This window comes from Psychrobacter sp. Ps1 (assembly GCF_022129425.1).
GTDB lineage: Bacteria > Pseudomonadota > Gammaproteobacteria > Pseudomonadales > Moraxellaceae > Psychrobacter.
Genome location: NZ_JADQAN010000006.1, coordinates 1 through 174,268, shown reverse-complemented (window position 1 = coordinate 174,268; position 174,268 = coordinate 1). Strand labels below are relative to the sequence as shown.

The following is a 174,268-nucleotide window of genomic DNA, read 5'->3' as shown; positions in this document are numbered from 1 at the left end:
GATGTCAGTTTGGTTAGTCATTGCTTATTCTCCTGTTAGTGGATTATAAGCAGTTACACAGTTTTTAGGAAACTCCCTATCAATTAGCATCATCCAGACACGATAAAACCGCATAGCAATTAATTGTTATGCGGTTTTATTGTTAACTATCCATGTTACCTATCACGACTGCTTTCTATGCATCCTTGCACAAATATTCAGTATATTGTGATACTGGGCATCCTGCCCTTTTTACTACATTACAGCTTCAGTATTAACTGCTGCTATCAGCACAGGTTATGTGTCCTTACTTCAATGACCATTATCATCCTGATGCTGGTCATTGAATCATTATCCTTAATGCGGTCAACTCAATCCTTGAGTCACATTTCCTAATGCCGTGTGACTATAATGCCTAATTCTGACTCTCATGTTAAGTCGCGTAAACGTCATTGCGTGTAAGCATATGCTTACAAAAGCCTATTTTACTTGTCATAATCATTACAACTTATTAACGCAAATGACACTTAACATCAAGTCTTGTGTTTTATCATAGATAATGTAAGAAAATATTTCAAAAAATATAGCGCTAAAAATTCACCCGTCTAAAGCTATTTTAACGTTGTCATACCAAAGTATCGAAAAATAAGCCCTGCTGTTGGTCACTATAAAATCAGGTTCACCAACCTTCTATCTCTCTGAAAACATTATAGGATACTGCATTATGAAAATTCTAAAGCCATTCTCATTTAAGGCGATGGTATCTGCTGGTCTTGTGGTGGCATTACTAGGTACGACTGTCGGTTGTGCAGTGGTAGGTCCAGGCTATGACAATCAATCCATCTATCGCGGTGATCGTAGTCGTCAAAACAATAGTTTTAATCATGTCAGCCAGCAGTTAAGACAGGACCTACGTCGTAAAGGCTATCAGGTCATGGATATTAAATCTGATAACTACCGCGGTGATCGTGCCATCACGGCTTATGCTAAAAAGAACAATCAAGCCTACGAGCTTAAGTATACCTATCCCTCTCTAAGGCTTATCAGCTCAAGCAAGGAGTCTTGGTCCAATAATTGGGAATGTCAAAAGCATCAAAAAAACAATGGTCGCTATAAAAAAAATAAACATAAGAACAAAAATAATGGCAAACATCATAACGGTAAGCACCATAAAAACTGGTGATATTGAAGACTGTATAAAGCCGCGTCACCCATCAGCGCATTTATACATTTAGTGGTCTTCAAATGAGAAAAACTGATTGTTTTGATCTTTTTAGCCACCTACTCGAAATATTAAAAACGTATTCATATTAGGATAATCTTATGAAAAATTTATCATTTTCAACATTCAAAACTGTGGCATCTGTTGGTATGGTCGCAGCCTTACTAGCGGCAACCACTGGCTGTGTCACTACGCCTGGTGGCTACAATATATATGACGATATTTACGAAGATGTTTATAAAGACAGTCACGAGCATAAAAAGCACAAAGGCAAGCACAAAAAAAACGATAAACACGATAAACACAATTACGATTCTGCTGTCGAGCAGCGAGCCACCAATAAAGTCCGCAGCATGGGATACCGTGTCAAAGATGTCAAATATAAGAAAGGCGATCGTAAAATTAAGGTAAAAGCCGAACGTGGTCGCGACGATTATAAAATCGAGCTGGGCTATCCAAGCTACAACGTGATTAAGCTCAAAAAACACTGATTACTTTTGAGGCGTTCACACCCTTTTTCTATAGGCAATTAAAGCCTTTTAACCTTTGGAACCAAATAAGTCATTCAGTGGCTTATTTGGTTTTTTTATAAGAAATCTTATACTTTATAAGCTGAGATTCTTACTTTATAAAATTAAAAATCCAAGACTTTTATCACATCATAGGCTGGTGTCTCATACGGGTGCGACTTTTTTAATGCGGCAATAGTAGCATCGATAAATGCTTCATCAACCACCATTTCAACTCGCCATTCATCGACCATTTCTAAGCTATCATGCTCACCGATGTGCGGCGTACTACCTGCCAATGGCATAAACTGACCGCTTCCTTGTACTTGCCAGCAGCACTGCTCGTAATGTCCAATTTTCCCAGCATCAGCAGTAAACAGAGCAGATTTCACTTGCTCTAATGCCTCATCAGGAATAAAAACCGTTAACTTATACATGAACTTACCTCACAAAATAGGTTTAAATCTCAATCTATTAGTTCTTAGATAAAGAAGGATGATCGCTCCATACGTAACGCAGCAACCAATCTTTGGCATCACCAGCATAATCAATACCGATACGCGGACGCACTGACACGGGTGACTGGCAGCCATTATCTTCGACCCAAACGCCTGAGTCTGGCGAGATAGGCTTGCCATATAAGTCGCGAGTTATCTGCAAGCGCTTGGTCAGTTTACCCGGACCTGCAAACTGCTTGGGGTGAGTCAGCTGCTTATTTCGACTGAGTTGTTGCTCATCAATCAGACGGTCACTATCATCCGTCAAAAACCCAGCGCGAATCAATACCGATTCAGGCGACTCTAGAGGGCCGCTAATCAAATTTAGCATATGATGTACACCGTAGGTCAAATAGACATAAAACACACCGCCTTGCTTATACATAATCTCTGTGCGCGCCGTTCGAGTACCTGCATGTGAATGGCAAGCGGGGTCATCTTGACCAATATAGGCTTCGGTCTCAGAGATACGCATACGTAACGTTTTTTGCTGTCCATCACTATCAGTTAGCTGTCGACATAAGACTTTACCAATCAGATCAGCAGCGACCACACAGGTCGGACGAGTGAACCAGTCAGGCTCTAAAACAGTTGATGAGGCAGTAGACATTAGCGAAACCTTTTCTTATTTTTATGGTTTAATTGATATGAGTAAGTACTAACAAATTAGCATAAAAGTAAGACAAGGTATCGAGGACAGTGTTGACGCTATGTTTGATTTTTTATACGAGTTAAATGATAAGCCTATGGCTGAAAGGGTGATACTGGTTGATAAATGGATAGGAATTATAGTCTGTTATGAGGGGTTCTATTATAGCGGACTGTTTTAAGTGGTCTGTTCATAAATTTGAAGGGTGAGATAACTGGTTTCCTCGGGGTATACCTCAAAGGTACTATTTGATGATAAAAAACTTATTTTGAAATGAGTCCGCTATAAGTAGTTCACCAATAATAGTGTCTTTTGATGGTTAATATCATTGGATATCAATCTATAAACTAATTATTTGACGACGCAACGAATCAAAGCGAGCGCTTGGCGCTTGATCCCTGAGGCTAATAAGGCGCTGACCAACTCGTCCGAGAAAAATAAAGATTTTCGTAAAACAGGGTCATGCCATACGTCTACCTCACACTCTTGTGCAGTAGTATTCAGTTGAATATCATCATCGGTTGGTTCCCATATAGAATGCGTGGGTAGTTTTGGACCACAAGAATCAGCGTCAATACCCTTGCTTTCTTCAACATTGAGATAGTCACGCGTCTCTGCGATATTGATAAAATAATAAGGCGTTTGCGATTTTAGTTCCTCTGTCTCAATGTCATAAATATATACTTGACTAAAATGCGTAGCGCCTAGCGTGAACTGACTGATGATGTCATAGCACTGTTGATTGAATAATAAATACCCCCCAATAATATTAAACATTAAGTCATCAGTTTTCGGTAGTTTCTCATTTGGCTTAATAAATACCTTGCTAGGCATATGATGAGTATTAATATATTCACCTTTAGACCAACTTTTACAAAAGACCAGATCCATCTCGTTGATGTCATAGTATTTCTGCTCTTCACCTTTCTCTATTACATTAGATTTTTTCTTCTTCTCTAATTTGTAAAATTGCACAGCATCAAAAACCTCTGGCAACGTCGCTTTAATACCATAGGTCTCTGTCACATCAAAGTTGTTATAGTTGCATAACCATACTGCTTTAGTATTAGACATAACTGCTTCTCTATTGTGCATAGTAAGTACACTATGAAGTACACCGCGCCTATCTTATTGAGTTAAAACTTTGATACCCTTAGCCCACAGCCAAAGATTCGAGTACTCACTAGGGTACCATCATAAATATAATGCCATAAAAAAACTGAGCACATGGCTCAGTTTTTTTTATTTTATACTACCTATCGAATGCTTATTTTAATGGCACACCGATACGGTCAGCCACTTCTTCATAAGCTTCGATCACATCGCCTAATGACTGACGGAAACGGTCTTTATCAAGTTTCTTCTTAGTGTTCTTATCCCAAATACGGCAGCCATCTGGTGAGAACTCATCACCTAACACGATACGGTCATGGAATACGCCAAATTCTAGTTTAAAATCAACTAGGATTAAATCACCCGCATCAAACAATGCCTTTAGTACATCGTTGACTTGATAGGTCAGCTCTTCCATCTTAGCCAGTTGCTCTTTGGTCGCCCAGCCAAGAGATACAGAAAGTGATTCGTTAACCATCGGATCACCTAGCGCATCATCTTTATAAAACAGCTCATACGTTGGAGGCGTCAATGCCTGACCTTCTTCTAAACCTAAACGACGTACCAAACTACCAGCTGCAAAGTTACGAACCACGCACTCTACAGGAATCATGTCCAAGCGTTTAACCAACACTTCGTCATCAGACAATTGCTTCTCGAAATGTGTTTCGATACCAGCATCAGACAATTTTTGCATGATAAAAGCATTAAAGCGGTTATTAACCACACCTTTACGTGCTAATTGTTCGATACGCTTACCATCAAGCGCTGAGGTATCATCACGGAAGTGCAAAATCAGAAGATCATTGTCTTCTGTTTCATAGACAGATTTGGCTTTACCTTTATACAGCAGTTGTTGCTTTTGCATTATGGGGGTTCCTGTTCGTTCAAGCTTATGTGGTAAAAACGCGCAGCTACCGCTGACTGATGTAAGATACATGGTTTGCGGCTATGATAAAAAACGCAAAAGTCAGCGATATAGATAAGGGAATAAGTTTAGTTCGAAGTGTTGCTAACAGCACGCTGAGGTTTTGGTAGCTGATACTGATTGCCTGACTCATTTTGTAGTTGGAGCGTGTTTGCCCCAGCATTAGGTGTTGAATACAAAGGTACAAAAGGTGCCGTTTCTTGGGCAGCAGGTAGCTCTATCGGTGCAAGCTTCTTGCTTTGCTGATAATCTAAGCTACCGTTGTCACGTTTACCAAGCAAGTTTTTGGTTGCTTGACAGCCGCTCAATACCAAAGTGCTACCCAAAACCAAGGTCAGCATTGCTGGAAATAATTTTGTAGTTGATGATACTGTCTTTGATGTTACTGTCATCATGTTGTCTCTCTGAGTTAGCAGTTATTGCTCATGTAGGCGATTGGCTTATCATGATAAGTTGACTTGCTGCTAGCTCGAATATCAATCATCGAGCTAGCAACAAATCTAAAATCGCCGAATATCAATTGGCTAAGTATCAATTTATCGTATGTTTGCTCGAACCAATGCTTCATCAATAGTCGCATGATGCTGCTCGGCGAGCCAAACCAATGGCAGACGGATACCTTTATCGATAATGCCCATTTTATGCAATGCGTACTTCGCTGGGATAGGGCTTGATTCGATAAATAGATCACGGTGCAAATGTTTGACCACGTCATGGATTTTACCAGCCGCTTCAAAGTCACCACGTAAACCCGCAGAAAAAGTCTCACTCATGGCTTTTGGCGCTACATTAGCAGTGACTGAGATATTGCCTTTGCCGCCTACTTTCATTAGATCAAGCGCAGTGCCGTCATCACCAGATAACACAACCATTCTGTCACCGACGGCTTTGATCAATTGCTCACCGCGACCGACAGATCCTGTCGCATCTTTGATAGCAACGATATTATCGATATCACACAAACGCTCGACCGTGTCTTGAGCGATATCAACCACTGTACGTCCAGGCACGTTGTACAGCATTTGCGGTATATTTACGGCTTTGGCAATGGCTTGATAATGCTGAAACAAGCCTTCTTGTGGCGGCTTATTGTAGTAAGGAGCAACGAGCAACGCACAGTCTGCGCCTGCATCGGCAGCATCCTGAGTCAGCTTGATGGCTTCCATCGTGTTGTTGGCACCAGTACCCGCGATGACCGGTACACGACCTTTGACATGCTGAACGAAATAGCGAATAACATCGCTATGCTCTTGCATAGATAGGGTCGCTGATTCGCCAGTAGTACCAACAGCCACAAGGCAATGCGTGCCCTGCTCGATCTGCCAATCTATGAGATCTGCGAGACGTTTATAATCGACCTTACCGTCAGGGTGCATGGGCGTTACCAAGGCTACCATTGAGCCTTGTAGTCGGGTTTTGATCTCGTCGTATGCTGTGCTCATAACCGTGCCTTACTGTATTATCCTAGCTTTTATTAAAGCTGTCACATGATAGGTCGTTTGCAAGTGGCCATTGCTTTGTGTGCGTTGATAAACGCTGATGGCGTAACTTACTTGATGTTAATGCTGCGTCTCTACTTACTATAATAGCGTTTGTGTCATAGATGATCATATCTACGATATCAGTATCGTGATGGCAATCTACCAAGAGTAATAGGCGTACTTACTAACCGACAGAAATATAATAATAAGAGTGCTCGTTAGTGTAGCATATTTTGATTTGACCGCTATCAATCAATTGGCAGTCAGCCCATAAATTTAGCACTAAAAAAAGGGGATTATTCTTCCCTTAAATATATAAAGCTTGGCTTAAAATCTTGTAGATGAATAGTTACATCATTAAAGGAGCAGTTTAGCTCAATCAACGTACGCTGATAAGTCTCTTATGTAATATTAACGAATCGTCAACACATCGATAGTAGGTCGATAGAATCGAAAAGGCAACCCTCTCGTACCGATGCTCATAAATATACAATATTCTATTAATAAGCTAAATAGAAAGCACAATTATTGACGTGCGCGCTGCCTTTATACTCTGCATCGTAACCTGAGTTACGTTATTAGCAATGTCAACAGTCACGCTTAAATCATGACACCTACTCAATACGCAGACCAATAATAGCAGGAATGCCTTGGCGTATAACTTCTATAGTGACCACGCCTTTTTTAGGAAGAGAAGAGATAGCACCTGAAAAATCTGCCACTGTTTCGATCGGCTTTTGATGAAAGTTGGTAATAACATCACCTGCCAGAATACCTGAGCGCGCGGCTAATCCAGTAGGATCCACAGTGGTAACCAATATGCCGGTTTTATTATCGACAGCGATTTCTGCTTGTTCATCTGCCGTCAAATCGCGTAAACGCAAGCCCAATTGTACATCATCATTTTGCTCATTACCGCTCTGTGCTCTTACATCATTGGGCGCATAAGCGAGCTTGCCGTTAATCACCATCTGCTTACCGTTACGCTGAATCCGTGCACGGAAGGAATCGCTTGGACGCGCTCGGTTGAGCAAGTTCAGCAAGTCTGATGCCTCCATGATTTGTACATCATTGTATTGCAAAATGATGTCACCAGGTTTTAGGCCTGATTTTTGTGCTGGTGAATCTGGTGATACACGAGTCAGTAAGGCACCTTGAGGGCGTTCTAAATTGTAAGCCTCGGCCAGATTGCGATCGATATCTTGTGGATAGATTCCTAGATATGCACGCGCTACTTCACCGTCGTTTTTCAGCTGCTCATAAATATCCATGGCAGCGTCAATAGGGATAGAGAATGACAGTCCCATATAACCGCCAGTACCACTAAAAATACGCGAATTGATTCCAATCACTTCGCCGCGTTGGTTAAATAGTGGCCCGCCAGAGTTACCCGGGTTTAGTGCTACATCTGTTTGGATAAATGGTACGCTCGTCTCACGCGAAAAGCTACGCGATTTGGCACTGACAATACCGGCAGAGGCTGAGTAGTCAAAACCAAATGGCGAACCGATTGCTAACACTGGCTCCCCTACTTTTAGACCACTTGAGTCGCCGATAGGCAGGGCTGGAAATTGACTGCCCTCAACTTTTAGCACAGCCACATCTGAGCGCTCGTCACTACCAACCAAAGTTGCATCAAGCTCGGTTCTATCATTGAGCGTCACAGTGATTTTGTCCGCACCTGCGATGACATGATGGTTGGTCAGCATATATCCATTGGAGGTAATAAAAAAGGCCGTACCATAAGCATGTTCAATCGCTGGCGTCGCGACTCGATCAGGAATACGTAGACGATCACCAAAGAACTGACGCAACACTTCAGCAGTCTGAGCCTTAGCGAGCTCGGCCTCACTAATCGTTTTGGTAACATTGACACGTGCCACTGCTGGCGTGACTTGTTGCACCAAACCAGAAAAATCAGCCGTAGTGACTGCAGCCTGCGCACTGTTTATCGTCGTGACATTGATACTAGCAAACATAGCGGTACTAATAGCGAATGCTAGAGCACTACGTTGTAACCAGCGCTGCATATTGGCAGTGGTCTGTCCTTTGAACATATTGATAGGCATTTTGTGTCCTCCATATGAGTAATCGCTGTTATTAACAGCCACGTTATGATTGTTAGCGATAGCGACTACACCAAGCGGTATGCCCCTATTCGTTACTATTTGATGAATTATATTCTTTTATCTATTTATCTTGTCTATTTATGCGGCGCAGCACTTTTATTCGAACTTATTGTCATAACTATTTAGCAATTAATTTACGCTTATTTTTATCACTACTCATTACTTGAATATTTATAGAGTGCCGGTCTTTAGAAGATGGTTAATAGTGTAGAACATGATTAATAGTGTCTTATAAAAACAAATACTCTCAACGTTCAGTATATGACATTTCATGGCGCCAACACTATTACCCTGTGCGCGACGTGCATGCCCCACGCAGCTACTGTATGATAAATAAAAACTTAAAGTATGATGCTAATGCCTTTTGCATAGTGCAGGATAACCCAAGGCAACGTTATTTCATATGGGCTTCGTATACTTTTATGGCCGTAAGATAGCTTTTTAGCAGGTACGGCTTACATCAGCTTGAAATAAAATCATGGTATGATGTCAAACCAAATATTTTACTAAACAAACAAAAGTTAGCTTGTATATAAGGCTGTTTATTGCAGGCTTATGAACTGGCTATCATCACTCTTGTTTTCCATCTTTTGCATTTCTAGCGTATTGTGATTTATCTAGAAGCGCTTTTGTCTTTGCTACTTTATAGTAGTTATATCATATCTAGCTTATGTTGTGATTCATGAGGGCTATCAGTGCGATGGCTTGGCTACAACAAAAACGGATAACAACTTATTGTTAAATAAACGGTAGCGACTATCTTATAACAGCTATCGATAGATATAAAATATGACAAGATTATAAAAGGATTAATTTATGGATACCGCCCTTTTGCTATCCGGCGTGGTTGGGATTGGCATTGCCGCCCAATGGTTGGCTTGGTATTTAAAGCAACCATCCATTTTATTTTTATTACTGATTGGTATTATCGTCGGCCCAGTGCTGGGTGTATTTGACCCAGACTTGGTGTTGGGCGAGCTGATGTTTCCTTTCATCTCTTTGGGCGTAGCGATTATTCTATTTGAAGGATCGTTAACGCTAGAGTTCGATGAGATTAAGCAACATGGTACCGTGGTACAGATGTTAGTATCGGTCGGTGTACTGATTACCATTGCTATCGTGGCCCTATCGACTTATTTACTATTCGATGTCGATCCATTGATTGCGTTGCTGTTTGGTGCGCTGGTCTGTGTGACTGGTCCAACGGTCATTATGCCACTGCTGCGTAGTGTACGCCCTAACAAAACCATTTCCAACATCCTAAAATGGGAAGGTATTATCATTGACCCAATCGGCGCTATTGCTGTGGTATTGGTCTATGAGTACATTATCTCAGGCGGCGAAGCCAGTAGTATTCTACTGTTTGCTAAAATTGTCGTATTGGCAACGGCAATGGGTATGGCGGGCGCTTGGCTACTTGCATTCCTTATGCGCCGTCATATGATTCCTGAATTCTTACGTAATGTCTTTACCTTAGCATTTGTACTGGTGTTATTTTCGATATCGAATCATCTAGAGCATGAATCTGGTCTATTGACCGTCACAGTACTGGGCGTGGCATTGGCGAACTGGCCAAAATTCCCACGTGAGACGATTTTAGAGTTTAATGAGTCGTTGACCATTTTGCTGATTTCAGTGCTGTTCATTATTCTGGCGGCGCGTGTAGAGTTGGCAAGCTTGCTCAGCGTTGGTTTTGCAGGGCTAGTGCTGCTCGCTATCGTGATGTTTGTCGCACGTCCATTATCAGTCTGGGCATCAGCTATCGGCTCGAACCTTAAGACCAATGAAAAGCTGATGATTAGCTGGATTGGCCCACGTGGTATCGTCGCGGCTGCTATCTCATCACTGTTTGCGATTCGTTTGCAAGAGTATGATATTCAGGGCGTAGAGCTACTTGTACCTCTCGTATTTATGGTCATCATTGGTACGGTCATGATTCAGGGTTTAGGTGCAAAAGTAGTCGGTAATTTACTTGGTGTACGTGAGCCTGAGACTAACGGTATCCTTATCGTTGGCTCAAACCCAATTGCACTATTGATTGCTACCTCTCTAAAAGACCAGGGTTTTGACGTCATCGTTGCGCACAATAACTATACCAATATTGCACGCGCACGCATGAGCGGTCTGCGTACTTACTTTGGTAATCCTATCTCTGATCATGCAGATCATCATCTGGATCTAATCGGTATTGGTCGTTTGTTTGCGATGAGTATGGACAAAGAAATGAACACGTTGTCCGAGATTCATTATCGTCATGAATTTGGTGAGCGTAAGCTATACCGTCTCAAATTCAGTGATGAAAAAGTCAAAAGTGAGCGTGATGACAAGCAATCGAACTTCCACTCACAGTGGCTGTTTGGCAAAGATGTGACCTATACCAAGCTTGCCAGTATGCTGTCCAAAAAAGCTCGAATTAAGATTACCAATATTACGGATAGCTATAGCTTTGAGCAGTATAAAGCGGATAATAAGCAATTCGTACCGCTATATACGGTAGATAAAGAAGGCAAACTGCACGTCATCACAGATAAGTTTGACGGTACTGTCCCTCGTGACCGTAAGCTTATATCGCTAGTGGTAGACGATGAAGTACAGCCGAAGCCAGTCGATGTAACGCCGAAGCAAGAGCAGGCTCGCATGGCAGCTGATGCTAACTTTGAGTCCAACTCAAAAGCACCTGAAAAGCGTAAAGAGCAAGAGCTTAGCCCTGACGATAGCCAGACAGCAGCGCCAGAGTCTTCGGTAGATAGTGACAAAAATGATGAGCAAAACACTGCTAATCAGTCATCAACTACCCAAAGCAGTAACACCGAGACTAAGTCACCTTCTAGCACTACTGTAGAGAAAAGTGAGCCAGTAGAAGAGCCAAAAACGTCTGCTACTAATGTGGATAATAAAGGCGTCATGTCTGCAAATTCGACAGCGACTTCGAAGACCAAAACCTCTACGAACAGTAATGGCAATGGTAGTGCCCCTAAAAACAAAAAAGGGGCGCTTGACCCAAATCGTCTACCTGACTCTGCTCAAGATAGCGACGCCTCTATCGCTACTACTGAGGATGTAAAAGTAGATAAAATAGATGACAAATAACGTGCATAGTTATCCGCTTTATTGACCTAAAGATAAAAGATTTACCTTAACAAAAAGCCCCAGCATATTGCTGGGGCTTTTTGTTGGGGCTAACTAACTGACTGCCTGCCTGACTGGCTATCGATACATCTAACTGCCTTATAAATCTACTTTGCAAAATTTAATTATTTGATATCGAATCTGTCCATAACTGTCTGCCATATACGCGCACTCACATCATCCGTACTGCCCGATGCATCAATACGCTGTATACGCTCAGGATACTCGCTCGCAAGCTGACTAAAACCAGTATGCACCCAAGTAAAAAACTCGGTAGCCTGCTGCTCAAAACGATCGGCCGCACTGCGCTTGTTGGCACGTTTCATACCCTCTGCTACTGGCAAATCCAACCACAATGTCAGCTCAGGAAGCTGCGTCACAAATTGTTTGATAAGCATATCTATTTTGCCGCGTACCAACTCGTCGCCATACGCACGCCCAAACCCCTGATACGCAATAGTAGAGTCGGTAAACCTATCACATATTACCCAAGTACCATTTTGGAGCGCTGGTAAAATGACTTGCTGCATGTGATCACAGCGCGCAGCAAACAATAGCAGCAACTCGGTATCGTCTTCGATATCCGTCGCTGGGTCCAATAACATGTCTCGCAATTGCTCTGCAAATGGGCTACCACCCGGCTCACGAGTACGCAGATATGGAATGCCATTAGCTTCTAAGCGCAAACACAGTTGTTCAATCGCGGTGGTTTTTCCTACGCCTTCGGTCCCTTCAAAACTAATAAAGCGGCCTAACGTAGGTGCCGTCTCCGTATTTAAAGCACTTGATTCAGGTAGATTCGATGATGGTTTATTGGTATGTGATGGTGTTGCGCTGGTGTGCATAGATACTGACATGATATGACCTTATGTCATTGATGAGCGCTACCTCTACTTTGTAGCACTCAATAAACGATAAGTTTTTTAAGAAGATTAAGAAGGAGTATTACTGCGGCGGCGTTTGAGATTTTTTCTCACGCATGACACTGAGGTAGTCTTTTACCGCTTGATTGTGTTCAGCCAAGCTATTGGTGAATTTGTGCCCGCCATTACCCGTTGCCACAAAATACAACGCTTCACTATCGGCAGGATGTAAGGTCGCTTCGATAGATGCCGCTGATGGTAGCGCAATTGGCGTTGGCGGTAAACCATCAATTTGGTAGGTGTTGTAAGACGTTTTTTCATTGATGTCTTTGCGGCGGATATTGCCATCATAACGACTGCCCATGCCATAGATAATGGTCGGATCCGTCTGCATACGCATGTTTTTATCCAAGCGGTTTTTAAACACCGCAGAGACTAAAGGACGCTCTTCTGCCACGCTGGTTTCTTTTTCGATAATAGAGGCCATAACCAGCGCTTCATAAGGACTCTTATAAGGCAGGTCAGGCGCACGATTTTCCCATGCTTTGGTCAATGCCTGCTGCTGACGCTTGTACAAATCTGTCAATACCTGCTTGTCGCTGGTGCCCTCGCCGTAATAATAAGTATCAGGCGCAAACCAACCCTCAAGATTATGATTTACGATAGGGTCGTTACTATTGGTCACGCTGTCTGGCAATATACCTGCCAAATCTAAAGCCTGCGCGATACTAGCATTGCTAGCATTAGCGCCATTCACTGTCAGCACTTCTTTTTTGATAGTGTTATTATCACGTAGCGTTTGATATAGATCTTTAGACGTTTTGCCTTCGATAATTTGCACTTTTACCATCGCTGCTTTAGCCCCTTGCGCGAGCACTTGCAGCGCCTCAGCGATGGTTGGGTTCTCTGGTAATTGATAAATACCGGCATGTAATGGCGCGTCCACTTGCGACTTGATATAGAGCTTGGCAATGCTGGCAGAAAAAAGTGGAATCTGCTGTTGCCACTGCGGCAATAAGCCGTAATAGGTCTGACCTGACTCAATCGTCACCATTTGCTGCGGCTGCTCAATCCGTCCAAACAACGTCTGATAGACCATCACTAAGAAAAACGCGGCAATCAGCCCAAGCACGAGCAAGACTTGATAACCGCGCTGCATAAAGAACGACTGATTGTCCGCTTTATATTTACGCGGTTTACTCTTGCCGCTGATGAGCGAGACGTTGGTTGCTGGCGTTGCTGATGTGTCTTCCACCTCATCTACCACTGGTTGCGCGTCCGGCAGCGTGGTATCGACACGCTCCTCGACTGTGCCATCTTGTTTGTTTGACGGCGACTCATTGGGACGTTCAGGTGGTATATTGGGTGTAGGCTTGCTCATGGCAACTCGCGAGGCAGATGTTTGCTAGAATTTAGCACTGAACCGTGCGATTTTCAATGGTATTTGCTTAGCTTATGAATTATCTTGCTATTGATAGCAGTTTATATGGCTTAATACTTAGGCATTTTTTTCAGTATTCTCAGCTTATCTATTAATAATAAAAATATCTTATGAACCTACATTTTAACCAAAGTCTTGCTAAAAACTATCACTCTGAACCTCAAAAAGTTCGTGTACTCAGCGAAGCATGGGTAAAAGAAAATAGTTACTGCACCAATTGTAGCGCCCAATCGCTAGCTGAGTTTGCTAATAACAAACCTGTCGCTGATTTTTATTGCGAAAATTGTAATGAGCAATATGAGCTAAAAAGTAAAAAAGCCAAGTTAAGCAATGTTGTCAATGATGGTGCTTATAAGACGATGATTGAGCGTATCAATAGTAAGGATAATCCCAGCTTTTTCTTTTTAACCTACTCAAAAGAATATACTGTCAATAATTTTCTGATTATTCCCAAGCATTTCTTTACACCTGATATTATTGTTAGGCGTAAACCCTTATCAGTGACTGCCAAACGAGCAGGTTGGGTTGGTTGCAATATTGACTTACGCCAAGTACCCGAATCAGGCAAAGTTTTTCTGGTAAAAAACCAACACGTTATACCGCGTGAAAATGTTACCCAACAGTTCCAAAAGACTTTATTTTTACGCAAACAATCTATGGCTTCACGCGGTTGGACACTCGATGTCTGGCAATGTATCGACCGTCTCGATGTCTGTTTTTCTCTCAATCAGGTCTATGCTTTTGCTGATGAGTTGCAGCTCAAACATCCTGAAAACAACCACGTAAAAGATAAAATCCGCCAACAATTACAAGTATTACGAGATAAAGGTATTATTGAAGTTATAAGCCGTGGTCACTATCGAAAGTTATACTAGTCGCTTCTCATTATAATACTTAGATCTTGGCTGTCCTTTTTTGTCACGGTATACATCGGCAATCAGCTCATCTCTATCATCCCATAATGGTAATCGCGCAGTAGCCACAAGACGCTGATGAAACTTATGCGCTGGATACTCCCAATCAATCTCATCATTGATTTTGAAAAGATGCTCCTCACGATAGTCAATATAAGCATGCAATCGATTACGCACATAGCGATTCCACTGCCATAACAGCTGTACCGAGTTGCGTACAGGTTTGGTAAAAGGAATGAGATTAACCGTCAATGCACACATCACCAATTCATCATTAGGAATAACATCGATACCCTGCTCGATGACTTCTTCTCGCGTATGCGCATACTCAAACATACCTCCAAAAGCCACAAACCTTTTAAGGTCTTTTGAATATATGACACCAAAAGCCAATTGAGTATAAGGCGACAAATGCACGATTTCATTAGGCTTAGCTTTGGCCAATCTACAAATTTCATCAAACACCATCAAACGTCTGATTTGTATTGGAACTCTTACTTTTTCATATATGGAACGCATTCGATATTGTCCTTTTAACCATTTCTATTGAAAAAAGATCATTGATCGATTTGCTTCATGACACAAGTCTGCGTAACAAAAGACGATCACTTCTTTTGATGGCTTTTGCTAATCTACTTGGTATTGATGACTGAAGTGATATACGAGAACTTTTAATTGTTGAGAATATCTATGATAAAGACAGGCGGTTCAAATACTTATCAAATAGAAGTAATCGAAACGATGAGTGCACTTATAGAAGTGGTTGCAGAAGATGGTGAAACTGCTCTACTAAAAGCACAAGAAATATATAGAAGCGAGGATATTATTTTAGAACCTGATGATATGCTTGATACTGAATTTATTATCTTTGGCGTAGAATAGAGTGAGTAGCTAGCTCAAACCAAAAGTAGCTCTCAGTACTTATGAACCTTAATGGATAAGCGTGTAGATAATAGTAGAGCGCTGGCTCTTAACCAGTACATTCAATAATGGTCTGATAGTGAAAAATGGTAAAGTTCAGTCAGTCAATAAAGGTCAGTGGGATAGGCTTGTCATTGACAATGATGCTTACGTATTTACCTACGAATGGCTTTCTGCTGTACGAGAAAAAATGGCAGATAATGCAACCTTATGGGTTAGTGGTACACACCATAATATTTTTACCTTAGGAAGTATTTTACCGCAGCTTGGTTTTAAGATACTTAATGTTATAACTTGGGAAAAAACCAATCCACCACCCAACTTTTCTTGTCGGTTTTTTACCCATTCTACAGAATTCATTATTTGGGCAAGAAAACATCCTAAAGTACCGCACTATTTCGATTACGATTTGATGAAGAGACTCAATAACGATAAGCAAATGAAAGATGTGTGGCGATTGCCAGCAATTGCTAAGTGGGAAAAATCTTGTGGTAAGCACCCTACGCAAAAACCTTTGGCATTACTAGCTCAAATTATTTTAGCTTCTACTAAGAAAAATGCAGTGGTTCTTGACCCTTTTGCTGGCTCTGCGACGACAGGAATTGCAAGTAATGTCTTAGGAAGACAATTTATTGGTATTGAACAGGAAGCTGAATACCTACAACTTAGCCAAGCGCGTTACGAAGACCTACAACAAGAAGGAAGAAAAGAGTTTTCCAAACAGCATTTCTATCGTTTATTAAATAAAGAGAGTAATAACTAAACGGATTAAAAATCCACAACATCACCTGACAATAACGTCAGACTGCTCATTGGCATGATACCGCGCAGTGCATTGCAAAAGAATAACTGCGTTAACTTAGGCAAATCTTCATCTTGTAGCGACCTGATTATGACTGGATATTGCGTCGTAGATAGTGCATCTATAATTACCTGACGCATGACGCCAGCGACGCCCGATTGAGCCATAGAAGGGGTGTACCATTGACCAGTGGTTAAGTAATCTTCATCATCTTTATGAACGCTAGAGCTGGTTTTGGATTCTGATAGTGGTGCTTCTGCCAATTGATAGAATACATTACTCATCGTACCCTCAACCCACTGCCCGCTCATATCACGTAGCAGTCCTTCACCAAGTGTTGAAGCAAGCTTTGATGCCAATGGCTCAGCTTTTATCTGCTGTAGCTCACCACTAGCGAGAACATTGTCTAAGCGATTAAGGCTCTTGAGACCTGCTAGCGGTGGCGGTAAGCAAGCAATCTGAGAAGCCAAACATATTGCCGAAGCATAAGGTTGGATGGGTACCAAGCTTCCATTAGGCAAAGACAATTGCAGCGCAGTAGAAACTCGCATTGCCGTAGCCTTTAGCCATATTTCACAGTCGCTACCATTTGCATTAGGTGTATAACCATAACCACGCACATCCTGCGCAGCGCGGGTGACTACTAGCTTTAGCATACCCTGCTCTAACTGCTGGGCATACAGTTGCAGTACGGCTAATAGCTCTTCGCTATTTATGTTTAGCTGCAAGGCTTCAGCATGAGAGACAAGCCGCTGATAATGATAGTCTGACCATAGTATCAACCCATCGATGACACCTATAGTGGTAAAGAAGCCGTCAGCGTATGCCAGCCCGCGATTATCTAGAGACATTGTTACCGTTTGGCTAGTCGCCCTGTTATCTTCGGTCACCCTATTATCTTTGGTCACCCTATTGTCTTCGGTCAAACTATTGTCTTCGGTCAAACTATTGTCTTCGGTCACACTGCTGACTTGTGGGTACAGACACACCCAGCCGTTTGGCACTGACATCGTATCGGTCATGATTTAGCTATTGTCTGTTTGAGCAGCGGCTTTATTGATAACCAGCATGCAGCTATAAAACTCACATTTTGCTAGCTCTATTTTTTGTCCACCGACGATTCTGTTTTTGATGATTTGGCTATTGAGCATATCAGCAACCATTTTACCGCCATCATCACCCATCAATTGACGCGATAACTGATAGGCTTTTTTGGCGTGGTTTTGGCTCAGCTCTTTTTCTTTGTCTGTATCAGTAGGATTGGCATAGTACCAGCCTAGCTCTAGATATTTTTCAGAATCGATGATATCTAGATAAGGCGCGTCCGTTTTCATAAAGCGATATTTTGCCGCTGGATTACTGGCATAGTCTAGGCTGTTTTCGTCAGTACTCATCACTTCGCCAAACACCGATTTTATACTATCTAACTCATCTACAGCGAGCGACTCAACCTTATCAGTACCCCATGCTGCGACATCATATCTCACTGGCGTGCCTTGCTGAGCAGTGGCGCCATCTAGGTCAGGATTGTTTGCGCTGTCCTGTACTGGCTCATTCGTTGTTGCCTGCTCAGTGGTCTCAGCATCTGGATTTGGAGCATCTTCTTTGGTGCTATCACAGCCACTGAGCGTCACACTAACTGCCATTATCGTACCGACTAGAAGGGTCTGTAGGTTAGGATTCCACATGGATAATTTACTCACACTTTTAGATTGATCTCGAAATAGTATTAACGAGCTGGCAGGAACGCCGCTGATAACGAATAGTTTTCAATAAAGAGCATATTTCACAAACATTATAATCTAGCAGTCATTACAGCATATTGATATAGGTTTCCATATTTTATAGTTTACCCAACTGCTCAGCACTTGACTACCTTTTACGTTACGCGGAGCACTCCCCGAGAGTACAGATTTGTTAAATATATAACGTACTAAAACGACTTTCTCTTTAGTAGAAAGTAGAAAACTGCTTGCGCGTGTTTTGCGTATGCTTGCCTCGATGTCACAATTTATTTTCAAAAGCGATAAGGCAGCCTCTGACTAACGCTGTCACTTTCTAATCATCGATTAGTGATAGCCTTCTTGGTTTGTCAATCATAGCGTTATCCCTTATGATGATTGAGCGCCACTTATTGCTTCTTTTATAGTATTTTTATTTTCTAGCCAGCGGACTATTTATGACCCAACACTTTATCGTTATTGGCAATCCAATCGCCCATAGTAAATCTCCTGAGATTCATGAGCAGTTTGCTATCCAAGCAGGGATTGATATTAGCTATCAGCGTCAGTACTGCCCTGATGATGCCGCCAGTTTTACGGCTGTCGTTGAGGCGTTTTTTTGCGGTGGCGGTGTGGGCGCTAACGTGACAGTTCCTTTTAAACAAGTTGCTTATGATTGCTGTGCGGCGCGTGGTGGTCTATCAGAACATGCCAAGACGGCAGGCGCGGTCAATACGTTACTGTTGAACAAAGCACTATTAGAAAGCGGCGTACCAATCACCGAATCACTCTATGGTGATAACACGGATGGTCAAGGACTTATCAATCACATTATGAGTATGGACTGGCCGCTGACCGATGCTCGTGTGGCGCTAATAGGTGCAGGCGGTGCAGCGCGTGGCGTAATATTGCCATTATTTGAAGCCGGTATTAACTCTCTCACGATTGCCAATCGCACCGTGTCTAAGGCAGCTGATTTGGTAAATGAGCTCAGTGCGGCCAGCTCAGTGATTGATGACCAAAATATCGAGGTTTGTGCGACCAATGAACTCAGTGGCGCTTTTGACATTATCATTAATGCCACTTCTATTGGCTTGTCAGGTGATACGTTGCCGTTGGATGATGCTCTAAACTGTCAATACGCTTATGACATGATGTATGGTCGTCCGCTGCAATTCTTGCAGCATTTTGCCGCTCGCGGCGCACAGATCTCTGAAGGCTACGGTATGCTTATCGGTCAGGCTGCTTTAAGTTTTGAGCGTTGGACTGGGCATACTATCGATGTCGCACAAGCGACAACAGCGCTAAATAAAAACAGTTAATCAAAGAAAAAATCTTTGCAAAGCTCTACCCTATTAACTAAAACGTAGTAATAGCCAATTTTCAAAACGGCGCAGCGGTACACGCAATCGCGTAGAGTGTATCGCCAGACCACCGCTCAATCCAATCACGCAGCCGAGCGCCGTATCAATCATACGCGCTTGGATAACGTCTCCAGCGACTGGTGGCACCGACATCGTACTACCATACTCAGCGATAAATATCGTCAGCGGCGTGATAAATATCACCGCCAATCCATAATGCCGATCCACAAACGATTCAATCAAAAACATCATACACAATATCGCGATAGCGATGCCCCATACCGAAAGTCCCCAAGACAGCATCCAGCCCGCCACTCCCATGCCAGCCAATGTACCCAATAATCGATGCAACTGTTTGATCCACATGGTTCGTAGCTGCATACCTTGAATGATAATAAAACAGCTCATCGCAGCCCAATATGGATAAGGCAGCTCTAACAGAACGGCAACGACCAATGCCAAACTAACGAAACTTACCACGATAAGACTATCGCTAATCATATCAGGCTGATAGTCATAAACAGGTACAGAAGCAACAGGACGCGTCGCCAATAAGAACAAACTATAGAGTAGCGCTAGCAACATCGAGGAGCCACTGCCCAATATCACAAGCCCTATCGCTGAGAGCACTTGATCAATCGGCACAGGGATAAATAGCGCAATCGCACCCGCCATCAACACAAACAATCCCGCTGGTGGTGGTTGTCGATAGTAACGACCTAGCATCACTACGCTAATCCCTATCAGCATAAACACGGGTAGCCGCAGCACTGGTAACAGCTGTGCGATCAGACCCAGTGCAAAGCTAAGTATCATCGCAAACCCCCAAGCCATGACCGTCACTAGCCGGTGTGGTAGCCCGCCTGCAAATGGTAGGTTTAAGATAATCATTGAGCCTAGCGAGGCTTTGATACCTGAAGACAAGTCACCAAAATAAGCCCCTACAAACACCGGAAAGCTAATCGCAATCGCCGCAATGATTGGCATATGCCATGGTCGCTGACTGCGATTGACTGTCAGTAAATGATTCAGCTCACCATCGATTAACCACTTAATACGAGTTAATAGTGCACTCAACCAAGAGGTTCGCTGTTGCTTTTTTGAGGTGCTCATAAATGGCTTTTCCTATTTGATAAGTCCATTTTTCTTTGAATTTAGATGAGTCTACATAGCCCTTTATAGAGTAATTTCAAGCGAAGATACAATTTACCTATACAAACTAAAATGAATTAATAACATAATTAATCATGAATAATAGTTATTAGTTGTATATTTGTCGCTGTTTAAGATTTATAATCATATCAACGCCATAACAGCTGTCCGCCACTGAAGGCATTCTAATAACTAATACACTGGAAAGCTGTCCACTAATAATTCACTTGATGACTAATATAACGTCTAGCTCATCCAAAATAAGTAAATATCGCTTACATAAGTTGTGACTCAAATATTGCGCCATAAGTCTATGATAGCGAACTAACCAAAGAGAGCGATTATGTTAACTTACAAAGCCCCCTTACGTGATATCAAATTTTTGATCAATGATGTATTTGACTATCAGACGCATTATAAAAGCTTAGACAACGGCGAAAACGCTGATCCTGAAACTGTAGACATGATTCTACAAGGTATGGCTGATTTTGCTGAAAACGTCATTGCCCCGCTCTATCAATCAGGTGGTGAAGAAGGCTGTCATTTTGAAGATGGCGTCGTGACCACGCCAAAAGGCTTCAAAGAGGCTTATGACCAGTTTGTAGAAGGCGGCTGGCAAGGTATCTCATATCCTGAAGAATTCGGTGGTATGAATCTGCCAACGTCAATCAACCTTATTAAATCTGAGATGATCGGTACTGCTAACTGGTCATGGTCGATGTATCCTGGTCTATCAACAGGTTGTATCAACACGCTGCTTCAGTACGGTACTGACGAGCAAAAAGCACTGTATTTACCTAAACTAGTCGAAGGCTCGTGGGCAGGTACCATGTGTCTGACTGAGCCACAGTGTGGTACAGATTTGGGTCAAGTTAAATCAAAAGCCATTCCACAAGATGACGGTACCTACAAAATCAGCGGTACCAAAATCTTTATCTCAAGCGGTGAGCATGACTTAACAGATAATATCGTTCATATCGTTCTAGCACGCCTACCAAATGCACCAGAAGGCACGCGTGGTATCTCACTATTTATCGTACCAAAATTCACCCCGAATGCTGAAGGTGAAGCTGGCGAGCGCAATGCCGTCGTTTGTGGTTCAATTGAGCACAAAATGGGCATCAGCGCATCTTCAACGTGTGTATTGAACTTTGATGGCGCAGTCGGCTATCTAATCGGCGAACCGCATAAAGGCCTAAAAGCCATGTTCACATTCATGAACACGGCTCGTATCGGTACTGGTATCCAAGGTCTGGCGCATACTGAATTGTCTTTCCAAAACGCTTTGCCATATGCCAAAGAACGCCGTTCTATGCGTACGCTATCTGGTACTAAAGATCCTGAAAAAGTAGCTGATGCTATTATCCATCATGCCGACGTACGCCGTATGCTACTGACGCAAAAAGCCTTTGCTGAAGGCGGTCGCTCAATGATTTATCATTCAGCACGTTATGCCGACAAAATGGCACAAGGTATCGTCAATGGCGATGACGAAGAGTTCGAAAAATGGGATGACAAATTGGGCTTCTACACGCCAATTCTAAAAGGCTTCTTAACTGAGCTAGGTATCGAAGCTGCCAAGCATGGTCAGCAAGTCTATGGTGGTCACGGCTACATCAAAGAATGGGGTATGGAGATGATCGCTCGTGATGCTCGTATCGCAACGATGTACGAAGGCACCACTGGCGTACAGGCGCTTGATCTACTAGGTCGTAAGGTTATCTTACAGTCTAAAGGTAAGATTATCCGTGACTACACGTCAAACATCATGAAATGGTGTGGCGAGTACGCACTCGATAAAGAAATGCGTAAATTCGTTTGGGCATTGACCAAGCTATGTGCTGAGTGGAACACCTTGACGGTACGCTTGATGCTGATGGCACGTAAAGATCGTGAAATCATCTCAGCAGCGTCAGAGGACTTCCTAATGTACTCAGGCTACGTAATGATGGGTTATCATTGGGCGCGTATGGCAGCGGTCGCTTATGACAAGCTAGAAAATGGTGGCACAGAAGCACCAGAATTCTACAAAGCAAAAATTCAGACTGCTGAATTCTACTTTGATAAGTTGCTACCACGTACTTCTGGTCACGCAGAAGCGATGGTTGCACCAAGCGAAAGCATGACATCGATGGAAATCGATCACTTTGCTTTCTTAGATTAAAATTGACTAAAACTGTATCGATAATTAATAAAAAAGCGCCTATTATTTAGGCGCTTTTTTATGCTTAACTGAAAATCTATTTATATAGAATCCACAGCAACGAGCAATTTAAGGCGAGTACTGTTAGCTACCAAGCATCTTATTATGATAGACCGCACTTATCTCTTCAACTTCTACACATATCTGCAATGCCGCACGCCCTGACTGCTCTGCGCCTATTTTTTCCTCGATAGTAGCAACCAACAGCTCAGCCAATTGATCACGAGTGGCCATATCACGTCCACTCATCAGCTTTAGGTGAGCATAAATAAATCCATTGGCCTGCTCATCGTCTTCAACACCTACTAGAAATGACTTAATAGGTACAATGCGGGCTTTGATATCAGTAGGCATCTTAAACTGACCACTATCCCACAATGCTTTGTTTAGCGATTTGAGTAGTGATTCTTCGTGAGCGATACTGACGTTGGGTGTTACTTGAATGGTTAAATGTGGCATGAGCATGTCCTTAAATGTAGATAAAAATAATAGATAAACCGGCGTATAAGTCTACGCCTCATCGCTATGGTCAATCTACAACAATCTTGCGCCAAAGTATTTTCAATACAAGCGAACCCAGTATAGATTACTCATAAATATGCTTAGCGAAATTGTCGACATGGCCATTTTGTAATAGGCAGATGATAGCCACCGTAGGATCTTTTATTCATCAGTGATATCACTAAAGCAAGCATCAAGCGTCGCGGCCAACTGTGCAGGCGGCAATTCAATCTCAAGACCGCGGCGGCCACCACTTACATAGACAGTGGCCTGATCTTGAGCTGTACTATCTATCACGGTTTTTAGTCGCCTTTTTTGACCCAGTGGACTGACACCGCCCAACACATAGCCCGTGCTACGTTCTACTTGTTTGGGGTCAGCCATCTGCACTTTTTTGCAAGATAGCAATTTATTAGAAGATAGTGCCTTAGCCATTTTTTTAAAATTAAGTGTCTTGTCGACTGGTAATATCGCCACAGCAAGTACGCCAGTATCGGTGGTCACTACTAAAGTTTTAAACACTTTTGTCACCGCTACTCCGAGTTTTTCTGCGGCTTCTAAACCGAACGATGCGGCATTGCTGTCGTGAGTATATTCGTGTACTTGGTAATCAAGGTTACTTTTTTTGGCAAGATCGATAGCTGGAGTCATAAGTTTTAGGCTTAATAAAATGAAATTGAAAAATAGACGCTATATTTATGAGTCATCGGTGATAAAAATATATTATTACCCTAAACATGTGAACTTTCAAATATTTGAGCATTTTGTATAATTGGTCACTCACTACAGCGTAACCAAACCGTATTAATATTGGTAGTATATACAGACACTATATATCGCTTTGGTGGCTTTTATGGCATCATAAGCGCAACATATTTGACTATTTTTGATACTGATTATGATACCGAAGTTCCTAAAAAAACGGATTTTTAAAGCGCCAGTCGCGACTGATGGCACTGCTAAAACTGATGGCAATGCAATCGCTACTAAGCCTTATTCTAATGCACCGATCAATCAGCTGTATCGTAAGCTGTCAGGTCAGATGCTCGATATCGCCGTAAAACCTAAGTTATTAGGCGAGCTACCTGAGTTCGACAATGATGATCAGACGCTACGGTTTTATGTATTACAGGACTATTCTCGTTCCAACAGTATTCTGATCGACTTGCAGACGCAAGAGCACAATTTACCGCCAGCACTGGTTGGAGTAAATGATGCCGCCCATAATATTAAAGAAAATGCGGCCATCATATTTTTGAATCACCCAAGTGCTAAAGACAGCCAGCTGTCTCCTCGCCTTTCCCGCTTGGTATCTGCTGTGTTGCAATATCCGGAGTTAAAGGTACGTCTAGTGCCCGTATCGATTCTGTGGGGACGCGCACCTGAGAAAGAAGATTCGCTATTTAAGCTACTAACTGCCGACAACTGGCAAGACCCTAGCATTACTAAGCAATTATTTAATATCGGGGTGATGGGCCGCGATACTTTTGTACAATTTCACCCACCGCAAGACTTACGTACCATTATCAATGATAATCTTAAAGGCGATGTGGAAGGACCTGCTACCTTTGACTCAGTTGCTACAGATGCCCTTAAAGCAGATTTAACAACGATGGATTCACTCGATACAGAGTCAACGGCTACTAACAGTGATGCCGCAGCTGACGCTGAGCAGACACCAAGCTATGCACTAGTCGCATCGGCTGATAGTAATCGTGAACTGGTTCGTATGTTGCAGCAGCAATTGTCGATTTATTTAGATAAACAGCGCGCCAGTATGCTTGGCCCTGATTTATCAGATAGACGCAACTTGGTAGACAAGCTAGTGTACTCGCCAGCGATCAAACATGCGATCGAGATGGAAACGGCCGAAAAAGGGACCAGCGTTCGAGAAGCTCGCAGTCAGGCCAGAGGCTATGCTAATGAGATGGTCAATGACTACTCTCATTCCATTATTAGAGGCTTTTATAAATTTTTGACATGGCTGTGGACGCAGTTATATGACGGCGTAGAAGTCCATCATTTCGAGCGAGTACGTGACCTTGCGACTGATTATGAGCTGATTTATGTGCCTTGTCATCGCAGCCATGTCGACTATCTATTACTGTCTTATGTCATCTACAAACGCGGCCTGAGTATCCCTTATGTCGCAGCAGGTGACAACTTAGATGTGCCGGTATTAGGCCCACTATTACGCGGTGCCGTTGCTTTTTATATTCGTCGTAGCTTCCGTGGTAACGCGCTGTATACCGCTGTACTGCGCGAATATATGCATACCCTGATCACGCGTAACACTCCGATTGAATACTTCATCGAAGGGGGTCGCTCACGTTCAGGTCGCCTACTACCGCCGAAGATGGGTATGCTAGCGATGACCGTCCATAGCCAGCTACGCCAAACCAATAAACCCGTGGTATTTATTCCAACTTATATTGGTTACGAGCGCATTATGGAAGGCGGCACTTATGTCGGTGAGCTAAAAGGTAAGCCAAAAGAGTCAGAGTCTTTAATCGGGCTGCTCAAAGTTGGCCGTAAAATTGAACGTATCTTCGGCAATGTGCATTTGAGCTTTGGTACACCGTTGCACCTTAGCGACTTTATGACAAAATTCGATGTGCCAGCCAATAGTTTGCCATCCGATCGTACTGACTCGCCGCTCGATGAAAAGACTAGCGCCATGGTTGATAACATCGGTGTGAAAGTCATGCAGCATATCAACAAAGCTGCGGTCGTCACACCTGTATCGCTGCTGTCATTGGTTCTGCTATCAGCACCGAAAGCGGCATTGGATGAAAACATTTGCCGTGAGCAAATCGCACTGTACCAAGGTCTGGCTCAGCAGTTGGTCTACTCAGAGGATACAGTTATCACTGATATGACGCCGCAGCAAATCATTGATTATGGTATTAAGTTAAAGCTCATTGAGCGTACGCCGCATATCTTGGGCGATATCATTCAGGTCGCAGGTAAGCAAGCAGCATTACTCAGCTACTTCCGTAACAACATTTTGCATGTCTTTATTTTGCTGTCGTTCCTGTCTGCACTAGTCGCACGCAACGGACGTATCAAACGCAGCCGTCTCGATAGTATCGCTGAGCAGCTATATCCGTTCTTACAAAGTGAGCTATTCTTGTATTATCCAGCACATGGCTTGGCTGATACGCTCAATAAAAAAGTCGACAACCTGTTATCTCATGGGCTCATCGTTGACTTGGGTGATGATACGCTCAGCGTTCCTGAGTCTAATAGCAAGCACTATCAGCAGCTGCAAGTGCTAGCAACTCCAGTTGGCCAAAGCCTTGAGCGTTACTTTATGACGCTTGCCCTACTTGCTCAGCAAGGCTCTGGTAATTTGACTGAAAATGAAGTTGTAGACCTGTGTCACCTGCTCGGGCAGCGTCTGTCTGTGCTCTATGCAGACGATATTCCTGACTTCTTTGATCGCGCCTTGTTTACCAGTTTCATTAGTGCGTTGACTCGTCTTGACTATCTACAAAAAGACGATGAAACAGGCATACTGACTTTCGATCATCGTATTAATGATATCGCTCATCATGCTAAGTACGTACTAACGCCTGATATGATGCAAATCTTGCAGCAAGTCGCTAGTTTGGACGAAGAAGAAATCACTCACGCCATTACTGAGATTAGTAATAAAAAACAGCGTAAGTTTGGGCGTAAGCGTTAATTTTAACAACTACCCACACCCTTTGAAATTTTACGCTAAACAAAAAAAGACCGCTAACGATTAGCGGTCTTTTTTTAGGATTCGACTATATTAAACAGTCGTATTAGTTCGTAATTTTCTTATACTTGGCACGTTTAGGACTGGCATCATCACCCATTGTCTTTTTACGATACGCTTCAAACTCAGTATAGTTACCGTCGAACCAGACTGGGCCTTCTTCTTCGAACGCCAAGATATGAGTCGCGATACGATCAAGGAACCAGCGATCATGCGATACGACCATTACTGTACCTGGGAATACTTGAATCGCATCCTCTAGTGCACGTAAGGTTTCGATATCCAAATCGTTTGATGGTTCATCGAGGAGCAATACGTTTGCGCCTTGCTTTAGCGTTTTCGCCAATTGCAGACGGTTACGCTCACCACCTGATAATTGACCGACGTGCTTTTGCTGATCTGAGCCTTTAAAGTTAAAACGTCCGATATAGGCACGGCTTGGCGTGGTGTAGTCGCCAACGGTAATGATATCCAGACCGTCAGAAACTTCTTCCCACACGGTTTTGTTATCATCTAGATGATCACGTACCTGACCGACATAGGCAACTTTAACACTTTCACCCAAATCGACTGAACCTGTATCTGGGGTATCGCGCTCAGTAATCATGTTAAACAGCGTGGTCTTACCCGCACCATTTGGACCGATAATACCAACGATACCACCAGCTGGTACGTTAAAGCTTAGGTTTTCATACAGCAGACGATCGCCGAATGATTTAGAGATGTCATTGATCTCAATAACCTTGTTACCCAAACGTGGACCAGGTGGAATATAAATCTCAGAGGTCTCATTACGTTTCTGGAACTCAGTTGAGTTCAACTCTTCAAAACGCTGTACACGAGATTTCGACTTAGCCTGTTGGCCTTTTTGATTTTTACGAATCCACTCAAGCTCTTTTTTCAACGCTTTAGCAAATGATTCTTCTTGCTTATTCTGTTGCTCTAGACGCGTATTCTTTTGCTCTAGCCACTCAGTATAGTTACCTTCATACGGATAGCCATGGCCACGGTCAAGCTCCAAAATCCACTGAGCGACGTTATCCAAGAAATAGCGATCATGGGTAATGGCAACGATAGTACCGCTGTAGTTCTGCAAGAACTGCTCTAGCCACGCGACTGACTCGGCGTCCAAATGGTTGGTTGGTTCGTCAAGTAATAGCATATCAGGGCGCGACAATAGTAGACGGCATAGTGCTACGCGGCGTTTCTCACCACCTGACAGTTTGCTAACGTCCGCATCCCATGGTGGCAGACGTAGCGCATCGGCGGCTTTTTCTAGCTGGTTGTTTAGGTTATGCGCATCCCATGATTGGATGATATCTTCCATTTTGCCCTGCTCTTCAGCAAGTTTGTCAAAATCAGCATCTGGCTCTGCGTATTCAGCATAGATGGCATCTAGACGAGCAAGCGCGTCTAATGCTTCACGCATACCGTCTTCGACATTACCACGCACGTCTTTGCTGTCATCTAGCTGTGGTTCCTGCGGCAAATAGCCAACTTTGGTACCGGCTTGCGCGCGTGCTTCACCACTGAACTCAGTGTCCACGCCTGCCATAATGCGTAGCAAGGTTGATTTACCCGAACCATTGATACCGAGGACACCAATTTTGGCACCAGGGAAAAACGATAGGTTAATATTTTTTAGGATTTCACGTTTAGGGGGAACAAGTTTTGACACGTTGTTCATCGTGTAAATATATTGAGCCATTAACACTCCGATAGACTGCATAGAAGAGAACAGCAAATGCAACTCAGCGATGATGCCAAGCGTGCCGTACCTCAAAATCAGGGTTACAAATTATAGGTCATTATCGCATTGTGGCGCATACCCTGCAAGCTGACAGGTTGTTTTACCAGTTGTTTTACTGTTTTTGACAGCAGACTATGCCCTTTAGCTATAAAACTCGCTTTAAAAAATAACTCAAGAAGTCTTATCTTAATGAACTAACTTAACATTTTGATTCATTAGCGTTTTATAAAGACCACAAAAAATAGCATCAAAACTTTCGAAAATTTAATCAATAGCCGTTAGCATGTTAGTGTGGCTTAACAAGGTCTATCGGCTCGATTTCATTTTCGATTATTAGAATGACTTATGAACTGACTTTGTATGCGTTACATCATTCACTTTCATAGCAATCATACAGGTACTGATAATATGGCCAACGGCTATCGCCCTGAAATTATTCAACGTGCGTTTGTCGATTTTATCGGATCGCGCTTACATCCGTTTTGGTCATTGACGACTCCTAAGTTACGCTTGATCGCACGCTATACATTAAGTGATGATTTAATAGCACTTCGATTTGAGACCAACAGAGCCTTTAAACAGCAGAATTCTAAGGTGATGGGTGGTTGGCAAGGCGGTCAATATCTTGATTTGCGCGTTTGTATCGATGGAGTTTATCACCAGCGTAGCTACTCGATAGTGGGCTTGGCGCATCAACCCCTCTGGTGGCTCGACGATAATACCGAGAGCCATAAGGCAGACCAACGCCATACGGTAACTATCGTGATTAAACCGCAAGGATTGGTATCTGACTATTTAACCAAGCAGATGCCACTGGCTAGTGTCGTTGATACAAGCCTGCCACTTGGTCATTTCACTTTGGAACAGACATCCATAGCAGTGCAGGAAGGCTCAGATAATAAGCAGCCCACTCCTTTACTATTTATCGCTGGTGGTAGCGGTATCACGCCCATGCTCGGACTTATCACTCAAGCCCTGAGTAATGGCCACCATGTGACTCTATTGCATTACAGTCGAACTGTTTTATCCAAGCTCCAACATCAGTGGCAACAGCTGAACGAGGCATACCCATACTTCACTTATCATCTAATCCATACTGAAGAGCCGACTACCTATTTGGCTGGCACACGATACTTAAGTGCAGAGGGTCTGCTATCGCTAAACTTACCTCTATCAGATACGCAAATATTTGCCTGCGGTTCACAAGCGTTATTAGCTGGCTTATATAAAGCCGCCGCAGAGATAACACCTACAGACGAACAGCTGCGCGATAACATCCTAGTAGAGAACTTTGGTCATGCCCTAGCTAATGTTGATAACGGTAGCAATCAAACATTCGATAAAACGATACCTGTAGAAGAACACACTGTCTATTTGCGGTCACGGCAACGACAGTTTAGCAGTGACACGATCATACTGGTTGCTGCTGAGAATGCAGATGTACGGCTAGCACATGGTTGCCGGCAAGGTATTTGCCAGTTGTGCCGCTGTAATAAAGTCAGCGGCGTGGTCAAAAATATCCAAACAGGGAAAGTGAGTGGGGATGGTTACGAGTCTATTCAGACTTGTATCAATATTGCCATGACTGATGTGGTTCTCGATGTTTAATGACTGGCTTAATAGAACGTCTGGCTTAATAGGGAACATATGCTAGACGACCTATGAGAAATAAAAGACAAACGTCACTTTATAGGCTAAAACTCAGATAACTTATCAAACCGGATGCAGTGCTGTTTATTCATGTCGTCTCGGTTAAGGACTTATTTATGCGCTTACTACCACCCGTTACTACGCCACAATCTGCTGTGCCTATCTTGACGCCCCTGTCCAATGCAAAGCTAGCAAAAAACGCGCCTTTGCCTTTGACGCCGCTAACGCCTTATACGCAGCTTAATGATGAAGCAATCAATAATAGCGGTCAGCCAGACACATCAACACGGACGCGCTACCCAACAGTAACTGACGCCCCTTTATCAAAGCCTCAAAGTGATGCCTTGGCAGTAGAATTAAATGCGCTATATAAAGGTGTAATGGACTCGCTAGGTAGTGAAGATGCACGCTACATACAGCGGATATATGCCACCGTGGTATATAGTGAAATTATCGCCCGTGGTTTACTTGCAGCGGCTGGGCGTATGCCATCGAAACGCAGTCTGGTCGCTACTTGGCTACTAGGTACGTCTTTACTTAGCTTTAGCAAAATATTGAATAATATGGAGCTGGGTCATAACGTTATGCATGGTCAATATGACTGGATGCAACACCCACATCTTAATAGTCAAAAATTCGACTGGGATATTTTCTGCCCTGCTCCATTATGGCAACACTCACATAACTATTTACATCATACTTTTACAAACATAGTTGGCCGTGATCATGACGTAGGCTATCACTTGATTCGAGTGACCGACGAGCAGCCTTGGACGCCAGAAGATCGCTATAATATGTTTAGTACAGCGGTACTGGCATTTGGCTTTGAGTGGGCGGTAGCCTTTCATGACATCCAAATCAGTGCAGATGAATACGCCGACTCCCCTGATCTACACAAAATCATGCAGCAAAAGTCTCGCGCGTTATTTGCCAAAATTGGACGACAAATAGGCAAAGACTATATTGCACTGCCATCTGTAGTAGCGCTGACACTAGGTCGTCGTAGCGTCTTCAATACGCTGAGCGGCAACATGACTGCCAACACTGTCCGTAACCTGTGGACGTGGGCGGTGATTTTCTGTGGGCATTTCACTGAGCAAGCGCATATCTATACCCATCTCGATGCCAATGAAAGTAAAGGCGATTGGTACGTACGCCAAATCCTTGGCTCTAGCAATATCAAAGGCAGCAAATGGTTCCATCTTTTGACAGGTAATTTATCTCATCAGATTGAGCATCATATATTTCCTGATATGCCAGCCGGCCACTATGCAAAGATTGCGCCGCAGGTACAGGCCATATGCCGTAAGTATGGTTTAAGCTATAACACTGGCCACTTTGGCACACAACTCAAGCAAGTACTGGGACGTATTTATCACTTTAGCAAACCTAGTGAAAAAGAATGGCAAGCGTATGTACAGTCAGCGGAAAATGCAGATAGTACTACTCATAAAGATGATAGGCCAGCGGCCAATTTAGAAAACAAATTAGCGATAGAAAATACTAGTGCTCTCACTCGCTTTTTGCCTCCAGTCGTCCGTAAAGCTATCTCCTATGCATGGTGACATATTCATATTTGCAACTAGATACGGCCATGATAAGGTAGGACGGAAGATATAGATGACGTTAACAGTCGTCCTATCAACCATTACGGTAAGGGTCTAGATTATTAAGCATCAAACCTACATACTAAACTGGTACTATTAAATTAATAAGAATTTAGTTACTAATAAAAATTTGATAATAAGAAATGGAGTATATTAATGAGTAACCAAACCTCTAAACCAAATCTAGAAATTATTCATAATCAAGCAGCGAACCGCTTTGAGACATCTATCGATGGTCAGACAGGTTATATTAGCTATCAGGAAAGTGCTGACAAGTTGGTTTACGATCATACTATCGTACCGCAGCAACTGGGTGGCCGCGGTGTTGGTTCAGCACTGGTAAAGCACGCATTGAATTATGCACGTGAGCAAGACAAGAAAGTGATACCACAATGCTCATTTGTCGCGTCATACATTAGCAAACATCCTGAGTATCAAGATTTAATTTAATTGGCTACGTAGTTAGGTTCAATTAATTCGTTAACGAAGCTCAGTTAAGTGATATCGGGCAAAGCAGGAAAATACGTAGATATTTATTTAGCATAGGAGACATACCCCAGCACCACTTTTAATAAACCAATTCGACATAACAATAAAGGTTATTAATATGAGTAGTTTATCTGACAAACAAATCAATCTACAGCTAGAAGAGCTTGCTGGTTGGCAACGTGACGGCAATAGCATCGTCAAAACCTATCATTTTAGCGATTTTATCGAGGCTATGAGCTTTATGAATCAAGCGGCATTTCATGCTGAAGCGCTTGAGCACCATCCAGAATGGCGTAATACCTACAATATCGTTGAAGTTCGTTTAACCAACCACGACACAGGTGGCATATCTAGTCTGGATATTCGTTTAGCCAAACGCATGGAGCATATTATTCAGCCCAAACGGTTGTAGTAGCAAGTCTACAACGTATGCCTTGATGCCGATTATTTTAGCTTTCTAACGATTACCTTCGTTAAAGCAGACAAAAAAGACCCTCAATTGAGGGTCTTTTTTATAGTAGGTATTTACAACGATAAGCTGTGTTTACATCTTACGACTGACAAAGGCAACGATAAACAAAATCACAGCGACTGCTAAGAAAATGTATGCCAAATTAGCAGACAATCCTGCGACACCACCGAAACCTAGGAAACTCGCTAATAATGCGATCACTGCAAAAATAATAGCCCAACGAAACATAATCTTCTCCTCAAATAATGGTAAAAAACAGATATTAGAATTTATATAGCATCTATTTAACTTGTTTTTATCTAATGCTAGTTATTACTGTTTACGCTTATAGATTAGCAACGTTCCTCTCTAGAAAACGTTCATTTTAGTAATAATATCGGTAGGTTATGTAAAGTTTGTAGTAACTGTTAATGTCTCATACCTCTTTTTCTTTAATAGATGATATTTTCGAAATAGAATTATATTTCTGAATGCAGCGTTATTTAACTGAGCGTTCTTAAACTAAGTGCTTTTTACCTGAATATGCTTTTATTGAATACTATTTTACTGAACGCTACTCTTCCAACTGTATGCAGAACTATTTTAAATTCCTCACGTTATATGTGATGTTGTATGGAAGGTTGGCTGCAAACTATAAACTGTAGCGACCTCACAAACCCCTAACCTAATCAAACGACTTGGTTTATAGTTTACTATCCACTTATTCTCAAATCTATTAAGGACAATACATATGGATACCAATACGGATACTGAAAACTCTACACAAAAAACCAGCGGCGACACACGCCCTTATGCAGTTGTTCTATATGGTGCGACAAGTTTCGTCGGTCAGATCACTGCTCACTATTTAACCAATTTTTTGTCAAATAATAAGAACGAAGATGGCTCAAACGTATCATGGGCGATCGCAGGTCGTGATGAAGACAAGCTCAACAAGTTGCAGGCCAAACTTGAGAGCAAGGTAGACATTATTATTGCCAACAGTAACGATGCTGACAGCCTTGATAAGATGACAAAGCAAACTCAAGTCATCATCTCTACTGTCGGTCCTTATCTAAAGTATGGTGAGCCACTGATCAAATCTTGTGCTGAAAACGGTACAGATTATGTCGATCTTACTGGTGAGGCTATTTTCATCAAAGATATGATGGATAAGTACCAAGACATTGCCAAGCAAAGCGGTGCCCGTATTGTTAACTCTTGTGGTTTTGATTCTATACCTTCAGATTTGGGTGCGTACTTTACCCAAGCTAAGGCAGAAGAAAAGTTCGGCGAGACCTGCAATGTCATTCATATGCGTGTCAAAGCAGCGAAAGGTGGTATCTCAGGTGGTACTATCGCATCGATGGCATCAATATTTGAAGAAGCTGGTGAGGACAAAGCACGTCGCAAACAAGTAGCCAATCCATACCTGTTAAACGATGATAGTGATGCACCAAACGTACGTCAGGATAATGTTAGCAAACCAGTATATGACAGCAATCATAAGCGCTGGTTAGCACCGTTCGTCATGGCGACCATCAATACGCGTATCGTCCATCGTACTAACCAATTACTCAGCTATGAGTACGGTCGCGATTTTAAATATGACGAAGCGATGTGGATGAAAGATGGCGTCAAAGGGAAACTGTCTAGCTATGCTATGAGCGCAGGTTTATTGGGCTTTGCCACTGCGATGATGATTAAACCAAGTCGCGAGTTACTATCCAAGCACGTCTTACCAAAAGCTGGCTCAGGCCCTTCTAAAGACGAGCAAGAGAACGGCTACTTTGATATTCGTCACTTTGGACAAACGGCCAAAAATGACACTATTACCGTTAAAGTAACAGGTGATAGAGATCCTGGTTATGGCAGTACCTCTCGTATGATTTCGCAGGCGGCATTATGTCTGGCACAAGATATTAGCAAAGAGGACATTGGCGGTGGGTTCTGGACACCAGCATCTGCGATGGGAGATAAGCTAATAACACGCTTAGAAGCGCATTCTGGTCTTAGCTTTGAAGTGATTGATAGTTAATCTATTGAGTGATAACAAAGGCTCAATGTCTTTATGACCGTATCTTGGTTTCGAGATACGGTTTTTTTATGGTCTACTCTAAATATTTAGACGAAGATTAAATTAAGAACAACGTATTTTTTTGGTGAACAATGTTTCTGTTTACCGATTATTTAATACTTTATGATACTAACCATTAATCCAATATTGCTACTATCGTTTTATAGATATTGTAGAAAAATTATATGTAAACATTATTTTAATGAAGTATATGTTATCAAAGGATTTATATAATAGAACTTAAGAATTATCTAAACACTGGCTTTGAATTATAAATAAAAACTACTGACAAAAATTTCTATAATACTGACAGATCGCACTCAAAAAACTATTAATAACAGTTACCTAAGTTCGAATAATAACTATAATTAATCAAATATCCATATTTTTAATACTAGAGACATCGGTAAATATTTATTATTATCAGACTCATTTATTAACAGCTTTAATAACACAAGAAACCTTTACTATTAATGAGTTTTGGGGAAATCTAGAAGTTAATATAACGACTAGACTTTAAGTATGGCAGTTTCATAACGTCACAAGAAAACATTAAACTGTTAGAACCTTAATGAGTTCGCTACTGAAATATAAACTACATCGTTGATAATTTGCATACAGTATTTACAGACACCTTTGAGTAAAAACGGCTTATCATTAAATATGAGTTATCGTTTTTAATTATTACTAATAATACATATGGGAGCTTTATAATGAAAAAGAATATTTTATCGTTAATTTTAGGTACTACGCTTGCATTGCCTACACTTGCAATGGCTATGCCGACCAACAGCAGTGATTCTATGCAATCACGTATGCCAAGTAGCTCTGTCAAAAGCAATGTACAAGTCGGTGTAGAAGGACCAACTGGTAAATTGGGAGCTGCACAGCCTAGCCATGTCAATATCAATGACTCTAGCAATAAGATGAACGACTCTCGTAGTGAGATGAATGATTCGAACAAGAGTATGAACAACTCTGACAACAGAGTGAACGAATCTAATGACAAGATGAATGATAAAGCTGGCACTATGAGCAATAGTAATATGCCTACTATGAACGGTAACGTGCCAACGACAACGGGTGCAGCCTCTACACAGTCTACCCAACGTACGCAAACGCCAAACATGCAGCATAGCAATGCAGACTATCAGCCTTTAATCGCTGGTGAAGCCGCTTCTAACAATAAAACGGCAAATGCTACTAGTACCTTGCAAGAAAAGAAAAAAGACAACCGTGGTGAGTTATTAGCCACTCAGCCAGCAAATGTACAGTTTAAAGAAAACCGCCGTATTGCTGTAAATCGTTAATATGGCCATTAATATTTAAGTATATTAACAAACATAAAAAGGGCAGCCTATTGGCTGCCCTTTTTTATATTAAACTATCTATGCTAGCTATTTCAATTTTGATTATTTCTTATTTTTAGTCACGCCAGCTTTTTGTAATAAGGCACCAAGTGTACCCATTTTACTTGGGGCTTCAGCTTTATCATTTTTTACTGGCTTACTACGATTGCTCGCGTTGTCTTTATCCTGACGCTTGCCACGTGGCTTAGACGGACGTTTGTCAGCAGCTGGACGGCTATTATTTGGACGGTCACTATTTGCGTTATTATTGCGTGGACGACTGGTTTTCTCACCATCTGTACTAGCTGTCGTAGACTTGGCAGCCGTACGGACAGGTTTTTCAGATTCAGGTTTCATGCTAAATCCGATACGACCACGTTTTTCATCGATAGAGATAACCCGTACCGATACGATATCGCCAGGTTTGACACGGTTCATAGGATCTGCGACAAAGTCATTGGCCATCTGCGAGATATGTACCAAACCATCCTGATGCACACCGACGTCAACGAAACAACCGAAGGCTGTTACGTTCGTTACCACGCCTTCTAACGTCATGCCTTCGCTCAAATCTTTAATACTATTGACGTCATCACGGAAATTGGCTGTTTTAAATTCAGGACGAGGATCGCGAGCAGGTTTGGCAAGCTCTTCGATAATCGCTTTTACGCTGACATTATCATCGTTAGCAGCCAATGTAGTCGTATCGATAGTATTTAGCACACCGTCGTTACCAATAACTTCTGACAACGGCTTGCCCGCTTGTGCGAGTAAGCTATCGACCAATGCATAGCTCTCTGGATGCACACCAGTAGCATCTAATGGATTGCTACCATTATGAATACGCAAGAAACCAGCTGCTTGCTCAAATGTCTTAGCGCCTAGACGTGGGACGTTTTTGAGCGCTTCACGACTATCAAATGCACCGTGCTCTTTACGATAGGTGACGATTTGCTGCGCCACATTGCGGTTAAGACCTGCGATGTGAGCTAAGATAGCTGGGCTGGCTGTATTCACATCCACACCCACGGCATTCACGCTATCTTGAGTTACTTTATCAAGACTGTCTGCAAGCTGGTTTTGATTGACGTCATGCTGATATTGACCCACACCAATGGCTTTTGGATCAACTTTCACAAGCTCTGACAATGGATCTTGCAAGCGACGTGCGATAGAAACTGCACCGCGTACAGAAACGTCTAGATTGGCCAGCTCATCACTAGCAAGTTCACTCGCTGAATAAACAGACGCTCCTGACTCATTAACAATAACGGCTTTGGCTTTTAGTGCATCGTTCGCAGCCAAAATCTCTTTGATCATCGCATCTGTTTCGCGACTTGCCGTACCATTACCGATAGCGACCAAATCAACGTTATAAGTACTCAACAGCGCATCGATGACTTTTTTGGCTTCATCCATCTTATTATCAGGGGCAAACGGATACACTGTCGCGATGACAGGTTTTTCTTCGTTATCTGACATCACGTGACCTTGCGCATCAACGATAGCCATTTTTACGCCATGACGGATACCAGGATCGACACCCAAGATTACTTTAGGACCTGCAGGTGCAGACATTAGCAAATGCTGTAAGTTGCTAGCGAACACATCAATCGCATCCGCTTCTGCGGCTAGGCGCTTTTCAGTTAACAAGCGGTGCTCAATATGCGGACGCCATTTGTCTTTCCACAAGCTACTGGCTGCCTCTGCCAAAAATTCACGGCGTGCTGCTGGGGCTTTAGCATCGACATCGAAATGACTGATGATTTTTTCGATAAAGGGTGCGTCTTCGCCTTCAATCTTTAGACCCAAGACGTTTTCTTGACGTCCGCGCAACATCGCTAATAGACGATGATTTGGCAGTCGAGCAAGGCTTTCGCTATGCTCAAAATAGTCTTTGAACTTTTCGCCAACTTCGCGCTTTTCTTCGCTCGCAACGCTCGATACGATACTGGCAGTTTTGGCAAAACCACTGCGTAAGTTGTCCAACAAACCCAATGCTTGTGTCCATTCATCAACGATAATTGCTTGTACGCCAGCGAGTTGTTTTTCGATATCGCTAAAATCAACTTCGATTTCATTACCACTGTCATCAGTGATACTTGACTGGACTTGATAATCAGCCAAGGCATCCATCGGGGTGATTTCTTGGGTCAAGACCGCTTGGGCAGCAGTATCAAGACCAGCGGCGCGAGCTTTGGCAGCAGGTGAACGACGACGCGGACGATATGGCAGATAGATGTCTTCAAGCTCAAGCTTAGACGTCGCATTATCGATACGCGTCTGTAGCTCATCGGTCAGATTGCCCTGTGTGCTTAGCAGCTCAGTAATTTTGAGGCGACGTGTTGCCATGTCACGCTCATAATTAAGCGACTTCTCTAAAGCACGTAGCTGCGCATCATCAAGATTCTGAGTCTTTTCTTTGCGGTAACGCGCAATAAAAGGAACCGTCGCGCCTTCATCATAAAGTTTGACAAACGCATTGACTTGAGCAGTCTTAATGCCAAGCGCGCGAGCAAGCTTGTCGTGAATATTCGCGTGTGTGGTTGCATCTAAAACCTGTGCATTTGTCGAGGTTTGAGATGACGTTAAGGTATCAGTGCTACTCATATACGTATCAATCGTTGAGAAATGTAGCTTTGCATTATAGCAAAAGCTGCATGAATAAAAATCCTTTTTATCTTTTCGTTATTTATTGCGCATTTTAGGACGCAAATCGTTCTATATCGCACATCCTATGGACTTATTAAACAAACGCATACAGCATTTATTATCATGGGTGATGCAATTCTCGGTGCAATCTTATACACTAAAGTATCAATAACACAAATATTGATATGTGCTGACATATTGAACAATAGTTTTTAATTTTATGAAGTGCTTATTCGTAACCAATAATTAAATAATGATAATTAGTGGCAGTGTTTTTGCTCATAGCTATTTACTTGTAGTTTCTGATAACAATAATTTTTATAAAAGGATGTCTGTATGACTGATAACAACAGCCCTGACACGTTGACTCAGCGTATTTTAGTCGTCGATGACGATGCTCGTCTGCGCTCTTTGTTGCAACGCTTCCTAGAAGACGACGGTTTTGTCGTTCGTACCGCTCATGACGGCAGTCAGATGGACAAACTCATGCAACGTGAGCTTTTCTCTTTAGTCGTGCTCGATTTGATGCTGCCAGGCGAAGATGGCATCAGTATCTGTAAGCGTCTGCGTGAAGACAATGCGGATATTCCTATTATTATGCTTACTGCCAAGGGTGGCGATGCTGATCGTATCGCAGGTCTAGAAGCGGGGGCAGATGATTATCTACCTAAGCCTTTTAACCCAAAAGAGCTATTGGCTCGTATCAAAGCTGTATTACGTCGTCAAAACCGTGAATTGCCAGGTGCGCCAAGTCATCAAATGGAAGTGGTCGAGTTTGGTCCATGGACACTAGATCTATCGACTCGTACGCTCAAACGTGATGGTAACGTAGTCACTTTGACGACAGGTGAGTTTTCAGTACTAAAAGCGCTCGTACAGCATCCACGTGAGCCATTGACTCGTGATAAGTTGATGAACCTTGCTCGTGGTCGTGAATGGGGTGCGATGGAGCGTTCTATCGACGTCCAAGTATCACGTCTACGTCGTCTGATTGAAGACAACCCTTCACAGGCGCGTTATATCCAGACCGTCTGGGGCGTTGGTTATGTGTTCGTTCCTGATGAAGCTGAGGTAGAAACCATCAAGAGTGAATAACTTTTGACTGATCTAATTTCTTTTAATATAGGCCGTGTTTGGTTACTCACAAACACGCGCCAATATGATGAGCCTATTTGTGAAAAACCCAATTATTTTTCAAAACATACCCTGCACGTTAGTGACAGGGTTTTTAGGTGCTGGCAAAACCACCGTAATTAATCAGTTACTGGCCTCGAAACCGAATGATGAACGCTGGGCTCTCTTAATCAATGAGTTTGGCCGTATCGGTATTGATGGCGCACTCCTAGCAAGCTCCCAAGATAATGATCTTGAGCAAAAAAATATCGCCATTCGTGAGGTCAGTGGTGGCTGTATTTGCTGCACCAGTCAGCTACCCTTACAAATTACAATCAGTCGTCTGCTCAGTGAGCATCATCCACAGCGATTACTCATTGAGCCCACAGGGTTGGCTCATCCACGTGAGCTGATACTACAACTCAGTGCGCCGTATTGGCAAACTGCTCTAAAGATGAATGCTGTGATAACTGTAATGAGTGGCGAGCAGTGGCAACAGATTAAGTATCGTGATCATGATGGTTTTCAAGCGCATGTCCGTGATGCCGATGTGCTGATAATCAATCGTTATACCCAATTAGATATTAGCGAAAAACAGGTCTTGGTAGAATGGATAACCAAGCTAAATTCACAAGTAAAAATTATTTGGGCAGCATCAGGACTAACGACATCTAAGACAACTAACTCATCAGACGTTCATTCATCAGACGTTCATTCATCAGATGGTCTTGTAGCAGATGCATACTCTAAAACGTTAAACGACCAACTGAATCAGCCTAGCTCTATCATTTCGAATCAACGAAAAGTCAGTATCTCTAATCCTAAAAAATCGATGATTGGTTTACAGTCTCAAGCTAGCTCTTTAGCAACTGTGCCATCATCGAGTTCATCTACCGATGAGACCGAAGCTCAGGCTAGTGCTGATAGTGATCTGCCCTATCGCTACCATGAAGAGCAGCAAGATTTTCAATTGGCTGGATGGCGACTACCTGCACACTACATACTAAACGCTGATGATTTACAGAATTGGTTATTAGCCTTGCCAAACTGGCAACGCATCAAAGGCGTGGTACATACTTCTGATGGCTGGATGCAGATCAATTTTAACCCTGGTAGTCTAACCACCAGAACCATCGACCCACAGACGGATAGTCGATTGGAAATTATTTTGCAATTAGACAATACTGTCGATACAAATGCTGTCGATAAAGCTACAGAAAAATCAGAAACTGAGAATGATGCCAAAGCATCATCGGCCTTGATAGATTGGGAAGAGTGCGATCGCGAACTGATGGCACTGGTTATATAGCAATAAGCATAAAAAGGGCGGGCATTGCTATTTTATCTAGCCATGTCCGCCCTTTCTTTTTTCAACGCAATTGGCTGTCTTTACTACCGCGACGATTAAACAGCTCAGCCGCTTTTGCCTCTTGCTCAAGCTCCGTCTGACAGCTAACACAATGCTGAATACCGGGCACTGCCAGTCGCCTTGCCTCTGGAATAGGCTTACCACATTCGTCACACAGCTCAGCACTTACACCTGTCGGTAACGAACGTCGCGCTCGCTCCAATGCATCATTTACCGTTGCATCCATTTGTTCGTGCTCAGCACCATCTCTTGACCAGCCACCTGCCATAATCTTATCCTATTTTTATTCATTATAATTAGACAATACAAATGTCTTTAATAACAAATAGATGGGGCTAGCTATGGTTAATTGCAACCTGCAATAGTATATAAAACCATCAATAAAGAATAACGTAGTTATTTTGACTCAACTTAAAATTTCGCTACTAGTCTTTTGGTTGTAGCTCAATGACCTGACCGCGTACGCCAATACTTTCATCACTCATCAGACAGACATAGCCTGCCATGATATCTTCAGGTGTTTTTAAGCTCATCGGGTTTTCACCCGGATACGCATGCGCACGCATATTGGTACGAGTACCACCTGGATTAATGCAGTTAAAACGTAAATTGGTAGTGTTCTGCGTCTCTTGAGTAAAGATATCACTCATACCTTCTACTGCTTGTTTTGAGAGTGCATAAGCCCCCCAAAATGCGCGAGGATGTGTACCTACAGTGCTAGAGGTAAAGACAACAGAGCCATGATCAGCATCTTTTAATAGCGGCAATAACGCTTGAGTCAGCATAAAAGTCGCTGTGAAATTTACTTTCATCACTTGGGCGAAAGTATCGACGTCATACATCTCAAGCGGCGTCAGTTGTCCTAATACACCAGCATTATGCAAGATACCGTCTAACTGGCCGACTTCTTTATTGATTAGCCCCTCAAGCTGCTGCATTTCAGCGTAAGTCGCCCCTTCTAGATTCATCGGCAACATAGCAGGCTGCTTACCTCCAAGGCTTTCAATCTCATCGTAGACGTATTCAAGCTTGCTGCTAGTGCGTCCTAACAATAAAACAGTGGCCCCATAACGCGCATAGGTCAATGCCGCAACGCGGCCAATACCATCCCCCGCTCCTGTTACCAAAATAGTCTTACCATCTAGGCAATTACTTGACGGTACAAAGCTACGAATATCATCATGAGTCAAAGGCTGAATAGGACTTTGAACCGTTTGTTTATTGTCTTGTGGATCGACTGGTTGATTATTATTGTCACTCATGGCATTACTCACTACTTATCATTAAATCGTTGAGGATATGTGCTTATGGTTGTAAATCTGGTGATATATAGCAGTCTATAAATACTCAAACTTACCAGACGATAGCAGCAATTTATTTAGCTGCTCAGGCGTATCCGTAATATAGTCGGCGCCCCATTTTTTCAAAGACTTTTGATCTTCAGGTGGAATATATCCATAAGCGGCCAAAATCGTTGGCATGCCAGCAGCGTTGCCAGCTTCAATATCACGTACATGGTCACCGACATAAAGTACGCAGCCTGCAGCCCCTCGCGGAATACCGAGTTTTTCTAGCGCCATGTACATTGGCTCTGGGTCTGGTTTGGTACGTGATACGTCATCTGGACAGACCAAAACCGCACAGCGTTGATCCAGTTGCATCTCACTTAATAGCTTTTCGGCTAAATAACGTGGCTTGTTGGTAACGATACCCCATGGCACGCCCTTTGCTTCAAGTTCAGTCAGTACCGCTTCAAGCGCCTGAAACACGCAGCTATCGACACAGATATCTGCTTCATAATCATCTAAGAACTGCTGACGAAACTCAAGCAACGCTTCCTCGCTGACTTCGAGTTGATCGTTATGTCTTAGCATCAATTGCACCATGGCTGAAGCACCCGCAGAGACTTGCTCACGGATTTCTGCTTCAGGCGGTGCCTGCCAATCGTTTTCGAGACTCATTTTGCCAATGATACGAACAAAATCAGCAGCAGTATCGATTAATGTCCCATCAAGGTCAAATAAAACAGCTTTTACAAATTGGGTCATAGTGAATGCTCTTGAAATTGATGACGTGTTTAGTGAAAGTATGGCAAATAAATGGACGTTTGCAGCATTAAACCAGTGGCTTTTGTACGGCTATCATATAATTAACATCGACGTTTTGGGCAAGCCAGTAGCGTTTGGTCAGCGGATTATAATGCAAACCGATAATATCCTGACGAACAAATCCAGTATTGAGTGCCATTTTGTCTAATTCTGCTGGCGTAACAAATTTGGCATAGTCATGGGTGCCGCGATCAAGCAACCGCAGTACATACTCTGCACCAACGATGGCAAACAGATAAGACTTAGGATTGCGATTAATCGTTGATAGTACACAGACACCGCCAGGAGCCAGTAACTCATAACAAGCCTGCACGATCGAGCTAGGATCTGGCACGTGCTCTAGCATCTCCATACAAGTCACTACATCAAACTGACCAGCATGTGTTTTTGCCAACTCTTCAACGGGTATATACTGATAGCGTAGCGTGTTCTCTAACTGGCTTTGCTCCGCATGTAATGCTGCAGCCTTTAAGTTTTCTGTACCTAAATCAATTCCTGTCACATCAGCACCGCGGCGTGCCATAGATTCTGACAATATTCCGCCGCCGCACCCTACGTCGAGTACTTTTTTGCCAGAAAGTCCTTGCTCAGTGGTTTTATTAGCAGCGTTTTGATAGCCACGTTTGACGTTTTCTTCTATCCAGTTTAAACGTAATGGATTGATCTCGTGTAGCGTTGCAAACGCCCCTGTGTTGCTCCACCACTCACTTGCCAAGTTATTAAATTTTTCGACTTCGCTAGGATCTACGTTGATGGTGGTAGACTCTGTACTATTGAAAGCGCTATTATTATTTTGATCATTTGAAGTTGATGAAGAATTTAAAGCAGAGCTCATGGTATGTTCCTTGATTGTCACTATCGTTATTATCGTTTACAGTGCATGATTATGTGCTTAATATTAGCATGAGAGTAGCAGTTTTGTCGTAAGCACATCGTCAGCGATTGTGAATAGGCTTAAACTTTACCCTGTTTTTTGGGCAGTATCTTGATATAGAAAAGATACGTATCCTTGTGACAATATCGCATTCTGATACTTTTGAATCTCTTAAGTTCCATATAGAAATAAAGCAGACACTTGAGAAACAGTAGATTCAAAAAGTAACAAGCAATATACCTTAAATAATAGCTAACAGCTTTACAACTATCGGTTAAGAATGCGATTCACAAGTACATACATTTTACGTTATCATAGTCGATACTTTGTTATTGTTCGATTATACTCGACACTGTCTGGTTTAGACGCTTTAAAAGCTATATATTTTAGAGTGTCACATGTTTAACAACCATATAGACACAAACCTCTTAACCCATTCTAAGTCTCCACACCTCAAGGATAAAGTATGAAACGTGTCATCACACTGACTGGTCTAGCCATGGCCATTGGACTTGCCTCTATGGGCGCACAAGCTGCAGACTATGTCGCTGGAAAAGATTACCGTGTGCTAGACAACCCAGAGAAAATCAGCGGTGATGCTATCATTGTTCGTGAATTCTTTTGGTATGGTTGCCCACATTGTAATGTGCTTGATCCGCATATGGAAAAATGGGCAAAGACTAAAGACAAAGATGTCGTATTCTTCAAAACACCAGCGGCACTTAACCCTGTTTGGGAAGCCAATGCACGCGGTTTTTATGCGGCTCAGCTTTTAGGGTTCGAAGACAAAACTCATTCTGCATTATTTGATGCTATCCACAAAGATGGTAAAAAACTGTTTGATCAATCATCATTGAGCAAATGGTACGCGTCAAAAGGCGTGAATGAAAAGAAATTTAACAGCCTATATAACTCATTCGCTGTTGGTACAAAAATTGGTCGCTCACAAGAAGGCGCTAAACGTTATCAGCTTTCTGGCGTACCAGCTGTGGTGGTGCAAGGCAAATATGTAGTCACTGGTGAGAGTGCTAAAGTACCTAAAGTCGTCGACTACTTGGTCGACAAAGCCCGTGCTGAAAAGAAATAACTCAAGCAATAAATACTTGAATAATAGACATAACGCACAGTACATCCGTACGTCATGCACAAAAAAGCCAATCATAAATTGATTGGCTTTTTTGCATCTTAACATTTTAGCTATTCATTTTTTAACTACTAACCTGTCAACTAATAATCTTTCAATTAATAACCTTCTAGCTTGGTTATAAATGTTATTTTTTTAGCTGCGACAAAATAGCCACTTCACGAATATAACTCGCTAAATCTGCTTTAGATTCTGCCAGCAACTCATCGTCTTGCATATGTTTGGCATATTCTATCCACAACAGCAACTGATACATACTGTGGTGCTCAGAAGCTTTATATTGCTTCACAAACTGCTTGAGCGTACCTTCATCATTGATATTTAGACGCTCGTACCAGCTCTCTATTTTTGAGACTTGCTCTTTAGGAAAAAAGGCATCAAATAGTGCCTTTATCAGCTCATGACGATTTTCTTCAATCATAAGCTTGCCGACACGTTTGGTCTGACGATTACGAGCATTTGCGCTGGTAATATCAGCCAATGCCATTAGCTCCGCCATAAAATAATCACTGGCAGGTAAGGCTTTTAGCTGTTTTTTCGATAAGCTAGCAAGCGGTATAGATAATTGCTGCAAGCGCTCATGGGCTTTTTTGAGTTCTGTGCGCGAGACGCGCATGTCCTGTTCTTTCCAGTCAATCATAAAAGCTTTCCAAAATAATAATTAATAAATTAAAGAGTGTCTGATATCACTACCAACGACTTTTTTCGCGATGTTTTGCCAATACCTTCACGCCTTTAGGCATGGCATCAGCAAGGCGGCGTTGTAGATGATCAGTGATAAAAACAGAGCGATGTTTGCCGCCTGTACAGCCTATGGCAACCGTGACCGTATGACGATTATTGTGCAAAAACTCTGGTAGCCAACGGGTCAAAAACTTATCAATATCACCCATCATTTCTGCTACTTCTGGATAATCTGAGAAGAATGCCCCTACTTCGGTATCCAATCCTGTCGAGTCACGTAACTCAGGGTTCCAATGCGGATTCGGTAAAATTCTAACATCGAATACAAAGTCAGCATCGATAGGGCTACCGTATTTAAAACCAAAAGACAGTAGATTGATGACAATCTGATTGTCCATGCCTATGTGTTCACGCAAGTTGTCTTTTAACTGATGGATATTTAGGCTACTGGTATCAATCCTAATATCAGCGTGACTAGCAATTGGCTCTAATAGCTCAACTTCTTTTTTGATAGCAGCAGGTAAATTAAAGGCAATATGCTTAGCATTATCACTATCGATATCTTGTGACATTAGCGGATGTACGCGGCGCGTCGCATTGAAACGAGCTATCAGCGTACTCTCTTGTGCAGTCACATATAAAATCTGTACCGCATGAGACCCATAAGTCTCCTTGAGAGAAGCATACGTTACTGCAAAGTTAGATAAATCAGCACGTGGCGTTCGAATATCGACACCAAGCGCAATACGATAAATGCCACTTTCATTAACCAGTTTATGAGCAGCATTAGGTAATAAAGACAGCGGCAGATTATCAATAGAGTAATAGCCAAGATCTTCTAAGATATTCAATACCGAGGTTTTACCAGATCCTGAACGCCCTGAGACCACCAATATACTGAGCTTATTCGTAGACGTCTGATCCGCTATCGTTGCTGCCGCATTACTATTTTGATCCTGACTTACACCCATGATCTACTCATCCAAGTCTATTGTATCTAGTCTACTGCTATATCATAAAAGCTAATTTACCACTACCAACTGATTGTCTAACAAACGCGCTTTTCCTAGCCAAGCTGCGACTAAAATAACGATGTTTTTGTTTTCTATATTAAAGGTTTTAGAGTCACTTACGACAGAACCTAACTCCTCAGTCTTGATTTCCAGATAATCAATAATAAAACCTGCGTCACTAATACGTGTCCGCGTCTCTACTAATAGCTTATCAAATGCTTGCTGACTAAGAGCCGTACTTTTCAAACTCTGCGCTAATTCTTGCAATGCTTGATGTAATACAGGGGCAGCTTGACGCTCATTTGCACTTAAGTATTGATTGCGCGATGATAGCGCTAAGCCATCATCAGCACGAACAATAGGCGCACCAATGATATTGATAGGATAACTCAAGTCACGTACCAACTGCTTAATGATAGCAAGCTGCTGATAGTCTTTTTGTCCAAATACTGCCACATCTGGTTGCACAATGTTGAACAGTTTAGACACCACAATACCAACACCATCAAAGTGTCCAGGACGTGATTGACCACATAACTGATTGGCAATAGCACCAGCCAACACAGCAGTAGGTGGTGGTAATACTGGATACATTGCATCAATGCTAGGTGCAAACACATAATCTGCATTCACTGTCGCAAGCTTTGCCACATCTGCATCTAGCGTACGGGGATAACTGTCAAAATCTTCCCCAACGCCAAACTGAGTAGGGTTAACGAAAATACTGACCACCACTACATCTGCATGCTGCTTGGCAATTTTTACCAGCTCAAGATGACCGTCATGCAGATTACCCATCGTTGGTACTAGCGCAATGCGCTGCTGACGGTCTTGTTTGTCACGTTGCTGACCACGATAAGACTGCAGCGCTTCATGTAGTGACGAGATATCATGATAAATAATTGGAGACATGATTACTTTTCTTCTATTCACACGTTCTGTTGTTCAATAACTTTAATAACTTCAAAATCAGCTAAATTGGTGCTGCTCAGTCGGGAAACTACCTTCGCGTACTGACTGCTGATAGAGCGCAAAAGCACCTTCGATACTGTGTGCGCTATTGCGCTCATCGGTTAAGAAGTCATAGACAAAACGTGGCACTCGACCATGCGCCATACCTAGCATGTCATGCATAACCAATACCTGACCATCAGTATCGGCTCCAGCACCAATACCAATAACTGGCACGGCAACAGCTTCAGTAACGGCTTTTGCAAGCGCGGCTGGAACACATTCTAGTACTAGTAATGCAGCACCAGCATCGACGACTGCTTTGGCATCGGCAAGCAGTTTATTAGCCGCCTCATCACCGCGGCCTTGAATTTTATAGCCACCAAATACGTTCACAGACTGCGGGGTCAAACCAAGATGTACACAAGTTGGTGTGCCTGCTTGTGCCAAGGTCGTTACCAATTCACACAGCTCGCTACCACCTTCGATTTTTATCACATGCGCCCCTGCTTGCATTAGCGTGCGACTATTAGCGACGGCTTCCAGCAATGTCACATAACTCATAAACGGCAGGTCAGCCAATATCAGCGCGTGTTTGTTGCTACGGGCAATATTGGCAGTGTGATAAGCCATATCATTGACTGTCACAGGTAATGTTGAATCATGACCTTGTACAACCATGCCCAAGCTATCCCCAATTAGAATCGTGTCAATTTCGGCTTTTTCCATCATTCGTGCAAACATCGAGTCATAGCAGGTCAAGCAAGTGAACTTGGTACCTTCTTTTTTAAACTTATTTAGAGTAGATAATGTCGTCATATGACCCTCAATTAATTTGCAATGCCTTTGATTATCATATTGCTACTATAAGAGCTATGCTTGAAATACGTTAGACGAATCTTTCAAACATTTAATGTCTATCACTTAGCATCAATTACTTATAATCAATCGCTTGATAGTAATGTTAAACCTGTCCAATCGCGACTTTGGGAATAGTCACCTATAGACTTACCCGCGATGGTTAAGTGTGGTGCCAACTCTCGCAGTGGTATTAAGACAAAATTGCGCTCACTTAAACCAGCGTGCGGTATTGTCAGTGTTGGATCAGTAATCTGCGTCTCGCCGTATAGCAAAATATCAACATCTAGACTACGTTCACCCCAACGACGCAAACGTGCCCGCTTGGCCATGCTCTCTAACTGCTGACAAAAAGCAAGCAGCTCATAAGGGGTAAGTGTCGTTTCAAAACCAGCTACTGCATTAACAAAATCTGGCTGATCTTGCGGACCCATCGGTGCTGAAGCATAAAAAGAAGATACACTTACTTCACGTACCTGCTCATGTGCTCGCATTACTGCAAGTGCCTGCTGCAAATGATCGGCAGGCGAACCTAGCTCATTAGCGAGGTTGCTACCCAAGCCCACATAACAGGTAACCCAGTTACTATTATCTGTACTGTTATTCATATTATGCGCTTTCAGTACTAGGCTGACGGCGGCGGCGCTTCGATGGTACAGGGCCTTTGTTATCAGTTACTTTTATAGCAGGCATCTGATCATTCGTATCTTGCTTCGCTTTAGCAGCCTTTGCAGTAGTTGCTTTCACCGACTTCTTGGCTCTCGCAGGTGCAGCAGTTTTTGTAGCGTCTTTGCTATCTACTGCCTTGCTACTTACTTCCTTTACATTTTTAGTATCGCTTTTAGCAGTGGACTCAACTGCAGGCTTAGGCGCTTTTTTCGCATACTTTGCCTTTGGCTGTGCTCGATTGTTACTGTCCTTCGCATCGCTATTGCCTTGTACTTCGATATTGCTCGTACTGTCTACAGTAGGTTGACGACGGCGACGCTTATGCGGGATTGGCTCATTATTCATACTGACTAGCGCAGGTAATCTTGCGATCGAGCGAGTTGGTCTAGCTGATGCCTGAACTTCTGGCTGGTCAGTATTAGACGGCTGAGTGCTACTATTTACGCGCTCGGCTTTAACCGCTTGCCTTGTTGCATCTTGATTGGTTGATGCTGGCTTTCGCACAGGTGCTTTACTACGTTTCGACGTATTATCAGCTGACAGTTGCTTCTGTAAAGGTGGCACAACGTTCTCGTGCTCGATAACAAATAATGGCTTAGGCTTTGCCTGTTGACTTGCCGATTGTTTATTACTAGCAAGAGACAATTGCTGCAACTGAGCAAGCTCGTTATTGTCTTGCTCTACTTGCTGCACGTTATGTCTGCCACTATCATTGCGACCAGCTTTAGATTGGCTGGCAGCGCGGCGGCGACGGGCTGGAATATTTGACGAATCATTTACCATTGTTTGATCATTTCTACCTTTTTCAGCACGGTCATCGGCTTTATTTTGCTTTGTACTGTTCTGATTAGGTGTTGCATTATCAGTAGTCTGTGTTTTTGATTCTTGACGATTACGTCCGCGACCACGTTGCCCTTTTTTATAAGCACCTCGGCGAATGTTTTCGTCAAATTCATCAATCGCCTGCTGCTGCTCTTGTTCAGACAAGGTTTGATACGTCTGCCACCAGTCACCCATATCGTTGGTTGACTCTGATAGCGGATGCTCAGCATCACCGCATTGCTCACGCAATAACAAAAAGTCAAAGCCCGCACGGAAACGCGGATGCTCTGATAGCTGAACGATTTGTTTGCTACGCGGGGCTGCAAGTTTCGGCTGCAATATCCAGATATCACGGATAAATTGCTCAGCAAATTTCGGAATAGCGGTTTTGATACGCTGACGGTCAATGACTTTACCAGCCGCATGCATTTGCGCTTCGGCAAACGGCATATTACGCTTCTTGGCTTTTGCCAATTGATGCAGGTAATTTTCCCACAGTAAGGCAGCATAGAAGAACGCAGGGTTGATACTCTTGCCCGCTGCAATACGCTTATCGGTGTTGATAGCTACCTGATTGACTAAAGCACTTGGCTCAGACGGTGGATAGATAATGAGACTATCAATCGCACCTGATTCAAACAATAATGGCAATAGGGGTACTAGATAGCCACCGGTAAACATCTTTTGCGTTTCATCATAGAGACGATGCGGTGATATTTGCTCAAGCAGCGCCCAGTTCCCATCATTAAATTGAGCAGACAACGCTTCATCAAACTCAAAACCCAACTTGGCTTTGAAACGTAAGGCACGTAACAAGCGCACAGGATCTTCTTCGATACGTACTGGCGCATTGCCCAATAGACGAATGATTCTGTTATCAATATCATCAAGCGCGCCACAGAAATCATGAACGATGCCTTTGAGCGGTTGATAATAAAGCGCATTAATAGAGAAGTCGCGACGGGAGAAATCTTGTTGGATATCGCCCCAAACATTGTCGCGCAGAATCATACCATCTTGATTGGTATTAGCATCACTGGTTGGTGGACCACGGAAAGTAGCAACTTCAATCAACTCGCGACCTGAATACACATGCGCTAACTGGAAGCGGCGACCGATAATGCGGCAGCGCTTACCAAAGACATCTTTAATCTCATGTGGCTTGGCATCGGTGACGGCATCAAAGTCTTTCGGGCGCAGACCTAATAAAGTATCGCGCACACCACCACCAACGATATACGCATCAAACCCAGCACGGGTCAATGTGGCAATCACTTCAGTAATGGAATTGGGTAATTCAGATTTGTTCAGTTCTAACTGCTTGGCGGCACGCTCGGCCATGCATCTACTCCTCGCCGGTATTCTTTAACTACCCCTGAATAACACAGCGTTTATCAGGCGGATGTACCCGCTAGTTTAACAAATTTTGGACCTACTGGGGGTGTTATGACATTTACTTACATGCTATTTTGTCAATATTGGGGTTAATTAATGCAAAACACCGTCATTAATCGCGCACGCTTAAACGTCTTTGGTTTTTCTCTACCGTTTTTGCACCGATACCTTTCACCCTTGCTAACTCGTCCACTGTCTTAAAATCACCAAACATGTCACGATATAAAATTATCGCCTGCGCTTTGCTGCTACCGATACCATCTAACGAAACCAGCTCGCCTTCGTTTGCTCGATTGATATTCACAATATATTGCTCACGTGCTTGAGTTTTGGCATTTTCTAGTGACAACAGGTACTCATAAGCGCTTTGAGGATTATCAAAACAGGGCGCAGCATTAGTATTATCAAGCATCAGAATAGCCAAAACACAACCTAAAATAGCAGTTTTGGCTAGGCTAGCAAACGAGTCTTTAGGATGAGCGTTCATGTTGTTTCGCCGCTTCCCACAGTGCATCCATTTCTGTTATATCGCTGTCTTCGATACGCTTGCCAGCGAGTTCTAGCTGCTCCTCAATATAACCAAAGCGTGACTTAAATTTATGCACGCAGGTTAAGGTAGCCGCTTCTGCATCGAGGTTTAGTTTACGTGCTACATTCACCAGTGCAAACATACAGTCACCTAATTCTTTTTCAACCTCTCTGATGTTAGCTTTGCTCATGTCGTATTTAGCAGCTTCGTTAGATTTATCCATCAACTCATTTTTTAGCTCAGCAATCTCTTCGTCTAACTTATCTACAGCACCTGTAATACCTTCCCAATCAAAACCCAACTTTGACGCTTGCTTTTGTACATCTTGCGCCTGCATCAATGCGCTACCCGCCTTAACCTGATCTAAGCGACGTTTTGATTTACCACGTGCTTCGCGTGCCTGCTGCTCCTCGAGCTTGATTTCGTCCCAGCGTATTTTTACTGCCGCATCGTCTTTGAGCGTTTCGGCTTCAAACACATGTGGATGACGGCGAACTAACTTCTCTTGTAAGGTTGTAATAACATCACTCATATCAAAGCGCCCTTGCTCCGCATACATCTGACAATGAAACACCACTTGCAGCAGCACATCGCCAAGCTCACCTTTGATATCTTCATCATCATCGCTTTGTACCGCTTCGCCTAGCTCATAAGCCTCTTCGATGGCATACGGAATAAGGCTATGGTTGGTTTGCTTTTTGTCCCACGGACAGTCTGCCCTTAGTCGTGCCATCAACGCTAACAAATCATCAAGCTGGCCAGTGGCTTCTGGTGTTCCTTGTACTGGTACAGGCACGTTAACTTTATTGTCTAAAATACTCATAATGGCGGCTCTTATCGTTTTATGTGTTGTTTGCTGATTCGTCTCATAGTTAGTGTATCATTGAACACAGCTTGGCTTATAATTGTGCTACTGACGACTTCATTTTACCACTGCTCATGCGCGAGGAACTTTATCATTATGTCCACTTCTGCGACCACCAACTATCAACCAGCCGCGAAATTCGACCCTCTTACTATCAGCTCATTTAAAGCCTATGACATTCGGGGTGAGCTTGGGGTCAATCTCGATGAAGATATTGCCTACCGTATCGGGCGCGCGTTTGCACAGATTTTATATCGACGTTATCGGGCAGCGGCTCAAACCCAAGCCGATAATATAGTAGATCTAAAACCAGCTATCGTCATTGGTAGTGATATTCGCCACTCTAGTGAGCAATTAAAACAAGCCGCTATCACTGGTATGATGGATGCTGGCGTTGATGTGATTGATTTGGGCATGAGTGGTACCGAAGAAGTATATTTTGCCACCAGTCACTATCAGGCGTTAGGTGGTATCGAAGTGACTGCCAGTCATAACCCTATCAATTATAATGGCCTAAAACTGGTTAAAGAACATTCAAAACCAATCAGCGCTGATGATGGTTTGGCAGAGATTCAAGCACTTGCAGAATCTGGGCAGTTCACTACGGATAATCAATCAGGCAAATTACAGTTATTGACGGATAAAAGCGCGTACATCGATCATGTCATGACTTTTATCGATACTGATAAACTAAAACCACTTAAACTGGTCGTTAATTCAGGCAATGGTAGTGCAGGTCCTGTGGTCGATTTATTAGTTGATAAATTAGCACAAGCAGATGCACCGATTGAAGTGATTAAATTGCATCATACACCAGATGGTAGCTTCCCTAACGGCATCCCCAACCCTATGATCGAAGCCAATAGAGTGGCTACCCAGCAAGCCGTTTTGGAAAATAACGCTGATCTTGGCATTGCTTTTGATGGTGACTTTGATCGCTGCTTTTTATTCGATGAACGTGGCGAATTTATTGATGGCAGCTATATCGTCGGTATGCTCGCTCAAGCATTTTTAAATAAATACCCGAGTGAATCAATCGTCTATGATCCACGAGTGATTTATAATACCGAGGCAGTGATAGAGGAACACAACGGTAAGGCTGTCATTAGTAAATCTGGACACTCATTTATCAAGCAAGTCATGCGTAACTCAGGTGCTGTCTATGGCGGTGAAATGTCTGCCCATCACTATTTCCGCGACTTCTTCTATTGCGACAGTGGCATGATTCCATGGTTATTGACCATTGAGCTGTTGTCTATCACCGGTAAAACACTATCCGAATTGGTCACAGGCTATATTGCTGCCTATCCTAGCTCAGGTGAGCTAAACTTCCGTCTTACAACCTATGACGCACCAGCTATCATCGATGCTATTGAAGAGAAGTTTAGTTCACAGAATCCAAATAAATCGACACTCGATGGTCTCAGTCTGAATTTTGGTGACTGGCGCTTCAATCTGCGAGCATCGAATACCGAGCCGCTTATCAGATTGAATATCGAAAGTCGCGGTGATCAACCATTACTGGCTGCTAAAACTCAAGACATTCAGCAATGGCTAGCAACGCAAGGTGCCGTACCAGCATAAAGTCATTAACCCAGTAAAACAGTTCTGATGATAAGTCAAAAAAAAGGCTCGCTAATGAGTATTAGCGAGCCTTTTTTCTATACAAAGAAAACCTCAAACCAAACTATTTAGTTCGGCCAATACCCATATAGTCACCTACTAAGCTATTAATTTGCGAGCGTGTCAGGGCATTTTGCGCATCAAATACAGGCATAGCTTGTTGATTGATTTTGCCAATATCTAATTGATCTCGTGGTGACCAACTAACAATAAAAATAGCATGGGTATCGCAAAGCTGTTGATAAGGACTAGCAATCAGCTCAAGCAAAGGTTGTTGCTGATAAGGCTCGGCAAGCTCGTGCTGTGCCTTGTCACTATAAACCAGTGTGCGAATATTATAAGACCATAGTAATGCTAACAACGGATGGATAGCTGAACCAGCGGTACGTCCTGAGCCTGATTTATAACTACCACCCCAAATCATCACGGTTTTATTGTCAATGAACCCATCAAAATATTGCCAAAATTTACGGAATATCAGCTCTTTTTGGTCTTCATTGATATGCATAATAGATTGCAATAAAGGCATATCCAAACTGTGTGTACGGCTTGATTGTTGCAATTTAGCCAGCTCGGTAGGCAAAGTATTACCACCGAATCCCCACCCTGCTTTTAAATAACTGCTGCCTACCCGCTCATCCAATCCCATAATGCGACTGACTTGACTGATATCGACATTTTGACTATCAGCCAAACGTGACATCTCATTCATAAAGCTTACTCTAGTCGCTAGCATCGCCATGATGCTGCTACGGGCAAACTCTATCGTTGCGATATCAGCATGATGAGTAGCTCGTGCGTGCTGCATTAAAGGCTTCAACACATTCAAGTGCTGGCTGCTACTAGCTGTCTTTTCACCTAGTAGCCATAACGAAGGATTCAACATCGAGCTATACGCATCGCCGTCCTGTAAGAATACAAATGGCACATAATAGACCCAAGCACGTTGTAAACGCTGAGCCAAATCGGCTACATGGCCTAATTGCTCAATGCCGCTCATAATCACAGGTAGCGCCTGCTGATAGCTGTGATTAAATGCGGTAATCCAACTGTCTTCTGTCCATGCCAGCTTGACACTGTCTAAAAACAACCAATAAAGTGTTACCGTACTTTGAGCATCAGTTTTGTCATGGCCTACTGCTTCATAACCTTTTATTAGCATATCGGCACTAGCTGGTAATTCCTTACTAGTAATAACCTGCTGCTGCTCATACATTTGCCATAGCGCTTGCAGATGATGCTCAAAACTATATTGCTGTATCTGCTGCGTCAGTAGTGTCTTGTCTGCGTAGAGATGCACACGCTGACCGAGACTTGCTAGCACCACTGCACTGGTAATTGCCTCTATGCTGTGACCAATAAGCACACAAACTGTGGAATCAGTTAATTGGTTTGGTTCAGATTCATTATTGTATTTATTCATATGGCTACCATCTAAAACCGTTTCCATGAGCGTGCTTTCCTATATTATTGACACACCACTATCGCTAGGACAGCTGTTTGATACGCTTTAGTAATTGGTCAGTAGATGTATCGAATAGACCTTGAGAATCTTGCTGCACGTGCTGCATAGCATGGTGTACGGAGTCTGCCATTTGCTTACCCATCTCGACGCCCCATTGATCAAACGGATTGATATCCCAGATACTGGCCATGACATAGACCTTATGCTCGTAGAGCGCTATCAATGCGCCTAAGCTATGCGGCGTCAGCTCATCAATCAGTAATGTGGTTGACGGTTGATTCCCACGGTAGTACTTATACTTGTCTGCTTCGGACACTGTCTGTGGATCGACCAGATCTGTTACAGCAGCATTACCAAATGCCAATACTCGACTTTGCGCCAAACAATTTGCTAAAGACAACTCGTGCTGTTGCTGCAATGAGGAGTTTGGCGCCTCATCACCGTAGCGACGTACGCAAGCGATAAAGTCACAGGAGACCTGCTGCGTGCCTTGATGTAGCAGCTGATAGAATGCATGCTGTGCATTTGAGCCAATTTCACCCCATAGAATTGGACACGTATCATAGTCAATATGATCCCCGTTCCGAGTAACAGACTTACCGTTACTCTCCATCTCTAGCTGGGTTAAATAGCTGGGTAAATATCCCAATCGGCCATCATAAGGCAATACAGTGTGCGCATTTACTTTTAAAAAAGTACTGTTCCAAACAGCTAGCAAGCCTAACAGTACGGGTAAATTGTCGGCAAAGTCAGCTTGTGCAAAATGCTCATCCATACTATGAGCACCGCTTAATAAAGCTTTAAAGCCATTCATACCAATACGAATAGCAATGGCAAGGCCTATCGCCGACCATAAAGAAAAGCGCCCGCCGACCCATTCCCAAAGCTGCAACTGATGCTCAGGATGAATTCCCCAAGCACTCATTTTTTCACTATTGGCTGAAATGCCGATAAAGTGTCGACGCAATACACTATCTTCTGTGCCTGCACGGAGTTTTGCCGTCGCAAGTAGCCAAGATAATGCTGTCTTAGCATTTGATAAAGTATCAACCGTACCAAAGGATTTGGAAGAGATAATAAATAGTGTGGTTTCAGGATTTAAATGCTTGAGCAAATTATCAAGCTGCGTACCGTCCATATTGGAGACAAAATGCACCTTAATACTGGTATCTGCCCATTCATCAAGCGCTGTAGTTGCCATCAGCGGTCCTAAATCAGAGCCGCCAACCCCAATATTGACAACATCTGTAATTGCCTTGCCAGAAAACCCGCGCCACGTGCCATTGCGCACGCGCTCTGAGAGGCGTGCTACTTGTGACAAACTATGATGTACATCAGTGACGACATTTTGTCCATCGACTTGTAATGTCGCTGTCTCTGGCAATCGTAACGCTGTGTGCAATGCAGCACGCTGCTCGCTGGTATTTACCATCGCCCCTTGTAATAACGAATCAATACGAGCATCCAGCTCACAACTATCAGCCAAACTCAGTAAGTTAGACAATACTGTCTGATCGATACGCTGCTTACTAAAGTCCATATACAGCGCACCAGCCTGCACGCTAAAATGCTTGGCACGCTTATCATCTTGCGCAAATAATTGTGCAAGCGACCATGGATGCTTTGCAAGCGCTTGTAGTTGCTGCCAGTATTTAGAATGTCGAGCACTACTATATGTTTTGTCGCCCTTTATTTCTTTCATCAGTTACTCATCATCTGCTAGTTGCTGCTCAGCAAAATAGATGAATGCCTGCATATACGAACGCATATCGCCTGCATCGTAGCTATCACCACGCATAGTTGTGACATGGACACCATATTCACTAATGAGCGAGTCAATCGCATCTGTCAGCTGAATTTCACCACCGACTGAAGCTTTAGTATTGGACAGGTAATCAAATATCTTATTGCTGAATACATAGCGCCCTACCACAGCCAGATTGGAAGGAGCAGCGGCTAAGTTGGGCTTTTCGACAAAACCAGCTACTTTAAAGCTAGCATTAGCATCTGTCTTATCACCGATATCATTCAACTTACCAAACTCTTCATTGAGTTGAGCAATACCATATTTATGTACATCTTCATCCGCTACTTGATCAACTAATATCTGTGAGTGACCATCTGTAGAAAAGGCATCTAGCATAAAGGCCAAATTATCAGCTGACATATCAGTGGTAAACGGATCAAGCACGACATCAGGCAATAATACGGCAAAGTCATGCTCACCGATGATTGGGCGCGCTGCCAATACCGCATGACCCAAGCCTAACGCCTTACCTTGGCGTATCATCGATACAGTTACGTCTTCTGGCAACCAGTTTAAGCTATCAGCCAGCTCATCTTTGCCCTTGTGACGTAACTGATTATCCAACTCGGCATTGATATCAAAGTAGTTTTCAATCGCGCTCTTTTGCGCATGACCGACCAAGACAATATGCTTGATACCAGCAGCGACAGCCTCTTCAACCACGTAATGAATAGCAGGACGATTGCCAAGCGGTAACAACTCTTTCGGTACAGATTTCGACAATGGCAACATACGGGTACCAAAGCCTGCGACAGGAATAACAGCGTGAGTGATTTTTTTCATATAAATAAGACTGTTTCAAAAGTTAAGTGAGAATAAGGTAGTAGATAAACGATGATAGCTTAACAAGTATCAAGATACATTGTATCCATTCGGGTTCATGCTCTGCCAACGCCATGTATCTTGACACATATCAGCAATCGATAGTTCAGCTTGCCACCCTAACAACTTTTTCGCTTTATTAGCACTGGCATAACAACTGGCAATATCACCTGCCCGACGATCTGTAAACTGATAAGGAATAGCCTGTCCAGATACATTAGAAAATGCAGATACCAATTCTAATACAGACGTACCTTTGCCAGTACCTAAGTTAATAGGTAAAAAGCCTACTGAGTTTTGCGTCGTGCCATCTTCATTTAGACTGGCTTGTTTATCTAGATAATTTAGTGCAGAAACGTGACCTTGAGCCAAATCAGTAACATGAATAAAGTCACGGACACCTGTTCCATCGACAGTAGGATAGTCATTACCAAAAATACTGAGCTTTTCGAGCTTACCGACGGCCACTTGAGAAATATAAGGCATCAAGTTGTTAGGAATGTCATTTGGGTCTTCCCCAATTTCTCCTGATGGATGGGCCCCTACTGGATTAAAATACCTAAGAGGGATCAAATTCCAACTGCTATCGGATACGGCTAGGTCTTCTAAGATATTTTCAACAGCAAGCTTACTTTGTCCATAAGGGTTGGTACAAGAGCGCTTTGAGCTCTCATTTATAGGTAGGTTTTCAGGGTCGCCATAGACAGTGGCAGATGATGAAAATACCAGATTCCTAACGTCATACTCTGCCATGGTTTCTAGTAATGTAATGGTACCGCTGACATTGTTATTATAGTATAACAATGGCTTGGCGACTGATTCTCCCACTGCTTTTAACCCAGCGAAATGAATGACGCCAAAAAAATGATGTGCAGAAAATAATTTTTTGAGTGATTCAGCATCTCGTATATCGCCTTTGATAAACTCAACAGGCTGTCCAATAAGCATAGAGACGCGATTGATCGCTTCACGGCTACTATTGGATAAGTTATCGTATACAACAATATTATAGCCTGCTTCATGCAATGCTATGCAAGTATGGGAACCGATATATCCAGCACCGCCAGTAACTAATATTTTATTTTTCATAAAATTTTCAGGCAAAAAAAAAGACACCCCATTGTAGGGGTGTCTTAGCAGTAATTCAATAGAGTTTTAGTAGTTAGTAGACTAATGCCTATTTTACCAACCAGTAACTTCTTTTAGCTTATCGCCAAGTTTAGATGGGTCACGTGTATACGCGATACCAGCATCTTCAAACGCCTTAAACTTCTCTTCAGCAGTACCTTGACCACCAGAGATGATAGCGCCAGCATGGCCCATACGCTTACCTTCTGGAGCAGTAACACCAGCGATATAACCAACAACTGGCTTAGTTACATGGTCTTTGATATAAGCAGCAGCTTCTTCTTCAGCAGTACCACCGATCTCACCGATTAGGATGATAGCTTCAGTCTGTGGATCAGCTTCGAACAGTTTCAATGCGTCAATCTGGTTCATACCAGGGATAGGATCACCACCGATACCGATACAAGTTGACTGACCAAAACCAAGCTTAGTAGTCTGAGCTACGGCTTCATAAGTCAACGTACCAGAGCGTGAGATGATACCCACTTTACCTGGCTGATGGATATGGCCTGGCATGATGCCGATTTTGCACTGACCTGGAGTGATAACGCCTGGGCAGTTAGGACCAACCAAACGTACGTCGCCAGCTTCTTCAAGATAGCGTTTTGCTTTTAGCATATCGATAGTCGGTACGCCTTCAGTGATCACAACGATCAACTTAACGCCAGCATCGATTGCTTCAACGATAGAGTCTAGTACAAATGGTGCTGGTACGTAGATAACAGAAGCGTCAGCTTGAGTCGCTTCCATGGCTTCCGCCATAGTGTTAAATACTGGTAGGCCTAGGTGCGTTTGACCGCCTTTGCCTGGCGTTACGCCGCCAACTACTTTTGTACCATATTCGATGGCTTGTTCAGAATGGAACGTACCATTTTTACCAGTAAAACCTTGTACCAATACTTTGGTATCTTTATCGATTAATACACTCATTATATTTTCCTTGTATTCGGTTGTCTTGTAACAGTGGCCTTTATAACTATCATTATCTAATTTTGATAACCAATTTTTATTATAAAAACCGCTATTACGATTTGACTACTATGCCTAAGCGTTTATCTCTAAACACTTATGTTTAAAGACTTACGCTTTAACAGCATCGACAATTTTTTGAGCCGCGTCAGATAAACCTTGAGCTGAAATCAATTTCAGACCAGACTCTTCTAGGATTTGTGCGCCTAGCTCAGCGTTGTTACCTTCTAAACGAACAACAACTGGTACTTGTACGTCAACTTCTTTGATAGCAGCGATAATAGCTTCTGCAATCATGTCACAACGTACGATACCGCCGAAGATGTTGATTAGAACGCCTTCAACACTGCTGTCTTCTAGGATAATTTTGAACGCTTCAACAACGCGATCTTTAGTTGCGCCGCCGCCAACGTCCAAGAAGTTAGCAGGCTTGCCGCCATACAGTTTGATGATATCCATGGTCGCCATAGCAAGACCAGCACCGTTAACCATACAACCGATGTTACCTTCTAGAGCAACATAGTTTAGGTCAAATTCAGCTGCTTTAAGCTCACGCTCATTTTCTTGAGTCTTGTCTTGTAGTGCTGCGATTTTTGGCAGACGATATAGTGCGTTTGAGTCGATACCGATTTTGCCATCAACACAAACGATTTCGCCATTTTCACGAACAGCTAATGGGTTAATTTCCATTAGAGCAAAGTCGTTTTCAACGAATGCCTTATAAGCGCCAGTCATCAATTTAACGAATTGATTGATTTGCTTGCCTTCTAGACCAAGTTTGAACGCAACGTCGCGCGCTTGGAAAGGCATCAAGCCAACTAAAGGATCAACATTTACTTTGAAGATTTTTTCTGGAGTGCTGTGTGCTACTTCTTCGATATCTACACCACCTTCGGTAGATGCCATGAAAGTTACACGACGAGTTGCACGATCAACGACTGCGCCAAGATATAGCTCAGTTTGTACTGGATACATATCTTCTGCAACTAATACGAAGTTTACTGGCTGGCCATCAGCATCAGTCTGGAACGTTACTAGGTTAGTACCGATCAGCTCTTCAGCAACTTGCTTAGCTTCTTCACGAGTTTTAACTAGCTTTACACCACCAGCTTTACCGCGACCACCAGCATGTACTTGCGCTTTAATTACCGCAATGTCAGTTGGAGTTTTATCAAAAGCTGCAGCAGCTTCTTCGCCGTTATGAGCGATAATGCCTTCTTGAATTGGCAAACCGTAGCTTTTTAATAGCTCTTTTGCTTGATACTCATGTAAATTCATTGATTGTATCCTTTATTTTTTACAATTAATAAAAAGTGAAATCAAGTGCGTACATACAAATATTAATCATACGTCTGACGCACTCATGATTGTGGTATCACCAAGATAGCGATACCCCAATCAGGTTGTAAATCGATAATAACTAAACGAGCAACTACTTATTTCTTACGCTTTTTGCGCTGGATAGCGTGAATAGCACGACCATCTGCAGATAGAGCAGCTTCATGTACTGCTTCTGAAATAGTTGGATGAGCAAACGTCATCAACTGCAAGTCTTCAATGCTAGAAACAAATTCCATCGCGATCATACCTTGATGGACGATATCACCAGCACCAGCAGCGATAGCATGCATACCTAATAGACGATCTGTTTTTGCATCAGCAACTACTTTCACAGAACCTTGCGCTTCACTTTGCGCTAATGCACGACCGTTGGCAGCTAAGTTGAAAGAACCTGTTTTAACTTCATAGCCAGCTTCTTCAGCTTCTTGCTCAGTCAAACCTACCCATGCGATTTCTGGGTGAGTATAAATGACATTGATGATAGTGTCATAGTTAACTTGAGGTTTTTCGCCATGAATACGCTCAACAGCCATCATGCCCTCTTCCATAGCTTTGTGCGCAAGCATAGGACCACGGACCAAATCACCGATAGCATAAACGCCATCAAGATTGGTTTTGCACTGGTCATTAACATCGATAAGGCCACGTTCAGTCAACGTGATACCGCTGTCTTCGCCAAGCAGTTTTTCAGAATAAGCACGGCGACCAACACAAACGATTAGCTTGTCAAAGCTTTCTTCAGAAGACTCACCTTTGCTTTCGCTAGTGACGACAACTTGGTCGCCTTGTACTTCAGCATTGGTTACTTTGGTATCAACACGGATATCAAGACCTTGCTTCTTCAGCATTTTGCCAGCTTCTTTTGAGATGTCTTTGTCAGCAGCAGCTAAGAAACTAGGAAGTGCTTCATATACGACTACTTCTGCACCTAGACGACGCCATACTGAACCAAGCTCAAGACCGATAACACCAGCACCAATAACGCCTAGACGCTTAGGGACTGAGGTGAAATCAAGTGCGCCAGTTGAATCAACAATACGGTCACCGTCAGTTTTGGCAACAGGAATTTCGATAGGCACAGAACCTGCCGCAAGAATGACATTCTTAGCAGTGATCGTTGTTTCGCTTTCGTCTTCTAGAGCAGTAAATTTGACTTTTTTGTCAGTACCTTTACCGTCAACTAAAGTACCCCAACCTTGTAGCCAGTCAACACCATTGCCTTTTAGCAACGCTGCAACACCACCAGTCAACTGCTTAACAATACCTTCTTTACGCTCTATCATTTTTTCGATATTGATAGCAACGTCACCAGTACTGATACCGTGCTCGTCAAGGTCATGCTTAGTAGCTTCGTAACGATGTGAGCTGTCAAGTAGGGCTTTTGATGGGATACAACCAACGTTTAAGCAAGTACCACCAAGTGCTGGCTCGCCTTTATAAACGCGCTTTTCGATACAAGCAACGCTCATACCGAGCTGGCCTGCACGAATAGCTGCTTCGTAACCACCAGGACCGCCGCCGATGACGACTAAATCATAATTGTCTTTCATAGTACGTTCCTATTTTTAATTGTATGTGTCATTTAAACTGGTTGTTATCTTGCTGATAGATCAGCGTTATCTACACTGAACAGTTAATACACTATGTCAGTGAGATAGACTCACTTATCAATAGCAAATCACCATTATTAAATTCATTTAAATACAGTTATCAGCGCATAAAGCGATCGCTGATTAATAAAAATCATTATCTATACCAAAGTTAAAAAGCTTGTATCAGCGGTTGCCAATACAAGCTTAAAAGCTTACAGGTCTAGTAGTAGCATTGCAGGGTCTTCGACCAATTCTTTGATAGTTACCAAGAACTGTACTGCTTCTTTACCATCAATCATACGATGGTCATAAGATAGTGCTAAGTACATCATTGGTAAGATTTCAACTTTACCATCGACTGCCATTGGGCGGTCATTGATAGCATGCATACCTAGGATAGCAGTTTGTGGTGGGTTCAGAATAGGTGTTGACATCAATGAACCAAATACACCACCGTTAGAGATAGTGAACGTACCGCCAGTCATGTCTTCTAGACCAAGCTTACCTTGCTGTGCTTTACCGCCAAACTCACGGATTGTGCTTTCAACGTCAGCCATACTCATGCGATCAGTATCACGTAATACTGGAACAACCAAGCCACGATCTGAAGATACTGCTACACCGATATCATAGAAGCCATGATAAACAATATCATCACCATCTAGTGAAGCATTTACTGCTGGGAAGCGTTTTAGTGCTTCTGTCGCTGCTTTTACGAATAACGACATAAAGCCTAAACGCACGCCATGACGTTTTTCAAACTTCTCTTTGTACTTAGCGCGCATGTCCATCAAGGGCTTCATGTTCACTTCGTTAAACGTCGTCAACATCGCTGTATCTTGTGATGCTGATAATAGACGCTCAGCAACACGCTTACGAAGACGAGTCATTGGAACACGTTTTTCAGTACGCTCACCCATTGATTCAGCAACAGGACGACCACTGTCAGACTTGATGCTGCTGTCTGATTTCAATGTTGGGTTAGCCATATCAGTTTTGGTTACACGACCACCGCGGCCACTACCTTCAACTTCTTTAGGATCTACGCCTGACTCTTTTGCTGCTTTACGAACTGCTGGGCTTTGATCTTTATGATCAGCTTCGCCTTTCTTATCTGTTGCTTGAACAGGCTCGCCACCATCAGCAGCTTGCTTTGCTTGAACTGGCGCAGCTGGTTGGTCTGGATCTACTGCTGGTGCTTCTTCTGCGCTAGCACCAGCACTTGCACCGGCTTCAAACTGAGCGATAAGCTCATCAGACAATACAGTATCGTCAACTTGCTTTACGATTTTGGTCAATACACCATCATCAGGTGCCACAACTTCTAATACAACTTTATCAGTTTCAATTTCAGCCAATAGGTCATCACGATTAACTTGTTGACCTTCAGTGACATGCCACTCAACGATTGTGCCATCGGCAACCGATTCTGGAAAAACGGGGGCTTTGATGTCAGCCATCGATATACTCCTTAGATTTGGATATTCATACTTATTATTAAGTCGTGATAGGCAGTCAGTAATTTTCTAATAACTTTGCTTATATTTTATTAAAAAGCACTGACTGTCATCGCCTGATTCATTTATCTTCTATAATCTTTTGATTAGACAAGGTGTTACTGAGCTAATTCATCAACACTTATGCCAAGGCCACCAGCAATAAGTGCTTGCTGTTGTTGAGCATGCAATTTCGGTGATCCTGTTGCAGGGGCTGCACTAGGAGGACGCGCTACTGGCTCCATGACTTTTGCTTTGGTTGGATGCGGTACGACAATACGGAACATATGCGGTGCTAAGTAGTACCAAGCGCCTTGGTTCAATGGCTCTTCTTGCGTCCATACGATTTCAGTTAGGTTGCTGTATTTTTCGATTTCAGCGATTAAGCGAGTCTCTGGCAATGGATACAATTGCTCAATACGAACGATAGCCACATGATCAAGACCCAATGCACGGCGCTGCTCTAACAAATCATAATAAACCTTACCACCACACAGAACCATACGAGTCACTTTATCTGCGTTATGATCGTCCATCTCTGGCAATACCGTCTCAAACTTACCATTAGCTAGCTCTTCTAGATTAGAAGTCGCTAGCTTATGACGTAATAAGCTCTTTGGTGACATAACGATCAGTGGCTTACGAATAGGACGTACTGCCTGACGACGTAATGCATGATAAATTTGCGCAGGAGTCGTTGGGGTAATGACCTGCATATTGTCTTCAGCACATAACTGTAAGAAACGCTCTAAACGTGCAGATGAATGCTCAGGACCTTGACCTTCAAAGCCATGTGGTAACAACATCGTCAAACCACAAACACGCTGCCATTTGGTCTCACCGCTTGAGATAAACTGGTCAATCACAACCTGAGCACCGTTAACGAAATCACCAAACTGTGCTTCCCAAACGATCAATGCGTTCGGTACAGTGGTCGCGTAACCATATTCAAAAGCTAGTACCGCTTCTTCTGACAACAATGAGTTGTAGGTAGCAAAGCGCGCTTGATTTTCGCTCAAATGAGACAACGGTACATACATGCTGCCATCATTGACATTATATATTTCACTGTGACGATGTGAGAATGTACCACGGCCAACATCTTCACCAGTAATACGTACTAATACGCCATCGTTATCAACCAATGATGCATAAGCCAATGTCTCAGCTGCACCCCAGTTAAGAGGCTCTTCGCCCGTTTGCATCGCTAGACGCTGCTCAACAACTTTTTGAACCTGACGTTGTAACTTGTAGCCTTCTGGCATTTCGGCCATACGGCGTCCATAACCTTTGAGCTTTTCGATATCAACACTGGTATCCCAGTCATCAACCAAATCATGACCTAGATAAGGTTTCCAATCTACAAACAGTTGCTCGTTAGGCTCTTGAACCAGTGAGCTAACAACATAATCACCACGGTCTAACGACTCACGATAATCATCTTCGTACTGTTTCTCTTCTTCAGCATTCAAGATACCTTCTGCGATAAGTTTTTGCGCATAAAGAGTACGAGTAGTCGGAAGCTTCTTAATAACAGCATACATCAATGGCTGAGTTGCAGATGGCTCATCTGCTTCATTATGGCCATTACGGCGATAGCAGAACAAATCGATGATGATGTCTTTGTCAAACTTATGACGATAATCTAATGCTAACTGAGCAGCAAATACGACTGCTTCAGGATCATCACCGTTTACATGTAGGATAGGAGCATGAACCATCTTAGCGACGTCAGTACAATATTCAGTTGAACGAACATCTTCTTGACGGCTAGTAGTAAAGCCAACTTGGTTATTAATCACGATATGCACAGTACCGCCAGTGGTATAAGCACGGGTCTGTGACATTTGGAAAGTTTCTTGAACCACACCTTGACCAGCGAAAGCAGCATCACCATGAATCACGATAGGTAATACTGAATTACCACCAGTATTATCTAGTAGTGGCTGATCGTTACGGCGCACTTGACGGGCACGTACTGAGCCTTGTAGTACTGGCGCGACAATTTCAAGATGCGATGGGTTAAATGCTAAAGCCAAATGCGCTTCACCGCCCGGTGTCATCACATTAGATGAAAAACCATTGTGGTATTTAACGTCACCTGAGCCTTTTTCTGGCTGTACTTTACCATCAAACTCATCAAACAAGTCTGCAGGGTTTTTACCTAAGATATTAACTAGTAGGTTTAGGCGACCACGGTGAGCCATACCAATGACCATTTCTTTTGTGCCATATCCGCCAGCACGTTGAATGATTTCATTGATCGCAGGAATGAAGCTTTCACCGCCTTCCAAACCAAAACGCTTAACACCCGTATATTTACGAGCAAGGTATTTTTCTAGACCTTCAGCAGCGGTTAAGCGCTCAAGGATAGACAGACGTTTTTCTTTATCGAATTTGATATAGCCTAGATTGGTTTCTAGGTATTCTTCCATCCAGCGTTTTTCTGTACTGGTGGTAACGTGCATATACTCGACACCGATATGGCCACAGTAAACACGTTCCATGATTTCGATGATTTCGCGCAATGTCGCTTCATCTTTACCAATAACTAAATCATTGGTTGGGAATACGGTATCGAGATCAGCTTCTGACAAGTTATGATAAGCAAGCGTCAAATCTTCTACTGCTGCACGTGGATGCAAATCTAAAGGATCAAGTTTGGCACGGCGATGACCGCGACGACGATATGCTGAGATTAATTGCTGTACGCCCATCTGCTTAGGATCACAGTTGGCAGAGCTGCTAGAGTCAGTATCAGTACTGCTACTCTTATTTGCCGTTTGATTACGAGCAAGTAATAAGAACTGATCTTTGATAGCGTTATGCTGAGCATCGTTCTGCGACTTATACTGTTCAAAGTACGTTTGCCAGTCAGTATCAACACTATCAGGGTCTGTTAGGTATTGCTCGTAGAGAGCTTCTATATAGTTGGCGTTATCGGCAGCCAGTTCAGTATGTACTTGGCCAGATTTTTCTTTGGTTATACTATTCATAATAATCGTCTATTTGATAGATAAATGAATGGAATCGTGCTTATTATTGTGTCAGTCGTTGTATGCTCAGGTAGTTAGACAATGTGTCATATCCTGTTAAATACTATTCGATAAAACACTTTTATCCCTAAGTATTGCCATCACCATAGAATGTTGCTGTCATTGTCTACAAGAGCAAGTGATGCTAAATAGTGGTAACAAGTCTTATTGCAATACCCGTCTAAAAATAAAACTATTTGTGAACGCTCAGTTTTCTTATCTAGCTCGTTTCACAACATTAATTTATATATACTTCTTTGAGTCATAACCAATCCATTAATGATAAGCTATTAATAGATAATTATATTTTCAGCTAACCTATAAACTGGTTATTGATGCTGAATTACCCTAAATTTGCTGATAAATTCTGCCTTTTCAGACAGACATACATTGCTGTATAGATTATCATGCCCATTTTTTTCGACATAGTTTGTTTATTCAATACTAGGTATTTATGTAATGAATATCTATCATCAATTATAAACGCATAATCATTGTGCGCATAGTATTTTAGCCCGATAATGTCATAATGTGTTTAAACAATACATATTAAGCGCTAAAAAAGACACTTTAACCATCTCATTAAATACCAAAGCAATTATACCAAAATTCGACTATGTCTATATTCGATTATATAGGGTGATTGTCTATATATTATTTCTTCTTACATACAACCAACGTATTGACCATACAGTTTTACTCTTAAATCATTTAATACCTATTTTTCAATAGGCTAAATTCACCATATTTTTAAATGACAAGTTAGCTATAAACAGTGATAAATCTATATATCAGCTTTTTAACTAACAAAAACACCACCTAATGAATAGGTGGTGTTTTTTGTATAGTAACTATAAAGATCAATTACTTATGCTTAACCAGCTTGATCAATCAACATATTACGTAAATGACCGATCGCTTTGGTTGGATTCAAGCCTTTTGGACAAACTGATACACAGTTCATGATACCGCGGCAACGGAACAAGCTAAACGGATCGTCTAAACGAGCTAAACGTGCTTGAGTATCACCGTCACGGCTATCAGCAACGAAGCGATAGGCATGTAATAACGCTGATGGTCCTAGGAACTTATCAGGGTTCCACCAGAAAGATGGGCAACTGGTTGAACAGCAAGCACATAGGATACATTCGTATAAACCGTTCAGTTTTTCACGCTGTTCAGGTGACTGTAAACGCTCAGTTGGCGGTGCTGGCTGATCATTGATCAAGTAAGGATGTACTTTCTCATATTGCTCATAGAACTGGTTCATATCGACAACCAAGTCACGAACCACTGGCAAACCAGGTAGCGGACGAACCGTTACTTTTTCTGGTAGCGTGTTCATGTTGATTAGACATGCCAAACCGTTCTTACCATTGATGTTCATGCCGTCAGAGCCACAAATACCTTCGCGGCAAGAGCGACGGAAAGTAAGTGTTTCATCTTCTTTCTTTAGGCGTAATAGTACGTCAAGCAACATACGATCTGAATCAAGTAGCTCAATCGTATAAGTTTGCATGCGTGGCGCTGCGTCCAGATCAGGATCGTAGCGATAGATTTCGATGGTGCGAGTACCTCGGCTCATAATGCTAAACTCCACACGTAGGTGATGGCGGGCATACAAAGATTGCAACATATTTGCGCTAGCTATTAATCAGCACTGATAACCAATATCGGATACCAATTAATAGCATAGTAGCGCTGGCATGAGCATGTAGCTGGCGGTCACCTTTTTAATAAATTAATAAGGGATAAAATGTTAACACTGCTGTTATCTATCAACTATATATAAAGTATGCAGTCTAGAATTAGTAGACGCGAACTTTTGGTTCGATATAATCAACAGTTAATGGCACTTTACGTACTGGCTTATAAATGATGCGATTGCCTTCAGAGTACCATAAAGTATGCTTCATCCAATCGTGGTCATTACGGCCGTTAGGTGCGTAATCATCATCTTCTGGACGATCATAGTCAGATACACTGTGTGCGCCGCGGCTTTCATGACGCTTCGCTGCAGATATCATTGTCGCTTTTGCTACTTCATACAAGTTAGCAACTTCGAATGCTTCAATACGTGCTGTGTTGAATACTTGTGATTTATCGCCAAGATGAATCTTGTCAATTTTTTCACCTAGCGCTAAAATCTTCTCAACGCCTTCGTCCATCATCGCTTGCGTACGGAATACACTAGCGTGTTTTTGCATCGTAGCACGAATCTCATCAGCCACGTCTTGAGCGTTGTAGCCTTCAGTAGACTGTTGCAGTTTGTCTAAACGCTTTACTGTAAAGTCAAGTACGCGTGGATCAAGTGGCTTGTAGTTATGATCTGCATGATGGAACTCATCAACGATATGCTTACCAGCTGCACGGCCAAATACCAATAGATCTAGTAGAGAGTTCGTACCTAGACGGTTAGCACCATGTACACTTACACAAGCACATTCGCCGATTGCATAAAGACCTTTAACCACATTGCCTTTAGCATATAGGCCGTCTTCATCCGTACCTGCTTCTAGATCCGGTACAATCACTTGACCATGAATGGTGGTTGGAATACCGCCCATCATGTAGTGAATGGTTGGGATTACTGGAATTGGCTCTTTAGTGATGTCAACGTTGGCGAAGTTTTTACCGATCTCAAATACTGATGGTAGACGCTTCATAATGGTTTCAACACCTAGATGCGTCATATCCATTACGATATGATCAGCATTAGGACCACAACCACGGCCTTCTTTAATCTCTTGGTCCATTGAACGCGATACAAGATCACGTGGTGCCAAGTCTTTCACGGTTGGTGCATAACGTTCCATGAACGCTTCACCATCTTTGTTACGCAAGATAGCACCTTCACCGCGGCAACCTTCAGTCAATAGTACACCTGCACCATGAACACCAGTTGGGTGGAACTGCCAGAACTCCATATCTTGCAATGGAATACCAGCACGTACCGCCATACCAATACCGTCACCAGTATTGATATAAGCATTAGTAGAAGCGGCGAAGATACGACCAGCACCACCTGTCGCTAGGACAGTAATTGGTGACTGGAATACTGCAATCGTACCTGTCTCTTGTTCAAGCGCGACGACACCGTTGATGTTACCAGCTTCGTCTTTGATCAAATCAAGGGCGATCCACTCGATAAAGAACTCAGTACCTTGCTCTAAGTTTTTCTGATATAGCGTGTGTAGTAGTGCATGACCTGTACGGTCAGCAGCGGCACAAGCACGTTGTACTGCTTTTTCGCCATAGTTAGATGTATGACCACCGAACGGACGCTGATAAATCGTACCATCTTCGTTACGGTCAAACGGCATGCCCATGTGCTCAAGCTCATAGACTACTTTTGGCGCTTCACGGCACATATATTCGATAGCGTCTTGGTCACCTAACCAATCTGACCCTTTAACTGTATCATAGAAGTGAAAGTGCCAGTTGTCATTGCTCATGTTGCCCAAACTTGCACCGATACCACCCTGAGCGGCAACTGTGTGCGAACGCGTTGGGAATACTTTGGTAAGGACTGCAACCTTCATGCCCGCTTCCGCTAAATGCAATGAAGCACGCATACCTGAGCCGCCGCCACCAACGATAACTGCATCGTAGTTTAAGGTCTTGATATTACTAATGGTATTGTCTTGTCTAGTTGCCATTACGGTTTTCCTAATGCCTGTTAATGCGTAAAAGTAAATCAAAGACTGTTTAAGATATCTCTATTACAGCTATAAAGGCTTACTATTTGGCCATTTCTACGCTTATAAAATAAAGAGTCTTAATAGTCGTTAACCACTTAATTTGCATATCTATCGTTATACTGAACTAAGCCTACTCAACTATAATCAGATTAGCTGATCAGTAATGCTAGTCCAATGCTATGACTATTCTTGGCTATCAACGGATGACTCTAAAATACTTTGCCAACTAATGTATTAGTTGGATGCATCCGTCGTTATATATAGATATCAGAGCTTTTTATGAGATGGTTAAACGGCAGCGATACCGAAACCGTTACCCCAAAAAATCATGATGCCCCAAAATAGAAATACTAAAATAGCGATAATCATCAATGACTGTAGTACTAAACGTAAACCTGCTGCGCTTGAGCCCAGTTTGCCTGTTGTAATATAGTCAGTAAATACTGTCCACATCCCAACCCAAGCATGACCAGCTAGTGCAAGTACTGCAACCAAGCTGAATAGACGCATTGGTAGGCTGGTCATAAATGATGACCATTCAACAAAAGTGACATCGCCATGGGTCAAAAAGAAGCCCAGCAACACCACACTATAAACGGCTAAAACAACAGCACTAATACGCTGAATAATCCAATCACGTGAGCCTGAACCTGTCAGACCAGTAGCACTTTTGATTCCTGAATCATTTTTTATCATTAGAACATCACCCATACAAATGACGCGACAACTAAAATCGCTGCAATCACAAAACTGACCATAGAGGCAGTGCGGCCAGATTTTAGCTCTTCGTTCATGCCCATATCAGCAAATAAATGTTTGATACCCATTACAAAATGATATGCAATAGCGGCAACAAATATCCATGCCAAAAAGCGCACAAGTACGTTGTCAAATACGGTCGCAAAACTCTCAGGCGATGCCAATGAGTTCTGTAGTATCCATAACATGACAGGAATCAATAAAAATAAAATAATGCCAGAGATACGATGCAAGATAGAGGCGATCGCGATCGGTGAGCGATTAACGCTAATCACTTGGCTTAAAGGCAGATCAATAGGTCGGTTGCTTTTCACAGCGGGCATCCTTTTGCGGTTATACTCCTGTATCTGCTATCAACGCCTGACATAAATAGTGCCAATTGAGCATTGAGCAACACACGAGACGAATAAAGTAAGGAAGAGCTAGCTGACTTCGTTTAGTTTGCGCTAAATATGAAGAAAGGATCATGTATATAAAGGTATTGATAGACTGTTCAATGTCGCTTGTCGAATCGACAGGCCTATCAAACAACCTATCTATTATACAACAAAGAGAATAAACATGAGTAACATCGACTAACCAGTCTATTTTAGAGGTCGTATGAATAGTAAGACAACGTTACTATGTCTTCTATATCAGAGCAGACCTTATATTAGGCACTCAAAATCTTGTGCTAAACAAATAAAAAAGATTGGTTAAGAAGAAAGTTCAAACCATAGAATGCGGTTTGGTCTATCGTAACACCAGACAATCGTAAATAAGCATGAATAGAAGACGCTCTGAACAACACTATAACATGGTCATTTATTAATTCGCGCAAAGCTAGTGCCAGTTAATTCCTACAATTATAAAATGCCTGAGCAATAATTACAAATTTATCCATTCAGTAAGAATATATACATATTTAATCAATAAATGAATGAATAAGGATAATACTGATTTTAACAGTAATTATTATGACAAACTTTAATCCGCTTACTAGGCATAGTCTGCCAGTTTTTGGTGTCATTATTTATAAGTTTTGTCTCTAAAATATATTCAGAAACCCAAAATATTGCTCCGATAATGCTGCTATAAACTTGCTCAAAAACAGATGAATTTTAAGCAAAATAACCTGACAGACATATTTTGATACAAAAATTACAGCGAATAACTACCGCCACACCGCGCCAATTGGACACATGGTCCATAAAAGTTTTTTCAAATCATCAAGAATTGCTGCTAATATACCCTGCGTACTAAATGAGTTGAATGCACTTTTACCGTTCAACCGACAATGACGCGAGGGTATGCGTCTGTAGTAATTTATTCTAACAAGTCAAACCAATGGAGAGCAATTTATGGCTGATACTAATGCCAAACTAACCGTGAATGGTGAAGAATACGAACTTCCTATTATTAAAGGTACTTTAGGGCGCCCAGTTATCGATATTGCTGCTTTACAAGAATCAGGATTTTGGTCTTATGACCCTGGTTTTAAAGTAACCGCTCCTGTTGAATCAAAGATTACTTATATTGATGGTGGCAAAGGCGAGTTATTACACCGCGGCTACCCTATCGACGAGCTAGCGAACAACGCTGAATACCTAGAAGTTGCTTATGCACTTCTACATGGTGACCTACCTACTGCTGAGCAAAAAGCAGACTTTTTCGAAAAAATCCGCGAGCATACTGCTGTTCATGATCAATTGCGTAAATTCTTTGAAGGCTTCCGCCGCGACGCGCATCCAATGGCTATTATGGTTGGTGTTGTTGGTGCCTTATCAGCGTTCTATCATGAAGACCTAGACGTGAGCAATGAAGAACATCGCGAAATCACAGCTATTCGTCTGATTGCTAAGATGCCTACGCTTGCTGCGATGAGTTATAAATACTCACAAGGCGAACCGTTCATGTATCCGCGTAATGACTTTAACTACGCAGAAAACTTCTTATACATGATGTTTGCAACACCTGCTGACGTAGACTACGAGAAAAACGACGTTATCACTCGCGCAATGGACAAAATCTTTACCTTGCACGCTGACCATGAGCAAAACGCTTCTACGTCAACGGTACGTTTAGCTGGTTCTACTGGCGCAAACCCTTATGCGTGTATCGCTGCTGGTATCGCAGCCCTATGGGGACCATCACATGGCGGCGCGAACGAAGCTGTTCTTGAGATGTTAGACGAAATCGGTACTGTTGAAAACGTGCCTGAGTTCATGGAAAAAGTGAAGAGCCGTGAAGTGAAGCTAATGGGCTTTGGTCACCGTGTTTATAAAAACTTCGATCCACGCGCTCAAGTAATGAAAGAGACTTGTGATGAAGTACTAGAAGCACTAGGTATCAACGATCCTAAGCTTGAATTGGCGATGGCACTAGAGAAAATTGCGTTAGAAGACCCGTTCTTCATCGAGCGTAATCTATATCCAAACGTTGATTTCTACTCTGGTATCATTTTGAAAGCTATCGGTATCCCAACGTCAATGTTTACCGTAATCTTTGCATTGGCTCGTACTTCAGGTTGGATCAGCCATTGGTTAGAAATGCACAGTGCACCGTTCAAAATCGGTCGTCCACGTCAGTTATACACTGGTGAAACGCGCCGTGATTTTGTAAAAGTTGAAGATCGCAAGTAAGCAAAAATAATCGTTATCCAATAAAAAATCCCGCCATCGTGCGGGATTTTTTATTGTCTTAACTCTCGTTATTTGATATCGATTGTTTTATGAGAAATGACTAACTAAATAAGTTCATAAAGATATAGTCATTTACTGGAACTCTTTTAACGTTTGCTCATATTTGGCAATCTGCTCATCGTATCCTTCAATAGTTTCATTAAATTTAGCCATTAAAGCTTCAAACTCTTGTTGCTGCTTCTGTTTCATTTGCTGCATATCAACCACTTGCTGAGCTTCTATTTGTTCCCATACCTGATGCTGAATAATCAAACGGGCAAGTGCCGGACTTTTTGCACTTACTCTGCCAGCAATCTCTGCATGCTCAAATAACTGCGGAACCAAGGTCGCCATATTGATTAATGTATCAGAATCCTCTGCGCTCAGCGGTGTTGTCACCGGTTGATATAAGGCATCCATGGTTTGCTGATAGCGTTCTATAATTTGGTCCTCGGTCAACATAACAGGTTTACGCGGCTCAAGACTGATGCGTTTTAAAACCGTTAAGTCACGCTCACCAACTTCAGTGCTAGTATTGACGTCAGCCTCTGCATCTACATTCGTATTATTGTCTATCGGGGCGATATCGATATTCGATGACGCCACTTCTTCAGAACTGGTAGTAGTATTTGCGTTAGGAGCGGTATCATCGGTCGCTACTTCGTTATTACTATCTGTATCTTCACTATTATTAGTATTCAGTAATAAAAGCTCCTCACTGTCTGACGCATCTGCCGCTTGCAATGACTCATATTCTGCTTGCAATCGTCTCTGTAAACTCTGCGCTTGTGCGACATATATCGGCTGAAATTGTTTTATGCGCGCCGCAGCTGAGTCACTTTTTGGCATAGGCTGACTGTCTTCTACGCTTGTTTTTTCACTGGTTTGACTGTCATCAGCTACAGGTGATGTGTCAGACTGCTGACAGCCTGTCAAAAACAATACTCCTGACAGTGCGGCTATAAGCAAAGCCGGTGGGTAACGGGTATCAACATTAGGCTTTACTGACAAAAATTTAAACATGAGAGTATATATCCTTTGGTAAAGCAAAATTATAAAAGGGTAAGTTACAATTGCGGTTCATTATTCTTTGATTTTTAGCGACACAGTTGACTGTTAAATCGTTCAACTTACTTATCCAATATTTATCCGACTGACCTGTATCTCAATTGCTATATAGTTTAATTGTTCTATAGTTCGGTTATGCTTATCACAGCCAAGCTTAATCTTATTCTTTAAAATTAGATGATTGATGGATTATCAGTATTTTTTGCCTTAATAGGCTGCTCTGTCAAAAATGGAATACAAGCTTCCCACTCTTGGCAGTTCTGACCACGCTGACGACGTACAAAGTAGTCTTGAACCATGCGTGCCTGCTGCTCAATACCATACTTAAAAAATGATTTACCTGTTTCTAACACGTAGTCGTATTTTCGGTTGATGATCGCTCCGCGTACAACCTTTAATCCTTGCTGTAACTGCCATACGTGCGTTAGCTCATGTATAAGCCAGCTTTGTTTGCTCAGTGGAGCTTCGCTAAAATCCGTAATCCAATCGACTGAATTAAAGTAAATATTGCCATTGGGGCTAACGGCATAATGTTTTAGTACCCACCACGCTGTCTTTAACTGCACTTCGTCGAGTTTGATACTATTACCAAATACTGAATACGCCAACGCTATCTCGCCAGCTGTCAGATAACGTGACTGCTGCTTGCCTGTATCACTACGCACGTAACGATTGAATAAGCGTTTAAGAGTCAGTTCAGACATTATTAATGTAATACCTCATACTTGATAAGCCATTTTTAGTGTTTAATAGTTAATAGTTAACAGTCGTGATTGACCAGCCTTTGCCATCGATACGGTAAAATTGTTAATAGTAGAGCCGTTAATATAGGTAAATGATGAAAACTAAAGTGCTCGGGACACAAGCTATACGCTTAGTTAGCTTTCATTAACATATTTTTGCGTTAACCTAGCGCGTATGACATATAACAAGTACCATCCTTATAAACTAGCCTACTTCTACTGCTGATGTCTAATACTCATTACTGTTATAAAATTGATGCGAAAATCATGCCAAACGTATATGAGTGCCAAAATCCAATAAAAATGATGAAGTTAGACTAGTATGCTGTTATTTGGATTTAACTATAGAGACCTTGCCGTTACTACTTTTGCAGCTAGTAAATAGTTTTTTCATTTTTCGATAGAGAGTCTTATGTCACCTAACTTCCATGCCGATACCCCACTTGCTCAGCGTATGCGCCCCACTTCTCTTACCGATATCATTGGTCAAGAGCATTTGCTGGCAGCTGGTGCACCGTTACGACGCTTAGTAGAGCAAGGGCATCTGCCATCTATTATCCTGCACGGTGAAGCAGGTATTGGCAAAACAACCATTGCGATGTTGTTAGCCGATGCCGTTAGTCGACCTTTTCACGCGCTTTCCGCGTTAAATACTGGAGTCAAACAGTTACGCGAAGTCTTAGATAGTAAAGATTCATTGGCATTTGAATCACCTGTAGTCTTTATTGATGAGATTCATCGCTTTAACAAAGCACAGCAAGATGCACTTTTGGGTGCGGTAGAGTCTGGTGACATTACTTTGATTGGTGCTACCACTGAAAACCCATCATTTAGTGTCAATAACGCTCTACTATCACGTTGCCAAGTATATCGTTTAGAGCCGTTAACACCTGAGCAGATAAGTGCCGTGCTACAACGAGCGCTTTCAGAAGACAATATACTCAAAAAGTTAACCGTCGACTTACAAGCAAAAGATACCATTAGTCAGCTGGCTCATGGTGATGCTAGAAAAGCGCTAAATTTATTAGAGTTAGCGATTCAAACAGCTGATGCAAAGCAGTCGCCAGTGATTATCGATGATGAATTGATTAGCCGAGTGGCACAGACTGCTTTGGTAAGATATGACAAAGATGGTGAGCAGCATTACGATATTATCTCAGCGATGATAAAGTCCGTCCGTGGCTCAGATCCGGATGCAGCATTGTATTGGATGGCACGTATGCTCGTCGGCGGTGAGCCTGCTGATTTTATTGCGCGGCGCTTGGTGATTTTGGCCAGTGAAGATATTGGTAATGCCAATCCTAATGCTTTACTCCTAGCTGACGCGGCATTACGTAGTGTGCAATCTATTGGTATGCCAGAAGCACGTATTATTTTAGGTCAAGTCGTGGTGTATTTAGCAACCAGTGCCAAAAGTAATAGCACTTATAAAGCGATCAATGCTGCAATGGCATTGGCTGAAAAAGATGCTTCACCTGTACCGCTACATTTGCGCAATGGCGTCACCAAACTGATGCGTAGTCAAGGCTACGGTCAAGGTTATGCTTATCCGCACGATTATCCTAACCATTACTATCCACAAAGCTACTTACCAGATAATTTGGTTGGTAGCAGTTTCTACGAGTTTGCAGATAATCAGCGTGAGCAGCACAGTAAGCAATTTATGGATTGGTTAAAAAGCCAAGCAGCGAGCAATGATTAACTGCGATACAGATTAATAAAAATATAACACACAGATTTATGAGCCAGTTTTAACGCTCATTGATAATATTTATGACTATTTTTGACATACTGAACGATATAGTGGGAAGATGGCGCAGCACGTGACGCTGAAAAGCGTTAAAATAACCTCATAATGATATATACAGGCAATTAAGCGAGTCACTTTTATATCAAATGATATTGCTTATAGCGCGATTCACTTGACCGTAGTAGCGCTTTGCTTGACCGTAACAGCGCTTTGTATTATCTACTGCTACAATAAGCAGATAGAGCCTTATATTCTAAATGACACCTATTTATAAATAATAAAATATTGAGATTTACTATGAGTTTAAATGCAATTCCTGAGATTATCGAAGACATTCGTGCTGGAAAAATGGTCATCTTGATGGATGATGAAGACCGCGAAAACGAAGGTGATATCATCATGGCAGCGACGCATGTGCGCCCTGAAGATATTAACTTTATGATTACTCACGCACGCGGCTTGGTTTGTTTGACTTTATCACAAGCACGTTGCCAGCAATTGGCACTGCCACTTATGTCAGATCGTAACGAGGCTAAATTTAGCACCAACTTTACTGTATCGATTGAAGCGGCTGAAGGCGTCACCACCGGTATTTCTGCTGGTGATCGTGCACGTACTATTCAGGCAGCGGTATCTTCGTCAGCGAAGCCTGAAGACATCGTTCAGCCTGGACATATTTTTCCAATTATGGCACAAAACGGCGGTGTTCTTCACCGTGCAGGCCATACAGAAGCAGGGTGTGATTTAGCACGTTTAGCAGGTCTAGAGCCAGCAGCGGTGATTGTAGAGATTATCAATGCAGATGGTACGATGGCGCGCCGTGACGACCTTGAAATATTTGCAAAAGAGCATGACATCAAGATAGGCACGATTGCTGACCTTATCAATTATCGTATCGCTAATGAGCAAACGGTAGAAGAGATTGAGTCACATCCGTTTGAAACTGAACACGGTACTTTTACGCTACATCGCTTCCGTGAGTTTGGGGCTGAAGAAACACATTTAGCCTTGGTAAAAGGTGATGTCAGCGAAGGCGTCAGTACCGTACGTGTTCATGGTTTCCACCCATTACGCGATTTGTTTGCAGCTAAAAACGATATGACTGGCCGTAGTGGCTGGAGCGTACAGTCAGCACTAGAAGAAATCAGTGCTTCAGATCGCGGTGTGCTGGTATGGATTGGTAGCAATCAGCCAGTTGATTTGGGAGATGCGTTGGATAAAGCCGCAGATAACGAGTCGCAATCAACCATCACGCAACAGCCATATCGTAGTATCGGTGTTGGTGCACAGATATTACGTCATTTAGGTGTCCGTGATATGCGCTTATTATCATCACCAATGAAGTTTTTTGCATTGTCAGGTTTTGATCTAAATGTGGTTGATTTTGTTCATGCACCGCAACAAGACTAAAAACTGTTTAAGAGTTTAGTTGCAGAATGAGTGATAAAAAAGGCACGCTAACATTATGTTAGCGTGCCTTTTTTTGTTTTTAGATTTTAATTAAAGATAGCTTCTTCGATGAAATGAATCATCGACTCATATAGAAACCGACCTAAAACTCAGGCGTATGACCAAACTTGGCTTCCAGTGCTAGCAGCTGTTGACGCTCTGCTGCTGTCCATGGCAATTTACCTTTTCCATCACTATCCAGACGCACTACCACGGCCTCTGCCGTAGCAACGATAATCTCTTGCACGGTACTATAGTAACTATATTCTATCGCCATACTTGTATTGCCTAAACGCTTACAACGAACTCCTAATAGTAATGTATCAGGATAAGTAACTGGGCGTAAATACTGGCAGCTAGACTGGGCTAAAACAGTGACCATACTACCATCAAACATACCTAGCGCATGCAAATAACTAATGCGTGCTGACTCAGCGTAACGATAGTAAACCACATTGTTCAGATGATTGAAGGCATCCATCTCGCCCCACTGTATCGGCTGATGATGAATAACAGGGTAATGAGCCAATAGTTCAGGGCGATGATCGTTTGCTACACCAAACATAGATGCTGACTTTTCATTAGGATGGGTCATTGCTTACCTTACGTTTTATATTTTCTATATTAACTATTGTGACTAACTCTCGTTAGCGTTGCGGCTTGTCTAAAATTTCTGTCGTCAATAATGGCGTTGGTTTTGGTGCATGAGCAATCAACTGATTTAGCCATACAATTACTTCTGGTATGTCACTCGGTGCCTTCATTGTCTCAAGATTACTTTGACCATCGATTGGTTTTTTATCTGCTTGTACAATGCCAATCGCGCCAGCTTGTACTGACTTTTTATTGTCGCTATTTGAGGCCTTAGGCACCAACGTTTTTAACTGTTTGCGTGCCTGCGTCAAATAGCTGACAAGTTGATCTTGCTTACGCATATTGCTCGCTTGGCTTGCTAAATTCAACGTCATGATGACTTCATGGATAGTGAGCTGACGACGCGTTAGATTTGCGTCATTAGTCGCTGAGGTATCAGTAGCATTGGTTACTGTAGGCTGCTGTTTATTTTCAATAGCTGCATCTACCAGCTCTCGACGCTGTAAATCCGTACCTTCATAACTACCAAGACGCTCATGACTGTGCAAAAACTCCTGAATATTTTGAATCGCAAGATTTTGTATTTGCCACGAGCTTGGCTGCGAGCTTTGTGCCTGCAGACGCTCAATATCTTTGAGCAAACTTTGCTTGATAACGATAGTTAGCGCAGGCGCAATCTCATTACTGCTTTGCGATAATTGCCAATGTAGACCTCGCAATAACTCAATCGCGGCACTGTCATTACTATCCGCCAACAGTCTATCAGCAGCTTTGATTTGGATACGCAACAGGTCCAACTGATTCTGCGCTTGGCTACTGGCCTTAACTCTAGGCTCTGGCAGCGTCTGCTGACTCATGGCAAATAGACGATCGTCCATTTCGTTTAGTCGACTGATTACTTGCTCATTGCTCTGCAAACGATCGTTGACACTATGCTGAAAGCGCTGCTGACTAATATATAGCCACAATAATGCAGCGATCAGTAATAAGATAACCAGCCATTGCATCCGTAGCAGCAAAATATTTGCTTGCCGGCGCTGCTGAACAGTAGAAGGATCCTTAGATAAGGACTCAGAATTCATTGACATAAGGCAGTACCGTTATTGGTATAGATAAACATGTTTAAAGCAAATGGAAAGTTTAAAGTATTATATTTTAGAATGAATGGCTGAGAGAATCGTATCTGGCGACAAATCCTCTACTCGCCAGTAGCTCAACTGCTGTGCGGTAACCATATTGGCAAGACGCTCACCCAACACAACGTAAGAAAAGTCTTTTAGCGTAAGCGAAGGCCGCTGTGCTATATCAGCCACCGCATCAGAATTTTGCTCTATTTTTAACGTCTTTGATTGGCCATTATTGACAATACTTGACCAATGCTCAAAAGCCGCCGCACTGCTGATTACGACAATTGGCTTTGGCTGCTTTGGTAGGGCAATATCTGACGTAGTACTATGAGTAAGAAATGCTTGTTGCCACTGCTGATATTCAGCCATTGCATCGATAGGCATTGTACGCTCGTACCAAGCAATACTATCGATATGTACACCGCGCGCCTGCAATGTATCAACCAATAATCGTCGTCCACCAAGCCCGCGCCATATCAGCAATTTATCGCCTGCTTGTAAGCTATCAATTTCAGGCATTGCTAGCATGCCTTCGTTATTGGCAGTCTCAGGCTGAAGTATTTGATAGTCTGTTGTATTTATACGCACCTGACTGAACTCTGCCGCCGTTGCTTCACCAACCGCAACCAGAGGACTAGGTAATGATAAACCTTCTAGTAAACTATGTGCGTACTTGTCATTATCGTCTTTCGTTTTGTGTTTACGCTTTTCATGTTCAAGTGATTGCCAAACGGCTAACCCTGAAGCCGCTGCAGTTGGGCTAACGACAACAAGTGCTTTGTACGCCCCCGCCAACCACTGATGCATTAATGCAATATCTAGATCAGTTGTTGGTCGTGGTCGTAGCGTCAACATTGGCATCTCAATCACTACCAATCCTGCCGCTTGCAAATGCTGCGTCAACGGTGCTGCTCGCTCTACTGGGCGAGTATTGATGACAATTTGCGGCATTACTTTTGACTTATCATTAGCATAATTCTTATGAGAAGTTACGTATGTAGACTGAGTTGGCATTGATGACATCGATATACCATGACAAAAACGAATGAAAAAGGCTTAAGTATATAAAAATGGCTGATGCTTAGATCAGCCTATCTTACGGTTAATCCAACCTATAGCGACTGTACTTTTACTACTCAGGCTGATAGATCGCTGACAAAATAGCGCCTGCACCATCGGCAAGTAGCATTTCTGCGACATCGATACCCAGTTGGTTGGCTTGGGATTCTTGCTCAGCTTGTGTCCCAACCAACGTAGCTCGTTTGTCTGCCTTCAACAATTCGCTACCATCGGCCTGACCCACTCGACCGCGTAGCCATAGCACATTCCCACTATCATTATTGCCGTTATCACCATTGTTATCATTATTAACACTGGTTTCTTCAGCTGTCTGCAGAACTGCATAAGCGGCGATCGGTACTTGGCAGCCGCCCTCTAAATGACGGTTCAGAGCACGCTCAGCGATAAGTCGAATACGGGCTTTATCATCATTGAGTGGTGCAAGTAATTTGAGGACTTCTTCATCACCTTCACGGCATTCGATTGCTAAGGCACCTTGTCCAACTGCAGGCAAGCAAGCTGCGATATCAAGCTCACCACGTATTCTCTCGTCTAGCTCAATACGCTGCAAGCCGCTCGTTGCCAGAATAATGGCATCGTATTCACCAGCATCTAGCTTGCCCAAACGAGTGCCGACATTGCCGCGCAACGTTTTGATTTGCAGGTCAGGACGATAGGCTTTGATTTGGCATTGACGACGTAAACTTGATGTCCCAACGACTGCACCTTGTGGTAGCTCATCAATACTATTATAAGTGTTTGATACAAAGGCATCTGTTGGTGAGGCGCGTTTACAGTAGACGCCTAATGTGAGGCCTTCGGGAAGCTGCATCGGTACATCTTTTAGCGAGTGCACTGCTATATCTGCTTGTTTGTCATACAGCGCTTGCTCAAGCTCTTTTACAAACAATCCTTTGCCACCGATTTTGGCCAAAGGTGTATCCAAAATCTTGTCACCCTTAGTGACAATTTTTAGTAAATTAATCGTCAGATTAGGATACAACGCCAATAAACGATCACGAATATGCTCAGCCTGCCATAGGGCTAAAGGACTTTGACGTGTAGCGATATTTAGAGTAGTCAAAACAGGTTGCTGCGAATTGCTCATAAAGGGCCTCAATAAGTTCGATACTAATACTATAGTGGCTATAGTCCCTATGTCAGTACTATTCGTATTTATACTGAATAATATCGATATTACTCGATAGGGTAAATTTGCCAAAGCATAGGCGACTCAAATGATTAATAGTAGATGCTGACGCAAAAAAATACCCCTATTTAAGCATAAATAAGGGTTTGATGATATGGAATGATTGGTCGCTATCAGGACAGCCTATCACATGCTTTGGATTTTATCACGTAAGGCAGGTAAGTGACGACGACTGACCGCTAGCGTCTCATCAATGCCTTTAAAACGTATCTGATACTGGCCTGCGTCTAGGGTTTCTAAAAAGTCCAAATAACTAAGGTTGATGATGGCATTGCGATGTACTCGGAACAGACGATCATCAAATTCTTGCTCTAACTCTTTTAGCGTTTCATCAATCAATACCATGCCATCTTTGTGACGTACTTTGACGTATTTTTGATCTGCTGCAAAATAGTAGATATCTTTTAGCTTAATCAGTTCAACACCGCGATGCGTACGAGCAGCGATATGTTCACGTATCGGACGTGCTGTCGGGTCTTCAAGCTTGCGAATTTCGTTTAGTTGAGCAGCATTTAGATTCTTCGCTTTGTTTAATGCCTCTAATAGCTCATCTTTGTTTGCAGGTTTCAACAAATAGCCAATTGCATTGGCTTTTAACGCTGCGATCGCATAATGGTCGTATGCCGTCACAAATATAATCGCTGGTGGATGCTCAAGTTTGGCAAGTTCTTGAGCACAGCGCACGCCGTCCATTTCAGGCATTCGAATATCTAATAATATAATATCTGGCTGCTGGGTTTTTACAGCGACGATGGCTTCTGCACCTGTTGTGGCCTGAGCAACTACCTCATGGCCTGACTCCTGTACAATTCTCACCAAGCGCTCACGCGCTAGGGGCTCATCATCACAAACTACGATACGCATGCAAACTCCCATCCAAGGACATACTTAATATTTTATTTAATAATATTACGGCTATATTAGCACTCATTATCAATCACTTAGAATATAAAATCTAAATTATTTAATAAAATTCTGACAAAAACCACCAGTTTTTATAGCGGACAATATACTCCTGCTATCGGTAGATTTTATATGGTGTAATTGTGTTTCACGGTAGTTATGATATTACTTATTCGTAATCATTATTTATCAAACATAAATTATGACGTCTATACATGGCGATGCAATAAGTATGCCAAATAGGCTTTTAAGAGTTGAAAAAATGGAGAAAGCTAATAAAGAACAGTAGGTTATAAACCGACGTCTTGTAGAGGATAGTCGATGATGGTGATAATTTGAGTGCTGGCTACCGAGCTTTGAATGTCAGCACTTTGACCAAAATGGGCACGCAAACGATCAGCTTGAATATAGAAATTCATATGCTGGCGCAAATCATGATTGATAATTAATGTCTTTTTGGGAAGCGCAACATCAATCATAATTTTAACTCGGTGTTGTTCCCACGTGACTTCGATATTAATGCAGATAGTTTCTGTCGTCATCTCTACCACATTGAGCAGTATTTTCTCTAGCACGCTTTGTAGCGTTAGTGCAGTGATAACCATGTCATACATGATATCTTCTTCAGGTAACGTCCAATTGACTTCGAGCTTGTCTGCTAAACGACTAGATTCGATTGCCAAATAATGCTCACAAAGATCAACTTCTTCTTCAAAGCTAATCTCGCGTGTACCACTAAAACTAGCACGGAACAATGCAGAGACGTGCTGTAATAAGATAGCGGCTTTTGGCGGGTTCGATTCAATCAGAGATACAAGTGTATTGATAGTATTAAAGAAAAAGTGCGGGGCCGTACGGGCTTTTATGAGATCATTTTGCGCAGTCAATTTATATTCAAAGGACAACTTAAGCGCATTAAGCTCACGGTAGCTACGCAAAAAATATAATAAAAATACAGTCGTAAAACCGCCAGACAACACTGTATTGAGCACGATATTCAATACAAACGTGCGACTATCATATGTTAGCCAACCGAAATTAATCATAGATAATGTGACTAACGCCATCGAAACTGCAGCAGCAAACATCAGTAACAGTACAATCCGCATACTTACGCTAAGAATACTGGCATTTTTAAATGCAGGACGTAGATAGTCAACTAAATACAGTGAGGGGATAACCGTCAGAGCGTTTTGGGTGAAACTACGTACAAACTGAATCATGAAATCTGACCAAGTGGCTAAGCTATGGCGCTCCATTACCGTTAGGAACAAGGACCAAAAAAAGATATATGTCAGCCACTGCCAAGGCCTCATGATCTCCATGAGTTTAGGAATAAAAAACTCTAAGCGAGTAGCTAGTAAGGCAACCTCATCATTTGCTATACTCGAGTTCTTATTCTCTTGACTTGTCTTGTACCGATATGAACGCCAATTCTTCAAAACCTAGTAATCCTGAATCAAGTAAAAGTTCATCTGACTCTGATTTTAGCACAGATGCTCCGATAACAAGTACCACAACGCAGACTGCGCCTGCTAGTAGCCAAGGCCAACAAATGTGGGGCGGGCGCTTTAGTGAAGCGACAGATAGCTTCGTTGCCGCCTTTACTGCCTCTGTTGGCTTTGACCAACGCTTTGCTCGTCACGATATTCAAGGCTCGATTGCTCATGCAACGATGCTAAAAGAATGTAACATTTTAACTGCTGATGAAGTTGCCACCATTATCGATGGCCTTCAGCAAGTATTGCGCGAGATTGAATCAGGTGAGTTTAACTGGTCGATCGCTCTTGAAGACGTGCATATGAATGTCGAGTCACGTTTGACTGACATCATAGGTGCCGTTGGTAAGAAGCTACACACTGGTCGTAGCCGTAACGATCAGGTAGCCACAGACATTCGCCTATGGTTGCGCGAAGAGACTGATAATATTATTGAGTTATTAGTCCGTTTGCAAAGTGGTTTACTTGATTTGGCTGAGCAACATACTGACACTATCATGCCAGGCTTTACTCATTTGCAAACAGCACAGCCTGTTAGCTTTGGGCATCACGTGATGGCATGGTTTGAGATGTTGTATCGCGATACTGAGCGTCTTGTCGATGCACGCCGCCGTATCAACCAGATGCCACTTGGTAGTGCAGCGCTTGCTGGTACAACTTTCCCAATCGATCGTACCATTACTGCTGAATTGCTAGGTTTTGAAGGTATCTGTCAAAACTCACTCGATGCTGTTTCGGACCGTGACTTTGCGATTGAGTTTACTTCAGCGGCTTCTATCCTGATGATGCATATGTCACGCATGAGCGAAGAGATTATTCTTTGGATGTCAGCGCAGTTTAATTTTGTGCAGATACCAGACCGCTTCTGTACTGGCTCATCGATTATGCCGCAAAAGAAGAACCCTGACGTACCGGAGTTGGTACGTGGTAAAGCGGCACGTGTCTTTGGTCAGTTGATGACTTTGCTTAGCCTAATGAAGAGCCAGCCACTTGCCTACAACAAAGACAACCAAGAAGACAAAGAGCCTTTGTTTGATTGCGTTGATACGTTGACAGGTTCACTATTAGCGTTTGCTGATATGCTACCCAACATTACGCCAAACGTCGATGCCATGCGTGCCGCTACGATGAAAGGCTATGCGACTGCGACTGATTTGGCAGATTACCTAGTACGTCAAGGCGTGGCATTCCGTGATGCCCATGAAGTGGTTGGTAACGCTGTTGCTTTAGGCATCAAAGAGGGTGTTGATCTAAGTGATTTGTCATTGGCACAGCTACAGCAATTTAGCGATGCCATCGGTGAGGATGTCTTCGACTATCTAACGCTAGAAGGCTCATTAGCAGCTCGTGACCATTTAGGTGGCACTGCGCCAAACCAAGTCAAGCAAGCGGTGGTCAATGGCCGTGCTCGCTTAAAAGCCTTTGCCTAATCAGTAAATTACAAACAACAGCCAACTTGCCAATCTAAACTTAACACCCGCTATCCATGCGGGTGTTTTTATTTGTCCTATGACCTCTACTGGATTAGCCAATGTCGTTTTCAAAATATCAATAGCTTTGGAAATTTCAATAAAAAGGTCAAACGTAGTTAGTGTTTGTCATGTACCAACTACCAGAGACTTTATAACAAATGGATAGAGGCTTGACGGTATACATTAGTACCCTTTGCTAAATCTACCAAGACCGTTATCATAGACTCATATGATATTTGATTTAACCACTTAATATAATGAATAAGGAATGCCTTATGACTGAGACTTTTAACCCTCAAGCAAATACTGTGTTTTGCCGTAAATATAAGCAAGATTTACCGAAAATGCCGCATCCACCCTTCCCTAACAAGAAAGGCCAAGAGCTGCAAGAGACCGTATCTGAAAAAGCGTGGAAAGAATGGCTTGAACATCAAACCATGCTCATCAATGAGAATCATCTAAGCATGATGGATCCTGCTGCCAAAAAGTTTTTAACAGAGCAGCGTGATAAGTTCTTAGACAATGAAGACTATGAGCGTGCACAAGGCTGGACACCAGAAAGTTAGTATTTACTGGCTTTCTACTAGCTACATTTAGTAGTTATAAAAAAACGCGCTTACTATAGCGCGTTTTTTTATTATAAGGTGAAAATCAATGTATTTCCTATCAGCCTTCATCACTATCTGACGTTTCAAGCTCATTGGCTGGCAATGTACTAACTTGACGAGCAGCCAATCGGTCATTGGCTTCTTGCACCGCTTTTTCGACCATCGCATAGTCTGAATGTCGCACGTCCTGCCCACTGATATAGTTAATGACTAGCTCTGCGACATTTTGTGCATGGTCACCAATACGCTCAAGCGATCGTAATATCCACATGATATTGATGACTTTTGATACGTGGCGTGAGTCTTCCATAATATAGGTCATCAAAGCACGAATAGCTGACTGATATTCGGTATTGACCACGCTATCATTACGCATCACTTCAAACGCTTGTTCCGCATTCGATTGACTAAAAGCTTCTAGCGAGTTGTTTAGCATTAGACGAACTTGATTGCTCAAGTGCTGAACCTCAGCATAGCCGTATGCTGATTTGCCTTCTGCCGCTATTTTACTGGCCATTCGCGCAATTTTTACCGCTTCATCGCCGATACGTTCCAAATCAACCACACCTTTACTGATCGACATGACTAAGCGCAAATCACTGGCTGCTGGCTGGCGCTTGGCGACCAATAATAAAATGTGCTCGTCGAGCTCGACTTCCATTCGATTGATATCGAAATCCATATCGATGACTTCTTGCGCCAGTGTTTCATCTTTATCGATCAGAGCATGAATGGCTTTGGCCACTTGGTTAGCCGCGCTATCACCCATATATAAAAATAAACGGATGGCTTCATCAAGATCTTGGTCAAAACTTTTGGAGATATGCTTATCACTTTGCATGAGAGGTATTCCCTAGAATCTATATTTTAATAGCGCAGTGTGCTTGTGAAGTTAGAAAGTCGGCTTATGACATGCTAATCAGCTTTGTCTGCTTGTACCGATTTCAATCTCAATCAATGTTAGCCATAACGACCTGTAATATAGTCTTCTGTCGCGGTTTGGGTAGGTTTGGTAAATATCTGATCGGTCTCACCCATCTCAATCATATCGCCTAGATACATATAGACCGTATAGTCAGATACGCGTGCTGCTTGCTGCATATTGTGAGTGACGATAGCGATGGTGTAGTCGTTTTTCAGATCTTCGATCAAATCTTCGATAGCACCCGTCGAGATAGGATCCAGTGCTGATGTCGGCTCATCAAGCAACAGTACTTCAGGCTTGGTCGCGACGCTACGTGCGATACATAAACGCTGCTGCTGACCGCCTGATAACGACAGTCCTGATGCTTTTAGCTTGTCTTTTACTTCTGGCCATAGCGCTGATTTTTTCAGTGCCCACTCTACGCGATGATCCAGCTCATCTTTGCTTAATTTTTCATACAGTCGTACGCCAAAGGCGACATTGTCATAGATTGACATCGGGAACGGCGTTGGCTTCTGAAAGACCATACCAACTTGTGCACGCAATAAGTTCACATCGATGTCTTTACCCAAGATATTTTTGCCATCTAGATTGATATTGCCCTCTGCGCGCATACCTGGATATAGATCGTACATGCGGTTAAAGGTACGCAGTAGCGTAGATTTACCACAACCTGAAGGACCAATAAAAGCGGTCACTTTTTTATCCGCGATATCGATATTGATGTTTTTTAATGCCTGAAAATCATCGTAATAGAAATTTAAATCTCGAACTTCCATTTTTGCAGCAGGCATATTCTTAGGAATATCTTGAATCGTTTGCTTATTAAAATCAGCAGTGTTTGGTTGCTGAGCTTGGGCGCTAGTAGACATGGGTCTATTTAATAGGCTGCCTGTTGCCGTATTAAAGTTGTCAGCAGTCGTGTTCGTACGGACGTTGCTTAGGACATCATTCATAATATTTCAACCTAGCTCAATTAATTTCATATAAGTTTAAGTAAATGCTTAGCGTGCAGCGTACTACCGTCTTCTCTCAGCCCTTATTTGGGCTGACCTCTACCACCGATAAATCTTGCCAAAATATTCAATACTAGGACAGATGCGGTGATAAGTAGTGCTGCCGCCCAAGCCAGTGTATGCCAGTTGTCATAAGGACTCATCGCAAACTGGTAGATGGTATTGGGTAAGTTGGCAATAGGCTGACCCATATCTGTACTGAAGTATTGATTGTTAAGTGCGGTAAATAGTAACGGTGCTGTCTCACCGGTGATTCGAGCAAAAGCCAATAGCACACCTGTGGTCAGTCCCGCTCGTGCAGCTTTTACCGTAACCTGAGTGACCAGTTTCCATTTAGGAGTACCTAGCGCATAAGCTGCTTCACGTAGACTATTAGGTACCAGGTTCAGCATGTTTTCTGTCGTACGCACGACCACCGGAATAACAATCAATGCCAATGCCAACGCGCCTGCCCAACCAGAGAAACTTTGACCTTTTACCATCAGTGCATAGATAAATAGACCGATGACAATCGATGGCGCTGACAATAGAATATCATTTAAGAAGCGTGTGACCTTGCCCAGCATACTGCCTTTAGAAAACTCAGATAAGTAAATACCTGTCATAAGGCCAATAGGTGCACCGATAAACAATCCTGAAAAAGCCAACATGACCGAACCAACGATAGCATTGCGCAAGCCGCCTGCACTCATCGGCGGCGGCGTATCAGCGGTAAAAATTGGCAACTGCACCATGCCTTGGAAGCCTTCAACAAACAAAGTCACCAAAATCCATGACAACCAAAACAAGCCAAAAACCATCGCTGACATGGCAAAACCTAGACCTAACTTGTTGGTCAAACGACGCTTGTTATAAAGGCTTTGATTGTAGCGGGTAGCGCCGTTTGGCTTAGTAGGTAGTGGTGCATTGATCGCATTGTTAGCAGGCATAATATTTATTTCCCATATCTTTTATCAATATCTATCAAGGTTCAATAAATCGGTAACAGACTTATCGGTTACCTGCTTTGTGATCCATGCGCATGAGCATCAGTTTTGCTAAAGACAGCACAATGAAGGTGATGACAAATAAGATTAAGCCTAGATGTAGTAGAGACGCAAGATGTAGCTCACTAGACGCTTCAGCAAACTCATTGGCCAAGGCCGAGGTAATCGTCACGCCAGAAGTAAACAGGCTTGGACTGATATTAAACGCATTACCAATCAAGAAGGTAACTGCCATCGTCTCACCCAATGCACGACCAAGACCCAAAATTACGCCACCAACAACACCAGCTTTGGTATAAGGCAGGATAATCTTGAACATGACTTCCCAAGTCGTCGCGCCCATGCCATAGGCTGACTCTTTCAGTAAATCTGGTACGACAGAGAAAACATCGCGCATGGTAGCGGCGATGAACGGTATGATCATAATGGCAAGCACTAGGGAGGCGGTAAACATACCCAGTCCCATAGGCGCACCTGCAAACAGTTTACCGATAATAGGCAAAGGGCCGACGTGCTCAATGAACCATGGCTGAATGTGATCACCAAAAAATGGCGCAAATACGAACAATCCCCACATACCATAAATGATAGATGGGATACCAGCCAACAACTCAATGGCGATACCAAGTGGTTTTTTGAGGAACTTAGGGCACATTTCGGTTAAAAATATCGCAATACCGAAACTGACTGGAACCGCGATAACAATAGCGATAAATGACGTGACTAAGGTGCCGTAAATAGGCGCTAATGCACCGTATTCATTGGCGACTGTATCCCAGTTATTGCTGGTATAAAATCCCAAACCAAACTCTTGAATACTCGGCCATGCTCCAACAATTAGAGACACCAAAATGCCCCCTAAAGATAGGAGGACGAGTATGGCAAACGCTTTAGTAGAGTTAACAAACAAAGCGTCGTAACGTTTTTGTTTAGCCAGTTGGGACCTTAAGTCTGTCATAAGTGTCTCAGCATTGAATGGGATGAATCGAAATATTAAAAAGATGTATATCAGGTCTTAACACAACAAACTTAAACGGTATGAGTAACTATATCTATCGAGATGTATTCATCAAATTTGCTGTGTTAAAACCTCTCAAACAACTACCGGAGAATAGTTATTCGAGAGGATAACTTGTCGGTTGCTAAATAGTATTTAGCAGAAACAAATTACTGAGCTGGCTTGTAGACAGGTTGTCCATCACTACCTTTTACTTCGTTCCACTTCTCTTTGAACAAGGCTACTGCCGTGTCAGAGAACGGTACGTAGTCTAGTTCCATGGCGCTGTCATCACCTTGGGTATAAGCCCAGTCAAAGAAGTTCAACACGCCAGCTACCTGTTGAGGATTTTCTGGTTGCTTATGTACCAAGATAAAGGTCGCAGCAGCGATAGGCCATGCTTGGTCAGTTTCAGAGTTAGTGATGACTTTATAAAAGCCTTCTTGTTGTGACCAATCGATATCACCTGCCGCAGCAAACGTCTCAGCAGATGGCTGTACAATGTTACCAGCTGCGTTTTTCAGCGCAGTATGTGACATCTTATTTTGCTTAGCGTAAGCATACTCAACATAGCCGATAGAGTTTTTCATGCGGTTTACGTAGCTTGAAACGCCTTCGTTACCTTTACCACCTGCACCAGTAGCAGAAGTCGGCCATTTGACGGTTTTATCAACGCCAACGGTGTCTTTCCAGTCTGGTGAAACCTTGGCAAGATAGTCAGTGAAGTTAAAAGTCGTACCTGAACCGTCTGAGCGGAATACTGTTGTGATTGCTGCATCTGGCAAGGTCAAATCTGGGTTCATCGCCTTAATCGCAGGGTCATTCCAGTTACTGATTTTACCCAAATAGATATCAGCTAAAGTCGTACCGTCTAGCTTCAGTGCACCAGGCTCAACACCATCAATGTTGACGATTGGTACAACACCACCGATGACTGTTGGGAACTGAATCAGACCTGCTTCGTCTAACTCTTCAGGCGTCATCGGGGCATCAGAAGCACCAAAGTCTACTGTTTTTGACTGAATTTGTTTGATACCACCAGATGAGCCAATCGACTGATAGTTGACTTGGCCGCCGGTCGCAGCATTGTAGTCATATGACCATTTCGCATAGATAGGCTGCGGGAACGACGCACCCGCACCTGTAATATTCATAGCGATATTTTCAGCAGATTTAAAATCTGACGTAGCAGAAGATGCTGTCTGAGAGGTTGTTTCAGCTGTTGTCACAGCGCTACTGCTAGTATCAGCAGTTGGCTCCGCCGTATCTGTTGACTTATTACACGCCGTAAGCATTAATGTACAACTGACGGCCACTGCTAATAACGAATAACGCATGTAGGACTCCTAAAGTTTAACAACGGTATAAAAAAGCATTGCTTGTGATATGCGTGTTATCTTGCCAAATCTTTATGACAGTTTAATGACAACTTCTAGAATCCTTCATTCGCTTTACATAATATTTGAATAATTCGTCTACAACCTAGCAATACTAAGCACCCTCATCTATTAACACTCAAAAAATTATTCACGAAAATATGGAACTGTATGTGTGACACGGAATATTTGTATCCAAATACTATTAGCCGTTGGTACAGAATTTTGTTAGTATGAAGGCTGATTTACAACACTGACAGACTCGGGGTGCGGTGTATTTTTGGCTCACTTTATTAAACTTACTTTATTAAAGTAGTCGCCTTAATACATTCGCTGAGAGATCACCCGCCGAACCTGATGCGGTTAGTACCGACGCAGGGAAGTCTTAAGCACTTTGTTATTTACGACAAAGGGCGCGTAGAAATACATTTTTATCGTCACTACTGTCTTAATATGCGTGATGCATAACCGGATAAGAAGAGAGGATATCAAGCTGCGTCCAATATTTGATGAGCACCATGCGCGACGATACTTTTTGGTCGAAGTTGTGGGTTCATGATATAAACTTGTCTAGATGATGGATGCCTACCCCCGCAGATACTGGCGGTGTTGATTTTATTCAAAAACCAACACGCTAGGACAGCATATGACTACTGCAGACACTACTTCAATTGCACCGAAAGCCCAAACGCATAACCCAGCCGACAACTCAACGCTTGCTTCTAATGCTGCTGACACTAATAACGTCAAAGCAGATAAGAAAGCAGATGCGCTAAAAACCCCTGCTCACCGTGCCGCAAGTGATGCCCGTTTCGAAGAAGATGCGCGCGACTTGCACCGTATTTTACCTGCCTCAAGAAAAGTCTATATCGAAGGCTCAAGACCTGACATCCAAGTACCGATGCGTGAAATCAGCTTGGCTGATACGCCTGTTGGCGGTACTGGAGATAAAGACGGTGAGCATAATCCGCCGTTTTATGTGTATGACACCTCAGGTGTATATACCGACCCTAATGTCGATATCGACCTTACACGTGGATTGCCAAAATTGCGTGAGAACTGGATCGCAGAACGCAATGATACCGAGCAATTAAGCGGCCTATCTAGCTCATACGGACAAGCACGTGCTCGCGATATCAGCACTGCCAACCTTAGATTTGCTCATATTGATAAACCGCGTCGCGCCAAAGCAGGACAGAACGTCACGCAAATGTACTATGCACGCCGTGGCATCATCACTCCTGAGATGGAATATATCGCCATACGCGAAACGCAAAAGCAGCATGAACTGACCGATATGCGTCAACACGATGGCGAAAGCTTCGGTGCCAATACGCCTCAAATCATTACCCCTGAATTTGTTCGTGATGAAGTGGCGGCTGGACGCGCTATTATCCCAAACAACATCAACCACCCTGAGTCTGAGCCGATGATCATCGGGCGCAATTTCTTGGTGAAAATCAATGCCAATATCGGTAACTCAGCGTTGGGCTCGTCTATCGATGAAGAAGTATCTAAAATGACGTGGGCAACACGTTGGGGTGCGGATACTATTATGGATTTATCAACGGGCAATCATATTCATGAAACCCGTGAATGGCTAATCCGTAACTCTCCTGTGCCGATTGGTACGGTACCGATTTATCAAGCCCTAGAAAAAGTCGATGGCGTCGCTGAAGACCTTACATGGGAGATATTCCGTGATACGTTGATTGAGCAAGCAGAGCAAGGCGTCGATTACTTTACCATTCACGCCGGCGTACTATTACGCTATGTACCGCTCACCGCAAAGCGTCTGACAGGTATCGTCTCACGTGGTGGTTCTATCATGGCTCAGTGGTGTCTAGCCCATCACAAAGAAAGCTTTTTATACACGCATTTCGAAGATATCTGCGAGATTATGAAACAGTACGATGTAGCATTTAGTCTAGGTGATGGCCTACGTCCTGGTTGTTTGCAAGATGCCAATGATGAAGCGCAGTTTGGCGAGCTACGTACGCTTGGTGAATTGACTAAAGTGGCATGGGAACACGATGTACAGGTGATGATCGAAGGCCCTGGACACGTCGCGATGAACCGCATTAAAGAAAACATGGACTTGCAGCTTGAGCTATGTGCTGACGCGCCTTTCTATACTTTGGGGCCATTAACGACAGACATCGCTCCAGGCTATGACCATATCACTAGTGCCATCGGAGCTGCAATGATTGGATGGTTTGGTACAGCGATGCTGTGCTATGTCACGCCAAAAGAACACTTGGGTCTGCCAAACAAAAAAGACGTCAAAGACGGCATTATCACTTATAAAATCGCTGCACACGCTGCTGACCTTGCTAAAGGTCATCCAGGAGCACAGGCACGTGATAACGCATTATCTAAAGCACGTTTCGAATTCCGCTGGGATGATCAGTTCAATCTAGCACTCGATCCTGATACTGCACGTGAATATCATGATGAGACGTTGCCAAAAGACGCACACAAATCGGCACACTTTTGCTCCATGTGTGGCCCTAAGTTTTGTTCAATGAAAATCACTCAAAACGTCCGTGAATATGCAGCAGGACTAGATAAAGATGCTGCCAACCAAAAAGTAACGCCGCAAACAGGCGACTTAACTGACGCTGGTCATCTAATCAAAGAGGTAGATACAGAGCTCGTTGGACAAGTTGGTGAAGCCACTGCTGAGGAAATTCGTCAAGGCATGGCGGAGATGACTAAAAAATATAACAACGAAGGACGCCAGTTATATAAAGAGGTGTAGGGTTAATAACCGATACTTTTCAAATAAGAAAAGCCCTACTATTTAAGTATTTGCACACTTATCTAGTAGGGCTTTTTTGGCTTATTTACTCATAATTTATGTGCGAATTTTCATTTACTATGTTTACACTTTCGACGCCTGATAAATCTCTTCAATTGAAGCATTAATTGTCTCAGCAAATTCACTATCGCTTTGTTGCTTACTCAAGCCTTCGGTAAAAGCACGCGAGAAGCTCGCAATCATACCTGGGTTTTGTTTGAGCTTGGCACAAGCATCGCTACGACTATAGCCACCAGATAACGCCACCACTTTGAGCACTTTAGGATGGTCAATCAGCTCCTGATAAAACCCTGCCTCTTCTGGCAATGTTAGCTTGAGCATCACTTGGTGTTCGTCATTCAAGCGTTCTAGATTGCGCAGTATATCTGCCTTCAACAGTAACTCGCACTCATGCTTTTGAGTGCTATCAATATTGACCTCTGGCTCAACGATAGGCATCAGACCTTTTGAAATAATTTGCTTAGCCACATCAAACTGCTGTTGTACCACAAGCTCGATACCATCGACGTTTGGCTCATAAATGACTGAGCGCATTTTAGTACCGAATACGGGATAGTTTTTTGCTTTATCCAATAATAGATCCAGATTCGGAATCGGCTTCATAACTTGCACGCCGCTCATTTGCTCAGCCAGACCTTTATCTACCTTTAAAAACGGTACGATATTTTTATCTTCCCATAGGTAATTGGCCGTCGACTTACCATTAACTTCGCGCTCCATGGTGTCTTCAAATAAAATTGCACCAAGTACACGCTCGCTATCAAAACAGTCACACGTCATGATACGAGCACGCATTTCATGAACCAAATCAAACATGGCCTCATCATTATCATAGTCGTCGTTGCTAACACCATAAGTCTCTAACGCTTTCGGTGTGCTGCCGCCACTTTGATCAAGAGCAGCAATAAAACCTGAACTATTTTTTATACGCTGTAATTGCTTATCGTATTCCATTGAGCCTGCATCCTATTTTTATTGGTTAAGTTAAGTATCATAAACTAAGCTTTTTTATTCCATACAAGCCGTGTTATTTGTAGATAACCTTATCATAGGATGATTTATATGCCTATATAGGATACGTGACAATATAGCCAAAAAATCATGAAACCAATACTTTTAGACAATGCGCATTACGCCAAAAACAGTACCCCTACACAGCAGACTGCCAATACTAATCCTATTATATTAATACGGTTCAACTGCTCTTTAAATACACCTACGCCAATCAATGTCGCTACGGCAATAACGCCGACATTCATACCAGTGAAAACAATACTAGGAGAATCATGCAGCACTTGATGTGCCCGTACATAAGCATAAATATTGCCCATGTTTAATGCGCCAAGCAGCAGTCCTGTCATAAGTGCTTGTTTTTGCCAACGTACCCGTGTGATAAGTAAATAGATTAGAAGCAATACACCTGCTACCCCGAAGCTAACCAGTAGAGTCAATGGAAAAGCTGCTCCTTGTTTGGCAACTTGTTTGAACAAAATATCAATAATGCCGTAGCCTGCCCATACCCCGAATAACCACAGTGGCGTATGCTTTGCTTGCCGAGTAATATCGTTATGCTGTGGTCGATAGACAAGCGCACCTAATGCCAAAAATCCTAACGCCAATCCAAGTATACGTGTACCAGTCAGCACCTCACCGAATAGCAAAAAAGCCGCTACGATAGGAATGATAAGTGATAAGCGCTGAGACGCGTCGGTTGCTACCATCCCCACCGCTTCAATAGCCCGTCCCAGAATAATAAATACGGCAGGTAATAGTATCCCAAGCGCGATGATAATGCCCCAAGCGCTATCAAGCGCATGAATGGCACCTACATCAGGTTTTAGTAATACCCAAGTCAGTAAAAAAGCCATAGGATAGCCTGCCACGATGGTCTGACGAATATCTATATTTTTCTGGCGCAATATTTTCAAAAGTACGGAGACGGCGACACTGCATAGCACCGCTATTATTAAATACATCATTCACTGCTACCTTTTGAACTTCAATGTTGAGTTATTATTGTTCATCTATTTATAAAGACCATTAAATAAAATGCCTGCTAATCAGTTGATATTTGCAATAAAATCATAGTTATAAAAGCAATATTTAAACCATGAATAAGTTTGGATGTAGAATGTAACAAAATATGTTTTCCACAGCAATCTATTTATTATTGTTGTGACCAAGGTTATAAAAACACAGCTATTCTTAAGCAAATTACAATTAGCATGCAGCTATGATTAGTAATTTTGCTAAAATAGCACCTAATCCCAATCACAAAAGTAAAGATTCTAGATAACGAGTCCTCTCGTTCATCTTGACGTACTGCTATTGATGTTTTATTACTGCCTATGAATGCTTTATTTCGCTTTTTTGAAAACCGTCTACCCGCCTTTCCAGACACACCCATGCCATTGCCATCACCTCGCGATGGCATGCTGAAGTTTTTGTGGGCATGTACCAATGGCTTACGCGGCTGGCTACTAATTTTTATGATTTTGTCCGCTGGTATCGGTATTTACGAGGCCATGCTGTTTGCTTGGATAGGTAATATCGTCGATTGGTTGGGCGTTTATACACCGCAAAACTTATGGGTAGAAAAAGGCGATATGCTACTCATCATGCTCGCTGTCATGATAGTTAGCCCACTGTGGATTGCCTTGTCATCGTTTATCCACTTTCAGACCTTGCAAGGTGTATTTCCTATGCAGATGCGCTGGCGTTTTCATCAGCGAATGCTTGGGCAATCCATGCAGTTTTATCAGGACGAGTTTTCGGGTCGCGTCTCAGCTAAGGTAATGCAGACAGCCCTAGCAGTACGCGATACCGTGATGACTGTCACCGATATGTTTATGTATGTCTCTGTCTACTTTATCACCTCAGGGGTGATTTTGTTTAATTTAGACAGCTTATTACTTATTCCATTTGTCATTTGGCTGGTCTTGGTTGCCATCACCATTTGGTACTTTATCCCCAAACTCAAAGAGACAGCGATTGTACAAGCGGATGCCCGTGCCTTGATGACGGGACGAATTACGGACGCTTATGCCAATATCATGACCGTAAAGCTATTTAGCCATTCGCGTCGTGAGCTTGGCTATGCCAAAAATGCCATGGGGCAATTTCTAGGTACAGTACATGCGCAGATGCGCTGGGTCAGCTATTTAGAAGTATCGACCCATCTTATCAGCGTGATCTTGGTCAGTAGTACGGCAGGTATTGGATTGTACTTGTGGCAACAAGGCGCAGTTGGTGTTGGTGCTATTGCTGCTGCGACTGCTATGGCGTTACGTCTAAATGGTTTGACGCGTTGGATTATGTGGCAGACAGCCAGTTTGTTTGAGAGTATCGGTACAGTTCAAGATGGTATGCGTACGTTGTCAGCACCGCAGACAATCATTGATAAACCTGATGCGCCAGCCCTAGCCGTTACGGACGGGCGTATCGTGTTCGACCACGTTGACTTCAGTTATGAAAATGACGAAGAAGACAATGACCAAACTAGCGAGCCTATTGATAGTACCAACATCGCTAAGCGCGCTCCTAACTCATATATCAAACTGTTGGACAACTTCCACTTAGATATTAAGCCGGGTGAAAAGATTGGTTTGGTTGGGCGCTCAGGTGCTGGTAAATCAACACTAGTTAATTTATTGCTACGCTTCTTTGATGTGGATAGCGGTAAGATTCTAATTGATGGTCAAGCTATCGATGCGGTCACGCAAGAATCGTTGCGTCAACAGATTGGTATGGTGACTCAAGATACGTCATTGTTACATCGCACCGTGCGTGAAAACATCGCCTATGGTCGTCCTGATGCTACTGACGCGGAGATTATGATCGCTGCCAAACAAGCCCAGGCATGGGATTTCATCAAAGATCTGTACGATGATAAAGGCAATACAGGACTTGATACCCAAGTGGGTGAACGCGGAGTCAAACTATCTGGCGGTCAACGTCAACGTATTGCTATCTCACGTGTTATGCTAAAAAATGCGCCGATTTTACTTTTGGATGAAGCGACCAGTGCGCTAGATTCTGAGATTGAATATGCCATTACCGAAAGCTTAAATGACATCATGACTGGCAAGACCGTTATTGCTATCGCCCATCGCCTGTCTACTATTGCCGCATTGGATAGACTGGTCGTTATGCATCAAGGCCGTATCATCGAGCAGGGTAGTCATGATGAACTATTAGCATTAAACGGTGTCTACGCTCGACTGTGGCAACGTCAAAGTGGTGGCTTCTTAGGTGAAGACAACTAGGATTCATTAAGAGCAATCATAAGAAGACAATCTACAAAAAATCACTCAAAATAAGTCACAAGGAAGTGTTTATTTTATGGAAGCATTCACAAACCGCATTAATCTTAGCGGAAAGCAGGCACGTTACTACGACCTTAGCCAGTTTAATCAGCCGCTAGATTCAAGCTCTACTCCCCGCGCGCCAGCACATTTTTATAGTGGTAATAGTTTTACTGTTGGTACTTATACGCCACTATTAAGTAAGCTAGCCACTGAGTTTGATATCAGCTCACTTGCCCTACGTGGCTACTGGTATGATAAGCCGCACAGCCGCCGTCTGACGCGCGAGCAAGATGCCGACATGCTGATTGAATTTTTAGAAAATACCCAAGACAAGCCTGTCGTAGGTATTGGTCATTCGCAAGGCGCTACGGCCACAGCAATGGCAGCTGCCAAACGTCCAGAGCTATTTTCACAGTTATACTTGATCGAGCCTGTCACATTTACCAAACACCAAGCCACCTTATATAACCTTTTGCCACGCTCTGTCCTACTGAGCCGCGAGCCTTTCAAAAGTACGTTAACTAAGCAATCTACTTGGCCCAGTACCCATAGTTATTACGAGAGCCTACGTGCGCAGCGTGCTTATAAGCGTATCAGCGATGAGCATTTGCAAGTGTTTGCTGAGCAAAGCTTGAGCAAAAATGCAGATGGTAGCTATACGCTTATGTTTGCACCAGAACAAGAGCTGGCCAATTATTTTGGCGCCCCTCATATCGATGCTGCGCTCAAGAAACTACGCTGTCCCTACACCTTGATTACAGGCAAGCCTACCCTGTTCATCAATGATAAAGTACGAAAGCAATGGAAAAAGTTTGTCCCAGATAGCAGTCTTATTTCGCTGTCAGATTATGGTCATCTATTGCCAATGGAAGCGCCTGAACTATGTGCTCAAATTATCAACGAGCACTATCAAAGCAGTAAATAAGGATTTATAACGACTGAATTATGACTGACCTCTTTGCTCCTGCACCCACGGATAACTTACTACCCTATGATGGTAAGGTGAATGATCTAGGCGTGATTATCGACGATGCCACTGCCCTTTATAATACTCTACTAAATGAGCTACCTTGGCAGCCAGACATCGTGACGTTATTTGGTAAGACCCATATAACTACTCGGCAAATCGTTTGGATGGGAGATACAGATGCAGACTATCAATATTCAGGACACGTGCGGCAAACTGTTCCATGGTCAGATGTAGTGTTTCACGTGAAACAGAAAATCGAACAGGCTTTAGCAGAGGTTGGCGTAACTGCCAATTCTAATACCTGCCTGCTTAATTACTATCCTTCTGGCGCTGATGGTATGGGCTATCATGCCGATGACGAAAAAGAGCTCGGTCATCAACCAGTCATCGCCTCCTTGTCGCTTGGTGCCACACGCAAATTTGTTTTTAAGCATAAAAAAACTCAAGACAAAGTTGAACTTTATCTTGAGTCTGGCCAGCTCGTTGTAATGCATGGTGATACACAAACCTTTTGGAAACATACGATTACTAAGACAAAAATAGACGATGCTGGGCGAATCAGTCTAACGTTTCGGCATATGCTTACATCTTGATACTATCGCTGACTTAACGAGCCATTGAGTGTTTATACGAGACGGTCCAAAAAACGCTCACGGTAACACTGATAAGCAGCTTCACAAACATTGGCAGTGTAGCTAGCATTAACACCACCTGCGACTACTGCACCCACCGCTGGAATGATTTGCGCCGCTTTTGTCTTAACGATGTTAGTGGCTACTTTAGTCGCTGTCTGACGCAGTACACGAGACATAACTTCTTCATTAATCTGATTGAATGCTTGAGTTTCTGGATCTTTAATCATCGCATGAGTGTCATCTAACGCCGCTTTACGCTCTTCAACAGAGGCAGAAGTTGCTACAGCCAACAAAGACATAGCAAATAACTGTTCGCCTTCATCATTGATATCAAAGCCATAGTACGTTGCATATTCTCCAATCGCTCGTAGGTTAGCTGTAATAAGCCCAACGACATCAGCAGGGATACCTGCCCAGCCTACAACCCCCGTAGTCACCCCTTGCGCACTGGTTAGCGCTACATATTTGCTTTTGAAAAGCTTAACTTGTTTATCTACAACAGCAATGGGTAGACGTTTAATGTCAGACAGCGTTTTAATAGAGGAGTCATTAATATCTGCTGTCTCTTGATAGTTATCGATAATGCCTTGAGTGTCCAATGTCCAGTTGGCTGCATCACTCAAAGCAGTAATCGTTTCCTCAGTTGCTTTTTTTAGAGAATTACCAAATTGTGGAGCTTCCATCAGCGCATCACCGGCGGCTACCACAGGGGTATTAAGCACTGCTAGCGTCTTATCCAAAATCCCTTTATCAGGGTTCTTCCATGCTTCTATCTCTGCACGTACTTTTGCTTCATAAGCAATGTGGTCATCTGTTTTTTCATTGCTGGTCTTATTGTTGATAGTCATATTATTCCCTTTATTAGTATCGTTCGCTTTCTATCCTATGATAAATAAGCAAAGACTACAGGGACGTTCTGTTGTCCAAAATAAAACTTTTGTATGATTTGTTAGGTCATCAGTTAAGTTTACTGGGTTTCAACAGACATCCCCTTACTAATAAATCCTATCAAACAATACCTAATAATTAGGCAATCTTGACATTCACTCAGCTGCCGCTAAGACAATCTTGCCAAAAGCATCGCCTTTTTGTAGCTCATGGTGCGCTGCAACAACTTCTGAGAGTGGATAAGTTTTTTGAATTTTTAAAGTTAGCTTACCATCGGCTACTTCCTGTAAAACACGCGCCATATCTTGACCACTACGCTGCGCTTTATAGCCTGCTACTGCTAAGTCTTTTTGCTGACCGGCTTCTTTGAGCTTATCAACCCAGATAGTTGGCAACACATTCACTCGGGCACCTGATTTGAGTACGCTAAGCGCACGGACACCTGCTTCGTCACCAACTAAATCAAGCAGCACGTCAGCTTGTAAGTCAGGGAACGCTTCATCTTTGGTATAATCTATCCAACCCGCCAGCTTAGATACGTCTATCAACTCATCAAGCTTGGCGTACTTTTCTGGCGAGCAAATTACCGTCACCTTGATGTTATCTTGTGCCACCTTATTCATGAGCAATTGGATTAGTAAATGACCGACACCACCTGCTGGTGCATTAATCACCACATGCTCGCCTGTTTTTATATCAGCAAAATCTACAAATTGTAGTGCCGTTTGTCCGATACAAGGCAAAGCACCTGCCTGCTCTAAGCTGACATTATTTGGTACTTTTGCGAGCAACTTGGCATCTACTGCTGCATATTGCGCATAGCCGCCACCGCTAAAGGTCAAGGCCGCTACTCTATCGCCAACAGCAAACTCGTCGCTATTACTGCTGACTACTTCGCCTGATACATCGAACCCTAAAATAGCTGGCTGATCATTCTCAAACTTGTCTTTGCGAATGTTTTCCGCACCCCAGCCTTTACCTTGGCGAGTTTTATAATCGACAGGGTTAATCCCAGCATAGGCAATTTTTACCAGTACTTGGTCGTCCTGTAGCTCAGGGACATCAGCACCATCTTGATATTTCATTACTTCAGGCTCACCGAACTCGCGTATGAGTACGGCGTGCTGTGTCTTAGGTATATTGTGGTTAGCTTGTTGATTATTATCAGTAGTAGACGTTGTTGCCATCGTAGAATATCCTTATATTTTGTTTATTAGGCTGTACTTGTTATTCATTTTATTGAAACGTTGTACTGTTAATATCACTTTCAATCGAGAACATAGTTAATTAATAATATGATCAATAAAGACAATTGTTCATATATCGATAGATTGCCAATATAATACATTTAGACGAATTATTATAGTTAGGTATTAGGGCAACATCAGTTCTGCACTAATGGGCAGGTGATCTGATAGCGAGGACCAAGGTTTTCCAGTGTGTACCCAAGCATCCTTCACAAGCAAATTGCGCACGTAGATACGATCTAAACTAAGCACTGGCAGTTTTGCGGGAAAGGTTGACAACAGCTTGCCATGACAATGCTTGAACGCTTCTATCATACCGAGATCTGACGCCAGTTTGTCACAAGACATCTTTTTCCAATCGTTAAAATCGCCTGCCAAGATGAGCGGTTGATTCGGCGCAATCTCATTTCGCACATAATCACTAATCGCTTGATACTGCTTGATACGATCACGCTCAAATAAATTTAAATGTGCACACAATACGACAACTGGCATCTCCCAACCGATAGGCTGTACCTCACAGTGCAAGACACCGCGCTGCTCAAGCTTATTAACCGTAATATTTACATTGTGTTTGGGGTCTAGCGGAAAGCGGCTCAATACTGCATTGCCGTGGTGGCCGTTTTCGTATTCGGAGTTTTTACCGTAACTGTTTTGCAAATCTAAAAATTCGCCGAACCATTCATGCTGCGATTGATCTGGGTACTCGTTGTATTGCATATTGCGTTTAAGGTTTTGGCCTTGCACTTCTTGCAGGCACAAGACGTCTGAACCCACAGACTCTAGCGCCTGAGCAATACCTTGCATCTTCACTTGGCGATTCAGCGGTGACATGCCTTTGTGGATGTTGTAGCTGGTTAAAACAAAAGAGGTGGTAGTCATAGTTTGGTTAGTTGTACGCTCATTATTTATGGAGTAAAGATCAATAGCTCAGCTACGATAGCATCCATAGTGATTGTAATGACAGACATAAAAAGAGCACTGGCTCGTATTGAACCAATGCTCTCATAGTACACCTATGTATTATTAATGGCTAATTCATAAATGGCTGATTCATAAATGAACATCGCGCATAGGTGTCATCGTCAGATTAGTAGCGAGTTACTAGCGCTATTGGTTGATCTTCACCCATGATATCTTGTGGCATAAATACAGCTTCGCCGCCATTATGAATGACGTGTTCGATGATTTCGCCGATTGCATCGTCTGTGATGCCTTCTGTAGTCGCATCATTGGCAGGACTTAGAGTCTGAGCTTTCTCGTCAATCTTAGCGGATTGTATATAACCACGGCGTACATAAAGCGTCTCGCCAGCCCCTTGGAAAGCACTGCGATACACTTCCTGCAAATCAGTCTGCAACATATTCGCACCGCGAGCTTTATCGATTTCACCCAATGCAGCTTTGTGCAGCGATGTACGATACTCTTCTACGGCTTCTTGCACGCTATCTACGATATGCTGAGCACTACCGTCTTCTAGATTGGTCGCATTCGATACTGTAGCGATGATATTGTCTGGACGATCACAGACTTCTTTATAGTAGCCAATATTTTTCGCATCACCAACTATGACAAGAGGCATTTTATGCTCGCCCCACAATTCTTGGACACTTTTATCAACTTGGTTAAAGAATTCTTTTAAGTGACTGCTTTCGTTGTTTGATGAACGATCTGAGCCACCGTCACCTGTTGTGTATAGTCCGTTGTTTTCGACAGGGAATTGAATGTTCTCCATGTTGTTTTGTGCATCGTCATCTTTATCGAACTCTCTCACAACACGGTCATTAGAGGCTTCAATCAAACGCGCATTGTCACGGGTTAAGACCACCGTATAATAATGAACCGCACTTGCCATATCACGTACCAAATCTCGGGTCGCAAATCTATCTGAGATTACAACACGTTCTGTCGTATCAATTGGCATACGAACAACTTGCACATCATCTGTACTAGCAAATATAGCCAACGTATCGAGGTTATAATTGTGATTGAGCTCATTTATTTTATTTTGAATATTATCTAGAATGGTAGTCGCTGTGCGTTTATCGTACTCTTTCGTCAAACGATCTTCGGCAACTTTCAATTGGTTTTTTAGAGCGATAGGATCTTGCTCATTGGCTGGATGTTCACGATGCGTTTTAACAAAGATACTTACTGCAGGATTCGCTTTAGTTTCACGTAAACTTTTAAGAGTCGCTTTCATATATTGCTCCTTGTTTTATTATCGTTCATTTTCAACTTTATGTATCTCTTCACTCATGTACTTTTATCAGTGTAGAAATTTCTATCCGTGTTTTTTTTGCATCTCATTGATGCATAATATTTAAATTCCATTATCTTGATGCTAACAGCTATACCCCACTCCCTGTAGGGTTAATTTGCAAGCAAATGATAGCGCTTTGTAAGTAGAGCACTCTATATTGTTAAAGAACTGCCTTAACGAACATAGCTGCATATTCAGATAATTATCTTGAGAAGTTGAATCTAAGTACCAGAATCTCGACATTTACTTTCAGATTGCTAGCACTGTCCTAATTACTTGAATCGTATAAAAGTGCTTAGGTTGTATTTTTACCAAACGAACCCATCTTTTATATAATCTATATATAAAATAAGAACACACTGTATATTTCAATAGTAGCCAGACTTTTCTCGTTTTGATTAATAATGATTCATTGATATCGGATACCTATATGACACCTTCTCCTTTAGATTTACGCCTTGTCGATTTTACCGACACTGCACCACATACGTTACAGAACCAAGTGATTGTTGCTATTGACGCTGCCAATGCTTTTTTAGATACCTTAACCGCGATAGAAAGCGACAGCGCTGAAAAAATAAGCGCTGAACAAGCTTTGGCAGATGTGATGAGCTTTGACCATATTAATTTGGCATTAGATCGTAGCTGGGGTATTTTGTCGCATCTCAATAGCGTGATGAGCAATGATGAGATTCGTCATGTTCACCATGAGCTGCTACCAAAGCTATCTGCTTACGGTACGCGAGTGGGACAGCATCAGCCTTTGTTTAATCGCTATCAAGCTATCGTCAATGACACAGATTTCTTTGCTACATTAGAGCCTGCTCGTGCACGTGCAATCGAACTGGCATTACGTAGCTTTGAGTTATCAGGCGTTGCGTTACCTCAAGCTGAGCAAGAAAAATTTGCCGCTATCCAAAGTGAGTTATCTACCTTATCTGCAACCTTTTCGGACAATATCTTGGATGCGACGCAAGCATTTGCCCTGCCTTTAGAAGATTCTCAGTTGAAAGGCTTAACAGAGAGTGGTTTGGCCCTATTGGCAGATGCAGGCGAGCAATACAAAGCACGTGAGCTTGCTAGCGGTGCCCTGAGTCAAACAGATATAGATGCACTTCCTACTCCTTACTATGTGGCTAGTTTAAATATCCCCGTATATCTAGCGATCATGACTCATGCGGACGATCGTAGCTTACGTGAGACGCTTTATCATGCTTATGTCACACGCGCCTCTGAGTTTGATACGCATACCAATGCAAAAGGCAACTCATTAAATAACGCTAACAATATGAGTCAAATCCTTACATTACGTGAGCAAAAAGCCAAGCTACTTGGTTTTGCAAATTATGCTGAAGTATCGCTATCAACCAAGATGGCAGACAGTGTTTTAGAAGTTGAAACATTCTTACGTGACTTAGCAACGCAAGCAACCCCTGCTGCCAAGGCAGATTTGGCACAGCTACAGAAATACGCAAGCGATTATGGCATTGACGAATTGCAACCATGGGATAGCGCCTATATCGCTGAAAAAGTAAAACAAAGTGAGTTCAGCTTATCGCAAGAGGAGATTCGTCCATATTTCCCATTACCCAAAGTGATTAATGGTTTGTTCACTATCGTTGAGCGTCTATACGGCATTAAAGTACAAGAGCAAAGTTATAAAGATGCAGAAAGTGACTCAGTCTCGCGCTGGCATGACGATGTGAGTTTTTATCAGTTATTCGATACTGATGATCGCTTGCTCGGTGGTTTCTACTTTGACTTGTTTGCACGTAGCGGTAAGCGTGGCGGTGCATGGATGAGTGGTTTTCAATCTCGCTATAGCTACGAAGAACAGAACCATCAGCAGCTGCCCGTTTGCTTTATGGTTGGTAATTTTACGCCGGCCCTTGATGGCAAACCTAGTTTATTGACCCATGATGAAGTATTAACCTTATTCCACGAATTCGGTCATGGCTTACATCATTTATTAACCCAAGTGACGGTCGGCGATGTTGCTGGTGTCAATGGCGTTGAATGGGATGCGGTCGAGCTTCCTAGTCAATTTATGGAAAATTGGGCTTGGGACGCTGAAGGTATCGCGCTTATCAGCAGTCATGTTGAGACTGGTGAGCCATTACCTAAAGACAAATTAGACGCACTATTAGCAGTGAAAAACTTTCAAAGCGGCATGCAAACGCTGCGTCAGATTGAGTTTGCTCTATTTGATTTGCTCATTCATGCTCATACGCCAGCACTTAGTTACGATGGTATTTTAGAGACGCTCAATACTGTCCGTCATGATATCTCCGTTATGCAAACACCTGACTATAACCGCTTTGCTAATGGTTTCAGTCATATCTTCGCGGGTGGTTATGCTGCAGGTTATTACTCATACAAATGGGCGGAACTGCTATCAGCGGATGCGTTTAGTAAGTTTGAAGAAGACGGTATTTTCAACCCAGCGACAGGCAAAGCGTTCCGTGAATCTATCTTATCTGTTGGCGGCAGTTTCCCAGCGAAGACCAACTTTGAAAACTTCCGTGGTCGTAGCGCCAGTATCGATGCCTTGCTACGTCATAATGGTTTCACTGATGTTAAAAATATTGATGCGGCAAATACTCAAACGACGCGCGAGGTCATTTAAATGCGTTATCAATCATCTAGTCCCAAGCGCCGATTTTTAGCAGGGGTACGTTGTCCGAAATGTCAGGAAATGGACGCTGTGGTGCAAGTCAATATCGTCACTCCTGCCCCAGATGAGTATATTGAATGTACTCAGTGCGGACACACAGAGCACCGACCCGACTCTGAGGCCATTAGTGCCAAGAACCATTTAGAAGATCAAATAGCTCGTGATGCGATGGCGACTGGCACCAGCGGTACTGTAAAATTCAAGCCTTAGCTATCTAGCACTTACACTTGAAACTAGATTAAATACTTTATTATTTAATGGTCTATTAAGCCTATCTATCAATAGATGGGCTTTTTATTTTGAGTTTGCTATAGTATGGCTACTTATATTCTTGACATGAATCGATCACAATATGAAACCAGACAACATCCGGCCTTCATCAACCCACACTTCTAAGAAACAACAGACTAAATCACGTCAGAAAATTTTGGCAGTACTTATCTCCATATTGTTACTTATCGTCGTTGTCTACCTTATCGTAGGAAGATCTGGCACTCAGTCCATACTCCCTGTAGATGACGCCACTTCGGCACCAGTAACTGAGCAAACGCCGACAGAGTCAACAACAGACAATATATCTGAGACAACAGATGACTTTGTGATTAAAGATAGTGTGCTCATAGATGAAAACTCTGGAGAAGTAAATAATGACAGTACAGCGATACCGAACCCTACTGCTATATTAGATGCGCCGCTACCAGAAAATGATAGCTTGGCGAAAGAAGAGATTGATCGTTTAGAAGATGAACGTCAGCGACTGGCCGAACAAGAAAAGTTAGCCGCTGAACAAGTGGCTATGAATAAGCAATTGACTGATATGAAGGCAGAACAAATTGCGCTACTCGAACAACAAATTGCTCAGTTAGAAGCAAACGACTCTAATAAAGCGACGGTTCAATAACCGTATACTTGATTTGGTTATAGAGAGGCTTACGATGGCGATTTTGCAATTCACACATGCCTCTATTTTAAATAGCAATGCACAGTTGCTTGTTTTACCTGTCAACAATGCTGGTGTCGTTTTAGATCCTGTACTCACACGAGCAAAAACTCTATTTCCTGATAATTATAGTCGCTATCATCGCGCGTGCCGCGATGGTAGTCTGAATGTTGGTAGCTGCTTACTTAATAAGCGTACACGTGAGCAAGTCGGACTTGGTATCAGTAGTAACGGTAACCAGCCAAACTATATTGCCAACCTCGTGATATCAAACCATCCCTATCATCCAACGCGCACACGTTGGCTGACTGCTGCCTTGATTGATTTACAACAGCAAATAATGCCGCTTATACGTTACCAAGGTATACGCAGAGTTGCATTGCTTGCGCGGCCGCTTATCTCAGGCAAACCACGTGATATCGTATCCAATGAAAGTAATACAGCAGATGCCCTGCCTTTAGACTGGCATGCTGATGCTTTGCCATTACTAACTGAGTATTTACAAGACCTACCAAAACTTCGTATCGATATACATCTGCCTAAAAGTATTGATTTATAAATGGCCTTTTAGCTAGCCAGTCATCGTCTTTTTAGACACATAAAAAAACCGCCTTGAATACTCATAACGAGCATCTCAAGGCGGTTTTTTATTACTTAAACCACATCAGATATTGAGTATTAGTTCTGCTCAACACCTTTCATAGTCAGTTTGATACGACCACGGTTATCAACGTCTTGGACGAGTACTTTAACGATCTGACCTTCTTTTAGGTAGTCTGATACATTCTCTACGCGCTCTTCTGCGATTTGTGAAATATGTACTAGGCCATCAGTGTTTGGCAAGACATTTACAAATGCGCCGAAGTCGACGATACGAGCAACGGTACCTTCATAAGTTTTACCAACTTCAACTTCAGCAGTTAGTGCTTCGATTTTGCCGATAGCTGCCTTGGTCGCTGCTTTGTTTTCACCAAAGATACGGATAGTACCTGCATCATCGATATCGATAACCGCGCCAGTTTCTTCCGTTAGCTGACGGATAGTTGCGCCGCCTTTACCGATAACGTCACGAATCTTGTCCGGGTTGATTTCGATAACCGCGTAGTTTGGTGCATGAGCATTGATTTCAGTACGGCTCTCAGGCAATACTTGGTTCATTGCTTCTAGGATATGGATACGACCTGCATGAGCTTGTTTAAGTGCTTGCTCCATGATGTCAGGTGTAATACCTTCGATTTTGATATCCATCTGAAGTGCAGTGATACCATTTTTAGAACCGGCTACTTTAAAGTCCATATCACCTAGATGATCTTCATCACCTAAGATATCTGACAATACAGCAAAACGATCGCCTTCTTTAACCAGACCCATCGCGATACCAGCAACTGGTGCTTTTAATGGTACGCCTGCGTCCATCAATGCCAGACTTGCGCCACAAACAGAAGCCATAGAAGATGAACCGTTAGATTCAGTAATTTCTGATACCACACGAATCACATACGGGAAACGCTCACTATCTGGTAACATCGCTTGTACACCGCGGCGTGCTAGACGACCATGGCCGATTTCACGACGTTTTGGAATACCTTCACGGCCCGTTTCACCAACTGAGAAATGCGGGAAGTTATAATGCAGCATGAAATGGTCACGAATCGTGCCACCTAGTGAGTCAATCATGTTGACGTCACGGCTGTTACCAAGTGTGGTAGTAACCAATGCCTGCGTCTCACCACGTGTGAACAGTGCTGAACCATGCGTATACGGCAGTACACCAACTTGTACGTCAAGCGCACGAACTGTCTCAGGGTCACGACCATCGATACGCGGCTTACCTGACAAGATATTGTCACGAACGGTACGATATTTAAGGTCGTTATAGATTTCTTTAAGCTCAGATACGGTATCAGCATAAGTCTCTGACTCAGCATCACCAGCAAGTGCATCAATAATTGATTGCTTAATTTCATCAAGTTTGGTGTAGCGTGCTTGCTTATCAGTAATGGTATAAGCGTCAGCAACTTGCTCGCCGAACTGCTCTTTCATGCTGCTGGTAAGTGCTTGATCACGCTCAGGAGCAGAGTATTGCTGCTTAGCAGTACCAATTTCTTCAGCCATTGAAGCAATATTATCAATGACGATTTGTTGTTGCTGATGGCCGTACAATACTGCACCTAACATCTGGTCTTCTGACAGCTCTGCCGCTTCAGATTCAACCATTAATACCGCAGACTTAGTACCAGCTACAACCAAGTCTAGATCACTGGTTTCAAGCTGCTCAGTCGTTGGGTTTAGTACGTATTCGCCGTTAATAAAACCAACACGAGCGGCAGCGACAGGGCCATTGAATGGCGCATCAGAGATAGCCAATGCGGCTGAAGCACCGATTAATGCAGCGATGTCTGCAGACTGCGTTTTATCTGATGATACAACGGTGGCAGTAATTTGAATCTCGTTTACATAACCTTCAGGAAATAACGGACGAATCGGACGGTCGATTAAGCGAGAGGTCAGCGTTTCAAACTCGCTCGCACGGCCTTCACGTTTGCCGTAAGCGCCTGGGATTTTACCCGCTGCATACATTTTTTCTTGATAATTAACCGTTAGCGGAAAGAAGTTTTGACCTTCTTTAGCTTCTGATTTTACGACTGCTGCAACTAATACTGTTACGCCGCCCATGTGTACTAAAATAGAGTTTGCTTGACGGGCAATGCGGCCTGTCTCGATAACAACCTGCTGGTTGCCATATTGAAATTCACGCTTAATGGTGTTGAACATTGTCATATAATCTTCCTAATGTTGACTGACAAAACTGATATCAGCGTCAAAAAAAGCTGATATCTGTCATTAAAATTCTGTGTATATGGCTATCAGTTGACATGCTTTCTATTAGAAATCATCGCAACCAATGCCAATAACGTTACTTGGTTATCTCATATATTTGTCTGAGTTAGACATCGTACTATTATGTATATTCGGTCGTGCAATTTTGGCTTTACTATAAATACTATCAAAAAGGCATTAAGTCAAAAGACTTCGATGCTAAAAACCCTACAGGCTATTTTCTGAACTTTCAAATATTAGCTATCTGCGCTGATTACCAAGCCAAATAATAAGTATCTTATTAATAATCGCCATATCTGTAGCAGATACGCTATCAAACTCACAAGGCATTATTTTACAGTGATTTATAGCCATTGACCAATTAATTGCACAGTAGCCCAATTATCGTCAGAAAATACCGTACTTGAGACTTAGTTAGTACAGTTTATACCAATATTCCTCTTAGCTATTCCATAAAAGGAGTTACAGCTCTTACTATTTGAGCACGGTATCTAAAACGAATAAGCATAAAAAAACGGCGTGAAACTATTCCACACCGTTTTTAGAAAAATCTATTTTATCGATAACAACAAACAAGTTCCAAGCGATTTAGCAAAAAATTCAGCATCCACTCGTACTATTGTCGTTAGATTAACGACGTAGACCTAACTGGCTGATTAGAGTAGTGTAACGACCAAGGTCTTTACCTTTTAAGTAATCAAGCAGTTTACGACGCGTGTTAACCATACGGATAAGACCGCGACGGCTATGATGGTCAGCTTTGTGTGCTTTAAAGTGGTTCTGCAAATCATTGATACGAGCACTCAACAAAGCTACTTGAACTTCTGGAGAACCAGTGTCGTTTTCGCCACGTTGGTATTGAGCGATGATTTGTTCACGATCGGTATTAGTTAGCATAAATATCTCCGGCAATGCTAAAAACTTTAAATACAGGCTGCAATTTGAGTCAGTATTAAAGCAATAGAATAATAAATAAAATAACCTGTACGCCATTCAGGACAACCCTGCATTACTAGAGTTGACCTAGTGTACGACAAGCTCAGTTAACAACCATTTAGTATGTTTTGAATCGTACATTGTAGTTAGCTATAGCACTACTTAATCAAAGTAATGGGCTAACTACAGTACATCATTCAAAACCTAATTTAAATGTGGGGGTAATTATAACAAAAAACTGCTGAACTAGCAGCAGTTTTTCATAATACTTGTAAAGCGACATTTAATTTCTAGTAGCTAGTATTCTATAGATAACTATCTATTAAGTGCCTACCTAGGCTACTTGTTAACGTCAGACTCTGTCGCATTGCCGCCTAGTTCATCATCTTCAAGAGGCACGGCAGTAGCCACTTCCGCTAGGCTGTCTGGGGCAGTATGCTCACTTGGATTGATTTCTTCTGCAAGCTTTTCAATCTCTTTTTCTTGCTCGTCCATATTGTTCGGTGAATTACTCATATTAGCTCCTGAATTATTATTTTGTGGACTAACTGTCGTTGCACTCATCGATCATAAGACGTGCAAACTATAAACATATCAATGCCAGCCTATTACAGGTGGCATATTAAAAACCTACTTATCTTCTTTCGCGTTTTCTAAATTAGCTGCGATACGTTCTGCTGCTGCTTCACTATTTTCATTATGATTGTCTTCAGTTTGGCTTTTGAGCGCCGCTTCTGCTGAATCAGAACGTTGTTGCTCAAGCTTAGTATCATTTGGATTAGAGTTTGACATAGTATCTTCCTTAGTTATGGTTATAAATGTTAGTCGTACAGAATTGAGATTTAATAGTACTTAACTAATTGAACTAGTTTATTTAGAAATCAAAATTCTAGGATAATGCTTTATCTATGGCATCAACAAAATTAGGAATATCATCTGGGTTACGCGAAGTAATAAGATTACCATCTACCTGCACTGTCTTATCTACGTAGTTTGCTCCAGCATTTTCTAAATCTAGTTGCAAAGTAGGATAAGCGGTAAGGGTTTTGCCTTTAGCAATATTTGTATTGATGAGAACCCAAGGAGCATGACAAATAACAGCTAGTGGCTTTCCTGCTTCATTTATAGCATTGATAATTTGATGAGCCTTTTCGTTACCACGAATAGTATCAGCGTTGACAGTACCACCTGGTAACACCAATGCATCATAGTCAGAAACGTTAGCATCTTCTACAAAGATATCAGCAGTAAAAGTATCACTCTTATCTACGTCTTGCTGCATGGCTTGCACTTCTTTTTTATCATTTGTTGTTATGAGAAGTGTTTTATAGCCTTTGTCTTTTAGCTGATTATTGACGTCTTCATACTCTGCTTGTTCAAAGTGGTTATGTAGTAAAAAAGCGATCGTTTTCATAACTTTCCTTCTTCTTATCTATTAGTTTTTGTGAGCCAGTATATTTTTATAAGTTAGTTTTATTATTGTTTGGCAGTACATTCTCCTTTGAACTATTTTATTTTTGTTCAAATGCGTCCTTTCTGCATTGGTTTTTTCTTCTAATTGGTTACTTTTAATTGTTTATCGTTTTAGTTATTAACCTTATGGCAATTTTTTATTTTTATAATATTTGTCCGTTTTATTTTTTAACTCAGCATTCCCTATCTGATGAATCTAGAGTACAAAAAAAACAGGTTTCACCATAGGCGAAACCTGCAATAAAATGTGACGGTATGTGATTAGTGTAAACTATTAGTAAATCAAGCCAATATTAGGTGGTAGTTTCTCTATTTAAGTAGCATTGATGAAAACTTTACTATTAGCGCTGAATCAATTTCTTAGGTTGTAGACGTCCGTTTAAGCTCACAGACCCCAAACCGAGGAATTCTCCTTGCTCGTTAAGTAAACGTATATCAACCGGTATTTCGTGCTCTAATGGCTGAGCAGCATCAATTTCAATTTCAGTCATACTACTGGTACTAGCGTCATCGTTGATACCGACAGAGCTATTATTAGACAGCTGGTCAGAAACCATATTAGCAACATAATCTTTAAGCTTACCTGTTAGCTCATCAAATACGTTTAAGCGCTGTCCCATATGTACACGGGCGCATTGCTCCTCTGTCAGCGTCAGTTCAGCATCGATATCAATACAAGCATCGATGGGCAGTAGCCAAGACTGACGCTCCTCTAAACCATGCTCTTCTAATAATGATAAAGCGATCGCATCATTAATGCTGAAGTTACCTACTTGTGTACGACGTAATGCCGTCAAATGTCCTAGCGTACCTAGCTGCTTTGCAATATCTTCCGCTAATACACGTACGTAAGTACCTTTAGTACAAGTAACCGTGAGGTTAATCTGAGTATCATCTATCATCTGTAGGTTGATTGCTTTAATCGTAATATCTCTGGGCGGCCTATCAACTTCAATACCCGCACGAGCATATTCATACAGTTTTTTGCCATCTTTTTTTAGCGCTGAATACATCGGTGGTATCTGCTGCTGAGCGCCCAAAAACTGCTGGGCAATGGTCGCCAATGATGCTTCGTCAAATACGGGAATAGAAGCCTGCGTTACGATTTGGCCATCAGCATCACCAGTATCGGTTTGACTACCTAGCAAGATAGTCGCTTGATAAGATTTATCAGCATCCAGTTGATAATGGCTAAACTTGGTGGCTTCACCCAAGCAAATAGGCAGCAGGCCAGTTGCCATCGGATCAAGCGTCCCTGTATGCCCTGCCTTTTTACTATCGTGTATCGGTGATTTAAATAAATACTTCACTTTTGACACGACTTGCTGCGAGGTCATACCTTTGGGTTTATCCACCAATATGACACCTGCAACTTTTACTTTATCAGGTACTTTATTGGCTTGTTTATCAACTTGCTTAGACGCTATAGACATAATAATAGTTTACTCGTCATTCTCGTTTTGCTCAGTTTTAGTCACGGCCTTGCTAATCAAGTCCATCATGTAGTTACCACGAGCCGTTACTTCATCGTAATGAAAACGTAAGCGCGGCGTAGTACGTGTTTTTAAGCTATGGCTTAATTCCGTACGCAAAAACCCTGCCGCTTTATTTAGTACTTTGATGCTTTCTTCATGATTGGTCTTGTTCATAGCATCATTGAGCTCAGGCTCCATGATAGTGACATAGACGTCCGCATAGCCCAAATCTGGGCTAACTTTGATACTAGAAATCGTGACAAAACCCGTTAGACGAGGGTCATTAACTTCATCGCGAATAAGAACAGCAAGCTCACGCTGAATCTGATCCGACAATCTTTGTAAACGTTGGTTCATGTTGTTACCTTACTTTAATGGGCTTATTTTATTACTGTATAAGTCTGCTGATTAATAGATGTTGCACTGATATGTGCTAAAAAAGGCCTAGCAGGATGTACCTGTTAGGCCTAAGTACAGCTGAATATTAGCAAAGTATCTAAACAGCTCAGCGGATTACGCATATTGCATTGATACATACTCTGCTATCGAACAGCAGCTTTAGATAGTACGTGCGAACTCTTGGATTTCAAAGACTTCGATCTTATCGCCAGCTTCAACATCATAGCCACGAACGGCCAGACCACATTCCATACCAGTACGTACTTCATTAACGTCTTCTTTATAACGACGCAATGATTGCAATTGACCAGTAAAGATAACTTGATCATCACGCAATACGCGGATAGGTTTGTTGCGATAAATTGTACCTTCAACCACCATACAACCAGCAGCAGCACCGAACTTACTAGAACGGAATACTTCACGAACGTCTGCGACACCAAGGATTTTCTCACGATGTTCAGGAGCAAGCATACCGCTCATTGCTGATTTAACATCATCGATCAAACCATAGATTACGCTATAGTAGCGAATATCCATGTTAGCAGTGTCTGCTTTGCGACGTGCGGTAGCATCTGCACGAACGTTGAAGCCTAAAAGTACCGCTTCACTAGATTCGGCAAGGGTTACGTCAGACTCAGAGATAGGACCAACGCCTGAACTGATCACTCTGACTTTTACTTCATCAGTAGACAATTCATTTAGGGCAGCTAGTAGTGCTTCAAGTGAACCACGTACGTCTGTTTTCAGTACGATATTCAAGAATGACACATCGCCTTGGCCCATCTGATCAAACATGCTTTCTAAACGCATCGCATTTTGACGCTCAAGTTGACGCTCACGCTCACGGTTGGTTCTAAAGTCCGCAACTTCACGAGCTTTTTTCTCATCCGTTACAACTAGGAACTCACTACCAGCTGCAGGTGTTTCAGGCAGACCTAAAATCTCTACAGGAATAGAAGGACCAGCTGACTTGATACGTTGGCCATGCTCATCAGTCAATGCACGAACTTTACCATAGTGCTCACCAGCTAGAACCAAGTCGCCTTGTTTTAATGTCCCTTTTTTCACTAGGACACTAACGACAGGACCACGACCCTTTTCAAGTCTTGATTCAATAACCACACCCTGAGCAGCACCGTCTAGTGGCGCTTCTAGTTCCATTAGCTCAGCTTGCAAGCTAATGAACTCTAGCAAGTCTTCGATACCTTCGCCTGTTTTGGCTGAGATACGAGCCATTGGTGTATCGCCGCCCCATTCTTCTGAAACAACTTCTTTCGTCGTTAATTCATTAAGAACACGGTCAGGGTCAGCACCTGGCTTATCCATTTTGTTGATAGCAACAATGATTGGCGTACCAGCTGCACGTGCATGATCAATGGCTTCTGCTGTTTGTGGCATCATGCCATCATCAGCTGCAACAACCAATACAACGATATCAGTCGCTTGAGCACCACGTGAACGCATTGCGCTAAACGCTGCGTGACCTGGAGTATCAAGGAAAGTAATAACACCGCGATCAGTTTTTACATGGTAAGCACCGATATGCTGTGTAATGCCGCCCGCTTCACCATTCGCAACTTTCGTTTCACGAATTTTATCTAGTAGTGAGGTCTTACCATGATCGACGTGACCCATAATAGTCACTACTGGTGGACGAGTCTGGATATTACTACTACGCTCATCAACTGCGTACTGTAAGTCATCTTCGACTTTAGTATCACTAACTGGTACTGGGTTGTGACCCATTTCTTCAACAAGCAAGCTTGCGGTTGCTTGATCAATCGTATCTGACTCACGAGCCATTTCACCCATTTTCATAAGTAATTTGGTTACTTCGCGAGCTTTAACCGCCATACGCTGTGCAAGATCGGCAACTGAAATTTGCTCACTAATCTCGACATCATAGACGATTTTTTCAACAGGTTTTTCAAACTTATGTTGTGATGCTTGAGTTGAACGCAAACCGTTTTTGCGGTTTTTGATTTCGCGCTCATCTTGGTTTTTACGACGACGACCACGAGTACCAGTACTGTTCGAACCGCGTTTGATTTCGCGACGCTCTTTTTCGAAAGACTCTTCTAGTGCATCACCGACCAGACCTTCAGCCAATGGCTCATCTTTACGTACTTCAGTAACAGGTTCACGATCTGTATATTTACCAGCCATTTTGCGCATTTGCTCAAGTGTACGCTTTTGCGCTTCTTCAGCTTGTGTGCGGCGGGTTTCTAGTTCGATTTCACGCAGACGCGCTTCTTCTTTCTCACGAGTCTCACGAGCTTTACGTTCAGCAGCGGTTTCAACTTTAGGCTTAGTAGCAGCAACCTTTTTCTTCGGCTGCTCTTTAGGCTTAACTTCAGCCGTCGCTTTGCCGCCTTTTTTGACGACAACTGATGTAGAAATATCATCATTCTTGTCGTCTGATTTTTTGCTAGAGCCTAGGCTTGCGCGCATTGCTGCTAGCGTTGCTGCTTGACGCTCTTCCGCTTTTTTCTTAGTAGCGGCACGTTCTTCAGCTTCTTTTGCTGCACGTTCTTGAGACTCAATTAGAGCCTGCTCACGAGCGGCTAACTCTTCAGCCATTTTTTCTGGATCAGGCTTTTCGAATACTTTCTTTTTACGCACTTCGACGTTGACGCTCTTAGATTTACCAGAAGAGCCGGTCACACGTGCAGTACTGGTCGTCTTAGATTTAAGACTAATACGACGCTTTTCTTGTTGACCATGACTTTGCTTTAAATACGTCACCAGCTTTTCTTGCTCAAGCTCGGTGACTAGGTCATCCTCTGCGCGAGCAGGCAGGCCAGCATCTACTAATTGCTGCTTTACAGCATCTGTAGTTTTGCCTACCATTTCTGCCAGTTCTTTGACGGTCTTATCTGCCATTTATTATCACCTACTGTCTATTATTTGCTATATGTTCAATTCAGTTGTTGGCTACAAATGATTGGGTTAAGGCTGATACTTATAAATAGATATCAGCGCTTTATTCTCAATAGCATATCACCAAAAGACAGCGATATGCAGTTACCGCTTATTCATCGAACCAAGATTCCCGAGCTTTCATGATGAGTTTTCCTGCAGTTTCAGAGTCTAATCCTTCGATATCTTCTAGATCGAAGACGGCTTGTTCTGCCAAGTCATCAACAGTAATGATGTCTTTTTGAGCCATTTTATAAGCCCAACTGACTGTCATACCTTCAAGCTCTTGAAGCTCTTGACTTGGCTCTTTCATGTTCTGTTGTTTGACCAGTTCATCAGCGATGACAACTTCTTTAGCACGCTCTTGAATCATATCAATCGCTTCATCGTCTAGACCTTCGATATCATAGAAAGTCTCAACTGGTACATAGGCCACTTCTTCGATACTGGTAAAACCAATATCAACCAATGCCTGTGCTAAATCTTTATCTACTTCTAGGCGCTCATAGAATAATTCAATAAACGCTTTTGATTCGTTTTGTTGACGTTGCTGATACTCTTCTTCGAGCATCATATTAAGCTTATAGCCCGTCAATTCAGACGCTAGACGTACGTTTTGACCTTGTGAGCCAATAGCACGCGCCAACTGATCATTGGTGCTAAAGATAATGTCTGCTGTTTGAGTATCTTCATCCAAAATGATACTGCTCACGTCAGCTGGCTCTAAAGCGCTGATGATGAACTGGGCTGGATCATCTGACCAAACCACAACATCAATACGCTCGCCATCTAATTCTTGCTGTACGGCTTGAATACGCGTACCACGCATACCGATACACGCACCAACAGGGTCGATACGATGATCGTTGGTCTTCACAGCTATTTTAGCACGAGTACCTGGCAGACGAGCGACGTTACGAATTTCGATAATTTGTTCTGCAATCTCAGGCACTTCTTTTTGCATCAATGCTGATAGCATTTCAGGATGCGTGCGAGATAACAGTAACTGCGCACCGCGGTTTTCACGATTTACATGGTACAAGATAGCGTTAATGCGCGATTTTGCACGTAATTGTTCGCGTGGCAACATTTGATCACGTGACAAATAACCTTCGGCATTGTCACCCAAATCGATGATATAGCCATCACGAGTCTGTTTTTTGACTTCGCCATACATCATCTCACCAACACGCGGCTCGAAAGCGTCTGCAACTAGTGCACGTTCAGCTTCACGAATCTTTTGGATGATGACTTGTTTGGCTTGAGTAGCAGCAATACGACCAAATTCGATTGATTCAATTTGCTCTTCTTTAACATCACCAATTGACCATTCTTCCTGATCAAGATCGGTGATAGCAAGCTGACAAGCTGGCATTTCATGGTCTTCATCTGCAACCACTGTCCAGTAACGATAAGTATCGTAATCGCCAGTTGCACGGTCGATCGCTACCCGTACAGCCACTTCTGGCTGCTCGGTATATACTTTCTTCTTAGTCGATACCACCAAAGCGTCTTCAATTGCTTCAAAGATATCTTCAGGATTTAAGCCCTTTTCATTACTGACAGTTTCTACTACCGTTAAGATTTCACGACTCATGCTATACCTGTCCTATCATTTTTTAATTGACTTAAATTTTATAATTTGGGTGCTGCTATTATATAGTTGCTATAAGCCACATAAGCTATTGGAAGATAAAACTGTCTACCTATAAACAGTTACCCTAGTAAAAACCTAGGCATCTTCATAAATCAAATTGGCTTTATCAATATTACTTAGTGCAATCTCAAACTGCTCGCCATCACTTGACGTCAGTTTTAAAGAGTTTTCATCAATACTATCTAAAGTACCTGTGGCTTTACGGCGCTTTTGATCGCCTGTACCGATAGCCTGAATCAGACGCAAGCTCACAGTTTGACCAACATACGCATGCATTTGCTCATCTGAGAAAAACGCACGATCAAAACCAGGTGAAGATACTTCTAAGATGTATTCACCAGCGATAGGATCATGAACTTCTAAGATACCGCTTACTTGATGGTTTACTGCCGCGCAGTCTTCAATCGTTACTTGTTTATCTTGGGCTTGCTCTTCTGGCAATGCCTCAATATAGATACGTAGTAAAGAGCGACGACCTTGTGGCGCAAACTCGATACCCCATAGTGACACATCACAAGCGGCCACGGCAGGGGCAATAATATTAGTCAGTTCTGCAACTTTAGTCGAAAGCTTCATAATCTCTTTGTATTTTCCTATTCACTTATCTATCGTACTTAGTAAACCGTATTAAGGATTGACTCTTATCTGTATATAGTAATCTTATAATGATAAGAATCACGGTCAGTATATAATTTTAAATCACAAATATATGATACATATTGTGCATTTATATAGGGACGAGCGTAAAAAACATCAAGCTCGGCCAAACAATGCTTTTATTATTTATAAAGCACTACTATCGATAAAAGTATGAGGAATAAAAGATAGTGTTGCTTAAGAAGCATCGTGCCGGTAGCGGCCGATGATGACCAGTGACGAGTAATATCGTACTCTATAGACTTAGAGCTTAGCATAAGTAGGATAGATACCGCGATAACACTGACCTTCAGATACAAAAAAACCCACAAACATAATGGTGGGCTAATCGGTACTGACAAATTTAGTGTACAAAACATCAGTATAAAAAGTGGTAGCGGGGGCTGGATTTGAACCAACGACCTTCGGGTTATGAGCCCGACGAGCTACCAGACTGCTCCACCCCGCATCAATCTAGAACGCATATTATAGGGAGGTTTCGTAGAAGTGTCAATACTTTTTTTAAATTAATTATAAATTAAGTATTATCTGCTAAAAATCCAACCTGACGCTATGCTGCGTCTGTAAAACTTGGTGCGATTGGGGGGACTTGAACCCCCACAGCTTTCGCCACCACCCCCTCAAGATGGCGTGTCTACCATTCCACCACAATCGCATTGTACTGCTCTGCTTCTATCATCCAGTCTATAATCAATAATGCTTAAGGTAGGCATCTATAGAACAGGAGTTGCGAAAACAGGAAAGCATTGTAAATCTAACCTACCAAAATAGCAAGCGCTGCCTACTTAAAAGAGGCTTACTCAGGATTTTGAGTCAATGGACGCGGCGTTTGCGGTGCTGAAACTGGCGCATCTAGACGAAACTGATCTTCTGCTTGCTTACGAGCATGAACAGCAAGCGTCATGCTCGTAATAAAAAATATGACCGTTAGTACTGCCGTAGCACGCGTCAAGAAATTAGCAGTACCTGCTGCGCCAAATACTGTACCTGATGAACCGGCACCAAAAGAAGCTCCAGCGTCTGCCCCTTTACCATGCTGTATCAGAATCAAGCCGATCATGGCAATGGCCACAATAATATGCAGGGCTAATATAAACGTAAACATGGTGGCCTCTTTTGCCGCGTAATGACGACTGATAACGGAAAATAAAACGTAAGGTTAATAGAATGACAATCGGCATGATCAAATGCCAAATCGACTATATAAATAAGGCGCATTGTACACGATTGCAAGGGCAGTGTTAAACCTACTTTTACCAACCGATAAAACCATACTCTCTATAAGCTATGATCTTGATATCTGAGCGTTATTTATTCATTTAAACATTGGCTTGGTTAAATGCATCGGCAATCGCTAGAAAGCTCTCCGCTTTTAATGAAGCACCGCCTACCAACGCGCCATCAATCATAGCGTCAGAGGCAAAGCTATCGGCATTATCAGCATTAACACTACCGCCATACAGCACGGTAATCGTATCTGCTATATCAGCAAAGCCTGCAACCGTTTGCTTGATATACTGATGAGTCTTACTCACTTCTGCCACAGTAGGCACTTTACCTGTACCAATGGCCCATACAGGTTCGTAAGCGATGAGCAGCTTTTCAGATAATGACGATGCTAACTCTGGCTGTTGAGTCAGTAAATCCTTAATAACCGAGAGTTGCTCATTGATAACGTCGAGTGTTTGACCATTGTCATACTGTTCTTGTGTTTCGCCGATGCAAAACACCACGCCTAAGCTCTGAGAAAACGCATGAGACAATTTGCTTATCAGGCATTCATGAGACTCTTTGTGGTATTGACGACGCTCAGAGTGGCCAAGTAGCGTCCAAGTAGCACCTGCATCTGCTACCTGCTGTGCGGAGCAGTCACCCGTATAGGCTCCTGTACTTGCACTATAAGTACTAACGTCCTGTGCGGCACAGAGTATTGAGCTATCTGATAGACGCGTACTCACTGTACTTAAATGAACACAACTGGGCGCTACCATTAATTTACAGCGGTTTTTTGATGCCTGCGAGTTGGCTCGTTCTTCAGTATTAACTTTAGTTAATAAGTCGTCCAATAGTGTATTGACAGCACTGTTAGTCGCAGGATTCTGTTTCCAATTGCCAATTACCCAAGCTTGCATACTTATTTACCTTGTCTCATGTATTCATGCCAATTCGGCTAATATGCGCGTCAGTATAACAAATAATTCGTAAGTGCTATAGTAGCGTGCCACCATGCACAGAATCACTTCTGCAAACTTATCTACAGACAATACATCAATAGACCATTATTTTTACGAGCTAGTCGTCTAATGGTATATATAATTTTTTCAAACTAAAGTAAAGTTCTATACTACAGAGTTTATAAAATCAAATATTATTGCTAGTTCTATATATAGATTTACAGGTAGATAAAATAAGATAAACAAAGCAAGACAGTTATAGCGAGTTATCGACTAGCAACGACAAGTATATAGCGGGCAAGACCAAGCAGGTCTACAGCATATTTTGTATCAAAGGAGAGGTTACAATGTCTATCGCAACTAGTAAGTACGGCGGTCTAGCGCAGCAACTAATTAGCGACGGTGTCGTTAGCGAAGCGAACATGAAGACGGCACAGATTGAGTCACAGCAGCAGCAAATAGGACTGGTACCTTATCTGGTAGACAATAAATTGGCCGATGCTTATCTACTTGCCCAAATGCTATCCCAAGCTTTCGGCGACCCTCTATTTGATCTCGATGCATTGAACATTGATGTTATTCCAAAAGACTTGGTTGATGAAAAAATCGTTCGCAAGTTTAATGCTTTACCACTCTTTAAACGAGGACAACGTCTATTTGTCGCACTAAGTGATCCCACACGCGTTGATGCCATTGATGCGATTGCCTTTAACTCTCGACTGTCGATAGAAACCATTGTTGTCGAAGAAAATAAGCTCAAAAAGCGTATCGAAAGTGCATATGCAGATACGATGCAAAGCTTTGATAGCTTCTCTGATAGTGATTTAAATGTTGGCTTTGAAGACGGTGATGAAGATAAAGAGGATGGTGAGACTCAGCTGAATGACGGCGTCGATGAAGCACCTGTTGTAAAGTTCGTTAATAAAATGCTAGTCGATGCTATCCGTATGGGCGCTTCTGATTTACATTTCGAGCCATATGAAAAGTCTTTCAGAGTACGATTTCGTGTCGATGGCGTCATGCAAAAAATGGCCAATCCACCGGTTCAACTTGCGAATAAAATTGCAGCACGTTTAAAAGTCATGTCGCAAATGGACATCTCAGAACGCCGGGTACCGCAAGATGGGCGTATTAAACTAAAAATTTCTAAAAATAAAGCCATTGATTTCCGAGTAAACTCATTACCGACGTTATTCGGTGAAAAACTTGTCTTGCGTATCCTTGACCCATCCTCAGCCATGTTAGGTATTGATGCATTGGGGTATGAGCCAGATCAGCAGGAAATGTTTTTAGAGGCATTACACAAACCACAAGGCATGTTGCTTATCACTGGTCCTACTGGTTCTGGTAAGACGGTCTCCCTTTACACTGGTATCAACATCTTGAATACTGGCGCAACCAATATTTCAACGGCTGAAGATCCAGTTGAAATTAACCTTGAAGGAATTAACCAAGTCAACGTTAATGCCAAAGTTGGTCTAACGTTTGCCAATGCGCTCAAGTCTTTTTTACGTCAAGATCCTGATATTGTTATGGTCGGTGAGATTCGTGACCTTGAGACTGCTGAAATTGCGATTAAAGCGGCGCAAACAGGTCATATGGTTCTTTCTACCTTGCATACCAACTCAGCACCTGAAACATTAACGCGTCTACGTAACATGGGCGTCGCTTCTTTTAATATTGCCACGTCAGTCAATCTAGTCATTGCTCAACGTTTGGCACGACGTCTCTGCAAGAACTGCAAAAAACCTATTAACATCCCGCGTCAGAGCTTATTAGAGATTGGTTTTACCGATACTGATTTAGATAACACTGACAATGTCATTTATGAACCAGTCGGCTGTAATGAATGCCGTGAAGGTTATAAAGGCCGTGTAGGTATCTATGAGGTGATGAAAGTCAGCCCTGATATTTCACGCATTATTATGGAAGATGGTAACGCAATAGATATCAAAGATGCTGCCATCAAAAATGGTTTCCGCGACTTGCGACGTTCTGGGATTTTAAAAGTGTTGCAAGGTGTCACAAGTATTCAGGAAATGATGCGAGTGACTTCTGAATAATAAGTAAAATTTATATTATAAGTCTTAGTATTCTAACTATTAGTTGGTAACTGATTTATAAACCAGCAATGTCCTTTATCGTATATCTTTAAAAATAAAACAGATAAACACTGGTTTTTTACGCTAAAATAAAGTATGCCTGACTGGTATCCTAAGTCTGGTATTCTATTGTAAATTTACAATATATATTGGACAATTTTGAGGGTAGTACTATGGCAAAAGCTAAGACCGATATGTTATTAGATTTCGTTTACGACGGTGTTAACCGACGCGGGCAGAAAGTTAAGGGCGAAACCACCAGTCGCAACTTAGAGCTAGCGAAAGCAACCCTACGTAAACAAGGTATCACGGTTAAAGGGATTAAGAAAAAGCCAAAACCACTTTATACCTTTAAAAAAGCCATTAAAGCCATTGATATTGCTATTTTTGCTCGGCAGTTGGCAACAATGATGAAAGCAGGTGTACCGTTAACTCAGTCTTTCGAAATTGTCGCCGACTCCCTTGATAATCCAAGTATGAAAGAATTAGTACTGCAAATCAAAGCAGATATTGAGGCAGGTGGTACCTTTGCCTCTTCTTTGCGCAAACATCCTCGCTATTTTGATGATTTATTCTGCTCACTCGTCGAATCTGGTGAACAATCAGGTGCACTTGAAACGATGCTCGAACGAGTAGCTACTTACAAAGAAAAGAGTGAGCTTCTAAAAGCAAAAATCAAAAAGGCGATGAAGTACCCTATTGCTGTTATCGTAGTTGCTATCATTGTCACTATAATTTTGCTCGTAAAGGTAGTACCTGTATTCTCTGGATTATTTGAATCATTTGGAGCGGAACTACCTGCTTTTACTCAGATGGTAGTAGCGATGTCTGAATGGATGCAGGCATGGTGGTTTATTTTGATTATTGTCATTGGTGGATCAATTATTAGCTTTACTGAGGCTAAAAAGCGCTCTAAAAAGTTCCGTGACTTTTTGGATCGGGCTACCCTAAAGGCTCCAATTTTTGGAAACATTGCTTATCAAGCGATTATCGCCCGTTTCGCTCGTACACTATCTACAACTTTTGCCGCTGGTGTACCGCTTATCGATGCCCTAGATTCTACTGCTGGGGCGACCAATAATGTCGTTTTTTACAATGCAACTCAACAAATCAAAAATGACGTATCTACTGGCCAGCAATTACAGTTCTCTATACGATCTACCAACTTATTCCCAAGTTTAGCTATTCAGATGGTTGGCATTGGCGAAGAGTCTGGTAGCTTAGAAGAAATGCTAGATAAAGTCGCTGTCTACTACGAGAATGAAGTTGATAACGCTGTTGATGGTCTAACTAGCTTGATGGAACCACTCATTATGTCGGTATTAGGTGTATTAATTGGTGGCCTAGTCATTGCAATGTACTTGCCAATTTTCCAAATGGGCGCAGTAGTAGGATAATGATTTGATGCAATTTATACAGTTACTACAAGAGAACATTACCCTAGCTTTATTCTTATTCGGCCTATTAGGTCTTTGTGTTGGCAGTTTTCTAAATGTCGTGATTCATCGCATACCATTGATGATGGTGTATGGTTGGAGACAAGAGTGTAGCCAGTTTATGTCTGAACAGGCAGATATGCCACGCGAGCATACGCTACCCATAGCAAATATTGTCGCTACTGACCAACCGATTACTTTAAGTCGCCCAGCTTCACGCTGCCCTCATTGCGCACATAAAATTAAGTGGTATGAAAACATCCCTTTAATAAGTTGGCTATTACTACGCGGACGCTGTTCAAGCTGCAAAGCGGCTATCGGTCTACGTTATCCTCTCGTTGAGCTAGTAACCGCCCTCCTGTCCGTATTAGTAATATATAAGTTTGGGGTAAGTACTACAGGCTTGTCCGCATTGGTTTTAGTATGGACACTGGTAGCTCTAACAGGTATCGACTTTGATACACAGCTACTACCTGATCGTCTAACTTTTCCTTTAGCAGGCTTAGGATTGGCGGTAAACTCACAAAGCTGGTTCGTCTCACCAACACAGTCGATATGGGGATTACTATTTGGGTTTTTATCGCTATGGATAGTAGTCAAGGTGTTTTACTTAATCACTAAAAAACATGGAATGGGTCAAGGGGATTTTAAACTACTAGCAGTATTAGGTGCTTGGCTCGGACCTATGATGTTACCTTTGATTATTCTACTATCATCTTTACTTGGATCTATCGTTGGATTGATCTTGATGAAAAAACAAGGTGAAAGCCGACCTTTTGCCTTCGGACCTTATATCTCTATTGCAGGTATTGTTGCCCTATTATACGGCTCAGATATCGTCAGTTGGTATCTTGGTATGTATGTCTAATAACTGATAGCATACACTAGATTATTGTAATAAATCTTATTGTAGGAAATTTTCGGCAGTGACTCATAAATAAAGCCTTAAAAGGCCAATTGTGAGTTTGTAGCTGCATTCATTGTTCTATCTGTCAGATAAGCCATTATTATGTCAAAAAATACATCGCACTTTTATTCACACCAGCCACAAACCACGCAACCAAAAAATAAGAAGCTCGTAGTCGGTTTGACGGGTGGTATCGGTAGTGGTAAATCTGCCGCTAGTGCTTGGTTTTCTGAGCAAGGGATCGATATTATCGATGCCGATGTGATCGCTCATGAGATCGTTACTAAAGGCAGCGATACTCTGCGCAAAATCCAAAAAATATTCGGTGATTGGGTGTTAAATGGTGATGGGTCAATGGATAGGGCCGCTGTACGTACGCATGTATTTGCAAACCCTGAAGCGCTTATTAAGCTTGAGGCGATCACGCATCCAGCGATACGTGAGACAGCGAAAGCACAGTTAGAGTCTAGTACCTCAGCTTATGTGGTATTGTCCGCACCTCTACTCATTGAGGGAGCAGAAGCGGGTCTTGCCAATTTATGCCAACGTATCCTTGTGATGGATGCCACCGAAGACACGCAGCTTGCGCGTGCCAGTCAGCGTGATGATCAAAGTATTCAAAAAATCAAAGCCATTATGACCAACCAGCTTAGTCGTGAAGAGCGCAATCGTCATGCAGACGATATCATACTCAACGAGAGCGACCTTGCCTCTCTATACTTACAGCTAGAACCCCTACACCAAGAGTACCTTACGCTTGCCCAGCAGCTAAAGTTCGCTGGCGATTAACCTCATATAGAGCCATACCAGTAGCGACGCTTACGTTTAAGCTTTGTAGGTTGCCATGCTCGTTTCCTGACATCGGAATATAAACCAGCTCATCGCAGCTCTCCATTGTCAGGCGGCGCATCCCCTCTCCTTCTGAACCCATAATGATAGCGGTCTTGCCAGTTAGGTCAGCGGCATGTATTGGTTTAGCCTCTTCACTAAGTGCCGTACCAAATACGAAAACGCCTGCATTTTTGATTTGCGATAATGTACGAGCTAAGTTCGTCACGCTGACGATCGGCATCATCTCTGCTGCGCCAACTGACACTTTAGCGACTGTTGGCGTCAGGCTTGCTGCATGGTGCTTCGGACAAACCACGGCGTCCACACCCATTGCTACGGCTGTGCGCAAGCAAGCGCCAAAGTTATGTGCGTCTGTGATTTGATCTAGCACTAACAATAAGCACTGTTCGCGACCAATAATGGTATCAAGCAGACCTTCATCAGCAAAACCTAGCGGACGAGCATTGAGTACCACGCCTTGATGCTGCGGACTGCCACATAATTGCGTTAGCTTGTCTTTTTGGGTTGGTTGAATACTAATGCCGTTTGCTTCCGCTTCGGCCATGATAGCTTGTACATGACTGTCACTCTCACGACCTTGCTGCACAAACAAGCTAAGGCCATCAAGAGGACGATGTTCAAGTAACGCATCAATGGCATGAATGCCGTAAAAATAAATGGGTTTTGCCATAATAGGCCTACTAAATATAAAGTGGATATCGCACTAGGCGACGGGATAAAAGAAGATAACGTAGATTTTACGTGTCATGACCCATTGATGATGAGAGAACAGTAAACCAAACGTCAAAAAAGAAATAAACAATACCAATCCGATATTGTTTATTTTCTCGAAATACTAATGTGTGATAGAACAGGCGCTAGAATGAAAGCTCGAGCGCCCTATTAATAATATCAGCCTTCTAGATGACAGACATATTGAACAATCTCTTCAGTACGTAGGTTAAAACCGCTATTGCCTTCAACGACAAATGATTGACCTGCACGGTAGTAGCTGAATTCATCATCACCATTGATCTTCACTTCACACTCACCACTAGTGATTTCGATACGCTCAGAAGTATTAGTGCTAAAGTGATAATGCTCAACCAAGTTGTCACAAGGTAAGATCACGCCTAGCGTTTTATGACGACCATCCTCAAACATAATGGTATGGCTTGAGCAGCGACCATCATAAGATACTGTCGCTTGGGCATTAACTGTTACGTTAGTAAATTGCGCCGCTGTCATAGTGGCTTCCTTATCAAATAATTATGGCAAAACTAAAAAATAAGTAACGGGTTAAAGTACTGACAGAGTTGCACTGGGCTTCAAATACGCGACCAGTAAGCAAACACGCCTGCTTTAGATACTTTATCCCTCTATAGTAGATATCTGCGCGCTAAAGGTAGCCACAGGTTCTATGAAAACGCTTTTGAATAATGATTGAGTGGCATATTTTTACCACTATACGCCTACAATTTTACAAAATTATGACTCGTTATTAGGTTGCATAGCGCATCAAACTCATAAGAAGAGTTTATCATTATGTGAGATTATGCTACCACATTATATCTATAAAGTTTGTTAAAGCGACTAGGAAAATGCTATTTGATGGAAAGTATCTACTCACTCATTTCATATTTATTTAGTATTTTTCTAGGCGGATGCTAGGCCACTAACTTAGGTATATTTTTATCATTATCAGTCAAAATACTTCTTCGCATACTATGCTTATCTTTAGATATCCAATGACCCTAATGATTAACATTATAGATATTATGTTGATGATTTATTGTCAGTTTTTAATAGTTTTATGGTAATCTCCCAATAATAAATTCTGTTATACCTCGTCTTAAAGTTTGTATTTACGCACATTTAACACCATACTATTTGCCTACAATATTTATCTAATTAGCAAGTTTAAATAGATATTTTCACTTCCTTATTTACCCTATTTATAGATGGCTTCCTAAGATTTATATGATGTCCATTGTCTGTCCTGAGAGGCGTTGATGCTAGTATCGTTAACTTTACATCAGTTTGCGTTGATTGCTCAGCATGAGCTGAGCGTGGCTGAAGGTTTTAATGTCATCACTGGTGAAACAGGTGCTGGCAAGTCGTTATTGCTAGATGCACTATCACTGTGTGTCGGTGAGCGAGCAGACAGTGCGATGGTCAGGCATGGCGCCGTGCATGCAGATATCTACGCTCAATTCGATGTAGAAAATAACAGCGTCGTCGCTGAGTGGTTTGCCAAAAACGATCGACCGCTAGAAGAGCCTGAAGTACTTATTCGTCGACAATTAAGCAATACTGGTCGCTCAAAAGCATGGCTAAATGGTTCACCGGTTAGCTTAGCGGAGCTAAAGAGTTTAGGCACTTTATTGGTCAATATACATAGCCAACATGCTCAGCAAGCATTGCTCAAGCCGCAATTTGTGGTGCAATGGCTTGATGAGATGGCCCAGATAACACCGCTAGCCATCCAAACTGCCAGTAGCTATCAAGCCTATCAGCAGCTAAAACGTCGCGCGGACGACATCGCGAGCCGCGAAGCCCAGCGTCAAGATCGTATTCAGTTGTTGCAAAGCCAATTAGCAGATATTGCGCCGTTATTGGCTGTGGACTACGCAGAAGTTGAATCTGAACACGAAGAGCTCTCCAACATTGAAGCCTTAATGCAAGAGGCCAGTCATGGTCTCCATTTGCTCGACAATGATACCGATGAGCCAGACGTCATGACCTTACTCGGGCAAGCAATTAAACTCTGCGACAATCAAGTAAGCGTCAGTCAAACGTTTGAACAAGCTTCTGAACAGCTCCATCTAGCACAGCAGCAAATCACTGAGGTGACTGCCCTGCTATCAGATTATGCCGAACAGCAGCTACCTGATCCTGAACGCTTGCAAACATTAGACAACCTAATCAGCTTAGGACATCGTCTGTCACGTAAGCATAGCTTGCCAGCGAGTGATTTAATTGATGAAGCAAAAGGCTGGGAGGCGCAATTAGAGCAGCTAGAGAACGAGCCAAGTAGTGATGCAATGGCAGCGCAAATTGAGCAGGCTTGGCAAGACTATCTCGCTCTGGCCACACAGCTAAATAAAGAGCGCACAAAAGCTGCTCCGATAATTAGTAAGCAACTCATCAAACAACTACAACCGCTTGCGCTACCCAATGCTCGCTGTGAATTTGTCTTTACCAAAAAAACCGAACCTAGTCAGTACAATGCCCAAGGTTGTTTCGATATTGATTTATTATTCAGCGCCAATGTCGGTATGCCAATGCAGCCTCTACATAAGATCGCCTCAGGTGGTGAACTGTCACGTATGGCGCTCGTGATGCAAGTACTACAAGCGACCAATGCTGATAACAATGCCGCCAAGCCTATGCTAGTATTTGATGAGGTCGACGTTGGTATTAGTGGCGGTACTGCGCAAGTGGTTGGCGAACTGCTACGCTCGCTTGGGCAAACACAGCAATTGCTAGCCATCACACACCAAGCACAAGTCGCAGCGCAAGCGCATCAACATATCTTGGTACAAAAGCACCATCAAGAACAGACCGAAAGCGAGCTACTCATACTGACCAACAGTGCGCAAGTAGACGAGCTGGCGCGTATGTCTGGTGGTGTTATTATCACTGATGTCACGCGCGATCATGCCCGCAGCTTATTATCCGATGTTAAATAATGCTCTATTTGACCTATCTAACGTTAAATAATCATTCGTTTTCATCAAAACGGATGGTTAGCTGAGTCTATATGATGGTCAGTAGCAATTGGTGTGAATCTTGCTTTTCTATTGATTATCACCATATAGTGGTCTTTCACCCTTATTATTAGGTTGCGTTTGTTTCTATGTCTAAAACCAATTTGACCCATCATTTTTTGATTGCAGCACCAGAGCTGTCAGACCCAAGGTTTGAGCAGGCACTTATATATATTTGCCGTCATGACAAGCATGGTGCGCTAGGTCTGATGGTCAATCGTCCGCTTGAGCAATCTCGCGTAGGTAAGCTGCTAGAAGATTTGGATATTGAAGTGACCAATCCGCAGGTGATGGAAGATGTGGCTTTAGAGGGCGGTCCTATGTATCCGGAGGTTGGCTTTGTGCTGCATACTGGTCAGCCAGAATGGGCCTCTTCTTTTGCTATTTCAGAGAACGTTTGCATCACGACTAGCCAAGATATTCTAAAGCGTATTGCCGCAGGCCAAGGTGTTGGTCATTATCAACTGTGCCTTGGACATGCCAGTTGGGGCAAAAAACAGCTAGACCAAGAGCTCAGTAATGGTGACTGGTTAGTCTGCCCTGCTGATCTGAACTTATTATTTGATACACCGTTTGAAGAACGCTGGCAAATCGCAGCCGACAAAATCGGTGTCAACTTTGACTATCTTAGTAGTGACATAGGTCATGCGTAATATCATACGCTCTGCAAATTTAGATAAAGACATAAAGGACACCCATTACTATGGTAGATAGCACTTTTACAGCCAGTAGCACAGACGCTATAGATAATGACATTGATATTGACACTCTCGATAGCAATAGCACTGCTGAAACTATCGAGCCAGAAGTAAAGCCGCATCTTATCTTGGCGCTAGATTACGGCGTCAAAAAGATGGGTATGGCGCTCGGTAATACCATCACACAGACGGCGCGTGCCTTTGACATTTTGGCAATGAATAACGGCCAGCCAGATTGGGACAATCTAATTGGTATCATCAAAATCTGGGGCGTGGCGCAAGTCGTGGTCGGTCTACCGCTTAATATGGATGGCACGAGCTCCATGCTCTCAAAACGAGCACACAAATTCGCTCGTCGTCTAGCCCACAGAGTGATGGAGCAACATCTGCCAGTGACCGTATCACTGTGTGATGAGCGGCTGACTTCAATCGAAGCAAGAGAAATCGCATGGGACAATGGTTGGATCAAAAACGAACGCGACCCAATCGATGATATCTCCGCTTGTATCCTAATGTCGACCTATTTTGCTGATCCTAATAGCAGTATCGCTATCGATGCAATCAAAGCAGAATAAAGCAGCCAAATAGGTAAAAGACACGTGTGCGGCTATAATGTCACTTCGATACATAATACCTCTCAACGGATAAATGACTGATTACTATGACCACTGTCTCAGACCAATCTTCGCAACATAAGTCGCAACATGGTTTTGCTCCACTTGCTATTGCCCGTATTAAAGGCGCCCAACGTGCCAACCAAATAGCGATTTATCTCATTTATGCGGCTATTTTTGCATTTGTGGTCTTTGGCACGATTGCTAGTATCAAAGCTTTCCATGACAACCAGCTGCTTTATCAGTTATTTTACAATTTGCCCTACGCCCTGGTAGCCCTCACGATACCCATTACTATTTATGATGCATTGGTCGTTTATCGTTATCGCTTAAACCAACCATCGATGATTGCCATGAGTATTGGTGTATCAACCATTATATTGGTTGGTGGATTAATTTTTGCCGATACTGCATGGTTAGGACTATCTTGTTGGCTGGGTGTGGCATTCTTATTTAAAGTAAGCTTTAAGCGGTTTTTTAACTTTTTAGAAGTAGCTGATACGTCTGAAGCCGATGAAGAGACTGAAAGTACTGAAGCGTAGACGATCTACAAAGTACGCCGCGATAAGCAATTAAGCAAACTACTCATCCTCAAATTCACTTATTTAGCTTTACAATAATGACTATGACCACTTCTATGCCAGACACGCCTATCCACCATCACTTAGATACTCAAGGGCTGATCTGTCCTGAGCCCGTCATGATGCTACACCGCGTCATTCGCAAAGCAGATGGCGGTGAAGTGATTGAAATATTGGCGACAGATCCGGCTACCACGCGCGATATTCCGAATTTCTGTCGTCATTTAGGTCATGAACTAGTAGGCCAAGAAACACTGGCTGAAAACGTGAGCTTAGACGCTGATCCTGACGAAATCACCATCGATAGCGATGATGATACGCCTGCAAGCGTAACGCTATATCGCTATCTGGTTAAGAAAAAAACGGCATGATAGATTTGGCATTATTTTAATAACTGTCTGTCATTGCTAACTTAACCCCTATCTGAGTATTATCCTATGAGTCGTGATCGCGCCGTGCAACAACGACAGCCTAAAGCATTGGCGGTCGATGATGAGCCAGCTTACATGACTGAGTTTCGTCAAGCCATGCTGGCACGTGGTCTAGCGACTCGTACTCGTAATGCGTATGTCCGCGACCTGCGCTCTTGCGAGCTGACCAATCCTATTTCCCTGACACGTTGGCAGCCTGATGACGTGCTGCACTGCTTATCAACCCTGACTCAAGAAGGCAAAACCCCACGTACCCAAGCACGTATGCTCTCAAGCTTGCGTCAGTTTTATCTGTGGATGATTGCCAGTAATCTGCGTGAAGACAATCCTTGTGAGCGTATCAAAAGCCCAAAGCTGGGTCGTCCATTACCAAAAGACTTAGCCGAGGCTGATGTCGATAATCTACTTGCCGCGCCTGATACCAGCACTGCACTCGGACTGCGTGATAAAGCCATGCTAGAGGTGCTATATGCGTGTGGCCTACGTGTGAGCGAGTTGATTAATCTCTCATTAGAACAAGTGAATCTAAACGCTGGCTGGCTACAAATAACGGGGAAAGGCAATAAAACCCGACTGGTGCCACTCGGCGAATATGCAAACGATGCGCTAGAAGATTATCTAACGCATGCTCGTGGTGATTTGATTGCGCATTTGAAGTCAGGAAATTGCCAAGCGGTGTTTTTGACGGCGCAAGGTGGCTATATGACACGGCAGAACTTTTGGTATTTGCTTAAGAAATACGCCAAAGTCGCCAGTATCGATAAAGAGCTGTCACCGCATACCCTGCGCCACGCTTTTGCTACCCATTTGCTGAATCATGGTGCAGACTTGCGCAGCGTGCAGTTATTGCTAGGGCACAGTGATTTATCAACCACGCAAATCTATACTCACGTGGCGACAGCAAGATTGCAGAAGCTGCATGCAGAACACCATCCGCGAGGTTAGGATTTAATTTTTATGAATGATCGTTAGAGGACTAAACTGTGTTGCAAGCTCAACCATCTACTCTGCCTACCCTAACCGAAAAGCAAATTTTTGCCCTCAAAAAACTGACCATCATGGGTTATTTAGAAGGCACTTCTTTTTTATTGCTGCTGGGTATCGCGATGCCACTCAAATATATGTTCGATATTCCAGAAGCGGTAAGCTATGTCGGTCCAGTGCATGGGGTATTATTCGTTGCCTATGCCATAGTGCTGATCATCACCGCGGGTAGAATAAAAATGCCACTGTGGGCACTACCTGCAGGTGTGCTCGGCTCGTTTTTGCCATTCGGACCATTTATATTTGATCATTTATTAAAGAAAAGTTTGAGGAAATAATTTCAAGAGAAATTCACTATCAGGAACGATGTATAGCTGAATCCAGCTAACGATAATGCTATTCTATTCGCCTGCTTCATCTATCGCTATACTTGGATTACGTGCCTGTATCTCCCGATAAAAACGTAACTTGTCTTTTGGTGAGATTAGTATTTCTTCATTTTTATATACTATTTTAATCCTATCCAGTGATAGTGCTGGCGCAGAACTCATACTTCGAGTCGGCGTAATATAGATGATATCTGTAATCTCAATTTTTTGAACAGAAAACCCACTATCTACTTGTAGCTGTTCGTTCGTTAATATGTACTGAGTACCGAAAAAAGGGATAAGCATTAGTGCTGCAAAAGGTATGAGAATAACCGTCATTAATATGGTTTGTATGAGGGATTTGTGAGCACCTCGCTGCCACTGCCATAATGGAACAGACACAGTAAATAAACCCAAACCCCAAAGTAACAGTGCAAGCCAGAAGTCTACTTTAGATACGAATGTAATGTCTGGCATAAATAATACTTAGCAACTATCAGGTTAAATTTGATTCTATATTAAGCGTTACCTCTTATCTAATATCTCTAGCATTTTGTCTTAAAAATTTTTGCGATACAGCAAAATGCAGTTCTAGAAATAGATAGCTGCAAACCCATCCTTTTCTCGTTACAATACCCTTATTAAAGTGCGTCATGATATACATGCTGCCTAAATGGGCTGCGCACTACCTTTTACCTATCTATTATCCGAGAATCCCATGAGCCATAGACCACCTGCTGACCTATTAAAAAATGCCGAACACTGGCGCGAAGATATCAATTTTCGCCAAGAAGTGCTGGGTAAGCCATTTGATTTTGCGACCACGTGGGGCATTTTTTCGCCGCAAAAACTCGATGACGGTAGCTTGATGCTGCTTGATTATGTGGATTTTGAGCAAGATGATGATTCGATTGATTTGGGCTGTGGTTATGGTGTACTTGGTATGACGGCAGCGCGTGAATGTCCGAATGGTCAGCATACGCTGATTGATAAAGATTTTATGGCAGTAGAATACGCACGTCGTAACTGTGAGAAAAATGGTCTAAACAATGTCGATGTGCATTTATCAAATGGCTTTAATCATGTGGCAAAAGATAAAGACTTTAGCCTTGTGATGTCGAACTTGCCAGCCAAAGTCGGTAAAGAGCAGCATTATTTATACTTCCTCGATGCCTATGCACGCATGCGTAAAGGTGGCCGTTTTTATGTCGTCACCATCAATGGCCTGCGCCAATTCGTGAAGCGCTCGTTTACCGAAGTGTTTGGCAATAGCGATAAAATCAAGCAAGGTAAAACCTATACAATTACGATGGCGACCAAAGACTAGTTTTAGCTTTGCCTGATTGAGTTTCGGCCATTTAAACTGAGGCTCAAATTGAAATCGACATAAAAAAGCACGCTAAATTAGATTTAGCGTGCTTTTTATTTGGTATGACCAACTGTCTTTTTACATCTGGCGTTTTATCAAATATCCACCCAATAGCGCGCTGCCGATAATCGGCAATAGCACCATAAGCATCGGTGAAAAGCCTGTCGCTAGCGATACAAATCCGACTAAGTCCTGAATATAGCTAAATAGTAGACCAAACAGCAATGCCACGACGATACGCAAGCCTAAGCTGTGCGTCCGTAGCGAGCCAAAGACAAACGAGCAAGCGACGATCACTAGCGACAATATCGATAATGGCGATAGTAGCTTTTGCCAAAATGCGACTTCATGATCTAAAGAACGATTGCCCTGTTGGCGCATAAACGTGCGATGCTCATACAGCTGCGTCAATGACAAATCCTCTGCCTTACGCGTTAGCAGATACACAGACTCTGGGGCAAAAGGTAAGCTTAACGTATCTGATGGTGAAATAGCTTGGCTACTCTCAAATCCCTGATTGATAGAGAGCTTAACCATATCGTTTAACTGCCACTCGTAGCGATACTGCTCGCTTGGCTTTTCACTATTTACATCAATTGGTTCACGGCCAGTATACTTTCCACCTTCCGCATGGACAGCAGTTTGCAAATTGCCATTATTATCCAAATGCCAGCGTTTCACCTCGCCAATGTTGCCTGCGACATCAGCATAATCAATATATAAAACATCGCTACCATCAGGTGTAGCACTGCCATCTGCTGCGGTTTCGAATCGTGGCTGTATCGTCCAGTAGCCGCGTACTGATGTGACCAATGAGGTGCTGTCTTCATCATTAATCTGTTTCGCTAATTGGTTAGAAGACGGTAGAACGAACTGATTGATAGCCAAGGCCAACAGTACAAATATCAAAGCGGGCTGTAATACCCAGCCGACGATACGATAGATACTGACCCCAGCCGCGCGCATGACGACCAGCTCGCTTTTATTGGCCAGCAAACCCAACCCTATGACAGCACCCAATAGCGCACCCGTTGGGATAAATTGCTCTAAAAAGTAAGGCGAACGATAAAAGATATATTTGAGCGCCTCACCCATGGTGTAGTTATCGTCTAACGAATCAAGCTCTGATAAGTAAGAAAAAATCAGCTGTAATGCCCACAAACCAATGACGGCAGCGATAATAGCCAATAGAGCATTAAGTTTGACATAACGACTAAGGACTTTTAGATTGGCAGGTTTTTTGGCCAATTGATCAGACTTGGCTGACTTAGCAAATAAAGAGCGCATTAAGACTGCCCTCCTTGTGAGCTGTTGTTATGATTATCGATGTCGCTAACTGAGTCAGTTGCAGCAGCGGCTAGCCTGTTTTCTTGTTTGCGAAAGCGCAATCGATGTTGCACACGGCTACCCCAATTCATATAAAGCGCCAAAGCCATAAATCCTACAATCAGCCATGCATAAGCCCATACGCTGATGCTGTCTTTGCTCACTGCGTTTTTGAGCGAGATGATACCTAGTGCACAGCTGACAAATAATAAGATAGAAGGAAATAAGCGCAGCCAACGTCCTTGACGCGGACGCACTTGCGCCAGTGGCACGGCCAACATAGGCGCGATAATCATCAGCCATGGTAGCGCCAAACGATAGCCAAGCTCACCTTGTGCAGCGCGCATTGCATTATTCGTGCCTGATGGTGAGCTACTCGTGGCGGCTTGCCATAATGGTCCAATCTTTTGCGTTTCAATATTATCTTCGGTGATAACTTCCTGTGAAGACTCAGTCAAGGTAATGCGATAACGATCAAAAGCGACTTGATTATATTTGAGACTGCCTGCGCCAACTTCGTAACGACGTCCTTGGAACAAATCCAACTGAGTCACGCCGCTATTGCCAGTATCTACTTGCTCAGCACGCTTAGCCAGCGTGATAGTGTCTTTGCTAATGTCCTTTGCACCACTATTTATAATGTCTTTTGGGATATCAGAAATGCCAATTTGTTCGGCCGTCTCGCTGTCAATCGTATTATTCATATCAGTAGCAGTGGCACTAGCATCGACATCTTCAGCAGTACTACCTTTTTTCGCAGGTTCAGATTGGATCAAGATCACATCTTGCAGTTTTTTCTTATCATCGCTGAGACTACCCACATACAAATGATAATTACCGCTACTGATAAACTCGTTCGGACGAATCAAATCAAACGCACTGGTCAATGCTTGCTGCTGCCACACAGCCTCAGACGAGCGAACACCCCAAGGTTTACCAACGACAGATAGCGCCGCCTCGCCGACGAACAATGCCAATATTAATGGTGTCATCAATCGAGCAAGCTTACCTCGAGACACGCCACTAGCATTAATTACTGCCATTTCTTGATCGACATATAAGCGGCCAAATACTAGCATCAAAGCAATAAAGAATGCTAACGGTAAAATGAGCTCTAAAAAATATGGCAGGTTATACCCAATGATCGTAAACAGTAGGCTGACGTCCAAACGACCTTCAGCAGCGATGCCAAAATAGCGTATCAAACGACCACCAAGCATCATCACTACCAAAAACCCCAACACTAAGGCAGTGGTCGAGGCAACTTGTTGTGTCATGTAGCGGCGTAATATCACAATGGGTACTCTTAAACGGTTGGTATGCGCGCGATTGATGATGAGCTTATTGAATGTTTAGATCATGCAACGACATATCATCAGCATGATATGAGTCATGTACATACTCAAATAACGATAAACGTTACTAAGCGACTGGTTAGTCATACTCAATAAACACAAGCGACAGATATAACCGCTAATGCTAGCATGTTTTGCCCAAAAATGGCTGTGAAATGTGTTTGAAAACATTACCTACACCTTGCTAAGAGCGCATTATTGACAGTAATTACTGAATATAGCAAATATTGGATAAATAATTGCTATAACCTTAAATTACATCAAATTGATAGTATTTATAGCGCTAAGTTTTTACTTTATTTATTTTAGAAAGGTTTGTTTGTCATTCGTATCATCGAACATTTCTCTCTGTTATTAATTGCTAGACTGACTGATAGAAAAATATACTTATATTGTCAAACGGAGAATAATACTAATGAATAAAACGACCTCTACACCCTCTACCCTACTTGAGCTCGCTGGCGTCACTTTTGATGCGCTTGATTGGTCAAATTGCACGCTGGTTCTTATCGACTATCAAAACGAATACGTCGATGGCGCTATGCCATTAGGGGACGCTGGGGCAAAAGCCATCGCCAATGCGCGCCTAGTACTCGATAAAGCGCGTCAGCAAGATTTACCTATCTTTCACATTACCCATCATGGTGCCGAGAATGGCAATGTCTTTGATCCTCTATCAGCTAACGTTGAGATCGTCGAACAGTTGCAGCCGCAAGATGGCGAAACAGTGATTGCCAAAAAGCATCCGAATGCCTTTTATGATACGCAATTACAATCATTGATCTCAGCAGCAGACAAGAAGCAGATTGTTTTTGCGGGTTTTATGAGTCATATGTGCGTCAGCTCAAGCGTCCGCGCCGCATTTGATTTAGGTTTTGATAGTTTTGTCTGCCATGATGCCTGTGCCACTCGCGATCTACCGAGTGCTACTAGAGAGCCGATAAGCGCTGAAATCATGCATGATACTGCCATGGCAGCACTACAAGACAGATTTGCCGCGATGGTAACGACCGATGAATTGGTCAATGGCTAATATGTTGGCATCATCGAAAAATGATAATGTAACCGCTAAACCATAGCGTAAGTTAGCACAGCATAATAATTCAAACGTATTACCCAAGACTTGATAACTGCGCACGATTATCGCAATATGCTACACTACTGTGATTGCTCAACAGACCAAATAATTTAATAATCTGACAGGTATAAGCAGTCATACAAATCCTGCAATTTTCATAACTCTAATAAGGATAACTATATGAATATCAAATTATCTCAGCATCTACCAAAGACTCATACGCAAAAAATCTTGAAAAAAGAAGCCAAAAGTAAAGACGATGCTTGTCTGGTTGTTTTAGTCGATGACAAGAAAAACATTCTGGCTAAATCTGTACTAAGCGAATATACCGCTCGTATTGAGCAGTTGATTGAAGTATCACATTTCAAGGGTGCTACCTGTGAGACTGTTGCTGATTATGCGCTGGCAGGTGATAAGAAAACCACTAAGCAAAACCCTGTACAACTGCTATTGGTCGGTGTAGGTAACACTGATAAGTTTAACAACACCGTACTGCAAAAAATCGCCAATACTATCTATAGCAGCACTCAGAAGCGTGTGTCTTCTATCACTGTCGCATTGGGTGATGCACTAGAAGAAAACCATTTTGGTCAATTTGCCCTTAATCTACTGGCAGCGAGCTACCGCTTTGACAAGTATAAGTCTGAGCAAGCAAGTCCTGTATTGACCGATGTTTATCTATTAGCGGATGAGTCACTACAGCCTGCACTTGCCTTCGCTCAGTCAGTATTTGCTGGTCAGAGCCTGACTCGTGATGTAGCAAATGAACCAGGTAACATCTGCTTCCCAGCTTATATGGCTGAACAAGCTCAAGAGCTTGCGAAAACGTATCCTGACCTATTAACCGTGAAGGTACTAGGTGAGGACGAGATGTCAGCGCTAGGTATGCATTGCTTCTTAGCCGTTGCACAAGGCTCTACCAAAGAAGGCAAGCTTGTGCTCATGGAGTACCGTGGCAAATCAGAATTTAGTTCAAATGCAGGTACTACCGAACAAACCACTAGCAACGCAAAAGTGAGTGGTCTAAAGGCATTAGCCGATAAACTACCAACCAAAAAGTCAGCTAAAAATGCAAGCAAAAATAGCAATGACAATGCACAAGCGACCAATGACGACGCACCTATCGTATTAGTCGGTAAAGGCGTAACCTTTGACTCAGGCGGTATCTCAATCAAGCCAGGTGCGGCGATGGATGAGATGAAGTTTGACATGGGTGGTTCAGCATCAGTACTCGGTACAATCAAAGCGTTGTGCGAAGCGCGTCTACCGATCAACGTCGTTGGTGCGCTAGCCTGTGCTGAAAACATGCCATCAGGTGATGCAACACGTCCAGGCGATATCGTTAAAGCAATGAATGGTAAATCAGTTGAAATCTTGAATACTGATGCTGAAGGTCGTTTAGTACTAGCAGATACCTTGTGCTACGTGCAGCGTTATCAGCCAAAAGCCATCATCGATGTTGCCACTTTGACTGGCGCTTGTGTGGTTGCGCTAGGCCATGTTCGTTCAGCTGTATTTAGTAATGATGAAGATGTGCTGTTTGATTTAGAAAATGCCAGCAACCTATCAGGCGATCTTATTTGGCATATGCCTTTAGATGATGAATATCAAGCTCAGCTTGATTCACCAATCGCTGATATGCAAAACATCGGTGGTAAAGGTGCTGGTGCGGTAACTGCCGCCTGCTTCTTATCGCGTTTCATTGAAGAAGGTCAAGCATGGGCGCATTTAGACATCGCTGGTACTGCATGGAACTCAGGTAAAGACAAAGCAGCCACTGGTCGTCCTGTGCCATTGTTTATGCAATATCTAAAAAACAGCGCAGAGATGGCTTAATCCATTTATGAAAATTAGTTTTTATGTATTAAGTGAGAGTAAGGCCCAAGATTTCTTGGGCTTTATTTGTCAGCTGACGCAGACGGCGCTTAACAAAAGCGCTCAGTCTTTGCTGATTTTAATTGAAGATGGGACATTACTAGCAAATCTAGATACGGCACTTTGGGCACAAGAACCTACGAGTTTTATACCGCATCAATGTCTTTCTGATACTGACAATAAAAGTACCAATGATAGAGGTACTGATGATAGCAACATCAACATTGCTACTTCTGAAGTATCAGCGCCTGTACTGCTAGGCAATCATATGCCAGCAGATTTTAATGGTATCGTGCTCAATACGACGACTCGTCCCGTCAACGATTTTATGGCTGCTACCAATAATTCAAAACCCTCTCGAGTCCTTGAGCTGATCCAACCTGATGCCACAAGTACACAAGAAGGTCGCAATAAATATAAAGCCTACCAGCAATTAGGTTACGATTTGACCCACTTTAAGGTGTAGCTCTACTGTTTATTTCCCTCTTACCTTTCATAGCGAAATCTCTTCCTACCTTATATATCATTGCCTATATCGCTGCTTTTACTCTCCTATAAATGAGGTATTCTGAGTAGCTAGCCCTTGCCTATAAGTGCTACATTCTTTTTTATACTAGTTCTATAACTCTACTATCCCTCTGTTTGCACGCAACAGCTACTGCTATGAGCGGTATGCGAATATGTCAAAAAATGCTACCATCCTTCGATAAATTTTCTGTTGTGACAATTCACTTACTTTTAACGGACTTGAGGGTGTACAGATGCGTTCATTAATTGCAATGTATCAGCGTATAGGGCTGGTGCCGCTTATTATTATTGGTTTGGTGTTAGGGGTATTGATTGGTTGGCTAGCGCCAAGTATCGGCACCGCCATAGGGTTGCTCGGTACACTCTTTGTCGGCGCACTAAAAGCAGTCGCTCCCATCCTAGTATTTATTCTGGTTATGGCAGCCATCAGTCAACATCGTAGTGGCAATGAAGTCTACGTAAAGCCAGTGCTTATCATGTACATGTTCGGCACTTTTTTGGCAGCACTAACGGCAGTCGGTGCCAGCTTTTTATTCCCAACTGAGCTGGTCTTGATCAACGCCGATATCGCGCAAGTACCACCTGCTGACCTAAAAGAAGTCTTGACGAACTTGCTCATGAACCTGGTCGCTAACCCGATCAATGCAATCGCTGAAGCCAACTATATTGGTATCTTAGCATGGGCAATTATTATTGGTTTTGCACTGCGCCAAGCCAGTGATACTGCTCGTAATGTTGTCGGTGATTTCGCTGATGCCATCTCACAAGTGGTTAAATGGATTATTGCTTTAGCCCCATTTGGTATCTTAGGCCTAGTCGCTAGCACGGTTGCTGAGACAGGCTTTGCTTCTTTGGCAGGCTACGCACGTATCTTAATGGTATTAATCAGCTGTATGTTATTCATTGCGTTGGTTGCCAATCCGCTTATCGTCCTTATCAAAACTGGCAAGAACCCTTATCCACTCGTGTTCAGATGTCTGCGCGAATCAGGAATTACTGCCTTCTTTACACGCAGTTCAGCGGCCAATATCCCAGTCAACATGAACCTTGCCCGTAAGCTTGGATTGCATGAAGACACTTATTCGGTGACCATCCCACTAGGGGCCACCATTAACATGGCTGGTGCTGCGATTACGATTAACGTCTTAACGCTTGCTGCTGCTCATACGTTGGGTATCGAAGTGACGTTTGCATCAGCGCTGCTACTCAGTCTGGTTGCTACGATTAGTGCTTGCGGTGCTTCTGGTGTTGCTGGTGGTTCATTGCTATTGATTCCACTCGCTGCTAGCTTATTTAGCATTCCAAATGATATCGCGATGCAAGTAGTTGCGATTGGCTTTATCATCGGTGTGATTCAGGACTCAGCTGAGACTGCTTTGAACTCTTCTACTGATGTATTATTTACAGCAGCAGCGGATCCGACGTATTCGCGTTAATTTCTGCTGACGTGTTTTCTATAGACATAAAAAAGGGCCTTTATAGGGCCCTTTTTCTACATGTTATTTTGATTATTTGATTACTTTAGGTTGTCTATGTCGACTTCGATGACTGGTGTTTGCTGCTCTATCTGACGTTTAAGTTGGCGCAGTTGCTCAACTTCATCTAACAGCTCAAGTATCAAACCAATTGCTGGTACGCTGGCTTCAAAATCACGACTCAATCGCGATGCACGGCGCACTGTCGTCAGCTGATAACCAGTAAATTTTTCATGCTCTGGTACATCATATTCAATGATATTTTCTTCGATTAATTCGATGACCCATTGGCGCTCTTGGCCACAGGCAGAGACCAGTTCATCTAAGCTCATGATGATGTCTGTAAATTCAGTCGAGTGGTTCATAGCTATTATCCTCGTTTTCTCTTTATTTCATCGGTATCGTGTTCATCTCTGCTATTCGTCTATTACTTCAGTAATAAGTAACGGTTGTTCATAATCTTGTTTAACGACTAATATTGGTATCCGCAAAGGCTTGTTTTAGCTGCTCATAAGCCTGTCTCGACGCATCACTACTAACATCAGGATTGACAATATTTAGAGTTAGATACAAGTCGCCTGCTTGCTTAGCAGGGATACCTTTGCCTTTAAGACGTAAATTGCTACCGGACTTGCTATTCTTAGGAATGGTCACACCAAGCGTACCCGCTGGCGTACTGACATTGATTTTTTCACCCAGTGCCGCTTCCCACGGTGCAATATTCACGGTTTGATAAACGTCTGCGCCTTCTATACGAATATTGGCATCATGACGAATTTTAACCTTCAAAAACAAATCGCCATTTTTGCCATTACTGCTACCAGCAGCGCCTTGCCCTGCCAAACGAATTTGCTTACCGTCAGTGATACCTTTAGGGATTTTTATCTTAAGGGTTTTATTATCGTAGTCGACATTACCATTGGGTTGACGAACAGGGACGTTTAGCTTAATACTATAGTCGTCGCCACTATAGACTGAAGATAAGTCAACGGTAATCTCGGCATGCTGATCCTGACCTTTGCTATCTTGCGTCCCAAAGCCACCACCAAATTGATCGAAGCCGCTGCTTTGAGAGCGACTGCCCGTTTGTCCACCAGTTGACCCACGTGCGCCGCGACCAAATGCTGAAAAAATGTCATCGAAGCGAAAACCACCATCGCCAAAGGCTTCACCGTCACCAAACTGATCTTTGATATCTTCCCAGCGAAAACCACCTTGACCTGCGCCAGTTTGCCCACTGCCACCAAACCCACTTGATCTACTTTGACCAGCAAACGGATTATTTAGCATAGCGTCATATTCAGCGCGCTTTTCTTTATCTCTGATCGTTTCGTAAGCGTTGTTTATTTCTGCAATTTTATTATCAGCGTCTGGATGATCACTGACATCGGGATGATACTGACGAACAAGCTTGCGGTATTTTTTTTTGATATCAGCGTCTGAGGCGTCTTTTTTGACCCCTAAAATGTCATAGTAGTTTTTCTCTGCCATGTTATTTTCCCCAAAATAAAAACATATTAGTGGTATCAGTCTGCCAACTTCAAACGATACGGTATAAATGGCTACTAGATTTTGCTATAGCAATTTTTGTAGCCTACTTATCATCATAACAATAATTACAACAAACACCGTTATATAAATATTACCAGTAATGATGCCAAGCGACTGCAGCATCTATCGTATCTGAATCACCTAACACTACGCTATTATCGGCCATCACAGTGTCTGAATATGTCATTATAAGCCTAGCATCGTTATTCTTTGATAGCTGCTGGCGTAATGTCAACTTGGCAACATCAATAGCAGCGCGCCCTTCTCGCTTTGAAGTTACGTAAGACAATTCAGCACTTTGGTTATTACGTTTCATACGTAAGCCAAGCTCAATACCGATATCTGCGTGTCTATCTTGATCATGGACCGTCGCATTGACCATACCATAGCCAAGTATATGTTTACCAAACTTAGCGCCTGCGCCAACGCCAGCTTGTGCGTAAGGGCTATGCCGATTGCCAGTAAACATGTCTGTACGAGCGCCTGTTTTCAATTGCCAAGACAGTTTAGGTTCGCCCGATAACGGTTGTCTAAGATCTTCAATCTGCTGCATATCCAAAAACACGAAATCCGTCAATGTCCATTGATGCATATCAAAGCTATAACCCAGTGACGCTTTTACGGCTTCAAAACGTTTATCAATATCTGTATGAGCGTTCAGTGGGTCTTTTACAAATAACGATAAACCAACTTCTGCCCTCTCCTCAGATAAAACGACTGTAGTCTGCGTGGTTTTGTTACTCAATGCTGGAGAGGGTTTGTTCGGTACAGTCAGCTGAGCCAAACCATTGCTAGCTGGTAGCGCAAAACGCTGACTGAGCAATTCGCTTTTGAGAGCTCTCTGCTTCGATGTATCGTCTTGCGTGATTTTATAAGTACGATGTAAGATCAGAAAATCAAGCGCAACTGCCTTATCGTCCGCGTTTAAAGTAGCAAGCGGGGCAGTGCTTTCTGTACGAATGACAGAGTTTATGACGGCTTGTATTGGCTTAGATAATTGTACAAACTTCTCGCGCAGTTGCGTTTGTTCAGAGGGCAAATAGCGTACTGAAGACACTAAGGAATCAGCGCCGTTGTCGTGTTCTAATAGCTGATCGAACACATAGTCTGGCGCATACCAAGGACCTACTCGCTCAGTCGTTCTTATGTCGCTTATCAGCTCAAGTATCTCTCCTGAGCGATAACCACAATTTTGTTTGATGAAGTAATAGTCAAATCGAGCAGACTTTGCTTCGTATAAATGATAGTTCAATAATTGCGTTTCAAAGGTATCTAGATTGAGCACATACTCCCACATATCACGTTGCTCGTTCTTGGAGTATACCGCGTCTTGTTTAAAAAATTCCGTCTCTGAAAACCCAGCATCATAAAACCCAAATAGTCCTTTTAGCGCGTACATCGCACCGTTCTCATTTTCTGGAATACGAGCGCCGAAGTTGTATGAGTTATTAAGTAAGTCCTCGCTAGATAGCTCTCTGACATCACTGTTCGTATTATTGGCATTATCTATAGGCGTGTTGGTTTTGACCAGTACATGACCAAATGAAGAAGCTGGGTTTTTTAAATAGCTGCTTACTAGGATCAAGCTTATTTCTTGATTCGCATCGGGTAATTTTGAGCAGTTTTTGAGATCGACGTTCAGCTCTGGTAGATGATGATTAAGCCATAAATATCTGGCTGGATACTTACAAGCTACGCCCTCATTATTTATTTGCTCTATCGTTGCTATAAGCTCTGCATAGGGGTCAAAATTACGTTTCGAACGAGGCTTAGGATTGGTTAAATAAAAATCTGGTGAGATGACTTCAGCCTTGCCATTTTTATAAAACAATAAATGTTGCCACTGGGAGTGCTTAGCCAATGATTTTAGTTTTATGGGGTCAATAGCGGTATTTTTTTGAGAGTTCCGGTTTTGCTCTTGTATCTGCGAGTCAGTGAGTCGTTGTAAGCTTTGCACAATATCTGACAAGTTCTCGCGATCACTTGAAGTCATATCTACTGCGATAGACGAAGCATTACTAGAAGAGAATTTATTTTCTTTATCTACTATTACTGGATCTGAAGCATAGGCATTCGTTTCATCAACTTCCGCATTGCAAATAGTCGTTGCAGCCAAGCAAGCCACCCATAAAAGTATTTTTTGCATTTTTTATTAGCACCATAAACACATAAGCAATAAAAAACACGTAAGCACTAGGTTTACGTGTTTTTATCATTAAACAGTCAAAAGCTTAATAATTAAACCGATGACTCAAAACTTAAAACTGACAAGCTTTAGATAGCACAGCTTGTTTTAACGATGCTGAATAGCGCTTCTGCATTTTGATCTTGCGTAGCAGTGCGATAAGCAGAAGTCTGTGCATATTGACCATACTGTGCACGTACACTAGCGGCTGAATCACAGTTAGCAACGCTTTGTAATGCTGATAAATGAGCACCTTGGCCTGAAGCTAGATCTTTTTCAACACTTGGGAAGGCTTCTTTAATCAAAACCGCAGCTCTAACGTTACCACCTTGGCAAGTTTCAGGAGACATAGAGTCAGAAGTAGCAGCCGTAGTACCTAAATCCCAAGTCACGTTAGAGATAATAGCTAAGATAGGGCTAGAATTACCAAACAAAGCGCCACCAATACCACACTGCTTATAAATCTGCTCGATAGTGCGACCAGTTTCTGCCGTTTTAAAGCTAGAACCAAGATCGGCATTAGCTGCGCTAAATGGAATCATAGCAGCAACAACTGAAGCGAACGCAATTTTCTTTAACATAAAACTTCCTCGAAAGACGATAAAAAATAGATTATTTGATAAAAAATCAAACTTATTATGAGTATATTTGATAGATACTCTAGAATAATGTCTAACCTTATCCATTCTACAAAATAGTAAGAATATAGCAAGGTTTTTTTACATTATATTATCTATTTCTACTTGAGTTTTCATAACGATAATTATGCTATATCGATAGATTTGGTCTTTATATATTACCTATTTATATTGCGTTGTTGGCTTTCCAATATTTTGTTGGCTTCTTTATGAGAATCACTCTTTATAAGTCTAATTTTAGTATCTACGTCATCATTATTTTTGCTAAAAAATAGCTATTTTTCCTTAAAAAACAGCTATTTGACCTCATGAGTTTTTTACACAGCAGTAATAATATGACAAGCTAGCTCTTGTAGAATCCCCTATTATTCATACTCATAGGGAGTATAGATAACGTAGGCAAGAGCATCTGTCTATTTTATTAATTGCTTAAAGGTATTAAATGTCTTATTTAATCAAGTCTTTGGTTGTCACTTTATCGCTACTACTTAGCACCACAGTTTTTGCTGCCAATACCAGTTACTACGGTAGTAAGTTTCATGGCAAGCGCACAGCGAGTGGTAGTATCTTCAACATGAACTCTCTAACCGCTGCACATCGCACGTTACCGTTCGGTACGAAGGTACAAGTAACCAATCAAAAGACAAAGCAGAGCGTCGTTGTAAAAATCACGGACAGAGGACCTTTTATTAGAGGTCGTATCCTTGATTTATCAAAAGCCGCTGCTGGTGAAATAAACTGTCAGCTTTGTACGACCACGATGGAAATACTGTCGTACGGTGATGGCAAATATCGTAAGGAATAATGTAATAAAAAAGGGATGGCTGATGCCATCCCTTTTTTATGTCTGTTTATATCACTAACTATCTAGAACGCTTTATGCGAACTTAGCTTCCATCTCTTCTAAAGTCGTCATTGATAGTAGTAACTTTTCCTCATTATCACTATGCTGCTGCTGTAGCGCTGTTTGCTCATTGAGTAACACAAGCAAGTCAGACTTACGGCTCTCTTCGTACAGCTCCGTATCAGCCAGTTTTTCTTCAAGCGTTACAAGCTGCTTATCAATCTTAGCCAGTGTCTTTTCTGTTTCTTCTATCTCGCGGCGGATAGGTGCTGTCATTTTACGCTGTTCAGCGGCTAGCTTACGCTGCTCTTCTTTACTAAGTGCAGGTGTAGCAGCTTTACTGTTTGATGAGTTATCAGATGACTTGTTGTTTACTTGACTATTATCTGTTTCACGTGAAACAAACTTCTTACTCTCTTTTTTGCTTTTTTTCTTACCAGTATTTTTATCTGATGCATTCTCCTGCTTGCGCTTCTCTGCTAGCCATTTACCATAGTCGCCAATGTCACCATCGAACTCTTCGATGATGCCATCATGTACCAGATACAGCTCATCACAGACATTGGCAATTAGTTCTCGATCATGCGATACCAGTACCACTGCACCTTTAAAACCTTGCAAGGCGATAGTCAATGCTTGACGCATTTGTAAGTCTAAATGGTTGGTTGGCTCATCGAGTACAAGGACATTTGGACGTTGCCAAACAATTAACGCCAAAGTCAAACGCGCGCGCTCACCACCTGAGAATAGCTCGCTTGGTGTATCAATACGCTCACCGCGGAAGTCAAAGCTACCCAAAAACGAGCGCAGCATCGCATCAGAGGTTTTGCCTGCTAGGCGACGTAGCATCTCTATAGGCGTGGCTTTGGCATCTAGGATATCCATTTGATGCTGATTGAAATAGCCTAGCTTTAGCGTATCCGAAACACGATATTTCCCTGTTAGTACGCCAAGTTCACCGACTAATGCTTTAATCAACGTTGATTTACCAGCGCCGTTCATACCCAATAAACCAAGACGGGTATCGGGTGTTACCTGTACATTGGCATTGTGTAGAAGCGGTGTATCGCTATAGCCAATATCTGCGTTGGTCAGCTCAATCAGCGGTGAGCTCATGTTTGCAGGCTCATAGAACTGGAACGAGAAAGGGTTGTCAGCCATCATTGGTGATAGCTCTGCCATGCGCTCTAACTGCTTAATACGACTCTGTGCTTGCTTGGCTTTACTGGCTTTAGCACGGAAACGACGAATAAAGTCATCCAAATGAGCCTTGGTCGCTTCTTGCTTTTCAAACGCTTGCTGCTGCTGCGCCATACGCTCGTGACGGGTACGAATGAACTGCTGATAGTTACCAGTATAAAGGGTAATTTTTTGTTGCTCTACATGCAAGATATGACCGACGGTCGCGTCCAAAAACGCTTGATCATGAGAAATCACAATGACCAGACCCATATAGGCATTGATCCATGTCTCAAGCCATAAGATAGCGTCCAAGTCCAAATGGTTGGTTGGCTCATCGAGTAACATCAAGTCAGCACGGCTCATCAAGGTTTTGGCGAGGTTTAAGCGCATACGCCAACCACCAGAAAACCCTTCTACTGGCAGTTCATGCTGGCTAGTCTTAAAACCAAGACCTGCCATAATTTGTGCCGCTTTGGTCGGTGTACGATATCCGTCAATTTCATCGAACTGCTGGTGCAACACACCAATTTGCTCATCACTCACGCTGCTCAAATCATTTAGCGCAGCATTAATTTCATACCACTGCTCATCACCGCTCAATACATAATCGATTGCAGACTGCGTCGTAGCACCAACTTCCTGCGCCATGTGCGCCACATGCCAGCTATCAGGAATACTGACTTCACCTTTATCAAGGGTGACCTCTGTATCGCCTGTACCCATCTGCGTCAGTAACAGCGCAAATAAAGTAGATTTGCCTGTGCCGTTGTTGCCCGTCAGTCCAACTTTGTGACCTGGATGGAGCTGAAAGCTTGCACCTGCAAACAATTCACGACCATCACGGCGAACACCAACGTCTTTAAATTCGATCATATAATTTCTTCATCTCAACAATAATATAGATATAGGGCAATAAGAAACACACATAGGGTATGCCAACTGGCGGCTATTATTTCAAACGCTTGCCACATAGGCAAACAATTAAATAACTATTTCAAAACTAAGTATTTATTACGCCAAACACCTTATGTTGTACAAGCGACTCTTGAGCTCATACATGGTTGTTACTATTATAAAGGTTATGGCCGTAAAATACCGTAATATGACTAATAAGCTTTAAGACTGTCTAATATTATTAAGTAGTGTTTTATACAGTCACACGCTATTATTTTTTAGTCTGGTTATTGGTTTAGCCCATTGACGCAGTTATTTTAAAAAACACAATATCAAAAATGGATAACTGCTATTCATTAGTAAAATTCAGTAGTTGCATCACTCTTGACAAACGAATCAGCACCCCCATTATGATATACTGCTAAAAGATAAGTGCCCACTATCAATAGAGCCAATAAAACGTTGTGGTGGCACAAATACTATTTTGAAATTGTACAAACAGCTTATAATGCACCAATAGCTTTGCCATAATGACAGCACCCAATTAAATCAAACGCCGTGCGTATCTTTATTTGCAAGTACCCTATTGCAAACCCAAACAGGACGACGACCGCATTTGATCCTAGCAACTGAGGTAGATATGAACGAATCAGCCAACCAATTTAGCCCAAGCTCAAGCCAGCCAGTAGACCCAACCGTATTAAGCCTAACCGACAGTGCGGCGCAAAAAGTACGCCGTCTACGCGAAGAAGAAGGTGATAGCGATCTTATGTTACGTGTTTATGTGACAGGTGGCGGTTGTTCTGGTTTCTCTTACGGGTTTAACTTTGCCAACGATCTAAACGAAGACGATGCCAATTTTGATAATGGGGATGTGACGTTAGTCGTCGATTCGCTAAGCTATCAATACTTGCAAGGCTCGACCGTTGACTATACCGAAGGTCTGGAAGGGGCACGTTTTGTGGTGACCAATCCAAATGCCACGACCACTTGCGGCTGCGGTTCGTCATTCTCTATATAAGCCAAATAGACGCGGTCGCGCTATGATTATTAAGATAATGCGATAGTGTGCGAACACCATGTCAAATGGCTTGTAGGCATAATGAACAAAGCATCTATCTCTCAGGTAGATGCTTTTTTTATCAAACCGTCTGGCCAGAATAACGCTATATTCGAGATGAATTTGTATTAAAAACAGGGTCAAAATCCTCACAAATCGCTTTGCCTAAAGCTTATCGTATTTGTAATTGTCCGTGGTTTTCAAGGCAGCTTTGAGCTAAACTGACGGAATTATTGACCTAACATTTACCTATTTTATGGACAAACGCTTATCGTGTTTTGATCCGCCATAATAAATAACAATAGATGACTATTATGAGTAATTTTGCGAGTAGCTTTGTTAATTTCGAAATCCCTAATTGGTTTGATAGCCAACACTTAACGGGTATGCTCCGCGGTATTGAAAAAGAGGGCCTGCGCGTAAAGCCTGATGGTTTCTTGGCACAGACCCCGCATCCAGCCAAACTTGGGTCAAAACTTACCCATCCTTTTATTACTACCGATTACTCAGAAAGTCTGCTTGAGCTCATCACTGAACCAAAGTCCTCACCAAAAGAGACCCTTAATATGCTGCGCCAATTGCACGTATTGGTCTATCAGGGCATACCTGAAGGTGAGCTGATGTGGCCATTATCGATGCCATGCATGTTGTCTTCTAAAGACGAAGATATCCCACTAGCTGATTATGGTAGCTCTAATACGGGTAAGCTAAAAACCCTATATCGTAGTGGCCTTGGTATCCGCTATGGTCGCCGCATGCAGACGATTGCTGGTCTGCATTACAACTTGTCTTTTGGTGATACGTTGTTTGAGACATGGCAAGCCCAAATACCGACCGCACAAAGTCAAACGTTGACAGAGTTCAAAAACGAAAAATACCTAGGGTTGATTCGTAACTTTAAACGTCTAACCAGCCTTGTTTTATATTTACTGGGTGCCAGTCCGAGCGTATGTCCTTGTTTCTTGGCAGGGCGTGAGCACGATTTAGAATTGCTCAATGATTCGACCTATTACAAACCTGCCGCGACTAGCCTACGTATGGGTAAGCTTGGCTATACAAATAGCGTGCAAGAGCAGCTTGATATCCGTTATAACTATCTGCCAGAGTATGTCGATGGTCTACGCCGTGCCATCCAAACACCGCACGAAAGCTTTGCTAAGCTTGGCTTAGAAGACGAAGATGGTAACCCGATCCAAATTAACAATCATATTCTGCAGATAGAAAACGAGTACTACAGCCCTATTCGTCCTAAACAAATCGCAATGAGCGGTGAAACACCAACCGAGGCGCTTGAGCGTCGCGGTATCGCTTATGTTGAGTTCCGTGCTATCGATCTTGACCCATATAGTGACGTAGGTATTCGCCTCTCTAGTGCTTGTTTCTTGGAAGTGATGGCGCTGTATTGCCTGTTTAGTGACTCACCAGACCTGCTACCTGAAGAAGAAGACACGCTCGCTATCAATCTTGAGCGGGTGGTCAATGAAGGTCGCCGTGATGATTTGCATATTATCAATAATGGTCAAGAGCAGTCACTTGAAAGCTGGATGCTCACTCATCTAGAGCGTATGCAGCCGCTTGCTGCATTGCTTGATGCTCACTATGGTGGTAACGATTACCGCGCGGCTGTAGCATTGATGCAGGGCAAAGCAGGACACTCTGAGTCGACTATCTCCGCACAAGTAAATTCCGACAGCAAACGCTTAGGCAGCTTATGGCAGCTTGGATTTACGTTGGCTCAGCAGCATCGCGAGTCTTTACTACAGCAGACACTTAGTCCAAACACTCAAGCTAAATACGAGGTATTGGCAGAAAAATCTATCTTGCAGCAAGCTGAGATTGAGCAGTCTGAAACAGAAGACTTTGCGGAATTTTTACAGCAGTATCGCTAAGTTGCTAGTTATTAATTGCTAAGTCCTGACTGTGCAATTCTGACTGCTTAATCTGGATTGCTACCCCACATCTATTATAGATAAACCCATAAGAGTAACCGCACAATGCGACAGCTAACCACCTACCGTAACCTGCAAGTATTTTTGGTGATAATGGCCATCATAGGCATGAGTTTTGCGCTGTTTTATCTACAGCGTCATCTAGGGCTTTCACCTTGCCCGCTCTGTATTTTTCAGCGTGTTGGTCTAATCGTCATGGGCGGATTCGCCCTCATATCAGCGTTGTTTAATCCTAAATCTAAAGTAATAAGACTACTATTATGGCTTGGTAGTCTAGTAGGTATCGGATGGGCAACTGCGGTAGCAGCACGCCATGTATGGCTGCAACATTTACCTGCTGACCAAGTGCCTTCTTGTGGTCCAGGACTGAACTATTGGCTTGATACCCTCCCTATCCTACAAGTATTCAAAGAAGTATTTGCAGGTTCTGGTGAATGCGCCTCTGTTGATTGGACGCTTATGGGATTAAGTATTCCTGAGCAGTCGTTGATTCTATTTAGTGTGCTGCTAATCGTACATGTCTTGATATTAATGCGTATCGTAAAATCTTCCAAGTAGTATCTTATGACTCAATAAGACGTTATGTTTCTTTCCTAGTTCTGCTTTTAAAACAGACATTGCTATCTTCGATACAATGTCTGTTTTTTTGTCTACTATTAACCCGCCCTTACAACCCATATTAGCGTTAACAACAGGTATCGCTAATGTCAATTTATGCCTTTTAGATATATGGGCAACAACAAAAAGCCCACAGAGATATTTTCAAGCCTTTGATATCTTTAGTCAGCTTACCTTATAAACGGATAAGCATTAGATATTTGTCGCTTTCTACTCATAAGCTATCTGTATTTTGAATATAAGATAATGCTGTCAAGTTCTTAATTTATATTATTACTACGCGCCCATGCCTTATTATCCTTATCTTTGACAATGGCTTTACGTTGTCGATAGTATAGATGAGCTTGAAAAATACTTGTTAAAAACTGTTTTTGGTATGACCATGATATATTTTGCTCCCGTTCGCTCTACCACGCTTGCTATCGTAAAACGGTGGCGTCCTTCGTTACTGGTAGCGTCACTATGTGTGCTACTCGTAGGCTGTGATAGTGCCTCGTCCAATACCGATAAAGACATGGTATCTACGTTTGCGTCGACTGGTTCTGAATCGCAGGAGGCTTCACAATCATTGCAAGATGACAATATTGAGAGTGCTGAGCTAGCGAATGATGATGAGACAGGCGAAATGGTGGAAGGGCAATCATTAATTGCTGCTGCTCAGTCAAATAAAGATACCTATGCAGACAGCTCTATGGAGCGATTAGAAGCGAAAAGCAGTATGCTGCAAGCGACATTGATGGGCGATTATGGCGGTATGGTCTCTTGTACAGATTGCGACAGTATCGACGTTACATTGAACTTATTCGCTGATGGTTCCGTACTAAAAACAAGTTATTATCATAATCCTGAAAAACCAAAAACACCTCTACTCGAATCGGGCATCTACCGACAAGACAATGACAAAATCACCATTGTCTATGAAGGGAAAAATATCGAAACCTACCATATCCAAGACAATCATTTGATACGGATCGATGAGCACGATAATTTAGAGGATGACTATACGTTATCTCGCAAATAAAAGCGTCATCATGCTGACTGTTGGTTGGCGTATCTCTACATACTAAAACAGCCAAATTACATTAGCTACATAGCGCCTACTTGTTAGGCGTTTTTTATTGGTCATCGAACAGGGTTTACTTTACAATGATTGCTTGTTTGCCAAGCTGATAGGTTGATCATTGTTTATCAAAGTGGTTATTTTTACTGATGACAGCTAGGCACTTCACACTTTATTTTATCCGCTCTCTATTCTTTTCATTCAAGCGCGTACGGAACGTCTATGCATATTCATATCCTTGGTATTTGTGGTACTTTTATGGGCTCACTGGCATTGCTAGCACGTGCGCTTGGGCATACGGTTACGGGTTCAGATGCCAATGTCTATCCTCCTATGTCCACTCAACTCGAAAATGCTGGCGTAACTATAGAAGAAGGCTACCTAGTAGAGCACTTGCAACCAACGCCAGACTTAGTGGTCGTTGGGAACGCAATGAAGCGCGGCATGGATGTGATTGAGTACATGCTAGATAATGGCTTGCGCTATACCTCAGGTCCGCAGTTCTTATCTGAGCAAGTATTGCAGTCACGCCACGTAATCGCTGTTGCAGGTACGCATGGCAAGACCACAACCACGACGATGCTTGCGTGGATATTACATTATGCTGGTATCGATGCAGGGTTTTTGATTGGCGGTGTGCCATTGGTTGATACGACTGACGAGCACTTACAGCATGTGTTTGCACATAGCAGCTATTTGGGGGCTGATAAAAGCGATGATGATAAATCTGGTTACTTTGTGATTGAAGCAGATGAGTACGACTCTGCGTTTTTTGATAAGCGCTCAAAGTTCGTTCACTATCGTCCGCGCACTGCTATTTTGAATAACCTTGAATTTGATCATGCAGACATCTTTGCAGATCTCAATGCAATACAAACTCAGTTTCACCATATGGTGCGTATGATTCCAAGCACTGGCAAAATCATTATGCCAGCCGCGACCATCAGTCTAGAAGATACGCTAGCAAAAGGGGTTTGGACACCTATCTGGCGTACTGCCGTCATCGACTCTACTTTAGATGATACTAGTGAAAATACGCGTGCTCTAAAAGATAGTAGCGATTGGCAGGCTGAGCTAATTCAAGAAGACGGTAGTAAGTTCAAAGTCAGTTTTGCTGCTAATGAAGAGGCAACTGCTATCGTAAACTGGTCAATGAGCGGTATCCATAACGTCAATAACGCTTTAGTTGCTGTGGCTGCTGCCTATGACATTGGTGTCAGTGTTGAGGCTGCTTGTGCTGCCTTATCAGATTTCGCTGGTATCAAGCGCCGGATGGAGCTGATTGGCGACGTTAATGACATCTTAGTCTTTGATGATTTTGCCCATCATCCAACAGCTATTACGACCACATTAGATGGTGCCAAAAAGAAGCTGGCTGATAGACGCATTTGGGCTATCATTGAGCCGCGTAGTAACACCATGAAAATGGGTATTCATCAAGACAGCTTGGCTCAATCAGCGGCACTTGCTGACTACACATTATGGTACGAGCCTACTGGTTTGGAATGGGGCTTAAAAGAGGTCATCGAACAAGCTAAGGCTACTAGCGACGCTATCGGCAACCAACAAGTGCTATCAAGCATTGATGCTATCATTGAGCATATCAGCGGTCATGCAAAAGCAGGTGATGCGATTGTGGTTATGTCAAATGGCGGTTTTGAAGGGATTCATCAGCGTTTATTAACCGCACTGCATACCGGCTAACGCTTTTAGCTAGAATCAAGAAATAGCTTTTCTTATTTTTCTCTATACAAACGCAGCTCATCTAATAGATGGCTGCGTTTTTTATTTCTAATATTTACATATCTTCATTATATGGATTCAGCCTTACAAGTACCACGTTGATAAACGCTGTTAGCACCACTGCTACCTTTGTAACCTTTCGTTTACTTATTGCTCTTACTCAATAGCAAATCGGACTTTTTCCTCACATAGCCCCTACAGTAGTAACATTTTATGCTTACTTTTGCGTCCGAGGAGTGTTTACAATAGATTTATCAAAATTTGTAACACATTATAAATATTAATAATATTAGGAGAATAACATGAGCTTTATTTGGATGATTATTGTAGGTTTAGTCGCAGGTTTATTAGCACGTGCTATCAAACCAGGTAATGACCCTATGGGTTGGGTTATGACTATCGTATTGGGTATCGTTGGTGCAATGCTAGGTGGTTTCCTAGCTGGCCTAATCGGTATTAACGCTGATGGTGGTTTCACTGGTCTTATATTCTCAGTAATTGGTGCAATTATCCTACTGTTCTTATATGAAATGATTGTAAACAAACGCCGTGCATAATTAGTTATAAGCTGTGCATAGCTTGGTCATAAATGATTATTAGCTAATTAAAATACTATATAAACAAAGCCTTGCATTAAGCAGGGCTTTTTTATGCCATTTATCAGTAAAATCCAGTCTTTCTATATGCATATAGCATCATATGACTGCGAAAGTATTGATAAGCATTACTTTTGTCCCCATTTATCTTATAATATCAACCCTATTTTGTCCTTATCATTGAGGTGAGCGTTATGGCACTACTCCCTATCTTAAGTTACCCAGATCCTCGCTTGCGTACTATCGCCAAGCCTGTCAAGGAAGTGACTGCTGAAATCAAAACCTTAATCGCAGACATGATCGAGACGATGTATGATGCTCAAGGCATCGGGCTTGCAGCCAGTCAAGTGGATCATCATATTCAGCTTATCGTTATGGATTTGTCTGAAGACAAAAGCTCTCCTAGAGTTTTTATCAACCCAAAAGTCACGCCACTGGTAGAAGAAAAGCAACCGTATGAAGAAGGCTGCTTATCTGTACCTGATGTCTATGACAAAGTCGAACGTCCTAATAAAGTCCGTATCGAAGCGTTAGACGGTAACGGTGAGGTCATCGACGAAGTAGTCGAAGGACTGCTTGCTGTTTGTATCCAGCATGAAATGGATCACCTAAATGGCGTAATCTTCGTTGACTACTTGTCTCGTCTGAAACAGACGCGTGCTCGTGATAAAGTCCGCAAAGTTCTTAAAATACGTGAAAAGCAAGAAGCTCAATCAGCAGAAAAACAGACACAAGCTGTCAATTCTTAAAGCTCTACTCTTTATTCTTATCTTTTTTATTTCGTCTTTATCCTTCACATAGTTACGTCTACAGTGAGTGTTAATATTTAGCATTCACTGTTTGGCGATAATTTTTCTAACCGATACAGTTTCCACAAAAGGTTTACTACTATGACAATGATCAAAATTGACCAATATTTTGAACCTGCCAGCTGGCAGAAATTTACCAAGGCTGCTGAAGGTCGCGAGACGCCTTTCTTGGTAGTTGACCTTAGTCGAATCGAAACCAAATACCATGAAATGGTAAGTCTGTTTCCTAATGCAAAACTGCATTATGCAATGAAAGCTAGCCCTGCGGTGGAAGTAATCAATTTACTAGCAAACCTTGGTTCTAACTTTGACTGTGCCTCTATTTATGAGCTTGATCGCGTGCTTGGTTGCGGCGTTGATCCATCTCGTATCTCGTATGGCAACACCATCAAAAAAGCTGAGCATGTTAAATATGCTTTTGAGAAAGGCATCGATCTATATGCGACTGATTCAGAAGCGGATCTAAAAAACATTGCCAAACACGCTCCAGGCTCTAAAATATTTGTTCGTATCTTGGTGCAAGGATCAGAGACAGCAGAATGGCCATTATCACGTAAGTTTGGTTGCCATCCTAATATGGCCATCGACCTACTGGTTCAAGCACGCGAGCTGGGCTTGGTGCCTTATGGTATCTCATTCCACGTTGGTAGCCAGCAAAAAGACGTCGCTGCATGGGATGATGCATTAGCCAAAGTTAAATATATGTTTGACTGGATGAAGAACGAAGAAGGTATCAAGCTACAAATGATCAATCTAGGTGGCGGCTTCCCAACCAACTACATCAGCGAAGTCAATCCTATTAAGGTCTATGCAGAAGAGATTACCAGCTATTTGACTGATGATTATAATGATGATGAGATGCCTGAGATTATTTTAGAACCAGGCCGTTCACTCGTTGGTGGTTCAGGTGTCTTGGTTAGTGATGTGGTACTGATCTCTCGTAAGTCAGATACCGATTTGACTCGTTGGGTATATACCGACGTTGGTCTATTCCAAGGCTTAATCGAAACGCTAGGCGAAGCTATCAAGTACCCTGTCTATACGCCTAAGATGGAAACGTCTACCAGCGAGGGTACTGTGGTATTGGCAGGCCCAACCTGTGATTCAACCGATATCATGTATGAAGAAGCGGGTTATCAGCTACCAGAAGAGCTTGAGATTGGTGATAAAATCTACTGGCTGACCACTGGTGCTTATACCAACTCTTACTCATCGGTAGAGTTCAATGGTTTCCCACCGCTCGAAGTGGTTTATATTGACTAGTATTTGTAATGTTCCACAAAAAAGCGCGGCACGGTTGTTAATACTCGTGTCGCGCTTTTTTGTACGTAACGATTTCATAACTAGTCAACTCTTAAAGAAATAGGCACGCTATTATTGGTATTACGGCTACTGTTACTAGTGCTATTGGTTAAGTTTTGTGAAATCTGTCCAATTGTCACCCACTGTCCACGCGGCACGATAATCGTACTGTTCAATCTTTGACCTCGAATAGCATTGCTAGCACTGTTAGTATTATTAGTAGAACTCATTTGATTATAAGGTGAATTCAGCTGCACTAACCTTTCTTCCACTTGGGAGAGTTGTACTTCCACCTGTCCATTGGGCAGCAATCTTGGTGTGACGGCAATCCCTTGTGTCGTTGGCAGTAGTATTTGCTGTTGAATCACAATCTGTGGTCTTAGGTTATCGTTAGCTGAACGATGATAAGTTGAATAGTTATTACCATTATAGGTTTGAGTTAGCGAGTAGAGCGTACCTGTGCTGATACTCGCCGCACTGCCAGACAATGTTTGTACTTGATATAGATTCTTACCCTGCTGCTGGCTGCTACGCTGACTAATAACCCCTGCACCTTGAATACCACGATTGGTAATAATGACCTGACTTTGCTGAATATTACCTTGCTCGCTACTACTATTGCCAACACGTACAGCGACCGTCAATGCCTGTGGCTGACGGTCAATCTGAGACAATAACTGCTGTACCGCCTCATAATTCCGTGCCGTCGTTCGCAGTACCAATTTATCTTGATACGTAGTCACTGTGCCACCGTCAGAACTACTATTTAGTTGCTGCCTTACTGCAGGTAACAGACTAGCGCCGCCATAGGTATGGATGACATAAGTTTGAGCAGTACTAGCTTGTACGCTAATTGGTAGAACCGATAGACTCAGTGCACCAACAGACAGACATACACAGCTCGTAAGATTGATGGTACAAACAGCACCAATCAGTCTATGACTAATATAACGTTTAATGCTATTCATACCTACTCCCTTGCTGCTATTAAGTCATCGAGCCATCAGTCATAACGCTAAACTTGATCGTCAACTATAAATAGTCGTTAGTCACTTAATCCAAGTACATCTTGCATGTTGTACTGACCTACTTCCTGCTCAACAACCCAAGTTGCGGCACGTACGGCACCAGCGGCAAATGTCATGCGCGCGCGTGCACGATGGGTAATCTCGACCACTTCGCCATCTGCGATAAACATCACAGTATGGTCGCCTACGATTTCGCCACCACGTACCGCGTGGATACCGATTGTCCCAGATTCGCGCTCGCCAGTTTGTCCTTCGCGGCCATAAATAGCGACGTCTTTTAGGTTCTGTCCGCGCGCTTCCGCGACGGCTTCGGCCATCATATACGCCGTACCAGAAGGCGCATCGATTTTGTGTTTATGATGGGCTTCGATGATTTCTACATCAGCATCATTACCAAACGCTTTGGCAGCCATACCGAGTAGCTTCAATGATAAATTAACGCCTGTCGAATAGTTACCCGCATATACGATAGTGATTTTCTCACTTGCTTTTGCCAGTACTCGTTCTTGCTGTTCATTGAATCCTGTCGTCCCGATGACCATAGCGACGTTATGCTCAGCACAAACTTGCATGTTTTTTTCAGTAGCGTCAGGTAAGCTAAAATCAATCAGCACATCGATATCATTAATCACAGCGACTAAGTCATCAACAATTTGTACATTTAAATGACCGATAGCAGCAACTTCGCCGGCATCAGCACCAACTAGGCTAGAGCCTTGACGCTCAATCGCTGCTTTTAATGCAGTTTGTGGATTGTTCTGTACTGCCTCAATAAGCATACGACCCATACGGCCGCCTGCACCGATTACCCCAACGTTGATAGATTTATTATTTATTTGTTCGCTCATGTTTTTACCTTAAATGTTTTATATTTGGTGAAATTATTTTTGACCATATTTATCGTAAGTTTAGCAAATATCATCACATGAATGGCTTTTTATACCATCAATAAAAAGCCCAAAGGTTTCATGTGAAACCTTTGGGCTTAGTTCAATACTAGCTACTTAGTTAAACTATTTCTTAATCGAACAAATCACCGATTTTTTTGAAGAATGATTTTTTATGTGGCGACTGTTGATGCTTGCTGTCATCATCCAACGTGTCTTGGAATTGGCGTAACAAGTCTTTTTGCTCACGAGTTAGATTTACTGGCGTTTCGATAACCACACGGCAAATCAAGTCACCTTTCATAGTAGTACGGACTGGCGTTACGCCCTTGCCGCGTACACGCAGTAACTTACCGCTTTGCGTACCTTCTGCCACTTTGATTTTTACTTTGCCATCTAAGGTTGGGATTTCGACTTCTTTGCCCAATGCTGCATCAGTAATGCTTACTGGTACATCCATATATAGGTCAGCGCCTTGACGGGTAAAGACATTGTGCTGTTTGACGCGTACTTCGACATATAGATCGCCGTTTTGTACGCCAGCGCCGCCCGCTTCGCCTTCGCCTGCTAGACGAACGCGATCACCATCATCGACGCCTGCAGGGATAGAGACTTCTAACGTGCGTGATTTGTCTTTTACGCCGTTACCATGACAGTCTGAACAAGGGTTTTTGATCTGTTTACCAGTACCGCCGCAATGAGGACAAGCTTGCTGTACCGCAAAGAAACCTTGCTGCATACGTACTTGACCTTGGCCATGACAAGTCTGACAGGTAACCACATCAGAAGCATTTTTTGCCCCTTTACCATCACAGGTATCACAAGGCGCAGGAGCCGTGAAACTGATTTCTTTTTTGCAGCCACGTACGGCTTCTTCTAATGTCAGCTCAATCACATAACGCAAGTCAGAGCCGCGACGCGAACGCCTACCACCGCCGCCACGCTGCTGACCGAAGATATCACCGAAGTTACCAAAGATATCGCCAAAGATATCTTGGAAGTTACCGCCACCTGCGCCGCCGAAGCCGCCGCCACCCATGCCGTTTTCGAAGGCTGCATGGCCCATACGGTCGTAGGCCGAACGTTTCTCTTCGTCGCTCAATACTTCATAAGCCATTGAAGCTTCTTTGAATTTGTCTTCCGAATCAGGATCATCAGAGTTGCGATCTGGATGGTATTTCATGGCAAGCTTACGGTAGGCTCGCTTAATTTCTTTGCTGTCAGCGGTCTTGCTGACACCTAATATTTCATAAAAATCGCGCTTACTCATGCTCTCTCCTATCGTCTTTACAGCCACACCGGTTCGTCAAATCATCAGCTCAATTGATAATTGTCTTAATCTTATTCGTGATTCTTAACTAACGGATATGTATAACGTTTCACATGAAACATTACAAATCATATGCTATAGAACCATGATACTTAGACTTAACCAACAAATACGGTGAAGGCTGCTTAGCCAAATCAATTATAAAAAGTTTGCGCTATTTATGGAGATGGTCTGCTGATTTATCAAGCTCTTAAATGATGAAATTAGCAGTTGGCATCGCTGCGGCAAAAGCCAAACGATTTATTAAGGTTACTGCAAAGCTTTTCGTACCTGAGCGGTGCCCAGTCGTGCTAATATTTACCGCCACATCTACGGTCATTTATACTCATAGTGATGACGATTGCGACAAGGTATCAAGTCTTATGAAAAAGCTGGTTATTCTATTAATCATCATTGCGGTAGCAGTGTATGCAGGCTCGCCTTATTACAGCGCTTATCAGCTCAAAAACGCTTATGACGATAAAGACGGTGCCACTATCGCAGCGGCTATTGATTATGAGCAAGTGCGACCAAGCGTCCAAAATCAGCTAACTAGCCAATTTGCGACGACAATGACTAAGTACCCACTAATTTCTGAACTAGGTGGTGAACCGTTGACCGAAGCCGCGAATGGTTTTATCGCGCAGGCAGTTGAAGGTGCCATCACACCGCAGAATATCGAAAAGGTGATTAATACCCAAGGTCAAGCCAATACAGCAACCAAAGAGCTAGCTGCAGCATGGGCCATCGCTAGCGATCAAGTTGACTTGAAAAACCTAATTCAGAGCTTAATCATTCAGCGCGGTGATGTCGATGCCGTGGTCAAAAGCCAAATGCAGCAAGTCATGAAAAAACAAGCGGCCGAACTTGAGCAGCAAGTCGCCCAAGGCAATGACAGCGAAAAGCCAACGCTGAGCTACTGTGGTATCAATTGCTTTAGTATCAGTGATCAGGTAAAAGGATATCCTCTCACTATCGAGATGCAGCGTGAAGGGCTTATCCATTGGAAAATCGTTGATATCGTCTTACCATAAATTATTTAAGACAGCTTTTGAGATGCAAAAATGTCTGAATAGAACCCAAAAAGACCGCCTTATGAACTGATTCATAAGGCGGTCTTTTTACGTTGTTTAGCAGTCAAATATCTTAATTTTTTAAACTAAAAAACACTTAACCATACCAGTCGATTATTCAACGCCCAAGAATTCTAGAAATTCTGGGCTTTCAAAACTCGCCTGATATAGCACGCCATCTTCACGATATATTGCAGGCGTCGCCATTACCGCGAGTCCAGCTGCTTTTTCACGATTGGGTGTTACATGGTCAACTGTACAACTTGCTGATGCAGGTGTCATTTCACCCTGTAGCATCGCTTTGTCAAATGCCTGACGACGACTGTCTTCATCCGCTTGACACCAGATACCACGCATCTGCTTCGGTGACGCCTCATATATCGGATAGCCGATGACATTGACCGTCACGCCTTTCGCATTGAGTGATGGCACTTGCTGATGTAATCGGCGGCAGTAAGGGCAGTTCACATCATCCGCCACATAGATAACGGCTCTCTCAGTAGTGGTTGCTGGATAAGTAATCAGTTGGCTTTTGTCCAATGACGCAAACACAGACTGGTTTTTGCGTTTTTCAAAGTTTTCATCGAGGCCGATAAATTGACCATTTTCGATGACTGATATTTCGCCATCGGTAATATACTGCGCATCATCTGATAGTAAAAACGGCACCCCTTCTAGCGTTGCACCCCAGATAACACCCGGTACTGCGGTATAAAAGAACGGTGTTTTCGCGCTCATGTTCTTAAGCGCAGCCATATTTGCTAGCATGTCAGACTTGACTGAAGCACTGACAGGTTCGCCTACCTGCGCACTCGTGCTACGTACTGGTGTTTTGGTCACTACCCGTTTGCTTGGGTTTTTCTGTAGCTCACCTTGTATGACGTAACGACCATCTTCGGTGATGTGCAGCGGCAGTTGTCCAGCCAAATTCACTTGATACATATTGGGCAGTTTGGATGGCACAATAGAAGTAATCTGTGTTTTGATGCCTGCTTGGGTCAGTACTTGGCGCAAGCGCTTATCGACAGTCGCACTCACTGTCTGAGTTGCTTGCGAATTTGTAGTGCTTTGCGTTACGTTATTGCTGTTGGCATCCGCTGAACTTGGCTGAGCACAAGCAGTGGTTGCTAATAGTATGACACTGATTAGGCTAGCAGACTTTAATACAGGTAATGTCACAGAGAGATTCCTATCTGGCTTTTAATAATGACGATTTTCGATATTAAGACCAATTCCAAAGCTATTACTAACTGAAAGGTAGCAACTATTTTCTGATTAGTCAGATCCTTGGAATTGGTTTAAGGGTTGTCTGTCATAAAAATATAGATAAAAAAGACTGTAGCATATGGGATAGTTTTGCAAAGCAATAAATTGCAAATATCGCAAAACTGCTACTTAGCTTTAAGAGATAGGCAACACAGGTAGGTAGTAGACATAAATACAATATAGCAGACCGCAAAAAGCAGCACACTGGGTAGCGGCTGCTAATGGGTTTAAAACGGTAATTTCAAGACAAATACTAATGCCAAAGCTTAATAGTTTCAGTGCTTATTTCTTAAAACTTGGCAACTTCTTCTGGCGTTAAGAAACGGCTATCGCCTTTTTCTAGGCCTTCTAGATTGATATGACCGATACTGGCGCGGTGCAGCTCAGTGACTCGATTACCGAAGTAACCCATCATACGTTTGACCTGATGGTATTTGCCCTGCTCTAATGTCAGACGTGCATGTTTTTCATCAATGAACTCAAGAACAGCAGGCTTGGTTGGCTCGTAATCCCCTTCAAGCAAGATGCCTTCAGCCACTTTCTTAACGGCTTTTTCTTGTGCATCACTATCCATTGCATCTGCCAAAGTCAGCTCGTACACCTTTGCATGCTCGTGCTTAGGACTGGTGACACGGTGCAGCCAGCCGCCATCATCACTCATCAGCAATGCGCCAGTGGTATCGACATCGAGACGCCCAGCGATCCGCAAGCTGCCCAATTCTGGTACAGCAATCAGTTCAGTGACGATTGGATATTCTTTAACTTTTAGTGTGCACTCAAAGCCTTCAGGCTTATATAACAAGATATAGCGATTACCCGCAGCGACCGACAATGGCTCGCCCGCCCACATCACATCATCATTGACCACATCGACATGTAGGCCAGGATCTTTAACCACTTGATCGTTTACGGTGATTTCGCCGGCGTGCATGATCTTTTTTGACTCTTTGCGCGACAGCTCGGTGGCTTTACTAATGAATTTATCTAAACGCATACTATTTACTACCATCGGTTTTATTATACCAGCCCTAAATCAGAAACTAACAACGCCAGCACTCAGCCGTGAGCGGCTCGTTATCTTCGATGGTTAGAAATGGTACTATAATGAAAAATTAAATAAACACTGTGCTCAATACAAAAGCCAGTGAAAGTCAGACCAGTTTAACATATCCAACCTAAGCCTGATGAAATATGAGCTATCAAACGTTAAAACGTGCCGTTACCACGCGACTCGAAATTAAAAAATCTGAGTTTATCGCTTACGCCTATCCGGTGACTTCTCGCGAGCAAGCAATGTTTCACGTGGAACAACTACGCGAGCAATATCCCGATGCACGGCATTTCTGCTGGGCATACATCATCGGTGATCCAGATAATACCACCAGTGCTGGTTTCGATGATGATGGCGAGCCTAGCGGTACGGCTGGTCGACCGATATTGAATGTACTGCAGCATAAGTCGATCGGCAACGTGATTATCATCGTGGTGCGTTATTTCGGTGGTATCAAGTTGGGAGCAGGTGGCCTTACCCGTGCTTATGCCGGCTCTGCCCAAGCGGCAGTTGACGAGATGATATTGAACCCTTATGTACCGATGACCCAGATTCAAATACTGGCAGAGTTTGCGACCGAAGCGCAATGCCGCTATATGATAGAGATCCTTGGTGGTCATATCGACGATGTCGCCTACAGTAAGCAAGTGACCTTAACCGCCACACTCGCTAAAGCAGATGTCGAAAATTTAAAAGCGCGCTTAGCAATGGATGGTCGCGTATTGGACAATTCAGAAGACTAAAAATTTCTGATTAACTACTCTTATCGGCCGTTTCAGATAGTTTTCTTTTCAATATGCTTATTCGTTAAATTGTTTCAGGAGCTGCTTCTCAGTAACTGCTTTGAGTAGCTAATTTCCAGTAGCTGCTTTTCAGTAATCATGCGTTCACTGAAAATTATTGGTTTTCACAGGTACTGACGTTATGATAAAAAACCCTTATCACGCTACTCTATTCGTTTTTCCACAATTATTAAATAAGATCAATATATGCCAACTTCAGCCAAACCTTTTTCTCCAGCACCTTTTAAGCCACCATTTTGGCTGACCAATCCACATCTGCAAAGCATCCTGCCCAAATTTTTTGCGCCAAAGGCACCAACCTACCGCCGCGTGGTCGAAAAAGACTCATTGGACGAGAGTGATATTGCTTATGATTTTTATGATGCGCACCCTGTAGAAGCATCAAAAGATGGTGAGCTTGAGCAAACCCCATTGATTGTCCTCTTCCACGGCATGGAAGGCAGTAGTGACAGTCATTATGCGCGCGCACTAGCGTACCAAATGCACGCGCAAGGCTGGCACTTTGTGGTGGCACATTTCCGTAGTTGCGGTGGTATTCCTGCTAGTGGCACAGTATTTTATAATGCAGGCGACACTGACGAGGTGCATCATGCGCTACAGAATTTGCGTGAGCAGTATGCCAATATCTATGCCGTTGGTGTCTCATTAGGTGGCAATGCACTGGCCAAATACATGGGCGAATATGAGGACAAAGTCCTATGTAAAGGTGCCGTTGTTATCTCCGCGCCAGTCGATATGTCCTCAGCTGCCATTACTATGCACAGCTTTTTGAGTCATCGTATCTATACGCCGTACCTGCTTAACCCAATTATTAAAAAAGCATTGGCAAACGATCTCACGCAAGATGAAATCAACTCTATCAAAGCTGCCAATCGTATCAGTGATTTCGATGACATCTTTACCGCGCCGCGTCACGGATATCGCTCCAAAAACGATTATTACCATACTGCATCCGCCATGCCGTATTTGCGCAACGTCACTCACCCTCTGCTATTAATCAGTGCAAAGGACGACCCTTTTATTGGCTTCACTGCTACCCCAAATGATGTCTCTGAGAGTGTCACTATCTTAGATACTGAGCACGGTGGGCACATCGGTTATCTACGTTATCGCTCAGACAACGGTCAGTCCAACAGCAAATCGTCTGTCACCAATGATAAAGAGACCAAGACTTCAAAATTCGATATTAACTGGATACCTGAAACTGTCAGCGCTTATTTTAATTGGATTGGTGTGGCTTCTACTAGCGAGTCTTCTCAGGATGTGGGCTCTGACAATAAATAATCACTGTCATCAATGACAAAATAATAACGCCAACGTTTATAACCTTTTGAGAGTGTTTTATGTACCCATTTATCCGTTATGCTAGCACCATCGCTCATGCTGCTCTAAAAGCAAAAAAGGGCGACACACTGACGTTTAAGGACACCAGTGAGATTCAGTTTCGCTGCCGCTTATCCGATATAGATAATTTTTTGGAGATGAATAACGGCCGCGTATTTACGCTTTATGATTTGGGTCGTATGGACTTTGCAGTACGGACTGGTCTTGGCAAGCAATTGTTAAAACAACGCTGGGGTTTGGTCATCGCTGGCAGCACTATCCAATACCGTAAGCGTATTCGCGCCTTTCAAAAAGTCACACTCAAAACCAAAATCGTCGGTATCGATGCGCGCTGGCTCTATATCGAACAATCAATGTGGGTCAAGGGCCAGCCCTGCTCATCTGGACTACTGCGTACCGGTGTGACCAAGGGTGGTAGAGTGATCGACACGGCACAAGTACTGGCTGCACTTGGCCAATCTGACTGGGATCTACCGCCAACGGGTTACGTGGCTGAGTGGATCAAAAGTGATGCTGATCGTCCGTGGCCGCCTGTTGATACAGCTGACTAACTTAACTTTATAAGCTAGAAACCCATTACTTTTAGCTTATTTAACAGATGGTATAAGCAAGCAACCTTATAGCTACTATTCCATAACAACTCATTATATAAATACATATAATAAATGTTAGGATAGTAGTGAGTACATACTCAGACAAAACAAATATAGTCTTATAAGGAGAATAATATGGCTAATACAACAGATTATGTCGGTACGTTATTTGATAATAGCGAATCAAACCCAAGCAAAATTACTTTAGCATTTACCATGGCAGGCGTCGCACTGAAAAAAGGACACTCTGCTACTGTGATATTAATGGTGGATGCGGTGCATCTGGCAAAACCAAACGCGCTAGACAATGTAGATATCGGTGATCCGTTCGAGCCAGCTGGTGAGTTACTAGAAGCCTTTATCGAAAAAGGTGGCCAAGTATTGGTCTGCGGCGCTTGTATGAAACACAACGGTGTAGAAGAGTCAGATATCGACAAGCGCTTTGAAGTGATTAGCGGTGATGATGTGGTTGAGCTGTTGATGAATGCGAAAGGGTCGTTGCAGTTGAATTAGGACATAAGCAAATTCAGTTAATCAGAGACCATCCCAGATTCTGTGTAACTGCCATTTAGATTAAATGCTTACTAATACGGTCATCAAACATAATCATAAAG

The 174,268-nt window shown here is 42.7% G+C and carries 151 protein-coding genes, 2 tRNA genes and 1 riboswitch; of the genes, 62 read left to right on the top strand and 91 right to left on the bottom strand.

Annotated elements, in window-relative coordinates; genetic code table 11:
- Positions 1-703: 703 nt before the first annotated feature.
- The gene (locus tag I3249_RS04885; RefSeq protein ID WP_238068906.1) at positions 704-1,162 is read left to right on the top strand and encodes a hypothetical protein; all 459 of its coding nucleotides are present in this window, start codon (positions 704-706) and stop codon (positions 1,160-1,162) included.
- Positions 1,163-1,302: 140 nt separating this feature from the next.
- The gene (locus tag I3249_RS04880; protein WP_238068905.1) at positions 1,303-1,692 is read left to right on the top strand and encodes a hypothetical protein; all 390 of its coding nucleotides are present in this window, start codon (positions 1,303-1,305) and stop codon (positions 1,690-1,692) included.
- A gap of 143 nt (positions 1,693-1,835) precedes the next feature.
- Here I3249_RS04880 and I3249_RS04875 read toward each other — a convergent pair whose 3' ends face one another.
- The 7 genes from I3249_RS04875 to I3249_RS04845 all read right to left on the bottom strand — a co-directional run bounded on the left by I3249_RS04875 (position 1,836) and on the right by I3249_RS04845 (position 8,447).
- Positions 1,836-2,147, bottom strand: a complete 312-nt coding sequence (locus I3249_RS04875) for an NGG1p interacting factor NIF3 (protein WP_238068904.1) — start codon at positions 2,145-2,147, stop codon at positions 1,836-1,838.
- Positions 2,148-2,184: 37 nt separating this feature from the next.
- Positions 2,185-2,817 carry a DNA-3-methyladenine glycosylase gene (locus tag I3249_RS04870; RefSeq protein ID WP_238068903.1) on the bottom strand — a complete coding sequence of 211 codons (633 nt, stop codon included), beginning with the start codon at positions 2,815-2,817 and terminating at the stop codon, positions 2,185-2,187.
- Between the two features lie 390 nt (positions 2,818-3,207).
- Positions 3,208-3,930 (bottom strand): hypothetical protein, encoded by a 723-nt coding sequence (locus I3249_RS04865; RefSeq protein WP_238068901.1) that lies wholly within the window; start codon positions 3,928-3,930, stop codon positions 3,208-3,210.
- Between the two features lie 193 nt (positions 3,931-4,123).
- Positions 4,124-4,837, bottom strand: coding sequence for a phosphoribosylaminoimidazolesuccinocarboxamide synthase (purC, locus tag I3249_RS04860; protein ID WP_057757995.1), 714 nt, complete (start codon positions 4,835-4,837; stop codon positions 4,124-4,126).
- Positions 4,838-4,965: 128 nt separating this feature from the next.
- Positions 4,966-5,313, bottom strand: coding sequence for a hypothetical protein (locus I3249_RS04855; RefSeq protein WP_238068923.1), 348 nt, complete (start codon positions 5,311-5,313; stop codon positions 4,966-4,968).
- Positions 5,314-5,433: 120 nt separating this feature from the next.
- Entirely contained in the window at positions 5,434-6,339 is a 906-nt protein-coding gene (gene dapA / locus I3249_RS04850; protein WP_165598142.1) for a 4-hydroxy-tetrahydrodipicolinate synthase, read from the bottom strand.
- 653 nt (positions 6,340-6,992) lie between these two features.
- The gene (locus I3249_RS04845) at positions 6,993-8,447 is read right to left on the bottom strand and encodes a Do family serine endopeptidase (protein WP_238068899.1); all 1,455 of its coding nucleotides are present in this window, start codon (positions 8,445-8,447) and stop codon (positions 6,993-6,995) included.
- 876 nt (positions 8,448-9,323) lie between these two features.
- On the opposite strand from I3249_RS04845, the gene I3249_RS04840 reads away from it, so the two are divergent.
- A complete protein-coding gene (locus I3249_RS04840) occupies positions 9,324-11,597 on the top strand; it encodes a sodium:proton antiporter (RefSeq protein WP_238068897.1) in 2,274 nt (757 codons plus the stop codon).
- 164 nt (positions 11,598-11,761) lie between these two features.
- On the opposite strand, the gene tmk is transcribed toward I3249_RS04840, so the two are convergent.
- Both tmk and mltG read right to left on the bottom strand, forming a co-directional pair.
- Positions 11,762-12,493 (bottom strand): dTMP kinase, encoded by a 732-nt coding sequence (gene tmk / locus I3249_RS04835; RefSeq protein WP_238068895.1) that lies wholly within the window; start codon positions 12,491-12,493, stop codon positions 11,762-11,764.
- An 88-nt stretch (positions 12,494-12,581) separates the two neighbouring features.
- A complete protein-coding gene (mltG, locus tag I3249_RS04830; RefSeq protein WP_238068893.1) occupies positions 12,582-13,880 on the bottom strand; it encodes an endolytic transglycosylase MltG in 1,299 nt (432 codons plus the stop codon).
- A gap of 170 nt (positions 13,881-14,050) precedes the next feature.
- On the opposite strand from mltG, the gene I3249_RS04825 reads away from it, so the two are divergent.
- Positions 14,051-14,815, top strand: a complete 765-nt coding sequence (locus I3249_RS04825) for a DpnI domain-containing protein (protein ID WP_238068892.1) — start codon at positions 14,051-14,053, stop codon at positions 14,813-14,815.
- Here the strand turns inward: I3249_RS04825 and I3249_RS04820 are convergent.
- Complete coding sequence (locus I3249_RS04820; RefSeq protein ID WP_238068891.1) at positions 14,807-15,373, bottom strand: hypothetical protein; 567 nt, start codon at positions 15,371-15,373, stop codon at positions 14,807-14,809. The two genes, I3249_RS04825 and I3249_RS04820, sit on opposite strands and share 9 nt — an antisense overlap.
- 171 nt (positions 15,374-15,544) lie before the next feature.
- Here I3249_RS04820 and I3249_RS04815 point away from each other — a divergent pair, with 171 nt between their 5' ends.
- Positions 15,545-15,736 carry a DpnD/PcfM family protein gene (locus I3249_RS04815; protein WP_101204585.1) on the top strand — a complete coding sequence of 64 codons (192 nt, stop codon included), beginning with the start codon at positions 15,545-15,547 and terminating at the stop codon, positions 15,734-15,736.
- 118 nt (positions 15,737-15,854) lie between these two features.
- Positions 15,855-16,538, top strand: a complete 684-nt coding sequence (locus I3249_RS04810) for a site-specific DNA-methyltransferase (RefSeq protein ID WP_238068890.1) — start codon at positions 15,855-15,857, stop codon at positions 16,536-16,538.
- A 5-nt stretch (positions 16,539-16,543) separates the two neighbouring features.
- On the opposite strand, the gene I3249_RS04805 is transcribed toward I3249_RS04810, so the two are convergent.
- Both I3249_RS04805 and I3249_RS04800 read right to left on the bottom strand, forming a co-directional pair.
- Positions 16,544-17,599 (bottom strand): aminotransferase class IV, encoded by a 1,056-nt coding sequence (locus I3249_RS04805; protein WP_238068889.1) that lies wholly within the window; start codon positions 17,597-17,599, stop codon positions 16,544-16,546.
- Between the two features lie 3 nt (positions 17,600-17,602).
- Positions 17,603-18,265 (bottom strand): hypothetical protein, encoded by a 663-nt coding sequence (locus tag I3249_RS04800; RefSeq protein WP_057757980.1) that lies wholly within the window; start codon positions 18,263-18,265, stop codon positions 17,603-17,605.
- Positions 18,266-18,756: 491 nt separating this feature from the next.
- Between I3249_RS04800 and aroE the strand changes: the two genes are divergently transcribed.
- Positions 18,757-19,620, top strand: a complete 864-nt coding sequence (gene aroE, locus I3249_RS04795) for a shikimate dehydrogenase (RefSeq protein ID WP_238068888.1) — start codon at positions 18,757-18,759, stop codon at positions 19,618-19,620.
- 33 nt (positions 19,621-19,653) lie between these two features.
- Here aroE and I3249_RS04790 read toward each other — a convergent pair whose 3' ends face one another.
- Positions 19,654-20,775 (bottom strand): FUSC family protein, encoded by a 1,122-nt coding sequence (locus I3249_RS04790; RefSeq protein ID WP_238068887.1) that lies wholly within the window; start codon positions 20,773-20,775, stop codon positions 19,654-19,656.
- Between the two features lie 382 nt (positions 20,776-21,157).
- Between I3249_RS04790 and I3249_RS04785 the strand changes: the two genes are divergently transcribed.
- Positions 21,158-22,978 carry an acyl-CoA dehydrogenase C-terminal domain-containing protein gene (locus I3249_RS04785; protein ID WP_238068886.1) on the top strand — a complete coding sequence of 607 codons (1,821 nt, stop codon included), beginning with the start codon at positions 21,158-21,160 and terminating at the stop codon, positions 22,976-22,978.
- Positions 22,979-23,101: 123 nt separating this feature from the next.
- On the opposite strand, the gene I3249_RS04780 is transcribed toward I3249_RS04785, so the two are convergent.
- Entirely contained in the window at positions 23,102-23,476 is a 375-nt protein-coding gene (locus I3249_RS04780; protein ID WP_238068884.1) for a 5-carboxymethyl-2-hydroxymuconate Delta-isomerase, read from the bottom strand.
- 204 nt (positions 23,477-23,680) lie between these two features.
- Complete coding sequence (ybaK, locus tag I3249_RS04775) at positions 23,681-24,169, bottom strand: Cys-tRNA(Pro) deacylase (RefSeq protein WP_238068883.1); 489 nt, start codon at positions 24,167-24,169, stop codon at positions 23,681-23,683.
- A 247-nt stretch (positions 24,170-24,416) separates the two neighbouring features.
- Between ybaK and plsB the strand changes: the two genes are divergently transcribed.
- Positions 24,417-27,206 (top strand): glycerol-3-phosphate 1-O-acyltransferase PlsB, encoded by a 2,790-nt coding sequence (plsB, locus tag I3249_RS04770; protein WP_238068882.1) that lies wholly within the window; start codon positions 24,417-24,419, stop codon positions 27,204-27,206.
- 103 nt (positions 27,207-27,309) lie between these two features.
- Here the strand turns inward: plsB and ettA are convergent, their stop codons facing one another.
- A complete protein-coding gene (ettA, locus tag I3249_RS04765; RefSeq protein ID WP_057757965.1) occupies positions 27,310-28,971 on the bottom strand; it encodes an energy-dependent translational throttle protein EttA in 1,662 nt (553 codons plus the stop codon).
- 402 nt (positions 28,972-29,373) lie between these two features.
- On the opposite strand from ettA, the gene I3249_RS04760 reads away from it, so the two are divergent.
- The 4 genes from I3249_RS04760 to I3249_RS04745 all read left to right on the top strand — a co-directional run bounded on the left by I3249_RS04760 (position 29,374) and on the right by I3249_RS04745 (position 33,171).
- The gene (locus I3249_RS04760; RefSeq protein WP_238068881.1) at positions 29,374-30,621 is read left to right on the top strand and encodes an iron-sulfur cluster-binding domain-containing protein; all 1,248 of its coding nucleotides are present in this window, start codon (positions 29,374-29,376) and stop codon (positions 30,619-30,621) included.
- Between the two features lie 158 nt (positions 30,622-30,779).
- Complete coding sequence (locus tag I3249_RS04755; RefSeq protein ID WP_238068880.1) at positions 30,780-32,228, top strand: acyl-CoA desaturase; 1,449 nt, start codon at positions 30,780-30,782, stop codon at positions 32,226-32,228.
- Positions 32,229-32,426: 198 nt separating this feature from the next.
- On the top strand, positions 32,427-32,720 hold the full coding sequence (locus I3249_RS04750; RefSeq protein ID WP_179797928.1) for a GNAT family N-acetyltransferase: 294 nt from the start codon (positions 32,427-32,429) through the stop codon (positions 32,718-32,720).
- A gap of 157 nt (positions 32,721-32,877) precedes the next feature.
- Positions 32,878-33,171 (top strand): 4a-hydroxytetrahydrobiopterin dehydratase, encoded by a 294-nt coding sequence (locus tag I3249_RS04745; protein WP_057757953.1) that lies wholly within the window; start codon positions 32,878-32,880, stop codon positions 33,169-33,171.
- 132 nt (positions 33,172-33,303) lie between these two features.
- On the opposite strand, the gene I3249_RS04740 is transcribed toward I3249_RS04745, so the two are convergent.
- A complete protein-coding gene (locus I3249_RS04740; protein WP_082624527.1) occupies positions 33,304-33,459 on the bottom strand; it encodes a DUF1328 domain-containing protein in 156 nt (51 codons plus the stop codon).
- A 502-nt stretch (positions 33,460-33,961) separates the two neighbouring features.
- Here I3249_RS04740 and I3249_RS04735 point away from each other — a divergent pair.
- Both I3249_RS04735 and I3249_RS04730 read left to right on the top strand, forming a co-directional pair.
- Complete coding sequence (locus I3249_RS04735; RefSeq protein WP_238068879.1) at positions 33,962-35,248, top strand: saccharopine dehydrogenase NADP-binding domain-containing protein; 1,287 nt, start codon at positions 33,962-33,964, stop codon at positions 35,246-35,248.
- 752 nt (positions 35,249-36,000) lie between these two features.
- Complete coding sequence (locus tag I3249_RS04730) at positions 36,001-36,597, top strand: hypothetical protein (protein ID WP_179797926.1); 597 nt, start codon at positions 36,001-36,003, stop codon at positions 36,595-36,597.
- Positions 36,598-36,699: 102 nt separating this feature from the next.
- On the opposite strand, the gene I3249_RS04725 is transcribed toward I3249_RS04730, so the two are convergent.
- On the bottom strand, positions 36,700-39,246 hold the full coding sequence (locus I3249_RS04725) for a Tex family protein (protein WP_238068878.1): 2,547 nt from the start codon (positions 39,244-39,246) through the stop codon (positions 36,700-36,702).
- A 378-nt stretch (positions 39,247-39,624) separates the two neighbouring features.
- Here I3249_RS04725 and ompR point away from each other — a divergent pair, with 378 nt between their 5' ends.
- Both ompR and I3249_RS04715 read left to right on the top strand, forming a co-directional pair.
- Positions 39,625-40,383, top strand: a complete 759-nt coding sequence (ompR, locus tag I3249_RS04720) for a two-component system response regulator OmpR (protein WP_057757943.1) — start codon at positions 39,625-39,627, stop codon at positions 40,381-40,383.
- A gap of 79 nt (positions 40,384-40,462) precedes the next feature.
- Positions 40,463-41,710, top strand: coding sequence for a GTP-binding protein (locus tag I3249_RS04715; protein WP_238068877.1), 1,248 nt, complete (start codon positions 40,463-40,465; stop codon positions 41,708-41,710).
- A 61-nt stretch (positions 41,711-41,771) separates the two neighbouring features.
- On the opposite strand, the gene I3249_RS04710 is transcribed toward I3249_RS04715, so the two are convergent.
- From I3249_RS04710 to ubiG, 4 genes are all read right to left on the bottom strand, one after another.
- Positions 41,772-42,038, bottom strand: coding sequence for a DksA/TraR family C4-type zinc finger protein (locus tag I3249_RS04710; protein ID WP_101204603.1), 267 nt, complete (start codon positions 42,036-42,038; stop codon positions 41,772-41,774).
- 157 nt (positions 42,039-42,195) lie between these two features.
- Positions 42,196-43,032 carry a YciK family oxidoreductase gene (locus tag I3249_RS04705; RefSeq protein WP_238068875.1) on the bottom strand — a complete coding sequence of 279 codons (837 nt, stop codon included), beginning with the start codon at positions 43,030-43,032 and terminating at the stop codon, positions 42,196-42,198.
- A 75-nt stretch (positions 43,033-43,107) separates the two neighbouring features.
- A complete protein-coding gene (locus I3249_RS04700; RefSeq protein WP_101204604.1) occupies positions 43,108-43,818 on the bottom strand; it encodes an HAD-IA family hydrolase in 711 nt (236 codons plus the stop codon).
- Between the two features lie 67 nt (positions 43,819-43,885).
- Positions 43,886-44,713 carry a bifunctional 2-polyprenyl-6-hydroxyphenol methylase/3-demethylubiquinol 3-O-methyltransferase UbiG gene (gene ubiG / locus I3249_RS04695; RefSeq protein ID WP_238068873.1) on the bottom strand — a complete coding sequence of 276 codons (828 nt, stop codon included), beginning with the start codon at positions 44,711-44,713 and terminating at the stop codon, positions 43,886-43,888.
- A gap of 505 nt (positions 44,714-45,218) precedes the next feature.
- On the opposite strand from ubiG, the gene I3249_RS04690 reads away from it, so the two are divergent.
- Positions 45,219-45,839 carry a thiol:disulfide interchange protein DsbA/DsbL gene (locus tag I3249_RS04690; protein WP_102091399.1) on the top strand — a complete coding sequence of 207 codons (621 nt, stop codon included), beginning with the start codon at positions 45,219-45,221 and terminating at the stop codon, positions 45,837-45,839.
- A 184-nt stretch (positions 45,840-46,023) separates the two neighbouring features.
- Here the strand turns inward: I3249_RS04690 and yjgA are convergent, their stop codons facing one another.
- The 8 genes from yjgA to mazG all read right to left on the bottom strand — a co-directional run bounded on the left by yjgA (position 46,024) and on the right by mazG (position 53,640).
- On the bottom strand, positions 46,024-46,536 hold the full coding sequence (gene yjgA, locus I3249_RS04685) for a ribosome biogenesis factor YjgA (protein WP_057757930.1): 513 nt from the start codon (positions 46,534-46,536) through the stop codon (positions 46,024-46,026).
- A gap of 49 nt (positions 46,537-46,585) precedes the next feature.
- A complete protein-coding gene (gene rapZ / locus I3249_RS04680; protein ID WP_238068871.1) occupies positions 46,586-47,551 on the bottom strand; it encodes an RNase adapter RapZ in 966 nt (321 codons plus the stop codon).
- Positions 47,552-47,602: 51 nt separating this feature from the next.
- Positions 47,603-48,505, bottom strand: a complete 903-nt coding sequence (panC, locus tag I3249_RS04675) for a pantoate--beta-alanine ligase (protein WP_238068869.1) — start codon at positions 48,503-48,505, stop codon at positions 47,603-47,605.
- A gap of 57 nt (positions 48,506-48,562) precedes the next feature.
- Positions 48,563-49,363 (bottom strand): 3-methyl-2-oxobutanoate hydroxymethyltransferase, encoded by an 801-nt coding sequence (panB, locus tag I3249_RS04670; protein WP_238068867.1) that lies wholly within the window; start codon positions 49,361-49,363, stop codon positions 48,563-48,565.
- Positions 49,364-49,488: 125 nt separating this feature from the next.
- Complete coding sequence (folK, locus tag I3249_RS04665) at positions 49,489-50,010, bottom strand: 2-amino-4-hydroxy-6-hydroxymethyldihydropteridine diphosphokinase (RefSeq protein ID WP_238068865.1); 522 nt, start codon at positions 50,008-50,010, stop codon at positions 49,489-49,491.
- A gap of 1 nt (position 50,011) precedes the next feature.
- Complete coding sequence (gene pcnB, locus I3249_RS04660) at positions 50,012-52,234, bottom strand: polynucleotide adenylyltransferase PcnB (protein ID WP_238068862.1); 2,223 nt, start codon at positions 52,232-52,234, stop codon at positions 50,012-50,014.
- A 166-nt stretch (positions 52,235-52,400) separates the two neighbouring features.
- Positions 52,401-52,775 carry a ComEA family DNA-binding protein gene (locus I3249_RS04655; RefSeq protein ID WP_238068860.1) on the bottom strand — a complete coding sequence of 125 codons (375 nt, stop codon included), beginning with the start codon at positions 52,773-52,775 and terminating at the stop codon, positions 52,401-52,403.
- Positions 52,759-53,640: a nucleoside triphosphate pyrophosphohydrolase gene (mazG, locus tag I3249_RS04650; RefSeq protein ID WP_238068859.1), complete on the bottom strand. Its 882-nt coding sequence runs from the start codon at positions 53,638-53,640 to the stop codon at positions 52,759-52,761. The genes I3249_RS04655 and mazG overlap by 17 nt, the downstream gene beginning before the upstream one ends.
- Positions 53,641-53,778: 138 nt before the next feature.
- Here mazG and I3249_RS04645 point away from each other — a divergent pair, with 138 nt between their 5' ends.
- The gene (locus tag I3249_RS04645; RefSeq protein ID WP_238068857.1) at positions 53,779-55,266 is read left to right on the top strand and encodes a phosphomannomutase CpsG; all 1,488 of its coding nucleotides are present in this window, start codon (positions 53,779-53,781) and stop codon (positions 55,264-55,266) included.
- Positions 55,267-55,369: 103 nt separating this feature from the next.
- On the opposite strand, the gene I3249_RS04640 is transcribed toward I3249_RS04645, so the two are convergent.
- The 13 genes from I3249_RS04640 to sdhC form a co-directional block, all read right to left on the bottom strand.
- Entirely contained in the window at positions 55,370-56,755 is a 1,386-nt protein-coding gene (locus tag I3249_RS04640; protein WP_238068856.1) for a UDP-glucose/GDP-mannose dehydrogenase family protein, read from the bottom strand.
- A gap of 37 nt (positions 56,756-56,792) precedes the next feature.
- Entirely contained in the window at positions 56,793-58,472 is a 1,680-nt protein-coding gene (gene pgi, locus I3249_RS04635) for a glucose-6-phosphate isomerase (protein WP_238068855.1), read from the bottom strand.
- 3 nt (positions 58,473-58,475) lie between these two features.
- On the bottom strand, positions 58,476-59,360 hold the full coding sequence (locus I3249_RS04630; RefSeq protein ID WP_238068854.1) for a UTP--glucose-1-phosphate uridylyltransferase: 885 nt from the start codon (positions 59,358-59,360) through the stop codon (positions 58,476-58,478).
- A gap of 69 nt (positions 59,361-59,429) precedes the next feature.
- The gene (gene galE / locus I3249_RS04625; RefSeq protein WP_238068853.1) at positions 59,430-60,488 is read right to left on the bottom strand and encodes a UDP-glucose 4-epimerase GalE; all 1,059 of its coding nucleotides are present in this window, start codon (positions 60,486-60,488) and stop codon (positions 59,430-59,432) included.
- Between the two features lie 93 nt (positions 60,489-60,581).
- Complete coding sequence (sucD, locus tag I3249_RS04620) at positions 60,582-61,457, bottom strand: succinate--CoA ligase subunit alpha (RefSeq protein ID WP_101204626.1); 876 nt, start codon at positions 61,455-61,457, stop codon at positions 60,582-60,584.
- Between the two features lie 150 nt (positions 61,458-61,607).
- Positions 61,608-62,774 carry an ADP-forming succinate--CoA ligase subunit beta gene (gene sucC / locus I3249_RS04615; RefSeq protein WP_057757869.1) on the bottom strand — a complete coding sequence of 389 codons (1,167 nt, stop codon included), beginning with the start codon at positions 62,772-62,774 and terminating at the stop codon, positions 61,608-61,610.
- A 158-nt stretch (positions 62,775-62,932) separates the two neighbouring features.
- Entirely contained in the window at positions 62,933-64,387 is a 1,455-nt protein-coding gene (gene lpdA / locus I3249_RS04610; protein WP_238068852.1) for a dihydrolipoyl dehydrogenase, read from the bottom strand.
- A gap of 254 nt (positions 64,388-64,641) precedes the next feature.
- Positions 64,642-65,889, bottom strand: a complete 1,248-nt coding sequence (gene odhB, locus I3249_RS04605) for a 2-oxoglutarate dehydrogenase complex dihydrolipoyllysine-residue succinyltransferase (RefSeq protein WP_101204629.1) — start codon at positions 65,887-65,889, stop codon at positions 64,642-64,644.
- A gap of 155 nt (positions 65,890-66,044) precedes the next feature.
- Positions 66,045-68,921 (bottom strand): 2-oxoglutarate dehydrogenase E1 component, encoded by a 2,877-nt coding sequence (locus I3249_RS04600; protein WP_102091387.1) that lies wholly within the window; start codon positions 68,919-68,921, stop codon positions 66,045-66,047.
- A 913-nt stretch (positions 68,922-69,834) separates the two neighbouring features.
- Positions 69,835-70,545, bottom strand: a complete 711-nt coding sequence (locus I3249_RS04595; protein ID WP_055123743.1) for a succinate dehydrogenase iron-sulfur subunit — start codon at positions 70,543-70,545, stop codon at positions 69,835-69,837.
- A gap of 223 nt (positions 70,546-70,768) precedes the next feature.
- On the bottom strand, positions 70,769-72,619 hold the full coding sequence (sdhA, locus tag I3249_RS04590; protein ID WP_057757857.1) for a succinate dehydrogenase flavoprotein subunit: 1,851 nt from the start codon (positions 72,617-72,619) through the stop codon (positions 70,769-70,771).
- 330 nt (positions 72,620-72,949) lie between these two features.
- Positions 72,950-73,354, bottom strand: coding sequence for a succinate dehydrogenase, hydrophobic membrane anchor protein (gene sdhD, locus I3249_RS04585; RefSeq protein WP_057762261.1), 405 nt, complete (start codon positions 73,352-73,354; stop codon positions 72,950-72,952).
- A gap of 2 nt (positions 73,355-73,356) precedes the next feature.
- Positions 73,357-73,743: a succinate dehydrogenase, cytochrome b556 subunit gene (gene sdhC, locus I3249_RS04580; RefSeq protein WP_082624524.1), complete on the bottom strand. Its 387-nt coding sequence runs from the start codon at positions 73,741-73,743 to the stop codon at positions 73,357-73,359.
- 1,017 nt (positions 73,744-74,760) lie between these two features.
- On the opposite strand from sdhC, the gene gltA reads away from it, so the two are divergent.
- The gene (gene gltA, locus I3249_RS04575; RefSeq protein WP_102078275.1) at positions 74,761-76,041 is read left to right on the top strand and encodes a citrate synthase; all 1,281 of its coding nucleotides are present in this window, start codon (positions 74,761-74,763) and stop codon (positions 76,039-76,041) included.
- 132 nt (positions 76,042-76,173) lie between these two features.
- On the opposite strand, the gene I3249_RS04570 is transcribed toward gltA, so the two are convergent.
- Together I3249_RS04570 and I3249_RS04565 are read right to left on the bottom strand one after the other, a co-directional pair.
- Positions 76,174-77,103 carry a hypothetical protein gene (locus I3249_RS04570; RefSeq protein ID WP_238068851.1) on the bottom strand — a complete coding sequence of 310 codons (930 nt, stop codon included), beginning with the start codon at positions 77,101-77,103 and terminating at the stop codon, positions 76,174-76,176.
- A gap of 218 nt (positions 77,104-77,321) precedes the next feature.
- Positions 77,322-77,852 carry a type IV secretion protein Rhs gene (locus tag I3249_RS04565; RefSeq protein WP_238068850.1) on the bottom strand — a complete coding sequence of 177 codons (531 nt, stop codon included), beginning with the start codon at positions 77,850-77,852 and terminating at the stop codon, positions 77,322-77,324.
- 451 nt (positions 77,853-78,303) lie between these two features.
- On the opposite strand from I3249_RS04565, the gene I3249_RS04560 reads away from it, so the two are divergent.
- Positions 78,304-79,593, top strand: a complete 1,290-nt coding sequence (locus I3249_RS04560; protein WP_238068848.1) for a replication-associated recombination protein A — start codon at positions 78,304-78,306, stop codon at positions 79,591-79,593.
- A 345-nt stretch (positions 79,594-79,938) separates the two neighbouring features.
- Positions 79,939-81,051: a bifunctional 3,4-dihydroxy-2-butanone-4-phosphate synthase/GTP cyclohydrolase II gene (gene ribBA / locus I3249_RS04555; RefSeq protein ID WP_057757842.1), complete on the top strand. Its 1,113-nt coding sequence runs from the start codon at positions 79,939-79,941 to the stop codon at positions 81,049-81,051.
- Positions 81,052-81,193: 142 nt separating this feature from the next.
- Here ribBA and I3249_RS04550 read toward each other — a convergent pair whose 3' ends face one another.
- The 6 genes from I3249_RS04550 to I3249_RS04525 all read right to left on the bottom strand — a co-directional run bounded on the left by I3249_RS04550 (position 81,194) and on the right by I3249_RS04525 (position 87,299).
- Positions 81,194-81,685, bottom strand: coding sequence for an acyl-CoA thioesterase (locus tag I3249_RS04550; protein WP_238068847.1), 492 nt, complete (start codon positions 81,683-81,685; stop codon positions 81,194-81,196).
- A gap of 52 nt (positions 81,686-81,737) precedes the next feature.
- Positions 81,738-82,772, bottom strand: coding sequence for a hypothetical protein (locus I3249_RS04545; RefSeq protein ID WP_238068846.1), 1,035 nt, complete (start codon positions 82,770-82,772; stop codon positions 81,738-81,740).
- Between the two features lie 60 nt (positions 82,773-82,832).
- The gene (locus I3249_RS04540; RefSeq protein WP_238068845.1) at positions 82,833-83,834 is read right to left on the bottom strand and encodes a uroporphyrinogen-III synthase; all 1,002 of its coding nucleotides are present in this window, start codon (positions 83,832-83,834) and stop codon (positions 82,833-82,835) included.
- Positions 83,835-83,943: 109 nt separating this feature from the next.
- Positions 83,944-84,978, bottom strand: a complete 1,035-nt coding sequence (gene hemC / locus I3249_RS04535) for a hydroxymethylbilane synthase (protein ID WP_238068844.1) — start codon at positions 84,976-84,978, stop codon at positions 83,944-83,946.
- Between the two features lie 228 nt (positions 84,979-85,206).
- Positions 85,207-85,944: a LytTR family DNA-binding domain-containing protein gene (locus I3249_RS04530; RefSeq protein WP_102078269.1), complete on the bottom strand. Its 738-nt coding sequence runs from the start codon at positions 85,942-85,944 to the stop codon at positions 85,207-85,209.
- A 329-nt stretch (positions 85,945-86,273) separates the two neighbouring features.
- Positions 86,274-87,299: a sensor histidine kinase gene (locus tag I3249_RS04525; RefSeq protein WP_238068843.1), complete on the bottom strand. Its 1,026-nt coding sequence runs from the start codon at positions 87,297-87,299 to the stop codon at positions 86,274-86,276.
- Positions 87,300-87,538: 239 nt separating this feature from the next.
- On the opposite strand from I3249_RS04525, the gene argH reads away from it, so the two are divergent.
- Positions 87,539-88,912 (top strand): argininosuccinate lyase, encoded by a 1,374-nt coding sequence (gene argH / locus I3249_RS04520; protein WP_238068910.1) that lies wholly within the window; start codon positions 87,539-87,541, stop codon positions 88,910-88,912.
- Between the two features lie 317 nt (positions 88,913-89,229).
- On the top strand, positions 89,230-89,520 hold the full coding sequence (locus tag I3249_RS04515; RefSeq protein ID WP_057757820.1) for an oxidative damage protection protein: 291 nt from the start codon (positions 89,230-89,232) through the stop codon (positions 89,518-89,520).
- Positions 89,521-89,620: 100 nt separating this feature from the next.
- Here the strand turns inward: I3249_RS04515 and phoU are convergent, their stop codons facing one another.
- The 5 genes from phoU to pstS all read right to left on the bottom strand — a co-directional run bounded on the left by phoU (position 89,621) and on the right by pstS (position 94,823).
- Positions 89,621-90,403 carry a phosphate signaling complex protein PhoU gene (gene phoU / locus I3249_RS04510; RefSeq protein ID WP_238068842.1) on the bottom strand — a complete coding sequence of 261 codons (783 nt, stop codon included), beginning with the start codon at positions 90,401-90,403 and terminating at the stop codon, positions 89,621-89,623.
- Positions 90,404-90,522: 119 nt separating this feature from the next.
- Positions 90,523-91,281, bottom strand: coding sequence for a phosphate ABC transporter ATP-binding protein PstB (gene pstB / locus I3249_RS04505; protein WP_218870065.1), 759 nt, complete (start codon positions 91,279-91,281; stop codon positions 90,523-90,525).
- Between the two features lie 245 nt (positions 91,282-91,526).
- The gene (gene pstA / locus I3249_RS04500; protein WP_102078265.1) at positions 91,527-92,432 is read right to left on the bottom strand and encodes a phosphate ABC transporter permease PstA; all 906 of its coding nucleotides are present in this window, start codon (positions 92,430-92,432) and stop codon (positions 91,527-91,529) included.
- Positions 92,433-92,493: 61 nt separating this feature from the next.
- Positions 92,494-93,447: a phosphate ABC transporter permease subunit PstC gene (gene pstC, locus I3249_RS04495; protein WP_101204645.1), complete on the bottom strand. Its 954-nt coding sequence runs from the start codon at positions 93,445-93,447 to the stop codon at positions 92,494-92,496.
- Positions 93,448-93,656: 209 nt separating this feature from the next.
- The gene (pstS, locus tag I3249_RS04490) at positions 93,657-94,823 is read right to left on the bottom strand and encodes a phosphate ABC transporter substrate-binding protein PstS (protein WP_101211185.1); all 1,167 of its coding nucleotides are present in this window, start codon (positions 94,821-94,823) and stop codon (positions 93,657-93,659) included.
- Positions 94,824-95,115: 292 nt separating this feature from the next.
- A riboswitch (TPP riboswitch) is annotated at positions 95,116-95,260 on the top strand.
- Positions 95,261-95,508: 248 nt separating this feature from the next.
- Between pstS and thiC the strand changes: the two genes are divergently transcribed.
- Positions 95,509-97,623 carry a phosphomethylpyrimidine synthase ThiC gene (gene thiC, locus I3249_RS04485; RefSeq protein WP_238068841.1) on the top strand — a complete coding sequence of 705 codons (2,115 nt, stop codon included), beginning with the start codon at positions 95,509-95,511 and terminating at the stop codon, positions 97,621-97,623.
- Positions 97,624-97,746: 123 nt separating this feature from the next.
- Here thiC and I3249_RS04480 read toward each other — a convergent pair whose 3' ends face one another.
- Both I3249_RS04480 and I3249_RS04475 read right to left on the bottom strand, forming a co-directional pair.
- Complete coding sequence (locus tag I3249_RS04480; protein WP_238068840.1) at positions 97,747-98,637, bottom strand: fructose bisphosphate aldolase; 891 nt, start codon at positions 98,635-98,637, stop codon at positions 97,747-97,749.
- 176 nt (positions 98,638-98,813) lie between these two features.
- On the bottom strand, positions 98,814-99,662 hold the full coding sequence (locus I3249_RS04475) for an EamA/RhaT family transporter (protein ID WP_238068838.1): 849 nt from the start codon (positions 99,660-99,662) through the stop codon (positions 98,814-98,816).
- Between the two features lie 369 nt (positions 99,663-100,031).
- Between I3249_RS04475 and I3249_RS04470 the strand changes: the two genes are divergently transcribed.
- The 3 genes from I3249_RS04470 to I3249_RS04460 all read left to right on the top strand — a co-directional run bounded on the left by I3249_RS04470 (position 100,032) and on the right by I3249_RS04460 (position 103,553).
- The gene (locus I3249_RS04470; RefSeq protein WP_238068837.1) at positions 100,032-101,948 is read left to right on the top strand and encodes an ABC transporter ATP-binding protein; all 1,917 of its coding nucleotides are present in this window, start codon (positions 100,032-100,034) and stop codon (positions 101,946-101,948) included.
- A 76-nt stretch (positions 101,949-102,024) separates the two neighbouring features.
- On the top strand, positions 102,025-102,915 hold the full coding sequence (locus I3249_RS04465; protein ID WP_238068835.1) for an alpha/beta hydrolase: 891 nt from the start codon (positions 102,025-102,027) through the stop codon (positions 102,913-102,915).
- Between the two features lie 20 nt (positions 102,916-102,935).
- On the top strand, positions 102,936-103,553 hold the full coding sequence (locus I3249_RS04460) for an alpha-ketoglutarate-dependent dioxygenase AlkB (protein WP_238068834.1): 618 nt from the start codon (positions 102,936-102,938) through the stop codon (positions 103,551-103,553).
- 32 nt (positions 103,554-103,585) lie between these two features.
- Here I3249_RS04460 and I3249_RS04455 read toward each other — a convergent pair whose 3' ends face one another.
- The 4 genes from I3249_RS04455 to I3249_RS04440 form a co-directional block, all read right to left on the bottom strand.
- Complete coding sequence (locus I3249_RS04455) at positions 103,586-104,443, bottom strand: EcsC family protein (protein ID WP_238068833.1); 858 nt, start codon at positions 104,441-104,443, stop codon at positions 103,586-103,588.
- Between the two features lie 195 nt (positions 104,444-104,638).
- A complete protein-coding gene (locus I3249_RS04450; RefSeq protein ID WP_238068832.1) occupies positions 104,639-105,670 on the bottom strand; it encodes an NADP-dependent oxidoreductase in 1,032 nt (343 codons plus the stop codon).
- Between the two features lie 186 nt (positions 105,671-105,856).
- Entirely contained in the window at positions 105,857-106,612 is a 756-nt protein-coding gene (locus I3249_RS04445) for an endonuclease/exonuclease/phosphatase family protein (RefSeq protein WP_238068831.1), read from the bottom strand.
- A gap of 208 nt (positions 106,613-106,820) precedes the next feature.
- On the bottom strand, positions 106,821-107,933 hold the full coding sequence (locus tag I3249_RS04440) for a hypothetical protein (protein WP_238068829.1): 1,113 nt from the start codon (positions 107,931-107,933) through the stop codon (positions 106,821-106,823).
- A gap of 490 nt (positions 107,934-108,423) precedes the next feature.
- Between I3249_RS04440 and I3249_RS04435 the strand changes: the two genes are divergently transcribed.
- From I3249_RS04435 to I3249_RS04420, 4 genes are all read left to right on the top strand, one after another.
- Complete coding sequence (locus I3249_RS04435; RefSeq protein ID WP_238068827.1) at positions 108,424-110,619, top strand: M3 family metallopeptidase; 2,196 nt, start codon at positions 108,424-108,426, stop codon at positions 110,617-110,619.
- Positions 110,620-110,877, top strand: a complete 258-nt coding sequence (locus tag I3249_RS04430; protein WP_238068825.1) for a YheV family putative metal-binding protein — start codon at positions 110,620-110,622, stop codon at positions 110,875-110,877. It begins immediately after the preceding gene.
- A gap of 142 nt (positions 110,878-111,019) precedes the next feature.
- Positions 111,020-111,568, top strand: a complete 549-nt coding sequence (locus I3249_RS04425) for a hypothetical protein (protein ID WP_238068823.1) — start codon at positions 111,020-111,022, stop codon at positions 111,566-111,568.
- Between the two features lie 34 nt (positions 111,569-111,602).
- Positions 111,603-112,166: a hypothetical protein gene (locus I3249_RS04420; protein WP_238068820.1), complete on the top strand. Its 564-nt coding sequence runs from the start codon at positions 111,603-111,605 to the stop codon at positions 112,164-112,166.
- A 119-nt stretch (positions 112,167-112,285) separates the two neighbouring features.
- Here I3249_RS04420 and pnp read toward each other — a convergent pair whose 3' ends face one another.
- The 14 genes from pnp to tpiA form a co-directional block, all read right to left on the bottom strand.
- Positions 112,286-114,388: a polyribonucleotide nucleotidyltransferase gene (pnp, locus tag I3249_RS04415; RefSeq protein ID WP_238068818.1), complete on the bottom strand. Its 2,103-nt coding sequence runs from the start codon at positions 114,386-114,388 to the stop codon at positions 112,286-112,288.
- Positions 114,389-115,078: 690 nt separating this feature from the next.
- A complete protein-coding gene (gene rpsO / locus I3249_RS04410) occupies positions 115,079-115,345 on the bottom strand; it encodes a 30S ribosomal protein S15 (RefSeq protein ID WP_045443035.1) in 267 nt (88 codons plus the stop codon).
- 378 nt (positions 115,346-115,723) lie between these two features.
- Positions 115,724-115,900: a hypothetical protein gene (locus tag I3249_RS04405; RefSeq protein WP_193834171.1), complete on the bottom strand. Its 177-nt coding sequence runs from the start codon at positions 115,898-115,900 to the stop codon at positions 115,724-115,726.
- Positions 115,901-116,014: 114 nt separating this feature from the next.
- The gene (locus I3249_RS04400) at positions 116,015-116,176 is read right to left on the bottom strand and encodes a hypothetical protein (protein ID WP_160023635.1); all 162 of its coding nucleotides are present in this window, start codon (positions 116,174-116,176) and stop codon (positions 116,015-116,017) included.
- A gap of 97 nt (positions 116,177-116,273) precedes the next feature.
- The gene (locus tag I3249_RS04395; protein WP_238068816.1) at positions 116,274-116,798 is read right to left on the bottom strand and encodes a type 1 glutamine amidotransferase domain-containing protein; all 525 of its coding nucleotides are present in this window, start codon (positions 116,796-116,798) and stop codon (positions 116,274-116,276) included.
- Positions 116,799-117,198: 400 nt separating this feature from the next.
- Positions 117,199-118,290 carry a tRNA pseudouridine(55) synthase TruB gene (truB, locus tag I3249_RS04390; protein WP_238068813.1) on the bottom strand — a complete coding sequence of 364 codons (1,092 nt, stop codon included), beginning with the start codon at positions 118,288-118,290 and terminating at the stop codon, positions 117,199-117,201.
- 9 nt (positions 118,291-118,299) lie between these two features.
- A complete protein-coding gene (locus I3249_RS04385) occupies positions 118,300-118,689 on the bottom strand; it encodes a ribosome-binding factor A (RefSeq protein ID WP_238068811.1) in 390 nt (129 codons plus the stop codon).
- 201 nt (positions 118,690-118,890) lie between these two features.
- The gene (gene infB / locus I3249_RS04380) at positions 118,891-121,617 is read right to left on the bottom strand and encodes a translation initiation factor IF-2 (RefSeq protein ID WP_057757754.1); all 2,727 of its coding nucleotides are present in this window, start codon (positions 121,615-121,617) and stop codon (positions 118,891-118,893) included.
- A 148-nt stretch (positions 121,618-121,765) separates the two neighbouring features.
- A complete protein-coding gene (gene nusA, locus I3249_RS04375) occupies positions 121,766-123,250 on the bottom strand; it encodes a transcription termination factor NusA (RefSeq protein WP_238068809.1) in 1,485 nt (494 codons plus the stop codon).
- Positions 123,251-123,385: 135 nt separating this feature from the next.
- Positions 123,386-123,886: a ribosome maturation factor RimP gene (rimP, locus tag I3249_RS04370; protein ID WP_057757748.1), complete on the bottom strand. Its 501-nt coding sequence runs from the start codon at positions 123,884-123,886 to the stop codon at positions 123,386-123,388.
- Positions 123,887-124,338: 452 nt separating this feature from the next.
- Positions 124,339-124,415: transfer RNA gene (locus I3249_RS04365), tRNA-Met, on the bottom strand.
- 123 nt (positions 124,416-124,538) lie between these two features.
- Positions 124,539-124,622, bottom strand: a tRNA-Leu gene (locus tag I3249_RS04360).
- A 141-nt stretch (positions 124,623-124,763) separates the two neighbouring features.
- Complete coding sequence (gene secG / locus I3249_RS04355; protein ID WP_021814138.1) at positions 124,764-125,072, bottom strand: preprotein translocase subunit SecG; 309 nt, start codon at positions 125,070-125,072, stop codon at positions 124,764-124,766.
- Positions 125,073-125,286: 214 nt separating this feature from the next.
- Complete coding sequence (tpiA, locus tag I3249_RS04350; RefSeq protein WP_238068807.1) at positions 125,287-126,099, bottom strand: triose-phosphate isomerase; 813 nt, start codon at positions 126,097-126,099, stop codon at positions 125,287-125,289.
- A 389-nt stretch (positions 126,100-126,488) separates the two neighbouring features.
- Between tpiA and pilB the strand changes: the two genes are divergently transcribed.
- The 4 genes from pilB (at position 126,489) to coaE (ending at position 131,375) form a co-directional block, all read left to right on the top strand.
- Positions 126,489-128,204 (top strand): type IV-A pilus assembly ATPase PilB, encoded by a 1,716-nt coding sequence (pilB, locus tag I3249_RS04345; RefSeq protein ID WP_238068805.1) that lies wholly within the window; start codon positions 126,489-126,491, stop codon positions 128,202-128,204.
- A gap of 212 nt (positions 128,205-128,416) precedes the next feature.
- Positions 128,417-129,640, top strand: coding sequence for a type II secretion system F family protein (locus I3249_RS04340; RefSeq protein WP_238068804.1), 1,224 nt, complete (start codon positions 128,417-128,419; stop codon positions 129,638-129,640).
- 7 nt (positions 129,641-129,647) lie between these two features.
- Positions 129,648-130,547, top strand: coding sequence for an A24 family peptidase (locus tag I3249_RS04335; protein WP_238068909.1), 900 nt, complete (start codon positions 129,648-129,650; stop codon positions 130,545-130,547).
- Between the two features lie 141 nt (positions 130,548-130,688).
- Positions 130,689-131,375, top strand: a complete 687-nt coding sequence (gene coaE / locus I3249_RS04330) for a dephospho-CoA kinase (RefSeq protein WP_238068802.1) — start codon at positions 130,689-130,691, stop codon at positions 131,373-131,375.
- Here coaE and rlmB read toward each other — a convergent pair.
- Together rlmB and I3249_RS04320 are read right to left on the bottom strand one after the other, a co-directional pair.
- Positions 131,338-132,108 carry a 23S rRNA (guanosine(2251)-2'-O)-methyltransferase RlmB gene (gene rlmB / locus I3249_RS04325; protein ID WP_102078746.1) on the bottom strand — a complete coding sequence of 257 codons (771 nt, stop codon included), beginning with the start codon at positions 132,106-132,108 and terminating at the stop codon, positions 131,338-131,340. The genes coaE and rlmB overlap by 38 nt on opposite strands.
- 221 nt (positions 132,109-132,329) lie before the next feature.
- Positions 132,330-132,665: a pyrimidine/purine nucleoside phosphorylase gene (locus I3249_RS04320; RefSeq protein WP_057757729.1), complete on the bottom strand. Its 336-nt coding sequence runs from the start codon at positions 132,663-132,665 to the stop codon at positions 132,330-132,332.
- A gap of 764 nt (positions 132,666-133,429) precedes the next feature.
- Here I3249_RS04320 and recN point away from each other — a divergent pair.
- From recN to I3249_RS04285, 7 genes are all read left to right on the top strand, one after another.
- Positions 133,430-135,109: a DNA repair protein RecN gene (gene recN, locus I3249_RS04315; protein WP_238068799.1), complete on the top strand. Its 1,680-nt coding sequence runs from the start codon at positions 133,430-133,432 to the stop codon at positions 135,107-135,109.
- A gap of 167 nt (positions 135,110-135,276) precedes the next feature.
- Positions 135,277-135,840 (top strand): YqgE/AlgH family protein, encoded by a 564-nt coding sequence (locus I3249_RS04310; protein WP_101204671.1) that lies wholly within the window; start codon positions 135,277-135,279, stop codon positions 135,838-135,840.
- 50 nt (positions 135,841-135,890) lie between these two features.
- Entirely contained in the window at positions 135,891-136,460 is a 570-nt protein-coding gene (ruvX, locus tag I3249_RS04305; RefSeq protein WP_269137211.1) for a Holliday junction resolvase RuvX, read from the top strand.
- An 86-nt stretch (positions 136,461-136,546) separates the two neighbouring features.
- Positions 136,547-137,041 carry a hypothetical protein gene (locus I3249_RS04300; protein ID WP_238068796.1) on the top strand — a complete coding sequence of 165 codons (495 nt, stop codon included), beginning with the start codon at positions 136,547-136,549 and terminating at the stop codon, positions 137,039-137,041.
- Between the two features lie 83 nt (positions 137,042-137,124).
- Positions 137,125-137,451 carry a sulfurtransferase TusA gene (tusA, locus tag I3249_RS04295; protein WP_238068907.1) on the top strand — a complete coding sequence of 109 codons (327 nt, stop codon included), beginning with the start codon at positions 137,125-137,127 and terminating at the stop codon, positions 137,449-137,451.
- A gap of 66 nt (positions 137,452-137,517) precedes the next feature.
- The gene (gene xerD, locus I3249_RS04290; RefSeq protein ID WP_238068794.1) at positions 137,518-138,456 is read left to right on the top strand and encodes a site-specific tyrosine recombinase XerD; all 939 of its coding nucleotides are present in this window, start codon (positions 137,518-137,520) and stop codon (positions 138,454-138,456) included.
- A 38-nt stretch (positions 138,457-138,494) separates the two neighbouring features.
- Positions 138,495-138,833 carry a DUF3817 domain-containing protein gene (locus I3249_RS04285; RefSeq protein ID WP_238068791.1) on the top strand — a complete coding sequence of 113 codons (339 nt, stop codon included), beginning with the start codon at positions 138,495-138,497 and terminating at the stop codon, positions 138,831-138,833.
- A gap of 63 nt (positions 138,834-138,896) precedes the next feature.
- On the opposite strand, the gene I3249_RS04280 is transcribed toward I3249_RS04285, so the two are convergent.
- Positions 138,897-139,340 (bottom strand): PH domain-containing protein, encoded by a 444-nt coding sequence (locus I3249_RS04280; protein WP_238068789.1) that lies wholly within the window; start codon positions 139,338-139,340, stop codon positions 138,897-138,899.
- A gap of 241 nt (positions 139,341-139,581) precedes the next feature.
- Between I3249_RS04280 and I3249_RS04275 the strand changes: the two genes are divergently transcribed.
- A complete protein-coding gene (locus I3249_RS04275; RefSeq protein ID WP_101204678.1) occupies positions 139,582-140,190 on the top strand; it encodes a methyltransferase in 609 nt (202 codons plus the stop codon).
- Between the two features lie 120 nt (positions 140,191-140,310).
- Here the strand turns inward: I3249_RS04275 and lptG are convergent, their stop codons facing one another.
- Together lptG and lptF are read right to left on the bottom strand one after the other, a co-directional pair.
- On the bottom strand, positions 140,311-141,519 hold the full coding sequence (gene lptG, locus I3249_RS04270) for an LPS export ABC transporter permease LptG (protein WP_238068788.1): 1,209 nt from the start codon (positions 141,517-141,519) through the stop codon (positions 140,311-140,313).
- The gene (gene lptF / locus I3249_RS04265; RefSeq protein WP_238068786.1) at positions 141,519-142,835 is read right to left on the bottom strand and encodes an LPS export ABC transporter permease LptF; all 1,317 of its coding nucleotides are present in this window, start codon (positions 142,833-142,835) and stop codon (positions 141,519-141,521) included. Before lptF ends, lptG begins: the two co-directional genes overlap by 1 nt.
- 493 nt (positions 142,836-143,328) lie before the next feature.
- Here lptF and I3249_RS04260 point away from each other — a divergent pair, with 493 nt between their 5' ends.
- The 4 genes from I3249_RS04260 to sstT all read left to right on the top strand — a co-directional run bounded on the left by I3249_RS04260 (position 143,329) and on the right by sstT (position 147,830).
- Positions 143,329-143,946 carry a cysteine hydrolase family protein gene (locus tag I3249_RS04260; protein WP_238068785.1) on the top strand — a complete coding sequence of 206 codons (618 nt, stop codon included), beginning with the start codon at positions 143,329-143,331 and terminating at the stop codon, positions 143,944-143,946.
- 225 nt (positions 143,947-144,171) lie between these two features.
- Entirely contained in the window at positions 144,172-145,827 is a 1,656-nt protein-coding gene (locus I3249_RS04255; RefSeq protein WP_238068782.1) for a leucyl aminopeptidase, read from the top strand.
- A 7-nt stretch (positions 145,828-145,834) separates the two neighbouring features.
- Positions 145,835-146,332 carry a DNA polymerase III subunit chi gene (locus I3249_RS04250; RefSeq protein ID WP_102092640.1) on the top strand — a complete coding sequence of 166 codons (498 nt, stop codon included), beginning with the start codon at positions 145,835-145,837 and terminating at the stop codon, positions 146,330-146,332.
- 295 nt (positions 146,333-146,627) lie between these two features.
- On the top strand, positions 146,628-147,830 hold the full coding sequence (sstT, locus tag I3249_RS04245; protein ID WP_057757687.1) for a serine/threonine transporter SstT: 1,203 nt from the start codon (positions 146,628-146,630) through the stop codon (positions 147,828-147,830).
- 80 nt (positions 147,831-147,910) lie between these two features.
- On the opposite strand, the gene I3249_RS04240 is transcribed toward sstT, so the two are convergent.
- From I3249_RS04240 to I3249_RS04225, 4 genes are all read right to left on the bottom strand, one after another.
- Complete coding sequence (locus I3249_RS04240) at positions 147,911-148,234, bottom strand: chaperone modulator CbpM (protein ID WP_102083164.1); 324 nt, start codon at positions 148,232-148,234, stop codon at positions 147,911-147,913.
- A gap of 100 nt (positions 148,235-148,334) precedes the next feature.
- The gene (locus I3249_RS04235) at positions 148,335-149,360 is read right to left on the bottom strand and encodes a DnaJ C-terminal domain-containing protein (protein WP_201606254.1); all 1,026 of its coding nucleotides are present in this window, start codon (positions 149,358-149,360) and stop codon (positions 148,335-148,337) included.
- Positions 149,361-149,511: 151 nt separating this feature from the next.
- Positions 149,512-151,566: a DUF4105 domain-containing protein gene (locus tag I3249_RS04230; protein ID WP_238068779.1), complete on the bottom strand. Its 2,055-nt coding sequence runs from the start codon at positions 151,564-151,566 to the stop codon at positions 149,512-149,514.
- A 128-nt stretch (positions 151,567-151,694) separates the two neighbouring features.
- Positions 151,695-152,186, bottom strand: a complete 492-nt coding sequence (locus I3249_RS04225; RefSeq protein ID WP_238068777.1) for a DUF3015 family protein — start codon at positions 152,184-152,186, stop codon at positions 151,695-151,697.
- A 499-nt stretch (positions 152,187-152,685) separates the two neighbouring features.
- Here I3249_RS04225 and I3249_RS04220 point away from each other — a divergent pair, with 499 nt between their 5' ends.
- Positions 152,686-153,048 carry a septal ring lytic transglycosylase RlpA family protein gene (locus I3249_RS04220; protein WP_057757673.1) on the top strand — a complete coding sequence of 121 codons (363 nt, stop codon included), beginning with the start codon at positions 152,686-152,688 and terminating at the stop codon, positions 153,046-153,048.
- Positions 153,049-153,120: 72 nt separating this feature from the next.
- On the opposite strand, the gene I3249_RS04215 is transcribed toward I3249_RS04220, so the two are convergent.
- Positions 153,121-155,142: an ATP-binding cassette domain-containing protein gene (locus I3249_RS04215; RefSeq protein WP_238068775.1), complete on the bottom strand. Its 2,022-nt coding sequence runs from the start codon at positions 155,140-155,142 to the stop codon at positions 153,121-153,123.
- 661 nt (positions 155,143-155,803) lie between these two features.
- Between I3249_RS04215 and erpA the strand changes: the two genes are divergently transcribed.
- The 8 genes from erpA (at position 155,804) to I3249_RS04175 (ending at position 164,261) form a co-directional block, all read left to right on the top strand.
- The gene (gene erpA, locus I3249_RS04210; protein ID WP_057757666.1) at positions 155,804-156,184 is read left to right on the top strand and encodes an iron-sulfur cluster insertion protein ErpA; all 381 of its coding nucleotides are present in this window, start codon (positions 155,804-155,806) and stop codon (positions 156,182-156,184) included.
- A gap of 353 nt (positions 156,185-156,537) precedes the next feature.
- On the top strand, positions 156,538-158,112 hold the full coding sequence (gene gshA, locus I3249_RS04205) for a glutamate--cysteine ligase (RefSeq protein WP_238068772.1): 1,575 nt from the start codon (positions 156,538-156,540) through the stop codon (positions 158,110-158,112).
- Positions 158,113-158,217: 105 nt separating this feature from the next.
- Entirely contained in the window at positions 158,218-158,730 is a 513-nt protein-coding gene (locus I3249_RS04200) for a disulfide bond formation protein B (protein ID WP_102078206.1), read from the top strand.
- A 442-nt stretch (positions 158,731-159,172) separates the two neighbouring features.
- Positions 159,173-159,811: a copper resistance protein NlpE N-terminal domain-containing protein gene (locus I3249_RS04195; RefSeq protein ID WP_102092533.1), complete on the top strand. Its 639-nt coding sequence runs from the start codon at positions 159,173-159,175 to the stop codon at positions 159,809-159,811.
- A gap of 261 nt (positions 159,812-160,072) precedes the next feature.
- The gene (gene mpl / locus I3249_RS04190) at positions 160,073-161,554 is read left to right on the top strand and encodes a UDP-N-acetylmuramate:L-alanyl-gamma-D-glutamyl-meso-diaminopimelate ligase (RefSeq protein WP_238068770.1); all 1,482 of its coding nucleotides are present in this window, start codon (positions 160,073-160,075) and stop codon (positions 161,552-161,554) included.
- A gap of 341 nt (positions 161,555-161,895) precedes the next feature.
- Positions 161,896-162,150: a GlsB/YeaQ/YmgE family stress response membrane protein gene (locus I3249_RS04185; protein ID WP_102078210.1), complete on the top strand. Its 255-nt coding sequence runs from the start codon at positions 161,896-161,898 to the stop codon at positions 162,148-162,150.
- 233 nt (positions 162,151-162,383) lie between these two features.
- Positions 162,384-162,938: a peptide deformylase gene (gene def / locus I3249_RS04180; protein ID WP_057757649.1), complete on the top strand. Its 555-nt coding sequence runs from the start codon at positions 162,384-162,386 to the stop codon at positions 162,936-162,938.
- Positions 162,939-163,085: 147 nt separating this feature from the next.
- Positions 163,086-164,261, top strand: coding sequence for a type III PLP-dependent enzyme (locus I3249_RS04175; protein WP_102091404.1), 1,176 nt, complete (start codon positions 163,086-163,088; stop codon positions 164,259-164,261).
- Positions 164,262-164,341: 80 nt separating this feature from the next.
- Here I3249_RS04175 and I3249_RS04170 read toward each other — a convergent pair whose 3' ends face one another.
- From I3249_RS04170 to dnaJ, 3 genes are all read right to left on the bottom strand, one after another.
- Positions 164,342-165,268, bottom strand: coding sequence for a hypothetical protein (locus I3249_RS04170; protein ID WP_238068768.1), 927 nt, complete (start codon positions 165,266-165,268; stop codon positions 164,342-164,344).
- A 77-nt stretch (positions 165,269-165,345) separates the two neighbouring features.
- Entirely contained in the window at positions 165,346-166,176 is an 831-nt protein-coding gene (gene dapB / locus I3249_RS04165) for a 4-hydroxy-tetrahydrodipicolinate reductase (protein WP_238068766.1), read from the bottom strand.
- A gap of 172 nt (positions 166,177-166,348) precedes the next feature.
- Positions 166,349-167,485, bottom strand: a complete 1,137-nt coding sequence (gene dnaJ / locus I3249_RS04160; protein WP_238068765.1) for a molecular chaperone DnaJ — start codon at positions 167,483-167,485, stop codon at positions 166,349-166,351.
- 254 nt (positions 167,486-167,739) lie between these two features.
- Between dnaJ and I3249_RS04155 the strand changes: the two genes are divergently transcribed.
- Positions 167,740-168,558 (top strand): DUF2939 domain-containing protein, encoded by an 819-nt coding sequence (locus I3249_RS04155; protein ID WP_238068764.1) that lies wholly within the window; start codon positions 167,740-167,742, stop codon positions 168,556-168,558.
- A 153-nt stretch (positions 168,559-168,711) separates the two neighbouring features.
- On the opposite strand, the gene I3249_RS04150 is transcribed toward I3249_RS04155, so the two are convergent.
- Positions 168,712-169,776: a disulfide isomerase DsbC N-terminal domain-containing protein gene (locus tag I3249_RS04150; RefSeq protein ID WP_238068762.1), complete on the bottom strand. Its 1,065-nt coding sequence runs from the start codon at positions 169,774-169,776 to the stop codon at positions 168,712-168,714.
- 376 nt (positions 169,777-170,152) lie between these two features.
- Positions 170,153-170,857 carry a 16S rRNA pseudouridine(516) synthase gene (locus tag I3249_RS04145; protein WP_057757631.1) on the bottom strand — a complete coding sequence of 235 codons (705 nt, stop codon included), beginning with the start codon at positions 170,855-170,857 and terminating at the stop codon, positions 170,153-170,155.
- A 197-nt stretch (positions 170,858-171,054) separates the two neighbouring features.
- On the opposite strand from I3249_RS04145, the gene I3249_RS04140 reads away from it, so the two are divergent.
- From I3249_RS04140 to I3249_RS04125, 4 genes are all read left to right on the top strand, one after another.
- The gene (locus I3249_RS04140; protein WP_238068761.1) at positions 171,055-171,657 is read left to right on the top strand and encodes a YigZ family protein; all 603 of its coding nucleotides are present in this window, start codon (positions 171,055-171,057) and stop codon (positions 171,655-171,657) included.
- A 246-nt stretch (positions 171,658-171,903) separates the two neighbouring features.
- Positions 171,904-173,001, top strand: a complete 1,098-nt coding sequence (locus I3249_RS04135; protein WP_238068760.1) for an alpha/beta fold hydrolase — start codon at positions 171,904-171,906, stop codon at positions 172,999-173,001.
- A 59-nt stretch (positions 173,002-173,060) separates the two neighbouring features.
- A complete protein-coding gene (locus I3249_RS04130; RefSeq protein WP_057757622.1) occupies positions 173,061-173,612 on the top strand; it encodes an acyl-CoA thioesterase in 552 nt (183 codons plus the stop codon).
- 177 nt (positions 173,613-173,789) lie between these two features.
- Positions 173,790-174,167: a DsrE family protein gene (locus I3249_RS04125; protein WP_102078217.1), complete on the top strand. Its 378-nt coding sequence runs from the start codon at positions 173,790-173,792 to the stop codon at positions 174,165-174,167.
- The last annotated feature ends 101 nt before the right edge of the window (positions 174,168-174,268 follow it).

Excerpts from the sequence above, each read along its gene's own strand:
- I3249_RS04885 (WP_238068906.1), top strand. The coding sequence starts at position 704 with ATGAAAATTCTAAAGCCATTCTCATTTAAGGCGATGGTATCTGCTGGT.
- I3249_RS04880 (WP_238068905.1), top strand. The coding sequence starts at position 1,303 with ATGAAAAATTTATCATTTTCAACATTCAAAACTGTGGCATCTGTTGGT.
- I3249_RS04875 (WP_238068904.1), bottom strand. The coding sequence starts at position 2,147 with ATGTATAAGTTAACGGTTTTTATTCCTGATGAGGCATTAGAGCAAGTG.
- I3249_RS04870 (WP_238068903.1), bottom strand. The coding sequence starts at position 2,817 with ATGTCTACTGCCTCATCAACTGTTTTAGAGCCTGACTGGTTCACTCGT.
- I3249_RS04865 (WP_238068901.1), bottom strand. The coding sequence starts at position 3,930 with ATGTCTAATACTAAAGCAGTATGGTTATGCAACTATAACAACTTTGAT.
- purC (WP_057757995.1), bottom strand. The coding sequence starts at position 4,837 with ATGCAAAAGCAACAACTGCTGTATAAAGGTAAAGCCAAATCTGTCTAT.
- dapA (WP_165598142.1), bottom strand. The coding sequence starts at position 6,339 with ATGAGCACAGCATACGACGAGATCAAAACCCGACTACAAGGCTCAATG.
- I3249_RS04845 (WP_238068899.1), bottom strand. The coding sequence starts at position 8,447 with ATGCCTATCAATATGTTCAAAGGACAGACCACTGCCAATATGCAGCGC.
- I3249_RS04840 (WP_238068897.1), top strand. The coding sequence starts at position 9,324 with ATGGATACCGCCCTTTTGCTATCCGGCGTGGTTGGGATTGGCATTGCC.
- tmk (WP_238068895.1), bottom strand. The coding sequence starts at position 12,493 with ATGTCAGTATCTATGCACACCAGCGCAACACCATCACATACCAATAAA.
- mltG (WP_238068893.1), bottom strand. The coding sequence starts at position 13,880 with ATGAGCAAGCCTACACCCAATATACCACCTGAACGTCCCAATGAGTCG.
- I3249_RS04825 (WP_238068892.1), top strand. The coding sequence starts at position 14,051 with ATGAACCTACATTTTAACCAAAGTCTTGCTAAAAACTATCACTCTGAA.
- I3249_RS04820 (WP_238068891.1), bottom strand. The coding sequence starts at position 15,373 with ATGCGTTCCATATATGAAAAAGTAAGAGTTCCAATACAAATCAGACGT.
- I3249_RS04815 (WP_101204585.1), top strand. The coding sequence starts at position 15,545 with ATGATAAAGACAGGCGGTTCAAATACTTATCAAATAGAAGTAATCGAA.
- I3249_RS04805 (WP_238068889.1), bottom strand. The coding sequence starts at position 17,599 with ATGACCGATACGATGTCAGTGCCAAACGGCTGGGTGTGTCTGTACCCA.
- I3249_RS04800 (WP_057757980.1), bottom strand. The coding sequence starts at position 18,265 with ATGTGGAATCCTAACCTACAGACCCTTCTAGTCGGTACGATAATGGCA.
- aroE (WP_238068888.1), top strand. The coding sequence starts at position 18,757 with ATGACCCAACACTTTATCGTTATTGGCAATCCAATCGCCCATAGTAAA.
- I3249_RS04790 (WP_238068887.1), bottom strand. The coding sequence starts at position 20,775 with ATGAGCACCTCAAAAAAGCAACAGCGAACCTCTTGGTTGAGTGCACTA.
- I3249_RS04785 (WP_238068886.1), top strand. The coding sequence starts at position 21,158 with ATGTTAACTTACAAAGCCCCCTTACGTGATATCAAATTTTTGATCAAT.
- I3249_RS04780 (WP_238068884.1), bottom strand. The coding sequence starts at position 23,476 with ATGCCACATTTAACCATTCAAGTAACACCCAACGTCAGTATCGCTCAC.
- ybaK (WP_238068883.1), bottom strand. The coding sequence starts at position 24,169 with ATGACTCCAGCTATCGATCTTGCCAAAAAAAGTAACCTTGATTACCAA.
- plsB (WP_238068882.1), top strand. The coding sequence starts at position 24,417 with ATGATACCGAAGTTCCTAAAAAAACGGATTTTTAAAGCGCCAGTCGCG.
- ettA (WP_057757965.1), bottom strand. The coding sequence starts at position 28,971 with ATGGCTCAATATATTTACACGATGAACAACGTGTCAAAACTTGTTCCC.
- I3249_RS04760 (WP_238068881.1), top strand. The coding sequence starts at position 29,374 with ATGCGTTACATCATTCACTTTCATAGCAATCATACAGGTACTGATAAT.
- I3249_RS04755 (WP_238068880.1), top strand. The coding sequence starts at position 30,780 with ATGCGCTTACTACCACCCGTTACTACGCCACAATCTGCTGTGCCTATC.
- I3249_RS04750 (WP_179797928.1), top strand. The coding sequence starts at position 32,427 with ATGAGTAACCAAACCTCTAAACCAAATCTAGAAATTATTCATAATCAA.
- I3249_RS04745 (WP_057757953.1), top strand. The coding sequence starts at position 32,878 with ATGAGTAGTTTATCTGACAAACAAATCAATCTACAGCTAGAAGAGCTT.
- I3249_RS04740 (WP_082624527.1), bottom strand. The coding sequence starts at position 33,459 with ATGTTTCGTTGGGCTATTATTTTTGCAGTGATCGCATTATTAGCGAGT.
- I3249_RS04735 (WP_238068879.1), top strand. The coding sequence starts at position 33,962 with ATGGATACCAATACGGATACTGAAAACTCTACACAAAAAACCAGCGGC.
- I3249_RS04730 (WP_179797926.1), top strand. The coding sequence starts at position 36,001 with ATGAAAAAGAATATTTTATCGTTAATTTTAGGTACTACGCTTGCATTG.
- I3249_RS04725 (WP_238068878.1), bottom strand. The coding sequence starts at position 39,246 with ATGAGTAGCACTGATACCTTAACGTCATCTCAAACCTCGACAAATGCA.
- ompR (WP_057757943.1), top strand. The coding sequence starts at position 39,625 with ATGACTGATAACAACAGCCCTGACACGTTGACTCAGCGTATTTTAGTC.
- I3249_RS04710 (WP_101204603.1), bottom strand. The coding sequence starts at position 42,038 with ATGGCAGGTGGCTGGTCAAGAGATGGTGCTGAGCACGAACAAATGGAT.
- I3249_RS04705 (WP_238068875.1), bottom strand. The coding sequence starts at position 43,032 with ATGAGTGACAATAATAATCAACCAGTCGATCCACAAGACAATAAACAA.
- I3249_RS04700 (WP_101204604.1), bottom strand. The coding sequence starts at position 43,818 with ATGACCCAATTTGTAAAAGCTGTTTTATTTGACCTTGATGGGACATTA.
- ubiG (WP_238068873.1), bottom strand. The coding sequence starts at position 44,713 with ATGAGCTCTGCTTTAAATTCTTCATCAACTTCAAATGATCAAAATAAT.
- I3249_RS04690 (WP_102091399.1), top strand. The coding sequence starts at position 45,219 with ATGAAACGTGTCATCACACTGACTGGTCTAGCCATGGCCATTGGACTT.
- yjgA (WP_057757930.1), bottom strand. The coding sequence starts at position 46,536 with ATGATTGACTGGAAAGAACAGGACATGCGCGTCTCGCGCACAGAACTC.
- rapZ (WP_238068871.1), bottom strand. The coding sequence starts at position 47,551 with ATGGGTGTAAGTCAGGATCAAAATAGTAATGCGGCAGCAACGATAGCG.
- panC (WP_238068869.1), bottom strand. The coding sequence starts at position 48,505 with ATGTCTCCAATTATTTATCATGATATCTCGTCACTACATGAAGCGCTG.
- panB (WP_238068867.1), bottom strand. The coding sequence starts at position 49,363 with ATGACGACATTATCTACTCTAAATAAGTTTAAAAAAGAAGGTACCAAG.
- folK (WP_238068865.1), bottom strand. The coding sequence starts at position 50,010 with ATGAATAACAGTACAGATAATAGTAACTGGGTTACCTGTTATGTGGGC.
- pcnB (WP_238068862.1), bottom strand. The coding sequence starts at position 52,234 with ATGGCCGAGCGTGCCGCCAAGCAGTTAGAACTGAACAAATCTGAATTA.
- I3249_RS04655 (WP_238068860.1), bottom strand. The coding sequence starts at position 52,775 with ATGAACGCTCATCCTAAAGACTCGTTTGCTAGCCTAGCCAAAACTGCT.
- mazG (WP_238068859.1), bottom strand. The coding sequence starts at position 53,640 with ATGAGTATTTTAGACAATAAAGTTAACGTGCCTGTACCAGTACAAGGA.
- I3249_RS04645 (WP_238068857.1), top strand. The coding sequence starts at position 53,779 with ATGTCCACTTCTGCGACCACCAACTATCAACCAGCCGCGAAATTCGAC.
- I3249_RS04640 (WP_238068856.1), bottom strand. The coding sequence starts at position 56,755 with ATGGAAACGGTTTTAGATGGTAGCCATATGAATAAATACAATAATGAA.
- pgi (WP_238068855.1), bottom strand. The coding sequence starts at position 58,472 with ATGAAAGAAATAAAGGGCGACAAAACATATAGTAGTGCTCGACATTCT.
- I3249_RS04630 (WP_238068854.1), bottom strand. The coding sequence starts at position 59,360 with ATGAAAAAAATCACTCACGCTGTTATTCCTGTCGCAGGCTTTGGTACC.
- galE (WP_238068853.1), bottom strand. The coding sequence starts at position 60,488 with ATGAAAAATAAAATATTAGTTACTGGCGGTGCTGGATATATCGGTTCC.
- sucD (WP_101204626.1), bottom strand. The coding sequence starts at position 61,457 with ATGAGTGTATTAATCGATAAAGATACCAAAGTATTGGTACAAGGTTTT.
- sucC (WP_057757869.1), bottom strand. The coding sequence starts at position 62,774 with ATGAATTTACATGAGTATCAAGCAAAAGAGCTATTAAAAAGCTACGGT.
- lpdA (WP_238068852.1), bottom strand. The coding sequence starts at position 64,387 with ATGAAAGACAATTATGATTTAGTCGTCATCGGCGGCGGTCCTGGTGGT.
- odhB (WP_101204629.1), bottom strand. The coding sequence starts at position 65,889 with ATGGCTGACATCAAAGCCCCCGTTTTTCCAGAATCGGTTGCCGATGGC.
- I3249_RS04600 (WP_102091387.1), bottom strand. The coding sequence starts at position 68,921 with ATGAATAGTATAACCAAAGAAAAATCTGGCCAAGTACATACTGAACTG.
- I3249_RS04595 (WP_055123743.1), bottom strand. The coding sequence starts at position 70,545 with ATGAGCCGAGGTACTCGCACCATCGAAATCTATCGCTACGATCCTGAT.
- sdhA (WP_057757857.1), bottom strand. The coding sequence starts at position 72,619 with ATGGCAACTAGACAAGACAATACCATTAGTAATATCAAGACCTTAAAC.
- sdhC (WP_082624524.1), bottom strand. The coding sequence starts at position 73,743 with ATGCCCGCTGTGAAAAGCAACCGACCTATTGATCTGCCTTTAAGCCAA.
- gltA (WP_102078275.1), top strand. The coding sequence starts at position 74,761 with ATGGCTGATACTAATGCCAAACTAACCGTGAATGGTGAAGAATACGAA.
- I3249_RS04570 (WP_238068851.1), bottom strand. The coding sequence starts at position 77,103 with ATGTTTAAATTTTTGTCAGTAAAGCCTAATGTTGATACCCGTTACCCA.
- I3249_RS04565 (WP_238068850.1), bottom strand. The coding sequence starts at position 77,852 with ATGTCTGAACTGACTCTTAAACGCTTATTCAATCGTTACGTGCGTAGT.
- I3249_RS04560 (WP_238068848.1), top strand. The coding sequence starts at position 78,304 with ATGTCACCTAACTTCCATGCCGATACCCCACTTGCTCAGCGTATGCGC.
- ribBA (WP_057757842.1), top strand. The coding sequence starts at position 79,939 with ATGAGTTTAAATGCAATTCCTGAGATTATCGAAGACATTCGTGCTGGA.
- I3249_RS04550 (WP_238068847.1), bottom strand. The coding sequence starts at position 81,685 with ATGACCCATCCTAATGAAAAGTCAGCATCTATGTTTGGTGTAGCAAAC.
- I3249_RS04545 (WP_238068846.1), bottom strand. The coding sequence starts at position 82,772 with ATGTCAATGAATTCTGAGTCCTTATCTAAGGATCCTTCTACTGTTCAG.
- I3249_RS04540 (WP_238068845.1), bottom strand. The coding sequence starts at position 83,834 with ATGTCATCAATGCCAACTCAGTCTACATACGTAACTTCTCATAAGAAT.
- hemC (WP_238068844.1), bottom strand. The coding sequence starts at position 84,978 with ATGAGCAATTCGCAGCAACCTGTTTTGACTACTCTAAATATCGCTACA.
- I3249_RS04530 (WP_102078269.1), bottom strand. The coding sequence starts at position 85,944 with ATGCGTATCGTAGTTTGTGATGATGAGCCCCTAGCGCGTGAGCGCTTG.
- I3249_RS04525 (WP_238068843.1), bottom strand. The coding sequence starts at position 87,299 with ATGAGGCCTTGGCAGTGGCTGACATATATCTTTTTTTGGTCCTTGTTC.
- argH (WP_238068910.1), top strand. The coding sequence starts at position 87,539 with ATGTGGGGCGGGCGCTTTAGTGAAGCGACAGATAGCTTCGTTGCCGCC.
- I3249_RS04515 (WP_057757820.1), top strand. The coding sequence starts at position 89,230 with ATGACTGAGACTTTTAACCCTCAAGCAAATACTGTGTTTTGCCGTAAA.
- phoU (WP_238068842.1), bottom strand. The coding sequence starts at position 90,403 with ATGCAAAGTGATAAGCATATCTCCAAAAGTTTTGACCAAGATCTTGAT.
- pstB (WP_218870065.1), bottom strand. The coding sequence starts at position 91,281 with ATGCCTGCTGCAAAAATGGAAGTTCGAGATTTAAATTTCTATTACGAT.
- pstA (WP_102078265.1), bottom strand. The coding sequence starts at position 92,432 with ATGCCTGCTAACAATGCGATCAATGCACCACTACCTACTAAGCCAAAC.
- pstC (WP_101204645.1), bottom strand. The coding sequence starts at position 93,447 with ATGACAGACTTAAGGTCCCAACTGGCTAAACAAAAACGTTACGACGCT.
- pstS (WP_101211185.1), bottom strand. The coding sequence starts at position 94,823 with ATGCGTTATTCGTTATTAGCAGTGGCCGTCAGTTGTACATTAATGCTT.
- thiC (WP_238068841.1), top strand. The coding sequence starts at position 95,509 with ATGACTACTGCAGACACTACTTCAATTGCACCGAAAGCCCAAACGCAT.
- I3249_RS04480 (WP_238068840.1), bottom strand. The coding sequence starts at position 98,637 with ATGGAATACGATAAGCAATTACAGCGTATAAAAAATAGTTCAGGTTTT.
- I3249_RS04475 (WP_238068838.1), bottom strand. The coding sequence starts at position 99,662 with ATGATGTATTTAATAATAGCGGTGCTATGCAGTGTCGCCGTCTCCGTA.
- I3249_RS04470 (WP_238068837.1), top strand. The coding sequence starts at position 100,032 with ATGAATGCTTTATTTCGCTTTTTTGAAAACCGTCTACCCGCCTTTCCA.
- I3249_RS04465 (WP_238068835.1), top strand. The coding sequence starts at position 102,025 with ATGGAAGCATTCACAAACCGCATTAATCTTAGCGGAAAGCAGGCACGT.
- I3249_RS04460 (WP_238068834.1), top strand. The coding sequence starts at position 102,936 with ATGACTGACCTCTTTGCTCCTGCACCCACGGATAACTTACTACCCTAT.
- I3249_RS04455 (WP_238068833.1), bottom strand. The coding sequence starts at position 104,443 with ATGACTATCAACAATAAGACCAGCAATGAAAAAACAGATGACCACATT.
- I3249_RS04450 (WP_238068832.1), bottom strand. The coding sequence starts at position 105,670 with ATGGCAACAACGTCTACTACTGATAATAATCAACAAGCTAACCACAAT.
- I3249_RS04445 (WP_238068831.1), bottom strand. The coding sequence starts at position 106,612 with ATGACTACCACCTCTTTTGTTTTAACCAGCTACAACATCCACAAAGGC.
- I3249_RS04440 (WP_238068829.1), bottom strand. The coding sequence starts at position 107,933 with ATGAAAGCGACTCTTAAAAGTTTACGTGAAACTAAAGCGAATCCTGCA.
- I3249_RS04435 (WP_238068827.1), top strand. The coding sequence starts at position 108,424 with ATGACACCTTCTCCTTTAGATTTACGCCTTGTCGATTTTACCGACACT.
- I3249_RS04430 (WP_238068825.1), top strand. The coding sequence starts at position 110,620 with ATGCGTTATCAATCATCTAGTCCCAAGCGCCGATTTTTAGCAGGGGTA.
- I3249_RS04425 (WP_238068823.1), top strand. The coding sequence starts at position 111,020 with ATGAAACCAGACAACATCCGGCCTTCATCAACCCACACTTCTAAGAAA.
- I3249_RS04420 (WP_238068820.1), top strand. The coding sequence starts at position 111,603 with ATGGCGATTTTGCAATTCACACATGCCTCTATTTTAAATAGCAATGCA.
- pnp (WP_238068818.1), bottom strand. The coding sequence starts at position 114,388 with ATGACAATGTTCAACACCATTAAGCGTGAATTTCAATATGGCAACCAG.
- rpsO (WP_045443035.1), bottom strand. The coding sequence starts at position 115,345 with ATGCTAACTAATACCGATCGTGAACAAATCATCGCTCAATACCAACGT.
- I3249_RS04405 (WP_193834171.1), bottom strand. The coding sequence starts at position 115,900 with ATGAGTAATTCACCGAACAATATGGACGAGCAAGAAAAAGAGATTGAA.
- I3249_RS04400 (WP_160023635.1), bottom strand. The coding sequence starts at position 116,176 with ATGTCAAACTCTAATCCAAATGATACTAAGCTTGAGCAACAACGTTCT.
- I3249_RS04395 (WP_238068816.1), bottom strand. The coding sequence starts at position 116,798 with ATGAAAACGATCGCTTTTTTACTACATAACCACTTTGAACAAGCAGAG.
- truB (WP_238068813.1), bottom strand. The coding sequence starts at position 118,290 with ATGTCTATAGCGTCTAAGCAAGTTGATAAACAAGCCAATAAAGTACCT.
- I3249_RS04385 (WP_238068811.1), bottom strand. The coding sequence starts at position 118,689 with ATGAACCAACGTTTACAAAGATTGTCGGATCAGATTCAGCGTGAGCTT.
- infB (WP_057757754.1), bottom strand. The coding sequence starts at position 121,617 with ATGGCAGATAAGACCGTCAAAGAACTGGCAGAAATGGTAGGCAAAACT.
- nusA (WP_238068809.1), bottom strand. The coding sequence starts at position 123,250 with ATGAGTCGTGAAATCTTAACGGTAGTAGAAACTGTCAGTAATGAAAAG.
- rimP (WP_057757748.1), bottom strand. The coding sequence starts at position 123,886 with ATGAAGCTTTCGACTAAAGTTGCAGAACTGACTAATATTATTGCCCCT.
- secG (WP_021814138.1), bottom strand. The coding sequence starts at position 125,072 with ATGTTTACGTTTATATTAGCCCTGCATATTATTGTGGCCATTGCCATG.
- tpiA (WP_238068807.1), bottom strand. The coding sequence starts at position 126,099 with ATGCAAGCTTGGGTAATTGGCAATTGGAAACAGAATCCTGCGACTAAC.
- pilB (WP_238068805.1), top strand. The coding sequence starts at position 126,489 with ATGTCTATCGCAACTAGTAAGTACGGCGGTCTAGCGCAGCAACTAATT.
- I3249_RS04340 (WP_238068804.1), top strand. The coding sequence starts at position 128,417 with ATGGCAAAAGCTAAGACCGATATGTTATTAGATTTCGTTTACGACGGT.
- I3249_RS04335 (WP_238068909.1), top strand. The coding sequence starts at position 129,648 with ATGCAATTTATACAGTTACTACAAGAGAACATTACCCTAGCTTTATTC.
- coaE (WP_238068802.1), top strand. The coding sequence starts at position 130,689 with ATGTCAAAAAATACATCGCACTTTTATTCACACCAGCCACAAACCACG.
- rlmB (WP_102078746.1), bottom strand. The coding sequence starts at position 132,108 with ATGGCAAAACCCATTTATTTTTACGGCATTCATGCCATTGATGCGTTA.
- I3249_RS04320 (WP_057757729.1), bottom strand. The coding sequence starts at position 132,665 with ATGACAGCGGCGCAATTTACTAACGTAACAGTTAATGCCCAAGCGACA.
- recN (WP_238068799.1), top strand. The coding sequence starts at position 133,430 with ATGCTAGTATCGTTAACTTTACATCAGTTTGCGTTGATTGCTCAGCAT.
- I3249_RS04310 (WP_101204671.1), top strand. The coding sequence starts at position 135,277 with ATGTCTAAAACCAATTTGACCCATCATTTTTTGATTGCAGCACCAGAG.
- ruvX (WP_269137211.1), top strand. The coding sequence starts at position 135,891 with ATGGTAGATAGCACTTTTACAGCCAGTAGCACAGACGCTATAGATAAT.
- I3249_RS04300 (WP_238068796.1), top strand. The coding sequence starts at position 136,547 with ATGACCACTGTCTCAGACCAATCTTCGCAACATAAGTCGCAACATGGT.
- tusA (WP_238068907.1), top strand. The coding sequence starts at position 137,125 with ATGACCACTTCTATGCCAGACACGCCTATCCACCATCACTTAGATACT.
- xerD (WP_238068794.1), top strand. The coding sequence starts at position 137,518 with ATGAGTCGTGATCGCGCCGTGCAACAACGACAGCCTAAAGCATTGGCG.
- I3249_RS04280 (WP_238068789.1), bottom strand. The coding sequence starts at position 139,340 with ATGCCAGACATTACATTCGTATCTAAAGTAGACTTCTGGCTTGCACTG.
- I3249_RS04275 (WP_101204678.1), top strand. The coding sequence starts at position 139,582 with ATGAGCCATAGACCACCTGCTGACCTATTAAAAAATGCCGAACACTGG.
- lptG (WP_238068788.1), bottom strand. The coding sequence starts at position 141,519 with ATGCGCTCTTTATTTGCTAAGTCAGCCAAGTCTGATCAATTGGCCAAA.
- lptF (WP_238068786.1), bottom strand. The coding sequence starts at position 142,835 with ATGACACAACAAGTTGCCTCGACCACTGCCTTAGTGTTGGGGTTTTTG.
- I3249_RS04260 (WP_238068785.1), top strand. The coding sequence starts at position 143,329 with ATGAATAAAACGACCTCTACACCCTCTACCCTACTTGAGCTCGCTGGC.
- I3249_RS04255 (WP_238068782.1), top strand. The coding sequence starts at position 144,172 with ATGAATATCAAATTATCTCAGCATCTACCAAAGACTCATACGCAAAAA.
- I3249_RS04250 (WP_102092640.1), top strand. The coding sequence starts at position 145,835 with ATGAAAATTAGTTTTTATGTATTAAGTGAGAGTAAGGCCCAAGATTTC.
- sstT (WP_057757687.1), top strand. The coding sequence starts at position 146,628 with ATGCGTTCATTAATTGCAATGTATCAGCGTATAGGGCTGGTGCCGCTT.
- I3249_RS04240 (WP_102083164.1), bottom strand. The coding sequence starts at position 148,234 with ATGAACCACTCGACTGAATTTACAGACATCATCATGAGCTTAGATGAA.
- I3249_RS04235 (WP_201606254.1), bottom strand. The coding sequence starts at position 149,360 with ATGGCAGAGAAAAACTACTATGACATTTTAGGGGTCAAAAAAGACGCC.
- I3249_RS04230 (WP_238068779.1), bottom strand. The coding sequence starts at position 151,566 with ATGCAAAAAATACTTTTATGGGTGGCTTGCTTGGCTGCAACGACTATT.
- I3249_RS04225 (WP_238068777.1), bottom strand. The coding sequence starts at position 152,186 with ATGTTAAAGAAAATTGCGTTCGCTTCAGTTGTTGCTGCTATGATTCCA.
- I3249_RS04220 (WP_057757673.1), top strand. The coding sequence starts at position 152,686 with ATGTCTTATTTAATCAAGTCTTTGGTTGTCACTTTATCGCTACTACTT.
- I3249_RS04215 (WP_238068775.1), bottom strand. The coding sequence starts at position 155,142 with ATGATCGAATTTAAAGACGTTGGTGTTCGCCGTGATGGTCGTGAATTG.
- erpA (WP_057757666.1), top strand. The coding sequence starts at position 155,804 with ATGAACGAATCAGCCAACCAATTTAGCCCAAGCTCAAGCCAGCCAGTA.
- gshA (WP_238068772.1), top strand. The coding sequence starts at position 156,538 with ATGAGTAATTTTGCGAGTAGCTTTGTTAATTTCGAAATCCCTAATTGG.
- I3249_RS04200 (WP_102078206.1), top strand. The coding sequence starts at position 158,218 with ATGCGACAGCTAACCACCTACCGTAACCTGCAAGTATTTTTGGTGATA.
- I3249_RS04195 (WP_102092533.1), top strand. The coding sequence starts at position 159,173 with ATGATATATTTTGCTCCCGTTCGCTCTACCACGCTTGCTATCGTAAAA.
- mpl (WP_238068770.1), top strand. The coding sequence starts at position 160,073 with ATGCATATTCATATCCTTGGTATTTGTGGTACTTTTATGGGCTCACTG.
- I3249_RS04185 (WP_102078210.1), top strand. The coding sequence starts at position 161,896 with ATGAGCTTTATTTGGATGATTATTGTAGGTTTAGTCGCAGGTTTATTA.
- def (WP_057757649.1), top strand. The coding sequence starts at position 162,384 with ATGGCACTACTCCCTATCTTAAGTTACCCAGATCCTCGCTTGCGTACT.
- I3249_RS04175 (WP_102091404.1), top strand. The coding sequence starts at position 163,086 with ATGATCAAAATTGACCAATATTTTGAACCTGCCAGCTGGCAGAAATTT.
- I3249_RS04170 (WP_238068768.1), bottom strand. The coding sequence starts at position 165,268 with ATGAATAGCATTAAACGTTATATTAGTCATAGACTGATTGGTGCTGTT.
- dapB (WP_238068766.1), bottom strand. The coding sequence starts at position 166,176 with ATGAGCGAACAAATAAATAATAAATCTATCAACGTTGGGGTAATCGGT.
- dnaJ (WP_238068765.1), bottom strand. The coding sequence starts at position 167,485 with ATGAGTAAGCGCGATTTTTATGAAATATTAGGTGTCAGCAAGACCGCT.
- I3249_RS04155 (WP_238068764.1), top strand. The coding sequence starts at position 167,740 with ATGATGAAATTAGCAGTTGGCATCGCTGCGGCAAAAGCCAAACGATTT.
- I3249_RS04145 (WP_057757631.1), bottom strand. The coding sequence starts at position 170,857 with ATGCGTTTAGATAAATTCATTAGTAAAGCCACCGAGCTGTCGCGCAAA.
- I3249_RS04140 (WP_238068761.1), top strand. The coding sequence starts at position 171,055 with ATGAGCTATCAAACGTTAAAACGTGCCGTTACCACGCGACTCGAAATT.
- I3249_RS04135 (WP_238068760.1), top strand. The coding sequence starts at position 171,904 with ATGCCAACTTCAGCCAAACCTTTTTCTCCAGCACCTTTTAAGCCACCA.
- I3249_RS04130 (WP_057757622.1), top strand. The coding sequence starts at position 173,061 with ATGTACCCATTTATCCGTTATGCTAGCACCATCGCTCATGCTGCTCTA.
- I3249_RS04125 (WP_102078217.1), top strand. The coding sequence starts at position 173,790 with ATGGCTAATACAACAGATTATGTCGGTACGTTATTTGATAATAGCGAA.